Origin of the sequence: Pseudomonas mohnii (assembly GCF_900105115.1) — a bacterium.
Classification (GTDB): Bacteria; Pseudomonadota; Gammaproteobacteria; order Pseudomonadales; family Pseudomonadaceae; genus Aquipseudomonas; species Aquipseudomonas mohnii.
The window spans coordinates 5176524-5395000 of record NZ_FNRV01000001.1 but is presented as its reverse complement, the minus strand read 5'-3'; the positions used below and the strand labels follow the sequence as shown (position 1 = coordinate 5395000).

Annotated in this window: 222 protein-coding genes and 1 pseudogene (1 of these 223 only partly in view); 79 read left to right on the top strand and 144 right to left on the bottom strand. The window is 58.5% G+C overall.

Annotated elements, in window-relative coordinates; genetic code table 11:
• The first annotated feature begins 191 nt into the window (after nucleotides 1–191).
• A complete protein-coding gene (gene rhtA, locus BLV61_RS25265; RefSeq protein WP_090468169.1) occupies nucleotides 192–1079 on the top strand; it encodes a threonine/homoserine exporter RhtA in 888 nt (295 codons plus the stop codon).
• 167 nt (nucleotides 1080–1246) lie between these two features.
• Complete coding sequence (locus tag BLV61_RS25260) at nucleotides 1247–1528, top strand: hypothetical protein (RefSeq protein ID WP_047527319.1); 282 nt, start codon at nucleotides 1247–1249, stop codon at nucleotides 1526–1528.
• A gap of 15 nt (nucleotides 1529–1543) precedes the next feature.
• On the opposite strand, the gene BLV61_RS25255 is transcribed toward BLV61_RS25260, so the two are convergent.
• Nucleotides 1544–2104 carry a TetR/AcrR family transcriptional regulator gene (locus BLV61_RS25255; RefSeq protein WP_047527317.1) on the bottom strand — a complete coding sequence of 187 codons (561 nt, stop codon included), beginning with the start codon at nucleotides 2102–2104 and terminating at the stop codon, nucleotides 1544–1546.
• A gap of 89 nt (nucleotides 2105–2193) precedes the next feature.
• On the opposite strand from BLV61_RS25255, the gene BLV61_RS25250 reads away from it, so the two are divergent.
• Entirely contained in the window at nucleotides 2194–2922 is a 729-nt protein-coding gene (locus BLV61_RS25250; protein WP_090468166.1) for an SDR family oxidoreductase, read from the top strand.
• Nucleotides 2923–2958: 36 nt separating this feature from the next.
• A complete protein-coding gene (locus tag BLV61_RS25245; protein ID WP_090468163.1) occupies nucleotides 2959–3549 on the top strand; it encodes a 2-hydroxychromene-2-carboxylate isomerase in 591 nt (196 codons plus the stop codon).
• Here BLV61_RS25245 and BLV61_RS25240 read toward each other — a convergent pair.
• Nucleotides 3546–4544, bottom strand: coding sequence for a zinc-dependent alcohol dehydrogenase family protein (locus BLV61_RS25240; protein ID WP_090468160.1), 999 nt, complete (start codon nucleotides 4542–4544; stop codon nucleotides 3546–3548). The two genes, BLV61_RS25245 and BLV61_RS25240, sit on opposite strands and share 4 nt — an antisense overlap.
• 103 nt (nucleotides 4545–4647) lie before the next feature.
• On the opposite strand from BLV61_RS25240, the gene BLV61_RS25235 reads away from it, so the two are divergent.
• Nucleotides 4648–5568 (top strand): LysR family transcriptional regulator, encoded by a 921-nt coding sequence (locus BLV61_RS25235; protein WP_208604214.1) that lies wholly within the window; start codon nucleotides 4648–4650, stop codon nucleotides 5566–5568.
• Here the strand turns inward: BLV61_RS25235 and BLV61_RS25230 are convergent.
• From BLV61_RS25230 to BLV61_RS25215, 4 genes are all read right to left on the bottom strand, one after another.
• On the bottom strand, nucleotides 5561–7372 hold the full coding sequence (locus BLV61_RS25230; RefSeq protein WP_090468156.1) for an aminopeptidase P family protein: 1812 nt from the start codon (nucleotides 7370–7372) through the stop codon (nucleotides 5561–5563). The genes BLV61_RS25235 and BLV61_RS25230 overlap by 8 nt on opposite strands.
• Nucleotides 7373–7436: 64 nt before the next feature.
• A complete protein-coding gene (locus tag BLV61_RS25225) occupies nucleotides 7437–8594 on the bottom strand; it encodes a cysteine desulfurase family protein (RefSeq protein WP_090468154.1) in 1158 nt (385 codons plus the stop codon).
• Nucleotides 8595–8798: 204 nt separating this feature from the next.
• A complete protein-coding gene (locus BLV61_RS25220; RefSeq protein WP_047527306.1) occupies nucleotides 8799–9413 on the bottom strand; it encodes a LysE family translocator in 615 nt (204 codons plus the stop codon).
• 101 nt (nucleotides 9414–9514) lie between these two features.
• Complete coding sequence (locus BLV61_RS25215) at nucleotides 9515–9784, bottom strand: hypothetical protein (protein WP_047527305.1); 270 nt, start codon at nucleotides 9782–9784, stop codon at nucleotides 9515–9517.
• A gap of 489 nt (nucleotides 9785–10273) precedes the next feature.
• On the opposite strand from BLV61_RS25215, the gene msuE reads away from it, so the two are divergent.
• From msuE to BLV61_RS25195, 4 genes are all read left to right on the top strand, one after another.
• The gene (msuE, locus tag BLV61_RS25210) at nucleotides 10274–10837 is read left to right on the top strand and encodes an FMN reductase (protein ID WP_047527304.1); all 564 of its coding nucleotides are present in this window, start codon (nucleotides 10274–10276) and stop codon (nucleotides 10835–10837) included.
• 10 nt (nucleotides 10838–10847) lie between these two features.
• Nucleotides 10848–11993, top strand: coding sequence for an FMNH2-dependent alkanesulfonate monooxygenase (gene ssuD, locus BLV61_RS25205; protein WP_047527303.1), 1146 nt, complete (start codon nucleotides 10848–10850; stop codon nucleotides 11991–11993).
• Nucleotides 11994–12139: 146 nt separating this feature from the next.
• A complete protein-coding gene (locus BLV61_RS25200) occupies nucleotides 12140–13327 on the top strand; it encodes an acyl-CoA dehydrogenase family protein (RefSeq protein WP_090468151.1) in 1188 nt (395 codons plus the stop codon).
• A 24-nt stretch (nucleotides 13328–13351) separates the two neighbouring features.
• Nucleotides 13352–14455: a sigma-54 interaction domain-containing protein gene (locus BLV61_RS25195; protein WP_047527301.1), complete on the top strand. Its 1104-nt coding sequence runs from the start codon at nucleotides 13352–13354 to the stop codon at nucleotides 14453–14455.
• A 176-nt stretch (nucleotides 14456–14631) separates the two neighbouring features.
• Here the strand turns inward: BLV61_RS25195 and BLV61_RS25190 are convergent, their stop codons facing one another.
• From BLV61_RS25190 to BLV61_RS25175, 4 genes are all read right to left on the bottom strand, one after another.
• On the bottom strand, nucleotides 14632–15402 hold the full coding sequence (locus BLV61_RS25190; protein ID WP_090468149.1) for a MetQ/NlpA family ABC transporter substrate-binding protein: 771 nt from the start codon (nucleotides 15400–15402) through the stop codon (nucleotides 14632–14634).
• Nucleotides 15403–15476: 74 nt separating this feature from the next.
• The gene (locus BLV61_RS25185) at nucleotides 15477–16142 is read right to left on the bottom strand and encodes a methionine ABC transporter permease (RefSeq protein WP_047527298.1); all 666 of its coding nucleotides are present in this window, start codon (nucleotides 16140–16142) and stop codon (nucleotides 15477–15479) included.
• A 2-nt stretch (nucleotides 16143–16144) separates the two neighbouring features.
• Nucleotides 16145–17359, bottom strand: coding sequence for an SfnB family sulfur acquisition oxidoreductase (locus BLV61_RS25180; RefSeq protein WP_090468147.1), 1215 nt, complete (start codon nucleotides 17357–17359; stop codon nucleotides 16145–16147).
• 32 nt (nucleotides 17360–17391) lie between these two features.
• Nucleotides 17392–17646 (bottom strand): hypothetical protein, encoded by a 255-nt coding sequence (locus BLV61_RS25175; RefSeq protein ID WP_090468145.1) that lies wholly within the window; start codon nucleotides 17644–17646, stop codon nucleotides 17392–17394.
• Nucleotides 17647–17671: 25 nt separating this feature from the next.
• Here BLV61_RS25175 and BLV61_RS25170 point away from each other — a divergent pair, with 25 nt between their 5' ends.
• The 4 genes from BLV61_RS25170 (at nucleotide 17672) to BLV61_RS25155 (ending at nucleotide 20404) form a co-directional block, all read left to right on the top strand.
• Nucleotides 17672–18130 (top strand): VOC family protein, encoded by a 459-nt coding sequence (locus tag BLV61_RS25170; RefSeq protein WP_090468143.1) that lies wholly within the window; start codon nucleotides 17672–17674, stop codon nucleotides 18128–18130.
• A gap of 221 nt (nucleotides 18131–18351) precedes the next feature.
• A complete protein-coding gene (locus tag BLV61_RS25165) occupies nucleotides 18352–19551 on the top strand; it encodes a PepSY-associated TM helix domain-containing protein (RefSeq protein ID WP_090468141.1) in 1200 nt (399 codons plus the stop codon).
• The gene (locus BLV61_RS25160) at nucleotides 19548–20090 is read left to right on the top strand and encodes a thiamine pyrophosphate-binding protein (protein WP_090468139.1); all 543 of its coding nucleotides are present in this window, start codon (nucleotides 19548–19550) and stop codon (nucleotides 20088–20090) included. The genes BLV61_RS25165 and BLV61_RS25160 overlap by 4 nt, the downstream gene beginning before the upstream one ends.
• Entirely contained in the window at nucleotides 20087–20404 is a 318-nt protein-coding gene (locus BLV61_RS25155; RefSeq protein WP_090468137.1) for a hypothetical protein, read from the top strand. The genes BLV61_RS25160 and BLV61_RS25155 overlap by 4 nt, the downstream gene beginning before the upstream one ends.
• Before the next feature lie 79 nt (nucleotides 20405–20483).
• Here the strand turns inward: BLV61_RS25155 and BLV61_RS25150 are convergent, their stop codons facing one another.
• From BLV61_RS25150 to BLV61_RS25140, 3 genes are all read right to left on the bottom strand, one after another.
• On the bottom strand, nucleotides 20484–20969 hold the full coding sequence (locus BLV61_RS25150) for a GNAT family N-acetyltransferase (protein ID WP_047527285.1): 486 nt from the start codon (nucleotides 20967–20969) through the stop codon (nucleotides 20484–20486).
• Nucleotides 20970–21174: 205 nt separating this feature from the next.
• The gene (locus BLV61_RS25145) at nucleotides 21175–22500 is read right to left on the bottom strand and encodes an ATP-binding protein (RefSeq protein WP_047527283.1); all 1326 of its coding nucleotides are present in this window, start codon (nucleotides 22498–22500) and stop codon (nucleotides 21175–21177) included.
• Nucleotides 22497–23177: a response regulator gene (locus BLV61_RS25140; protein WP_047527280.1), complete on the bottom strand. Its 681-nt coding sequence runs from the start codon at nucleotides 23175–23177 to the stop codon at nucleotides 22497–22499. The genes BLV61_RS25145 and BLV61_RS25140 overlap by 4 nt, the downstream gene beginning before the upstream one ends.
• Before the next feature lie 154 nt (nucleotides 23178–23331).
• Between BLV61_RS25140 and dsbD the strand changes: the two genes are divergently transcribed.
• The 3 genes from dsbD to dsbG are packed head-to-tail and all read left to right on the top strand — an operon-like array spanning nucleotide 23332 to nucleotide 26665.
• Nucleotides 23332–25068 carry a protein-disulfide reductase DsbD gene (gene dsbD / locus BLV61_RS25135; protein WP_090468135.1) on the top strand — a complete coding sequence of 579 codons (1737 nt, stop codon included), beginning with the start codon at nucleotides 23332–23334 and terminating at the stop codon, nucleotides 25066–25068.
• Nucleotides 25068–25922: a TlpA disulfide reductase family protein gene (locus tag BLV61_RS25130; RefSeq protein WP_090468132.1), complete on the top strand. Its 855-nt coding sequence runs from the start codon at nucleotides 25068–25070 to the stop codon at nucleotides 25920–25922. The genes dsbD and BLV61_RS25130 overlap by 1 nt, the downstream gene beginning before the upstream one ends.
• A complete protein-coding gene (gene dsbG / locus BLV61_RS25125) occupies nucleotides 25898–26665 on the top strand; it encodes a thiol:disulfide interchange protein DsbG (RefSeq protein ID WP_047527275.1) in 768 nt (255 codons plus the stop codon). The genes BLV61_RS25130 and dsbG overlap by 25 nt, the downstream gene beginning before the upstream one ends.
• A gap of 54 nt (nucleotides 26666–26719) precedes the next feature.
• Here the strand turns inward: dsbG and BLV61_RS25120 are convergent, their stop codons facing one another.
• The 3 genes from BLV61_RS25120 to BLV61_RS25110 all read right to left on the bottom strand — a co-directional run bounded on the left by BLV61_RS25120 (nucleotide 26720) and on the right by BLV61_RS25110 (nucleotide 29266).
• Entirely contained in the window at nucleotides 26720–27532 is an 813-nt protein-coding gene (locus BLV61_RS25120; protein ID WP_090468130.1) for an alpha/beta fold hydrolase, read from the bottom strand.
• Nucleotides 27533–27717: 185 nt separating this feature from the next.
• On the bottom strand, nucleotides 27718–28548 hold the full coding sequence (locus BLV61_RS25115) for a substrate-binding periplasmic protein (RefSeq protein ID WP_081998002.1): 831 nt from the start codon (nucleotides 28546–28548) through the stop codon (nucleotides 27718–27720).
• Between the two features lie 94 nt (nucleotides 28549–28642).
• Nucleotides 28643–29266: a TetR/AcrR family transcriptional regulator gene (locus BLV61_RS25110; protein ID WP_047527272.1), complete on the bottom strand. Its 624-nt coding sequence runs from the start codon at nucleotides 29264–29266 to the stop codon at nucleotides 28643–28645.
• 163 nt (nucleotides 29267–29429) lie between these two features.
• Here BLV61_RS25110 and BLV61_RS25105 point away from each other — a divergent pair, with 163 nt between their 5' ends.
• The 8 genes from BLV61_RS25105 (at nucleotide 29430) to ppnP (ending at nucleotide 38759) form a co-directional block, all read left to right on the top strand.
• Nucleotides 29430–31232 (top strand): acyclic terpene utilization AtuA family protein, encoded by a 1803-nt coding sequence (locus tag BLV61_RS25105; RefSeq protein WP_090468127.1) that lies wholly within the window; start codon nucleotides 29430–29432, stop codon nucleotides 31230–31232.
• Between the two features lie 12 nt (nucleotides 31233–31244).
• Nucleotides 31245–32114, top strand: a complete 870-nt coding sequence (locus tag BLV61_RS25100) for an SDR family oxidoreductase (RefSeq protein WP_090468124.1) — start codon at nucleotides 31245–31247, stop codon at nucleotides 32112–32114.
• Nucleotides 32115–32117: 3 nt separating this feature from the next.
• The gene (gene atuC, locus BLV61_RS25095) at nucleotides 32118–33734 is read left to right on the top strand and encodes a geranyl-CoA carboxylase subunit beta (RefSeq protein ID WP_090468122.1); all 1617 of its coding nucleotides are present in this window, start codon (nucleotides 32118–32120) and stop codon (nucleotides 33732–33734) included.
• 27 nt (nucleotides 33735–33761) lie between these two features.
• Complete coding sequence (atuD, locus tag BLV61_RS25090) at nucleotides 33762–34919, top strand: citronellyl-CoA dehydrogenase (protein ID WP_047527267.1); 1158 nt, start codon at nucleotides 33762–33764, stop codon at nucleotides 34917–34919.
• Nucleotides 34916–35713, top strand: a complete 798-nt coding sequence (locus BLV61_RS25085) for an enoyl-CoA hydratase/isomerase family protein (RefSeq protein WP_090468120.1) — start codon at nucleotides 34916–34918, stop codon at nucleotides 35711–35713. Before atuD ends, BLV61_RS25085 begins: the two co-directional genes overlap by 4 nt.
• Nucleotides 35714–35829: 116 nt before the next feature.
• On the top strand, nucleotides 35830–37791 hold the full coding sequence (locus tag BLV61_RS25080; RefSeq protein WP_090468118.1) for an acetyl/propionyl/methylcrotonyl-CoA carboxylase subunit alpha: 1962 nt from the start codon (nucleotides 35830–35832) through the stop codon (nucleotides 37789–37791).
• A 71-nt stretch (nucleotides 37792–37862) separates the two neighbouring features.
• Complete coding sequence (locus BLV61_RS25075; protein WP_090468117.1) at nucleotides 37863–38405, top strand: 3'-5' exonuclease; 543 nt, start codon at nucleotides 37863–37865, stop codon at nucleotides 38403–38405.
• A 69-nt stretch (nucleotides 38406–38474) separates the two neighbouring features.
• Entirely contained in the window at nucleotides 38475–38759 is a 285-nt protein-coding gene (gene ppnP, locus BLV61_RS25070) for a pyrimidine/purine nucleoside phosphorylase (protein ID WP_047527262.1), read from the top strand.
• A gap of 68 nt (nucleotides 38760–38827) precedes the next feature.
• On the opposite strand, the gene BLV61_RS25065 is transcribed toward ppnP, so the two are convergent.
• Both BLV61_RS25065 and BLV61_RS25060 read right to left on the bottom strand, forming a co-directional pair.
• The gene (locus BLV61_RS25065) at nucleotides 38828–39634 is read right to left on the bottom strand and encodes an MOSC domain-containing protein (RefSeq protein ID WP_090468115.1); all 807 of its coding nucleotides are present in this window, start codon (nucleotides 39632–39634) and stop codon (nucleotides 38828–38830) included.
• Between the two features lie 141 nt (nucleotides 39635–39775).
• Nucleotides 39776–40710: pseudogene (locus BLV61_RS25060) on the bottom strand (chemotaxis protein CheV).
• A 462-nt stretch (nucleotides 40711–41172) separates the two neighbouring features.
• Here BLV61_RS25060 and BLV61_RS25055 point away from each other — a divergent pair.
• The 3 genes from BLV61_RS25055 to BLV61_RS25045 all read left to right on the top strand — a co-directional run bounded on the left by BLV61_RS25055 (nucleotide 41173) and on the right by BLV61_RS25045 (nucleotide 43680).
• Nucleotides 41173–41640, top strand: coding sequence for a hypothetical protein (locus BLV61_RS25055; protein WP_047527258.1), 468 nt, complete (start codon nucleotides 41173–41175; stop codon nucleotides 41638–41640).
• A gap of 490 nt (nucleotides 41641–42130) precedes the next feature.
• Nucleotides 42131–43024 carry a sensor histidine kinase gene (locus tag BLV61_RS25050; RefSeq protein ID WP_047527257.1) on the top strand — a complete coding sequence of 298 codons (894 nt, stop codon included), beginning with the start codon at nucleotides 42131–42133 and terminating at the stop codon, nucleotides 43022–43024.
• Nucleotides 43021–43680, top strand: a complete 660-nt coding sequence (locus BLV61_RS25045) for a response regulator (RefSeq protein ID WP_090468113.1) — start codon at nucleotides 43021–43023, stop codon at nucleotides 43678–43680. Before BLV61_RS25050 ends, BLV61_RS25045 begins: the two co-directional genes overlap by 4 nt.
• Here BLV61_RS25045 and yegS read toward each other — a convergent pair.
• Nucleotides 43664–44575: a lipid kinase YegS gene (gene yegS, locus BLV61_RS25040; RefSeq protein ID WP_090468111.1), complete on the bottom strand. Its 912-nt coding sequence runs from the start codon at nucleotides 44573–44575 to the stop codon at nucleotides 43664–43666. The genes BLV61_RS25045 and yegS overlap by 17 nt on opposite strands.
• A 227-nt stretch (nucleotides 44576–44802) precedes the next feature.
• Here yegS and BLV61_RS25035 point away from each other — a divergent pair, with 227 nt between their 5' ends.
• Nucleotides 44803–45114, top strand: coding sequence for a hypothetical protein (locus tag BLV61_RS25035; RefSeq protein ID WP_090468109.1), 312 nt, complete (start codon nucleotides 44803–44805; stop codon nucleotides 45112–45114).
• A 64-nt stretch (nucleotides 45115–45178) separates the two neighbouring features.
• On the opposite strand, the gene BLV61_RS25030 is transcribed toward BLV61_RS25035, so the two are convergent.
• The gene (locus BLV61_RS25030; RefSeq protein ID WP_090468106.1) at nucleotides 45179–46405 is read right to left on the bottom strand and encodes a molybdopterin molybdotransferase MoeA; all 1227 of its coding nucleotides are present in this window, start codon (nucleotides 46403–46405) and stop codon (nucleotides 45179–45181) included.
• Entirely contained in the window at nucleotides 46389–46928 is a 540-nt protein-coding gene (gene moaB, locus BLV61_RS25025; RefSeq protein WP_047527249.1) for a molybdenum cofactor biosynthesis protein B, read from the bottom strand. Before moaB ends, BLV61_RS25030 begins: the two co-directional genes overlap by 17 nt.
• A 90-nt stretch (nucleotides 46929–47018) precedes the next feature.
• Here moaB and mobA point away from each other — a divergent pair, with 90 nt between their 5' ends.
• Nucleotides 47019–47618 (top strand): molybdenum cofactor guanylyltransferase MobA, encoded by a 600-nt coding sequence (mobA, locus tag BLV61_RS25020; RefSeq protein ID WP_090468103.1) that lies wholly within the window; start codon nucleotides 47019–47021, stop codon nucleotides 47616–47618.
• A 77-nt stretch (nucleotides 47619–47695) separates the two neighbouring features.
• Nucleotides 47696–47917, top strand: coding sequence for a YgdI/YgdR family lipoprotein (locus BLV61_RS25015; RefSeq protein WP_090468101.1), 222 nt, complete (start codon nucleotides 47696–47698; stop codon nucleotides 47915–47917).
• A 95-nt stretch (nucleotides 47918–48012) separates the two neighbouring features.
• On the opposite strand, the gene BLV61_RS25010 is transcribed toward BLV61_RS25015, so the two are convergent.
• The 5 genes from BLV61_RS25010 to BLV61_RS24990 form a co-directional block, all read right to left on the bottom strand.
• The gene (locus tag BLV61_RS25010; protein ID WP_047527243.1) at nucleotides 48013–48291 is read right to left on the bottom strand and encodes a hypothetical protein; all 279 of its coding nucleotides are present in this window, start codon (nucleotides 48289–48291) and stop codon (nucleotides 48013–48015) included.
• 161 nt (nucleotides 48292–48452) lie between these two features.
• On the bottom strand, nucleotides 48453–49343 hold the full coding sequence (locus BLV61_RS25005; protein WP_090468099.1) for a pseudouridine synthase: 891 nt from the start codon (nucleotides 49341–49343) through the stop codon (nucleotides 48453–48455).
• 70 nt (nucleotides 49344–49413) lie between these two features.
• Nucleotides 49414–49731 carry a hypothetical protein gene (locus BLV61_RS25000; RefSeq protein WP_047527238.1) on the bottom strand — a complete coding sequence of 106 codons (318 nt, stop codon included), beginning with the start codon at nucleotides 49729–49731 and terminating at the stop codon, nucleotides 49414–49416.
• Between the two features lie 170 nt (nucleotides 49732–49901).
• A complete protein-coding gene (locus BLV61_RS24995) occupies nucleotides 49902–50138 on the bottom strand; it encodes a glutaredoxin family protein (protein ID WP_047527235.1) in 237 nt (78 codons plus the stop codon).
• Between the two features lie 99 nt (nucleotides 50139–50237).
• Nucleotides 50238–51446 carry an ammonium transporter gene (locus BLV61_RS24990; protein ID WP_047527233.1) on the bottom strand — a complete coding sequence of 403 codons (1209 nt, stop codon included), beginning with the start codon at nucleotides 51444–51446 and terminating at the stop codon, nucleotides 50238–50240.
• Between the two features lie 327 nt (nucleotides 51447–51773).
• Between BLV61_RS24990 and BLV61_RS24985 the strand changes: the two genes are divergently transcribed.
• The 9 genes from BLV61_RS24985 to BLV61_RS24945 all read left to right on the top strand — a co-directional run bounded on the left by BLV61_RS24985 (nucleotide 51774) and on the right by BLV61_RS24945 (nucleotide 63660).
• The gene (locus BLV61_RS24985) at nucleotides 51774–52088 is read left to right on the top strand and encodes an ElaB/YgaM/YqjD family protein (protein ID WP_047527230.1); all 315 of its coding nucleotides are present in this window, start codon (nucleotides 51774–51776) and stop codon (nucleotides 52086–52088) included.
• A gap of 1 nt (nucleotide 52089) precedes the next feature.
• Complete coding sequence (locus BLV61_RS24980) at nucleotides 52090–52479, top strand: phage holin family protein (RefSeq protein ID WP_047527227.1); 390 nt, start codon at nucleotides 52090–52092, stop codon at nucleotides 52477–52479.
• Nucleotides 52476–52820: a hypothetical protein gene (locus tag BLV61_RS24975; RefSeq protein WP_047527226.1), complete on the top strand. Its 345-nt coding sequence runs from the start codon at nucleotides 52476–52478 to the stop codon at nucleotides 52818–52820. The genes BLV61_RS24980 and BLV61_RS24975 overlap by 4 nt, the downstream gene beginning before the upstream one ends.
• 126 nt (nucleotides 52821–52946) lie before the next feature.
• Nucleotides 52947–54110, top strand: coding sequence for an EAL domain-containing protein (locus BLV61_RS24970; RefSeq protein WP_090468097.1), 1164 nt, complete (start codon nucleotides 52947–52949; stop codon nucleotides 54108–54110).
• A gap of 168 nt (nucleotides 54111–54278) precedes the next feature.
• Entirely contained in the window at nucleotides 54279–55607 is a 1329-nt protein-coding gene (locus tag BLV61_RS24965) for a deoxyguanosinetriphosphate triphosphohydrolase (RefSeq protein WP_047527221.1), read from the top strand.
• Between the two features lie 180 nt (nucleotides 55608–55787).
• A complete protein-coding gene (locus BLV61_RS24960) occupies nucleotides 55788–56177 on the top strand; it encodes a response regulator (protein ID WP_047527219.1) in 390 nt (129 codons plus the stop codon).
• A gap of 212 nt (nucleotides 56178–56389) precedes the next feature.
• Nucleotides 56390–57016 (top strand): response regulator transcription factor, encoded by a 627-nt coding sequence (locus BLV61_RS24955; RefSeq protein WP_047527217.1) that lies wholly within the window; start codon nucleotides 56390–56392, stop codon nucleotides 57014–57016.
• A gap of 8 nt (nucleotides 57017–57024) precedes the next feature.
• The gene (locus BLV61_RS24950) at nucleotides 57025–60666 is read left to right on the top strand and encodes a transporter substrate-binding domain-containing protein (RefSeq protein WP_090468095.1); all 3642 of its coding nucleotides are present in this window, start codon (nucleotides 57025–57027) and stop codon (nucleotides 60664–60666) included.
• 48 nt (nucleotides 60667–60714) lie between these two features.
• A complete protein-coding gene (locus tag BLV61_RS24945) occupies nucleotides 60715–63660 on the top strand; it encodes an HD domain-containing phosphohydrolase (protein WP_090468093.1) in 2946 nt (981 codons plus the stop codon).
• Here the strand turns inward: BLV61_RS24945 and BLV61_RS24940 are convergent, their stop codons facing one another.
• Together BLV61_RS24940 and BLV61_RS24935 are read right to left on the bottom strand one after the other, a co-directional pair.
• Entirely contained in the window at nucleotides 63661–64143 is a 483-nt protein-coding gene (locus BLV61_RS24940) for a GAF domain-containing protein (protein ID WP_090468091.1), read from the bottom strand.
• Nucleotides 64140–65030 carry an ATP-binding protein gene (locus tag BLV61_RS24935; RefSeq protein WP_047527209.1) on the bottom strand — a complete coding sequence of 297 codons (891 nt, stop codon included), beginning with the start codon at nucleotides 65028–65030 and terminating at the stop codon, nucleotides 64140–64142. Before BLV61_RS24935 ends, BLV61_RS24940 begins: the two co-directional genes overlap by 4 nt.
• 166 nt (nucleotides 65031–65196) lie before the next feature.
• Between BLV61_RS24935 and BLV61_RS24930 the strand changes: the two genes are divergently transcribed.
• Nucleotides 65197–67518 carry a hybrid sensor histidine kinase/response regulator gene (locus BLV61_RS24930; RefSeq protein ID WP_279627447.1) on the top strand — a complete coding sequence of 774 codons (2322 nt, stop codon included), beginning with the start codon at nucleotides 65197–65199 and terminating at the stop codon, nucleotides 67516–67518.
• Here BLV61_RS24930 and BLV61_RS24925 read toward each other — a convergent pair.
• From BLV61_RS24925 to msrB, 3 genes are all read right to left on the bottom strand, one after another.
• Nucleotides 67502–67963, bottom strand: coding sequence for a MarR family winged helix-turn-helix transcriptional regulator (locus BLV61_RS24925; protein ID WP_047527206.1), 462 nt, complete (start codon nucleotides 67961–67963; stop codon nucleotides 67502–67504). The genes BLV61_RS24930 and BLV61_RS24925 overlap by 17 nt on opposite strands.
• Nucleotides 67960–68445 carry a glutathione peroxidase gene (locus BLV61_RS24920; RefSeq protein ID WP_047527203.1) on the bottom strand — a complete coding sequence of 162 codons (486 nt, stop codon included), beginning with the start codon at nucleotides 68443–68445 and terminating at the stop codon, nucleotides 67960–67962. Before BLV61_RS24920 ends, BLV61_RS24925 begins: the two co-directional genes overlap by 4 nt.
• Nucleotides 68446–68598: 153 nt before the next feature.
• Nucleotides 68599–68994, bottom strand: a complete 396-nt coding sequence (gene msrB / locus BLV61_RS24915; RefSeq protein ID WP_090468087.1) for a peptide-methionine (R)-S-oxide reductase MsrB — start codon at nucleotides 68992–68994, stop codon at nucleotides 68599–68601.
• 224 nt (nucleotides 68995–69218) lie between these two features.
• Here msrB and BLV61_RS24910 point away from each other — a divergent pair, with 224 nt between their 5' ends.
• Both BLV61_RS24910 and htpX read left to right on the top strand, forming a co-directional pair.
• A complete protein-coding gene (locus BLV61_RS24910) occupies nucleotides 69219–70430 on the top strand; it encodes a pyridoxal phosphate-dependent aminotransferase (RefSeq protein ID WP_090469978.1) in 1212 nt (403 codons plus the stop codon).
• Between the two features lie 316 nt (nucleotides 70431–70746).
• On the top strand, nucleotides 70747–71637 hold the full coding sequence (gene htpX / locus BLV61_RS24905; protein ID WP_047527200.1) for a protease HtpX: 891 nt from the start codon (nucleotides 70747–70749) through the stop codon (nucleotides 71635–71637).
• Between the two features lie 62 nt (nucleotides 71638–71699).
• Here the strand turns inward: htpX and BLV61_RS24900 are convergent, their stop codons facing one another.
• Nucleotides 71700–72356, bottom strand: coding sequence for a thiopurine S-methyltransferase (locus BLV61_RS24900; protein ID WP_090468085.1), 657 nt, complete (start codon nucleotides 72354–72356; stop codon nucleotides 71700–71702).
• 103 nt (nucleotides 72357–72459) lie between these two features.
• Here BLV61_RS24900 and BLV61_RS24895 point away from each other — a divergent pair, with 103 nt between their 5' ends.
• Complete coding sequence (locus tag BLV61_RS24895; RefSeq protein WP_090468083.1) at nucleotides 72460–73227, top strand: DODA-type extradiol aromatic ring-opening family dioxygenase; 768 nt, start codon at nucleotides 72460–72462, stop codon at nucleotides 73225–73227.
• Nucleotides 73228–73319: 92 nt separating this feature from the next.
• Here BLV61_RS24895 and BLV61_RS24890 read toward each other — a convergent pair whose 3' ends face one another.
• Nucleotides 73320–74993 carry a DEAD/DEAH box helicase gene (locus BLV61_RS24890; protein ID WP_047527197.1) on the bottom strand — a complete coding sequence of 558 codons (1674 nt, stop codon included), beginning with the start codon at nucleotides 74991–74993 and terminating at the stop codon, nucleotides 73320–73322.
• Nucleotides 74994–75413: 420 nt separating this feature from the next.
• On the opposite strand from BLV61_RS24890, the gene BLV61_RS24880 reads away from it, so the two are divergent.
• Nucleotides 75414–76205, top strand: coding sequence for a crotonase/enoyl-CoA hydratase family protein (locus tag BLV61_RS24880; protein ID WP_090468082.1), 792 nt, complete (start codon nucleotides 75414–75416; stop codon nucleotides 76203–76205).
• Nucleotides 76206–76270: 65 nt separating this feature from the next.
• Here the strand turns inward: BLV61_RS24880 and BLV61_RS24875 are convergent, their stop codons facing one another.
• Complete coding sequence (locus tag BLV61_RS24875) at nucleotides 76271–77026, bottom strand: spermidine synthase (RefSeq protein ID WP_090468080.1); 756 nt, start codon at nucleotides 77024–77026, stop codon at nucleotides 76271–76273.
• Nucleotides 77027–77176: 150 nt separating this feature from the next.
• Between BLV61_RS24875 and BLV61_RS24870 the strand changes: the two genes are divergently transcribed.
• Nucleotides 77177–78523, top strand: a complete 1347-nt coding sequence (locus tag BLV61_RS24870) for a class II 3-deoxy-7-phosphoheptulonate synthase (protein ID WP_047527191.1) — start codon at nucleotides 77177–77179, stop codon at nucleotides 78521–78523.
• 112 nt (nucleotides 78524–78635) lie between these two features.
• Here the strand turns inward: BLV61_RS24870 and BLV61_RS24865 are convergent, their stop codons facing one another.
• Nucleotides 78636–79865, bottom strand: coding sequence for a winged helix-turn-helix domain-containing protein (locus tag BLV61_RS24865; RefSeq protein WP_090468078.1), 1230 nt, complete (start codon nucleotides 79863–79865; stop codon nucleotides 78636–78638).
• A gap of 64 nt (nucleotides 79866–79929) precedes the next feature.
• Entirely contained in the window at nucleotides 79930–80145 is a 216-nt protein-coding gene (locus tag BLV61_RS24860; RefSeq protein ID WP_047527187.1) for a DUF1127 domain-containing protein, read from the bottom strand.
• A gap of 96 nt (nucleotides 80146–80241) precedes the next feature.
• On the opposite strand from BLV61_RS24860, the gene BLV61_RS24855 reads away from it, so the two are divergent.
• Nucleotides 80242–81096 (top strand): LysR substrate-binding domain-containing protein, encoded by an 855-nt coding sequence (locus BLV61_RS24855; RefSeq protein WP_090468074.1) that lies wholly within the window; start codon nucleotides 80242–80244, stop codon nucleotides 81094–81096.
• Here the strand turns inward: BLV61_RS24855 and BLV61_RS24850 are convergent.
• The gene (locus BLV61_RS24850) at nucleotides 81086–81835 is read right to left on the bottom strand and encodes a sulfite exporter TauE/SafE family protein (RefSeq protein ID WP_090468072.1); all 750 of its coding nucleotides are present in this window, start codon (nucleotides 81833–81835) and stop codon (nucleotides 81086–81088) included. The genes BLV61_RS24855 and BLV61_RS24850 overlap by 11 nt on opposite strands.
• 111 nt (nucleotides 81836–81946) lie before the next feature.
• Between BLV61_RS24850 and BLV61_RS24845 the strand changes: the two genes are divergently transcribed.
• The 4 genes from BLV61_RS24845 (at nucleotide 81947) to BLV61_RS24830 (ending at nucleotide 85265) form a co-directional block, all read left to right on the top strand.
• Nucleotides 81947–82903 (top strand): LysR family transcriptional regulator, encoded by a 957-nt coding sequence (locus BLV61_RS24845; RefSeq protein ID WP_047527182.1) that lies wholly within the window; start codon nucleotides 81947–81949, stop codon nucleotides 82901–82903.
• Between the two features lie 68 nt (nucleotides 82904–82971).
• The gene (locus BLV61_RS24840) at nucleotides 82972–83436 is read left to right on the top strand and encodes a MarR family winged helix-turn-helix transcriptional regulator (protein WP_047527180.1); all 465 of its coding nucleotides are present in this window, start codon (nucleotides 82972–82974) and stop codon (nucleotides 83434–83436) included.
• Between the two features lie 364 nt (nucleotides 83437–83800).
• The gene (locus BLV61_RS24835) at nucleotides 83801–84220 is read left to right on the top strand and encodes an organic hydroperoxide resistance protein (RefSeq protein ID WP_047527178.1); all 420 of its coding nucleotides are present in this window, start codon (nucleotides 83801–83803) and stop codon (nucleotides 84218–84220) included.
• A gap of 34 nt (nucleotides 84221–84254) precedes the next feature.
• On the top strand, nucleotides 84255–85265 hold the full coding sequence (locus BLV61_RS24830; protein WP_090468070.1) for an alpha/beta hydrolase: 1011 nt from the start codon (nucleotides 84255–84257) through the stop codon (nucleotides 85263–85265).
• Between the two features lie 74 nt (nucleotides 85266–85339).
• Here the strand turns inward: BLV61_RS24830 and efp are convergent, their stop codons facing one another.
• Together efp and earP are read right to left on the bottom strand one after the other, a co-directional pair.
• Nucleotides 85340–85909 (bottom strand): elongation factor P, encoded by a 570-nt coding sequence (gene efp / locus BLV61_RS24825; RefSeq protein WP_008057003.1) that lies wholly within the window; start codon nucleotides 85907–85909, stop codon nucleotides 85340–85342.
• Between the two features lie 48 nt (nucleotides 85910–85957).
• A complete protein-coding gene (earP, locus tag BLV61_RS24820; RefSeq protein WP_047527174.1) occupies nucleotides 85958–87100 on the bottom strand; it encodes an elongation factor P maturation arginine rhamnosyltransferase EarP in 1143 nt (380 codons plus the stop codon).
• Between the two features lie 123 nt (nucleotides 87101–87223).
• On the opposite strand from earP, the gene BLV61_RS24815 reads away from it, so the two are divergent.
• On the top strand, nucleotides 87224–87634 hold the full coding sequence (locus BLV61_RS24815) for a hypothetical protein (protein WP_090468067.1): 411 nt from the start codon (nucleotides 87224–87226) through the stop codon (nucleotides 87632–87634).
• Nucleotides 87635–87636: 2 nt separating this feature from the next.
• Complete coding sequence (locus BLV61_RS24810) at nucleotides 87637–88119, top strand: GreA/GreB family elongation factor (RefSeq protein WP_090468065.1); 483 nt, start codon at nucleotides 87637–87639, stop codon at nucleotides 88117–88119.
• Nucleotides 88120–88132: 13 nt separating this feature from the next.
• Here the strand turns inward: BLV61_RS24810 and cysB are convergent, their stop codons facing one another.
• From cysB to BLV61_RS24785, 5 genes are all read right to left on the bottom strand, one after another.
• Nucleotides 88133–89107 (bottom strand): HTH-type transcriptional regulator CysB, encoded by a 975-nt coding sequence (gene cysB, locus BLV61_RS24805; protein ID WP_008031398.1) that lies wholly within the window; start codon nucleotides 89105–89107, stop codon nucleotides 88133–88135.
• 112 nt (nucleotides 89108–89219) lie between these two features.
• Nucleotides 89220–89723 carry a universal stress protein gene (locus BLV61_RS24800; protein ID WP_047527168.1) on the bottom strand — a complete coding sequence of 168 codons (504 nt, stop codon included), beginning with the start codon at nucleotides 89721–89723 and terminating at the stop codon, nucleotides 89220–89222.
• Between the two features lie 95 nt (nucleotides 89724–89818).
• Nucleotides 89819–90724: a 5'-nucleotidase gene (locus BLV61_RS24795; protein ID WP_047527166.1), complete on the bottom strand. Its 906-nt coding sequence runs from the start codon at nucleotides 90722–90724 to the stop codon at nucleotides 89819–89821.
• A gap of 25 nt (nucleotides 90725–90749) precedes the next feature.
• A complete protein-coding gene (locus BLV61_RS24790; RefSeq protein WP_090468062.1) occupies nucleotides 90750–91706 on the bottom strand; it encodes a putative 2-dehydropantoate 2-reductase in 957 nt (318 codons plus the stop codon).
• Nucleotides 91703–92089, bottom strand: coding sequence for a thioredoxin family protein (locus tag BLV61_RS24785; RefSeq protein ID WP_047527163.1), 387 nt, complete (start codon nucleotides 92087–92089; stop codon nucleotides 91703–91705). The genes BLV61_RS24790 and BLV61_RS24785 overlap by 4 nt, the downstream gene beginning before the upstream one ends.
• Between BLV61_RS24785 and BLV61_RS24780 the strand changes: the two genes are divergently transcribed.
• Both BLV61_RS24780 and BLV61_RS24775 read left to right on the top strand, forming a co-directional pair.
• Nucleotides 92088–92531 (top strand): PilZ domain-containing protein, encoded by a 444-nt coding sequence (locus BLV61_RS24780; RefSeq protein ID WP_047527162.1) that lies wholly within the window; start codon nucleotides 92088–92090, stop codon nucleotides 92529–92531. The genes BLV61_RS24785 and BLV61_RS24780 overlap by 2 nt on opposite strands.
• 128 nt (nucleotides 92532–92659) lie before the next feature.
• Nucleotides 92660–93736, top strand: a complete 1077-nt coding sequence (locus BLV61_RS24775) for a 3-deoxy-7-phosphoheptulonate synthase (protein ID WP_047527160.1) — start codon at nucleotides 92660–92662, stop codon at nucleotides 93734–93736.
• A gap of 74 nt (nucleotides 93737–93810) precedes the next feature.
• Here the strand turns inward: BLV61_RS24775 and BLV61_RS24770 are convergent, their stop codons facing one another.
• Nucleotides 93811–94098: a GNAT family N-acetyltransferase gene (locus BLV61_RS24770; RefSeq protein WP_020800382.1), complete on the bottom strand. Its 288-nt coding sequence runs from the start codon at nucleotides 94096–94098 to the stop codon at nucleotides 93811–93813.
• Between the two features lie 640 nt (nucleotides 94099–94738).
• On the opposite strand from BLV61_RS24770, the gene oprI reads away from it, so the two are divergent.
• Complete coding sequence (oprI, locus tag BLV61_RS24765) at nucleotides 94739–94990, top strand: outer membrane lipoprotei OprI (protein WP_003199355.1); 252 nt, start codon at nucleotides 94739–94741, stop codon at nucleotides 94988–94990.
• 124 nt (nucleotides 94991–95114) lie between these two features.
• On the opposite strand, the gene BLV61_RS24760 is transcribed toward oprI, so the two are convergent.
• The 3 genes from BLV61_RS24760 to BLV61_RS24750 all read right to left on the bottom strand — a co-directional run bounded on the left by BLV61_RS24760 (nucleotide 95115) and on the right by BLV61_RS24750 (nucleotide 97145).
• Nucleotides 95115–96086 (bottom strand): L,D-transpeptidase family protein, encoded by a 972-nt coding sequence (locus tag BLV61_RS24760; protein WP_047527148.1) that lies wholly within the window; start codon nucleotides 96084–96086, stop codon nucleotides 95115–95117.
• Nucleotides 96087–96189: 103 nt separating this feature from the next.
• Complete coding sequence (locus tag BLV61_RS24755) at nucleotides 96190–96483, bottom strand: hypothetical protein (RefSeq protein ID WP_047527147.1); 294 nt, start codon at nucleotides 96481–96483, stop codon at nucleotides 96190–96192.
• Nucleotides 96484–96539: 56 nt separating this feature from the next.
• On the bottom strand, nucleotides 96540–97145 hold the full coding sequence (locus tag BLV61_RS24750) for an arylesterase (RefSeq protein WP_090468059.1): 606 nt from the start codon (nucleotides 97143–97145) through the stop codon (nucleotides 96540–96542).
• Between the two features lie 10 nt (nucleotides 97146–97155).
• Here BLV61_RS24750 and BLV61_RS24745 point away from each other — a divergent pair, with 10 nt between their 5' ends.
• Together BLV61_RS24745 and BLV61_RS24740 are read left to right on the top strand one after the other, a co-directional pair.
• Nucleotides 97156–97839: an ABC transporter ATP-binding protein gene (locus BLV61_RS24745; RefSeq protein WP_047527144.1), complete on the top strand. Its 684-nt coding sequence runs from the start codon at nucleotides 97156–97158 to the stop codon at nucleotides 97837–97839.
• Nucleotides 97839–100343 carry an ABC transporter permease gene (locus BLV61_RS24740; protein ID WP_090468057.1) on the top strand — a complete coding sequence of 835 codons (2505 nt, stop codon included), beginning with the start codon at nucleotides 97839–97841 and terminating at the stop codon, nucleotides 100341–100343. Before BLV61_RS24745 ends, BLV61_RS24740 begins: the two co-directional genes overlap by 1 nt.
• A 34-nt stretch (nucleotides 100344–100377) precedes the next feature.
• Here the strand turns inward: BLV61_RS24740 and greB are convergent, their stop codons facing one another.
• Nucleotides 100378–100869, bottom strand: coding sequence for a transcription elongation factor GreB (gene greB / locus BLV61_RS24735; RefSeq protein WP_047527141.1), 492 nt, complete (start codon nucleotides 100867–100869; stop codon nucleotides 100378–100380).
• 283 nt (nucleotides 100870–101152) lie between these two features.
• Here greB and BLV61_RS24730 point away from each other — a divergent pair, with 283 nt between their 5' ends.
• From BLV61_RS24730 to BLV61_RS24715, 4 genes are all read left to right on the top strand, one after another.
• Nucleotides 101153–101671 (top strand): thiol-disulfide oxidoreductase DCC family protein, encoded by a 519-nt coding sequence (locus BLV61_RS24730; RefSeq protein WP_090468055.1) that lies wholly within the window; start codon nucleotides 101153–101155, stop codon nucleotides 101669–101671.
• 91 nt (nucleotides 101672–101762) lie between these two features.
• Complete coding sequence (gene folE / locus BLV61_RS24725) at nucleotides 101763–102323, top strand: GTP cyclohydrolase I FolE (protein WP_047527140.1); 561 nt, start codon at nucleotides 101763–101765, stop codon at nucleotides 102321–102323.
• A 143-nt stretch (nucleotides 102324–102466) separates the two neighbouring features.
• Nucleotides 102467–102772 carry a DUF6482 family protein gene (locus BLV61_RS24720; RefSeq protein ID WP_047527139.1) on the top strand — a complete coding sequence of 102 codons (306 nt, stop codon included), beginning with the start codon at nucleotides 102467–102469 and terminating at the stop codon, nucleotides 102770–102772.
• Between the two features lie 24 nt (nucleotides 102773–102796).
• Complete coding sequence (locus tag BLV61_RS24715) at nucleotides 102797–104335, top strand: cryptochrome/photolyase family protein (RefSeq protein WP_090468053.1); 1539 nt, start codon at nucleotides 102797–102799, stop codon at nucleotides 104333–104335.
• A gap of 77 nt (nucleotides 104336–104412) precedes the next feature.
• Here BLV61_RS24715 and BLV61_RS24710 read toward each other — a convergent pair whose 3' ends face one another.
• The 3 genes from BLV61_RS24710 to BLV61_RS24700 form a co-directional block, all read right to left on the bottom strand.
• Nucleotides 104413–104721, bottom strand: a complete 309-nt coding sequence (locus BLV61_RS24710) for a hypothetical protein (protein WP_047527136.1) — start codon at nucleotides 104719–104721, stop codon at nucleotides 104413–104415.
• A 248-nt stretch (nucleotides 104722–104969) separates the two neighbouring features.
• Nucleotides 104970–105404 (bottom strand): DoxX family protein, encoded by a 435-nt coding sequence (locus BLV61_RS24705; RefSeq protein ID WP_090468051.1) that lies wholly within the window; start codon nucleotides 105402–105404, stop codon nucleotides 104970–104972.
• Between the two features lie 103 nt (nucleotides 105405–105507).
• Nucleotides 105508–106929: an MltF family protein gene (locus BLV61_RS24700; RefSeq protein ID WP_090468048.1), complete on the bottom strand. Its 1422-nt coding sequence runs from the start codon at nucleotides 106927–106929 to the stop codon at nucleotides 105508–105510.
• Nucleotides 106930–107165: 236 nt separating this feature from the next.
• Here BLV61_RS24700 and BLV61_RS24695 point away from each other — a divergent pair, with 236 nt between their 5' ends.
• The 3 genes from BLV61_RS24695 to BLV61_RS24685 all read left to right on the top strand — a co-directional run bounded on the left by BLV61_RS24695 (nucleotide 107166) and on the right by BLV61_RS24685 (nucleotide 110190).
• Nucleotides 107166–107975 carry a TatD family hydrolase gene (locus tag BLV61_RS24695; RefSeq protein ID WP_090468046.1) on the top strand — a complete coding sequence of 270 codons (810 nt, stop codon included), beginning with the start codon at nucleotides 107166–107168 and terminating at the stop codon, nucleotides 107973–107975.
• 138 nt (nucleotides 107976–108113) lie between these two features.
• Nucleotides 108114–109595 carry a methyl-accepting chemotaxis protein gene (locus BLV61_RS24690; RefSeq protein WP_090469975.1) on the top strand — a complete coding sequence of 494 codons (1482 nt, stop codon included), beginning with the start codon at nucleotides 108114–108116 and terminating at the stop codon, nucleotides 109593–109595.
• 229 nt (nucleotides 109596–109824) lie between these two features.
• Nucleotides 109825–110190, top strand: a complete 366-nt coding sequence (locus BLV61_RS24685) for a terminase (protein ID WP_090468043.1) — start codon at nucleotides 109825–109827, stop codon at nucleotides 110188–110190.
• Here the strand turns inward: BLV61_RS24685 and BLV61_RS24680 are convergent, their stop codons facing one another.
• The 3 genes from BLV61_RS24680 to BLV61_RS24670 form a co-directional block, all read right to left on the bottom strand.
• Nucleotides 110191–110988 (bottom strand): acyl-CoA thioesterase, encoded by a 798-nt coding sequence (locus tag BLV61_RS24680; RefSeq protein ID WP_047527127.1) that lies wholly within the window; start codon nucleotides 110986–110988, stop codon nucleotides 110191–110193.
• Nucleotides 110989–111106: 118 nt separating this feature from the next.
• Complete coding sequence (locus tag BLV61_RS24675; RefSeq protein ID WP_090468041.1) at nucleotides 111107–111874, bottom strand: CHAD domain-containing protein; 768 nt, start codon at nucleotides 111872–111874, stop codon at nucleotides 111107–111109.
• A gap of 46 nt (nucleotides 111875–111920) precedes the next feature.
• Nucleotides 111921–112199, bottom strand: coding sequence for a hypothetical protein (locus BLV61_RS24670; RefSeq protein ID WP_034150181.1), 279 nt, complete (start codon nucleotides 112197–112199; stop codon nucleotides 111921–111923).
• Between the two features lie 221 nt (nucleotides 112200–112420).
• Between BLV61_RS24670 and BLV61_RS24665 the strand changes: the two genes are divergently transcribed.
• A complete protein-coding gene (locus BLV61_RS24665) occupies nucleotides 112421–113461 on the top strand; it encodes a patatin-like phospholipase family protein (protein ID WP_047527125.1) in 1041 nt (346 codons plus the stop codon).
• Nucleotides 113462–113586: 125 nt separating this feature from the next.
• On the opposite strand, the gene BLV61_RS24660 is transcribed toward BLV61_RS24665, so the two are convergent.
• From BLV61_RS24660 to kdpF, 6 genes are all read right to left on the bottom strand, one after another.
• Nucleotides 113587–114300 carry a response regulator gene (locus BLV61_RS24660; protein ID WP_090469973.1) on the bottom strand — a complete coding sequence of 238 codons (714 nt, stop codon included), beginning with the start codon at nucleotides 114298–114300 and terminating at the stop codon, nucleotides 113587–113589.
• Between the two features lie 49 nt (nucleotides 114301–114349).
• Entirely contained in the window at nucleotides 114350–117001 is a 2652-nt protein-coding gene (locus BLV61_RS24655; RefSeq protein WP_090468039.1) for a sensor histidine kinase, read from the bottom strand.
• A gap of 130 nt (nucleotides 117002–117131) precedes the next feature.
• Nucleotides 117132–117677, bottom strand: coding sequence for a potassium-transporting ATPase subunit KdpC (gene kdpC, locus BLV61_RS24650; protein WP_090468038.1), 546 nt, complete (start codon nucleotides 117675–117677; stop codon nucleotides 117132–117134).
• Nucleotides 117678–117821: 144 nt separating this feature from the next.
• Nucleotides 117822–119879: a potassium-transporting ATPase subunit KdpB gene (kdpB, locus tag BLV61_RS24645; RefSeq protein ID WP_090468036.1), complete on the bottom strand. Its 2058-nt coding sequence runs from the start codon at nucleotides 119877–119879 to the stop codon at nucleotides 117822–117824.
• A 10-nt stretch (nucleotides 119880–119889) separates the two neighbouring features.
• Entirely contained in the window at nucleotides 119890–121584 is a 1695-nt protein-coding gene (gene kdpA / locus BLV61_RS24640) for a potassium-transporting ATPase subunit KdpA (protein ID WP_090468035.1), read from the bottom strand.
• 8 nt (nucleotides 121585–121592) lie between these two features.
• Nucleotides 121593–121682, bottom strand: a complete 90-nt coding sequence (gene kdpF / locus BLV61_RS24635; RefSeq protein ID WP_007899818.1) for a K(+)-transporting ATPase subunit F — start codon at nucleotides 121680–121682, stop codon at nucleotides 121593–121595.
• Nucleotides 121683–122029: 347 nt separating this feature from the next.
• Between kdpF and eat the strand changes: the two genes are divergently transcribed.
• On the top strand, nucleotides 122030–123394 hold the full coding sequence (gene eat, locus BLV61_RS24630; protein WP_090468033.1) for an ethanolamine permease: 1365 nt from the start codon (nucleotides 122030–122032) through the stop codon (nucleotides 123392–123394).
• A gap of 125 nt (nucleotides 123395–123519) precedes the next feature.
• The gene (locus BLV61_RS24625; protein ID WP_081997838.1) at nucleotides 123520–123687 is read left to right on the top strand and encodes a DUF2897 family protein; all 168 of its coding nucleotides are present in this window, start codon (nucleotides 123520–123522) and stop codon (nucleotides 123685–123687) included.
• A 72-nt stretch (nucleotides 123688–123759) separates the two neighbouring features.
• Here BLV61_RS24625 and BLV61_RS24620 read toward each other — a convergent pair whose 3' ends face one another.
• Both BLV61_RS24620 and BLV61_RS24615 read right to left on the bottom strand, forming a co-directional pair.
• Nucleotides 123760–124611, bottom strand: a complete 852-nt coding sequence (locus tag BLV61_RS24620) for an urea carboxylase-associated family protein (RefSeq protein ID WP_090468031.1) — start codon at nucleotides 124609–124611, stop codon at nucleotides 123760–123762.
• A 15-nt stretch (nucleotides 124612–124626) separates the two neighbouring features.
• The gene (locus BLV61_RS24615; protein WP_090468028.1) at nucleotides 124627–125280 is read right to left on the bottom strand and encodes a GntR family transcriptional regulator; all 654 of its coding nucleotides are present in this window, start codon (nucleotides 125278–125280) and stop codon (nucleotides 124627–124629) included.
• A 174-nt stretch (nucleotides 125281–125454) separates the two neighbouring features.
• On the opposite strand from BLV61_RS24615, the gene BLV61_RS24610 reads away from it, so the two are divergent.
• Nucleotides 125455–126012: a TetR/AcrR family transcriptional regulator gene (locus tag BLV61_RS24610; protein WP_090468026.1), complete on the top strand. Its 558-nt coding sequence runs from the start codon at nucleotides 125455–125457 to the stop codon at nucleotides 126010–126012.
• Here the strand turns inward: BLV61_RS24610 and fabF are convergent.
• The 13 genes from fabF to BLV61_RS24545 all read right to left on the bottom strand — a co-directional run bounded on the left by fabF (nucleotide 126009) and on the right by BLV61_RS24545 (nucleotide 141160).
• Nucleotides 126009–127283 carry a beta-ketoacyl-ACP synthase II gene (gene fabF / locus BLV61_RS24605; RefSeq protein ID WP_090468024.1) on the bottom strand — a complete coding sequence of 425 codons (1275 nt, stop codon included), beginning with the start codon at nucleotides 127281–127283 and terminating at the stop codon, nucleotides 126009–126011. The two genes, BLV61_RS24610 and fabF, sit on opposite strands and share 4 nt — an antisense overlap.
• 32 nt (nucleotides 127284–127315) lie before the next feature.
• Nucleotides 127316–128110, bottom strand: a complete 795-nt coding sequence (locus tag BLV61_RS24600; RefSeq protein WP_090468021.1) for an SDR family NAD(P)-dependent oxidoreductase — start codon at nucleotides 128108–128110, stop codon at nucleotides 127316–127318.
• A gap of 199 nt (nucleotides 128111–128309) precedes the next feature.
• A complete protein-coding gene (locus BLV61_RS24595; RefSeq protein WP_090468018.1) occupies nucleotides 128310–128645 on the bottom strand; it encodes a ComEA family DNA-binding protein in 336 nt (111 codons plus the stop codon).
• Between the two features lie 200 nt (nucleotides 128646–128845).
• On the bottom strand, nucleotides 128846–130969 hold the full coding sequence (locus BLV61_RS24590; RefSeq protein ID WP_167361804.1) for a glycosyltransferase family 61 protein: 2124 nt from the start codon (nucleotides 130967–130969) through the stop codon (nucleotides 128846–128848).
• Nucleotides 130970–130980: 11 nt separating this feature from the next.
• Nucleotides 130981–132948, bottom strand: a complete 1968-nt coding sequence (locus BLV61_RS24585; RefSeq protein WP_139213648.1) for a glycosyltransferase — start codon at nucleotides 132946–132948, stop codon at nucleotides 130981–130983.
• A 63-nt stretch (nucleotides 132949–133011) separates the two neighbouring features.
• Nucleotides 133012–133755, bottom strand: coding sequence for an ABC transporter ATP-binding protein (locus BLV61_RS24580; protein ID WP_090468010.1), 744 nt, complete (start codon nucleotides 133753–133755; stop codon nucleotides 133012–133014).
• Nucleotides 133756–133766: 11 nt separating this feature from the next.
• Nucleotides 133767–134567, bottom strand: coding sequence for an ABC transporter permease (locus BLV61_RS24575; protein WP_047527109.1), 801 nt, complete (start codon nucleotides 134565–134567; stop codon nucleotides 133767–133769).
• A gap of 109 nt (nucleotides 134568–134676) precedes the next feature.
• Complete coding sequence (locus tag BLV61_RS24570; protein ID WP_090468008.1) at nucleotides 134677–135750, bottom strand: glycosyltransferase; 1074 nt, start codon at nucleotides 135748–135750, stop codon at nucleotides 134677–134679.
• Nucleotides 135747–136706, bottom strand: coding sequence for a glycosyltransferase family 2 protein (locus BLV61_RS24565; RefSeq protein ID WP_090468005.1), 960 nt, complete (start codon nucleotides 136704–136706; stop codon nucleotides 135747–135749). The genes BLV61_RS24570 and BLV61_RS24565 overlap by 4 nt, the downstream gene beginning before the upstream one ends.
• Nucleotides 136699–137166 carry a MaoC family dehydratase gene (locus BLV61_RS24560; RefSeq protein ID WP_081997836.1) on the bottom strand — a complete coding sequence of 156 codons (468 nt, stop codon included), beginning with the start codon at nucleotides 137164–137166 and terminating at the stop codon, nucleotides 136699–136701. Before BLV61_RS24560 ends, BLV61_RS24565 begins: the two co-directional genes overlap by 8 nt.
• Nucleotides 137163–137834 (bottom strand): acetyltransferase, encoded by a 672-nt coding sequence (locus BLV61_RS24555; RefSeq protein ID WP_047527106.1) that lies wholly within the window; start codon nucleotides 137832–137834, stop codon nucleotides 137163–137165. Before BLV61_RS24555 ends, BLV61_RS24560 begins: the two co-directional genes overlap by 4 nt.
• Nucleotides 137835–137859: 25 nt before the next feature.
• Nucleotides 137860–138942, bottom strand: coding sequence for a DegT/DnrJ/EryC1/StrS family aminotransferase (locus tag BLV61_RS24550; protein WP_047538399.1), 1083 nt, complete (start codon nucleotides 138940–138942; stop codon nucleotides 137860–137862).
• Between the two features lie 223 nt (nucleotides 138943–139165).
• Nucleotides 139166–141160, bottom strand: coding sequence for a polysaccharide biosynthesis protein (locus BLV61_RS24545; RefSeq protein ID WP_047527104.1), 1995 nt, complete (start codon nucleotides 141158–141160; stop codon nucleotides 139166–139168).
• A 300-nt stretch (nucleotides 141161–141460) separates the two neighbouring features.
• Here BLV61_RS24545 and BLV61_RS24540 point away from each other — a divergent pair, with 300 nt between their 5' ends.
• Nucleotides 141461–142441, top strand: coding sequence for a glycosyltransferase family 2 protein (locus BLV61_RS24540; protein ID WP_090469970.1), 981 nt, complete (start codon nucleotides 141461–141463; stop codon nucleotides 142439–142441).
• A gap of 66 nt (nucleotides 142442–142507) precedes the next feature.
• Here the strand turns inward: BLV61_RS24540 and BLV61_RS24535 are convergent, their stop codons facing one another.
• The 17 genes from BLV61_RS24535 to mtnA all read right to left on the bottom strand — a co-directional run bounded on the left by BLV61_RS24535 (nucleotide 142508) and on the right by mtnA (nucleotide 162171).
• Nucleotides 142508–143518 (bottom strand): MraY family glycosyltransferase, encoded by a 1011-nt coding sequence (locus BLV61_RS24535; RefSeq protein ID WP_090468002.1) that lies wholly within the window; start codon nucleotides 143516–143518, stop codon nucleotides 142508–142510.
• A complete protein-coding gene (locus tag BLV61_RS24530; protein ID WP_090468000.1) occupies nucleotides 143515–144477 on the bottom strand; it encodes a UDP-glucose 4-epimerase family protein in 963 nt (320 codons plus the stop codon). The genes BLV61_RS24535 and BLV61_RS24530 overlap by 4 nt, the downstream gene beginning before the upstream one ends.
• Entirely contained in the window at nucleotides 144474–145397 is a 924-nt protein-coding gene (locus BLV61_RS24525) for a glycosyltransferase (protein WP_047527101.1), read from the bottom strand. The genes BLV61_RS24530 and BLV61_RS24525 overlap by 4 nt, the downstream gene beginning before the upstream one ends.
• A 50-nt stretch (nucleotides 145398–145447) precedes the next feature.
• Complete coding sequence (rfbA, locus tag BLV61_RS24520) at nucleotides 145448–146338, bottom strand: glucose-1-phosphate thymidylyltransferase RfbA (RefSeq protein WP_090467998.1); 891 nt, start codon at nucleotides 146336–146338, stop codon at nucleotides 145448–145450.
• Entirely contained in the window at nucleotides 146335–147228 is an 894-nt protein-coding gene (gene rfbD / locus BLV61_RS24515; protein ID WP_090467996.1) for a dTDP-4-dehydrorhamnose reductase, read from the bottom strand. The genes rfbA and rfbD overlap by 4 nt, the downstream gene beginning before the upstream one ends.
• Nucleotides 147225–148301 carry a dTDP-glucose 4,6-dehydratase gene (gene rfbB / locus BLV61_RS24510; RefSeq protein ID WP_090467994.1) on the bottom strand — a complete coding sequence of 359 codons (1077 nt, stop codon included), beginning with the start codon at nucleotides 148299–148301 and terminating at the stop codon, nucleotides 147225–147227. The genes rfbD and rfbB overlap by 4 nt, the downstream gene beginning before the upstream one ends.
• Before the next feature lie 226 nt (nucleotides 148302–148527).
• Nucleotides 148528–148767 carry a LapA family protein gene (locus tag BLV61_RS24505; RefSeq protein ID WP_090467992.1) on the bottom strand — a complete coding sequence of 80 codons (240 nt, stop codon included), beginning with the start codon at nucleotides 148765–148767 and terminating at the stop codon, nucleotides 148528–148530.
• 27 nt (nucleotides 148768–148794) lie between these two features.
• Nucleotides 148795–149091, bottom strand: a complete 297-nt coding sequence (gene ihfB / locus BLV61_RS24500) for an integration host factor subunit beta (RefSeq protein WP_033055808.1) — start codon at nucleotides 149089–149091, stop codon at nucleotides 148795–148797.
• A gap of 150 nt (nucleotides 149092–149241) precedes the next feature.
• Nucleotides 149242–149520 carry a hypothetical protein gene (locus tag BLV61_RS24495; RefSeq protein WP_047527095.1) on the bottom strand — a complete coding sequence of 93 codons (279 nt, stop codon included), beginning with the start codon at nucleotides 149518–149520 and terminating at the stop codon, nucleotides 149242–149244.
• 205 nt (nucleotides 149521–149725) lie between these two features.
• Nucleotides 149726–151420: a 30S ribosomal protein S1 gene (rpsA, locus tag BLV61_RS24490; protein ID WP_090467990.1), complete on the bottom strand. Its 1695-nt coding sequence runs from the start codon at nucleotides 151418–151420 to the stop codon at nucleotides 149726–149728.
• 119 nt (nucleotides 151421–151539) lie between these two features.
• On the bottom strand, nucleotides 151540–152229 hold the full coding sequence (cmk, locus tag BLV61_RS24485; RefSeq protein WP_047527093.1) for a (d)CMP kinase: 690 nt from the start codon (nucleotides 152227–152229) through the stop codon (nucleotides 151540–151542).
• Nucleotides 152226–154433 carry a bifunctional prephenate dehydrogenase/3-phosphoshikimate 1-carboxyvinyltransferase gene (locus BLV61_RS24480; protein ID WP_047538394.1) on the bottom strand — a complete coding sequence of 736 codons (2208 nt, stop codon included), beginning with the start codon at nucleotides 154431–154433 and terminating at the stop codon, nucleotides 152226–152228. The genes cmk and BLV61_RS24480 overlap by 4 nt, the downstream gene beginning before the upstream one ends.
• 28 nt (nucleotides 154434–154461) lie before the next feature.
• Nucleotides 154462–155574, bottom strand: coding sequence for a histidinol-phosphate transaminase (gene hisC / locus BLV61_RS24475; RefSeq protein WP_047527092.1), 1113 nt, complete (start codon nucleotides 155572–155574; stop codon nucleotides 154462–154464).
• Between the two features lie 12 nt (nucleotides 155575–155586).
• On the bottom strand, nucleotides 155587–156681 hold the full coding sequence (gene pheA, locus BLV61_RS24470) for a prephenate dehydratase (protein ID WP_047527090.1): 1095 nt from the start codon (nucleotides 156679–156681) through the stop codon (nucleotides 155587–155589).
• Complete coding sequence (serC, locus tag BLV61_RS24465) at nucleotides 156681–157766, bottom strand: 3-phosphoserine/phosphohydroxythreonine transaminase (RefSeq protein ID WP_047538391.1); 1086 nt, start codon at nucleotides 157764–157766, stop codon at nucleotides 156681–156683. Before serC ends, pheA begins: the two co-directional genes overlap by 1 nt.
• A 247-nt stretch (nucleotides 157767–158013) precedes the next feature.
• Nucleotides 158014–160668, bottom strand: a complete 2655-nt coding sequence (gene gyrA, locus BLV61_RS24460) for a DNA gyrase subunit A (protein WP_047527089.1) — start codon at nucleotides 160666–160668, stop codon at nucleotides 158014–158016.
• A gap of 426 nt (nucleotides 160669–161094) precedes the next feature.
• On the bottom strand, nucleotides 161095–162171 hold the full coding sequence (mtnA, locus tag BLV61_RS24455) for an S-methyl-5-thioribose-1-phosphate isomerase (RefSeq protein WP_047527088.1): 1077 nt from the start codon (nucleotides 162169–162171) through the stop codon (nucleotides 161095–161097).
• A gap of 108 nt (nucleotides 162172–162279) precedes the next feature.
• On the opposite strand from mtnA, the gene BLV61_RS24450 reads away from it, so the two are divergent.
• From BLV61_RS24450 to BLV61_RS24430, 5 genes are all read left to right on the top strand, one after another.
• The gene (locus BLV61_RS24450; protein WP_047527087.1) at nucleotides 162280–163614 is read left to right on the top strand and encodes a TRZ/ATZ family hydrolase; all 1335 of its coding nucleotides are present in this window, start codon (nucleotides 162280–162282) and stop codon (nucleotides 163612–163614) included.
• A 58-nt stretch (nucleotides 163615–163672) separates the two neighbouring features.
• Nucleotides 163673–164371, top strand: coding sequence for a bifunctional 2-polyprenyl-6-hydroxyphenol methylase/3-demethylubiquinol 3-O-methyltransferase UbiG (gene ubiG / locus BLV61_RS24445; RefSeq protein ID WP_007973655.1), 699 nt, complete (start codon nucleotides 163673–163675; stop codon nucleotides 164369–164371).
• A gap of 4 nt (nucleotides 164372–164375) precedes the next feature.
• Nucleotides 164376–165047: an N-acetylmuramic acid 6-phosphate phosphatase MupP gene (gene mupP, locus BLV61_RS24440; RefSeq protein WP_090467988.1), complete on the top strand. Its 672-nt coding sequence runs from the start codon at nucleotides 164376–164378 to the stop codon at nucleotides 165045–165047.
• An 85-nt stretch (nucleotides 165048–165132) separates the two neighbouring features.
• The gene (locus BLV61_RS24435) at nucleotides 165133–165873 is read left to right on the top strand and encodes a YciK family oxidoreductase (RefSeq protein WP_047527085.1); all 741 of its coding nucleotides are present in this window, start codon (nucleotides 165133–165135) and stop codon (nucleotides 165871–165873) included.
• 362 nt (nucleotides 165874–166235) lie between these two features.
• Nucleotides 166236–167162: a GGDEF domain-containing protein gene (locus tag BLV61_RS24430; RefSeq protein ID WP_047527084.1), complete on the top strand. Its 927-nt coding sequence runs from the start codon at nucleotides 166236–166238 to the stop codon at nucleotides 167160–167162.
• Nucleotides 167163–167292: 130 nt separating this feature from the next.
• Here BLV61_RS24430 and BLV61_RS24425 read toward each other — a convergent pair whose 3' ends face one another.
• Nucleotides 167293–168054 carry an iron-containing redox enzyme family protein gene (locus tag BLV61_RS24425; RefSeq protein ID WP_219739221.1) on the bottom strand — a complete coding sequence of 254 codons (762 nt, stop codon included), beginning with the start codon at nucleotides 168052–168054 and terminating at the stop codon, nucleotides 167293–167295.
• Between the two features lie 78 nt (nucleotides 168055–168132).
• Nucleotides 168133–170592 carry an EAL domain-containing protein gene (locus BLV61_RS24420; RefSeq protein WP_090467986.1) on the bottom strand — a complete coding sequence of 820 codons (2460 nt, stop codon included), beginning with the start codon at nucleotides 170590–170592 and terminating at the stop codon, nucleotides 168133–168135.
• A gap of 181 nt (nucleotides 170593–170773) precedes the next feature.
• Between BLV61_RS24420 and BLV61_RS24415 the strand changes: the two genes are divergently transcribed.
• The gene (locus tag BLV61_RS24415; protein ID WP_244159919.1) at nucleotides 170774–175411 is read left to right on the top strand and encodes a deaminase domain-containing protein; all 4638 of its coding nucleotides are present in this window, start codon (nucleotides 170774–170776) and stop codon (nucleotides 175409–175411) included.
• Between the two features lies 1 nt (nucleotide 175412).
• Here BLV61_RS24415 and BLV61_RS24410 read toward each other — a convergent pair whose 3' ends face one another.
• From BLV61_RS24410 to BLV61_RS24390, 5 genes are all read right to left on the bottom strand, one after another.
• The gene (locus tag BLV61_RS24410) at nucleotides 175413–177230 is read right to left on the bottom strand and encodes an ABC transporter ATP-binding protein (protein ID WP_047527080.1); all 1818 of its coding nucleotides are present in this window, start codon (nucleotides 177228–177230) and stop codon (nucleotides 175413–175415) included.
• Nucleotides 177223–177825, bottom strand: a complete 603-nt coding sequence (locus tag BLV61_RS24405; RefSeq protein ID WP_208604232.1) for a DsbA family protein — start codon at nucleotides 177823–177825, stop codon at nucleotides 177223–177225. The genes BLV61_RS24410 and BLV61_RS24405 overlap by 8 nt, the downstream gene beginning before the upstream one ends.
• A 39-nt stretch (nucleotides 177826–177864) precedes the next feature.
• Nucleotides 177865–178806 (bottom strand): oxygen-dependent tRNA uridine(34) hydroxylase TrhO, encoded by a 942-nt coding sequence (gene trhO, locus BLV61_RS24400; protein WP_047527077.1) that lies wholly within the window; start codon nucleotides 178804–178806, stop codon nucleotides 177865–177867.
• A gap of 174 nt (nucleotides 178807–178980) precedes the next feature.
• Complete coding sequence (locus tag BLV61_RS24395; RefSeq protein WP_047527075.1) at nucleotides 178981–179277, bottom strand: BolA family protein; 297 nt, start codon at nucleotides 179275–179277, stop codon at nucleotides 178981–178983.
• A gap of 12 nt (nucleotides 179278–179289) precedes the next feature.
• Complete coding sequence (locus BLV61_RS24390) at nucleotides 179290–179814, bottom strand: DUF2059 domain-containing protein (protein ID WP_047527074.1); 525 nt, start codon at nucleotides 179812–179814, stop codon at nucleotides 179290–179292.
• Between the two features lie 192 nt (nucleotides 179815–180006).
• Between BLV61_RS24390 and BLV61_RS24385 the strand changes: the two genes are divergently transcribed.
• Nucleotides 180007–181401: a class II fumarate hydratase gene (locus BLV61_RS24385; RefSeq protein ID WP_090467981.1), complete on the top strand. Its 1395-nt coding sequence runs from the start codon at nucleotides 180007–180009 to the stop codon at nucleotides 181399–181401.
• Nucleotides 181402–181511: 110 nt separating this feature from the next.
• Here BLV61_RS24385 and BLV61_RS24380 read toward each other — a convergent pair whose 3' ends face one another.
• The 3 genes from BLV61_RS24380 to pap all read right to left on the bottom strand — a co-directional run bounded on the left by BLV61_RS24380 (nucleotide 181512) and on the right by pap (nucleotide 185416).
• The gene (locus BLV61_RS24380) at nucleotides 181512–182471 is read right to left on the bottom strand and encodes a DMT family transporter (RefSeq protein ID WP_090467979.1); all 960 of its coding nucleotides are present in this window, start codon (nucleotides 182469–182471) and stop codon (nucleotides 181512–181514) included.
• A 134-nt stretch (nucleotides 182472–182605) separates the two neighbouring features.
• Nucleotides 182606–183790 carry a thiolase family protein gene (locus tag BLV61_RS24375; protein WP_090467977.1) on the bottom strand — a complete coding sequence of 395 codons (1185 nt, stop codon included), beginning with the start codon at nucleotides 183788–183790 and terminating at the stop codon, nucleotides 182606–182608.
• 102 nt (nucleotides 183791–183892) lie between these two features.
• On the bottom strand, nucleotides 183893–185416 hold the full coding sequence (gene pap, locus BLV61_RS24370; protein ID WP_090467975.1) for a polyphosphate:AMP phosphotransferase: 1524 nt from the start codon (nucleotides 185414–185416) through the stop codon (nucleotides 183893–183895).
• Between the two features lie 211 nt (nucleotides 185417–185627).
• On the opposite strand from pap, the gene mnmC reads away from it, so the two are divergent.
• Nucleotides 185628–187613, top strand: coding sequence for a bifunctional tRNA (5-methylaminomethyl-2-thiouridine)(34)-methyltransferase MnmC2/FAD-dependent 5-carboxymethylaminomethyl-2-thiouridine(34) oxidoreductase MnmC1 (gene mnmC / locus BLV61_RS24365; protein WP_090467973.1), 1986 nt, complete (start codon nucleotides 185628–185630; stop codon nucleotides 187611–187613).
• Nucleotides 187614–188027: 414 nt separating this feature from the next.
• Nucleotides 188028–188345, top strand: a complete 318-nt coding sequence (locus BLV61_RS24360) for a hypothetical protein (protein ID WP_090467971.1) — start codon at nucleotides 188028–188030, stop codon at nucleotides 188343–188345.
• A gap of 1 nt (nucleotide 188346) precedes the next feature.
• On the opposite strand, the gene BLV61_RS24355 is transcribed toward BLV61_RS24360, so the two are convergent.
• The 9 genes from BLV61_RS24355 to BLV61_RS24310 all read right to left on the bottom strand — a co-directional run bounded on the left by BLV61_RS24355 (nucleotide 188347) and on the right by BLV61_RS24310 (nucleotide 198659).
• Nucleotides 188347–188859 carry a lysis system i-spanin subunit Rz gene (locus BLV61_RS24355; RefSeq protein ID WP_090467969.1) on the bottom strand — a complete coding sequence of 171 codons (513 nt, stop codon included), beginning with the start codon at nucleotides 188857–188859 and terminating at the stop codon, nucleotides 188347–188349.
• Nucleotides 188856–189389 carry a glycoside hydrolase family 19 protein gene (locus BLV61_RS24350; protein WP_090467967.1) on the bottom strand — a complete coding sequence of 178 codons (534 nt, stop codon included), beginning with the start codon at nucleotides 189387–189389 and terminating at the stop codon, nucleotides 188856–188858. Before BLV61_RS24350 ends, BLV61_RS24355 begins: the two co-directional genes overlap by 4 nt.
• Entirely contained in the window at nucleotides 189390–189797 is a 408-nt protein-coding gene (locus BLV61_RS24345) for a DUF1353 domain-containing protein (RefSeq protein WP_090467965.1), read from the bottom strand.
• Entirely contained in the window at nucleotides 189794–190354 is a 561-nt protein-coding gene (locus tag BLV61_RS24340) for a hypothetical protein (protein ID WP_090467963.1), read from the bottom strand. Before BLV61_RS24340 ends, BLV61_RS24345 begins: the two co-directional genes overlap by 4 nt.
• 823 nt (nucleotides 190355–191177) lie before the next feature.
• Complete coding sequence (locus BLV61_RS24330; protein ID WP_090467959.1) at nucleotides 191178–191597, bottom strand: hypothetical protein; 420 nt, start codon at nucleotides 191595–191597, stop codon at nucleotides 191178–191180.
• 10 nt (nucleotides 191598–191607) lie between these two features.
• A complete protein-coding gene (locus tag BLV61_RS24325) occupies nucleotides 191608–191985 on the bottom strand; it encodes a hypothetical protein (RefSeq protein ID WP_090467957.1) in 378 nt (125 codons plus the stop codon).
• Nucleotides 191985–192905, bottom strand: coding sequence for a hypothetical protein (locus tag BLV61_RS24320; protein ID WP_090467955.1), 921 nt, complete (start codon nucleotides 192903–192905; stop codon nucleotides 191985–191987). Before BLV61_RS24320 ends, BLV61_RS24325 begins: the two co-directional genes overlap by 1 nt.
• Nucleotides 192902–198220 carry a phage tail tape measure protein gene (locus BLV61_RS24315; protein WP_167361803.1) on the bottom strand — a complete coding sequence of 1773 codons (5319 nt, stop codon included), beginning with the start codon at nucleotides 198218–198220 and terminating at the stop codon, nucleotides 192902–192904. Before BLV61_RS24315 ends, BLV61_RS24320 begins: the two co-directional genes overlap by 4 nt.
• 94 nt (nucleotides 198221–198314) lie before the next feature.
• Nucleotides 198315–198659, bottom strand: coding sequence for a superinfection immunity protein (locus tag BLV61_RS24310; protein ID WP_090467952.1), 345 nt, complete (start codon nucleotides 198657–198659; stop codon nucleotides 198315–198317).
• Between the two features lie 124 nt (nucleotides 198660–198783).
• Between BLV61_RS24310 and BLV61_RS24305 the strand changes: the two genes are divergently transcribed.
• Nucleotides 198784–199239, top strand: coding sequence for a hypothetical protein (locus BLV61_RS24305; protein WP_090467951.1), 456 nt, complete (start codon nucleotides 198784–198786; stop codon nucleotides 199237–199239).
• 2 nt (nucleotides 199240–199241) lie between these two features.
• Here the strand turns inward: BLV61_RS24305 and BLV61_RS24300 are convergent, their stop codons facing one another.
• The 32 genes from BLV61_RS24300 to BLV61_RS24145 all read right to left on the bottom strand — a co-directional run.
• A complete protein-coding gene (locus BLV61_RS24300; RefSeq protein ID WP_090467949.1) occupies nucleotides 199242–199490 on the bottom strand; it encodes a DUF1799 domain-containing protein in 249 nt (82 codons plus the stop codon).
• A gap of 62 nt (nucleotides 199491–199552) precedes the next feature.
• Entirely contained in the window at nucleotides 199553–199933 is a 381-nt protein-coding gene (locus BLV61_RS24295) for a phage tail assembly chaperone (protein ID WP_090467947.1), read from the bottom strand.
• 63 nt (nucleotides 199934–199996) lie between these two features.
• Nucleotides 199997–200656 (bottom strand): phage tail protein, encoded by a 660-nt coding sequence (locus BLV61_RS24290; RefSeq protein WP_090467944.1) that lies wholly within the window; start codon nucleotides 200654–200656, stop codon nucleotides 199997–199999.
• Between the two features lie 69 nt (nucleotides 200657–200725).
• Nucleotides 200726–201181, bottom strand: a complete 456-nt coding sequence (locus BLV61_RS24285; RefSeq protein ID WP_090467941.1) for a phage tail tube protein — start codon at nucleotides 201179–201181, stop codon at nucleotides 200726–200728.
• Nucleotides 201182–201190: 9 nt separating this feature from the next.
• Nucleotides 201191–201604 carry a phage tail terminator-like protein gene (locus BLV61_RS24280; RefSeq protein WP_090467939.1) on the bottom strand — a complete coding sequence of 138 codons (414 nt, stop codon included), beginning with the start codon at nucleotides 201602–201604 and terminating at the stop codon, nucleotides 201191–201193.
• A complete protein-coding gene (locus BLV61_RS24275; RefSeq protein ID WP_090467937.1) occupies nucleotides 201601–202047 on the bottom strand; it encodes a hypothetical protein in 447 nt (148 codons plus the stop codon). The genes BLV61_RS24280 and BLV61_RS24275 overlap by 4 nt, the downstream gene beginning before the upstream one ends.
• A complete protein-coding gene (locus BLV61_RS24270) occupies nucleotides 202047–202436 on the bottom strand; it encodes a hypothetical protein (protein WP_090467935.1) in 390 nt (129 codons plus the stop codon). The genes BLV61_RS24275 and BLV61_RS24270 overlap by 1 nt, the downstream gene beginning before the upstream one ends.
• A 3-nt stretch (nucleotides 202437–202439) precedes the next feature.
• Nucleotides 202440–203462: a structural protein gene (locus tag BLV61_RS24265; RefSeq protein WP_090467933.1), complete on the bottom strand. Its 1023-nt coding sequence runs from the start codon at nucleotides 203460–203462 to the stop codon at nucleotides 202440–202442.
• A complete protein-coding gene (locus tag BLV61_RS24260) occupies nucleotides 203459–203980 on the bottom strand; it encodes a DnaT-like ssDNA-binding protein (protein WP_090467931.1) in 522 nt (173 codons plus the stop codon). The genes BLV61_RS24265 and BLV61_RS24260 overlap by 4 nt, the downstream gene beginning before the upstream one ends.
• A 51-nt stretch (nucleotides 203981–204031) precedes the next feature.
• Nucleotides 204032–204421 (bottom strand): hypothetical protein, encoded by a 390-nt coding sequence (locus BLV61_RS24255; RefSeq protein WP_090467929.1) that lies wholly within the window; start codon nucleotides 204419–204421, stop codon nucleotides 204032–204034.
• Nucleotides 204422–204433: 12 nt separating this feature from the next.
• The gene (locus BLV61_RS24250) at nucleotides 204434–205396 is read right to left on the bottom strand and encodes a DUF2184 domain-containing protein (RefSeq protein WP_090467927.1); all 963 of its coding nucleotides are present in this window, start codon (nucleotides 205394–205396) and stop codon (nucleotides 204434–204436) included.
• A 1-nt stretch (nucleotide 205397) separates the two neighbouring features.
• Nucleotides 205398–205877 carry a structural cement protein Gp24 gene (locus BLV61_RS24245; RefSeq protein ID WP_090467925.1) on the bottom strand — a complete coding sequence of 160 codons (480 nt, stop codon included), beginning with the start codon at nucleotides 205875–205877 and terminating at the stop codon, nucleotides 205398–205400.
• Nucleotides 205878–205888: 11 nt separating this feature from the next.
• The gene (locus BLV61_RS24240; protein WP_090467922.1) at nucleotides 205889–207019 is read right to left on the bottom strand and encodes a DUF2213 domain-containing protein; all 1131 of its coding nucleotides are present in this window, start codon (nucleotides 207017–207019) and stop codon (nucleotides 205889–205891) included.
• Nucleotides 207016–208806, bottom strand: a complete 1791-nt coding sequence (locus BLV61_RS24235) for an anti-CBASS protein Acb1 family protein (RefSeq protein WP_090467920.1) — start codon at nucleotides 208804–208806, stop codon at nucleotides 207016–207018. Before BLV61_RS24235 ends, BLV61_RS24240 begins: the two co-directional genes overlap by 4 nt.
• Nucleotides 208803–210083 (bottom strand): terminase large subunit domain-containing protein, encoded by a 1281-nt coding sequence (locus tag BLV61_RS24230; RefSeq protein ID WP_090467918.1) that lies wholly within the window; start codon nucleotides 210081–210083, stop codon nucleotides 208803–208805. Before BLV61_RS24230 ends, BLV61_RS24235 begins: the two co-directional genes overlap by 4 nt.
• A complete protein-coding gene (locus BLV61_RS24225; RefSeq protein ID WP_090467916.1) occupies nucleotides 210058–210579 on the bottom strand; it encodes a DUF2280 domain-containing protein in 522 nt (173 codons plus the stop codon). The genes BLV61_RS24230 and BLV61_RS24225 overlap by 26 nt, the downstream gene beginning before the upstream one ends.
• Nucleotides 210580–210610: 31 nt before the next feature.
• The gene (locus BLV61_RS24220) at nucleotides 210611–211234 is read right to left on the bottom strand and encodes a putative metallopeptidase (protein ID WP_090467914.1); all 624 of its coding nucleotides are present in this window, start codon (nucleotides 211232–211234) and stop codon (nucleotides 210611–210613) included.
• Nucleotides 211235–211286: 52 nt separating this feature from the next.
• Nucleotides 211287–211547: a hypothetical protein gene (locus BLV61_RS24215; protein WP_090467912.1), complete on the bottom strand. Its 261-nt coding sequence runs from the start codon at nucleotides 211545–211547 to the stop codon at nucleotides 211287–211289.
• A gap of 2 nt (nucleotides 211548–211549) precedes the next feature.
• Nucleotides 211550–211864 (bottom strand): peptidase M48, Ste24p, encoded by a 315-nt coding sequence (locus BLV61_RS24210; protein ID WP_090467910.1) that lies wholly within the window; start codon nucleotides 211862–211864, stop codon nucleotides 211550–211552.
• 210 nt (nucleotides 211865–212074) lie between these two features.
• On the bottom strand, nucleotides 212075–212656 hold the full coding sequence (locus BLV61_RS24205) for a hypothetical protein (protein WP_090467907.1): 582 nt from the start codon (nucleotides 212654–212656) through the stop codon (nucleotides 212075–212077).
• The gene (locus BLV61_RS24200) at nucleotides 212653–213246 is read right to left on the bottom strand and encodes a recombination protein NinG (protein WP_090467905.1); all 594 of its coding nucleotides are present in this window, start codon (nucleotides 213244–213246) and stop codon (nucleotides 212653–212655) included. Before BLV61_RS24200 ends, BLV61_RS24205 begins: the two co-directional genes overlap by 4 nt.
• Nucleotides 213246–213647, bottom strand: coding sequence for a recombination protein NinB (locus tag BLV61_RS24195; RefSeq protein ID WP_425272128.1), 402 nt, complete (start codon nucleotides 213645–213647; stop codon nucleotides 213246–213248). Before BLV61_RS24195 ends, BLV61_RS24200 begins: the two co-directional genes overlap by 1 nt.
• An 11-nt stretch (nucleotides 213648–213658) precedes the next feature.
• Nucleotides 213659–213781, bottom strand: coding sequence for a hypothetical protein (locus BLV61_RS32190; RefSeq protein WP_425272127.1), 123 nt, complete (start codon nucleotides 213779–213781; stop codon nucleotides 213659–213661).
• Between the two features lie 92 nt (nucleotides 213782–213873).
• On the bottom strand, nucleotides 213874–214416 hold the full coding sequence (locus BLV61_RS24185; protein WP_090467897.1) for an ead/Ea22-like family protein: 543 nt from the start codon (nucleotides 214414–214416) through the stop codon (nucleotides 213874–213876).
• On the bottom strand, nucleotides 214413–214601 hold the full coding sequence (locus BLV61_RS24180; protein ID WP_090467894.1) for a hypothetical protein: 189 nt from the start codon (nucleotides 214599–214601) through the stop codon (nucleotides 214413–214415). Before BLV61_RS24180 ends, BLV61_RS24185 begins: the two co-directional genes overlap by 4 nt.
• Nucleotides 214598–215098, bottom strand: a complete 501-nt coding sequence (locus tag BLV61_RS24175) for a hypothetical protein (protein ID WP_090467892.1) — start codon at nucleotides 215096–215098, stop codon at nucleotides 214598–214600. Before BLV61_RS24175 ends, BLV61_RS24180 begins: the two co-directional genes overlap by 4 nt.
• On the bottom strand, nucleotides 215095–215379 hold the full coding sequence (locus tag BLV61_RS24170) for a hypothetical protein (protein WP_090467890.1): 285 nt from the start codon (nucleotides 215377–215379) through the stop codon (nucleotides 215095–215097). Before BLV61_RS24170 ends, BLV61_RS24175 begins: the two co-directional genes overlap by 4 nt.
• A complete protein-coding gene (locus BLV61_RS24165) occupies nucleotides 215379–216185 on the bottom strand; it encodes an ATP-binding protein (RefSeq protein WP_090467888.1) in 807 nt (268 codons plus the stop codon). The genes BLV61_RS24170 and BLV61_RS24165 overlap by 1 nt, the downstream gene beginning before the upstream one ends.
• Nucleotides 216175–217011, bottom strand: a complete 837-nt coding sequence (locus BLV61_RS24160) for a YdaU family protein (RefSeq protein ID WP_090467886.1) — start codon at nucleotides 217009–217011, stop codon at nucleotides 216175–216177. The genes BLV61_RS24165 and BLV61_RS24160 overlap by 11 nt, the downstream gene beginning before the upstream one ends.
• Nucleotides 217011–217331 (bottom strand): hypothetical protein, encoded by a 321-nt coding sequence (locus tag BLV61_RS24155; RefSeq protein ID WP_090467884.1) that lies wholly within the window; start codon nucleotides 217329–217331, stop codon nucleotides 217011–217013. The genes BLV61_RS24160 and BLV61_RS24155 overlap by 1 nt, the downstream gene beginning before the upstream one ends.
• A 2-nt stretch (nucleotides 217332–217333) precedes the next feature.
• Nucleotides 217334–218119: a KilA-N domain-containing protein gene (locus BLV61_RS24150; RefSeq protein WP_090467882.1), complete on the bottom strand. Its 786-nt coding sequence runs from the start codon at nucleotides 218117–218119 to the stop codon at nucleotides 217334–217336.
• 68 nt (nucleotides 218120–218187) lie between these two features.
• On the bottom strand, nucleotides 218188–218477 hold the 3' portion of the coding sequence (locus BLV61_RS24145; RefSeq protein ID WP_090467879.1) for a phage regulatory CII family protein. 133 nt of this gene lie beyond the right edge of the window; only the last 290 of its 423 coding nucleotides appear in the window; its start codon lies beyond the right edge, outside the window; it ends in the stop codon at nucleotides 218188–218190.

Sequence of the window (218477 nt, the reverse complement as noted above, 5' to 3'; positions counted from 1 at the left end):
CCGTTTCGACTGCGCCGGAAGTGGGGCGAATTATAGGCTTCCAGAATCTGTCGTCAAGCACTGATTTGGGTTTTCTATCAGACAGACAAAATCACCGCTTATATATAGACGTGCCTGCAACGATTGCGCAGTATATTGCCCATTACCAAGAACAATACCCCAAGCTCTCTACCTTCGGACGATGCCACTCAATGAATGATCAGCCTCGCAGCCTTGCCTCGACCTTGTTTTCGGTCGGCCTGCTATTAATAGCCATGGCATCGATCCAGTCCGGAGCCTCCCTGGCCAAAAGCATGTTCCCTATTGTCGGCGCACAGGGAACCACCACTCTGCGCCTGATCTTTGCCAGCGTAATCATGCTGCTGTTGCTCCGACCATGGCGGGCGAAGCTCACGGCAAAATCGCTGCGCACTGTCATCGTCTATGGCATGGCACTGGGCGGAATGAACTTCCTCTTCTATATGTCTTTGCGCACGGTTCCGCTAGGGATCGCGGTGGCGCTGGAGTTCACCGGGCCATTGGCGGTTGCCATCTACGCTTCACGCCGAGCTATCGACTTTTTATGGATCGCCCTGGCAGCTGTCGGTCTCCTGCTATTGATTCCCACAGGAGCAACCACAGCGAGCATCGATCTGGTGGGTGCCGGTTATGCATTGGGGGCCGGTGCCTGCTGGGCGCTGTACATTCTTTTCGGCCAAAAGGCCGGTGCCGACAATGGTGTGCAAACCGCCGCGCTGGGGGTAATGATTGCTGCGCTGTTCGTAGCCCCCATCGGGATTGTTCATGCGGGGGCCGCGCTGCTGACCCCCTCACTGATCCCGATCGCCCTCGGCGTCGCCATTCTCTCCACCGCACTGCCTTACACCCTGGAGATGGTCGCCCTCACACGCATGCCGGCCAGGACTTTCGGCACATTAATGAGTATTGAACCCGCTATTGGCGCCCTTTCAGGGTTGCTGTTCCTCCACGAGTACTTGTCGCTGTCACAGTGGATGGCCATCCTGTGCATCATTCTGGCTTCCGTCGGTGCCACCATGACGATGGGCAGTGCCGCAAAGCCCGCTGTTGCGGCAGATTGATACAGGAATTGACGAGACTCTGGTATTTACCGCTCAATTAGGCCATGTTTAGGCCCGCAACCCAGTGACAAACATGGACTTTTCAAGACAGGGATATCAGAACGCTTCATGCGAAAGCGATTACAGCCGAACCCGGGCAAAAGACCCGGGACGCTACAAGGACAGCAATGAAACGAATTTTGATACTGATCGCCGTACTTGCAGTTGCGGGCTGCGCGGCGACATCCCAAACCCAGATCAAACACGGCAAGAAAGGACTGCATATCAACTGTTCCGGGCTGTCGTCTTCCTGGGACAAGTGTTATGCGAGTGCCGCGAACTCATGCGCCCCCAAAGGCTACAAAGTCATCGCCAAGTCAGGGGATGTCGTGGAAGAACCGGGGGATTACCCTTTTGGCCTCAATCCGGCCGGGTATACAAGCCGCAGCATGATCGTCATCTGCAAATAGCTTGAAGCCGCCGTGTCAGGCTCTCGGACTTGCAATCTGGCGGCTGGTCTCATCATAACTGGACTTCAGCACCCTGCGCTGCAGCTCCGGAGTAACGAGCATCCGAGCCACCACCAACGCCCCGATGCACTGCGACAGAATGGCCCAAGCCAGGCTGTCGCTCTCTAGTACCTGCGCCCAGCTTTCCTGAAGCTGGCAGATCCAGTGCTCTGCCTGCTGCCGTATCACTACGTCGGAACGGGCGATCTCGGCACCCAGGACCGGTAATGCACAACCGGTTTCCGGATGATCGACGTGGGACATGCTCAAGTAATGCTTCAAGCATCGCTCGAGTTTATCCCGGTCCTGATCAGCCCCCAGTCGTTCCAGGCTTTGACGCAACTCACGCTCGACAATGGACGCGAACAGCTCGTCCTTCGACGAGAAATGGTTGTAGAACGCGCCCCCGCTCAAACCGATCGCTTTCATCAAGCCGTCCACGCCCACACTGGAAAAACCAGACTTCTTGGCCGACACCGAGCTGCTTTGCAGCAGTTTTTCCTTGGTTTCCAGCTTGTGATTGGCCGAGTAACGCATTGCCTTCCCCCTGAGTTGATCGCCTTGACGCTGGCCCGATCGTAGCATAACGTTCGTTCAGTTAACGATCGTTTATCAAAGGGCTACCCATGAATAACAAGAAGGTCGTACTGGTTGTAGGGGCAGGTGATGCCACAGGTGGCGCCATCGCCAAACGCTTTGCACAGGAAGGTTTCATCGCCTGCGTCACACGGCGCAGTGCGGAAAAACTCCAGCCGCTGGTAGATTCCATCAAGGCCAATGGTGACGAGGCCCATGGTTTTGCCTGCGATGCACGCAAGGAAGATGACGTGATCGCACTGGTCGAGCAGATCGAAAGCGAAATTGGCCCCATCGAGGCGTTCGTGTTCAACATCGGCGCCAACGTGCCTTGCAGTATTCTCGAAGAAACCTCCCGCAAGTATTTCAAGATTTGGGAAATGGCCTGTTTCTCAGGGTTTCTCAATGCCCGTGAAGTGGCCAAACGCATGGCCAAACGGGAACGGGGCACGATCCTCTTCACCGGAGCCACTGCTGGAATGCGTGGTGCCGCAGGCTTTGCCGCATTTGCAGGTGCCAAGCACGGGATTCGTGCATTGGCGCAAAGCATGGCTCGCGAACTAGGGCCGATGAACATCCATGTCGCCCACATCATCGTCGACGGCGCCATCGATACCGATTTCATCCGCGACAACTTCCCCGAAAAGTACGCGACCAAGGACCAGGACGGCATCCTCAATCCCGATCACATTGCCGAGAACTACTGGTACCTGCACAGCCAGCCACGCGACGCCTGGACCTTTGAACTGGACCTGCGCCCCTGGAACGAACGCTGGTAAGCCCTCCCGAATAACAATAAGCATAGAGCATCAACCATGAGCAAAACCGTGGAATTCTATTTTGACCTGGGCAGCCCGGCCACCTATCTGGCATACACGCAGCTGCCAAAGATCTGTGAGCGAACCGGCAGCCAGCTGACCTATATTCCGATCCTGCTCGGCGGCGTGTTCAAAGCCACCGGCAACGCCTCGCCAGCGACCGTCCCGGCCAAGGGCCGCTACATGTTTCAGGACCTCGACCGTTATGCCAAACGCTACGGCGTGCCACTGAAATTCAACCCGCATTTCCCGATCAACACCTTGATGCTCATGCGCGCCGTCACCGGCATGCAGCTGCGTCATCCAGAGCGCTTTGCCACCTTCATCGATTGCCTGTTCAAGGCGCTTTGGGTCGACGGTCGCAACCTCGACGAACCGGCAACGGTTGCGGCAGTGCTGACCGAGAACGGCTTTGACCCCAACGAAGTGCTGACCCTGACCGCCGATGAGCACATCAAGGCCGCGCTCAAGGACAACACTGAGAAAGCGGTGCAACGCGGCGTTTTCGGCGCACCCAGCATGTTTGTCGATAATCAGCTGTTCTTCGGCCAGGACCGTCTGGACTTCGTCGTGGAAGCCCTGGGTTAAATGTCGATGACCAACCGCCCTTGCGCCGCTCCCGACAGGAGCAGCTCATGGGCGGCCTCGGCGGATTCCAGGTTGAACCGGTGCGGATCGAGAATGGGCACCACACTGCCCGCTTCTATCAGCCGCGCCGCCTCCTGAAGGATACGGCCATGGTGCTCACGCCCCTTCCCTGTCAACAACGGTAACAAGGTGAACACGCCGGAATAGGTTGCTCCGCGAAAGGACAGCGGTGCCAGGCTGTGCTGCCCCCAACCGAGGCAACTCACCACATGACCGTGATAGACCCGCGCCGCCTTGAATGACGCATCCAGGGTTTCACCGCCGACCGTGTCATAGACAATGTCAAAACCCTCCCCGTCCGTGTGCTCAGCCACATAGGCCTCCACCGAGGTCTTGCGGTAATCAATGAAGGTCGCGCCCAAGCCTTCGATGATTTCCTGCTGTCCCGTCGACCCGGTGGCGAACACCTTGGCACCGAACGCGCGGGCGATTTGCACCGCCACATGACCGACACCTCCCGCACCACCGTGAATCAGCACTTTCTGACCCGCACGCACCCGAGCGCGGTCAACCAATCCCTCCCATGCCGTAATCAACACCAACGGCAATCCCGCCGCTTCGCGCATGCTCAGATTGACCGGCTTGCGCGCCAGCAGACGCGCATCGACCACCGCGTACTCAGCCAGTGAACCCTGGACACCGCCGATCCCCGTCGCCATGGCATACACCTCGTCGCCGGGCAGCCAATCACGGACGTCCTCGCCTGAGGCTTCGATGGTGCCCGCCAGATCCATACCCAGTACCGCTGGCAGTGACTGGCGCGCGTGGGTGGCCTGCCCCGATCGGATTTTCCCGTCCAACGGATTTACCCCGCTGGCAGCGACCCGCACCAGTACCTGTCCGGCTCCGGGCACCGGTCGCTGAATCGAAGCCAGGCGCAGGGGGGCATTAGCAGAGTCAACCATCAGCGCGCGCATATGCAGTGAGTCATTCATTTCGGCTATTCCCGTCAAAGGTGGTGGTAGAGCCATCTTCCAGCACGCTACTCATGCCGATAAGACGCCAAATAGCTATAGTGACCATGCCCATCTGGCATCAATGAGAAATCCCGTGGACAAACTCAATGCAATGGCCATTTTCGTCCGGGTGGTCGAACGCGGCAGCTTTTCCGCCGTCGCCCGGGAAATGCAGACCAGCCAGCCGACCATCAGTAAAGTACTGCGCGCCCTGGAAACCGAACTGGGTGGAAAGCTGATCACACGCAGTACCCGTCGGTTATCCCTGACCGATGAAGGCCAGCGCTACTACAGCGAATGCCGACAAATCCTCGCCGCCGTCGATGCAGCCGAGCACAGTTTCCAATCCGGCAGAGAAATGATCGCCGGTCACCTGCGCATCGGCTCGTCGGTCAGCTTCGGGCGCTTGCAGATTGCTCCGCGCCTGCCGGCATTCCTCAAGCGATATCCAGAGATTGAAATCGACCTGCAACTGAATGATCAGAACCAGGACCTGGTCAGTGAAGGTCTGGATGTGACGTTCAGGATCGGGCAATTGAATGACAGTGGCCTGATCGCTCGTCACATCGGTACCACCCACCGGGTAACCGTCGCAACTCCCGCCTACCTCAAGCAACACGGTCAACCACAAACACCGCAGCAATTGAGCAAACACAACTGCCTGCTATTCAACCTGCTGAACAGTCAGAACCTATGGGTTTACGAGCGCGACGAACAACTTCACGAGGTGCGGATCAAGGGCAACGCCCAAAGCAACAACTCCGAGGCGATCCGCGAGATGGTGCTGGGAGGCTTGGGGATTGCGTTATCGCCGGTCTGGCTGTTCAGCGAGGATCTGAAAGCCGGCAGAGTGATAGCGATTTTGCGGGAGTACACCGCGCAATCGCTGCCAATACATGCGGTGTCCCCGGCGAATCGTCGCCAATCCGCCAGGGTCAAAGCCTTTGTCGACTACATGAGCCAGGCACTACAAGCAGCGCCCGAACTGCAGGCGGTCAAATAGCCGCGGTACGGGTGTTCAACCACTCCAGTGCCGCACCGTCGAGCAACGGGCTCAAGCGCTCGCGCACTTCGGCGTGGTAAGCATTGAACCATTGCTTTTCTTCTTCCGTCAGCAGCGACGGCTCCAGGCACCGGGTGTCGATCGGACACAGTGTCAAGGTTTCGAACTTCAGGAATTCGCCGAATTCACTGGTGCCCGCTTCGCGGTTCATTGCCAGGTTTTCGATCCGCACACCCCAACGGCCCGGACGGTAAGTGCCTGGTTCGATAGAGGTGATCATGCCCGGTTGCATCGCGGTTTGCGGTGCGGGTGCGGCCTGGTAGGCAATGACTTGCGGACCTTCGTGAACGTTGAGGAAGTAGCCAACGCCGTGACCGGTGCCATGGCCGTAATCGACGCTTTCGGCCCAGATCGGCGCACGGGCAATCGAGTCCAGCAGCGGCGACAGGATGCCTTTCGGGAATTGCGCACGGGACAAGGCAATCACGCCTTTGAGCACACGAGTGCAATCGCGCTTCTGCTCGGCCGTCGGTGTACCGACCGGGACCATCCGCGTGATGTCCGTGGTGCCCCCCAAGTACTGGCCGCCGGAATCGATCAGCAGCAGACCATCACCTTCGATCACCGCGTGTTCTTCTTCGGTGGCGTGGTAATGCGGCATGGCGCCGTTGGCGTTGAACGCGGCGATGGTGTTGAAGCTCAGCGACACATAACCCGGGCGGCGTTCACGGGCGGCGGTCAGTTTCTCATCGATGGTCAGCTCGGTGATGCGTTCGCTGCCCGTGAGTGCCGAGTCCAGCCAGGTGAAGAATTCGCATAGCGCCGCGCCATCCTGCTCCATGGCCTGACGGATGTGCTCGGCGTCAGCCAGGCTTTTTTGCGACTTGGCCAGGGTGGTCGGGTTCAAGCCTTCGATCAACTTGACGCCGCTGTCGAGGTTATCCAGCAATCCCGCCGTGACCCGCGCCGGGTCGACCAGCAAGCTCGCCCCTTTCGGAACGACCCGCAGCGCGTCGGCCACTTCGCTGTAATCGCGCAGGGTCACGCCGTCCTGTTCAAGGACCGCACGCAGCTCGGCATCGACCTTGCTCAACGCCACGAACAGGGTGGCCTGCTGCTGGTTGATCAAGGCGAAGGAAACAAACACCGGATTGAACGACACATCGCCGCCGCGCAGGTTGAACAGCCAGGCGATGTCATCGAGGGTGGCGATGAAATGCCAGTCAGCGCCGCGCGCCAGCAGGGTTTCCCGCAGTATGGCGAGTTTTTCGCCACGGCTGACGGTCGCCTGCGGAGGCAAGTGCTGATAGATCGGTGCATTCGGCAGGCTCGGGCGGTCGCTCCAGACCTCGCTCAACAGATCGATATCCGTGCGCAGACGAGCGCCACGCTCCTCCAGCTTGCCGCTCAACGTACGTGCGGAGGCCACGGCCATCACCGCACCATCGACCGCGACCACACCGCCTTCCGGGGTTTGCTCAGCCAGCCAGTCCAGCGGCCCCGGTTGACCCGGTTGCAGCTTGACCAGTTCGATGCCGCTGCCCTTGAGTTCCTTGGTCGCCTGCTCCCAGTAACGGCTGTCGGCCCAGACACCAGCAAAGTCCGCAGTCACGATCAGGGTGCCGACCGAGCCATGGAAGCCCGACAACCACTGCCGGCCCTGCCAGTAGCCCGGCAGGTATTCGGACAGGTGCGGGTCCGCCGACGGCACCAGCAGGGCGTGAATACCCTCGTGGCTCATCAGTTCACGGGTTTGCACCAGGCGCTGGGGCACCGATCCATTGATCGAAGACTGCGTACTCATCATGACTCCTGCTAACCACTCATCATTATTGTTTAGCGCCGATCGGTGTCGGCGCTTCGAGGCGCTACTGCCAGAATGCCGGAGCACTGGCGCAGGCCGTTTTAATCAGTTGTACCGCTTGATCGATATCCTGCTCGGTGGTGAAACGCCCCAGGCTCAAGCGAATGGTGCGACTCGCCAAACGCGCGTCATGCCCCAGGGCCAGCAGCACATGGGACGGGGCATTGCTTGCGGAATTGCAGGCCGAGGTCGCGGAAAACGCGATCGACGCGAGCAACGCCGCCGAATTGAACTCGCCTTCACTGAAGGTCAGGCTCAGGGTATGAGGGATGCGCCGGGTCGGGCTGCCATTAAGGCGCACGCCGGGAATGCCCAGCAATTGATCGAGCAGGCGTTCACGCAGTCCCACGATCAAGGCTTTTTCGTGATCGAACGCAGCCGCCGCCAGGGCAAATGCCGCGCCCATGGCGGCAATCTGGTGAGTGGCCAGGGTCCCGGAACGCAGGCCACCCTCGTGACCACCACCGTGAATCTGCGCCTGCAAACGCTGGTGCGCGCGCGGCCCGACATACAACGCACCAATGCCTTTGGGGCCATAGAGTTTGTGCGCCGAGAACGACATCAGATCCGCCGGCCATTGCGCCAGATCGATCTGCACTTTGCCCGCACCCTGCGCCGCATCGACATGAAACAAGGCGTCGCGATCGCGCACCACCTGGCCGATGGCCGGGATGTCGTTGACCGTGCCCAGCTCGTTGTTGACCAGCATCAGCGACACCAGGAAGGTGTCCTCGCGCATGGCTTCGCTGACGGCTTGCGCGGTGATCAGGCCGTCGGCGTCCGGCACCAGATAGGTCACTGCCACACCCGCGTCCTGCAATTGTCTTGCGGTATCGAGGATGGCCTTGTGTTCGATCTGGCTGGTGATGATGTGGCCGCCGGCAACGCCGCGGGCCTGGGAAACGCCCTTGAGGGCAAGGTTGTTCGATTCGGTTGCGCCGGAAGTCCAGACGATCTGTTCAGGCGTGGCGCCGACCAGTTCGGCGACCTGGCGCCGTGCCTGCTCGACCGTTTGCCGGGCCTGTTGGCCGAATGCGTGGGAGCTGGATGCCGGGTTGCCAAAGTTGCCGCTGAAACCCAGACACTCGACCATGACCTTGATGACCCGCTCATCCACCGGCGTGGTGGCGGCATAGTCGAAATACAACGGACGTTTATTCATAAAAGACTCGCAGAGCGTGTTCCGGGATCAGGAGGCTCGTCACTGTAAACATCAACACGCAGCCTCGTGAGCGGCGCCCGGTTTCAGAACGTTACCAATACCTGATCGGATGCTGTTAAAGAAGTGCCACTTCATTAAAAGTGCGTAGGAACGCTCCTGAAAAGGGAGCTTAACAGGCATCGGGCGACCGGTTGAAGCAATGCGTCAGCGAAAGCTTTCGAGCAACAGCGGATACAGCGAAGCCACCAGCAACGCGGCCATGCCCCAGTTGAACAAGCGCAACCAGCGACGGTCCTTCAGGACGTTACGCAACAGCGTGCCGCACGCAGCCCAAACGCCAACGCTCGGCAGGTTGATCAGGGCGAATACCGCGGCAATCACGATGACATTGGTGAAATAACCCTGCATCGGCGTGTAGGTACTGATGGCACCAATGGCCATGATCCAGGCTTTGGGGTTGACCCATTGGAACGCAGCGGCGCCGAGGTAGCTGATGGGTTTCCCCCCAGCCTGTTCGCCGTCCGAGACCGGCCCGGAATGGGCGATTTTCCACGCCAGATACAGCAAATACGCGGCACCGACATAACGCAGCACGGTGTAGAGCAATGGATACGTCTGAAACACCGCACCCAGGCCAAAGCCCACCGCCACGACCAGCACGAAAAATCCGCAGGTAATGCCAAGCATGTGAGGAATGGTGCGGTTAAAGCCGAAGTTCACGCCGGATGCCAACAACATCGTGTTGTTTGGGCCAGGCGTGATTGAAGTGACAAGGGCGAACAGGGCGAAGCCCAGCAGCAGATCAAGCGAGAGTGTCATGGGAGGCAGTCCATCAGGGTCAATCAGGTAACGACCCTATCGCACACCCCGGGGGAAACCCACGGACAGTTGGGTAAAACTTCCGGCAGTACAGTTTTCGCTTAGCTCGGGCGACCGTGCAGCTGTACAGCGCGTCCGGCGTTCATCTCACCCTGCTTGTCGAAGCCGAACGATTTTTGCGGTTCGCCGAGCAATTCAGCTTTTTTCGCTTGGTATTCATCGAAGGACAGACCCCGGCGATTCAACGCCTCCAGCGCAAGCTCCCTCGATTCTTCAGCGGTGTAAGGGCGCAACTCCGGCGAAGTCTGGCTGGCGCATCCGGCGAGAACGGAGACGGTCAGCAGCAACAACGTGGCGATCAGAGGTTTCATGTTCAGGCGTCCTGGCATCTGGGTTCGGGGCAATGAACACAGGCTACTCGCGCCTTTGGCCGGGTAAAAATCATCGTGCTCGATAGTCGCTATCGAGTTTTCCTGATGTTGCCAGACCGCAGGCGCCGTCTCGGGGGCGTGTCGACCTGAACTTCGCGCTGTTCCAGGTGCCGTCATCGCTGGCAACCCAGCTCTACAGGGCCCCTTATATATCCAAATAATCTATAAATATCAATCAACGATCTTTTGAGGAATAACAAATTGCCTTTATAACAACGGCATCCGCTGACGCACTGTTGCTCATGCAACTGTTCGCCAGGCAACAGTCAATCAACAAACAGCCCTTAGAAATCAACAGCGCGGCCTGATCAACTCGCCGCAAGCCCCGTAAAACGTGGCTTCGAGGGATTGGTACAGCTCTTGCTCAATGGGGAAAAGCCCAGTGATGACTCACTGCTCCCACAGCAACTGTTTAAAAAGGAACTGATCATGTCGCGTCCATTGAAAGTCGTTGCCGTCTCCGGCGGCACCTGGCGTCCCTCCCGCACCCTGGTGCTGACCCAAGCGCTGTTGGCGCAGTTGGCCGAGCAACTGCCGATCGAGAGCAAGTTGATCGAACTGGGTGACATCGCCCGGCCATTGGGCGCGGCGCTGTCTCGCCAGGAACTGAGTGAGGACGTCGAAGCCGAACTGCAAGCGATTGAAAACGCCGATCTGCTGATTGTCGCCGCGCCGGTTTATCGCGGTTCCTACCCTGGCCTGCTCAAGCACCTGTTCGACCTGATCGATCTGAATGCACTGGTCAACACCCCGGTACTGCTGGCCGCCACCGGTGGCAGCGAACGTCATGCGCTAGTGCTCGATCATCAGCTGCGCCCCCTGTTCAGTTTTTTCCAGGCGTTGACCTTGCCGATTGGCGTCTATGCCACCGAAGCCGATTTCTCCAATTACCAGATCACCAGCGAACTGCTCAGGGCCCGCATTCAATTGGCTGCAGAACGCGCGGCGCCGTTGTTCGGCGTGCACCCCAACAATCTGCTGAAAATCGCTTAAGGAATTCGTCATGGATGTTTTCTGGTTTCTGCCGACCCACGGCGACGGCCATTACCTGGGCACCACTCAGGGCGCACGCCCGGTCACCCTCAACTACCTGAAACAAGTGGCACAGGCCGCGGACAGCCTCGGCTATCACGGTGTATTGATTCCCACCGGGCGTTCCTGCGAAGACTCGTGGGTGATCGCTTCAGCCCTGGTGCCGCTCACCGAGCGCCTGCGTTATCTGGTGGCGATCCGCCCGGGCATTATCTCGCCCACCGTGTCGGCGCGCATGGCCGCCACCCTGGATCGGCTATCCGGTGGCCGCTTGCTGATCAACGTCGTGACCGGCGGCGATCCCGACGAAAACCGTGGCGACGGCAGCTTCCTCGATCACAGCGAACGCTATGAAGTCACCGACGAGTTCCTGAAAATCTGGCGCCGGGTATTGCAAGGCGAATCGGTGGACTTCGAAGGCAAACACCTGCGGGTCCAGAACGCCAAGGCGCTGTATCCACCGGTGCAGAAACCTTATCCGCCGCTGTACTTCGGCGGCTCGTCCGATGCCGCACACGACCTGGCCGCCGAGCAGGTCGATGTCTACCTGACCTGGGGCGAACCACCGGCCGCCGTGGCGCAGAAACTCGCCGATGTCCGTGAACGTGCCGCCCGTCACGGGCGCACCGTGAAGTTCGGGATTCGTTTGCATGTGATCGTCCGCGAAACCGCTGAAGAAGCGTGGAAAGCCGCAGACAAACTGATCGAACACATCAGCGACGAAACCATTGCCGCCGCACAGAAGTCGTTCTCGCGCTTCGACTCCGAGGGCCAACGGCGCATGGCCGCGCTGCATGACGGGCGGCGCGACAACCTGGAGATCTCGCCCAATCTGTGGGCCGGTGTCGGCCTGGTGCGTGGCGGTGCCGGGACGGCGCTGGTCGGCGACCCACAGCAGGTCGCCGCGCGCATCAAGGAGTACGCGGACCTGGGGATCGAGAGTTTCATCTTCTCTGGCTACCCGCATCTCGAAGAAGCGTATCGCTTTGCCGAACTGGTCTTCCCGCTGCTGCCCGAGCCGTACGCGAGTCTCGCCGGGCGTGGCGTCACCAATCTCACCGGGCCGTTTGGCGAAATGATCGCCAATGATGTGCTGCCGACCAAAACCAAGGCCTGACCCACGCACTACCTGCAGGAGCGAGCCTGCTCGCGCTGGTCGTCAACGATGACGCTGTCATTCAGACATCCCGTGTAATCGTTGTCCTCCATCACGAGCAGGCTCGCGCCTACAGGGGATCTGCGTCTTTTTAAAAGGAAAACAGCGTGACTGCCAAGCCGCAAAGCGCCCTGATCCCCCCATTGCAGACCGCCCGTCAATTGGCCGCCGAATTTGCCCTGACCGCCGTCGAGCGCGACGAACGCGGCGGTACACCCAAGGCCGAGCGTGATGCGCTGCGCCACAGCGGGCTGCTCGCGTTAAGCATTCCCACCCGGTTCGGCGGCCTCGGCGCCAACTGGAGCGAAACCTTGACCATCGTGCGTGAGTTCGCCAAGGTCGACAGTTCAATTGCCCATGTGTTCGGCTTCCATCACCTGATGCTCGCCACCGTGCGCCTGTTCGCCCGCCCCGAACAATGGCAGCCATGGTTTGAACAAACGGCGCGCAAGAACTGGTTCTGGGGCAATGCCCTCAACCCGCTGGACACCCGCACCGTGGTGAAAAAGCTCGATGGCTGGCGCGAGTTTTCCGGCAAGAAAAGCTTCTGCTCCGGCGCCAGCGATTCGGAGATGCTGATCGCTTCGGCGGTGGACGAAAGTGCCGGCGGCAAACTGTTGATCGCCGCCATCCCCAGCGGTCGCAGCGGCATCACCTTGCACAATGACTGGAACAACATGGGCCAGCGCCAGACCGACAGCGGCAGCGCCACCTTTGAACGGGTGCGGGTCGAAGAATCAGAACTGCTGCTCGATCCAGGTCCGTTGAGCACGCCGTTCGCTTGCCTGCGCCCACTGATTGCCCAGCTGACGTTCACCCATATGTTCCTCGGCATTGCCGAAGGCGCCTTCGAAGAAGCGCGCCAATACACACTGACCGAGACTCGGCCATGGCACAAATCCAGTGCCCGGGAGGTGAGTCAGGACCCTTATGTACTCGGCCACTACGGTGAATTCTGGGTGGCCCTCGAAGGGGTCCGACTGTTGGTGGAGCGCGCGGCTGATTTGCTCGACAAGGCTTGGGCGAAAGGCCCGAACCTGAGCGCCGAAGAGCGCGGACATCTGGCCACCGCCATCGCCACGGCCAAGGTCGCCGCCACGCGCAATGGCCTGGAACTGTGCAGCCGCTTGTTCGAAGTCACCGGCGCACGCTCGACACACGCCTCGCTGCGCCTGGACCGCCACTGGCGCAACCTGCGCACGCAAACCCTGCACGACCCGGTGGATTACAAACTCCATGAACTGGGTGACTGGGCGCTGAACCAGGCCCTGCCGATTCCGACTTTCTATTCATAGCTTCCCAACCAAGGAGCGTGCCCCATGCAATTGCTGACCTTACCGCCCTCGCCCGCTCTGGCCACGTCGATCCGCGCCACGGCCCAGGTGTTCGAAGACCCGAAATCCCAGGCCTTGCTCGCCCACTTGCAACAAGTCGCCCCGAGCGAAGCCAGTGTGTTGATCATTGGCGAAACCGGCACCGGCAAAGAGCTGGTGGCGCGCCATATCCACAACCTCAGTGCCCGGCGCAACCGGCCGTTTGTGGCCGTGAACTGTGGTGCGTTCTCTGAATCACTGGTCGAGGCCGAGCTGTTCGGCCATGAAAAAGGCGCTTTCACCGGCGCCCTCAGCGCCAAGGCCGGCTGGTTCGAGGAGGCGGACGGCGGCACCCTGTTCCTCGATGAAATCGGTGATTTGCCGATGGCCATTCAGGTCAAGTTATTGCGGGTGCTTCAGGAACGTGAAGTGGTGCGCCTGGGTTCGCGCAAGAGCATTCCCATTGACGTGCGGGTGCTGGCAGCGACCAACGTGCAACTGGAGAAAGCCATCAACGCCGGCCATTTCCGCGAGGATCTGTACTACCGGCTGGACGTGGTCAGCCTGGAGCTGAGCCCGCTGCGTGATCGCCCCGGCGATATCCTGCCCCTGACCCGTCACTTCATCGACGCCTACAGTCAGCGTCTCGGTTACGGCAGCATCACCATCAGCAAAGAAGCCGAACTGAAACTGCGCAGCTACAGTTGGCCGGGCAACATCCGTGAGCTGGAAAACGTCATTCACCACACCCTGCTGATTTGCCGCAACGGCATCATCGAACGTGATGACCTGCGCCTGTCCAACATGCGTATCGAACGCCAGGACGATCACCACACCCAGGTCGACGATTGCGCCGAAGCCCTGCTCGACCGGGCGTTTCAAAAGCTGTTCGAGGAACAGGCCGGTGCGCTGCACGAAAAAGTCGAGGACGCCTTGCTGCGGGCGGCCTATCGCTTCAGCCACTACAACCAGGTGCACACCGCCGCGCTGCTGGGCCTGAGCCGCAACGTGACCCGCACGCGCCTGATCAAGATCGGCGAACTGGCGGTGAACAAGCGACGACCGACGGAAAATGTGCAGGGCGAGCGCTTGATGCAGTTGTCCATTTAGCAGTCGCTCGGGAACGTGGCTATTGGCATCTGGGACAGACCTGAAATAGCGGCTCGGCCATCGCGGGCAAGCCACGCTCCCACAGCTTTTTGGGTCGTTTGCACATTTCGTAAACGACCCAAAAAGCTGTGGGAGCGCGACTTGCCCGCGATGGCGTCCTTGCCCTCAATAGAGAATCAGAACCCCGGCGCAATCTGCCCCTTGTAGCGCGTCAAAATGAACTGCCGAACCTCATCGGAGTTCAACGCCTTGGCCAGTTTCTGCACGCCTGGGTCGTTGATGTTGTCTGGTCGCGCCACCAGGAATTCGACGTACAGGCTCTTGCCCTTCTCGACGATCAACGCACTGTTGGTGTCGATCCCCGCTTCCAGCGCGTAGTTGGCGAAGACGAACGCCAGGTCCACCTGACTCACCGAACGCGCCAGCAGCGCACCTTCCAGCTCACGGATTTTCAGGTGCTTGGGGTTTTCGGCGATGTCCCGTTGCGTCGCCAGGGTGTTGCTCGGGTCCTTGAGCTTGATCAGCCCCGCTTCGTGCAGCAGCACCAGGGCGCGACCGGTGTTCACCGGGTCGTTGGGGATCGACACGGTGGCGCCGTCCTTGAGCTCGGAAATATTTTTGATCTTGGTCGAATAGGCCCCGAACGGCTCGATGTGCACACCGACCACCGGCACCAGGTCGGTGTGGCGGGTCTTGTTGTAGTCATCGAGAAACGGCCGGTACTGGTAGTAGTTGGCGTCGAGGTTCTTCAGCGCCAGCTGCTGGTTGGGCTGGATGAAATCGGTGAAGACCTTGATGTCCAGGTCCACGCCTTCCTTGGCCAGGGTCGGTTTGACGAATTCGAGGATTTCCGCGTGCGGCACCGGCGTGGCGCCGACGGTGAGTTTTTCGTTGGCGTGAACGCTCAGTGAAATCAGGGCAGCCAGAACGGCCAGGGTCTTTTTCATGTTGTGCTCCTAGGCAGATTGAGTGGCCGTCGTGGGGCGGACGTGGGGCCGTTTTTTGGTTTTGAACAGAATGTTTATCGGTGGCTGTAGCGCGCCACCAGTCGGTCGCCGCTCATTTGCAGGGCCTGGACCAGGATCAACAGCAGCACCACGGTGACCACCATCACGTCGGTCTGGAACCGCTGGTAGCCATAGCGGATCGCCAGGTCACCCAGACCACCGCCGCCGATCACCCCGGCCATCGCGGTGTAATCCACCAGCACGATGGCAGTGACCGTCACCGCCGCCAGCAGCCCTCCCCGCGCCTCGGGCAGTAAAGTGAAGCGGATGATTTGCCAAGTGTTGGCGCCCATGGCCTGGGTCGCCTCCACCACACCGCGATCGACTTCGCGCAATGCGGTTTCCACCAGCCGCGCGAAGAATGGCGTGCAACCGACCACCAGCGGCGGAATGGTCCCCGGCACGCCCAGGGACGTGCCCACCAGTAAGGTGGTCAGGGGAATCAGCACGATCAGCAAAATGATGAACGGCAGCGAACGCAGCATGTTCACGATCACCGACAGCACCCGGTAAACCCCGACAGCTTCATGCAACTGGCGCTTGCCGGTGAGGAACAGCAGTACCCCCAGCGGCAGACCCAGCAACACGGTGAAACCAAGGGCCGCACCGAGCATGCTCAGGGTGTCGAGGCAGGCCTGGCCAATGTCGGCCCAATAAATGTTCTTGAACAATTCAGCCATGGTCACGACCAGTCATGACGCGGCGGTTTCACGCCGTTGAGCAGCCAGTTGCCGACCACGTGGTATTTCCAGCGCACCGGATCGTGCAAGGTATGCACCCGCGCGTTACGCCAATGGCGGTCGAAATTGTGTTTCTTCAGGGTCGAACGAGTACCGCCCAGTTCAAACAGCTTGTTACTCGCTTCAATGGCGATCTCGGTGGTCAGCACCTTGGCTCTGGCCACAGCCAGGGACGCCAAGGCCACGTTGTCCTCATCCGGTGCCGGGCGCGCCGCGTCCAGTGCCCGTCCTGCCCTTTCCAGCAAGGCTTCGGCGGCTTCCAGGCGAATGTCCAGGCCACCGACCTGAATGATGGTCAGCGGGTCTTCGCTGGCCCTTTCCACACCCGCGTCGATCCATGGTCGGGCGAATTGCCGGACAAAAGCTATGGTGTCGCGCAGGGCGGCGCGGGCAATGCCGGCATCAATGGCGGCAGTGGTCAACTGGGCGAACGGGCCGGCCAGGGTCGGGCTTTCATAAGAACGATAAGTCGGGAACAGGTTGAACGCCGAGACGTGCAGATCTTCGGCCAGCACGGTGCCGCTGGAGGTGGTGCGCTGGCCGATGCTGTCCCAGTCGTCGACGATCACCAGCCCTTTAGTACCTCGTTGGACAAACGCCAACTGGCCATTCTGCTCTTCATCCAGCGCCAGCACCGCGAGCCAGTGCGCATACAACGACCCCGTGCAATAACCCTTGCGCCCGTTGATCACATGGCCGTCGCCGTAACGGCGGATGGTCGCCTGAATGTCCTGCACATTCTTGCCGCCGGTTTCCGACAAGGCGTTGGCGAACCGATGCCCCTGCAGTGCCAACTCAAAGAAATGCGCCTGCTGCTCCGGGGTGCCTTGCAGACGAATGTCTTCCAGCAGGCAGTAGTGGTTTTGCGGAATCTGCCCCAGGGATGGATCGGCCGCCGAGATGATCGCGATCACCTGCGCCAGCACCGCGGAGGACACCTGCGCTCCGCCAAATTCCTTGGGCACCGTAATGCCCCACAGGCCGCTGTTGGAGAACAGATCGACGATATCGGCGGGCACCTGGCGGGTGCGATCACGTTCGGCGTCCTGCTCCAGCAGAATCGCGGCGACATGCTCGGCCACGCGCAGGGCTTCGGCTTCGCTGGCGATCCGGTGGGCGGCCGGCGGGTTGATCGGATAAACGGCAGATTCAGACATACAAGACTCTCGATACCAGTGTTTACCGAAGGTCATTGCAGCTTCTGTGCCTGACTGCAAGAGCCCGTGTTTTCGGGCACTTCAACGGGTTCTGGCGGGTTCGACAATGCCGAAGTCAAGGCAATCTGTTGCTTCACTGTTGATTGCCGGACAGTGGCGCTGCTGCCGAACGCTGTGATCTCTTTGTGAACTTGGCGAGTGCTGAAGATCAAACACAAGACATCGCCTTTTTCGTCAGGACCTACACTGGGAGTCCTGCCGAACAGCAGCGAAACGAGATCTTCCATCTACAACAAATCAGGGAGAACGATCATGAGCGTCAAACCCATTCCAGAGGGCTATCACAGCATCACCCCGTACCTGGGCATCAAAAAAGCGGCCGAAGCCATCGATTTTTACAAGAAAGCCTTCGGCGCCATTGAGGTCATGCGCCTGTCCATGCCCGACGGCGGCATCGGTCATGCCGAATTGCGCATCGGCGACTGCCCGATCATGCTCGGTACACCGTGCGATCAAGGCCCGTTGAGCAATCCGGACCAGTCGCCGTCCGTGGGACTGCATTTGTATGTGACCGATGTGGACAAGTCGTATCAGCAGGCCATCGCGGCTGGCGGCATTGTGGTGTCGCAGGTCAAGGATCAGTTTTATGGCGACCGTTCAGGGACGTTGAAAGACCCCTATGGCCATCTGTGGTTTTTGGCCTCGCGCAAGGAAGATCTGACCCAGGAACAGATCGAACAGCGGGCGAAGGAGATGTTTCAGCAGGGTTAGTGATTTCATGTGTGGCGTGGGGGCAACAAGTCTCCCGAAAGAAACGCCCCTCGAAATACGAAACATTTTCTTTCATATCCCTCTTCGGGATTTCCCATGCTCATCCGTCTTATCTAGATGCAGTCCTGTCGCGCCGGTAAAAGCCGCGTCCGGACCCGGATCGACCTCATCGCTGCGAAGCCCGTGGCAGAGGCCTTCTCATCGAACCAAGACCCTTGATCATGTCGAAGAAATCCCGTTCCAAAATCTGGTTTCTGGTCCACAGCTGGCTGGCGCTGCCGATCTGGTTTTTTGTCCTGATCGTCTGTGTGACCGGTACCCTGGCGGTGGTCAGTCAGGAAATCATCTGGCTGGCCAACCCGCCCATGCGCGCCAGCCAGCCCTCGGACGATGCACCACGGCTCAACTACGACCAGATTGTCGCCGCCATCAAGAAGGCCGAGCCCGACACACTGATCGAAAGCATCAGCCGGCCCGACGAGTCGCACTTTGCCCTGGACGTGGAAGTCAGCTACCCCGACGGGCGTTCGGCGACGGTCTACGTCAATCCGTACACCGGCGCCATTCAAGGCACGGCCCCGCCCTTTGACTTCAAGGCCTTTATCCGAGCGCTGCATGGTTGGTGGCTGGTGCCGTTCACCCATGGCTACAGTTGGGGCTGGTACCTGGTGTCGTTCCTCAGCCTGCCGATGCTGGCGTCCCTGGTGACCGGGCTGGTGGTGTACAAGCGTTTCTGGAAAGGCTTTTTTCGTCCGACCCTGCGGATTCGTCACGGGGCGCGAATTTTCTGGGGCGATTTCCACCGCCTCAGCGGCATCTGGTCGATCTGGTTCATCGCGGTGATTTCCGTCACCAGTACCTGGTTCCTGATCCAGGCGTTCTTGTTCGATAACCAGATCTCGATCTCCACCGAACCGGTCGCCGCCGTGGTACCCCGTGAAAACGTACCGCTCAGCGCCGATGGTTCGCCGGCACCGATGATCAGCCTGGAGACCGCGATCCGCCAGGCCAGGGCGCGTATTCCCGGACTCGACGAGCGTTTTGTCAGCCTGCCCGACAATGCCTACAGCTATCTGTCGGTGGGCGGTCGCAGCGGGTATCCGTTGATGTACCAGACCGCGGACATCAACCCCTATACCGGCGACGTCGCCGCCACAAGCCTGCTCTCGGACCGCTCGGGCCTGGAGTGGGTGACCGAGTCCATGCGGCCGCTGCACACCGGAGATTTTGGCGGGATCTGGATCAAGCTGATCTGGTTTTTCTTCGGCCTGCTGCTGAGCATGATGGTGCTCAGCGGCCTGTTGATCTGGACCAAGCGAACCGCCCTGGCCACGGCCAATGCCCTCAAGCGCAACCACAAAACGTCGCGCAGCCAGACGGCTGCGACCATCCGCCATGAGTCCACGCAGGTCAGCCAATGAACCCGGTCGCCGCTGAAAAACCGCGTTCGCCGTTGAGCCGTTTCTGGCACAAGTGGCGCTTTCACATCAACGTTCTGCTGTTGCTGGTGCCGCTGGGTTTCATGCCCGAGTATTTCGCCGACGCTGCGCTGTCCCGGGGTGACACCGGCCTGGGCGAACGGGACATCGGCGAAGTCACCGTCGGTCCGTGGAGCCTGCGCCTGGCCGAGTTGCATAACGAGGCCCCGCAGCTCGATGGCCCGGCCGGCTACATGAAGAGTTTCAACGCGGCGCTGTGCGCCAGCTGCCGCGAACAGGTCAAGGCGACTTACCTGCGCATCGGTAAACCGCGCAGCCTGCGCGCCGCCGGGGTGATTTTCGTCGGCACGCCGTACCGCATGAGCGCGATGTTGCCGATCCCGGCCAGAACCACGGCCGACGCGGAACTGTGGATCACCATGGAAGGTTGGGACGGCGCGATGCACCAGGCATCCATTCCTCTGAGCCAGGCCTCCCCCGCCACCCTCGCCTGGCTGAGCACACAAAGAGGTACACCATGATCGACCTTATTCGCCAGGTGAGCGCCGCACTGCTGATGTTCAGCGCCAGCGCCCTGGCCCATAACCCGATATGCGAATGCAAAGCCATCGACGCCGGGCAGATCAAGTGCACGGGTGGTTTTTCCGATGGCAGCGGCGCGCCTGGGGTGACCCTGGATGTGATCGGTTACGACGAAACCATTCTCGTGTCGGGCAAGCTCGGCGCCGATTCGACCCTGACCTTCAGGCAGCCTGAGACCGAATTTTATGTGTTGTTCGACGTGGGTCCCGGCCATGTGGTCGAAATCGATCAGGCGGACATTGCAACCCCATGAGCCGCCTAACCACGCCAATCGTGCGCCGGGCCGGGTCTGAACCTGGAAAAGCCCGCTGACCGCACGATCGATCAGGTTTCTATGCCGGCAGTACCAAGCCTTTGTGCATGGGGATGGCACACAGACCCGCGACCGTGAAGCGCCGGGAACAGGGCCGATAGCCCAGATGCCGGTAGAACCCTTCGCCGGTTCTGGTGCTATAGAGACGCGCCTGCTGCTGGCCCTGATTGATCAACCAGCCCTCGAGGTCTTGCACCAGCGCTTGCCCGGCGCCGCGACGAAACCACTCCGGTTGTACATAACAGAACACCACCTTGCCGTTGCTGGCGGCCATGGCGACACCCACGGGTTTGTCCTGCAACAGGGCAATATTCAGGTACAGCCGTCGGTCGCTCAACCAGGGCTGGATGTGTTCGATGGTTTTGTTGTGGGTCCAGGTGGCGACGGTCAGCGGATTGTTGCGATGGTCGAGTGCACAACCGACGCGGATGGAGCGATCGATGATCCGGCTGATGATACCGGCGTCGGCCGGGGTGGCCTTGCGGATCTGTATGGATGCTTCCATGGCGCTTTGCCCTCAATCCATTGAGTGTGGGCAACCATAGTCCCGCGAGTTCCGGGCGGCCAATGGAGAGAAGTTACTTTTGATGTGCGACAAACAACCTATGGGGCGGGCTTGCCCGCGATGGCGGCGAAACAGCCAACATTGAGATTCAATGTAAGGGCCTCATCGCGGGCAAGCCCGCTCCCACAGGGTCTTATAGTGTTGATCAGACCGGTTGCAACGGCATCGTCAACTCAACCCGCAACCCGTCCGGTCGACTGTCGAAACGCAGGGTGCAGCCGCAGCGCTGGACGATGGCCTGAACAATCGCCAGGCCAAGGCCGCAGCCGGTGCTTTGACCGTTGCGCCAGAAGCGTTGGGTCAAGTGCTGCAGATCGTCTTGAGCAATGCCCGGCCCGTGATCCCGCACCACGAACTGCACGCGATCGCCGCTGGTTTGCAAACTCAACTCCACCGGACCTTCGCCAGAGGTATGGCGCAGGGCGTTGTCCAGCAGGTTGCGCAACGCCGCGATCGACAGCACGGCGGGCATCTGCACCGGGGCGTGCGAAAACCTGGCCGGCACCTCGAACCGGATACGCTCGCGATCACCGCCGGCCGCATCCTGTATCGCCAGTTTCGCCACTTGCTCGGCGCTGCATTGCACGCCGTCATCGAACGACAGACTGCCTTCGACCCGTGCCAGCAACAGCAATTGCTCCAGGGTCCGGTGCAGGCGGTCGGCCCCCTCTTCGGCCCGGGCCAGGGACTGATCCCGCGCGGCACCCTCGGTCATGCGCGCCACCTGCAGGTGGGTCTTGATCGCGGTCAAAGGGCTGCGCAACTCGTGAGCCGCATCGCCGGTCAGTCGACGCTCACGCTCGATGGTCTTGCCGATTCGCTGGAACAACTGATTCTGCGTATCCAGCAAGGGTTGCAGTTCGCTGGGCAAAGGCTGGACCTGCAAGGGCTCGAGCGAATCAGGGCTGCGCCGCATTAGCGCATCGCGCATGCGATTGAGCGGCGCGAGCCCTTGGCCGATCCCCAGCCACAGCAGGCACAGGCAAACGAGCAGCGCTACGCCCACCGGCACGGAAGCGGCCAGCAGGATCGACATGTTCAACGCCTCGCGCTCGATCTGCCGGTCGGCGGTGGTGATCCGCAGATCGCCACGGGCCAAGGTGAAACTGCGCCACGGCGCACCATCGATCATCTGATCGTGGAAGCCCATTTTCTCCGCTTCCAGGGTTTGCCCCGGGTCACTGTGGCTACGGGCAAGAATTTCCCCGCGCAACGAACTGACCTGACAGGCCATGCCACCGGGGATATTCAGTTGTTCGGCGCTGAAATGGGTGCCCTCGCCCTTGCTCGGCACGGGCGGCAATTGCTCCATCAACCCGGCCACCATCCGCGCCGAGGCCACCAGCCGCTGGTCGAGGGAAAACATCATTTGATTGCGCAGGTCGCTGAGCATCCAGGCCGCAGCCAGCGCCCAGATCAGCGCAAACGCGGCACCGAGCGTCAGGCTCAGGCGCAAACGCAAGCTCATCACTTCTGTGGCTCTCCACCATCAGCCGGTCCCAGGCGATAGCCCAGGCCGCGCACGGTCTCGACAATGCCATTGCCGAGTTTGCGCCGTAGGTGATGGATGTGGACATTGAGGGCGTTGCTTTCCAGTTCGTCGTTGAACCCGTAGACGCTGTCCTTGAGCTGCTCGGTCGACAATACGCGGCCACGGTTGTGCAACAGGGCCTGCAACAGCGATTGTTCACGACGCGACAGGTCCACCGGCTGGCCGGCGAGCGTGGTCTCGCGACTGCTCGGGTCATAGGTCAGGGCACCGTGTTCGATCAGGTTGACGCTGCGTCCCGCCACCCGACGCAACAAGGTGTGCAGGCGTGCAGCCAGTTCACGCAGGTCAAAAGGTTTGAGCAGGTAGTCGTCGGCACCGGCCTGCAGGCCGTCGACGCGGTCGGTGACCGAGTCCCGGGCCGTGAGGATCAACACCGGCAACTCCAGGCCGTTGTGACGCAGTTGCTGCAATAACTTCAGACCGTCCTCGTCAGGCAACCCGAGGTCGAGCACCATCACATCGAACTCCGCGACCTTGAGCATCGCCCGGGCGGCGGATGCCGTGGCCACATGCTCCACGGTCAAGCCCTGGGCGGAGAGGCCGGCGACGATGCCGCTGGCGATCAACTCATCGTCTTCGCAAACCAGAACGTGCATGAAAAGCCTCGCAGAAATAAAGCGGATTAGGCCGGCGACCGATTAAGCGGACATTATGCCGCAAGTGCTGCCGCCACAAGGCTGCCAGGGTTAATCATCGGTTAATCGCTACCGCCCATTGTGCTTTTCACTTGTACAGAACCAAGGCTTATTCATGCGTCGTCTGTTTTTACTTTTTTTTCTCCTGCTCTCGGGTCTGGCCCAGGCGGGAACCAATCCGTTTGAGACCAAACCCGACTTTCTTCCGGTCGGCAAAGCTTTCACTTTCACCTCTGAACGCCTGGAATCCGGTGAAACCCAACTGTTCTGGCAGATTGCCGATGGCTATTACCTGTATCAAAAGCGCCTGAAATTCGATGGCTTGCCTGCTGAACAGCATCCAGCGCTGCCGGAAGGCGAAGCTCACAGCGACGAGTTTTTCGGTGATCAGCAGGTCTATCGCCAGGGCCTGGAACTGAAGATTCCCGCCGGTGCCAGCGGCCAGATCAAGGTGGGTTTCCAGGGTTGTGCCGATGCCGGTTTGTGCTATCCGCCGCAGACCCAAGTCGTCGATCTGGGGGGTAAAGTTGCCAGCGTCGCGACAGACGAAGCCGCGGATCAAGCCTTGGCCAATGGCCTGCAGCAGCGGGCACTCGGCTTAAGTCTTCTGGTGTTCTTCGGCCTGGGCCTGCTGCTGGCCTTTACCCCGTGCTCGCTGCCCATGTTGCCGATCCTGGCCGGGCTGATCGTCGGCAGCGGCGCCTCGCCCAAGCGCGGTTTTGCCCTGGCCAGCAGTTATGTGGTGAGCATGGCGCTGGTCTATGCGGCGATGGGCGTGCTCGCGGCGCTGCTCGGTGCGAACCTGCAGGCACTGTTACAGAACCCGTGGCTGCTCGGCAGTTTCGCGGCGATTTTCGTCCTGCTGGCGTTGCCGATGTTCGGTTTCTTCGAACTGCAGCTGCCGGTGGCCGTACGCGATCGCCTGGAAAACGTTTCGCGCAATCAGCGTGGTGGCAGTCTGGTCGGTGCCGGTGTGCTGGGGGCCTTGTCGGGCCTGCTGGTCGGCCCGTGCATGACCGCTCCGCTGGCCGGCGCCCTGCTCTACATCGCACAAAGCGGTAACGCGCTGCATGGCGGGTTGATCCTGTTTGCCATGGGCATCGGCATCGGCGTGCCACTGTTGCTGCTGGTGACCGTCGGTAATCGCTTCCTGCCCAAACCTGGCGCCTGGATGAACCTGCTCAAAGGCATCTTCGGCTTCCTGTTCCTCGCCACCGCGTTGCTGATGCTGCGCCCGGTGCTGGATGAGTCGCTGTGGGTTGGCTTGTGTGGGGCGTTGTTGTTGATTGCGGCGTATAGCGCCTGGAAACAGTCGGAAGGCTTTGGCCGTGTCGCTCATTTGTTCGGTGCCAGTTCGCTGCTGCTCGGGTTGTGGGGCAGTCTGTTGATGATCGGTGCGGCGGGTGGCGCGGATGATCTGTTCAAGCCATTGCAGGTCTATAGCGTCGCCAACGCGCGCGGCGCCACAAACCCGGTCGGCCACGACGCCTTCACCACCATCAAGGACCCCGCCGAACTGCAACGGCAACTCGACGCGGCGCAGGCTCAGGGCCAGTGGGTGCTGCTGGATTACTATGCGGACTGGTGCGTGTCGTGCAAGGTCATGGAAAAACAGGTGTTCGCCAAAGCTGACGTGCTCCAAGCCCTGAGCGACGTACGCTTGCTCCGCCTGGACGTCACCGCCGACAATGCCGCCAGTCGCCAATTGCTTGGCCGCTATAAAGTGCCGGGACCACCGAGCCTGCTGTGGATCGGTGCCGATGGCAACGAGCGTCGCAGCCAGCGCATCACTGGCGAGGTCGATGCCACCACTTTCCTGCAACGCTGGACCACCACCCGAGACGCCCGTTAATGCTGACATTCACCCTCGGCACCTTTGCCATCGCGCTTAACCATCTACTGCTGATCAGTGCATTGGCACTGGCGACATTCGTCGGCTGGCGGGTGGCCAAGCGCGGTGGCGAAAACCCCGAGTCGGTGCTGTTCAGTCTGTTCCTGATCGGCATGCTCGCGGCGCGGATCAGTTTTGTCGCCGTTTACTGGATGCACTATCGCAACGATCCCTGGCAGATCATCGACCTGCGCGACGGCGGTTTCCTCGCCTGGCCGGGAGTAATCGCGCTGGTACTTGCCACGCTGTACCGCGCCTGGCGCCGTCCGGGACTGCGTCGCCCGTTGGGCTTTGGCGTGGCGAGTGGCCTGGCCTTCTGGCTGCTGGCGACGTTCTCCTTGAGCATCTACGAACAAGGCACGCGCCTGCCGGACATCACCCTGCGCAACGCCGCCGGTGAAACCGTGCAACTGGCCGACTACAAGGGCGGTCCGCTGGTCATCAATCTCTGGGCCACCTGGTGTCCACCGTGTCGCCGGGAAATGCCTGTGCTCGAAAGCGCCCAGCAACAACGCCCGGACCTGACCTTCCTGTTCGTCAACCAGGCGGAAAGCATGCAAAGTGTCAGCACTTTTCTGGAAACCCAGGGCCTGAGCCTGTCCAACGTGCTGTTCGACGGCAGCGGCCGTTTGGGCCATGCCGTCGGCTCCATGGCGTTGCCGACTACGCTGTTCTATAGCCCTGAGGGTCGCATGCTGGGCAGCCATCTGGGCGAGTTGTCGCAAGCCAGCCTGGCTCGCGCACTGGAAAATTTCGATACCGCTCCTGCCACCTCTTCAAGGAAACTGCCATGCCCCGCCTCCGCCATCTGCTGACCCTGAGCCTGGGTGCCGCCCTGCTGCACCTGCCATCGGTGCAGGCCGAAGAGCTGCCCGAGGCGATCAAGAAGATCGAAGCCAAAGGCGCGAAAATCGTCGGCCAGTTCGACGCTCCCGATGGCCTGCGCGGTTATGCGGCGCAATATCAGAACCGCGGCATGGCGCTGTACCTGACACCGGATGGCAAGCATGTGCTGCTGGGCAATCTGTACGACGCCGAGGGCAATGACCTGAGCAGCGCGCCGTTGCAGAAACTGGTCTACGGGCCAATGTCCAAGGAGGTCTGGGGCAAGTTCGAGGCGAGCAGCTGGATCGGCGACGGCGACAAGAATGCCCCGCGCATCGTCTACCTGTTCAGCGATCCGAACTGCCCCTACTGCAACCTGTTCTGGGAGCAGGCGCGGCCATGGGTCAAGGCTGGCAAGGTGCAGTTGCGCCACATCATGGTCGGTATCATTCGCGAAGACAGTCCGGGCAAGTCCGCCGCACTGCTCGCCGCCAAGGACCCGCAAAAAGCCCTGGCGGACCACGAAGCCGCTGGCAAGGGCAGTTCGCTCAAGGCGTTGAAGGATGTACCACCGGCGATTCAAGCGAAACTCGCGGCGAACATGCAGTTGATGGAAGACCTGGAGTTGCAAGCCACGCCGGCGATCTTCTACATGGATGACAAGGGCGAGCTGCAACAGCAGCAAGGTGCGCCGTCGCCGGACAAACTGGTGAAGATTCTCGGACCCAAGTGACCTCATCGGCCCCATCGCGAGCGAGCTTGCTCGCAATGGGGCCATTACAACCGACTAGTGTCTCTCGGCTAAAAACCCGAGCAACACTTCAGTGACGAACTGCGGATTTTCCAGATTGGAAATATGCCCCGCGTCCGGCACCCACACACAAGGGCAACCTATCAGCTCGGCCATTTCCCGCGCTTCGCCGGGTGGACGTGGCTTGTCCTGATCGCCACAGATCAACAGCGTCGTCGCGGCGTTCAATTCGCCCAGGCGTGGCAACAGATCCTCTCGGCCAAAGGTGATCCGCCCCATCGGCACGATGCTTTCGCGCAGGCGTTCAGGCGGCAACGCGGCGAGTTTGGCGCGGAAGTCCCGGTACAGTGCCGACTGCGGATCGATGCCCGGACGGAAAAAGATCGGCACCACGATGTCGAGCAATTGCGGCGATATTTCGCCGCTTTCCTCGATCATCTTGAACAGCGAAAAATAGTATTGCCGGGTCGGCTCCGGCTCGACGCCGACATAGGTGTCCATCAGCACCAGGCCGTTGAGTCGTTGCGCAGACGACAACGCCAACCGCACGCCCCACATGCCACCGACCGAAAGCCCCACCAGCGTGAAGCGTTCTATTTCCAGATGATCGATCAACGCCAGCGCCTGACGGGCGATATCATCCAGCGACCGTGTGCCCTCCGGAAGCCGCCCGGATTCACCATGGCCCCACAAGTCCAGCGCAATCACCCGATACTGTTGCGACAACGCAGCAATCTGCGGCGCCCACATGTTCTGGTCCCACAGGTAACTGCCGGCCAGCAGCACCGCCGGGCCAGTGCCTTGATCAATATAGTGAAGGGCTTGTCCGTCTATGGTCAGGAAGGGCATCGGATGACTCCGCTTGAAAAAATGGAGCCGGAAGGCTGAGCTGCTGACGACCGACAGTCAATCGCGAAAATGTACGCGATTGTACAGCGCCTTGCGATCCAGTTTGCCATGGGGCGGGCACACGATAATCGTCGACAGTTCAACGATGTAACGCATTCCGGGGCGGGAAATTCAAGCGGGGTCGGTCAATTCGCGAACTGCGGCGCGCTCTGTGTCGCCGGGACCGGCAACACCGCAATTTTGTACGGATCGAATATCCTCAGCATCTGACCGTTATCCCGCAGCCCTTGCAACAACTTGCCGAATGCCTCGCTGCTGATGGGCGAGGCAGGACGCAGGATCGCGTAATGGTGATAGACCTGATCGATGCGCTCGGACACCAGAAATTGATCGGCGACCTTGTTGTTGCGCAAAAAATAGTCGCTGAGATAGGAACGCGTGACCAGGGCGATGTCGGCGCGCCCGCGCAGCACCATCAGCAAGTTGCTGTCATGGGAATACGTCAGCGTAGCGTTGTAGTTCTGCGCGAGGAATTTGGGATCGGCATTGAAGCCGGCAAATTCGTAGTGATAGCCGCTGAACATCGCCAGACGCTTGCCTGTCAGGTCGGCAAAGTAGTTTTGCTGGCGCACTGGCTGACCTTCATGCTGGCGCTGCGCGACAAAAATCTCGGCGTCTTCCAGGCCCATGTCGACGCTGGTGTGGGGGATGTCCTTCCAGCCCCAGTCGGGGTTTTCGAAGATCGCCATATCGACCCGCCCTTGTTTGAAATCACCGAAACGCCGGGGAATGGAGGTGGGCACCAGGACGAACTGATAGTCGTTTTGCAGGGCGTTGAGCGCCTCGACCAATTGCGGCAACAAACCGGTGTCGGCACCGGACTCCGGGCGCACGGTGTAGGGCGGAAAGTGCGCCGCACCGATACGCACCAACTGTGCAGCCTGGGACGGCAGGATCCATAACGCTACAAGCGCCATCAGCAAAAGCCGCGAAGCCGTCCGAATTGGCGAAGACATCAAAACTACCACTCCAAAAAAGTACTGCATCAATGCATTCAAGCTAGGCGGTTTAACCCAATTAGCCAGTTTCCTGCCGACCAATGCAATCTAATTATTTTTCCCCCAGCACCAGAATCAGCGCCTCGTCGGCCAGTTGATCAAGGCTCATGCTGCCACCGGCGCGAAACCAGGTGGTGGTCCAGGACAGTGCCCCGGTGAGAAAGCGTCGCGTGACAAACACATCACCGCGAATGAGACCGGCACTCTTCGCTTCCCCCAGTACCTGCAACCAGATGTCTTCGTAAATATCGCGCAACGCCAGTACCTTGGCCTGACCGTCCTCGGACAGTGAGCGCCATTCGTAGACCAGCACCGCCATGGCCTCGCCACTGCCGCCCATGATCGACTGCAATTCACAACGGATCAGCGCCAGCACCCGCTCGCGCACGTTGCTGGCGTCGGCGATGGCTGCACGCATCAGCGCGGTGTTGTAGCGAATGGTCTCCTCCATCACCGCCCGCAGGATTTCTTCCTTGCTTTTGAAGTGATGAAAAATGCTCCCTGACTGAATGCCCACGGCACCGGCCAGATCACGCACCGTGGTACGTTCGTAGCCTTTATTGCGAAACAGGTGAGCCGCCACTTGCAGGAGCTTGCCGCGGGCACTGTCCGGATCGGTCAATTGGCCGTTTTCGACCAGTTCGTGCATGACCCTCAGGGCTTTTTGCTCGTCCACCCGTTTTCTCCTACAGTCGAGATCACCGCTAAAACAGCGGGGTTGCGCGGGCAATTTAAGCTGCTGCCCGCAACCAAGCAAGCGCTCGGGCAGAAGTTATTTTAGCCGTTTACAAACCAAGCGCTTGCTTGGTAGTCTCAAGGCACTTCTGTCGGAGGTGGTTATGGAGTTGACTGCGCCAAAAACGATCCGCATCGGTTGCGCCAGCGCGTTCTGGGGCGACACCTCGACCGCCGCCGCGCAACTGGTGGAAGCTGGGCGCCTGGACTATCTGGTCTTCGACTACCTGGCGGAAATCACCCTGTCGATCATGGCCGGCGCACGGATGAAAGATCCCCAGGCCGGCTATGCCAGCGACTTTATCGAAGTGCTCAGTCCGCTGCTCAGCCAACTCTGCGAACAAAAAATCCGGGTCATCAGCAACGCCGGCGGGGTCAATCCACAGGCCTGCGCCACCGCGCTGCAAGCGGCGTGCGACAAAGCCGGCGTTGCACTGAAGATCGCCGTCCTGCTGGGCGATGACCTGCAACCGCAGTTCAAACAGCTGGGTTCTCGCGGCATCCATGAGATGTTCAGCGGCGCGCCGCTGCCGCCCCTGTGCGTCTCGACCAACGCTTACCTTGGCGCACCGGGCATTGTCGAAGCCCTGCGCCTGGGAGCGGACATCGTGATTACCGGGCGCGTGGTCGACAGCGCGGTGGTCAGCGCCGCGCTGGTGCATGAGTTCGGCTGGTCGTGGCATGACTACGACAAACTGGCCCAGGCGGCCCTGGCCGGCCACATCATCGAATGCGGCGCCCAGTGTACCGGCGGCAACTTCACCGATTGGCGCGACGTGCCCGACTACGAACACATCGGATTTCCCATCGTCGAAGTCAGCGCCGACAGCCAGTTCATCGTCAGCAAACCCGAAGGCTCTGGCGGGCTGGTCACCCCGCTGACGGTGGGCGAGCAAATGCTTTATGAAATCGGCGACCCAAGGGCCTATCTGCTGCCCGACGTGGTCTGCGATTTCACCCGGGTCAAACTCGTGCAGCAAGGCAAAAACGCGGTGCAGGTGCACGGTGCGAAGGGATTGCCGCCGACCGATCAATACAAAGTCAGCGCCACCTACCCGGATGGTTTTCGCTGCACCGCCAGTTGCCTGATCGCCGGCATCGATGCGGTCGACAAGGCTCGGCGGGTCAGCGAAGCGATCATCAACAAGACCTCGGAGATCTTCAGCCAGCGCGGCTGGGCGCCCTATAGCGAGGTCAACATCGAACTGCTCGGCAGCGAGGCCACTTACGGCCCCCATGGCCAGCGTCGCGACAGCCGCGAAGTGGTGATCAAACTCGCCGTGCGCCACCCGAATAAACAGGCATTGATCGTGTTCTCCCGGGAAATCGCCCAGGCCGCCACCGGCATGGCACCGGGGCTGACGGGTATTGTCGGCGGTCGCCCCACCGTATACCCGCTGATCCGCCTGTTCTCGTTCCTGATCGACAAAACCGCCTGCACGCTGGAAATTGATCTCATGGGCCAGCGCCATCCGTGCGCCCTGCCCGCCGTCGATATGCTCGACAGCGCCGACTTGCCCGCGCCGCTCGAACCACCCAAACCTGCGGGCATGGCCGACGCCAGCGTGGCGCTGGTCAAACTGGCCGTGGCCCGTTCGGGCGACAAGGGCAACCACAGCAACATCGGCGTGATGGCCCGCGACCCCGAGTACCTGCCCTGGATCGCCGAAGCCTTGACCCCGGCGGTGCTCGTCGACTGGATGAGCCATGTGCTGGACCCGATCCATGGCCGTGTCGAGCGCTGGTATCTACCCGCCACCCACAGCCTGAACTTCCTCCTGGAAAACGCCCTCGGGGGCGGCGGTGTCGCCAGCCTGCGGATCGACCCACAAGGCAAGGCGTTCGCCCAGCAACTGCTGGAAATCCAGATTCCGGTGCCGCAGCGCATCGCCGACCAGGTCAACTAGAGGGCTGCCGCCATGGCCTACGATTCGATTTTCAAAGCCGATTTGTTTGCAGGTTTTACCGTCATCGTCACCGGTGGCGGCAGTGGCATTGGCCGTTGCACCGCCCACGAACTGGCCGCCCTCGGCGCGCACGTGCTGCTGGTCGGACGCAAGGCCGACAAGTTGAAAACCGTCGCTGCCGAAATTACCGAAGACGGCGGCAGGGCCGACTGGAGCACTTGCGATATTCGCGAGGAAGATGCAGTGACGCACCTGGTTGGCGAACTGATCCGCAAGCACGGCCCGATCCACGGTCTGGTCAACAATGCCGGCGGGCAGTACCCGTCGCCATTGGCTTCGATCAATCAGAAGGGGTTCGAAACGGTGATGCGCACCAATCTGGTCGGCGGTTTCCTGATGGCCCGGGAAGTGTTCAACCAGTCCATGAGCAAGCACGGCGGCGCCATCGTCAATATGCTCGCCGACATGTGGGGCGGCATGCCGGGCATGGGCCACTCGGGCGCCGCGCGTTCCGGCATGGACAACCTGACCAAGACCGCGGCGTTCGAGTGGGGTTACGCCGGGGTGCGGGTCAACGCCGTGGCACCGGGCTGGATCGCGTCCAGTGGCATGGACACCTATGAAGGCGCGTTCAAGGCGGTGATCCCGACCTTGCGCGAACACGTGCCGCTCAAGCGGATCGGCACCGAGTCGGAGGTCAGCGCGGCCATCGTGTTCCTGCTCAGCCCGGCGGCGGCGTTTATCAGTGGCAGTACCCTGCGCATCGATGGCGCCGCGAGTCTCGGTGGCCGCGCATGGCCGATTCACAAGGCGACCAACAGTGAGTCGTACAACGGCTTTCACCGTGCGTACCTTCCAGACGTGCTCAAGGATAAGGAATAACCCATGCCGGTGATTCAGTCGCAACTCGATCCCCACAGCGAACAGTTCGCCCGCAATCGCGCGGCCATGCTGGTGGGGATCGAGCAGGTCCGCGAACTCGAGCAGAACCTGTTGAAAAAGGCGGCCGAGGCCAAGCCCAAGTTCGACAAGCGCGGACAATTGCTGCCCCGCGAACGCCTCAATCTGCTGCTGGACCCCGGAGCGCCCTTCCTCGAACTGGCGAGCCTGGCCGGTTACAAACTGCACGATGACAAGGATGGCAGCTCGGCCGGTGGCGGCCTGATCGCTGGCATCGGTTACGTGTCCGGCGTGCGCACTCTGGTGGTGGCGAACAACAGTGCGATCAAGGGCGGGACCATTTCCCCCAGCGGTTTGAAAAAGTCCCTGCGCCTGCAACAGATCGCCATGGAAAACAAACTGCCGGTGATCACCCTGGCCGAAAGCGGGGGCGCCAACCTCAACTACGCGGCGGATATTTTCGTCGAAGGCGCGCGCAGCTTTGCCAATCAGGCGCGGATGTCAGCCATGGGCCTGCCGCAGATCACCGTGGTGCATGGCTCGGCAACGGCGGGCGGTGCTTATCAACCCGGATTGTCGGATTACGTGGTGGTAGTACGGGGCAAGGCCAAGCTGTTTCTCGCCGGCCCGCCTCTGCTCAAGGCGGCGACTGGTGAAGTGGCGACCGACGAAGCGCTGGGCGGCGCCGAGATGCACGCGCAAGTGGCCGGCACCGCCGAATACCTGGCCGAAAACGATGCCGACGGTGTGCGTCAGGTGCGCGAGATCGTCAGCCTGTTGCCGTGGAACGACCGGTTGCCTGCGCTACCGGAACGTCACTGGGAAGAACCGCTCTACCCCATCGATGAATTGCTCGGCCTGATCCCGGATGATCCGAAAAAGCCCTACGACGTGCGCGAGATCATCGCCCGTATCGCCGACGGCTCGAACTTCCTCGAGTTCAAGGGCGAGTTCGACCAGCAAACCGTCTGCGGCCAACTGAAAATCCAGGGCCGCGCCTGCGGCTTCATCGGCAACAACGGCCCGATCACGCCCCAGGGCGCGAGCAAGGCTGCGCAGTTCATCCAGCTGTGCGACCAGAGCCAGACGCCGCTGCTGTTTTTTCATAACACCACGGGGTTCATGGTCGGCACCGAATCGGAACAGCAAGGCGTGATCAAGCATGGCGCAAAAATGATTCAAGCGGTGGCCAACGCCCGGGTGCCGAAACTGACGATCGTCGTCGGCGGTTCCTATGGCGCCGGCAACTATGCGATGTGCGGCCGCGGCCTCGACCCGCGCTTCATCTTCGCCTGGCCCAATAGCCGCACGGCGGTGATGGGCGGTGCCCAGGCCGGCAAAGTGCTGCGCATCGTCACCGAGGCCAAACAGGCCAAGGACGGCCTGGTGCCCGATCCGAAAATGCTCGACATGCTGGAACAGGTCACCGCGCAGAAACTCGACAGTCAGTCCACGGCGCTCTACGGCAGCGCCAATCTATGGGACGACGGCCTGATCGATCCGCGCGATACCCGGACCTTGCTCGGTTACTTGCTGGATATCTGTCACGAGGCCGAGGTACGGCCGCTGCACGCCAACAGTTTTGGGGTCGCACGGTTCTAGGCCGGCGACCAAAGGGAGAACAATAAAATGATTTTCACCCAGGAACATGAAGCCCTGCGCCGCACCGTCCGCCAATTCGTCGACAACGAGATCAATCCCCACGTCGAAGAATGGGAAAAGGCCGGACGCTTTCCGATCCACGAGATTTTCCGCAAGGCTGGCGACCTTGGCCTGCTGGGGATATCCAAACCGGAAAAATTCGGCGGCATGGGCCTGGACTACAGCTACTCGATCGTCGCCGCCGAAGAATTCGGCACCATTCATTGCGGTGGCATTCCCATGTCCATCGGCGTGCAGACCGACATGTGCACCCCGGCGCTGGCGCGTTTCGGCTCCGATGAATTGCGCGACGAATTCCTCCGTCCCGCGATCAGCGGCGAGCAAGTCGGCTGCATCGGCGTCTCCGAAGTCGGCGCCGGTTCCGACGTGGCCGGGTTGAAGACCACCGCGCGCAAGGACGGCGACGATTACGTGATCAACGGCAGCAAGATGTGGATCACCAATTCGCCGTGCGCCGATTTCATCTGTTTACTGGCCAATACGTCGGACGACAAACCGCACATCAACAAATCACTGATCATGGTGCCGATGAACACGCCGGGGATCAGCCTCAGCTCGCACCTGGACAAACTCGGCATGCGCAGCTCGGAAACCGCCCAGGTGTTTTTCGACAACGTGCGTGTGCCGCAACGCAATCGCATCGGCCATGAAGGCGCCGGGTTCATGATGCAGATGCTGCAGTTCCAGGAGGAACGCCTGTTCGGCGCGGCGAACATGATCAAGGGGCTGGAGTACTGCGTCGACAGCACGATCGAGTACTGCAAGGAGCGCAAGACCTTCGGCAGTGCATTGATCGACAACCAGGTCATTCACTTTCGCCTGGCCGAACTGCAAACCGAAATCGAATGCCTGCGAGCGCTGGTTTATCAGGCCACCGAGCAATACATCAAGGGTCATGACGTCACTCGCCTCGCGTCCATGGCCAAGCTCAAGGCCGGCCGGTTGGGCCGCGAAGTCAGCGACAGCTGCCTGCAATACTGGGGCGGCATGGGCTTCATGTGGGACAACCCGGTGGCCCGCGCCTACCGCGATGTACGGCTGGTGTCGATCGGCGGCGGTGCTGACGAAATCATGCTGGGGATCATCTGCAAACTCATGGGCATCCTGCCGGGGAAAAAGAAATGAGCACCTTGCCGGTTTGCCAGACCTTGCTGCTGGAGCCGCATAACGGCGTGCTGCACATCACCCTCAATCGCCCGGACAGCCGCAACGCCATGAGCTTGCAGATGGTCAGCGAACTGCGCGCTGTGCTCGCGGCGGTACGCGATGACCAGACGACCCGCGCCCTGGTCATTGGCGGGGCCGGCGGGCATTTCTGTGCAGGCGGCGACATCAAGGACATGGCCAATGCCCGCGCCCAAGGCCAGGATGCTTACCGCGATTTGAACCGCGCCTTCGGAGCCTTGCTCGAAGAAACCCAGCATGCGCCACAAGTGGTGATCACCGTGTTGCAAGGCGCCGTGCTGGGCGGCGGTTTCGGCCTGGCCTGTGTCAGTGACATCGCCCTGGCCGATCATCAGGCGCAATTCGGCCTGCCGGAAACCAGCCTCGGCCTGCTGCCGGCCCAGATCGCGCCGTTCGTGGTCCAGCGCATTGGTTTGACCCAGGCCCGGCGACTGGCCCTGACAGCGGCGCGATTCGATGGGACCCAGGCGCGGCGGATGGGGCTGGTGCATTTTGTCGAGCACGATCCACAAGCACTGGCCGAACGCCTCGATGAGGTGTTGGCCCATGTGCTGTGTTGTGCGCCGGGGGCGAATGCGGCGACGAAAAAGCTGTTGCTGGCAAGTGCTCCACAACCCTCGGATGAGCTGCTGAACGAAGCCGCGCAGTGGTTCAGCGAGGCGGTGACCGGGGCCGAAGGTATCGAGGGAACGATGGCCTTTGTGCAGAAGCGTAAACCGGGGTGGGCCTCCTGAAAAACATCGCTGGCAAGCCAGCTCCCACGGTGGATTTGTGCCACACACAACCCTGTGGGAGCTGGCTTGCCAGCGAAGAGGCCAGCACTTTCACCGCAAAACCAAGGGAAAAACCCATGCCCGCACTCAAAAAAATCCTCATCGCCAACCGCGGTGAAATCGCCTGCCGCATCCAGCGCACCGCCCAGGCCCTGGGCTACCGCACCGTCGCCGTGTTTAGCGATGCCGACGCCGATGCGCTGCATGTGCGGATGGCCGACGAAGCGGTGAACATCGGCCCGGCTCCGGTGCAACAGTCTTATCTGAACATCCCGGCAATCATCGAGGCCGCCCGGCGCACCGGCGCGGATGCGATCCATCCCGGCTACGGCTTTCTCTCGGAAAACGCCGGTTTCGCCCTCGCCTGCCAGCACGCCGGCATCACCTTCATCGGCCCCAGCCCCGAGGCGATCGAGTTGATGGGCAGCAAACGCCTGTCGAAGATCGCCATGCTCGAGGCCGGTGTGCCGTGCATCAAAGGCTATCAAGGTGCCGAACAGGACGACGCGACCCTGAGCCGCGAAGCCGAACGCATCGGCTATCCGCTGATGATCAAGGCCAGCGCTGGCGGTGGCGGACGCGGCATGCGCCTGGTACACGCGGCCAGCGACTTGCCGGAGCAGCTTCGCACCGCGCGCTCCGAAGCCCTACACGGTTTTGGCAGCGAAGAACTGATCCTCGAACAGGCCCTGATCGAACCACGGCATGTCGAAGTTCAATTGTTCGGCGATCAGCACGGCAACCTGATCTACCTCGGCGAACGGGATTGTTCGATTCAACGCCGCCATCAGAAGGTCATCGAGGAAGCCCCCTGCCCGGTCATGACCACCGAGCTGCGCCAGGCCATGGGTGAAGCGGCGCTCAAGGCAGGGCGCGCGGTGAATTACGTAGGTGCCGGTACGGTGGAGTTCCTGCTGGATGCGCGCGGACAGTTTTTCTTTCTGGAAATGAACACGCGGCTGCAGGTGGAGCATCCGGTGACGGAGCTGATCACTGGGCTTGATCTGGTGGCCTGGCAACTGAATATCGCCGAGGGGCAGCCTTTGCCGCTGCGTCAGGAACAGGTGCAACTCAACGGCCACGCCATGGAAGTCCGGCTGTATGCCGAGGACCCGGCCCAGGGTTTTCTGCCGCAGACCGGGCGCGTCGACGCTTGGGAACCCGCCGCGCAAAACGGTGCACGGATCGACCATGGCCTGATCGAAGGCCAACAGATCAGCCCTTTCTATGACCCCATGCTGGGCAAGATCATCGCCCATGGCGCCACCCGCGAGGAAGCCCGGCGCAAGTTACTGCGAGCGGTGCAGGACACCGTGCTGCTGGGGGTGCAGAGCAATCAGCGTTTGCTCGCCAGCCTGCTGGATCATCCACAATTCATCAGCGGCGAATTCAGCACCGGGTTCATCGCGCAGCATTTCGCCGACCATTCCTGCCTGCACCCACATGTCCCCGGCGCCGAGGAACTGGCAATTGCCGCGGCGCTGTTCTATCAGGCCTCTGCTCAATCGCATCGCGCTCCGCTGGCCGGTTGGCGCAACAACGCCAGTGTGCCGCTCCAGTATTGTCTGGGTTTGGAGGATCAGACGTGGTCGGTGGAGCTGAAGGCTATGCCGGGCAAGGCCTACCGGATTCAGACCGCGACCCGCGGCCTGGATCTGAACATCATCGAGTGCGATGGGCGCTGGGCCACGCTGGAAATCGACGGTATTCGCAAGCGCTATGCCTATCGAATGGAGGCCGGGCAACTGTGCCTGTTCACCCGTCCGGGCAGTCTGAGCCTGACGGATCGAACCCAGGCGCTGGTCAGCAATCAGGTCGGCGTCAGTTCCGGCACCCTCAAAGCGCCAATGGACGGAGCGATCGTCGATGTGCTGGTCCGTGAAGGCAGCCCGGTGAGTAAAGGCCAATTGCTGGTGGTGCTGGAGGCCATGAAGATGGAGCATCCGCTCAAGTCGGGCATCGACGGCGTCCTCAAGCGCTTGCAGGTGCAGGTGGGCGATCAGGTGAAAAACCGGCAGATTCTGTTGGAGGTCGAATAAGCCGCTAGGCGGATCCGCCGGGTTTGGCTACGCTCAAGCCCTATCAGGACGCGGATACCAGGAACCCTGCAATGCCTCACTGGCTGGTCATTGATCTGGAAGCCACCACCGATGAAGGTGGCTGGCCCATCACGGAAATGGAAATCATCGAAATCGGCGCCAGCCTGGTGGACCGCAAGGGCCGGGAGCTGGACCACTTCCAGCGCTTCGTCAAACCGGCACGGCGTCCGTTACTGACATCGTTTTGCCGGGAACTGACCCACATAACCCAGGTCAATATCGATGCCGCGCAGCCATTGGACGAGGTATGGGCATCGTTCGAGCGTTGGCTCGGCCAACATCGCACGCACCTTGAAGGCTGGGCCAGTTGGGGCGATTACGATCGCAAACAGCTGCTTCAGGAATGGCAGCGCCTGCACATCGACAGTGCACTGGCCAAGGTGCACCACATGAACCTCAAGCAGCGCTTTGCCAAGGTCCGACGCCTGGAGCGCCCACTGGGGCTCAATGGTGCCCTGCAACTGGCGGGTTTGCAGTTCACCGGCCAGCAACACCGGGCGCTGGAAGATGCGCGCAATACCGCACGGCTGCTGCCACTGGTTCTTCCCCTTTAGAGAGGTGACTCGGCGTTGGGCCTTGTGCATACTGGCCGGCCCTTTTTAGCCCTTTTCGAGGAATCGCCCATGTTTAAAGTCAACGAGTACTTCGACGGCAACGTCAAGTCGATCGCCTTTGACAACGCTGAAGGTCAGGCGACCATCGGTGTCATGGCTCCGGGTGACTACGACTTCGGTACCAGCCAGCGTGAAATCATGCACGTGGTGTCCGGCGCGTTGACCATTCAACTGCCGGATAGCACCGAATGGGAAACTTTCAACGCCGGCGACCAGTTCAACGTTCCGGCCAACAGCAAGTTCAAGGTGAAAGTGGCTGTCACCACCGCTTACCTGTGCGAATACCGCGGCTAAACCCCGGGTTTCACAGCAGCAAAAAAATGCCCGTGTCCAAGGACACGGGCATTTTTTATTGAGCGCCGTTACTCGAGGATGGTCACAGGCATACCGACTTGCAGCCGGCCATTGCCGTCATTGACCAGATTCTGGCCGAACATCGCGCCATCGGCTTCGGACCGGTACTTCTGCAGGGAGGCCAGGGGTTCGCGATCTGCGCTGCGCTCGCCGGTCTGCGGATCGATGGTGGTCAAAATGCAGCGCGCGCACGACTTGACCACCCGGAACTCGACATCGCCGATGCGAATGCGCTTCCAGCTGTCCTCGGCATACGCCTCGCTGCCTTCGATCACCAGATTCGGCCGAAAACGCAGCATTTCCAGCTCACGTCCGACTTTTTGCGACAGGTCTTCCAGCGATGCCTGGCCGATCAGCAGCAGCGGATACCCATCGGCAAACGCCACCTGATCGTCGTCCTTGCCATAACCGGCCTCGGTCATGCGCGCACGATCCAATGGCACTTGTACCAGGCGGGTCGGTTTGCCAATGAATTGGCTGACCCATGCGCCCGCTTCATCGCCGGCATCGGGCACACGCAGGGTGTCGCGCCAGATGGTGACGCCACGCAGTTCGGCGTCGCTTGCGGGCAAGGCGATATCGATCGGTGAGTGGTCGGGGGCGCTGAGGGTCAGGCCGCCTTCAGCATTCCACAACGCTGACAATTGGCTCATTTGCGCCACCGCACGCTGGGTCAGAAAGCGCCCACTGGCCTCGTCGACCAGCATCCAGCGTCGATCTCCGTCCAGCCCCAGTTTGTCGAGGCTGACCTGCTGCAAAGGCTCACCCTTGCCAGATTTCAACGGATAACGATAAAGCGCGCTCAGACGCAACATGACCTGCTCCCTGGGAGGTAAAAACGCCACCCTATACGAGCTTGATCGCTGAATCAAAGGCCAAAAAACAGTGGGAGCGGCTCGCCGGATAAAGCGACGTCACAGACTCAGCCGACTCCTACAGGTTGTTTGCGGGCGTGTTCAGGCCGGCACGGCGTCGAGCATCAGGCGCTGACGCACCACGTCGACGAGTTTGTCGGGCTGGAACTTGGAGAGGAAATTATCGCAGCCAACCTTCTTGACCATGGAGTCGTTGAAGCTGCCGGACAAAGACGTGTGCAACACCACATACAGGCCTCGCAAACGTGGATCGTTGCGGATCTCGGTGGTCAGGCGATAGCCGTCCATTTCCGGCATTTCCGCATCGGTGAAAACCATCAACAGTTTGTCGGTCATGTTGACGCCGGTATCGGCCCAGCCCTTGAGCATGTTCAGCGCCTTCAAGCCATCGCTGGCAATGTGCATCTTCACACCCAACTGCCCCAGCGTGTCACGCAACTGCGACAGGGCCACATTCGAGTCATCCACCAGCAACACTTCACGACCACGGGCACGCTCCAGCACCGGATCGTCGAGCTTGTCGCGGGATACCTTGGCGTTGTAAGGGACGATTTCCGCCAGGACTTTTTCAACGTCGATGATTTCCACCAACTGATCATCGACCTTGCTGATGGCGGTCAGGTAATGCTGACGACCGGCGCTGGTCGGCGGCGGCAGAATGGCTTCCCAGTTCATATTGACGATACGGTCCACCCCCCCACCAGGAATGCCTGAACCGAACGGTTGTACTCGGTAACGATGATCGTGCTGTTCGGGCCTGGCACCAGTGGACGCATGCCGATGGCCTGGGACAGGTCAATCACCGGCAGGGTCTGGCCACGCAGGTTGACCACGCCACAAACGAACGGGTGACGCTGAGGCATCAGGGTCAGCTTCGGCAGTTGCAGGACTTCCTGCACTTTAAAGACGTTGATCGCAAACAATTGCCGTCCGGCCAGCCGGAACATGAGAATTTCCAGGCGATTCTCACCCACCAGTTGCGTACGTTGGTCTACCGTATCGAGAATGCCGGCCATTCAATGACTCCTGGGCTTGTTCTGATGAATTCACTATTGGAAGGTTATCGGCTGTTTTTGCCGGAGCTTGACCCCTTGCAAAATGCCACGCACAGGCATTGATGTCACATTAACATCATGCTTTACTGGCGTTGTGATTTCATCTGCTACACTCCTGCAACGCGACCACAGCTTTCGCGTTCGGTTCCTTTGCGTAAGGGATTCCCCTAGCATCAATCAGGTAAAACCTGATATTCGCAATATCCAATAGCCATTAATGTGACGCCATTCTCATTGCATGAATGGAGTCAGGCTTGTGTGTGCGATTGCAGGTAAGTGGCCAGCCACCCTTTCGATTACTACTGCCCGCACTCCAGCCGGCTGTAGCGCGATCCCACGACCAAACGGTTACGTCGGGACGCTGTCCGTCCTGATCGACACGCGCGACATCCCCTCATTAGTCATGACGTTGTGGAGATAAGCATGCCGAACAATCGCAATGAATGGGCACAGCGGATCCCTGAATTTCTCGTCGAAGCTGAAACACTCCTGGCCAAGACCGAGGAATGCCTGAGTCATTTGCAACTGATCAGCAATGACAAGGACGCGATCGACTGCATGCTCAGTACCCTCCTCAAGCTGGCCAACAAGGCCGATGCCCTGGCGCTGGCCGCTGTTTCGGAATTCTCCTTACACATACACGGCTTGCTCAATCATGCGCAGAATCATATGGATCTGCATGACGAGGCCCTGAGCGCGCTGAAAGACTGCCTGACACTGATTGCCTGGCAACTCGAACTCATCGACCAGAAAACCGGCCAGCTCAGCCTTGATGAAAGTGAACAGACCACCCTGATTGAAGCGTTTGCCTGTCAGGTTGGACAAAGTCAGTTTCGGCCACCGATTAACTCCAAACCCTTCACAATCATTTCCTATGCTGAACAGAGTTAAAACGACAGAACGACCCGTATTTCTTTTTTTCCCGATGACGACTCAGTAACTTGAGCAAACACACATCGCAACTGGCTATTGCATATTTAAGCGACAACCCCCAACAAATAACTAATCTCCTCGACAGCCGACAGCCTAGGGTTTTGCCTGATATTAAATGACAAAAACCTATAGACAAACGGCCCCCCTGCGCCGACGAAACAGCCTCCTTTTTGCTGGCTGGAGCCAGGGTTTGGACTCGTGTTTCCTGACTCCAACGACATCTATCGCGTACGCGACCAACGGTATCTTAAGTGGTATTATGCCGCCCAATAGTTTGCGTCAAGTAATGGCACCGTGATTGCAGACGGTCGTAATCCGATCAAGTTCCAGACTGGATTCTTAGTCAGAATACGCCCCGTTGAAGTCGATGCCTGATACTAAAAAACATAGACCCGTCAGCTTGCATGACCAGTCTGCCCGCAGCGAACATCCATTGGCTCCATCCGCTATGCACGCCAGCCTCAAGTCCATTGCCAAGTGGCCACCTTCCAGAGAAAATGCAAGTCGGTTCACCCTTGCTCTGTGCGCCGCCTCGACGCTCGGCAATCTGCTGATCTACAGCCTGTCCGCGCATCTGCCACCAGGTTTGCTGGTGCTCAACATAGCGGCATTGGGCTGCGTCTGGATGCAGTATCACCTGTCGCGCAAGTCGATCAAATTCCAGCCTCAGGAGTTGGCCGACCGCTTGCTGCAGGTTCAGGAAAACGAGCGTCATCGACTGAGCCGGGAACTGCATGACGACATCGGTCAGTTGCTGACGGCAGCAAAGCTTCAAAGTGACTGGCTCAGGCGCCGAATGCCGGAAGAACTGCAGGGACAATGCTCGGTGCTCTGCGATACGCTGGACGAAACCCTGACCAAAGTTCGCGATGTATCGGCCATCCTCAATCCCCGACAACTGACCAGCCTTGGGCTGGAAGCCAGCCTGCGTGCACATCTGCTCAAGACGCTGACCAATACGTCGGTACACTGGAGCCTTGAATGCCATCAACGCCTGACGGGCATCCCGGAAGAGATGGCAGTGGCCGCTTTTCGAATCACTCAGGAAGCGATCACCAACATACTGCGACATGCCGAAGCGAAAAACCTTCTGGTCTGCCTCCAGCGCTTGCCGCAAGGCCTGTCGCTGCTGATCAGTGACGACGGCCTGGGGTTTGCGCCGGCTACAGATCCCGGTCGCGAGGGGCAACGTGGTATGGCCGGGATGTCGGAACGGATCGCTCAGTTGGGTGGCACACTGACCGTGACCAGCGAACCGGGCAAAGGCACTCAAATCGAAGCTCTCCTCCCTTGGGCACCTCGCGCGCTCGAACGGGCCAGTACGAAAAAGGTTATACATTGACTTGTAACTTACTTCTGGTGGATGACCACTCGCTGATCAGGGCTGGCGTACGCGCCCTGGTGCTCGACCTTCCTGGCTACGCGGTCATTGGCGAGGCCGATGACGGCTCGCAATTGCTCGCGATGGTCGAGCATCTGTCCCCGGATATCGTGCTGCTGGACATTTCCATGAAGCAAACCGGCGGCGTTGAAGCCTTGCAGCAGCTCAAGCGGATACGCCCACAGGCCAAGGTGCTGATCCTGTCGATGCACACCGACCCGGCACTGATCATGCAGGCGCTGGAATCGGGTGCCCATGGCTACCTGCTCAAGGACACCACAGCCACTGAGCTGGAACAGGCGCTGGAGGCGTTGCGAAACAACGAACGTTACCTGAGCCCGGCCATCGCCCATACGGTTATCAACCAGGCGCTGACCCGAACCCAGAAAAACCAGACTGAATCCGTTGATTCGCACAACCTGACGCCCCGTCAGCTGGAAATCCTTCGTTTGATTGTTCGGGGAAAATCCACCCGGGAAATCGCCAACGGCCTGGGCCTGAGCGTCAAGACAGTTGAAACCCATCGCTCGCAGATCATGAAACGCTTGCAGATCTTCGATGTGGCAGGCCTTGTTTTATTCGCCGTGCGCGAGCAGATCATCAGTCTGGACGATTAACGCTGGCGCCCAACAACGGCGAATGCTCGGGCAAATGCACCCTTAGCGCCCCCGGTCGAGCCGAGAATCGCAGGTTGTCACCTTCCAACGGCTCGCCATCGAGGTTGATGTGCAGGCCTTCGGAGGCCTTGATCTCGACCCAAGGCAGGCGTGCCCGCACGAACATGTTGTCGATACCAAAGCCATCGGCCAGCAGGTTTTTCAAGGTGCCCACCAGTTCCTGCGGTGCCGGCAAAATGCTGATATCGAGCAGACCGTCGTCCGCCAGCGCTTGCGGACATAACACATGGCCACCTCCCGCCTGCCGGCCATTACCGATGCCCAACGCCAACAGCTCGCCACTCCAGTGAAAATCCGGTCCGTGCAACTCGCCATAAGCCGCGTGCAACTCACTGAAACGTGACAGACCCGTGAAGAGATACGCAGCGCCACCGAGGACTTTTTTCAGCTCCTCCGAGGTATTGGCGGTGACCTGGCTGCCGAAACCGCCCGTGGCCATGTTCAAGAACACTTGCCCGCCCACGTCCCCCAGATCGATGGGGCTGGGCGCACGCTCCAGAAGTTCCAGTGCCTGATCCGGCTCCAGTGGAATACCGGCGGCGCGGGCAAAATCATTGGCGGTTCCCAGAGGCATCAGCACCAGGCTGGCCCCGGTCGAATGCGCCGCCATGGCCTCGGCAATATCACGCAACGTGCCATCGCCACCGCCAGCGATGATTTGCCGGTAGCCGGCGGTCAGTGCTTCATCCACCAGCCGCTGTGCGTCACCGGCCTCCCAGGTCACCCGGACAGCCAGTTCCCAACCCTGCTCGCGCTTGCTTTCGACGGCAGCACGCACTGCCTCGTTGAGCGCCTGCTTACCATGCAATATCAACAGCGCCTTGCGTTCGCTCATCGGTGTCACTCCCGGGATTGATTGGCCTATGGGAGATGTTGACCGCGACGCAACCGATAAAAGTCGCAAGAAATTGAATTATTTCCAGTCGAGTCGACTTGAGCCCTATGTAGCAGGATTTTTCTTACAAAACGTGAGGAATCGGCTCAATTGACCAGAAAGTGTGATTGGTCCACTTTGGTGCCTTCGGTTTTTAGTGATCAGCAGCACAAACACAAGGACGTGCCATGCAGAGCCATCACTCCAGCCTATCGGTGTTTCCGGTCGCACCACTCGCAGAGAAACAGGCCAACCAGCCGGCTGAAATCAAAAACAGCATGAAACCCAACGGAGAAGTTGATATGGAACCTCGCGTCACTGAACTGGAAACACGCCTCAAGTGCATCCGAAGGGACATGGAAGACATTCGCAGTGACCTCAAATCCATCAAGCACCGACTCGCCTATTCGGCTGGCGGAACAGCCGTAGTCCTCGGGCTTCTCGGCTGGATCGCCAATAGTCGTTTCGAGCAGCTCGTGACACTGCTTCTGGCGAATTAAAGCCTCATCAACGCAAAACCCGGTTCGATCAACCGGGCTTGCAAGACGAAGATTGTTCACCGGGTCAGCCCAGGACTTCGCTCAACGGTATGAAGTACACACTGTCACCTACGACAAGCGTACGATCCTCGAGCACCTCAACCAGTCCATCGGCCCAGGCGGCGCTGCGCAACACCCCGGAACTCTGGTTCCTGTAGATGATCGCCCGACCATTCTCCAGGCGACCGCGCAAATACTCGCGTCGATTGCCGGCTTTGAGCCAGTCAAATCCTGCCTGTACCTGCACTTTCAACGGCTCGACTTCCTTTACCCCCTGACGACGCAGGAGATAGGGCCGTGTCAGCAAGGCAAAGGTCACCAGGGTTGATGCCGGATTGCCGGGCAAGCCAATGACCGGAACGCCACGGAAGTGCCCGAATGTCAGTGGTTTGCCGGGTTTGATGGCGAGTTTCCACAATGCCAACTCACCCTCTTCCCGCAAGGCAATGCCCAAAAAGTCCGCCTCACCTACCGATACGCCCCCCGTCGAGAGAATCAGATCGACATCCTTCAACTCGCCAAGGCGCGCGCGCGTGGTGGTCAGGTCATCCGGCAGGATACCGGCATCGATCACTTCGCAACCCAAACGCTGTAACCAACTGCAGAGCAACACACGGTTGCTGTTATAGATCTGGCCAGGCCCCAGCGCCTGCCCTGGTTCAATCAATTCGTCCCCGGTGGAAAGAACCGCGACACGAACCTTTCGAATCACGTCCAGCTCGGCACACCCCAGCGAAGCCGCCAGGCCTTGCTCGATCGGCCCCAGACGAGTCCCCGCCGGCAAAATCAGTTCACCGATGGTGGTTTCCTGGCCTTGTGGACGGATGTTTTGCCCAAGGGTCATGGTTTCGGCGAAATGTATTCGCTCATCTGCCTGGATGACCGCGTTTTCCTGCATCTCGACGCAGTCAGCACCCGCCGGTACAGGGGCACCCGTGAAGATTCTGGCACAGGTACCCGGCTGCAATGGTTCGGGTGCCTGCCCGGCAAATATCTTCTGACTGACAACCAACGGCTCACCCGTCCAGTCAGCCAGGCGCAAGGCATAACCGTCCATGGCGCTGTTGGGCCACGGGGGCAAATCAAGGGTCGACACCAAATCGTCCGCCAGCACACGGCCTTGCACCTGCGCCAACGGCAAGCGTTCACGCTCATGAATCCGGGAGTTGTCGGCCAATTCCAGCAGGCGTGCCAGCGCCACCTCGACCGGCATCAGGCTGCCGGTCTTGCCCGGTTTACCCACGGGATTCACAGGGTGCCGCCTGTTTCAAATGAGCCACGAAATTACAGGGGCGATGGCGCGAGTCCAGTTGTTCGGAAAGAATGCCATCCCAACCCGTGCGCACCGCATTGGTCGAGCCTGGCAGGCAGCAGACCAGCGTCCCGTTCGCCAGACCGGCCAGGGCGCGGGACTGAACAGTGGAGGTGCCGATGTCCGCCACCGAAATCTGCCGGAACAACTCACCGAAGCCATCGACTTGTTTATCGAGCAGGCAGCTCACCGCTTCCGGGGTGCTGTCGCGACCGGTAAAACCGGTGCCGCCGGTGATCAGCACGACCTGCACCACATCATCGGCAATCCAGTTGGCGACTTGCGCGCGAATTTTGTAGAGGTCATCTTTAAGCAATACCCGGGAGGCCAGGTTATGGCCGGCAGCCGTCAAGCGGTCGACGAAGACCTGGCCTGAGGTATCGGTTTCCAGGGTACGGGTATCGCTGACAGTCAGCACCGCAATGTTGAGCGGCGCGAAAGGTACATCAGCCTTGGCTTTCATAGGCTCGTCCAGTTGTAGGAGAAACAGCCCGGTGTTATATCACAGCGCCTCATTTTTTCGCCGCCCTCCCATGTCTGATGGAGAACCGCCATGACTTCGAATCAGTTGCCGCCCTGCTCCATTCTGCTCCTGGCAGGCGGTCGCGGCCAGCGCATGGGAGGGCAGGATAAAGGGTTGCTGGACTGGCACGGTGAACCGCTGATTGCACATCTGCATCGCAAGACACGGCCACTGAGCGATGACCTGATCATCTCCTGCAACCGGAACCCGGAAAAATACGCGCCTTATGCCGATCAACTGGTGCATGACGACGAAGGTGACTTTCCCGGGCCGTTGGCCGGCATTCGTGCAGGATTGAAAGCCGCTCGCCATACACATCTGCTGGTCTTGCCGTGTGATGTTCCACGCATCGATGCCGCCCTGCTCAACAGCATGCGCGGAACCGCCAACCAGCATCCCGACAAGCCGTTGATGCTGCGCCATGGCGAGCACTGGGAACCTCTACTGTGCGTCATTCCCGTGGCACTTCGCGCTGACTTCGAAAGCGCCTGGAACGACGGCGAGCGCAGCCCGGGCCGACTTATGCGCAAACTGGGCGCTACCGCATTGCAGTGTCCTGATAATGATCCACGCCTGGCCAATCTCAACACACCGGAACTGTTAAGCGCGCACAACACTGTGTCAGACTGAACCTATCAAGGAACTTGCACGTTCTGCATACGTCTCAAGCTCAGTAACCAAAAGAATTCATTTTCGGAGATACACCCATGACTCAACGGATCCTGGCCACTTTCACGCTCGCACTGGGCCTCGCTACCCTGGCCGGTTGCGCGTCGCCTGCAGTGATCACCTTGAACGACGGTCGTGAAATCCAGGCCGTCGACACGCCACACTATGACAAGGATTCGGGCTTCTACGAATTCGAACAACTGGATGGCAAACAGACCCGCATCAATAAGGATCAGGTTCGTACCGTTAAAGAGTTGTAATTCGCGCAGCGGACACCGGATACAAGAATGCCCCGACTCGTCGGGGCATTTTTTTGTCCGCATCAAATTCATGAAGCCGAATCGGATTGACGCGATTACGGATTCGGTTCGTTGCTCAGCTTATCCGCGCGTGACAGGGCTTGCGTAGCTTCGGTAACGCATTTCGTGTTATCCCCGGCAAGCTTGGACGCTTCGGCACTGGCCAACAACCGCCTGATTTCCATGGTGGTGTTTTCAGAGGTGGCTGGCAGGCTCGTGACTTTGTCCTTGAGCTCCTGAAGCTTGGCGGTGCATAGATTGTTGTCTGCGGCGAATGCAGGAGAGGCCAACATTGCAGCGCAAATGAATATTCCAGCGAAAGCGGTACGTTTCATGGGGGTTTCCTTGCACGATAGGTCTCGGTGCTACCGGGCGATCCGGCTGCTATGCCGAGGTCGTTGAAAGCCAAGATCGCGAGGCCTTATCAACTGACTGTAGAGCGGCCCTTAAATTCGATATTTTTTGCAGGCACGGCTAAATAAAACGCCCTGGTTCATCACCATTGAAGGGTAATGGCGCTCTCGAACTCTCGTTCCTGCCCCGTGACCGGGTCGACAAATTTCAGTCCTTGGGCCAGCAACTTCAAAGGATTGGCGTAGTCATCCTCGACATCCTTGAGCACCCGGGGATAAAACGGATCATTACAAATGCTCGCACCCAGCGCCGTCATGTGTACCCGCAGCTGATGCTTCTTGCCCGTCACCGGGTAAAGTCCATAACGCCAGAGATCCCCGTTTTTCTCCCTGATCTCGACGGCTGTCTCGGTATTGCTGGCGCCCGGCCCTTCCTGCATGCGGAAAAAAGGCTCGCCATCGACAAGACGGCTCTTGTGCACCAAGGGAAATGAGAGATCAGGCAATGCCCCGGCAATGGCCTCGTACCGTTTCTCGATCTGCCGCGCAGGAAACAACGACTGATACGCCGATCGGCTCTGCGGGTTGGCAGAAAACAACACAAGCCCCGCGGTATGCCGGTCAATTCGATGCAAGGGCACCAGGTGCGGGTTATCCAGGCGACGAATCAACCGTCTGAGCAAGGTCTGCTCCACATACTCCCCCGCCGGAGTCACAGGCAGAAAGTGCGGCTTGTCTGCCACGACCAGATGCTCATCCGCGTACAAAATCGACTCGACCACCGGGATCGTTTTTTCGTCCGGTATTTCGCGAAAATAGTGAATTCTCAGGCCTTCCCTGTAAGGCAGATCAACGGTGATCGGCGCACCTTGCCCGTCGAGGACGCGGCCGCGGGCAATTCGATCCAGCCATTGTTCACGCCCGATGGCACTGAAGTGCTCGCACAGGCAGTCGAGCACGGTCTGCCACGGGCCGGGGGGCAAATAGAGCGTGCTCGCCTGGTGGTGTGCAGCCGAAAAAGTTGAAGTGGACATACGAAAGCTCTAACCCTCAATGCAGGGCGGCATTATCCGACAGAGACAGGAGTGAGCCTAGAAGAGATTCTCAAGCAGGAATCTGCTTGCGCGCCGCGGCTTCTGTGTATTCCTTGAGCCAGCGCAGCACATCGACCGCTTCCCAGCGCGCCGGGTCATAAAGCGCATACAACAAACCCTGGTAGCCCACGACGTCCAGTTGCCGGTGATAGCCAGCGCGCTGAAACAAGGCTTCGATTTCTGCAAAACAGGTATTGAAATGCAGTTTGTTGAAGGGTGTTTTGCCTTCCGTCACCAGACCATCAAGACGCAGTTCGAGAACCGCTTCGCGTACTACGTCCACCGACATCCGGTTCACGCTGCTTTTCAATTGTTCGACATTGACCACGATTCATCCCTCTCACGCCCGGGCTCGCCTGCTCAAACCCTGAAGTCAGGGGTGACAAGGTCGGCAATCCGGATAACTGTATGCGCATACAGTATCCGAATCGCATTGATTAAGCCAAGGGGATCATTCGCGAAGATCGACAGGCGGGAACAGGCCATCGCAAAAAACGCTTATCGCAGGAACGCCACCACGTCATCGGCACTGAACGGCCAGCCTAGCTCCGCGCCATTATCGACCCGCCGTAAAACAGGAATGCGCAGACTGTAGGCTTCGAACCAGGTTTCGTCCTCAGCGATATCCACCAGTTCCACCAGCAAGCCGCGCTCAACAAATTCCATCAGCATGGCTTCGGCCACTTCACAGAGATGGCACCCGAGGGTGCCGAACAACTGACATTCAGGAAGCATGAGCGCTCAACCTAAAAAATGAAGTGCTTATTCTAGGCCTGCCCCGAAAAGCCGTCGAGCCATTGAATCCTCTGCCTTGAAACGTGAATTTCAGCAGTCTCAATCCTGACTGACGGCACCAATCTTGTGTACCGACAAGTCTGCACCGTAATACTCCTCCTCCTGGCTCAACCGCAGACCATGGAGCGCCTTGATCACGCCATACACCGCAAAACCACCGGTCAATGCCACGCCAACGCCCAACGCGGTACCAATTAACTGGCTGATCAGGCTCACCCCACCCAACCCACCCAGTGCACCCTGACCGAAAATACCGCAAGCAATACCGCCCCACGCGCCACACAGGCCATGCAGGGGCCAGACACCCAGCACATCGTCGATATGCCACTTGCTTTGAGCGGCAGTGAAACACCAGACGAACAACGCACCGGCAATCGCACCGGTCACCAGCGCGCCCACCGGGTGCATCAGGTCGGAACCGGCACAGATTGCCACCAGCCCGGCCAATGGGCCGTTGTGCAGAAAGCCAGGGTCATTGCGCCCGACGATCAATGCCGCCACGGTGCCGCCAACCAAGGCCATCAATGAGTTCACCGCCACCAATCCACTGACACCTTGCAGGGTTTGGGCGCTCATGACGTTGAAACCGAACCAGCCGACAATCAGGATCCATGAACCCAACGCCAGAAAGGGAATGCTCGAAGGCGCGAACGCCACCAGGCGTCCTTCGCGATAACGGCCATTACGCGGCCCCAGCAACAGCACCGCCGCGAGCGCCAGCCAACCGCCCATGGCATGGACCACCACAGAGCCGGCAAAATCATGGAAACCTGCGCCAAAACGTTCCAGCAACCAGGCCTGCAAGCCAAAGTTGCCGTTCCAGATCATGCCCTCGAAAAAGGGATAGACGAACGCTACGATCAAGGCGGTCGCGCACAACTGCGGGACGAACCGGGCGCGTTCGGCAATGCCCCCGGAAATGATCGCCGGGATCGCCGCCGCAAAGGTCAGCAGAAAGAAAAACTTCACCAGGCCATAGCCGTGATCGGCATTGATCACCGCGGCCGGTTGCATGAAAGTGACGCCGTAGGAAATCCAATAGCCTATAAAGAAGTAAGCCAGGGTTGAAACGGCGAAGTCGCTGAGGATCTTCGACAATGCGTTAACCTGGTTTTTTTGGCGAACCGTTCCGACTTCAAGAAAGGCAAAACCGGCGTGCATGGCCAGTACCATGACGGCGCCGATCAGTATGAACAATGTATTGGAGCTATGGACCAGACTGTCCACAGCACTTTGCAGATTTTCCATGGATTTGGCAGACCTTTAAGGCTGAAAAAAGCACCAAAGCAGTTCGTGCGGGCAATCCATGCACCAAGTTGTGACCTTCCCGCATCGAGCAGGTCACCCCAATGAACCGATTTGGCGCACAGGGTTCGTCATGGCCAACGATGACCGGGACAATTTCACGGGTTTTGATTGTTTGAGTTAACGTTTTACTGAAATCATGCCCAGCGACAGCGCAACGGCGCAGACTGACGCACCACGACATAGCAAAAGTTGTACCAGTCATTTGTACTGAACCTTCACCCAAGGCTCATACTCGAACGTTTCAGAAGCCACTTATGGAGATCACCCATGGCCAGCATCAAGGCAAAGACTGCTCAAGAAATCCTGATGAGCGATTTTCAGACTCTGGTCAACGACACCGAACGGTTGCTCGAACACACCGCCACCCTGGCCGGTGATCAGGCCGACGAGCTGCGCGACCAGATCCACGACAGTCTGCTGCGTGCCCGCGAAACCTTGCGACTGACCGAAGACTCCCTGCGTGACCGCGGCAAGGCAGCCGTCACTGCCACCGAAGACTATGTCCAGGCCAACCCATGGCAATCGGTCGGGATCGCGGCCGGCGTCGGCTTCCTGATTGGCCTGCTGGCGACGCGGCGCTGATATGGCAATCGGTGAATCCGGTTCGTCCGAGACGGGGCAAAGCTCCTCACCGCGGCGCCTGGGCGCTGCATTCCTGGGCCTGCTGCACAGCCATGTCGAGCTGTTCGGCATCGAACTGCAGGAACAAAAAGCCCGCACCGTAAGCCTGTTGCTGTTTGCCGGGTTGGCGCTGGTGTTTGCGTTGCTGTTGCTGGTAGGGTTGTCGACGCTGGTGCTGATCCTGTTCTGGGACACCTATCGTCTGCCGGCCATCATTGGGCTCTGTGTGTTTTACGCCCTCGCCGCCCTCTTCTGTGGCCTGCGCCTGAAAGCGGCGATCTTCGATGAGTCCTCTCCCTTCCACGGCACTCTGGAAGAGTTGGCCAATGACCGGGAGCGCCTGCTGCCATGAGCCTGCCTGAACTGCCTCGAAACAGCACGCGCACAGAGATGCGCAAGGCGCTGATTCGCCTGCGCATGGAAATGCATCGCCAGGAAATCCGCCACGAGTCCGCGCAACTGCTACAACCCCTGAACCGTGTGCGCGGGATGACGCAAAGCCTGCAGGACGGCTTCGGCATCAAGCACGCTCCGCTCTGGGGCGTAGCCGCCGTAACTTTGCTCGGTTTCCTGACCGGCAAGGGCGCAAAAAACGGCGGAGGGCTGAGCAGCCTGACCCGGCTGGTTCGGCTTGGCACCACATTGGTGCCCCTGATCAAGCTGATCTTGCAAGGCTCATCGCGTAAACAGTAAACCATCGCTATCTGGCTGCATTCTTGCAACACGCACGGGCTGAGCCTCTTTATAGAGGGGTTCAGCCCTGTTCGCCCACCCGGTGATCAGGCTCATTCCAAAAACAAGATCTGCTAAGGAGGCCTCGTGATCGACGGGCAACCGCTCGCTTGCTTTCAACCGTTCATCGATACCGCTACGGGCCGTATCGCGGGTGTTGAGGCACTGGGTCGACTGCGGCAAGCCGACGGTCAACTGGCGTCAGTGGGTCCGCTGTTCGCCGACCCGCGAACAAACGCCATCGTCCTGCGTCGGCTGGATCGCCAATTGCGCGATGACGCCTTGAGGCGTCTGCATGAAGCGCCTTCCGACTGGTTCATGAGCCTGAACATTTCACCCCGCTGGATCAGCCGCCTGCGTCCGGACCAGCCGCTGCCGAGCCTCAAGCAACTGAGCAGTCAGGGGATCGATCCACGGCGAATCGTCTTCGAGATCACGGAACTGGGGGGCGATATCCAGCGTCTGGCCCAAGTGGTGACGCGTTACCGTCAGGCCGGCGCACGGATCGCCATCGACGATTTCGGTGCCGGCTACTCCCAACTCGATCGCGTTCTGGCGTTGCAGCCAGACATTCTCAAGCTCGACATGCGCCTGTTCCAGGCGGCGGCGCTGGGTGGGCCCAGCACTGACGTGGTCAAGGCCCTGGCCTTGATGGCCGAGAAAACCGGTTGCTGGATCATCGCCGAAGGTGTGGAAACCGAAGCCCAACTGAATTTTGCCCTGGAATGCGGCTCACGCTACGTGCAGGGTTTTCTGTTTGCCGGGGCGCAAGAGGACTTCTTCGCCACCGACGCCTTTGTCGAGCGCTTTGCACAACTGCGCCAGCGTTATGTTCAGCAAAAGCTGGCCGAGCGTGGTCGTTTGATGAACATGCGCCAGCAACTCGGCGAACTGATGGCGATCCTGCAAGCCTGGGCACAAAACCGCGCCCCGCTCAGTGCCCTGCCCCAACTGGATGCCTTTCCCTGGCTGTTGCGCTTCTATCAATGCGACCGGCACGGAACCCAACTGACGCCAAACCTTGAATGGCGCAATAACGGCTGGGTCGCCGATGACCGTTATCTGGGCCACAACTGGTCGTGGCGCCCCTATTTCTATCATCTGTTGGCCGAGGGCTGGGATGAGCGTCGACTGACCCTTTCCAACACTTACCGCGACGCCACCAGCAATCAGTACTGCCTCACCGCCGGGCAATTTTTCGACAATGGCGAACGCTTGCTGCTGATCGATATCGATGCCGTCGGGCTCTAGGAGCCGGGACCGCCCGGCGATGGCGACAGCTGACTCGACGTTGCAGCGCCCGCTGCACCACCATCGCCGGCCGGTCTTGCACCTGCAGGTAGGCGTGTTTTTCCCTTGCAGGTCCTGATGCGAACCGGGAAGCTAAAGCAATCAGTCACCTGACGGAGAGAACCAGCCTTGGATTGGCACACCCTGCTTACCCGTGAACGCCTTGGAAAACCGCTGCACAGTCCGGAAGAACTCGGGCGCAGCCCCTTTCACAAAGACCATGACCGCATCATTTTTTCGGGTGCGTTTCGCCGCCTCGGGCGCAAAACCCAGGTTCATCCGGTTTCGAGCAACGACCATATCCACACCCGTCTGACCCATTCCCTTGAAGTGAGCTGCGTCGGTCGATCACTGGGCATGCGTGTCGGCGAAACCATCCGCGGCGCCCTGCCCGACTGGTGCGAACCCAGTGACCTCGGGATGGTGGTGCAATCAGCCTGCCTGGCACATGACATCGGCAATCCGCCGTTCGGGCATTCCGGTGAAGATGCGATTCGGCACTGGTTCCTGCAAGCCGCCGGCCGTGGCTGGCTGGACGCGATGAGCGAAGCGGAACGAAGTGACTTCCTCAATTTCGAAGGTAACGCCCAAGGTTTCCGAGTGCTGACTCAGCTTGAGTATCACCAGTTCGACGGTGGGACGCGTCTGACCTACGCGACCCTGGGCACCTACCTGAAGTATCCATGGACGGCCCGGCACGCCGACTCGCTGGGTTACAAAAAACACAAATTCGGTTGCTATCAGAGCGAGCTGCCGCTACTGGAGCAGATCGCTCACAAACTCGGCCTGCCGCAACTCGAAGAGCAACGCTGGGCGCGTCACCCGCTGGTGTATCTGATGGAAGCCGCCGATGACATTTGCTACGCGTTGATCGATCTCGAAGACGGCCTGGAAATGGAGCTGCTGGAATACACCGAAGTCGAGTCCCTGTTGCTGAATCTGGTGGGCGATGACCTGCCGGAAACCTATCGCCAGCTTGGTCCGCAGGATTCTCGCCGGCGCAAACTGGCGATCCTGCGAGGCAAAGCCATCGAGCATTTGACCAATGCGGCGGCCCGGGCCTTTGTCGAGCAACAGGACGCACTGCTGGCCGGCACCCTGCACGGCGACTTGGTAGAGCACATGCACGGCCCCGCCAAACGCTGCGTTCTGAACGCCAAGGACATGGCGCGCAAGAAAATCTTCCAGGACAAGCGCAAGACCCTGCACGAAATCGGCGCCTACACCACGCTGGAAATCCTGCTTAACGCTTTCTGCGGCGCGGCACTTGAGCAACACGGCGGTCGGACGCCATCGTTCAAGAGTCGGCGGGTTCTCGACCTGCTGGGCAACAATGCACCCGACCCCAACGGCCCGTTACACGCGTCGTTCCTGCGCATGATCGACTTCATCGCCGGCATGACCGACAGCTATGCCAGCGACATGGCACTGGAAATGACCGGTAGCTCTAGCCACTGACAGGAACAGGGACATCAGCCATTACGCCCCCCTTAATGGCTGATGTCCCCCGAAAACTGCAAGTGCGCTCAAGGTTCGCGGAAATCCCCTACAGCTCCTGTCGAGTGAACTGATCGATTTATCCGCGTTTCCCACGGAACAATCACGCCTACTTTGTTCGATAGAAAAAGCGTGAATAATATGATCAAAGACAATCTGCGCATCTTGTTGGTGGAAGATCACCCGTTTCAGCTCAGAGCCACTCAGTACCTGCTCGAGAGTTACGGCTTCACCCAGCTCACCACCACTGACTGTGCCCAAGGTGCATTGCAACTAATGCTCACCGCCACACAACCGTTCGATATTCTTTTGTGCGACCAGTGCCTTCCCGATCTCTGCGGCCTTGATCTGGTCAAATTTGCCAGTCATCGAGGGATGATAAAACAGGCAATACTTCTAAGTAGCCTGACACCCGCTGAACTGGACCAACTTAAACACATGGCAAACACCCATGGACTCCCGTTGCTGGGCTACTTGATCAAGCCTTTGAAACAATACGAATTCAGAAAATTATTGACCCTGATCCCATAACAAAAAATCCAAAAAAACCAGCGCCGAATATTACAACTAAACCTCAACAACGTTTATTGATCCTTATAAAAAACCTAGTTGACACGTAGGCCCATTCCTTTTTGCATGTAGGAACATTCCTATAATGGTGCTACGACTACCTCAGTTCATACGTCACCTCAACTATCTGAGCTAAGGTGCGCGCTTTATTTGAGCTTGCATGGAATTTTATTATGAACTCCGTTTTTATTGTCGACGATCACCCTGTCATCCGACTTGCCGTCCGTATGCTACTGGAACACGAAGGCTACGAAGTCGTTGGCGAAACTGATAATGGGGTCGACGCCATGCAGATGGTTCGCGAATGCATGCCCGATCTGGTCATTCTCGACATCAGCATTCCCAAGCTGGATGGCCTGGAAGTACTGGCCCGCTTCAACGCAATGAGCACCCCACTTAAAACATTGGTATTAACGGCACAATGCCCGACACTTTTCGGTATTCGCTGCATGCAGTCCGGTGCTTCTGGATATGTCTGCAAACAGGAAGACCTGAGCGAACTGATCAGTGCCATTAAAGCAGTATTGTCAGGTTACAACTATTTCCCAAGTGAAGCGCTCAACCCGGTTCGCGGCGATGAAGCGCGTTACGCCGAACTCGAACTGTTCAAGTCAGTAAATGATAGGGAACTGATGGTATTGCAACTTTTTGCCCAAGGCCGCACCAACAAGGAGATCGCCAAAGGCATGTTTTTGAGCAACAAAACTGTCAGCACTTATAAAAAACGTCTCATGCAAAAGCTCAAGGCCAAATCCCTGGTTGAACTTATCGAAATGGCAAAACGTAACGCTTTGGTGTGAGAAACAGGATGCTCAGTCGTTTAAAGGATTTTCTGATACTCACGACAGCAGGCTTATGCTTGAGCACCTCATTGCTCGCGGCGCAGGACGGTGAGGATTACGTCTTGCTCAGCCGCATGACGGCCGGAAATCTGGAAGTCCAACTGGATCCATCGCAACGACAATGGGTCAGGAACAAAGGTGAATTGGTTCTGGGTACCTCAGCACCGGATTATCCACCGTTCGACCTGACCCTCAGCGGCCACGACTATGAAGGCTTCACTGCCGATTATGCGGGCATACTCGGCAAGGCCACGGGCTTGCCCATCAAGGTTCAACGCTTCTCATCCCGGGGAGCCGCAATCGAAGCACTCAAAAACGGCGAGGTTGACTTGCTCGGCACCGCCAATGGATTCGAAGCAAGCAATGCCGACATCGTATTGTCCATGCCCTACGCGGTGGACCAACCGGTCCTGGTGACACGCGAAGGCGAAACCCGATCACTGACTGACGGCCTTGCCGGTCTGCGCCTGAGCATGGTGTATCACTATCTGCCGCTGGAGGAGGTCAAGGCCCTCTACCCGAAGGCGATCATTACATCCCATCCCTCCTATCAGAATGCGATCAACGCCGTAGCCTTCGACCAGGCGGACGTGTTTCTCGGCGATACCATTTCGACCCATTACATGATCAACAAGGGCTACCTGAACAACATCCGCATGGCCAACTTCGGCAAACACGAAGCCCACGGATTCAGTTTTGCGGTGCACAAGAACAACCCGGAACTGCTCGGTATCATCAATACGACGCTCATGGCGATCCCTGTCAGCGAACGAGAAAACATCGCCAAGCGTTGGAGCGCCGGCAGCGACATCCTGCTCACCGATCACAAGCTGGAGCTCAGTTACGGCGAAGAACGCTGGCTGGCGCAACACCCGGTGGTCCGCGTAGTCGTCAATGAAGCACTCGCGCCACTGACGTTTTTCGACAGTGACGGCAACTTCCGCGGCGTTGCCGCCGACTTGCTTGAACTCATCAGGCTGCGCACCGGTCTGCGCTTCGAGATCCAGCGCAGCCGAAGCGACAGCGACATGATTCAGCGGATCAGAGACAACCAGGCCGATCTGATCGCCGCACTGCTGCCCAGCGCAAAACGGGAAAGGCTGCTGAATTTCAGTCGACCCTATCTGCAAAACTCCAATGTCCTGTTGACGCGCAAAGCTGCAGACAGCCCTGCCAATCTTACGCAGCTTCATGACAAGCGCGTGGCCATCGCCCAAGGCAATCCACTGATAGATTTTTTGCGTACCGAGTTCCCGCAGATAAAACTCATCAAAATGCCGGACACGTTCAGTGCCGTGGAAATGCTTGCCGAGGGCCAGGCAGAAGGTGCAGTGAGCTCTCTGGTGATCGCCAACTACTTCATCTCATCGCGGCTCTTCGAGCACAGCCTCCAAATCAGCACCACCATCGGCACAGAGCAAGCGGCATTCTCTCTGGCCACCGGCCGCAACGCCAAGGAACTCAATGACATCCTCAACAAGGCGCTGTTGAGCATCTCGCCGGAGGAACTGGGGATTATCAACAGCCGCTGGCGTGGTTATTCAGCGTCCTCACAAAGCACCTGGCGCACCTATCATCGGGTGTTCTATCAAATCGTCATCGGCGCAGGCGTGCTGTTGTTAATTTCCATGGCCTGGAACGCAAACATGCGGCGCCAGATCAATCAACGCAAAGCGGCCGAGCGTGCATTGAACGATCAATTCGAATTCATGCGTTCACTGGTCAACGGCACGCCACATCCGATTTATGTACGTGATCGCCAGGGCCTGCTCCAAAGCTGCAATGACAGCTACTTGCAAGCCTTCAGTGCAAAACGCGAAGACGTCATTGGCAAAAGTGTCATTCAAGGCACTATGAGCAACGCCTTCGAAGCCCGGGAATATCAGGCCGATTATCAGCGCGTCGTGGCCGAGGGCATACCCCTGATTCTCGATCGTGAACTGCACATCGGTGGACGCCGGTTGACGATCTATCACTGGATTCTCCCCTACCGTGACTCTTGCGGTGAAGTGCAAGGCATCATCGGTGGCTGGATCGACATCAGCGAACGGCGGCAACTGTTCGATGATCTGCGTTGTGCGAAAGAGCGCGCCGACGAAGCCAACCGGGCCAAAAGCACATTCCTGGCCACCATGAGCCACGAGATCCGCACCCCGATGAATGCAGTGATCGGCATGCTCGAATTGACGCTCAAGCGTATCGAACAGGATCACCCGGATCGTCCAGCCATCGATGTGGCGTACAACTCGGCAAAAGACTTGCTGGAATTGATCGGCGACATTCTCGACATCGCCCGCATCGAATCGGGGCACTTGAGCCTGAGCCCGGAGCGTGTCAATCCGCAGGAAATCGTCGCGTCAGTAGCACGTAACTTCGATGGGCTGGCCCACCAGAAAGGACTCGAATTGCGGCTGGAGTTCAACCCGGCCAACCCACCGATCGACGTCCTGCTGGACCCGTTGCGTTTCAAGCAAGTGCTGTCCAACCTGGTCAGCAACGCCATCAAGTTTACCGAGCACGGTCAAGTCAGGATTATCGTCAATCTGCAGCCGTCCGCCGAGCCGGGCCAGGTACGAATGCAATTGCAAGTCGAGGACAGCGGTATCGGAATCAGCGAACAGGATCAGCAACGCCTGTTCGAGCCTTTCGCTCAGGCCGATAACGCCGGACAGTCCGCCAGGGGCGGCACCGGGCTTGGCCTGGTGATCAGCCGCGGTTTGTGCGAAAGGATGGGGGGCTGCCTGCAGTTACGCAGTCAGCCGGGGCTGGGCACTCAAGTGGGCATTACCTTGCACCTGCCCACATTGCCACGTGAACCTGGGCCGAAAATGGTTGAAACAGAAACACCCGCGACATTAACTCCCTTGAATGTACTGGTAGTCGATGATCACGCGGCCAATCGCCTGCTCATGTGTCAGCAGCTGGAGTTTCTGGGCCATCGATTCAGCGTCGCTGAGGATGGTCAGGCAGGATTCGAGGTATGGAAAGCCGGCACCTTCGATCTGGTCATTGCCGATTGCAACATGCCAGTCATGAATGGTTACGAGCTAGCCCGCGCCATTCGCCGCCAGGAATGCCGAACGCAACAACGCCCGTGCACCGTACTGGGATTTACGGCCAATGCACAGCCGGAAGAGATTCAACGTTGCAAACAAGCCGGGATGGACGATTGCCTGTTCAAACCGCTGACCCTGACGGCCTTGAGTCAATGGGTTGAGGGCATGGAGCCCATGGACCTCGCCCCCGTTTTCAGCCTGCAAGGATTCGAGCTGATGACGGGAGGCAATCCCGCACTGAACCGACGATTGTTGACCGAACTGATCAATAGCAATGGTCTGGACCGACAAAGCTTGCTGGCGTTATCCGGGTCCACGGATCCGCAGGTTTTTCTCGATATCGCCCACAAGATCAAAGGTGCCGCCCGAATCGTTCAAGCCTCCCGATTGATCGACACCTGCGAAGCGCTCGAAGCGGCCTGCCGCAGCCTGTTCGAGCCAGGCAGGACGGCCGAATGCTGCAAGGCCATCGAGAGCGCCATGCTCGAATTGGACCAGGCATTGCTGCAGCAAATTGGGCAAAACGACGGAAGCAAAATCACAGAGCCTTAACTATGCTTGGACGCTGAGCAGTGCGTTAACCATCATGGAGTGAACTGCATGCCCAACCCACTGCGCCCGGATCAACGGCGGTTTCCCCTGCACGTTCATATCAGTGTGATGTTCACCCTGCTGTTGTTGCTGACCGGGGTGGTGTTGGGCATTTTCAATTACCGTCAAACCACGCAGATCATTCTTTCCAGCAGCGAAAAGCTCTTCAATCGCATCGAGCAGGATGTCCGCCTGGATCTGCAGGCTACCTACGAGCCGATTCGCCATCTGCTCAGCTTGTTGGTGCTCAACCCCGCCGTGCAAGGTTCCGACCTTCAGCAACGCCTGGCGCTGCTCAAACCCTTCAGTCAGTCGCTGCGGGATAACCCGGATCTGGCATCCCTGTATCTGGGCTATGGCAATGGTGATTTTTTCATGGTTCGCCCGCTGCGCGCCCCTCAGCTGAAAACGCTGCTCAACGCCCCGGAAGCAGCGGCTTACCAAGTGTGGAGCATCGAGAGAGACACCCGCGGTCAGGCTCATTCCCAATCGTTGTTTTTCGATCAGGACCTGACCTTCATCGGTCGTCACGAAGACCCCGTCGACACCTACGACCCACGTAGCCGCGCCTGGTTTTCCAGCGCCAGCCGCGACAGCACCCAGATCACCACCGAACCCTATGTTTTTTTCTCTACCCACAACGTCGGCACCACGCTGGCCCTGCGCAGCGGCGACCATGCCGTGATGGGCGCCGACCTGACCCTGGAGGAACTCAGCGCCACCCTGGCCAAACATGTAGTGACGCCCGCCACCGAGATCGTGCTGTTCGATGCCCAAGGCAATGCCATCGCGTATCCCGACAGCAGTCGTCTGATCGTCGACGACCAAACGGCGCGTCTGATCAAGGCCGCCGACCTGAGCCCCAGCCTCGGCGCTCTGCTCAACAGCCCCCCCGCGGGCAATCGTTTGAATGTCGGCGGTCGCCAATGGATCGTGGCCCGCAGCAACATGCAGGAAGGCGGTCCCCAAGGTCTGCAGTTGGCACTGCTGGTGCCGGAAGACGAATTGCTGACCGATGCCTACCGCATGCGCTGGCAAGGTGCGCTGATTACTCTGGCGACACTACTGTTGTGCGTTCCTCTGGGTTGGCTGACGTCGAGGGTGTTGGTCAAACCCCTGCGCGCGTTGGTACAGGAAGCGGATGCGATTCGCAGCTTCGACTTCAATTTCCCGGTTTCCCGTCGCTCCCCGGTGCTGGAAGTCGATCAACTGAGCGTGTCGATGGCGCGCATGAAAGAAACGCTGGCAAGCTTCTTCCAGATCACCGACAGCCTGAGCGCCGAGACCCGTTTTGCGCCGCTGATGGAGCGGGTGTTATTTGAAACCGTGAAAATCGGCCAGGCCCAGGCCGGTCTGATTTACCTGCGCGAAGGAGACGGTGATCGCATGGAGCCCCAGGGTCTGGTCATCAATGACACCGCTGAAACGCTGTCGTCATTCGATATCCACGGGCATGATCTTCAAGACCCGAAAACTCCAGCCTGGATGCAACAGCTTTCGACCGCCGACAATGTCGTCAGCCATTTCGGCTTCGAACAGGCGGGGGATTTGCAAAAAGTGTTGCTCGCACTGGCTTGCCCTCGGGTTCATCTGATCGGTATCCGCTTGCACAATCGTCATAACGAAACCGTGGGCCTGCTGGTGTTTTTATTGGCCGACAGCGGTAACCAGAGTGACTTGGAAAAACTCCGGCCCGACCGTATCGCGTTTCTGCAGGCAGTGTCCGGTGCGGCAGCCGTGAGTATTGAAAGCCAGCGCCTGCAAGCCCGACAAAAAAACCTGCTGGATGCCTTCATTAAACTGCTAGCCGGCGCGATTGACGCCAAAAGCCCCTACACCGGAGGGCATTGCCAGCGAGTACCGGCCCTGGCACTGATGATTGCCCAGGCTGCCGCGGCCAGTCAGGATCCAGCCTTCAGCGGTTATCGCCCCACCGAGGATGAATGGGAGGCGCTGCACATTGCAGCCTGGTTGCATGACTGTGGCAAGGTCACCACACCTGAATACGTCGTCGATAAAGCCACGAAACTGGAAACGTTGAACGACCGCATCCACGAAATCCGCACCCGTTTCGAAGTGCTCAAGCGTGATGCCTGGGTCCGCTATTGGCAAGCCGTTGCAATGGGGGGGGACGAGCAAGACCTGTCGCTATTGCGCGATGCCACGCTGACGGCGCTCGATGATGATTTCGCCTTTATTGCCCGGTGCAACCTTGGCGGTGAAGCGATGGCAGAAGCCGACCTGCAACGACTACGCAGCATTGGACAACGCACCTGGACCCGAACCCTGGATGACCGGTTGGGCGTTTCCTGGGAAGAGAACCGGCGGCAGGAACGCACCCCGGCACCGACATTGCCGGTCAGCGAGCCGCTGCTGGCGGACAAACCCGAGCATTTGTTCGAACGCATCGACGCCGAACTCATTGGCCCGGACAATCCCTTGGGATTCAAGCTCGATGTGCCGCGCTACAAATACAATCGCGGCGAGCTCTACAACCTGAGCATTACCCGAGGCACCCTGACGAACGAAGAGCGCTACATCATCAATCATCACATGGTGCAGACGATCCTGATGCTCAACCACCTGCCCTTCCCCGGCCACCTGCGCAACGTTCCGGAAATCGCCGGAGGCCATCATGAAAAAATGGACGGCACCGGTTATCCCAAACGCTTGAAGCGCGAAGACATGAGCCTGCCGGCGCGGATGATGGCGATTGCCGATATTTTCGAGGCGCTGACCGCTGCCGACCGCCCCTACAAGAAAGCCAAATCCCTGAGCGAAGCGCTGGGCATCATGGCCAACATGTGCCGGGACGCTCACCTCGATCCGGAATTATTCGGGTTGTTCATCAACGACCACATCTATCTGCGGTACGCCGAGCGTTTTCTTAACCCACGGCAAATCGATGCGGTCGATGCGTCAAGCCTGCTGATCAAGGCAGGCTTGCGGGTTTGATCAGCAATCGGTCAGGCGCAGGAAAATCGCTGCCAGTTGCTCGATGCCGGCCTGATCCTCTGCGGTGAAACGCGCCAGTTTCGGGCTGTCGAGGTCCAGTACGCCGATCAAACGACCGTCCTTGACCAGCGGCACGACCAGTTCGCTGTTCGATGCGCTGTCACAGGCGATATGCCCTGCAAACGCATGCACGTCTTCGACCCGTTGACTCTGCAAGGTCGCTGCCGCTGTTCCGCAAACGCCGCGGCCGAACGGGATCCGCACGCAAGCGATCTGCCCCTGAAACGGGCCCAGCACCAGCTCTTCATTGCGATTGAGATAGAAGCCGGCCCAGTTCAGGTCATCGAGCTGATTGAACAGGAAGGCCGAAAACTGTGCGGCATTGGCGATGAAGTCCCGCTCGTCCGCCAGCAACGACTCAAGCTGCGCGTGCAGCATGCCATAGCCTTCGAGGCCCTGGCCGCTCTTGTGTATATCGATCATGCCTTGTGCTCCAACAGTTTCAGCCCAACCCAATAGCGGGCAAATTGATACGCGCAACGTCCGTTACGATTACCGCGCCCGGTGGCCCAACGCACCGCAAGGATGTCCAGTTGCTCGTCGCGTTGCCACTTGAGGCCGGCCTTGTCCGCCAGTTGGCCGATCCAGTGTTCGACCACGTTGAGGAAATGCTCCTGGGTGAACGGATAGAACGACAGCCACAGTCCGAAGCGGTCCGAGAGCGCGATCTTGTCTTCCACCGCCTCGCTGGGATGCAGTTCGCCGTCGACTCGCTTCCAGTTTTCGTTATCGCTTTCCTTTTCCGGCACCAGGTGGCGACGGTTGGACGTGGCGTATAGCAAAACATTATCCGGTGCCTGCTCAAGCGAACCGTCGAGTACGCTCTTTAGTACGCGGTAATCACCTTCGCCCGACTCGAACGACAGGTCATCGCAGAACAACACGAAACGTTGCGGCAGTTTGGCGATTTGTTCGACGACTCGCGGCAAATCGGCCAGGTGATCGCGCTCGATTTCGATCAGACGCAAACCCGCCTTGGCGTGCTCGGCCAGCAAGGCGCGAATCAGCGAGGATTTACCGGTACCGCGCGAGCCCCAGAGCAATGCGTGGTTGGCCGGCATGCCATCAAGGAACTGTTGGGTATTGCGCCCCAGTTGCTCCACTTGGCGATCGACGCCTATCAGGTCGGAAAGACGCATGTCGAGACTGACTTCCAGGGGCAACAGAAAGCCGCTGCGACCCTCACGCTGCCAGCGCGCCGCCAGGCTCTGAGTCCAGTCGATGGCATGCCGAGGGGTGGGCAACAGTGGCTCGATACGAGCCAGAACGGCATCGGCGCGTTCAAGAAAAGCATTCAATCGGGAATCCACGTCTTTTCCTCGGGCACGTTCACAGTAATGATGGCGATACAGCGACGAAACATGGTGGTCGATGAGCGGTTAGCCCCGTGTGCAAGGGCTCGCCAGGCACATCGGAATCCATGCATGATCGACTATGCTTGAGCAGCGAAGGGAAACGGAAGTGGTTCAACACCCCATGGACATTAAATTCACCAACCGACTGTCTTACAAACAGGCGCGGCTTACCGTGCTGGTCGGTTTCATTCTGGGCATGCTGCTCAGCCTGCTGCAAATAGGCATCGATTATGCCAGTGAAGACGCTTCCATCAACCGCGAAATACAGTCTTTACTGGAAATCAGCCACAACCCCGCGTCCCGCATCGCCTATAACATTGATGCCGAACTGGCTCAGGAACTGACACTGGGCCTGCTGCGCTCACCCGCAATCATCGGCGCGAAACTGACGGACAACAACGGCAACGTGCTGGCCAACGTCAAACGCCCGGGCTTGCAAAGCGGCTATCGGGTGCTCAGCGACTTCCTGTTTGGTGCCGATCGCCAGTTCGAAGACCGCTTGTATCTGGATCACTTGCCGAACGAATCCCTTGGCACGCTGCAACTGGACGTCGACACTTACTCCTTCGGCTACCGTTTCCTGCGTCGGGCCGAGGTGACCCTGCTTAATGGCTTCGCCCGCAGTCTGATCCTGTCGGGCATCCTGCTGGCGCTGTTCTACGTGATGCTGACCAAACCATTGGTGCGCCTGATCCACGAACTCAGTGGCCGCGATTCGCGCAGTATGGAGCCGACGTCACTGGAATGTCCGGCGGGGCACGCCGACGATGAAATCGGCGTACTGGTGAAAGTGGCCAACCAGCAGTTTGAAAATGTCGCCACCGAAATCCAGCAGCGGCGCAACGCCGAAAACCGCCTGACCGACTATCTCGGCCAATTGGAAAACATCGTCTCGGCCCGCACGGCGGAACTCAAGGCGATCAATGCGCGGCTCAGCCAGTCCAACCAGGAACTGGAAACCGCTCGCAGCACTGCCCTGGACATGGCTGAAGCACGCTCGGCGTTCCTGGCCAACATGAGTCATGAAATTCGCACGCCCCTCAATGGCCTGCTGGGAATGATCGCGCTGTCCCTCGATGGCCCGTTGAATCCCGAGCAACAGCAACAACTGTCCATCGCCCATGACTCGGGCAAGGTTTTGGTGGAGTTGCTCAACGATATCCTTGATCTGTCGAAGTTCGATGCCGGTCAGTTGGAACTCGAACACATCCCGTTCGACCTCGCCTCGCTGATCGAAGACACCGCCAACCTGCTGTCGCAGAACGCCGCGCCGAGTGTCGAACTGACCTGCCTGATCGAACCGCAGTTTCCGGCGCTGGTGCTCGGCGATCCGACCCGGGTCCGGCAAATCGTCAGCAACTTGCTGTCCAATGCGCTCAAATTCACCCGATTCGGCCGCGTCGATGTGCGTCTGTCGACCTCTGACGACGGCGTCAGAATCGAGGTCTGCGATACGGGCATCGGTATCCCGCAGGACGCACAAGTCAAGATTTTCCAGCCCTTCACTCAAGCCGGTGCCGGCATCACCCGGCAATTTGGCGGCACCGGGTTGGGGCTGGCCCTGACCTACAATCTCTGCGAAGCCATGCAGGGCCGCCTCACCATCAGTTCGGAAGCGGGTTTCGGCAGCCAGTTCTGCGCAGAATTGCCACTCCCCCGTCACACCCGGGCACTCGCCATCCCGGCGCTGCAAGGCAGAGTGGTTGCAATCACTGCGGCCAGCAGCGGTTTGGCGGAATTGCTCGGCAGCTTGTTGCCAGGATGGGGGGTTGAATATCATCAGTGCGCCATCGATGACCCATTGACCGGATTGGCGCCCGATGTGCTGATTACCGATTGCCCCGAATGCCTGTTCAACCTGCGTCCCACTTTCACCGCGCCAATTTTGCTGGTGACCGCTTACGGCAGTTTCATGCCCAGCGATCAGGTCAGCGCCCTCGCCCCCCTGCAACAACAGGCACGCCCCTTGGCACGCAACGCACTGCACCAGACCTTACGACGAATCCTTCAACCGGATACCAGCATCGTCAATGCCCCCCATATCAACACCCACTCACCGCAACGACGCGGACGGGTGCTGCTGGTTGAGGACAACCCGGTCAACCAACTGGTGGCCAAAGGCATGCTCGGGAAACTCGGCTGCGATGTCACCGTCGCTGCCCACGGTGCCGAGGCGCTGGATCAACTGGAGTACAAGGAATTCGATCTGGTGCTGATGGACTGCAACATGCCGGTGATGGATGGCTATGAAGCCAGCCGGCAAATCCGCCGCAGCGGACGCTGGCCACAACTTCCCATCGTCGCCCTGACCGCCAACGCCATGTCCGAGGAACGCGAACGATGTCGTGCTGCAGGTATGAGCGACTACCTGGCCAAACCCTTCAGCCGGGAAGAACTGGCTGCCTTGCTCGACGTGTGGATCCCCCTTACGACAGTGTCTTGATTTGCCCCAACAGATGATCGAGGCCATCGCGCAGCTGATTCAATCGATCCAGATCCACACCGCTGTCGCAAAGCAGGCGAGCCTTCAGTGGCCCGACCCGATCGCGCAGCGCCAGGCCGGTTGGCGACAGGCTCAGGTGCACCTCACGCTCATCCCGCGCCGAGCGCTGACGCTGCACAAGTTGCAACTGCTCCAGGCGCTTGAGCAGCGGAGTCAGCGTGCCCGAATCCAGGGCCAGGCGCTCGCCCAGCGCCTTGACCGTCGGCTGTTCGGGTGCTTTTTCCTGCCATTCCCACAACACCAGCATGACCAGATATTGCGGATAAGTCAGACCCAACTGATCGAGCATCGGCTTGTAAGCACGAATCACTGCACGGGAAGCGGCGTATAGCTTGAAGCAGAGCTGGCTGTCGAGATTCAGCGAATCGACTGACAAGCTGTTCATTTGAGCAAGGCTTCAATCTCGCGGCTCAGGTCCTGCGGCTTGGTCGCCGGGGCGAAACGCTTGACCAACTGGCCGTCCTTGCCGATCAGGAACTTGGTGAAATTCCACTTGATGCCCTGAGAGCCGAGCACGCCCGGCGCGCGCTTTTTCAACTGGACGAACAGTGGGTGAGCACCGGCACCGTTGACGTCGATTTTCTTGAACAGCGGGAAACTCACGCCGTAGTTGAGCTCGCAGAACTCGCTGATCGCTCCTTCGTTGCCCGGCTCCTGCTTGCCGAATTGATTGCAGGGAAAGCCCAGCACGACCAGGCCTTGATCCTTGTAGGTCTGCCACAGCTCTTCAAGGCCCTTGTACTGAGGCGTGAAACCGCACTTGCTCGCGGTATTGACCACCAGCACGGCTTTACCGGCGAAATCCGCCAAGGTCTTTTGCTCGCCCTTGATGGTGGTGCAAGGGATGCTCAGCAGGTTATCGCTCATGTTCGAGGTACCGATTGAAGGGAAGTGAACATAAAGTAGCGAGCAATTGAATTGCGTGCAATTTAATTAATCAATCGACGCTGCTCGTTCGGTAGAACCCGAACCTGCAGGCGCTGGCTTGTCAGCGCCTGCAGGGCATCCCCACGCCCCGGTTCAGTCTCGAGGGACGAGGTCCAGGCACACCGAATTGATGCAATAACGCAGGCCGGTCGGTGGCGGGCCATCTGGAAATACGTGTCCCAGGTGCGCATCGCATCTGGCGCAGACCACTTCAGTGCGGATCATGCCGTGGCTGACATCACGAATCTCGATCATGGCGCTGTCGGCGATCGGTGCGTAGAAGCTTGGCCAACCGCAGCCGGAATCGAATTTGGTCGCGGAGTCGAACAGCGGCTCGTTGCAGCAGATGCAGTGGTAGACACCGTCGGTCCTGGTGTCGTTGTACTTGCCGGAGAACGGGCGCTCGGTGCCCTTGAGCCGGCATACGTTGTACTGCTCCGGATCGAGCATGGCTTTCCACTCTTCCAGGGTTTTTTCCAACTTTTCCATCGTCACACCTCAGCAGCTGAAAAAGCCCGATCTGTATCTTTTCCACGGATCGGGCGGCACGTATGATTGCGCCTCGTCAAACGCCAGTCTGGCAGCCAGACCACGCGCATTCAAACGGATTTATGGGTGCTGCCTCTCAAGGCTTCAGACCTGTGATTACGCAGGATTCCCAGTACGGTTGGTCATTCGCCGCCTGGATCGTTCATTTTCGGGAACACATCGCCATGCAGGTCAGCAAATCGAACAAGCTCGCCAACGTCTGCTACGACATTCGCGGCCCAGTGCTCAAGCACGCCAAACGCCTGGAAGAGGAAGGCCATCGCATCCTCAAGCTGAACATCGGCAACCCGGCGCCCTTTGGTTTCGAAGCGCCGGACGAAATCCTCCAGGACGTCATCCGCAACCTGCCCACCGCCCAGGGTTACAGCGATTCCAAAGGCCTGTTCAGCGCACGCAAGGCCGTCATGCAGTACTACCAACAGAAGCAGGTGGAAGGTGTCGGCATTGAAGACATCTACCTGGGCAACGGCGTTTCCGAACTGATCGTGATGTCGATGCAGGCCCTGCTCAACAATGGTGACGAAGTGCTGGTCCCGGCGCCGGACTACCCGCTGTGGACCGCCGCGGTCAGCCTGTCGGGCGGAAGCCCGGTGCACTATCTGTGCGACGAGCAGGCCAACTGGTGGCCGGACCTGGCCGATATCAAGGCCAAGATCACCCCGAATACCAAGGCGCTGGTGATCATCAACCCGAACAACCCCACCGGTGCGGTGTACTCGAAAGAAGTGCTGCTGGGCATGCTGGAACTGGCCCGCCAGCATAATCTGGTGGTGTTCTCCGACGAGATCTACGACAAGATCCTGTACGACGACGCCGTGCACATCTGCACGGCGTCCCTGGCGCCAGACCTGCTGTGCCTGACCTTCAACGGTCTGTCCAAGTCCTATCGGGTGGCCGGCTTCCGTTCCGGCTGGATCGCCATATCCGGCCCCAAACACCATGCCCAGAGCTACATCGAAGGCATCGATATGCTGGCCAACATGCGCCTGTGCGCCAACGTGCCGAGCCAGCATGCGATCCAGACCGCACTGGGGGGATATCAGAGCATCAAAGATCTGGTGTTGCCGCCAGGACGCCTGCTGGAGCAGCGCAACCGCACCTGGGAACTGCTCAACGACATTCCGGGCGTGAGCTGCGTCAAGCCGATGGGCGCGCTGTATGCGTTCCCGCGCATCGATCCGAAAGTCTGCCCGATTCACAACGACGAGAAATTCGTCCTCGACCTGCTGCTCTCCGAGAAGCTGCTGGTGGTGCAAGGCACGGCCTTCAACTGGCCATGGCCTGACCATTTCCGCGTTGTCACCCTGCCGCGCGTGGATGATCTGGACATGGCCATCGGGCGCATTGGCAACTTCCTGAAGTCCTATCGCCAATAAGCGGATTTTCACCGTGCGACGCCCTGACGGGTCGCACGGTGATTCATTCAGCAACATATGCTTGCGTCCTGCGGCTCACCGACGTATCAACCCCACACCTGTACGCACTTGCCGGGCTACGACTAGCGGCTACGGGGCTCGGGGCGTCCAATGACCTACAAACTCTTCCTGCCGAACCATCGGAAATGCCCTTCAAGCAGCTAAGCTGATGCCGTAAGACACAGTTTGAAATAGTCACTTGGTTGAATACCCCGGTGCAGCACCTTATATACCCCGCAGTACGCTACATCTTTAGCAAAAGGAGATTTCTACAACCATGATGCGCATCCTGCTGTTTTTGGCCACTAACCTGGCGGTCGTGCTGATTGCCAGCATCACCCTGAGCCTTTTCGGCTTCAACGGGTTCATGGCGGCCAACGGGGTTGATCTCAACCTCAATCAGCTGCTGATTTTCTGTGCGGTCTTTGGTTTCGCCGGTTCCCTGTTCTCGCTGTTCATCTCCAAGTGGATGGCGAAGATGAGCACCAGCACCCAGATCATTACCCAGCCACGCACTCGTCACGAACAATGGCTACTGCAAACCGTCGAGCAATTGTCCCGCGAAGCCGGGATCAAGATGCCCGAAGTCGGGATTTTCCCAGCCTACGAAGCGAACGCCTTCGCCACCGGCTGGAACAAGAACGACGCTCTGGTCGCGGTCAGCCAGGGTTTGCTCGAACGATTCTCGCCCGATGAAGTGAAAGCCGTACTGGCCCACGAAATCGGCCACGTGGCCAATGGCGACATGGTCACGCTGGCACTGATCCAGGGCGTGGTGAACACCTTCGTAATGTTCTTCGCACGGATTATCGGTAACTTCGTCGACAAGGTGATCTTCAAGAACGAAGAAGGTCAGGGCATCGCCTACTACGTGGCGACCATCTTCGCCGAACTGGTGCTGGGTATCCTCGCCAGCGCCATCGTCATGTGGTTCTCGCGCAAACGCGAGTTCCGCGCCGACGAAGCCGGTGCACAACTTGCCGGTACGGCTGCGATGATCGGCGCCCTGCAACGCTTGCGTGCGGAACAGGGGCTGCCCGTGCACATGCCGGACACCCTGAACGCTTTCGGCATCAACGGTGGCATCAAACAGGGCTTCGCCCGCATGTTCATGAGCCACCCGCCGCTGGAAGAGCGTATCGATGCGCTGGCTCGTCGCCGGGGCTAAGAGACTCCGTGGCAAACAAGAAGGCCCGCAGTGATGCGGGCCTTTTTTTGGGTCTTCACGGATTACCGGGTGGACACCCGATACACCCGCTCCTCAAGCCGGGTAACCCCCGCCTCCAGAAATTTCCCGCTCTCGCTCAGCACATCCTGATCCTCCAGGATTTTTAGCGACCATGCCTGGCCAAACAATCGCTGCACTTCGTCATCCAGTACGGCAAACGGTGGGCCGTCCATTTGAGCCTGGTCATAATCGAGGGTGATCAAAAGCCCATGGCAATCCTTGGGCAGGATCCGCTTCAAATGCGTGGCATATTGCTCGCGCATTGATGGCGGTAGCGCAATCAATGCGGCCCGGTCATAAAGCGCAGAGCAATCAGCCACATCGCCGGCTGTCAGCTCGAAGAAGTCACCGCACCAAAGCTCGATGGAGCCTGCGCGATAAACCTTGAACGGCCCCTGCTCGCTCACAGCGGGGTCAAAGTGATGCTCACTGAAAAAGTCCTCGATGGCTTTTTCCGACAGTTCGACGCCCAGAACCTCGTGCCCCTGATGAGCGAGCCACAACACATCCAGACTCTTCCCACACAAGGGCACCAGAACGCGACTGCCCTCTTCCAGGCCCAACGCTGGCCAGAACCGTTGAAGATAAGGATTCACTTGCGGCAAGTGAAAGCCGATCTGATTCGACGCCCACTTCTTGTGCCAAAACTCCGGCTGCATAAGTAACCCCAAAAATTCGATCAAAACACCCTAAAACTTATATTAGATTTAGATCAATGATCTGACAGAAGATGGTGCCATCTTAACTCTCCGGAGCTCGTTCATGTTCCCCAGCCTGTACATATCCCATGGTTCCCCGATGCTCGCCCTGGAACCCGGTGCCAGCGGGCCTGCCCTGGCTCGCCTGGCGGCCGAGTTGCCAAAACCCAAAGCCATCGTGATTGTTTCCGCGCACTGGGAAAGCAATGAACTGTTGGTCAGCGGTAATCCACGACCTGATACCTGGCATGATTTCGGCGGTTTCCCTAAAGCCTTGTTTGAAGTCGAGTACCCGGCACCCGGCGATCCACAGCTGGCAGCCGAAGTCGTCGAACTGTTGAAGGCCAGTAATCTTCCCGCCCGCATCGATTCCAACCGACCTTTCGATCATGGTGTCTGGGTTCCGCTGTCATTGATGTATCCGCAGGCGGACATCCCGATTGTTCAGGTTTCACTGCCAACCCGTGGCGGCCCTGCCCTGCAGGCCCACGTCGGACAGGCGCTGAGCAGCCTGCGCCAGCACGGCGTACTGCTGATCGGCTCCGGCAGCATCACCCATAACCTGCGAGAACTGGATTGGCATGCCGGCCCTGAGAGCGTGGAGCCGTGGGCACAGGCGTTCCGGGACTGGATGGTCGAAAAGCTTGCGGCCAACGACGAGGCAGCCCTGAACGATTATCGCCAACGGGCACCAAATGCCGTGCGCAATCATCCCAGCGATGAACACCTGCTGCCGCTGTACTTTGCCCGCGCGGCCGGGGGGGATTTCAGCATCGCCCACCAAGGATTCACTATGGGTGCACTGGGCATGGACATCTATCGTTTCGGCTGACCGGTACACCAAGTCGCCCTGCCATCCGGACAAAAAAAATCCCCGAACCAGTCGGGGATTTTTTATGTGCGATCAATCAGCCCGAAAGCGGATCAATCTTCGCGGTAGCGACGCAGCTTCAACTGCTTACCGGCAACGCGAGTGTCCTTCAGCTTGGTCAGCAGACGCTCCAGACCATCTTCCGGCAGCTCAACGAGGCTGAAGCTGTCACGAACCTGGATGCGACCGATGGCTTCACGAGCCAGGCCACCTTCATTGAGGATGGCGCCCAGCAGGTTCTTGGCCGCGATACCATCACGCGCGCCCAGCGCGGTACGGCAACGAGCACGACCTTCGGCCAGAGGCATTGGTGCGCGACGCTCGCGGTCACCACGCTCAGGACGATCACCGGAACGCTCTGGACGATCGCCACGCGGTGCGTTGTTCGGCACCAGTGGACGCTCTTTCTCGATAGCGGCCAGGTTCAGCGCTTGACCGTTGGTAGCCTTGCGCAGCAGGGCTGCGGCCAAGGCACGCGGGCTGCAACCGATATCGGCAGTCAGGCGATCCAGCAGTTCACCATGGGTCGATTCAGCTTCAGCCACCAGCGGCGACAGGCTGTTGGTCAGTTTCTTGATGCGCGCATCCAGAACGGCTTGAGCGTCCGGCAGGCGAACTTCGGCAACTTTCTGACCGGTTACACGCTCGATGACCTGCAGCATGCGGCGCTCACGTGGAGTCACCAGCAACAGCGCACGACCTTCGCGACCGGCACGGCCGGTACGGCCGATACGGTGAACGTAGGACTCTGGATCGTACGGCATGTCAACGTTGAACACGTGAGTGATGCGCGGAACGTCCAGGCCACGAGCAGCAACGTCGGTCGCCACAACGATGTCCAGACGGCCATCCTTGAGGGAGTCGATCACGCGCTCACGCTGGTTCTGGGCAATGTCACCGTTCAGCGCAGCGGCTTTGTAGCCTTTGGCTTCCAGGGCGCTGGCCAGGTCCAGGGTCGCTTGCTTGGTACGCACGAACATGATCAGCGCATCGAAATCTTCCACTTCCAGCAAGCTGAGAACGGCAGAAGTCTTCTGGTCAGCGTGAACCAACAGGTGAGCCTGTTCGATCGCGGTAACGGTCTGGGTCTTGGTCTGGATCTTCACGTGTTGCGGATCGCGCAGGTGGCGTTCGGCAATGGCACGGATCGATTGCGGCAAGGTGGCCGAGAACAATACGGTCTGACGGGTTGCAGGCAGAGCCTTGAAGATAACTTCCAGGTCGTCCATGAAGCCCAGCTTGAGCATTTCGTCGGCTTCGTCGAGAACCAGATGGTTCACGGTCGCCAATACTTTTTCGTCACGACGCAGGTGGTCGCACAGACGGCCCGGAGTGGCGACAACGATCTGTGCGCCATTACGGATTGCTTTCAGCTGTGGGCCCATCGGCGCGCCGCCGTAGACAGCCACAACAGTCACGCCCGGCATTTGCTTGGCGTAGGTTTCGAAAGCGGTTGCAACTTGTAGCGCCAACTCACGAGTTGGGGCCAGGATCAGGGCTTGCGGCTCGCGCTTTGCAGGATCGATGCGATGCAGGATCGGCAGGGCGAACGCGGCGGTTTTACCCGTACCGGTTTGCGCCTGACCAATCATGTCGTGACCGGCCATGATGATCGGGATCGATTGCTGCTGAATAGCCGATGGCTCTTCGTAGCCAGTCGCGGTGACGGCTGCAAGAATATTCGGATTAAGATTAAAAGCGGCGAAGCCGCCGGTTTCCTGGGTCATGGGTCTGCCTCTAAGTGCATCCGCAAAGACCCATGCTCCAAAGCTGCGCGTGCCGTGTTGAGACTCAAGAGTCGCCCTGGCAGCTTTGTCGGCGGGGATTTGCGAAAACGAATGAATGAAAAGAATCGTCAAGGAAGAGTCCGCGATGCGGACGTGCAGCCGAAGCTGACTTCGGGGAATTGCTCTACCTAAACGCGGCCCGGCTAAAGGCCGGCGCGCACTATACCGGAATTTGCTGAAAAAGGGAGCTTTTTTTATCGCAAAACTCCTGTGCACGGCGTTCTGTCACAGGCTTTGCGGATAATCAGGCGAGCGTCTATTTTTCAAAGGCCCGGCCATGCGGGCGCTGGCGCTAAAACGGTTCATCTTGAACAGGCAGACCGTCGGTCTGACTCCCCTTCCCGCCCGAGGAAATGCACCATGAAAGAGCTCAACACCAGCCGCGTGAGCCGTGAAAAGCGTGGTCATGTCCTGATGATCGGCCTGGATCGGATCGCCAAACGCAACGCCTTCGATCTCGACTTGCTCAACGAATTGAGCCTGGCGTACGGCGAGTTCGAGGCTGACACCGAAGCGCGGGTGGCGGTGGTCTTCGGTCATGGCGAGCATTTCACCGCCGGACTGGACCTGGTCAATGCCAGCGCCACGTTGACCGAAGGCTGGCAGGCACCGCCCGGCGGCTGTGATCCGTGGGGCGTGTTCGCCGGTCCGAGGGTCAACAAACCGGTGATTGTCGCCGCGCAGGGCTACTGCCTGACGATTGGCATCGAGTTGATGCTGGCCGCCGATATCAACCTGTGCGCCAGCAACACCCGTTTTGCGCAAATGGAAGTGCAACGCGGCATTTTCCCCTTTGGAGGCGCCACCCTGCGCCTGCATCAAGTCGCCGGCTGGGGGAACGCGATGCGCTGGATGCTGACCGGAGATGAGTTCGATGCCCATGATGCCTTGCATCTGGGGCTGGTGCAGGAAGTCATGGCCAGCGAGGATTTGCTGCCACGGGCAATCGAGCTGGCCGAGCGAATTGCCCGGCAGGCGCCACTCGGGGTTCAGGCGACATTGATGTCGGCCCGGCAGGCGCGTTATGAAGGAGAAACGGTGGCCGCGCAAGGGTTGCCGGCACTGGTGAAGAAGCTGATGAGCAGCGAGGATGCCCGGGAGGGTGTTTTGTCGTTGGTGGAGCGGCGCCCCGGAGTCTTCAAAGGCATGTGAAATGTGTGTTGGCCTCCATGGCCCCATCGCGAGCAAGCTCGCGATGAGGTCCGCCCAGACAACAATCAGCTCGCCGGCCGAATTGCCTTGATCAACGGCAGCAACGAATACCCCAACCGCGGCGCCAGCCCTTCGGCCCGCGCGATCAGGCCGTCCATGTCCAGTTGCTGATCCAGCTCCGAAGGCACGATCAGGATCACATTGCCCTCCTTCACCGGCAATTCCCAGTAATGCCGATGGTAGAGCCCGCGCAGCAACGCGGCACCCAATGGTTTGCCATCATCGGTAGCCCATTGATTGATCACCAGCCAGCCGCCCGGATTCAGGCGTTTCTGGCAGTTTTCCAGGAAAGTCCAGGCCAGGTGCCCGACTCCGGGACCGACATCGGTATACAAGTCGACAAAAATCAGGTCCGCCGGCTCCGCGGTGTCGAGCAATTCCAGCGCATCACCCACGCGAATGTACAGGCGCGGATCGTCATCCAGCCCGAGGTATTCGATGGCCAGACGCGGCACGTCAGGGCGCAACTCGATGGCTTCGACGTCCTCCAGCGGCAGGAACTTGAGGCACGCCTGGGTCAGCGTCCCGGCACCGAGGCCCAGAAACAGTGCGCTTTCCGGTTGTTCGTGGCATAGCGCACCAATCAGCATGGCCCGGGTGTAGTCATATTCGAGCCAGCTCGGATCGGCCGTGAAGACGCAGCTTTGTTCGATGGCATCACCGAATTCGAGAAAGCGGTAATCGGCCACTTCCAGCACGCGAATCACGCCAAATTCGTCCTGCACCTCGGCGAGCAGATGCTCGACGCGCTCCTCAGTCATTTCGTCTCCTGATCGTCACCGGGCCCGGCAACGCAATAACACCGCCAACAGGGTGGGGCAAAGGCGCGATTGTCCGCGAAGCGACGGGAACAGGTCACGCACTAATTGCTGATAACATGGCTGTCCGAGCGTAAAACATTAGAGACTGCGATGAGCCAACCCTGGAGCCCTGACAGCTGGCGCGCCCTGCCGATCCAGCAACAACCCCAATACCCCGACGCGGCGCATTTGCTGCAAGTCGAGCAAACCCTGTCCAGCTATCCGCCGCTGGTGTTTGCCGGTGAAGCCCGGGAGTTGCGCCGTCAGTTTGCCGAAGTGACCCAGGGCCGGGCGTTTCTGTTGCAGGGCGGCGACTGCGCCGAAAGCTTCGCCGAGTTCTCCGCCGCGAAAATCCGCGACACCTTCAAGGTGCTGCTGCAAATGGCGATTGTCATGACCTTTGCCGCCGGCTGCCCGGTGGTCAAGGTCGGGCGCATGGCCGGGCAATTCGCCAAGCCGCGCTCGGCCAACGACGAAACCATCGACGGCGTGACCCTGCCCGCCTACCGTGGCGACATCGTCAACGGCATCGGTTTCGATGAAAAAAGCCGCGTACCGGACCCGGAGCGCCTGCTGCAGTCCTACCACCAGTCCACCGCCACGCTGAACCTGCTGCGCGCCTTTGCCCAGGGCGGCTTTGCCGATCTGCATCAGGTACACAAGTGGAACCTGGACTTCATCGCCAACTCGGCCCTGGCGGAAAAATACAGCCACCTGGCCGACCGCATCGATGAAACCCTGGCCTTCATGCGCGCCTGCGGCATGGACAGTTCGCCGCAACTGCGCGAGACCAGTTTTTTCACCGCCCACGAAGCGCTGCTGCTGAACTACGAAGAAGCCTTCGTGCGTCGCGACAGCCTGACCAACGACTACTACGACTGCTCGGCGCACATGCTGTGGATCGGCGACCGCACCCGTCAGCTCGACGGTGCCCATGTCGAGTTCTTGCGCGGGGTGAACAACCCGATCGGGGTCAAGGTCGGTCCGAGCATGAACCCTGAAGACTTGATTCGCCTGATCGATGTGCTCAACCCGGACAACGATCCAGGCCGCCTGAACCTGATCGCGCGCATGGGCGCGAACAAGGTCGGCGATCACTTGCCGCAGCTCATCCGCGCCGTACAGCGTGAAGGCAAGCAAGTGCTGTGGAGTTGCGACCCGATGCACGGCAACACCATCAAGGCCAGCAGCGGCTACAAGACCCGTGACTTCGCGCAGATTCTTGGCGAAGTGAAGCAGTTCTTCCAGGTGCACGAAGCCGAGGGCAGCTACGCCGGCGGCATCCACATCGAGATGACCGGGCAGAACGTCACCGAATGCATCGGCGGTGCGCGGCCGATTACCGAAGACGGCTTGTCGGATCGTTACCACACCCATTGCGACCCGCGGATGAATGCCGATCAGTCGCTGGAGTTGGCGTTTTTGATTGCAGAGACTTTGAAGCAGGTTCGGCGCTAACTCGCATCGCCCCCATCGCTGGCAAGCCAGCTCCCACAGGATTTACGTCGTTGGGCAATAATGTGCACGACGCAACCTCTGTGGGAGCTGGCTTGCCAGCGATGCCCTCAGATCAAACCCCGCAAATGCTGGTCAATGCCACCCGCAACCTGTCCGCACTCGCCCGGGGACAATTCAACTGAACCTGCGCCAGCCCCAACCATTGCGCCATCTGTCGCAGATTGGCCGCCAACGCCAGCATCCCTTCGTCATCCAGCCCCGGTTGCTCCTCATGCACCGCGTGCACTGCCAATCGACCGGCCGCCCGTTCGGCGCGCAGATCAACCCGCGCGGCAATCCGTTCGTGGTGCAGGAACGGCAGGACGTAATAGCCGTAAATTCGCTTGTCCTGCGGCGTATAGATCTCCAGCCGATAGCGAAAGTCGAACAGGCGTTCGGTACGACTGCGTTCCCATATCAGTGAATCGAAAGGTGAAAGCAAGGCACTGGCCTCGACCTTGCGCGGTACCTTGGGCTCAGGCAGGCAATAGGCCAGTTGGCGCCAGCCCTGGACTTCGCAGGTGAGCAATTCACCGGCCTCGACCAACTCCGCCAGACGTGGACGGCTATCAGCGGGATTCAGGCGAAAGTAGTCGCGCAGATCCTTTTCCGTGCCGACGCCCAATGCTGTCATGGCATGCAACAGCAATCCGCGCTGGGCTTGCGCCTCATCAATCCGTGGCTGCGAAAGAATCGCCGAGGGAATCACCCGCTCCGGCAAATCATAAAGCCGCTCGAACCCACGCCGGCCGGCCACGGTCACTTCACCGGTGGCAAACAACCATTCCAATGCATGCTTTTCCGCACTCCAGTCCCACCACGGCCCCGCCCGCTCCTGGCGGGTCGACAAACTTCCGGCCCCCAGCGCGCCCTGCGCCTCGACAGAGGCCAGCACCCGACGGATGACGTCCTGCTGCTCACGACCAAAACGCGCCAGTTGTTGATAAATGTCTTCGCCACGACTCGCTCGCTGCATGCGCCAGCGCATCAACGGGTACATCGACAGGGGCAGTAAAGAGGCCTCGTGGCCCCAGTATTCGAACAATGTTCGACGCCGGCCCTGACTCCAGGCAGCCTGGTCGAGCACGTCGCAAGTGTAGTTTCCAAGGCGGGAAAACAGCGGAAGGTAGTGCGAACGCACCAAGGCATTGACTGAGTCGATCTGCAGAACGCCCAGTCGCTCGATCAGGCGGTTGAGCTGAAGCGGCTTGATCGTCGCTGGCGGCTGACGCCCGTTGAACCCTTGGGCAGCCAGCGCCAGACGCCGAGCCTGTTTGAGGGTAAAGGACAACGTTGCGGGCATGAGCATCTCCTTGTCTGCTCGCAACCTACCTCACCGGTAAGTGGTTTGTGTAGCGTGGCACTCATCATTTATGCATCGGGTCTTTCCAGAATGGCTGGACCGACTCGAATTCGACATCCGCACGACTCATGCCGATATCTTTCAGCGCTTCATCGCTCAGACTCGCCAGCATTTCGCGCTCCTTGTGCAGTTCGTACCAGCGACTGAATTTGTGCAGCAGATCGGATACCAGGTGGATCGAGTGTTTTTCTACCGCTGGGTATTCATGTTGACCTTTCATCTTGTTGCCCTCCGTTTTGGATAGCTCCAGTCTCGCGCCAGGACTAAGATCAATCCAACGAATGTTTCTGATGTCACATATCTCGGAGATTGATGAATGTCCGCCTACCCGAGCATCGACACCGAAGTGCTGCGCACCTTCGTCGCCATCGCCGACCAGGGCGGCTTTACCCGCGCCGGAGAGTTGGTCAACCGCACCCAGTCGGCCGTGAGCATGCAGATGAAGCGGCTGGAAGAAGACGTTTTGCAGCGCCAGCTGTTCCAGCGCGACGGCCGGCAGGTTCGGCTGACGGCGGAAGGCCAGGTATTGCTCGGTTATGCCCGGCGCATCCTCAAGCTGCACAGCGAAGTCTTCAACACCTTGCGCGAACCGCACATGGTCGGCACGGTACGGATCGGTACTCCGGACGATTACGTGATGCGTTTTCTGCCGGGGATACTGCGCCGGTTTGCCCAGTCCTATCCGCTGATCCAGATCGAAGTGCACTGCGAGTCGTCCAAACAATTGCTGATGCGCCAGGACCTCGACCTGTCCATCGTGACTCGCGAACCGGGCAGCGAGATCGGTCAGCTACTGCGCAAGGAACGCTTGGTCTGGGCCGAGGCGCAATGCTACAGCGCCCACGAGCAGACGCCGCTGCCACTGGCGATGTTCAACAGTGATTGCTTCTGCCGCCTGTGGGCCTGTAACGCCCTCGATGTCATGGGCCGCGATTATCGCGTGGCGTACAACAGCGACAGCCTGTCGGCGATCATGGCAGTGGTCAGCGCCGGTCTGGCCGTGACCGCGCAACTGGAAAGCCTGATCACCGCAGACATGCGCATCCTCGGTGAGGCCGAAGACCTGCCGAGCCTGCCCGAGGCCAGCATCATGCTGGTGCGCAACCTGCACAACCCGTCCCCGATTACCGAATGCCTCGCCGAGCACATCGTCGAAGGCTTCAAACCTTAAAGGCGAGCATCACCGCGCAGCACACCAGGAAGCCGCAGAACAATCCGCGCAGCAACCGCTCGGGCATGGCATGGGCGATCCTCACACCCCAACTGATGCTCATCAGGCCACCGAGCGCCAGTGGCACGCCAATCATCCAGTGCACCTGATGGTGTACGGCATAGGTGACCAGCGTGACGCCGGTGCTTGGCAATGCCAGCGCCAGCGACAAGCCCTGCGCCACCACTTGCGTAGTACCGAACAGACTGGTCAATACCGGCGTAGCCACGACCGCCCCGCCTACACCAAACAATCCGCCCATGGTTCCGGACGCCGCACCGAGCACACCCAGCCACGGCCACGAATAGTTCATCTGCGCCGAGGCCGGCGCGCTGGCAGTGAACATGCGCACCAGGTTGTAGGCCGACAGGGCGACCAGAAACGCGACAAAGCCAATCCGCATGGTTTGCGCATCAACGCCCACGGCCCAAATCGAACCGATCCAGGCGAAACAGAACCCCATCGAAGCCAATGGCAACGCGTGGCGCAACTCGATGCGGTTGCGTTGGTGATAACGCCACAGTGCCAACATGACATTGGGCACAACCATGACCAACGCCGTCCCTTGGGCAATCTGCTGATCGAGACCGCACAACACACCCAGCAAGGGAATGGCAATCAAACCTCCGCCGATGCCGAAAATCCCGCCAAGGGTTCCCAGGGCTGCGCCGAAGACCAGATACATCAGAAACTCAATCACAGCCGTTTTTCCCTTTGGGTGAGGCGATTCATCCTACGCAGTTGGTTCTGGCTCGGAAACGCACAGCAACGCACAATGGCTATGCCAATTTCGCACAAGCATTGACCACACATGAATCCGAATCAATTGACTGATCAACTGGGCCTGTTTCTGGACGTGCTGGAAACCGGGAGCTTTTCCGCGGCGTCCCGCCGTCATCCGCTGACGCCTTCGGCGGTGGCCCGGCGCATCGATAGCCTGGAAAGCGCCGTCGGCAGTCAGTTATTCATTCGCAGCACCCACGCGGTGCGCGCCACGCCGGCGGGGCTGGCCTTTGCAGAACGCGCACGGCGGATCGTCGCTGAGTTACGCCTGGCCAGGGCGGAAGCCGTGTCCCTCAGCAGTGCGCCGGAAGGTTTGATTCGGGTCGATGCGCCGGCCGCGTTCGGTCGCCGGCATCTGGCCCCGGTGATCGCCGATTTCTTGATGCTTTATCCCGGCCTCGATGTGCAATTGCACCTGATTGACAGTTTTGTCGACATGCAAGGTTTGAACCTGGGCAAGGTCGATCTGGTACTGCGTGCCGGGCAGATGGCCGACACCCGGCTGGTGGCCACGCCGCTGGCGAGCATGATGCGCATCGCCTGCGCCAGTCCCGACTACTTGCAGCGCCGGGGCGTACCCACCGATCCGGCTCAGTTGATTGATCACGACGGCCTCGATTGGGATGGCCTGGCTCCCCCCTTCGCCTGGCGATTCGAGCGAGACGGTCAAATGCAATTGCACCGCCCTTCCCGGGTGCGCATGAGCGCCAACAATGCCGAGGCACTGGTCTGCGGTGCATTGGCCGGATTGGGTATTGCGCATTTGCCGACCTGGCTGGCCAGTGAATACCTGCTGCGCGGCGAACTGTTGCCCTTGTTCTGTGAGAGTGGCCTGCCGAAACCCGAGAGCTCCGGGATCTATGCCTTGCGCCTGGAACAGCAACCCAATTCCCGCAGCCGCTTGCTGCTGGAATACCTGAAAAGCCGTTTCAGCCCGATACCGCCGTGGGACCTGGTGCTGCAAACCCACCTGGGCCGCCACTAGTCGAGAATTGTCTGGCGCATTAAAGATTCGCCCGCTAGATTCTGAAGATCACTGATCAAGGCTTTGACATGACCACCGAGCGCGACACCCCGGATACCTGCGACGACCTGCTGCTGGACAATCAGGCCTGCTTCGCCCTTCACTCCACTTCGCTGATGATGACCAAGGTCTACAAGCCTCTGTTGCAGGCGTTGGGCCTGACCTACCCGCAGTACCTGGCGATGTTGGTGCTGTGGGAACAGGACGGTTTGACCGTAGGCGAAATCAGCGCACGCTTGCTGACCGATCCTGGTTCTCTCACGCCGCTGCTCAAACGCCTGGAGACCGAAGGTCTGCTCAGTCGCACCCGCAGCCGTGAAGATGAGCGCGTGGTGATCGTCGAACTCACCGCCAAGGGCCGCGCCTTGCGCGACAAAGCCCGTGACATCCCCCAATGCATCCTCGGCGCGAGCGGCATGACGCTGGAGCGACTGCAGACACTGCAAGCGGAGCTGCAAGCGCTGCGTCGTCACCTGCAGGAAAGCCTGATTTGAATTCGCATCACCCGTTTGTGGAAACCTGAATCCTGTGGGAGCCGGGCTTGCCCGCGATTGCGGTATGTCAGCGCCATTGATGTCGACTGACAGGGCGCTATCGCGGGCAGGCCGCGCTCCCACAAGAGTCGCCTGCGTATTTGAAATCCCGGCCACATAAATTTTTTTTGCGACCCGCCTTTCCCCCTCTCGCGTCTCTAAATCAAGCCTTCCAGCCAATTCGGTCGCATCGACGCGATCTCTGGATAGATTTTTCTTAAAGATTTATCTTGCGCACTAACTATTAGCGCGATACATTCATTTCGCACTTACTTAGCGCGCAACCATTTAGCGCACAAAAACAAACCTGGACGAGGCTTTCACCATGCAAACTCTCTACACCGCAATCGCAACTTCCACTGGTGGCCGTGATGGTCGTGCGGTTTCCAGTGACAACATCCTCGACGTCAAACTCGCCACCCCGAAAGAACTCGGCGGTGCGGGCGGCGCAGCCACTAACCCTGAGCAATTGTTCGCAGCCGGCTACTCCGCCTGCTTCATCGGCGCTCTGAAATTCGTCGCCAGCCAGACCAAACGCAGCATCCCGAACGACGCATCGATCACCGCCCACGTCGGTATCGGTCAGATCCCTGGCGGCTTCGGTCTGGACATCGACTTGCATATCAGCCTGCCGGGCCTTGAACAAGCCGACGCGCAATCCCTGGTCGACGCGGCCCACCAAGTCTGCCCGTACTCCAACGCCACCCGCGGCAACGTCGATGTGCGTCTGCACGTCACCGTCTAATCGCTGATTGCCCAGGCCCGAACAGGAAATGAACATGAACACTTTCAGCAAAGTCTTGACCGGTACCCTTCTCGCCCTGTCCATCCAGAGTGCATTTGCCGGCGACGTCGAACACAACACCCAGGCATTCCTCGATGTGCTCAATGCCGGCACCGGCAAACCGATGGAGCAAATGACACCTGCCCAAGCGCGCGCCGTATTGGTAGGTGCGCAGGCCGGGGTGAAGCTGACGCTGCCAAAAGCCGATGTCAGCCAGAAGACGATTCAGGTCGACGGCCAGCCGCTGAACCTGACCATTGTCCGGCCGGCCGGGGTCAAGGGTGAGCTGCCGGTGTTCATGTTCTTCCACGGTGGTGGCTGGGTACTGGGCGACTTCCCGACCCACGAACGACTGGTGCGTGACCTGGTTGTCGGTTCGGGCGCAGCGGCGGTTTTCGTCAACTACACACCGTCGCCGGAAGCGCACTACCCGGTGGCGATCAACCAGGCCTACGCCGCAACCCAGTGGGTGGCCGAGCACGGCAAAGAGATCCATGTCGACGGCAAACGCCTGGCCGTGGCCGGCAATAGCGTCGGCGGCAACATGGCGGCCGTGGTTGCACTGATGGCCAAAGACAAGGGCACACCGGCGATCAGGTTCCAGGTGCTGCTGTGGCCGGTGACCGACGCCAACTTCGAGACAGGTTCGTACAACCAGTTCGCCGAGGGGCACTTCCTCAGCAAAAACATGATGAAGTGGTTCTGGGACAACTACACCACCGACGCCAATCAACGTAACGAGATCTACGCCTCGCCGCTGCGGGCCACCACTGCGCAACTCAAGGGCCTGCCACCGGCGCTGGTGCAAACGGCGGGTGCCGACGTCCTGCGCGATGAAGGCGAAGCCTATGCACGTAAACTCGACGAAGCCGGCGTGCCGGTGACCTCGGTTCGCTACAACGGCATGATCCACGACTACGGTTTGCTTAACGTGGTCAGTCAGGTGCCAGCGGTGCGTTCGGCGATGCTGCAGGCTTCGCAAGAACTCAAAGAGCACCTGAAATAAAAAATTGAGCCTCAAACTGCACACACAAAAAAGCCCGACTCAATGGTCGGGCTTTTTCATTCCTGAAGCTGTGCTTATTTGGCACGGCCTTTGTAGGAACCGCCTTCGCGGGTATCGATCTCGATCATGTCGCCGATTTCGATGAAGTCAGCAACCGACAGCTCGGTACCGTTCTTCAGTTTGGCAGGCTTCATCACCTTGCCGGAAGTGTCACCGCGAGCGGAACCTTCGGTGTAGTCAACCTGACGCACGATGGTGGTCGGCAGCTCTACGGAAACCAGACGGCCTTCGAAGAACACGGCTTCGCAAACGTCGGTCATGCCTTCTTCGATGAACGGCAGTACGCTTTCGATGTCTTCAGCGTTCAGCTCGTACATGGTGTAGTCGGTGGTGTCCATGAACGTGTAGGAGTCGCCGCTGATGAAGGACAGGGTCGCTTCTTTGCGGTCGAGGATCACGTCGTCCAGTTTGTCGTCGGCGCTGTAAACGGTCTCGGTCTTGTAACCGGTCAGCAGGTTTTTCAGCTTGGTCTTCATGATCGCGCTGTTACGACCCGACTTGGTGAATTCAGCTTTCTGAACCAGCCAAGGATCGTTGTCGATACGGATCACGGTACCGGGTTTGAGTTCTTTACCAGTTTTCATTGCGAATATCCGAATTTGGATGGGATTTACAAAAATCTAGGCCGCGTATCATATCCAATTTACATAAAACTGTACCAGCGCCGTGGCAAGATCAGCCTGCAAGGCTTGTTCCAGACACCACGCCTGGGCGTGCTTTTCCAGCTCTGGCCAGTGTTTGCGGGTCGATTGCCAGTGGTCGGTCATTCTTTCACCGGCGTTCCACGCCCGCCAGAGACCGCTGATCGCCTCGCCAGCCGGCCCGGAAAGGCCCTTCACATAGAGCCTGAGGAAGGCTTCCAGCTTGTCCAGATGGATATCTTCGTCCTGCTGATAGATGTGCCAGAGCATCGGTCGACCCGCCCACTGCGCGCGGACAAACGAGTCTTCACCGCGCACGGCATTGAAATCGCAGCTCCACAGCAACGGGTCGTATTGGTCCTGTCGGACGAACGGCAGCACTTGCACGGTCAAGGCGTCGCGCACATGCACGGCACCCGCCGCCAGCCCTTGCACACCGAGCCAACGCTCGACATCGCCGAGAATCCGCCCTTCCGGCACCAACAGATGCGTGGGCGTCACGTCGCCAGCCATCGCGTCGAGCCAACTGGCCAGGCCGGTATTTTCGTAGGCGAACAGCGAGATCAGTTGCGCGCCGGGTGCACGATCGATCCCCAGCCCTTGAAGGAAAAGTCGCTGCGCTGCCGGACTCTGTTGAAATTGCTCACGCCGTTCAAGAAGATCGCTTTCACGCAGCAAGCCACCGGTGCCCTTGTGGAACCCGGGGAAGAAAAAGAACTTCTGCACCTGCTTGTACTTCACCGACGGCAAGCCATGACAGCCGACGATCCAGTCCTCGGCGCTCAAATAGTCGAGGTTCATCCACAGCGGCGTTTTTTCCCGTTCGACCATCGCCTCCATGTAAGCACCCGGCAACTGGCAGGCGAACGCGGCGATCACCACATCGGCGGCTTCAGTGGGCTGCCAGTCGGCCATCCACTGCCGCACCTCAACACCTTGCTGCCATTGCTGCAACGCGTGGATGTCGATGTCCGGGCAGAGGCGCTCGAAGGCGCGCAGATCATCGACCCACAACCGCACCGCCTGCGAATGCTCGGCAACCAGTTGCCGGGCCAGACGCCAGGTCACGCCGATGTCGCCGAAGTTGTCGACGACGGTACAAAAAATATCCCAGCGGGTTTTCATTTCAGGCATTCCAGGCTCCCGTTGGAAAAAGCACCGATTGTCCGCATAAATTACCCCGCGCAGAAGGGCCGACGGCGATTAATCTTCGTGCGACAATCGCCACTCGCCCGCGACCACCGCCAGGAGGCAGCCATGCCCTACCGTCCCAACCCGCGCCGCCCATTGCCGATCCAGCTCAACACCTTGCAATTGAGCGGCAGCATCGCCCTCGGTTTGTGGCTGGGGTTCATTGCCATTGCGCTGACCTGCTGGCTCGCTTCTCGCTTTTTGTTCAGCGAGCAATTGGCGCCCGTGGCCCAGGCCGTGCAGCAACTGGCAAACCCGCCTGCTGTGGCACAACCGGTACCGGATATTCCTCCACAGAGCCCGCTGTTCGAGCAATACGAAGAGAACCTGCGCAAGAACGAGCAAGCACAACGGCTCGATCAGGCTCGCAGCAGCAGTCGCAATCTGTCGAATCCCAAGTGCCAGTTCTGGCTGCAACAGGACCACACCGCGCCGAGCGAAAAAAGTCGCGCCAACGTTTTGCAATTCTGCGATTGACCATGAACAAACAAACTGTCCACCAACTGATTCTCGACAAGTTGCGCATCGATCTCGACATCGCGGAACGCGCCGCGCAGACCGCATACGAAACCGCGACCCATGAAGAAAACATCGCCGAGAACAAGTACGACACACTGGGACTGGAGGCGTCCTATCTGGCTGCCGGCCAGGCCAAACGGGTCGAGGAGATCAGGCAGTCACTGGCACTTTGCCAGAACCTGATACTGCGTTCTTATGATGAGCAGCGCGGGATCGAGGTCGGCGCACTGCTCGGCCTTGAAGACGAAAAGGGTCGCGAGCAATGGCTGTTTCTGGCACCTGATGCGGCAGGCCTGAAGGTCGATCTGGTGGGGCAACTGATCACGGTCATCACCCCGCGCTCGCCGCTGGGCAAAAGCCTGCTGGGCAAGTTCAAGGGCGATGAAGTGGAGATTCTGGTGGCGGGTACTCGGCAACAGTTTGCTGTCACCGAAGCGGTCTAGGGGCGCCCACTGATCAATGGACCGGCAGTTCGACGCCGTCGAACAGCTCTTCCAGCTCCTGCTTGTTGTGGCACTGGATGGCCTTGGCCATGACTTCGCGAGTCAGGTGCGGAGCGAACTTCTCGATGAAGTCGCACATGAAGCCACGCAGGAAAGTGCCGCGACGGAACCCGATCTTGGTGATGCTGGATTCGAACAGCTCGCTGGCGTCGAGGACCACCAGGTCGTTGTCTAGTTTGGTATCGACTGCCATTTTCGCCACGATGCCCACGCCCAGTCCAAGGCGAACATAGGTCTTGATCACGTCGGCGTCGGCCGCGGTGAACACCACTTTCGGCGTCAGGCCACGATGGCTGAAGGCTTCGTCGAGCTTCGAACGGCCGGTGAAACCAAACACGTAAGTCACGATCGGGTATTCGGCCAGTGCTTCGAGGGTCAGCTTCGACAGCTTGGTCAGCGGGTGTCCCTGAGGCACGACCACGCAGCGGTTCCAGCGATAGCACGGCATCATTACCAGATCGCCAAACAGCTCCAGCGCTTCGGTGGCAATGGCGAAATCCACGGTGCCGTCAGCGGCCATTTCGGCGATCTGCATCGGCGAACCCTGGTGCATGTGCAGGGCCACGTCCGGGTATTGCTTGATGAAATTGCTGATCACCGGCGGCAATGCATAACGCGCCTGGGTGTGGGTGGTGGCGATCGACAGGGTGCCTTTCTTCTCGTTGGAGAATTCCTGGGCGATCTGCTTGATGCTTTCGACCTTGCGCAGAATCTCGCCAGCCGTGGTAATGATGCGCTCGCCAGCCGGGGTCACGCGGGTCAGGTGCTTGCCGCTGCGGGCGAAGACCTCGACGCCCAATTCGTCTTCCAGCAGTCGGATCTGTTTACTGATGCCCGGTTGCGAGGTGTACAGGCTTTGGGCGGTAGCGGAAACGTTGAGGTCGTGGTGCGCCACTTCCCAGATGTAGCGCAATTGTTGAAGCTTCATATGAATCCCTCAAAGCAGATAGACGCCACGGGCATCAGCGACGTTATATAACTATATTAATGGTTTGAAGAATAAATCTAGAACTTTTTATCAAACTGGCACTATTGGTGCTCTAGCGATCCCCTTGGCGACGGCGCTCCACCAGCGGCACCAGATAGACCGGTACGCGGGACAGTTGCAGGACGCGCGCCGCGGTCCGACCCAGCGGCGTTTCCGCGCCAGCCCCATGGCTGTGGCTACCCAGGATCAACAAATCCACCGAGAGTTTCTGCGCCTGGTCGAGAATCACCTGCGACGGATCACCCTGCAGCACCCGCACAGCACGAATCAGCTCCAGATCCTGTGCGCCCTCCCCCCCCAATTCTTCACGAAAACTGTCGAGCACCCGCTGCTCGATATTGGCAATGACCGTGTTCAGGCCCTGACTGTGAAATTCGTTCAACGCTTGCTCATCAAGGTAACTCTGAAGCACCGACTCAGCGAACAGCCCCATGGGTTCAACCGCGTGCACCACGTAGAGATCGGCATTGAAGGTCCGTGCCAATGCCAAGGCATGCTGCATCACTAGCGGTGCGTACAGGCCGAGGTCAGTGGCATACAGCATCGAATGAATCATATGACCTCCTCGAGTGCCAACATGGCGCAGACTTGAATCAGCTTAGCAGTGCCTTGGCGAGTACGACGCCCCGCGCAACACGTTGATCGGCGGGCTTAAACCTTTTGCTCGTTGCTTATGCCATGGGGGACATGACCGGTGGCGACGACTTCGCGGGCCAGTTCGCAATGACCGGCCTGATCGTCGAAAAACACGTCGGCGGCGAAGGCCTCGAGAAAGGCCGATTTGGTCAGGCCGCCGAGAAACAGCGATTCGTCCAGGCGAATGTCCCATTCGCGCAAGGTGCGGATCACCCGCTCATGGGCCGGCGCCGACCGCGCCGTCACCAGGGCCGTGCGGATAGGACAGGCATCGTCCGGGAACTCGCGCTGCAACAGATTGAGGGCGGCGAGGAAGCCTTTGAACGGCCCACCGCGCAACGGCTCGCGGGCCGCCTCGCGTTCGCTGGCCTGGAACGCTTCCAGACCAGCGGCCTGATAGACGCGCTCCGACTCGTCGGAAAACAGCACCGCATCACCGTCAAAGGCGATGCGCAATTCATCACTGGCCGCACGGCTGGCGCCTCCCGACAGAATGGTCGCCGCGGCAAAGCCGGCGTCCAGCGCATTGCGCACGTCCTCGGCATGGGTCGACAAAAACAAATCGCAACCAAACGCCTTGAGGTACGGATAGGGACTACGACCACCGACAAACGCTGCGCGGGAAATCGCCAGTCCATAGTGATGGATCGAGTTGAACACCCGCAGGCCGGTGTCGGCACTGTTGCGCGACACCAGGATCACCTCGACCCGGGCACGGCCGAGGCTGGCATTGAGATTGAGGAGTTTTTGCACCAGCGGGAAGGCATCGCCGGGTTCGAGGATCTCGTCCTCATGTTCGATCTGATACTGCCGGTAAGCTTCGACGCCACTCGACAGGTAGACCTTGTGGCTTTCACTCAGGTCGAACAACGCTCGCGAGGAAATCGCCAGCACCAGCTTGTCGTCAATTGCCTTTGGCATGCCCTTCCCCCATTGGTGGGTCGACTCAGGTGTTGCGTCGATCGATAAAACTCAGACTGCGATACAACGCCTCGATGCGCGGCAGCTCACACCCCGCCGCTTTGGCCGCCGCCAGTGGACGGGTGTAAATGGCCGCCAGCTCCAGCGGGCGCTTGTGCAGGAAGTCGTGATACATGCTGGGCCAGTAATCGGGCATTCTCTCGGTGACCATGAACAAATGTTCGGCATAGCCCGCCGGAATATCGTGACCGCAAGCGGTGGCGCCCAGGACCACTTCGGCCATCAGTGCCCTGATCAACTCGCGGCTGTCGGCATCGGCCATCAACGGCGTAGTGCTCGCCCCCAGTAAAACCGACAAACCGTTATAGGGAACATTCCAGACCAGTTTTTGCCAGCGCGCCTGATGCAAATTCGCCATCGCCTGGGAATCGATACCGGCGGCACGGAACAGTCCGACACCTTCCTCGACAATCGCCGCACGCGCCGTCGCATCGGCCGCAGGACCGCTGTGGAAGCCGACATGCACCGCGCCGAGCGCCTGATGGGTAATGACGCCGGGACCTTCGCGATGAACGCAGATGTAACAGAGGCCACCGAGTACATGCAGCGAATCGGGAAGCCGTTCACGCAGGCTGTCTTCGACGTCCAGGCCATTTTGCAGCAGCAATACTTTGGCATTCGGTGCCGCGGCTTGAAGAATGGCGGGTGCCAGGTCCGCATTGCTGGTGGTTTTCGTCCCGACCAGCAGCCAGTCGCACGGCGGCATGTCTTCGGCCGTCGAATAGGCCTGCACCGGACTCAACGTCATGGCACCGTAGGGCGCACTGTCTACGTGCAGCCCGCGCTCGGCCACCGCGGAAAACTCGCTGCGCAGCAGGAAATGCACATCGAAACCGGCACGCGCCAGCATCACCCCGTAGAACCCGCCGATTGCACCGGTCCCGATAATGCCGATTGTCGGCTTGGCAACCGCCCCCATCATGGCAACTCCTCTGCTGTTCGGCTCAATGCCTTGCGCACCGCTCGATTGAGCTCGTTGTCTGTCAGGCGCGAATTCAATGCTCCAAAAAACTCACCGTCGCGCACGACAAACAGCGCCGGCAAATGAAAGACCTGATAACGCTCGACCACCCCGCCATTGTTTCCGGCGTCGATCCAGCACAGCCGATCGACGGCCAGATCGAGAGAGGGCAATCGCTCACGGGCAAAACGACAACTGGAACAGCCCACGCTGGTGAAAATAACCAGCGATACACCGCTCATCGTCAGCAGCCGTTGGTCGGCGTCGAAATCGGTCAGTTCCAATTCGACCACTATACTGGGGGAAACGCTGTCAGATGGCCGACACATGGAGTCCGTGTTCATGGGACGATTCATTCCTCATCCTGATGAAGTGCCCGTCGAATTAACGTTGCTGACACCTGAGTGTATTTCACGGCAACAATTGCACACTACCAGCCTCGGGGGCATGGCTTGCAATTATCATCGCGCCTGGCGCCATGGTACGGCGCTGGAAGTGCGCATGCCGACCCTGAACCCCGACATGCGAATTCCAGGCTACGTGGCCTGGTGCCTGCGACGCAAACATGGCTATCTGGTGGGTATTGCCTTCGTGGACGAGCAGACGTTGTTCAGCGCCCGGATGGGCGAGCAGGTATGCCAGATCGAGCGCTTCTGCCGCCAGCATGACGCACACAGCGACCTGCAGGAAGTTCAGGCGCTGGCCCTCGAGTGGGTTCAGGAGCATGCCGACGAGTTCTCCGATGACACGGTTCACAGAGCATTTGCGCAATCAATGCTCGATTAAACCGCCCCCTGCCCATTGTCGAGCCACGGTGTAACGCGCTAAGGTTCCGCTCCCCGACGCGCTTAATTTGCTGTGCTCCGCCGCGCGGGTTCGCTGGCGGCCGGCACCCGTGACCTGACGAGTAAACGATGGCTGATTTACCGATCAACGACCTAAACGTCGCCTCCAACGAGACTCTGATCACCCCCGATCAGCTCAAGCGCGATATCCCCCTGAGCGACGCCGCCCTGCGCACCGTCACCAAGGGCCGCGAAGTCATTCGCAATATTCTTGATGGCACCGACCATCGCCTGTTCGTGGTCATCGGGCCTTGCTCGATCCACGACATCAAGGCAGCGCACGAATACGCCGAGCGCCTCAAGGCACTTGCCGCGGAAGTGTCCGATACCCTGTATCTGGTCATGCGCGTGTACTTCGAGAAGCCACGCACCACCGTCGGCTGGAAAGGCCTGATCAACGACCCGTACCTGGATGACTCGTTCAAGATCCAGGACGGTCTGCACATTGGTCGCCAACTGCTGCTGGACCTGGCCGAAATGGGCCTGCCTACCGCCACCGAAGCCCTCGACCCGATCTCCCCGCAATACTTGCAGGACCTGATCAGTTGGTCGGCCATCGGCGCGCGCACCACAGAATCCCAGACTCACCGCGAAATGGCCTCCGGCTTGTCCTCGGCCGTCGGCTTCAAGAACGGCACCGATGGCGGCCTGACCGTGGCGATCAACGCCTTGCAATCGGTTTCCAGCCCGCACCGTTTCCTGGGTATCAACCAGGAAGGTGGCGTGTCGATCGTGACCACCAAGGGCAACGCCTACGGTCACGTGGTTCTGCGCGGTGGCAACGGCAAGCCGAACTACGATTCGGTCAGCGTCGCCCTCTGCGAGCAGGCGCTGGACAAAGCGAAGATCAAGCCGAACATCATGGTCGATTGCAGCCACGCCAACTCCAACAAGGACCCGGCCCTGCAGCCGCTGGTGATGGAAAACGTCGCCAACCAGATCCTCGAAGGTAACAAGTCGATCATTGGCCTGATGGTCGAAAGCCATCTGAACTGGGGTTGCCAGGCCATTCCGAAAGACCTCGCCGACCTGAAATATGGCGTGTCGATCACCGATGCCTGCATCGACTGGTCGGCCACCGAAACGACCTTGCGCAGCATGCACGCCAAGCTCAAGGATGTGCTGCCTAAACGCGATCGCTCCTGATCGCGCCATTGGCTGCAGACAAAAAAACGCCGGGCTGAACCCGGCGTTTTTTTATGCGTTCGTTTTTTTCAAGCTTACTGGCTCAGCTTGGCGGCATGCCGCTGGTGACGCTCCATGTAGCGCTCGACGTAGGAGCACGATGGAATGACGGTGTAGCCCATTTCCTCGGCGTACTGCAGCGCCTGTTCGGTCAGCGCCGCCGCAATGCCACGACCACGCAATGCGTTGGGCACAAAGGTGCGATAGATATCCAGGGTCTGTTTCCCCAGATCCATATAGGTCAGGTAGGCACGATGACCGTCCACATTGGTCTCGAACTGATGACCAGCCTGGTCATGGTGGATGGACAACGCCTCGCTCATCACTACTCCTCGCGGGTCTTGGATTTCGACCCCTACCTTACCGATGTTTTTCCGGCGAAGAAACATCTACGCCACCCCGTGCCTGAATGGACACCGAGAAGAGCTACACCGATCTCGCGCAACCGAGCACGTACAAATAGTAGGCACCATTGGCAAAAATGCTCAAGGTGCACTCGTCATCATGCTGGTTGGCGGGTGCCGCTCCGGGTGACGCAGGGCTGGCTCGACCGAAGATCGCCCCAAGGTCGATAGCCTGAACATTGCCGGATGTTGAGACTTAAGACGAACGCCCTTTGTTAAAGTCACCTGAAGATAGAGAAAGATATGAGAGACGCCACCCAAGATCCGAACAAAAGTGTAGACGAATCCATCTAGACACTCTTCAGCCAAGACAGAGGAAAAGTGCTACGAGAGCGGTAAGCTTTTCCTCATTGGATCGCTCAGCTCGGGCATTGCAGCTGTATATTTTTTAAACAGAGCAGTTAAAAGTTGCTCGAAAAAGAATCAACGCCTACAATTTTTTTGGCTTCTTGCTTTACGTCAGTTTACTTACGACTAGTAATGGGTAGTATGTACGCCGGCTAATTCCTCACTGTGAGGAGATAGCTAATTTAATGGAAAGTCCTTGAAGGGGAACACGATGAACAACGTTCTGAAATTCTCTGCTCTGGCCTTGGCCGCAGTTCTGGCTACCGGTTGCAGCAGCGCATCGAAAGAAACCGAAGCACGTCTGACTGCTACTGAAGACGCAGCAGCTCGCTCCCAAGCTCGTGCAGACGAAGCTTACCGTAAAGCTGATGAAGCTCTGGCTGCTGCTCAAAAAGCACAACAGACTGCTGACGAAGCTAACGAGCGTGCTCTGCGCATGCTGGACAAAGCTAGCCGCAAGTAATAATCCTTCGGGATTGTTATCAAGCCGACCCATTTTTGGGTCGGCTTTTTTATTGCCCGGCGTTTGTCGCAAGCAATAAAAAACCCGCCGACGCGGCCTGCGTCGGCGGGTCCTTTTTCCAGGCTTACTGCATCGGGTCGAGCGGAGCGCTTGTGACCATCGGCGCGGAAGTGCTCGGCACGGCGATTTCCACCGGCAGGCCGTCTTCAGCGGCAACGACGTCACGCACCACATCCCAGTTCATGCGCAGATTGTTGGTAATGTCTTCACGCTTGAGCATCGCGTTGATGACCGCCGTGTGCTTGTCGACCACCGAAGGGTTGCCATTGTCATCCAGCGGGGTGTGCGCTTCGAGATACACCTTGCCGCCACTGACGCCGAACTTGTACGGGTCATTGATAATCCGCACCGACGTACCGACCGGCACCATGCTCGCCATTTCCAGCACGTTGTTGTTGAACATGCGGAAGCAGCCGTGGCTGGTGCGCATGCCGATGCCGAACTTCTTGTTCGAGCCGTGAATCAGGTAGCCCGGAGTGCCCAGGCTGAATTTGAACGGCCCCAGCGGGTTATCCGGGCCCGCCGGCACCACGTTCGGCAACGGATCACCGTCGGCGGCGTGCTCTGCCTTGATCGACGCTGGAGGCGTCCAGGTCGGGTTAGGCGTTTTCGCGGTGATGGTGGTGTGGGCGATGGGTGAGCCCCAGCCCTCACGCCCGATACCCAGCGGGAAGGTGTACACCACATTCTTGCCTTTCGGGTAGTAGTAGAGGCGGTATTCGGCCAGGTTGATCACAATGCCTTCACGCGGACCCGGCGGCAGGATGAAACGGGTCGGCAGGATGACTTCGGTACCGGCACCCGGCAGCCAGGCGTCGACGCCCGGGTTGGCCGCGACCATTTCCGTGTAGCCCAGGTCGTAGGTGGTACCAAGGTCGGCGAAGGTGTCTTCGTACTTGGCCTTGATGACTTGCACCTGGCCGACGATATCTTCACCGGGCGGTGGTAGTGGCAGCTCCAATGCTGCAACAGGACCCGCCACACAGAGGGCGGCAAGTGTCAGGCAGCGGGTGACGGCAGGAAAGCGCGGCAACATCCGGAAAATCCTTCGCATGATCAACAGAGGGTATAAGGACGAGATTGTACACCGACGCCCGTTATTTCGGGGAGTTGGCCGATAGCTTGCTATCGTTGATGATTTACAGCTCGAACCGCAACTCTGGCCAGATCGGCGAAGTGCCGCGCTTTTGCGACTCGAGAATCGCTCGACACAACGAGCACAGGCGCTGGTCCTGAAACACCCGGCGATCGACACTCGACCAGCGTGGCTGCGCCGGCAACAGGCTGCCGCACAAGGTACGGTCCGCCGAGCCGCCCAACTCCAGCTGACGCGCCACCAGATGCACCCGCACTTCCTGGCAGGCGAACAGATCCAGCTGTTCGTCAGGCTCGATCAGTTGATAGGCAAAAAGTGACCAGGCGGGACGCGGCATCGGGGGCTCCAAATCGGGGGCGCCACCTTAGCCGAAAGCCCGCGCCTAGAAAAGAGTCATAACAGCGGTTTTAGGGTAGGCCAGACATTCTCCAGCAACTTGTCCTGGGCCCCGGCCGCCGGGTGTATGCCGTCGGCCTGCATCAAGTCCGGATGACCGCCCACGCCGTCGAGGAAAAACGGTACCAGCGGGATGTTTTTCTCGGTGGCCAGATTGCTGTAGACCTCGGCGAAGGCATCGGTATAGCGCTTGCCATAATTGGCCGGCAGCTGCATGCCGAGCAACAGCACCTTGGCACCGCTGGCACGGGAGCTGTCGATCATTGAGGCAAGATTTTGTTGCAATTGAGTGGGCGGCATTCCGCGCAGACCATCGTTACCCCCAAGTTCGAGGATCACCAACTCCGGCTTATGCTCTGCAAGCAGCGCTGGCAGGCGTGCCTGGCCTCCGGCACTGGTGTCGCCACTGATGGACGCATTGAACACCGTGTCGTCAAAACCTTCGCGCTTGAGCCGCTGTTCAAGCAGCGACACCCACCCCACCCGGGTATCCAGGCCGAAACCGGCGCTGATACTATCGCCAACGATCAGGACTGTACCCGCCGCTGCGTTCTGGGCCATGCACATCAAGGCCAGGCCAGCACTCAAAAACCACACACGCATCGGATTCTCCATGGGCGCAAGCATTCTCACCGCGAAGAACCTCAGCAAAGTGGTCCCCAGCGCGGAAGGTGAACTGACTATCCTGCACGAACTCAGCCTGGAACTGAACAAGGGGGACAGCCTGGCCATCGTCGGTGCCTCCGGCTCCGGCAAATCCACCCTCCTCGGCCTGCTCGCCGGACTCGACCTGCCGAGCAGTGGTGAAGTCACCCTCGCCGGGCAAAGCCTGAGCCACCTCGACGAAGACCAGCGCGCCCGCATTCGTGCCGAGCACGTGGGTTTCGTCTTCCAGTCATTTCAGTTGCTCGACAGCCTCAATGCCCTGGAAAACGTCATGTTGCCGCTGGAACTCGACGGCCGCAAAGATGCCCGCGAACGCGCCACCGAATTGCTCGAGCGCGTGGGCCTTGGCCAGCGCCTGACCCACTCGCCACGCCAGCTCTCCGGCGGCGAACAGCAGCGCGTGGCGATTGCCCGTGCGTTTGCCGCCGAACCAGACGTGCTGTTTGCCGATGAACCGACCGGCAACCTCGACAGCCACACTGGCGAGCGCATCAGCGACTTGCTGTTCGAACTCAACAAGGAACGCGGCACGACCCTGGTGCTGGTGACCCACGACGAACGCCTGGCACACCGTTGCCGGCGCCTGATCCGCCTCGAAGCCGGCCTGCTGGTCGCCCCCCTGGAGCCTTGATGGCACGCTTGCCGTTTGTGCGCCTGTTCAGCCTCGCCATTCGCCAATTAATGCGCGATGCCCGCGCCGGCGAATTGCGCGTATTGTTTTTCGCCTTGGTGGTGGCCGTGGCCGCGAGCACTGCCATCGGTTATTTTGGCGCCCGCCTGAACGGCGCCATGATGTTGCGCGCCACCGAGTTTCTCGGCGCCGACCTGCTGCTCGAAGGCAGCTCACCGGCGCGCCCGGAGCAGATAAGAAGCGGCACCGATCTGGGCCTCGAACATGCGCAAGTGGTGGAGTTTTCCAGCGTCATCGCCACCGACAATGGCATTCAGTTGTCGAGTATCAAGGCGGCGGATAGTGTCTACCCATTGCGCGGCGAACTGAAAAGCGCCCCTGCCCCATTCGCCCCGGAAACGTCCGGAGGCGGGCCGAAACCCGGCGAAGCCTGGGTCGAATCACGATTGCTGACCGCGTTGAACCTGAAGATCGGCGACAGCATCGATGTCGGCATGAAACCCCTGACCCTGGCGCGGGTACTGACCTATGAACCCGACCGTGCCGGCAACTTCTACAGCCTGACGCCACGGGTGCTGATCAATCTCGACGACCTTGCGGCAACCGGCGTGGTGCAGCCCGGCAGTCGGGTCAGTTATCGCGAGCTCTGGCGTGGCAATGCCCGGGCACTGGAAACCTATCGCCAACTGATCAAGCCTGGCCTGGCAGCCAACCAGCGCATCCAGGATGCCCGCGATGGCAACCGGCAGATCGGCGGTGCGCTCGGCAAGGCCGAACGTTATCTGAACATGGCCAGTCTGGTGGCGGTCTTGCTCGCCGGAGTGGCGGTGGCATTGTCGGCGACACGCTTCGCCACCCGCCGCTTCGATGCCAGCGCGCTGCTGCGCTGCCTGGGCCTGTCCCGGCGCGAAACCATGGTGCTGTTCAGTTTGCAATTGACCGTACTCGGATTGCTCGCGAGCATCAGCGGCGCCGCGATCGGCTGGCTGGCGCAACTGGGGTTATTTGCCTTGCTGCATGACTTGTTGCCCAGCGACGTGCCACCGGGCGGCCTGTTCCCGGCCTTTGCCGGAATCGGTACCGGGCTGGTGGCATTGGCCGGGTTTGCCTTGCCCCCATTGGCGGCGCTGGGCCGGGTGCCACCGTTGCGGGTGTTGCGTCGCGACATGCTGCCCATTCCATCCAGCACCTGGATGGTTTACGGCGCGGCGTTGGCCGCATTGGGTCTGATCATGTGGCGCCTGAGCCTGGATCTGCTGCTGACGTTTGCCCTGCTGGGCGGCGGCATGATTGCCGCGCTGGTGTTGGGTGGCCTGCTGTTACTGCTGCTGAAAAGCCTGCGACGCATGCTCGCCCGAGCCTCCCTGCCGTGGCGCCTCGGTCTGGGCCAATTGTTGCGTCACCCGCTGGCGGCCGCAGGCCAGTCCCTGGCGTTCGGCTTGATCCTGCTGTCGATGACGTTGATCGCCCTGCTTCGCGGCGAGTTGCTGGACACCTGGCAAAACCAGTTACCCAAAAATGCGCCGAACTATTTCGCGTTGAACATCCTGCCTGCGGATAAACAGGCCTTTACCGATCGCCTGATCTCACTGTCGGCGCAATCGGCCCCGCTCTACCCGGTCGTGCCGGGTCGGCTGATCAGCATCAACGGTGAACCGGTGCAGCAAATCGTCAGCAAGGATTCGGCCGGTGATCGAGCGATCCAGCGCGATCTGAGCCTGACCTGGGCGGCGGACCTGCCGGCAGGCAACAAGCTCACCGCGGGCAACTGGTGGCAAGACCAGATTCCGGACGAGGTGCCTGGCGTATCGGTGGAAGGCAAGGTCGCCGAAAGCCTGAAGCTGAAGCTCGGCGACCACATGGTGTTCAGCGTCGGCGGGGTCAACCGCGAGGCGAAGGTCACCAGCCTGCGGGAAATCAACTGGGACAACTTCCAGCCGAATTTCTTCATGATCTTCCAGCCCGGCACCCTCAAGGATCTGCCGGCGACCTATCTGACCAGCTTCTATCTGTCAGCGGGCCACGATCAGCAGATTGTCGATCTGTCCCGCAGCTTTCCGGCGGTGACCATCCTGCAGGTCGAAGCGTTGCTGGAGCAACTGCGCAGCATCCTCGCCCAAGTCACGCTGGCGGTGGAATACGTGTTGTTGTTCGTGCTGGCGGCTGGCATGGCGGTGTTGTTTTCCGGCCTGCAGGCGACGCTGGATGAACGCATTCGTCAGGGCGCGCTGCTGCGGGCGCTGGGAGCGGAACGCCAGTTGCTGGTCAAGGCGCGGCGGATCGAATTTGGTTTGCTGGGCGCCGTCAGCGGATTACTGGCCGCGCTGGGGTCGGAAGTCGTGAGTCTGGTGCTCTACCGGTTCGCCTTTGACCTGCCTTGGCATCCGCACCCATGGCTGTTGCTGCTGCCACTGATCGGAGCCGTGCTGATCGGCGGCGCCGGCGTGTTCGGCACTCGTCGCGCCTTGAACGCCAGCCCCCTGACAGTCCTGCGCGAGGGTTGATCCATCAACCCTCCTCCCCTCCATGAAGATGCCGTTATCCGAGTGTTTCATCCTGTTTTCGGTATGAAATTTCATTGATCCACCACAGCACTTCCCCACTGGGGGTCTGCACAACGGCCTCGTCCCCCACCTCTTTCTTCAACAACGCACGGGCCATGGGGGAATCTATCGAGATGTAATCGTTGCGACCGTAGATCTCGTCATACCCCACGACCCTGAATTTTTTGATATCCCCGGCCTCGTTTTCGATCTCGACCCAAGCCCCGAAGAACACCTTTCCTTCCTGCTCGGGTGAATACTCGACAACCCGTACATCCTCGAGACGTTTGCGAAGGTATCGGACTCGCCGATCAATTTCCCGAAGCAGCTTTTTGTTGTACTGATAATCCGCGTTTTCACTGCGGTCGCCGAGCGATGCCGCCCAGGTGACCTTGCGCGTCGTGTCGGGGCGCTTTTCTCGCCAAAGGAAATCAAGCTCCTGCTTCAAAGCCTCATGACCTTCCTTCGTGATGATGTTGGTGCTCAAGACGGGCCTCTCACTTACGGTTATCCGGGCACGATTGTGTAGCGCCCTGTCCACAGGTTCACAGCAAAAACGCCAGCATCCCGGCGCGTTCGTATCATAACTTCAGCCAGCAGCATTCAGGTAAACCGCATCAGGGATGAACCTTAGACGCTCTTGGCTATACAGGTTGTGTGTCGCTTATACGGCCCACACCGGGAGCCAATGACACGGAGAAGAGTGACGACCATTGTCAGTCGGTTTTTTTCAGCCTATCTTATACAAAACCTATACAAGAAGCGCCGACATGTATAATAAACAGCCGTGGCCACTCACACTGTACTTTGACGGTGAATGCCCGCTCTGCGCTCGGGAAATCAGGTTCCTGAGCCGGCGCGCCATTGACGCCCGACTGCTGTTTGTTGACATCAGTGACGAAGCGTTTGACGCAAAGGCCCTGGGGTTCACTGTCGAGCAAATGCAGTCCTCCCTTCATGCCAGATTCGCCGATGGCCGCTGGATGACGGGCCTGGACGCCACGCTCTGGAGCTGGCGAGCAGCCGGCCTGGGGATTTGGGCCACGCCACTGACATGGCGCGCGATCCGCCCGTTGCTGGCCGTCGGGTATTGGCTGTTCTGCCGCTTACGCCCCCATTTGGCCTGGTTGCCTCATCCGGATGGAAGCCGTCGCTGTCACGACAACCGCTGTGCGCTGCCGGAGCCAAAAGCAGCACCTGTCGAGGGGGCGGCCTTGAACACAAAACAGACCTGGAACGCTTCACCCTGTCATTCGCCCGGCGACAAACCCGGGCCACAGGGGCTTTGACCAAACCCGCGTAAAACCTTGAGTGACCAGCACTCCCCTGTTGCCAGGGGTGTCCCTTTCCTGAAAGGCCGTATGGCTGAGAAAAATCAAAGTGAACCCATCATTAGCCGAGCACTACCGTGAAATTCTCGTCGGCGTCGGCGAGAACCCTGAGCGAGAAGGATTGCTGGACACACCCAAGCGCGCAGCCAAAGCGATGCAATACCTGTGCAACGGCTACACAACGCGCCTGGAGGACGTGATCAACGGCGCCCTGTTCGAATCACAGAACGATGAGATGGTCATCGTGCGCGACATCGAGCTGTATTCACTGTGCGAGCATCACATGCTGCCCTTTATCGGCAAGGCCCATGTGGCCTACCTCCCTACGGGGCGAGTGCTGGGCCTGTCGAAGGTGGCACGAGTGGTCGACATGTTCGCCCGCCGCCTGCAGATACAGGAAAACCTGACCCGGCAAATTGCCGACGCCATCCAGCACATCACCGATGCCGCCGGGGTGGCCGTGGTTATCGAAGCAAAGCACATGTGCATGATGATGCGGGGCGTAGAGAAGCAAAACTCGGTGATGACCTCATCGGTCATGCTCGGCGCCTTTCGCGAGTCGTCCACGACGCGCCAGGAGTTCTTGCAACTGATTGGGCGCCGCCCTTGACTCCCGGCCGGGTATCACCCCTGTCTGCGGGCGAGGCCTGGCCATGAACTGTTATCCCTGATTGACCGCTTGGCCCTTGCCGATAGCGGCAATTTCTTTGCTTGTGACGGCGAACGCCTACCCGGGTAGGCAAGGAGTGCACCTTGAATCTGCAAGCGTTGACCCAGCGGGCCTTGAAGGGTGAAGTCCGTGAACTGGAGCTGCTGTCGCTGGAGGGCGGTTTTTATCTGGCTCGCGTCAGACTGGATCACGGCCAGTTCACTCTGCTGGATGATGCAGCGAAGCCGATGCACCTGCGCTCTGTCAGTCATCTGCGTGAAATGCTGCAGCTTGTCCCGCCCTTTCCCTGCGTGCTGGTGCAGCAATGTGTCCACGATGAGATGTGCGGCGTACGTGAAGGCCCCATCGAGTCGATGCGCATTCCTTTTTCACTGGCTACGCCCTGGTGAACCTGTGACCCCGGCCCCTGCCTCATGAAAAACACTCGTCGGCTGTGCCTGGTCCTGGGCGACCAGTTATCGTTTGATCTGGCCTCATTGAAAGGGCTGGATAGCAAGCTCGATGCGGTGTTGCTGGTAGAGGTGATGGAGGAAGCCAGCCACGTCCCTCATCACCCGCAAAAAATCACACTCATCTTCAGTGCCATGCGCCATTTTGCAGAGGCGTTGCGCCAGCGTGGCATCCATGTGCAATACGTTGCCCTCGATGATCCGCACAACACCGGCTCAGTGCCCGGCGAGCTACGGCGCTGGCAGTCACTGTTGCAGCCGCACGAACTGCACCTGACAGCGTGCGGTGACTGGCGTCTGGAGCAGTCGCTCAAGGATGCCGGGTTACCGATTCAGTGGCATGCCGATACACGCTTTCTCTGTTCCCGTGACGAGTTCTCGGCGTGGGCGAACGGCAAAAAGCAGCTGCGCATGGAATTTTTCTACCGGGAAATGCGGCGCAAGAGTGGCCTGTTGATCAATGGCGATGGTACGCCGGTGGGCGGCGCCTGGAACTTTGATGCAGAAAACCGCAAGGCCTTGCCCAAAGGCGTAAAACCGCCGTACCCGGCACGCTTTGGCGCAGACTCGATCACCCGAGACGTGATGGCACTGGTGGGCAAGCACTTCTCTCACCACTACGGTTCCCTGGATACCTTCGACTATCCCGTGACCCACGCCGAGGCACAGGTGCTGTGGGACTACTTTCTAGACTATGGCCTGGCCGCCTTCGGCGACTATCAGGATGCCATGGCCAGCGACGAACCCTTTCTGTTCCATGCCCGCATCAGCGCTGCGCTCAATATCGGCCTGCTGGACCTGCGTCAGCTGTGCAGTGATGTGGAGGCCGCCTATTGGTCAGGCAGCATTGCGCTGAATGCGGCCGAAGGATTTATCCGGCAACTGATCGGCTGGCGCGAATACGTGCGTGGCGTCTACTGGCTGAAAATGCCGGACTACGCCGACGGCAATCTATTCGGCAACAGCAGGCCGCTGCCGGAGTTCTACTGGACCGGCGACACGCAGATGAACTGCATGCGCCAGGCGATCGGCCAAAGCCTGAAACAGGCCTATGCCCATCACATCCAGAGGCTGATGGTTACCGGCAACTTTGCGCTGATCGCCGGCGTGGCCCCGAGCCAGGTTTGCGACTGGTACCTGGCGATCTACATGGATGCCTTCGACTGGGTCGAACTCCCCAATACACTGGGCATGGTGATGCACGCCGATGGCGGATATCTGGGCTCGAAACCTTACTGCGCCAGCGGTCAATACATAAAACGCATGTCTGACTACTGCCGAGACTGCGTGTACAAGGTGAGTGAAAGCACAAGCGAGGATGCCTGCCCCTTCAACTCGCTCTACTGGCATTTTCTGATGCGTCATCGCGACCTTTTGCGCGGCAATCAACGCATGGCCATGGTTTACAAAAACCTCGAACGCATGCCGGATGCCAAGCAGCAGGCACTCTGGCAACGCGGCCAGGCCCTGCTCGCCAGACTGGACGCAGGGGAATCGCTTTGAGTGAATCGGGATCGGACGAGCCTGTCGCATCATCCGCGATGCGATACCTCGGCGCCCGACGTTCCCGCCTCAGAACTTCAGCGACGAGTGATAAGCCCTTGGCGGGCCACACGGGTCAGTTGCCTGATCACGTCGACCGCCTCGGCGGCGCTGGGCGATTGAATCACCGCCAGATCGAAACTGTCGCTGGCAAACCGGGCCAGGGACTCTCCGTCTTCGACGAACTGGATCAGAAACGCTGCGGGTCCACCGGTACGGCGAGGCCAGCCATCGAGATAACGCAAGAGCGTCGGCTGGTGTTTACCGCCAAGCAGGATTTTTGGATTGCGCTGGGTGAGATGTGCCGTAATCGGCGCGGGGCGTACAACGGGGCTTAGTGCATTCATCGTGTCGTGTCTCTGCCTCAAAAGTCTGCATGGCAGGTGAGAGGCAACACCGAACCAGCGCTTTAGCGGTATTTCGAAGCCTGTTTCAAGCTTCTGACAGCGACTCAATGAGTCACCTGGCGCCCCGCAAGTAGCTGTTTAAATCGGCGCATGGGCAACATCCTATTGAAGCTGACCGGACAGTGTCAAGAATGACACGCAACAAAAAGGCCCGCTCGAAGCGGGCCTTATTCGTTGAGCCAGAGCGGTCAGCCGGCGATGGCGCGGTCGGCTGACAGCTTGCCGGCGCCTTCGATCATCACGGCGATGCTGCCACCCAACAACGCCAGGGCGAACTCATAACCGTTGTTAGCCATAAACAGACCGTTGTGGATATGCACCGAGAAGATGGCGACCAGCGACAGAAAAGTCAGGCCCAGTGCCGCCGGACGAACCAGCAACCCGATGATCAAGGCCAGGCCGGCGAAAAACTCAGTGCCACCCGCCAGTGTCGCCATCAGATAGCCCGGCGCCAGGCCGATGCTTTCCATGTACTGTGCCGTGCCGGCCAGGCCATACCCGCCAAACGCGCCGAAGAGTTTCTGCGAGCCGTGGGCAGCGAAGATGATGCCGACAAAAATTCTCAGAACGGTCAGGCCGTAGCCAGCGCGGGTAAATAGAACCTTGTTAATCAGTGTGCTCATGCTGGGTCATCCTTAGAGAGTATGGGTGGGTTGGCCGCTATATTAATCAGTAAATTTCATGTTAAAAGCGCAAAAAATCCGCCATAACAATCAGTTTATTCGATCACTTTCGTAGGGCAACCTTCTGCCCCTGGGGCTCCAACGACTCCCGCTCCCGATCGAACGCCAAGTAATACTTGTTCACACTATTAACATAGCTGACAGGTCCCATCCCCACCTGCTCCATGGCAATGCGTTCAACCTGAAAAAACCATTGATTCGGATTCAACCCTCGACGCCGCGCCTCGGCGCGCATCCCCTGGACCCGCTCCGGACCGATGTTGTAGGCCGCCAGTACAAACGCCATGCGCTCACGTTCGTTGAGTTTCGGGCTGGAGAAGAACTTGCGGCGAATCATCGCCAGGTACTTGGCGCTGGCCTGCACGTTCGCATCCAGATCCTGAATATTGTTGACCCCTACCCGCTGAGCCGCGGACGGGGTGATCTGCATCAGGCCCGTCGGCCCGCCACCACCTCGAGACGAGGGCTGCAAGGCGGACTCCTTGAACGCCAGTGCCGCCAGGTTCAGCCAGTCGATACCTTGGGCATCCGCGTGTTTCTGCAGCACCGGTCGAAGCTGTTCCAGGCGCTGCCGGTGAGCCTTGGCCAATGGATCGTGCACTTGATACAGGCGCCGATAGATCCGCAGGAAAGCGACATCCTGGTCCGACGGCTTCTTGTAAGTGGTCAGGAAGCGATCGATGCTGGCCCGCAACATCGACGCATCGCGGCGCACGAACCAGAACTCCTCGCCGGGATTGCGGATGTGCACCTGACGATCGAAACGCAACTTCGGCAGAATTTTGCCCCAACGTTCGGCGATCGGTTGTTCGACGATGGTCAGGTGAAAAATCCCGCCCTGAACCATTTCCAGCACATCCTCGACCGCCAGGGTCGGATCGACCCATTCGATCTTCACTGGCGGCAGTTTGTGCAAGGTGAGTTTCTGATTGATCTGGCTGACGGCGTCCCCGGCGGCGCTGCCGGTGGGCAAGGCCAGGGTTTTACCCGAGAGTTGTTCGAGACGGGTGTAGCTGCGCTCGCCTTTTCTGCCGACCAGTACCAGCGGAATACCGCTGGCAATCGGTTGACTTGTGCTGACGGCTTGGGCCGCTTGCATGTCGAGCAGTTCCCCTGGAGCCACCACATCCCCTTCGCCACGCTGCAACGCGCCGAGCAATTGATCCTTGGCTTTGGGAATGATCTTCAGGGTGATTGCCTGACCGTCACGGGCATACCCATTGAGGTATTGCTCGAAGGCGCGCAAGCGATGGTACTCGACGCCGATGGCCTGGCCCTGGACTTCGCCGGAGCTGTTGCGGCTCTGGTTGACCAGCACCCGCAGGACGCGACTGCTGCGGATTTCCGTCAGGTCACGCACCTTACCCGCCGGAGCGGCTTGCAGCGGCCCGGGCAGACGCGCAACCGCCGGCATCGGCAGTAGCAGCGAACAACACAGCAGTAGCAAAACCGAGGAACGCTTCATCCACTCTCCGGAAAGAATTCGGGTTGATCCCATGAGTTTTTTCATGAAATCAAACGAAAAAAACAGAGCGCCTGAAGCGCTGGCAACGGGCGAAAGACTGGCACAGTGATAGCACACTAACCACTCCATCCTGGCTCGCGGCATCAAAAGACAGCTTTAACTCGTTGTAGTTCTTGGCTTTTCTTATAAATCGACAGCTCTGATATGCTTTCCGGCCTTTGGTCCGAGGTAGCACCATGCAACTCATCGATATCGGCGTCAACCTGACCAACCCCAGTTTCGCCGACAAACACCAGGCTGTACTCGAGCGCGCCTACGCCGCCGGCGTCTGCCAATTGGTGCTCACCGGCACCAGCGTCGAGGGCAGCGAACAGGCGCTGGAGTTGTGCCAACAACTGGATGAAAGCGCTCAACGGCTGTTCGCCACCGCCGGTATTCACCCCCATTCGGCCAGCGACTGGAATGCAGACAGCGCCCGGCGTCTGCGCAGTTTGCTCAAGGAACCGAACGTGGTTGCCGTGGGCGAATGCGGACTGGACTTCAATCGCGACTTCTCTCCGCGCCCGCAGCAGGAAAAAGTCCTCGAGGAGCATCTGGCGCTGGCAGTCGAATTGCAATTGCCCGTGTTCCTTCACGAGCGCGACGCCAGCCAGCGTTTGCTGGACATCCTGCGCGACTTCCGCGATCAACTACCCGCCGCCGTGGTGCATTGCTTCACCGGCGAACGCAAGGCGCTGTTCAGTTACCTCGACCTGGACTTGCACATCGGTATCACCGGCTGGATCTGCGACGAACGCCGAGGCACTCATTTGCATCCGCTGGTGAAAGAGATCAAGCGCGGACGCCTGATGCTGGAAAGCGATGCCCCCTATCTGCTGCCACGCAGCCTGCGACCCAAGCCAAAGAACGGTCGCAATGAACCGGCCTATCTGACGGAAGTGCTGCGCGAGGTGGCGTTGCATCGCGCAGAGAGCCTGGAAGATTTGGCCGCCCACACGACCGCCTGTGCACGGGCGTTCTATGGTCTGCCTTCCATCCCGGAATAAAACACACCTCCGGTGGGAACAAGTTTGCCCACAGGGTAAAGGGGTGACCCATTGACGCATGTCAACATTCGTCAACCTGCATAGCGGCACAATACTGGCACCTTGCCAATGCTGTTTCCGCTATCAGAGAAAACCTCCATGGGTGCCTGGCTTAGCAATATTTCGCTGAAATACAAATTCTGGGCGGTCAATGCCGTCGCCTTCGTCACCACGCTGCTGCTGGTGCTGTACGCCGTGCAGCTCGAACAGCAAGCCCGGATTCAGACCGCCCAGGCATCGGCCCAGGCCCAGGCTCGATTGCTCAGCGCCTGGCCCGTGGGGCAGCCACTCCCGAAAGCGGACAATGTACTGACCTCCGATCGCGGGCATGCCCCGCAGCTCAACGGGCAGCCTGTGCTGGAACTGACCGATGCCAAGGGCTGGGTCGAGATCGACAGCATGCCGTTGTTCGGTGACAACCTGCTCATTGGCGCCGAGGTATTCACTCGCGCTGATGGTCAGCAGGTCGCGGTGATTGCCCATGGCCCGAGCCTCAGCCAGGTATTCAGCGAGCGTTTTGCCAACTACGCGGTCGCCGTGTTCATCCTGATGCTGGCGATGCTTGGCGCTTCGCAACTGCTGATCCGCTTCCTGCTCAGCCAGCTCAACACCTTGAAAGACGTGATGCTCCACGTCGAAAAAACCGGCGACCTCTCGGCCCGTGTCCCACTGGCGTGCAGCGACGAAGTCGGGCAAATGGCCAATGCCTTCAACGCCATGCAGGCCGGCTATCAACGGGTGGTCAACACCGTCGCCAATACCGCCCGGCAACTGGATGACGGCGCCGCGCGGCTGGCGTCGAGCATGAATGACGTGCGCCAGGGCATGCTCGGCCAGCAAAGCGAAACCGATCAGGCCGCCACGGCGATCAATGAAATGACCGCCACCGTCTACCATATCGCCCAGCACGCGGGCGCCACCCGTGACCTCTCGCAATCGGCCGACACCCTGGCCGGCAGCGGGCATGAAGTAGTGATGCGCGTGCAGAAGTCGATTGCCGGGTTGTCGACCGGGGTGCAGCAGACCGCCGAAATGATTCAGCGCCTGGCCGAGGACAGTCAAAAAATCAATGGTGTGGTCAATGTGATTCACAGCATTGCCGAGCAGACCAACCTGCTGGCGTTAAACGCTGCGATTGAGGCGGCCCGGGCCGGTGAAATGGGTCGTGGATTTGCCGTGGTCGCCGATGAGGTACGCAACCTGGCCAAACGCGTGCAGACCTCCACGGACGAAATCACCGTGATGGTGTCCGCGCTGCAGGCCGGGACCCGGGATGCCGTGGACTTCATGCAGGAGAGCTCGTTCAAGGCCGACGACTGCGTGCAACAGGCGCAGGAAGCCGGCGCGGCGCTGGCGGAGATCACCGGCGCGGTGGCGCAAATGCGTGAAAGCAATACGCAGATCGCGGTGGCGGCCGAGCAGCAGAGTCAGGTGGCGGAGGAGATGAATCGGGCGGTGGTGAGCATTCGCGATGTCACCGAGAACACGGTGCGGCAAACCGTCAATTCGGCAACGACCAGCAATGACCTGGCGGCGTTGGCCGGGGAGTTGAGCAGGGCCATAGGGCAACTCAAGCTCTAAGGGACTCATCGCGAGCCAGCTCGCTCCCACAAGGAATAATCAGCGGCCACAGGTTGTGGTCTGACAGAACGCCATGGTGGGAGCGAACTGGCTCGCGAAGAGGCTGGCCCGCTCAGCATCAATATTGACCATGACCTCTATCACCTCCATAGCCAACCTTGATTCGCCGCCCGCATCAGCCAGACCTATCCTTTATTCATGTGTTCAACATGGATCGAGGATAAACATCATGGGTAAACGTCACCCCAACCTTCCCGCCTGGCAATGGCGCGCCTACCCGAACAATCATCAGCATCCGACCAATCTGGTGTTACACCTGATTGCCGTGCCGCTGTTCATCCTGGGGTTCCTGTTGATTGTTACCGGGGTGTTCGGCTTGAGCTTCGTGAACATCGCCATCGGCGTGATCGGCCTGTTGGCCGCGCTGGCCTTGCAACGTCACGGTCACAGCCTGGAGGCGCAAGCGTCCGAGCCGTTCAGTGATCGCAAGGATGCCGTCTCGCGCCTGCTGGTCGAGCAGTTCCTGACATTCCCACGGTTTTTCTTCAGCGGCGGCTGGTGGCGCGCCTGGCGGGAGCGCCACCGCCATCATTGATCAGGCGAACACCGTCACGGTCTGCCGGCTCATGGCAATCAAACGCCCCCGCGCATCCCACAGGTTCGCGGCGGCATGGCCGTAGCCGTCGGCGGCGTGTTCGGTTTCGACGAGGTATTTGCACCAGTCCAGGGTGCTCAGTTCGAGCAACGGCTGCACGAACTCGATGGTCCAGGTCAGGGTGCTGCCCATCGCCGGCTTCTTCAGAAACGGCATCAGCGCCGGCGGCCAGGCGTCGACCAGTGCCAGTATGTGCGACTCCGTGACCGCCTCTTCCTTCACATCGCCACGCAAGCGCACCCAGCCGCCCATCTCACGGGATGTGTTGCCAGTGAACGGCAGCCCGCCGACACTCCAGCGCATCGCCAGATGCCGCATGAATTCCGGGGTCACGCCCTTGACGTAGGGCAGCTCCTGGCAGTCATCCCAGTGTTTCATTTCCGGGGCCGGTTGCGCCGTCACCGCCACTTCCGAAGGCCGCGAGGCGCCGAAACTGCCCTGGATCAAAGTCACCACCTGCCCCTTCTGCATCGCCCGGCCCAGCACCTGGCTGACGGCTTTGCCTTCACGCAACACATCGACTTCGAAACTGACCGGCACCTCCGGTTCGACCGGACCTACGAAGGTGATCGCCAGCGAACGCACCTGCCGATCCGCTGGCACCCTGGCGCGCATGGCTTCGTATTGCAAGGCAGCCACCAGACCACCGAAGCTGGCTCGCCCCTGTGCCCACTCAGCCGGAATCGACAACGCCAGGGGCTGGCGGCGGACGGCGTCAAGCAAATCGGAAAAACGCATGCAAACCTCAAGGGCAGGAAAAGGATCAGGGAATCTTAACCAGCCGGCGCGTCGGCCACAGTGATGATTACCGCCAAAGTGCACGACAGATAAGCCGTGCAGGAGGGCCGGGGAACAGTCAGGATTTGAAGCAGGCCTTGCTGAACTTGTCCAGGACACGATCAGCACGGTGCTCTGCCTTGACCATGGTGGTTTTCCAGACCGCGACACAAGGATGCAAATCCGCCTCCTGCTCGGCCCTGACCAGCCATTGCCAGCAATCGTGCCAATCGCCCAATGCCGCCTGGGCCGATCTCAGCCTGGGCAACGCCGCCTTCGGCAAACGGTCCAGCTCGGGGTAAGCTTCGATGCCATAGCGCACTCGCTTGATCAGCAGGCGCAAACGATGGCGGTCGTGGGCAGGATCGTGCAGCGCCTCGTCGAGTTTCTTCCACTGCTTGGCCAGGCGCCTGACGATACGCTTGCGCAGGCCCTTGAGCAGATCCTGACGCTGGGCGGCCCGCAGGAAGCGCGGAAAGGCATCGAGAATTATCAGCAGTTGGTTGAGCTCGGGGCTTGCGGCCACTGCGGGATAGGCTTCGTCCATCTGCGCCATGCGTCGCTGAGCCGCTTCGGGTTGATCGTGCTGGAGCAAATACGCCGCCAGCACTTCGCGATCACGCAAGGGGGTGGTCAGGTCGCCGACCGCGGACGCTGCCGCTTCCAGCTGTTCGACACCGGGCAAGCCACGCAAGGGGCGTAACAGGCTGCGCATGCGGCGCACCGTGGTACGCAGATCGTGCAGCGCTTCCGGATCGGTGCGGGCACTCAGGCGAGCCTGACAGGCCAGCAGACGAACCTCCAGCCCTAAAACCTGCGCCACCAACCGATCAATCAAGTCAGACATCGCTTGCTCCTTGAATCGAACTTCCCCAATGACCTTACATCATGCCTCAACGCCCCGCCCGTGACTCACGAATATAGAACCGGGCCTTCTCGGCCTTTTTGGTGCAACCTTCGAATCCTTCGAATTGCTGCTGGGTCTTGGCGGCGGTCAACAGCGACAAGGCCTTGGAGTAACTGACCGTCCCGGCGAAACCCTCGGCTTTGGCCAGGTCCAGTTCATGCCACGCCGCATCGAGGTTGCTGCCACAACTATCGCGGTACGCGGTTTTTCCGGCGCAACCGGCCAGTGCCAGGGCAATCAAAGGCACACAAATCCAGGCTTTCATCACTCACACCTCAACGATAGGTAAACAATTGTGCAGGTAGGACGGCCTGGGGCATGAAAAGTGCCGTCCATCGCCACAGCAAACTATAGCGTTCGAGAGAATAACCATCTGCCGCCATGGAGTATCGAAATAACGACGCGTTGACCCATCGAGCGACCTTAACGATTGAAGCACGCCCCTCAATGGGTGCATTGTTGAACCATTGAAAACGAGGGCGATTCATGAAGAAGCGTGTCGCACTGGTACTGGGCTCAGGTGGAGCCCGCGGCTATGCCCATATTGGCGTTATTGAAGAGATCGAGCGGCGTGGCTACGACATCGCCTGCGTCGCCGGTTGCTCCATGGGCGCGGTGGTGGGTGGCATTTATGCCGCTGGCAAACTCAAGGAGTATCGCGACTGGATCGAGAGCCTGGATTACCTCGACGTATTGCGTCTGGTGGACGTCAGTTTTCGTCTGGGGGCGATTCGTGGAGAAAAGGTCTTCGGACGGATCCGCAAGATTGTCGGCGAGATCAATATCGAAGAGCTGCGCATCCCCTACACGGCGGTGGCCACCGACCTGACCAACCAGCAGGAAATCTGGTTCCAGGAAGGTTGCCTGCACCAGGCCATGCGGGCTTCGGCGGCAATTCCCAGCCTGTTTACCCCGGTGATGCAAGGCAATCGCATGCTGGTGGATGGCGGCATTCTCAACCCGCTGCCGATCGTGCCAGTGGTGTCGAGCCATTGCGATTTGATCATCGCGGTTAACCTCAACTCCACCAACCAGCGCCATTACCAACTGCCGGTGATCCAGCGGCCCGCCGCGTTCAAAAGCCGCTTCGACAGCCTGATCAATTCCCTCGGTTCGAAGTTGCCGTTCCGGCGCAAGCAGGCCGAACAATTGTTGCTGCTGGAAAAAGAAGCGTTGATGGCCGAAGCGGCCGAGATCAACCCCTGGATCGAATCCGCCGAACCCGAAGCCCAGCAACCGGCTGCTGCGCCGGAACGCGACGGAGCACCGAAGTCAGCCACCGGTTCATTCATCATCGACAACGTCGGGCCGGCGTCGTTGCTGGATTTGATCAACCAGAGTTTCGAGGTGATGCAGACGTCCCTGGCGCAGTACAAGATTGCCGGGTATCCGCCGGACATCCTGATCAACGTGCCGAAGCGGGTGTGCCGGTTTTTCGAGTTTTACAAGGCGCCGGAGCTGATCGCGCTGGGACGGGAGATTGCGCGGGATACGCTGGATCGGTATGAGAGCGAGCGCGAATCCTGAGATTTCTCGAGTCGACGCAATGGCCTCATCGCTGGCAAGCCAGCTCCCACAAGTTCAGTGGCCTTCACAAATGTTGTGTTCAGCTCAAGCCTGTGGGAGCCGGGCTTGCCCGCGATGGGGCCCGATCAGCCAGAACCTGCCTGAAGACCACCCTCACTCAACAACCGATACCCCACTCCCGCCTCGGTCACGATGAACCGCGGCTGGGTCGGATCATCCGCCAGCTTCTGCCGCAAATGCCCAACCACGATTCGCAAATAGTGGCTGTCCTCGGTGTGGGTCGGTCCCCAAATGTCCTTGAGCAATTGCTGCTGGGTGATGACCCGCCCCGGATGCCGCGCCAGTTGCGCCAGCACCGCGTACTCCTTACGGGTCAGCGCAACTTCGGCGCCCTCGAGCAATACCCGGCGATAGGCCAGGTCCACGGTGAGTGGACCGAAGGTCAGTGCCGCTTGCTGAGCCTCGCCCACTGGCGCCTGACGTAACAACGCACGTATTCGCGCCAGAAACTCCTGAATGCCGAACGGTTTGGTCACGTAGTCGTTGGCGCCGCCATCCAGCGCTTCGACTTTCTGCCCTTCGCTGGCGCGTACCGAGAGCACCAGCACCGGCACCGTCGACCACTCGCGGAATTCGCGCAGCACTTGTTGGCCATCCATGTCCGGCAGCCCAAGGTCGAGCACCAACAGGTCCGGTTTGTTCAAGGCTGCCTGGGCCAGGCCTTCGGTGCCAGTGCCGGCCTCCAGCACTTTGTAGCCCTGGGAAGCGAGGCTGATACGCAGGAATTTGCGGATCTGCGGTTCATCGTCGATGACCAAAATGGTCGTGGTCTGGCTCATGGTTTCCGGTCGCGGCATAGAGAGTTCCAAAGAGTATCAGGCTTCACTTTCAGCGCTCACTTTCAAAGGCAGGCTGTTCCTGCAACGGCAAGTGCAAGGTAATGCAGGTGCCACGCCCTTCGATGCCGTCGGCGACGCTGATACGACCGCCATGGGCGCCCACCATGCCCTGACAGATCGCCAGCCCCAGCCCCGTGCCCTGCCCGCCGCGATCACCGCGCGCGGCGGTGTAGAACATGTCGAAAATCTTCGATCGCTCAGCTTCGGGAATGCCCGGTCCTTCATCGCTTACCGAGAAAAACAGCTCTTGGTCAGCGACACCGGCGCGCAATTGCAGACGGCCATGCAACGGCGAAAACCGCGCGGCGTTTTCCAGCACGTTGATCAGTGCCTGTTCGATCAGTGCGGCGTGGACATACAGCAGCGGCAACTCGGCCGGCATCTCGACACTGACCTGCAACGGCGCCAGCACTGCACGCAGTCGATTGAGTGAACTGCCGACAATGTCGGCCGGCGACACCCAGTCCCGCGCCAGCTTCAAGGCACCGTGACCGAGGCGAGTCATGTCCAGCAGGTTTTGAATATAACGGTCCAGGCGCTCGGCTTCATCGCGGGTGCCTTCGAGCAATTCGCGGCGATCCTCCAGCGGGATCGCTTCACCGAGGGCCAACAAGCTGTCGATGCTGCCGCGCATGGAAGTCAGGGGCGTGCGTAAATCGTGGGACACCGAGGCCAGCAAGGCGCTGCGCAGTTGTTCGGTCTCGCCGTGCAGCCGTGCGGCTTCCAGATCATCGGCCAATTGCGCGCGAGCCAGAGCCTGGGCCAACGGTTGACTCAACGCGGTCAACAAACGCCGACGCTGGCCGCTCAAGGTCTGGCCTTCCTTGGCGCACACGCCGAGCAGCGCCAGCGGTCCATCCTCCACCGACAAGGGCCACCACCACCAGCGCCCAAACGGCAGCGTACCGGTGCCGGCACCCGCCGGTTGATCGTGTTGCCAGGCCCAATCGGCGGCGGCGCGTTCGGCCTCGGTAAACTCCAGCGGACCACCGGTTTCGACTTTCCAGCCGCTTTGACCGTCGCGATTGAGCAGGCACAGTTGCAGGTCACTCCAGCCGTTGAGGTGCTGGGCGGCGGCGCTGATCACGGCCTGACGGTCAGTGGCGGCAGTGAGTTTGCGTGACAGGTCGAGCAACTCGGTGGTTTCTCCCTGGGTATCGCGCAAGGCCTGCAACTGTCGGCGCTGGCGCGCCGCGAGGTTGCCCGTGAGGGCCGCCATCAGCAGGAAGAACAATAAGGTGAGCACGTCTTCTTCGCGCTGGATGCTGAAGGAGAAATTCGGCGGAATGAACAGGAAGTCATAGGTCAGAAACGACAACGCGGCACAGGCCAGCGCCGGCCCGAGACTGCTGCGCACCGCCACCAGCAACACGGCGGCGAGGAACACCAGCGAGATATTGGGCAATGGCAGGACACTGGCCACGGCCCATGCCAACGCACTGGCCAAAATCGTTGCCACGACAGCGAGCGCATAGTCGAACCAGACCAGCGCATGCGCCGGATGTTGTCGGGGCGGATTTTTTTCTTCGTCACTGTCGAGGACGTTGATTTCCAACCCTCGCGCATCGCGCAACAAGCGTGCCGCCAGACCACCACCCAGCAACCGCCGACGCAGTCGTGGCCGGGACTGGCCGACCAGTACCAGGCTGGCACGGCGCTCGGCCGCGTGCTGGATCAGGGTTTTCGCTACCTCGCCGGCACGCAGCAGCACCACTTCGCCGCCCAGGCGTTCGGCCAGTTGCTGGGCGCTTTGCAGGCAAAGGCGTGATTGCTCGTCACGCACGCTGCCGTTGTCCACATGCACCAGGCTCCAGGGCAGATGCCGGCGCTGGGCGACACGGCTGGCGTGGCGCACCAGGCGCTCGGCCTGGGCATCGCCGTCAACGCCCACCAGCAGGCGCCCCCGTACGGCCGGCGCGGCTTGACCCAGTTGGCGATAACCCTGGGCCAGATCGTTATCGACCTGAGCCGCCGCGGTTTGCATCGCCAGTTCACGCAGGGCAGTGAGGTTGGTCTGGGTGAAAAATGCGTCGATGGCGGCTCGCGCCTGCTCCGGCACGTAGACCTTGCCGTCGCGCAGACGCTCGAGCAGTTCCCGTGGCGGCAGGTCGATCAACAGCAGCTCGTAGGCCTCTTGCAGCACCCAGTCCGGCAAGGTCTCGCGAACCTGCACGCCGGTAATGCCACGGACCTGATCGTTGAGGCTTTCCAGGTGCTGGACGTTGACCGTGGTGAACACATCGATGCCGGCAGCGAGCAATTCCTGAATGTCCTGCCAGCGTTTAGCGTGGCGACTGCCGGGGGCGTTGCTGTGGGCCAGTTCGTCGACCAGCACCAGCTTCGGTTTGGCCGCGAGCAGACCGTCGAGGTCCATCTCTTCGAGCATCACGCCCCGGTACTCCGAGCGCACCAGCGGTTGTTGCGGCAAGCCGCCGAGCAACGCCTCGGTTTCGGCACGACCATGGGTTTCCACCACACCGGCAATGACTTTCACCCCCTGGCGCAGTTGCGTGTGTGCCGCTTGCAGCATGGCGTAGGTCTTGCCGACACCGGGTGCCGCGCCGAGGAAAACCTTGAGTCGGCCACGGCCATCCCGGGGCAGGTCTGCTAACAGCGCGTCGGCGCGGCCGGAGTCGCTCATGTTTGAAGCTCTCTTTTTTCAGGTGTTGATGTGGTGATTGTTCTGCTGCCATCGCTAGCAGCTAGCTCCCACAGGGGATTGCTGACTTCCTGTGGGGGCTAGCCTGCTAGCGATTGACGCCGCCACCGATCTACAGTTTTTCCAACGCCATATTCAGCGCCAACACATTCACCACCGGCGGCCCCACCAGCGGTTGCTCGATGTGCGCATTCATCAATTGCTCAAGCGTAGACACCGGTACGTTGCGCGCTGCCGCGACACGCGCCAGTTGATAGGCAATCGCCGCCGGTGGCAAGTGTGGATCGAGACCACTGCCGGAGGTGGTGATCAGCGCCAACGGCACCGGCCCCTGACCGGGTACGAGCAGTTTATTGGCATCGTCGATCACCCGAGTGGCCAGCGCCGGGTTGCTCGGCGACAGGTTGCTGGCACTGCTCGACACGGTGGCAAATGCACCGGCCGATGGCCGTGGGTGGAACCAGGCGTCGCCGACGAAATCCTGGGCGATCAGCGCAGAGCCCCGGACCTTGCCCTGGGCATCGCGCACCAGGCTGCCATTGGCCTGATCCGGGAATGCAACCTGGGCCACGCCAGTGACCACCAAGGGGTAAGCCACGCCGGTGATCAGGGTCATCAAAACCAACAGGCTCAAGGCCGGACGTATCATTGTGGACATTTCAAAATCCTCGAATTCGCAGGAAAACCTGTAGGAGCGAGCTTGCTCGCGATGGATCTGAAGGCGCCGCGCTTTGTCAGAAAGGGCGCGTTATCGTTGACCACCATCGCGAGCGGGCTCGCTCCTACAGTGGGGAGTGTCAGATCAAACCAGATGCAACGCCGTCAACAGCATGTCGATCGCCTTGATGCCCACGAACGGCACCAGGATTCCGCCCAGCCCGTAGATCAGCAGATTGCGTCGCAACAATGCCGCGGCACTGGCCGCCTGGACTCGTACACCGCGCAACGCCAGCGGAATCAGCACCACGATGATCAAGGCGTTGAACACGATCGCCGAGAGAATCGCGCTCTGCGGGCTGCTCAGGTGCATCACGTTCAACACGCCCAGTTGCGGGTAGATCGCGGCAAACAGCGCCGGCAAAATCGCGAAATACTTGGCCACGTCGTTGGCGATCGAGAAGGTCGTCAGCGCACCGCGGGTCACCAGCAATTCCTTACCGATCTGTACCACGTCCAGCAGCTTGGTCGGATCGCTGTCGAGGTCGACCATGTTCGCCGCTTCACGGGCGGCTTGCGTGCCGTCGTTCATCGCCATGCCGACATCCGCCTGGGCCAGGGCCGGGGCGTCGTTGGCGCCGTCGCCGCACATGGCGACCAGGCGGCCATCGTTCTGTTCGTGACGAATGCGCGCCAGTTTTTTCTCCGGCGTGGCTTCGGCCAGCACGTCATCCACGCCCGCTTCGGCGGCAATCGCCGCAGCGGTCAGCGGGTTGTCGCCGGTCACCATGACCGTGCGAATCCCCAGTTTGCGCAGCTCGGCGAAGCGCTCGCGGATGCCGGGCTTGACCACGTCCTTGAGGTGGATCGCGCCGAGCAGTTTGCCGTCGGCACAGACCAGCAACGGGGTGCCGCCGCTCTGGGCGATCTTGTCGATTTCTCGCGACAGGGACGGGGCCAGCTCGGCGCGTTTCTGGCCAACGAACGCGAGCAGCGAGTCCACCGCCCCCTTGCGGTACACGCGACCTTGATAGTCGACACCCGACAGGCGCGTTTCGGCGCTGAACGGCACGCCGGTGAGCAACTCAGCCCTCGGTTCGGGTTGTGGATGCAGGGCACGCAGGTATTCGACTATGGATTTGCCTTCGGCGGTGTCATCGGCCAGCGAGGCGAACAACGCACCTTCGGCCAGCTCCTTCGAGCTGACGCCCGGGGCGGCGTATACCGCCGTGCAACGACGGTTACCGAAGGTGATGGTGCCGGTCTTGTCCAGCAACAGGACGTGCACGTCCCCCGCCGCTTCCACGGCGCGACCGGACTTGGCAATCACGTTCAGACGCACCAAGCGATCCATCCCGGCAATACCAATGGCCGACAACAGACCGCCGATGGTGGTCGGAATCAGCGTGACCAATAACGCCACCAGGAACACCAGCGGCAGGCTGCCGTTGGCAAAGTGGGCGAACGGCTGCAGGGTGACGACCACCAGCAGGAAGATCAGGGTCAGGCCGATCAGCAGAATGTCGAGGGCCACTTCGTTCGGGGTTTTCTGGCGTTTTGCGCCTTCGACCAGAGCGATCATGCGGTCCAGGGTCGATTCGCCCGGGTTGGCGGTGATCTTCACCAACAGCCAGTCAGACACCAGCCGTGTGTTGCCGGTGACGGCCGAGCGGTCGCCGCCGGACTCGCGGATCACCGGCGCGGACTCACCGGTAATCGCCGCCTCGTTGACCGCGGCGATGCCTTCGATCACCTCGCCGTCACCGGGGATCATCTCCCCCGCTTCGACGCGCACCACATCGCCCTTGCGCAGGCTGGTGGCCGGCACCACTTGAAAGGTGCCATTGCTGGTTTTACGGCGAGCGCTGAGGCCTTCACTGCCGGCCTTGAGACTGTCGGCGCGCGCCTTGCCACGACCTTCGGCCAGGGCTTCGGCAAAGTTGGCGAACAGTACGGTGAACCACAGCCACACGGCGATTTGCGCGGCGACGAAGGTCGGCACCGCCGTGTCTGGAATGAAGCACAGCACGGTGGTCAGGATCGCCGTCAGTTCGACCACCAGCATCACGGGCGCACGCTGCAACTGGCGTGGGTCGAGCTTGACGAAGGCTTGCACCAGCGCCGGGCGCCAGAGCGCCGAGATCGCGGTTTTCGGTTGCTCCGGCGCTTTCGCGGCGACGGTTTTGGTTACGGGCATATTCATCAAATAGTCCTCAGAAACCCATGCTCAAGTGTTCAGCGATAGGACCCAGCGCCAGGGTCGGCAGGAAGGTCAAACCACCTACCAGCAAAATGGTCACGGTCAGCAGGGTCACGAACAGCGGGCCGTGGGTCGGGAAGCTGTTCTGGCTGATCGGTGCGGTTTTCTTCATCGCCAGGCTGCCGGCCAGGGCCAGTACCGGGAGGATGTAGCCGAAGCGACCGATCAACATGCCCAGGCCCAGCATCAGGTTGTGGAACGGGGTGTTGGCCCCGAAGCCGCCAAACGCCGAGCCGTTGTTGGCGCTGGCCGAGGTGTAGGCATAAAGCAACTGACTGAAACCGTGGGCACCCGGGTTGCTCACTGCTGCTACCGGGCCTGGCAGGCTGGCGGCAATCGCGCCGAGCACCAGCACGCCGATCGGCATGACCATCAAAGTCACCACCAACAGCTGCACTTCCCTGGCCTGCAGTTTCTTGCCGAGGTATTCCGGTGTGCGCCCGATCATCAGGCCCGCCAGGAACACCGCGATCAACACGTTAAGCAACATGCCGTAGAGCCCGGCGCCCACACCGCCGAAGATCACTTCGCCGACCATCATGTTGACCAGCGCGACCATGCCACTCAGCGGGTTAAGGCTGTCGTGCATGCCGTTGACCGAGCCGTTGGACGCGGCAGTGGTGGTCACCGACCACAGCACAGTGGCGGTGGTGCCGAAGCGCGCTTCCTTGCCTTCCAGCGGTGCGGTCTGCTCGACGGCGACGTTGTTCAGGGTCGGGTTCGGTTGGTATTCAGCCCACAGCGAGGTGGCGCCGCCGATCAGGAACAGCGCCAACATGCAGGCGATGATCGCGCGGCTCTGACGCAGGTCTTTCACGTAGTGGCCGAAGGTAAACACCAGCGCTACCGGGATCAGGATGATCGACGCCAGCTCGAACAGATTGCTCCACGCCGTCGGGTTCTCGAACGGATGCGCCGAGTTGACGCCGAAGAAGCCACCACCGTTGGTACCCAATTGTTTGATCGCAATCTGGCTGGCAGCAGGACCGAGCGGGATCACCTGATCGACGCCTTGCATGGTCACGGCATTCACATACTGCGCGAAGGTTTGCGGCACACCCTGCCAGACCAGGTACAGCGCCAGCAGCAGGCACATCGGCAACAAGCCGTAGAGGGTGGCGCGGGTCATGTCGACCCAGAAGTTACCGAGGCTTTTGGTCGACTTGCGGCCAATGCCACGGCACAGCGCAACCAGCACGGCCAGGCCGGTGGCGGCGCTGACGAAGTTCTGCACGGTGAGGCCGACCATCTGGCTCAGGTAGCTCAACGACGCTTCGCCGCTGTAGGACTGCCAGTTGGTGTTGGTCATGAAGCTGATGGCGGTGTTGAACGCCAACGTCCACTCCTGACCCGGCAGGTTTTGCGGGTTGAGCGGCAGATGGTCCTGGAACACCAGGATCAAGAACAGCAGCAAGAAGCCTGCGAGGTTGAAGGCGAGCAAGGCCAGTGCGTACTTCTGCCAACTCTGTTCGGCCTGCGGATCGACTCCCGCCAACCGATAACAGCCACGCTCGACCGGGCCGAGGATCGGCGTCAACCAGGTGCGCTGACCTTCCATGACCTTGTAGTAGAAGCGTCCGAGAAACGGCGCCGGGACCAATACCAAGGCAAAAAACGCGAGGATCAGCCAATAGTCATAACTGTGCATAGCCGCTCCTAGTTCCGGTCCGCGCGCAACAGCGCAACCAACAGATAAATGAACAGCCCCACTGCCAGCAGCAGTGACACCCCGTCCAGAACGCTCATGGAAATTCTCCGTGTTACGGCGCATTGCCGCGTGTGGAGTCATTGTCGACAGGGAGGCTGTAAAGGAACGAGATCGAGGGGTGTGGCGGGGCATAAAGAAAGTGTAAAGAGTGGGTTTATGGCTTTGTTACAGCGGTGTTCTGTCGGGCCTTATCGCGAGCGAGCTTGCCCGCGATGGCGGCATGACTGACGACGACGCTCTCATCTGGAGCAAAAAATACCGGCATACAGAGCCGAACATCCCCGATACGACAGCTTTCATCGCTTTACGACGGCAAATCACGAAATGGCACGCCCACTGCACACGCCCTCCCCCGAGCTGTCCAATCCGTTGAGGGAGCAAACGCATGAACACACAACTCAAACCCACGCTGGGCACCCTGCACTTGTGGGGCATTGCGGTCGGGCTGGTCATTTCCGGTGAATACTTCGGCTGGAGTTATGGCTGGGGCGTGGCCGGGACGTTGGGCTTTCTGGTGACCTCATTCATGGTCGCCACCATGTACACCTGCTTCATTTTCAGCTTCACCGAGTTGACCACGGCGATTCCCCATGCCGGTGGTCCGTTTGCCTACAGTCGCCGAGCCTTTGGCGAGAAAGGCGGATTGATCGCCGGGCTGGCGACGCTGATCGAGTTCGTCTTTGCGCCGCCGGCCATCGCCCTGGCCATTGGCGCCTACCTCAACGTGCAATTTCCGGCCCTCGACCCGAAACACGCCGCGGTCGGCGCGTACATCGTCTTCATGGGCCTGAACATCCTTGGAGTGAAATTCGCGGCGACCTTCGAACTGGTGGTCTGTGTGCTGGCGGTCGCGGAACTGCTGGTGTTCATGGGTGTGGTCGCGCCGGCGTTCAGCTTCAGCAACTTCGCCCTCAATGGCTGGGCCGGTTCCAATGTGTTCGGCGCACCGGCGATTGCCGGGATGTTCGCGGCGATTCCTTTCGCCATCTGGTTCTTCCTGGCCATTGAAGGCGCAGCCATGGCCGCCGAAGAGGCCAAGGACCCGAAACGCACGATTCCCAAGGCCTACATCAGCGGGATCCTGACCCTGGTGTTACTGGCGATGGGGGTGATGTTCTTCGCCGGTGGCGTCGGCGACTGGCGCACCCTGTCGAACATCAACGATCCGCTGCCACAGGCAATGAAAACCGTGGTCGGCGAAAGCTCGGGCTGGCTGCACATGCTGGTGTGGATCGGCCTGTTCGGGCTGGTGGCGAGTTTCCACGGGATTATCCTCGGCTATTCGCGGCAATTTTTCGCACTGGCCCGCGCCGGTTACCTACCCGCCTCCCTGGCCAAACTGTCGCGCTTCCAGACACCGCACCGGGCGATCATCGCCGGCGGCGTGATCGGCATTGCAGCGATCTATAGCGATGGCCTGATCAACCTTGGCGGCATGACCCTGACGGCGGCAATGATCACCATGGCCGTGTTCGGCGCCATCGTGATGTACATCATGAGCATGCTCAGCCTGTTCAAACTACGCAAAACCGAGCCGAACCTGGAGCGCACCTTCCGCGCGCCGTGCTACCCACTGGTGCCGTTCATTGCATTGGTGCTCGCTGTGGTTTGCCTGGTGGCGATGGCGTGGTTCAACATGTTGATCGGGCTGATCTTCCTCGCATTCATGGCGGTGGGGTTCGTGTACTTCATGCTCACCGGGCAGTTACGTGCCGATGCGCCGGCGGATGCGATGTTGACCGGGCGTTAAAACAATCACGGTGCAGCTGACCTATCAGGCATAGAATGGAACCACTGCGAAAGTCATTCACTCAAAGTGGTATGCACGCGCGGTTGTCGAGCCTCGCCAACCGGCCTGCCTTCAAGGAGAGTCCTATGCCCTGGTATGCCTGGTTGATACTGGTAATAGCCATCGGCTCCATCGTTGGCGGTTTGATGATGCTGCGTGACACCGCCAACAAGGTCGATCTGACCGAAGAGCAACGTCGACGCGTAGCCGAGCGTAATGCGGAAGCGGACGCCAAGGATGCGCAGGACCGCTGAAAAAACCTGCTGTATCCGCGGGGGTTTGTTTTTCATCGGGTAGGAGCGAGCTCGCTCCTACAGGGTGCGGGGCTATTTTTCCCAATCAGCCTTGGCAATGTGCAAGCCATGCAGCCCCTTGTAGGCCGCGCGCTCAGGCTGGCTCCACCCCTCCAGCAACGATTCCTCCAATCGATAAATCTCCACGCCCAACGGACGACAAACGCTGAGCGGATCCTGCGCGTCAGGCCCCCACATGGCCAACGACAAGTCTCCGCCTGGACAGGTCGACAGTGCACACAGGAGGTCGATTTCGGCGAAAAATTCCAGGTAATCGCCCTTCTTGGCCGGACACGCTTTCATGAAGTACATGTCGTCGTGGTTCAGCCCCGTGCACTGGAAAATATTCAACACATCGTGCACATCGAGCTCGGTCAGGCCGTGGGGCAGCACGGCGCGGGTCAGGTTGGAGTGGCAGTGGTGGTGAAAATCCTCGCCGGTGAGCATTTTGTTCACATAGGGATCGCAGCGAGTGCCGAGCAAATCGTGCAGTCGACCGCCATGTTCATCAATCCCGTAGCCCGCCAGGCTGTCATCGGTGATAGTCACCAGCGGCCGCAGAAACGGCAGGTTCGACCAGAGCCGGTCATGGGTGCTGACGTGTGCGCCTTGTAGCTGCCGGGTGCGCGACGCCCACAAGCGCTCGCGCGGGTCGTTGGCATTCCAGACGTTGAAATCACCCACTTGCGGCCCGACCGGTGTCGTCACGCGAAACACATGGCCGGCCGGGACTTTCCAGGCGCGGCCGGTGCGAATCGGTACTTCGAAGGACTCGATCAGCGTGCGTCCCTCCTTCACATCACGCACCCGCTCATAAAAGGCTTTATCCACCTGCAAGGCGGAGCCTTTGCTGACTTGATAGGCCGCCGGATAGTCTTTGTACATGGCACGAATCCTCGATCAGTGATGGGAAGAAGGCGCAAGCATTTGCAACAGCTGGTGTTCGGAATCGTCGAGATACAGGCCCATGGCCTCCTCGGCCGCACGCTTGTTGCCTTCGACCAGAAGTTCATGGATCTGCCGGTCGCGGGCCAGCCATGGCGCCTGAAAACGCGACTCATCGGGCGCGGTGCAAAACACCAGGCGCAATTGAGCCACGACATTGGTAAAGAACTCATCGAACAGCGGGCTGCGCAGCAACCCGACAATGTGTTGATGAAATTGCAGACTGTGGGTGCCGACGGCGCGCCAGTCCTCGCGCTCCCGCGCCAACTCTGTGGCTTCCAGGGCTTGGAGCATCCGGTCGGACTGATAGTCACGCAGGGGGTGACTGGCACTGATGGCTTGCAGTTCCAGCGTGCGCCGGACCTTGAACAGGTCCCGCACATCATCACTGCCCAACTTGCGCACCATGACGCCTTTGTTGCGCACATAGTGGGTCAAGCCATCCTGACCAAGACGATGCAAGGCTTCACGGATGGTGTTACGCGAGGCGTTATAGGCAGAGACCAGGTCGTTTTCCACCAGCGCCATGCCAGGCAGCAAGCGTCCACCGATGATGTCGGCGCGCAACTCCAATGTGATGTGGTCAGCCAGTGACAGTCCGCTGTTCATACTATTGCCTCAGGATTGTTCAACAATCGTCAGCCAACAGGTGTTCACTATTCGTGCCATCAGATGCAATGCATCACGATCGCTTAGTCGCATCTGCATGCTTTTTAGAAATAGAAGTACAGTCACCATGCAATTTTCAAGGGTTAATATGGGGCATTGATGTGGAGATATCAGATGCGTTATTCGCAGGACCATAAAGCCCAGACCCACCAACGCATCATCAAGGAAGCTTCAGCGCGCTTTCGCCGTGACGGCATCGGCGCAACCGGCCTGCAACCTCTAATGAAAGCGCTGGGCTTGACTCACGGTGGCTTCTACTCGCACTTCAAGTCCAAGGATGAATTGGTGGAAAAGGCCTTACAGGCGGCAGGGGATGAGGCTGATGTCGTTTGTGCAGAGCTGTTCGCTCAGGATCGACCGCTGGACGCCTTCATCGATGCCTACCTGTCGCAACGGCACCAGACTTGCCCCGAAGAAGGCTGCCCATTGCCCACGATGTCATCGGAGCTCGGCATGCGCGGGCAGCCGAGTCCGACTTCAGATGCGGTGCTCAATGCGCGACTTCGACAAATCCAGAACACCCTTGAAGGCGACGATACGGAAAAACGCAGCATTGTCATCATGTCCACGCTGGTCGGGGCGTTGCTGCTTTCGCGCTGTGTCGAGAATCCCGAGCTGGCCCGGCAGATTCTCGACGTAACCCGCGCGTCACTTAAACAATCACAAGGCTAACCTTCCCAGCGCTTGAACAACACGCTGGCATTGACCCCACCAAACCCGAAACCGTTGGACAGCGCATATTCGATGGCCATCGGCCGAGCCTGACCATGGACGATGTCCACGCCATCGGCAGCGGGGTCAGGATTTTCGAAATTCAGAGTCGCCGGTACGATCTGATCACGGATCGCCAGGAGCGTGAAAATCGCCTCGACTCCGCCTGCTGCGCCGAGCAAATGCCCGATCGCCGACTTGGTCGATGTCACGGCAATTTTGTTATCCGTTCCAAACAATGCCTTGATCGCCGCCAATTCCCCCAAATCGCCAACCGGCGTCGAGGTCGCGTGGGCATTCAAGTGCTGGACCTGCTCTGGCGCAATACCGGCCTGCGCCAATGCCAGCGACATGGCGCGGCGCGCGCCGTTGCCATCCTCAGGCCCTGCAGTCAGGTGATAGGCGTCTGCACTGGTGCCGTAACCGACCAACTCCGCCAAGGGTTGAGCGCCCCGTGCCAAGGCGTGTTCCAGAGACTCGATCACCAGCAGGCCGGCGCCCTCGCCCATGACAAAACCATCGCGCCCACTGTCGAACGGCCGTGAGGCACGCTCCGGGGTGTCGTTGTAACCGCTGGACAAGGCCCGAGCAGCTGCAAAACCGGCGAGACTGACCCGATCGATCGCCGCCTCTGCTCCACCACACACAGCGATGTCGGCCTCACCACAACGAATCAGGCGCGCCGCATCGCCGATCGCTTGAACCCCGGCAGCACAAGCTGTCACGGGCGCCCCCAACGGCCCTTTGAAACCGTGTTGAATTGATACATGTCCCGCTGCCAGATTGACCAGAAACGACGGGATAGTGAACGGTGACAAACGTCGCGGGCCACGAGTGTCAGTGGTGCGCACCGCATCGGCTATCGCACCGAAACCACCGATGCCGGAACCGATGATGGTTGCCGTGCGCTCCTGGGCAGTAGCGGTTTGCGCTTGCCAACCGGCCTGTTCAATCGCCTGCCTCGCCGCTTCCATGGCGAACAAAATGAAGCGATCCATTTTTTTCTGCTCTTTGGGCGCGGTTGCCCGATCCGGATCAAAACCGGCCTCGGCATCCTCCGCCAGCGTTGGCACCGCAGCGCCGACCTTGGCAGGCAAATCGGCAACCACCTCATCGGGCAATTTCCGCAATCCGGAGCGTCCCGCCAACAGACGCGACCATACAGCTTCGACCCCGCTACCCAGCGGGGACACCAGGCCCATGCCCGTTACAACCACTCGACGATTACTCATTACGCAAATACCTCATGCCGATTAGTGGCGCTTCATTTATAACGCGCGGCGGCCTGGCTTCTGGACAGATTCGGCGCCATCGCATGACGCGCCGCTACATACGACTCCCACTCAGAGAGATTCGGCAAGGAAGGGATGGTGATCAACTCACCTTGATCCAGACCCGACAGCGCAGCATCGACCATCTCTCCTGCTTCCATGACCATATCAGCGGGAATCTGGGTCGCATCGATACCGGAACGCTCCCAGATCTCGGTGCGTGTGACGCCCGGCAACACAGCCTGGACCTTAACCCCGGTGCCGTCGAGTTCGGCATTCAATGACTGGGTCAGGCTCAACACGTAGGCCTTGCTGGCGCTGTAGGTCGCGTTGAAACGCTCGGGAAACAAAGCCACGACCGAGGCAATGTTGATGATCGTGCCCCGACCCGCCTTGGCAAAACTGGCGGCCGCTGCCGATGCCAAGCGCGTGACGGTAGTGACATTCAGCTGGATCAATCGCTCCAACTGATCGGTATCGGCATTGGCCAGCAAACCGTCCGCCGCAACACCGGCGTTATTCAGCAACAGATTGATACTCGAATCGCTGCGCAGACGCTGCTCGAGTTTCAGCACATCCTCCTTTTGCGTCAGATCTGCCTTCAACACTTCGACCTGAACCCCATGCTTGGCGCGCAACTGGCTCGCCGCTTCTTCCAGCCGCTGCAGATCACGAGCAACCAACAACAAATCAAAACCACGCGCCGCCAGACGCTGTGCGTAAACCGCCCCGATACCGGAGGAAGCGCCGGTGACGAGGGCCGTACCTTGGGATTGGGTGGAAGTCATAACTGTGCTCCTGGAAATGATTGAGAAAAGGTCAGCGCATTAACGTCAACGCGCCTCGACGGGTATTTATTATATGCATAATTTAAACGCCATATGATAGTCGTAATTTTTAGGCGGCGGACGGAAGGCGCAGCTTTGCGAACGCCAGAGCGCAAAAAGGCCGGTCAATGACCGGCCCCCTTGGCGTTGAATGTTTAGCTTAGTTCACTTCCAGCTTATCGCGATTACGATCCAGAATTGCCTTGCCGATTCCTTTCACTTCGAGCAACTCGTCCACCGAAGCAAACGGCCCATTGATATCACGATACGCAACGATCGCCTGAGCCTTCGCCTCGCCGATTCCGGAGAGTTCCTTTTGCAATGTGGAAGCATCGGCAGCATTTAGATCGATTCTGCCCGATTGTGCAGTTGGAGAAACCTCCATCACCATGGGGGCATTATTGCTCTCCGGCTTCGCAGCGGGAGCCGCAGTAGCAGCGATAGAGGCAGTGGTCAGAAGGGCAAAAACCAGGGAGTTGAAGTAGCCAGTACGCATAAATGACGCTCCATGACATCAATTGAGAAAACAGCTTTCCGAAGCTGTCTCCCAAACTTAGGTGATGTCTGGAGCCTGTCAAAAATGTGTCCATTGCAGGATGTGAGACAATCAAGATTTAATGCCCATCCCATTACTACATCCCCAATCGCGGCTGCAACCAATCGATTTTACGGACCATCAAATCAGCCTGCACAACACTAATGAAGCGCCCACTGAATTGCCTTGGAAAACGCTTCAGTCGAAATAACATAACTACGATGATAACGATGTACTGAAGCTTGGTCCGGACAAGACACCCCCCGGACAAACAAGATCTGCGCACCACCAGCCTCGATAAAACTGGCATATCCCCGAAAATTGAAATCCGGGCAATCATTTATCAGAGCAACGATGCGCGCCCCGGCGTTACAGAAAATCGCGTTTGTAAGGGCCGAACTACAAGAACCAACCACAATTGTGGCAGATTGAAATGCATCGACTTGTTCGGCGAAACTCATCGTTTCCGGGTAGATTGTTGTGAATCCTAAGTCGTGTAATATTTTTTCTAACTCGACTTCATTCACCAACTGTCGACTACTGAAGCCACGCCTAGACAGAAACAAGCGTGTCGACTTTTCAGAAAATACAAAATTTTCTCTTTCCAGTCCTTCAATAATCTTTGCTTTCAATTGTGAGAAAATATCACTTGGCCAAACCGTGTCATAAGCAACTCCCTCTTCCACATCCAATGGAAAAAAAGCGGGAACCGGCGCGACAGCCAGCCTGGAAAATTCGACGATTGTATCAACTGGCAAGACAACAACAGGCCGCTTCTTTGAATTAAGCAGAGAGAGCGAATCCAGATGTGACTGGGGCATGTTCGCATCCACCACAATAGAAAAACTCTCGTCACAGAAATCACCGTCGAACGCCAGCATTCTGGGCAAATACTCAAGAAACCAATGTCCATAATTGCCGCTTTGAACACCAAACATTTTTAATCCGTTGTCAAGCACCTCGGGGTGTTTATTTGGCCACTGCACCAACGCGTCTTCCCCATTTCTGGAGAGCATAATTTTTTCTTTATCGTACATATCACCCAATCCCGAGCGGTAAAAAACGGGATGCGTAATACCATCTAAAACAACCTGTCGATTACTGACGACGACATTGCATTTAGAAATACCGACCGTCTTTTCCATGAGCGCAATGTAAAATGGTGGTGCTAACAAATCACCCTCTTCAGACGTAAGCGGCGAGCCTTCCTCAAGAAAGCTCAAGGATAGTTCCGCTATGGGGCGTGATGGAAAAATCTCGTAGTATGAATAATCGAATTCAATACAATGACTCTTGACCGAACGCATGGGCAAAATATGCGTTCCGAGCGTTGCCTTTTTGACCTTGCTTTCACCAATTAAACGTAATGCTTGAGACACCATCCCCTTATTAAAATACCGTCGAGACAGTTTTATCAAAGCATGTCCTGCCAACTCATATCCACGCTGGTTAGCCAAGGAATAGTTTCTATAAGCAAGATCGCTATCCCCTCGCCCTTCTGCAATTTCCCCTGCCTTCGTCAGAGCGTACGAATACAAATTATCCGCATCCAAAATTCCAGGACGTTGCGACAACTCCTGAAAAATACGCTGTGCACTCAAAAAACGCCCTGCCAAACAAAAACATATGCCGGCTATTTTCAAATAGAGTGGTGCGGGAATATGACTCTTGGATAGTCGAAGAAGTTTTATTGATTGTCGAAAACGCTTTAGCGACGCGCTATGTATGGCTTGATACGCCATGAAAAATTCATTTTGAACAGTACCGGACAGGTTATCGTCGAAATAGGGGCCCAACACAAGTTCAACAATCGACAGCGATTCACGACCTTCATGAATGCCAGAATGCATAAAATGTAATAAAGGATTTACACATGCCTCTTTAACATCAGGATAGAAATCATAATAGTAGTTCGTCGAAAAAAAGGGTGAGGGATCAAGGCCGGCAGCGGCACCTTCCAGAACATAATGTTCTAGAAGGGTAATATTCAACCATTGCACACCCGGCAATTGTGCCAAGTAGTACTCGCTATCGAATAATGGATGAGGGTTACTATCCTTGCTGAACCCTTTGCTAACAAAATCAACGACAGACTCACCTGAACTACCTGCATCGCCTTGATAGCAACGCGACCAGTAACCAACGTCAAAATACGGTAAGACAATCTCAAGTCGAGAATCAATATTATCAACAGAATTTCTTGTTCGAGGAACCGAAAGCTTTGCAAGCAGTCGGCGCAGGCACGATTTGCTGATAGAAAGACAGTTAGCAAACAAAGATTTCACCGTCATTCACCTCAAGAAGTAGCAGAAAGGTAATGATTGAGCAGCTCAATCCGAGGGCGCATCTGCCCCTCATAACTGAACTCCCTCAAGATGGCACGCCTACCGTTTTGCCCAAGTTCCATCAATGCCTCTCGATCGGACAGATAGCCGTTAATCAATTGACTGATTGAATCAGGATCCCTGTCAATAATCTTCATCTCATGCTCATTAAAAATATCACTGCCATCGAGATGAAAATTCATGCCTTTAAAATCGGTCAGGAAGACAGCAACTCCTTTCAATCCGGCTTCTACTACAGCGGTTGTTGGAAAACCATCAAACGATTCCGGCTGGGAAGGATCCAACGCACTAAGATGGATATTGGGAGACAATATCAAGTCCATATTTGTGTAAAAACCATCAAAGAAATCTGCGGATTGCGTCCCATAGAACGTGACATTACGAATATCACCGAGCTCAATGGTATTTTTATCAAAGCCACCAACGACGTGAAAACGGATGTCTGGTGAATTCGCAAAATTTTTGACGATATCGACAAATACGTCATACCCCTTTTCAGCGCCGGTCGCCGAATATTTTTGAGCAACAAAACAAACATCGAGTGGCTTATCCAGGCTCTTCGCCGTCGGCACATGATCGTCCAAGGTATAAATATTTGGAATGATGCCGCCGTATATATGCTGAATGCGGTCCGGCCCACAAAAACCACCCTCGACCAGATATCGATAGGAGACGTTCTGAGTTGTAATAATTTTTGACAACTTTGGGTTATCACAAAGCCTGCGAAGTTTCTGATCCGAAACCCCGTCATTCAAATTGAACCCACCCCCCGGATAAAGGGTAAACAAGAGATGCTCGGCAGAGGGCAGACCTATCTGAGTATAAAAGTAATCAGCCAGGTTCAAGAAGACGCAATAAGCGACTTTGGGGTCGCCAATAAAGTCAGTATCAAAATACCTGATTCGATTCGACGCCAGCCCGCTGACTTTTCTGAATTGATCTACCTGTGCATGAAACGGCAGTGGCTCCCCGTATTTTGACAAGTTATCCGGTAGCACCTGTATTGAGCACTCATCAATCTCTTCGAGATAGCTCTTGAACTCCCCATAACGAAAAGAAGAGACCTTGGACGGAAAGGACGAATCCAACAGCAGGATCTGCGACTCGCAAGGCAGATCTATATTGACTTTTTTTGCTTCGGCGATAGTCATTACTGCTTCCGAAACCAAACCTTCAAAGACTGGAGGTATCTCGGATAACTCTGAAAAGGCTTTACCCGCCTTCTCGAACCGACCAAGCCTGAATATGCAAAGAGCGAGTGCCGTTTTGATTTGATTCGATTCCGGCAAAAGCTCCAGAAACTCACCTAGAACGGAGTGCATCTCTGAAAATTTAATTGAATTCCAATATCGATTAATGAGTAACGCGACCGCTGATTCTTCAATTAATTGGCGATGCAACTCGATCAATTCAGGCGTTGCTACCCCAGCCTTATACCACGCCAGTCCACGCCTTATCGTATCCAGATCCGGCGCACTCAGAGTCAACATCAAGTTCAATTTTACAGCCATGCTGTTCAACGGATCAAACTCAAGAGCCTTTTGAATTCGAAGTCCGGCATCAGCACTGGTAATTGAAAACGGCCAACGCCCCTCTGCAAAACCATATTCGATGTAATGGGAAAGGGGATCGGCATTGGCGGCCGCAATGTCAGGATACCTTTCCAAGTAGAAATCCTTATCAAGCAATTCCTTGCATGCCAGTTTAACCGCGTCAAACTTCTCAGGTTCTTTTTTGACAATCTTGAAAAGATAATCATGGGCAACAGACTTCAAATACTTGATCATTTTATTTACTAATTTTCGCATTCTAAAATCCCCATGAGCCCAGAAAACCTGGCCCCCTCCCCTTTTAGCCAGTTCACTGGCATGCCCCAGCGGATCAGCACAGCCCTCTAAAATTTGGATCAAATAAACCAAAAGCCCACCCTGAGAAGGGTGAGCTTTTCAACACTATAAACTCAACTGCGTAATTAAATAAAATCACATGCCAAAATAAGCGGTCGCGACAGAAGCAGGATCTCCGTCCATTTTGATTTTTCCGTGCTCCAGCCAGATAACCCTATTACAGGTGTTCAGGACGAGCTCACGTGAATGCGTCGCCACCACCAGTATCTTGGTAGAGTTGAGAATATCAGTCATCCGCGCCTCTGCTTTATGCTGGAAATTTGCATCGCCTACAGACAACCATTCATCCATCAGAAGAATCTCTGGAGAAATAATGGTAGAGACGGAAAATGCCAAGCGCAGATGCATACCTGAAGAATAAGTCCGCGTAGGCATATCGATGAAATCCCCCAGTTCGGAGAACTCTACGATTTCGTCAAATCTACGTTCGATTTCAGACTTGCTGATCCCTAAGAGAGCTGCTCGATAATAGATATTTTCTCGCCCTGTCGCCTCCGGATCGATGCCAAGCGAGATATCAATTAACGAACCAATATCACCTTCGATACTGGCAACACCTGAAGTGGGCACAAAAACCCCGGACAACAGGCGTAATAAAGTGCTCTTACCCGCTCCGTTATGCCCTAGCAAGCCAACCCTATCGCCGTCCTTGAAGGAAAAATTGATATCCTCCAAAGCGCGAACGACTACGTGCCCCCGCTCATCTGCTGACAACTTTCCGCCCGTAGCGACCTGAATAAGCCGCTTTTTTAGGGAGCGTCCATTAGCATTGTAAATGGGAAATTCGGCAGTGACGTTATTAAAATCAATAGAAGCCATACAATTTTCCATCAAAGCCAGTAAGGGATACGGCGCATATACCGATTATATATAACAATTGCAACCAACCAACCGATCACTGCCATGGCGATCGAAAAGATCCAGCTCTCTGCAGCAGGCGTAGTACCCAATACCGGCCCACGAGTAATTTCCAGCAAATGATAAATCGGGTTCAAATTGAGCAAGTAGGCCGCATGCCGTGAAGGAAGCAACGACGGCGCCCACATAATGGGGGTCAGGTAAAATACGACTTGGGTAGCGTTTACAATGATCTGCGTGATGTCACGGAACCTGGTGCTTAATACCCCAAGAACCAGAGAAATCCAGAGCAGATTTATAGACAGTAGAATGATGCCCGGTACAAACAGCAGCATCGTCAGGGTCAGTGGCTTTCCAACAATCAAGAAGACAATCGGTATGATGACAATATTATGCCCCAACACAATAAAATTGCGCCAGAAACAGCGAAGCACATGAACAAAAAGAGGAATATTTAACTGCTTGATAATCGCTTCAGCAGAAGTAAATGCTACACAACCTTCAGTCACGTTGGACGAGATGAACCCCCAAAGGACGATCCCCAAAGCGAGAAATGGCAAGTATTCCTGCATCGGCGTATTAAAAATCTGGCCAAATACCAAACCAATAGAGGCAATCATTACCCCCATACTGACGGTCAGCCAAAACGCGCCTAATCGAGAACGCCTGTATCGCTGCTTGATATCCGCCCATCCCAGCATGCCGACGAGTGGATAGCGCTTTGCTGACGAAACAATGTCGGCCAGCGCGTTAAATATTGAATTACTTGTCATTAATTACGCCACACTTAGTTAAAATCAACCCTGGTCGGATATCTCCCGGACCAGGTATCTCATCAATCGACGAATATTCAATAAACATCAAACACACGCTCTCGAACATTCAAGAATGGGAGAGTCTGGACAATACCCGCTGCCAAACCCCGAGAGCTCTTGATTTCTGTTGACTCATCACCGCAACGACTTTTGGACGAAGCACATCGATCTCCCCCAGTTCCTTCTGGAACCACCGGTCATCCATGCCATAAACCTCAACAATGACTTTTTGATGAGCTGAACTGTTAAGGAGCTTGTTCAGCTTCAACATTCCAATCAACTGATAGGGTTTCCCCAGCCACTGATTATAATTCCAGTATAAAAGCGCCTTTTCGATATCAAGATGAACATCGGAAGTGATCGCCTTGAACTTGATCAAATCAGAAAATCCATCTTCCAACTGTTTCGCAGTCACATCATCAAAAAACTCATCGGCTATCAGATAATGCTCATTCATGGTACGAATCGAATTGGAAACGGTTTGACTGCTTGCGTTCTCACCAGGCATCAATCGAAAGGTAATCAATTCCCGATCGGATATATGGATCGGATAGTGTTTGACCAAACGAATCCACATTTCCAAATCTGGTAACTGACGCAGCCGATTACTGTACATGCCCAGATGATCGTAGCAACTCTTGCGAATCAGCATTGTAGGATGGCAGATGCAATTTCCCAATTCGAAGAAACGCCTCAACCAAGCACCCTGCGAACGATTTTCTTGGTCGAATACGTCCGATGCCTTACCCATGGAGTTGCCGTCTTTATCGACAAAACGCGCCCTGCCGAAACAGGCACCAACCTGAGGATTGTCTCGCAGGAACTTGACTTGATAAGCAAGTTTATCGGTATCGCACCAGTAGTCATCCGAATTGATGAGTGCGATAAATTCACCCGATGAACGCCCAATTAGCTCGTTGGTAACAACACCAGCTCCTCGGTTCACTTCATTAGGGAAAAACTTGATCCTCTCATCCTTGATTGAGGCGACCACCTCTCGGGTCGAGTCCGCAGAGCCGTCATCCGAAATCAAGAATTCGAAATCCACATCCACTTGCCCGAGCACGCTTCTGATTGCTTGTTCAACAAAACTGGCGTGATTATAAGTCGCCATGATGACGGATACTGTAGGTTTTTTCATACGGAACGACTCCGTTTAACGACCCTGGCAAGTAGATTCATGACTGCAACAGGAACAAGCAATTTGATAACCATTATAAAAACGGGTGGCATTAAGCTCACAAGTGTCGGAATTACACGAAACACTGGTTTCCCAACGGACTCGGCAACGTGCCCGAGTTGGGAGACTGTAATCACATGACGTAAATGACTGGAGAGTCGCTCGAAGTCTTCGTGAAAAACATTATCTGTCAACGCATCGTATGCGGGCAGAATGGCCAACTGCGCTTTCAACTTATCGATGTGCGGGGTTTGTGTCCAAACGCCACCACCGTGAAGACGATATACAGACATTGGCTCTTCCAAAAATCCAATCAAGCTGGTTTTGGCCAAAACAATATTGGTGATCCAATCATATGATTTGATATCAAACAACCCTTCGGGGAGTCGACTCAAGGCACTCCGCCTATACATACAGGTTGAAAAATTACCTACAACATTATCGGCTATCAATTCTCTGGCAGAGATAAACCGATGCCCGGTGGAAGCCGGAACTCTAGGTGAAAGGTGTGCACGATCCTCTTCATAAACATAATAATTGACAGAGCATACATCTGACTCCCAATGCGCTGTCAGAAAGTCTACCTGGCGTTGCAGCTTGCAGGGACTGATCCAGTAGTCGTCCCCTTCAAGCACCGCCACAAATTCCGAAGTACAAGCTTCAAAACCGCGCTTGTAGTTTTTCGTGATACCTAAATTTTCACTATAGTCCAGGTATTTGAATGTAAAGCGTGGATCAGCGCCTTCATATTCTTGAATAATCGAAAGCGTGCTATCGGAAGATTTATCATCCGCCACGACCAATTCGATCGGCCCATCAAATACCTGTCCAAACAAGGAATTCAGCGCTTGGCGAATATGTTTTTCGTGGTTGTATGCAACCAACAGAACCGATATGCCAACCGCCTCTTTAAGCACTGGTCACCCCTTCTTCTGATTTTGGCTTTTTAGGGATAAAAATTTCCGCTTCGCCGTCAATTACCAACTGACCTTTGACAGTGCAGTAAGTTCTGAATGTCACCACTCGCTTACGGGTGCACACCGCTTTTACACAAACAGTGGCTACAACCGTGTCCTGAAGATAAACGGGTGCTTTAAAAACGAGATTCTGCGAAATATAAACACAACCCGGACCTGGCAGCCGCGTTCCAAACATTGCAGAAAAGAAACCAGCCGAAAACAGACCATGCGCAATACGCGCCTTGAATCTCGAGTTTTGTGCGTACTCGTCACTCATGTGGACGGGATTATTATCTCCCGACAATCCGGCATACGCTTTAACATCGGCGTCCGTTACTGTATGAGAATATGAAACCTGCATACCGATTTCAATTTGTTCAATCGCCAACTCAGTCGGGAATAAATGAATTGTTGTCATTTACGCATCGCCTCTCGCGTGAGAGGGCGAGCCGGATTCCCCACGACTGTAATGCCTGGAGGAACACTCTTGGTCACCACAGCGCCCATACCAACGATCGCACCACGTCCGATGGTCAACGGCCGCGAAGCCTTGCCCTGAATAATAGAAGCCCCTGTACCAATATAAGCGTGATCTTCAATAACAACATTACCATTACATTTGACACCTGGTGCAAACGTAACAAAATCACCAATTACACAATCATGGGCAACATAAGAATAAATATTCGCATGAAAGTGCTTGCCAATTTTCGCATTTGAAGTGACCGTCACAAATGGCGAAAGCACCGCGCCTTCCGCGATCTCGTTGCCATCAAGGATCACAGCATTTCCAGCGATGACCGAGAACGGTTTCGCCCCCTGACTTTCACAGACGGCAGATATACGCTCCCTTGCGTCGGATGCCCCAATTGCAATACTGAATAGTCTTTCGCCCGACAAGGATAGAAAACGATCTAGCGAAATAACGGGATAACCATTAATGGTGTCCTCTCCGATTTCGCCCTCGACAACAAAATATAGTTCCGCGCTATCGCTCGCAAGGAGGTCGTCTACCATAGCCTTGGCGAGGGGGATTACTTCACGGCCATATCCACCAGCGCCGATGATCCCAAAATATTTTTTCATACAGCCTCCTGCAAACCAATACAATTCAATATCTAATCGAGCGCTTGATAATCCGGCATACCATGTCGATTTCTTCACGCGATAGCGTATGGTAAAGCGGCAGGCACATAATACGCCGTGAAACATCTTCCGAGATTGGCGAGCGTTGCTCGTGGACGTAAGGCAATTCAGAAAGCGAAGGGTAAAAATAACGACGAGGATAAATATTGTTCAGATTCAGCTCTGCCATGACGTGCAGGAGCGTCTTCTCATCATCGAATATGACCGGAAAATAAGAATGGTTGTAATCAGTATTTTCGGCAATTTTCTGGAATCGAATAGGCAGATCCGTGAGCTCGGACTTGTAGTGCTCGCACAACTCTTTACGAACTTTAAGAATCTCTTCAACATACTTGAGATTCGTCAAGCCCATGGCAGCATGCACCTCGGAATTTTTGCCATTCACGCCTACCCCACCGAACTCTGTGAGCGACGAATGACCAAAATTTCGCATCATTGCCATCTTTTTCAGTATTTCAGGATTGGACGTGGTTACAGCGCCCCCTTCAATAGTATGAAAAAGCTTGGTGGCATGAAAACTACAGGTCGCGATATCGCCATAGGCCAATAGCGAGCGCTTCTTATATTGAGTACCGAACGCGTGAGCAGCATCATAAATAACGCGCAACTGATGTTTTTGTGCAATTTTTTCAATCGCTTCAACATCACATGGATTGCCGAAAACATGGGTTGCCAAAATAGCGGAAGTGCGCGACGTAATGGCTTGCTCGATCTTTTCCGGGTCGATATTCAGAGTATCTGGGCAAATATCAACCATAACAGGCTCGCAACGCTCCCAGACGATACTGGAAGTAGTAGCAACATAACTAAACGGCGTGGTGATGATTTCACCCTGCAAATCGAGCGCTCGAATTGCAATTTGAAGCGCGATCGTACCATTACTGAGAAACAGCAGATGGTCAACGTTAAGCTTTTCCTTGAGTTTTAATTCAAGCTCGTTCACCAACGGCCCATTATTGGTAAACCATTCACGTTCCCAAACCCCTTGTAGATAAGTCTGAAACTCACCAAAGGGAGGGATAAACGGCTTCGTAACTGTAATATTCATGAACGCCCCGACAAGCAAAACGACTACTTAGTTCTGTAAAAAATGATTGTATTTCAATACTACGAAGAGCTGAATATCTCTCCAACGAACAAGCCGTGAGCCCTGACAGCTGGAAAATCGTCTCCATTTCCGAGGCAAACAGGGCATCTTAAACGCCGACGAGGATGCCGTAAATACCACCGAAGCATACCGCCACCCCCTTGCCTGGCACGATCGAAAGGCCTCAGGGATCAAGGCTGCGCTGCTGATAAATCCAGTCCACAATCTCTCCGTCGGGCGAGTAGCCACTCACCGTTTCCCTGAGAAGCTGGCGAACGCGCGAGTAGTCATCTTCCTCTACGGCAACCAGTAACTCACTCAGGCGTGTCTTCAGCACATCCCACGGCACATGATCTTCATCCGCACTCATGATCATTGGGTGAGGAGTGGCGGAAACATTGTCACCTATCAGTAACTCCTCATAGAGCTTCTCACCCGGACGAAGACCGGTGAACTCGATAGCGATGTCTCCCTGAGGACTTCTATCCGATCGAACGCTCAATCCCGACAAATGGATCATTTTCTCTGCCAGTTCGACAATCCTCACCGGCTCACCCATATCGAGAACGAAAACGTCTCCCCCCTGCCCCATCGAGCCCGCCTGGATAACCAATTGGGCTGCCTCGGGAATTGTCATGAAGTATCGAGTGATCTTCGGATGAGTGACCGTCAAGGGCCCACCCGACTTGATCTGACTGTGAAACAGGGGTATCACGGAGCCTGACGAGCCGAGCACATTGCCAAAACGCACCATCGTGAAACGAGTTTTATTCACCCGCGAGATGTTGCCTTTATCGCCAAATAGCACTGGTGCGACTTCACGACTCAATGCCTGCAAAATCAGTTCCGCGAGGCGCTTTGTACTTCCCATCACATTCGTTGGGCGGACCGCCTTGTCGGTGGAAATCAAAACGAAATTCGAGACCCCCGTTTGCAGAGCCGCCTGCGCAGTATTTAAGGTTCCAATGACGTTATTAAGCACGCCCTCGGCGATGTTATGTTCCACCATCGGTACGTGTTTATAAGCCGCTGCGTGATAAACCGTGTCAACTTTCCAGGTCTTCATTACATCCTGAAGTTTATGAGGATGACGGATAGAACCCAGGATCGGAAGCAAGCGAATCGAGATGGACTCACGATCTATTCGACGCTCGAGCTCAGACAGAATACTGTAGAGGTTGAATTCACCATGATCGAACAACAACAGCGCCGTGGGGCCTAATGAAAAAATCTGACGGCAAAGCTCTGAACCGATCGAACCACCGGCCCCCGTCACCATTACAACCTTGCCTTTTATACAATGGGTCAGCAAATCCGGTCGAGCCGGTACGGAATCACGCCCCAGGAGATCAGCAATATCAACCTCCTGAATATCGTCCACTTTCACTCGTCCGCTGGCCAGATCGGTGAAATTTGGAACACTCCTGATATGCAGCGGAAAGCCTTCAAGGAAGTTGAGAATTTCGCGACGACGTGCTCGCGTTGACGAAGGAAGTGCGAGAAGTATTTCCTGGGCCCCCGTCACATCAATCATTTGCTGTATATGCTTTGGCTTATAAACCTGAAGTCCGGAAATGGATCGGTCCGCAATACTGGCATCATCATCAATAAAAGCGACCGGCCGCATTACCCGCCCCATGCGCAAAGCAGCGACCAGTTGATTACCAGCAACGCCCGCCCCATAAACAGCAACTTTAGTTAAACCATCATCACGATTTGTAAAGGGCACGTGTTGGGCAGCCGAGAACCAATCCCCCATGAAATACTGGCGCATGCACAGACGCAATCCGCCAATAATCACAAGACTCAACCACCAGTAATTGAAAATTATGGAACGAGGTACCACACTGGCATGATTGCTGTACCAGTAAACGACCACAGCAAGTATCAGTGACGAAAGGCTTACAGCCTTCACAATTACAATGAGGGCATCATTTCCAAAATACCGCATCACCGCGCGGTACATTCCGATCCGTATGAAAAGCGGGATGGCAACAATTGGCGCACTAACGAAAAGCCACGCATGCACCCGGATCGGGTTGTACATGTCGTCAATGCCCAACCGGACGATGAACGCTAACCAGAGTGCCAGCCAAACCAGCACAACGTCGGTACCAACCTGTAGCAGACGTTTCTGCCTGCGTGGCAACCCTAGAAGAAATGAACGTAATTTATCCATTGATTCGCTCGATCACCGTTCTGCTCCCTGAAGCTATTAACAACCTCATTGTAGCTCTTTTTTTCGGCGAAATACGACCGCTGAACGGAAGGCGGACAGGCGAAAAACGGGCAGTTGGCAGCGCCTGCCCTGCCACTCGCCACCAAGCCGCCATTGCTGTTAAACTCGTGCAAAGCCCACCCACATTAATTACTGTGACTTGCCTAAACACGTATCCCTCAGATCTTACGCACCTCTCATTTATTAGAGTAGATGCTTTACTTGACCGAGGCGCGAGAGATTTCAATCATGGTAGAACAAATGAAGGATATCTTCCGCTTGGACTCCGACCCATCGGCGATAGCTGAGCACTCGATAGAGAGCAAAAAAGTCGCAATACTTGTTTGCACTTACAATGGAGAGCGATTTCTCAGGGAACAACTGGAATCATTCATTAATCAAACTCATAAAAACTGGTCGATCCATGTCTCGGATGACGGGTCGACAGACGCGACACTGGAGATTCTTGAAGAGTACAAGAAACAACTAGGCGATGAAAAAATCGTCATATTGCAAGGCCCTCGCCAAGGCTTTGCAAAAAATTTTCTGTCATTGATTAAAAATCGAGAAATTGTCGCCGACTACTTCGCATTTAGCGATCAGGACGACATTTGGCTCGAAGACAAACTGAGTCGCAGCATCGCTCAAATACCTCAAACCCCCACCAGCAAGCCCCACCTGTACTGTTCAAGAACAAAGTTGGTCAACACTGATCTTGCGCCACTGGGATTTTCTCCATTATTCAAAAAGCGTCCCTGTTTTGAAAATTCATTGGTTCAAAGTATCGCAGGCGCCAATACAATGATGATTAATAATGCGGCTCGCGACCTAATGTGCCGTATCGCCGATGACGCCTTGGTCGTAGCACATGACTGGCTTGCGTATCTGTTGGTGACCGGGTGTGGCGGCCAAGTTGTCTTTGATCAAAACCCCACACTGCTTTATCGACAGCACGAGGGCAACCTGATTGGAGCGAATGCAACCTACAAGAATCAGGTCAATCGTATCTTGAAAATGCTAAGCGGGCGTTTCAGTGAGTGGAGCACTCAAAACCTGATAGTCCTGAACTCCATCCGAATGGAGCTCACAGAAGACAATAGACGTACCCTTGAGCGCTTCGAAGCCGCCCGCAATAGTAAGTTGCTATCAAGGCTTTACCTGATGAAGAAAAGTGGAGTTCATCGGCAAACACTCAAAGGCAACATCAGCCTGGTTGCCGCCGCGATACTCAATAAAATATAGACACATCCGTAACGCAACAAAACACCCATCAGACAACATTTTCGGAGTAGTTTTCGCGACTCTTGGTCAGCCTGCTACTCCTGCCTGAAACTTCCATGCCAGCATTGCCAGCGGAACAAACGCTATCAGACAACCCGCCCCGCCCCCAAGCCAACCGGCCCCCACCAGCAATGCAATCGGCAACAACCAAACAAGGTTTATCAATACAACAAGCAAAGTTACCACCAGATGGCTTTGGTATCGACGTGAGGCGTGCTGATAGGCGTGACTCCTATGAGCCTGATAAACCTTTTCGCCACGAAGCAGCCTCCTCATCAGAGTCCAGGTCGCATCTACGATGAAAACACCAAGAAGTATTATCCAGCACCAAAAGAGCTCAGGTCGAACCCAGGCAGACTCTAACGCTAATGCACCCAGAATGAATCCCAGGAAACCACTGCCGGCGTCCCCCATGAAGATTCGCGCTGGAGGAAAGTTCCAGCACAAGAAACCTGCAACAGCCCCGATCAGGACCAGCGGTCCCCATATCAGGCTTGTAGCATCAAACCACCAGTAAACCAGACACATCCCCAAACACGCACTGATGGCCTCCGCGCTCGCCAAACCATCGATGCCATCCATAAAGTTGTAGAGATTGAGCATCCAAACCAGATAGAACGCGGCCAGTACGCTACCTATCACCGACAGATCGACTCTTTCACCAAACAATTGGATGGGTGCAAGGCCGTTGAGCCAGTACAACGCCCAAGCTGCGGCTATAAAGTGACCGAGGAGCCGCCACTTGGCGTCGATATGCCCGTGATCGTCCGCGAAACCAATGATTGCGACAAGCAGCCCGCCACCCAGCACACCCAGTAACGACGCGCCTTCCAAGTACCCCATCCCACCCAACACAGGGAGTGCCACCGAACAGGCCGCGACAATGGCGACGCCCCCGCCCCGGGGGGTTGGCACAGAATGAGAACTCCGTTCATTCGGGATATCCATCAGGCTTTTGGCCAATGCGTAACGACGCAGTACCAGGGTCAACCCACAGGAGATCGCAAAAACCACACCCAACAACCACCAGACAATCATCTGTTTTTTAAATCCCGGTAATAATCTGCAGTTTGGCGGAGCGCCTTCTCGACAGAGACAGGCGGAACCCAGCCGAGTACATGCCTGGTTTTACTGATATCGACTTGCAACGAGGCACACAGGCGCTGGGCAACACCTTGCTTTCCAAAACATGACGCCACAGCCTTCAGCAGCCACACCGGCAACGGCAAGAGCCGTGCTTTTTTACCAAGAGCATTTGCCATGTTTTCGAGCAATTGGGTGGTGGACATATCTGCGTCATCACTGACAAGAAAGGTTTGCCCGGCCGCCGCAGGATGGTCAATGCAAGTGACCAGCAGGTCCACAAGATTACCAATTGCTACCAGACTTCGCCGATTACCAATCGCCCCGAAGGGCAGCACCACGCCCCTGTCGAGCCAGCGCATCATACTCAGGAAGTTCGCCTTGACACCTGGTCCATACACAAGCGGCGGGCGAATAATGACCACCTCCATCCCTGTCTCTCGAGCGATGTCTCTCAGCGCTATCTCCGCCTCCATCTTCGAGATACCGTAAGGATCCATCGGCTGAGGTTTCAAATCCGCATCAAACGGTTTGCCTGGCTCTGTTGACTCACCATTGACTTTAATCGAGCTGATAAAAATGAAGCGCTTTACTCCGGCAGCCGCAGCACTTCGTGCAAGCCTGACAGTACCGTCGACATTGATACGTCGAAACTCGGCAAGGGCATCGACTGCCTTTTCATTCATTACATGAACGCGAGCTGCGGCGTGAACAACCACCTCAACACCCATCATTGAAGTGATCGTGACTGCCCCACCCAAGTCGAAGGGCACGACCTGACAAAGGCCGTCCAGTCGCGTTCTTCCACGTGAAGCGGCTACTGGAGTGTACCGGCGATCAAGAAGCAGCCTGTAAACAACAGCCTCCCCGACAAACCCACTCGCCCCCGTCACCAGTACTCGCGAGACGCTCATTTGGTTTTTCTTCCAATAACAGCGGTTGCCAAACATATAAAAAAGAAAAACATCTTGTCACGAAACCTGCGCCGACACTTACAAGCATTTAAAGACAACGCAAGTAACTCTTTTCGACCTAACTTGAACCACTGACTAACAAATAGCACCTCTGACACTCCCACAAGACTCGCTATCAACTTGACTTGGGAGAACCACCAACCATCATGAATGGTTTTATAACGAGCAATCAGCGGATTGATGCCTGTATTGGCCCCAACCTGATTCCGCTCGTGCTGCCGGTACTGCATTGAGGAATAAGGATCGATTAGCCATTTATAGCCATGACTGCGCGAAAAAGCATAGCAGTACCAATCATGCAAACTGACATCCTGAACAGCCTGCCAGTTTTCAACAATTGAGGTCTTTAACACTTCAGCCAAATGATGGCTAAAGACATATGTGCAACCTGGCCCCGCCGCCTCAAACAAATAGTCCCACTCAACCTGAGCCTGAGCTTTATCAAGAAGGTGCGTTCTTCCGTTCGACCAGAATGCCGTCACATTACTGGAGTAGGCATCAACATCTTGTCCGCGTAACATTTCGGTTGCTCTCTTCAGCTTATCCGAATGCCACACGTCATCTTGGTCAGCGAACGCGATGAAGTCATAAACTTCAAAGTTTACGTCGCGCATCAAACGAAAAAAATTCCGGGAAGCACCACCAAAACGCCCCACCGCCGGCAACACGGTTACATTTGAGTGTAAGGCCGCGAAAGACTCGCACCACGCCTCAGTACCATCGTTGGAGGTATCGATGCTGATATGGATACTGACGTCTACGCCAGACTGGCAGAGGATCGAAGCCAACTGCTCTTCGATCCACTGCATGCCGTTGTAGGCAGCCAGCAAAACTGCAACCTTGGGTTGTTTTAATGGCATGCCATTCCTGCTTGCAACTAATAATCACGGAAGGGAGCATTGCTCCCCGATCAACGTGAAGGTGAATCCAGCAGTTTCTGCAGGTACTGGCCGTAGCCGGTCTTTTTCAATGCGTCAGCCTGACTGGCAAGCTGCTGTGCTGTGATCCAGCCATTGTTGTACGCAATTTCTTCGAGGCAAGCGACTTTCAATCCCTGGCGCTTCTCGATGGTGTGCACGAAGTGACTGGCCTCCAGCAAAGAATCATGAGTCCCGGTGTCCAGCCACGCGAACCCGCGCCCAAGCATTTCTACATTGAGGGTTTTCTTCTCCAGGTAAGCACGATTGACATCTGTAATCTCCAGCTCACCACGCTCTGAAGGCTTGATGTTTTTGGCAATCTCGACAACATCATTGTCGTAGAAGTACAGGCCGGTCACCGCATAGTTGGATTTTGGCTTCAGCGGTTTCTCTTCAATACTTAGCGCCCGACCGGTTTTGTCGAATTCAACAACACCGAAGCGCTCCGGATCGGAGACGTGGTAGCCGAATACAGTCGCGCCATGCTGTTGAGTGCTGGCTGATCGCAAATTGTCAGAAAAATGCTGACCATAGAAAATGTTGTCACCAAGGATCAAGCAACAAGGATTCTTACCAATAAACTCCTCACCAATGATAAACGCCTGAGCGAGGCCGTCCGGACTGGGCTGTTCGGCATAGGTCAACTTGACCCCATACTGACTGCCATCGCCCAGCAGCTTACGGAAGCACGGCAAGTCTTCAGGAGTCGAAATGATCAGAATTTCCTGCATACCCGCCAGCATCAGCACCGACAACGGGTAGAAAATCATCGGCTTATCGTAGATCGGCAACATCTGTTTGGAGACGCCCAGAGTTAGCGGATGCAGGCGTGTACCCGAACCGCCAGCGAGGATGATGCCTTTACGATTTGTCGTGGTCATTTGTTTAGAACTTCCCTAAGCATTCGATTTACACCACTTTGCCAATCCGGCAAGTGTAAAGAAAAATTTTCGCGTAACTTCTGAGTATTTAGACGCGAGTTCAGCGGTCGTTGGGCAGGTGTCGGGTAAGCAGTCGTGTCGATTGGATTGACTGCTGTTACGGCAAGTTGCTCGCCATTGGCCTGGGCGAATGCAATCACATGGCTTGCATAGCCGTGCCAGGACACTTCACCACTGGCTGCCAGGTGATACAAACCTGAAAGTTCGGGCTGCTGCAGCGCCTGCCGAATGGCCAGAGCGGTAACATCAGCTATCAAATCAGCCCCTGTCGGGGCTCCGATCTGATCTGCAATAACATTCAGCGTATCCCTGTCTTTCGCCAGACGCAGCATCGTCTTGGCAAAGTTGTTGCCGCGCGCACCGTAGACCCAGCTCGTGCGGAGGATCAAATGCCTGCAGCCCGATGCATGGATTGCTCGCTCACCTGCCAGCTTGCTCGCACCGTACTGATTCACCGGGCCGACAGCATCCGTCTCCAGCCACGGCACAGAACCGCTACCACTGAAGACGTAGTCGGTTGAATAGTGAACCAGCCAGGCATTGAGAGTGGCTGCTTCTTCGGCCAGCATCTGGACCGCCTGGCCGTTCACAAGGAAGGCCAGCTTGGTGTCTGATTCAGCCTTGTCGACTGCGGTGTAGGCCGCTGCGTTGACGATGACATCAGGCTTGATCTGGCGGATCGTCGCGCGTAAAGCATCTAGATCGGACAAGTCGCCGCACAACCCGTCAACAGGCTGACGATCCAGTGCAATCAGCTCACCTAACGGTTCGAGGGAGCGCTGCAGCTCCCAACCTACCTGTCCATTCTTACCCAGCAGAAGGATTTTCATGCCTTGTTCGAGCGATCCGCGTAATTTTGGTCGATCCACTGCTGATAGCTGCCGCTCTTCACGTGGGCGACCCATTCAGCGTTATTGAGGTACCACTCGACGGTCTTGCGAATACCGGTTTCGAAGGTTTCTTCCGGAGCCCAGCCCAGCTCACGCTGAATTTTGCTGGCATCAATGGCGTAACGCTGGTCGTGCCCAGGTCGATCCTGAACATAAGTAATCAGACTCGCATGGGGGCGATAAGCGGAGTCAGGACACAGCTCGTCTAGCAGCGCGCAAAGGGCGTGCACTACTTCGATGTTCTGTTTCTCGTTATGGCCGCCGATATTGTAAGTCTCACCGACAACACCCTCAGTCACCACCTTGTAGAGTGCCCGGGCATGATCTTCGACGTAGAGCCAGTCGCGAACCTGATCACCTTTGCCATAGACCGGCAACGGCTTGCCTTCCAATGCGTTGAGAATGATCAGGGGTATCAATTTCTCGGGGAAGTGGCATGGCCCGTAATTGTTAGAACAGTTGGTGACCAGGGTCGGCAGGCCATAAGTGCGGGCCCAAGCGCGAACCAAATGATCTGAGCTAGCCTTGCTGGCCGAATAGGGTGAGCTTGGCTGATATGGGGTTGTTTCGGTGAAAAGGTCTTCCGGACCGTCAAGGTCTCCGTAAACCTCATCAGTCGAAATATGATGGAATCGGAAGCTGGCCTTGCGCACCTCATCCAGCGAGGCCCAGTACTGGCGCGCCGCCTCCAACAGGGTGTAGGTGCCAATGATGTTGGTCTGGATAAATTCAGACGGCCCGGATATCGACCGATCAACGTGGGATTCTGCGGCCAGGTGCATGATGGCATCCGGTTGATGTTCACGCAGCACGCGATCAATCTGATCACGGTCACAGATGTCGACACGCTCGAACACGTAACGTGAGTTCTGGCTGACTTCAGCCAAAGACTCAAGATTACCGGCATAAGTCAGCTTATCGACGTTAACGACAGAATCAGACGTGCCGCAAATGATGTGCCGAATGACTGCCGAGCCGATAAATCCGGCACCGCCGGTTACTAGAATTTTCACGCGAGACCATACCCTTGAGTTACTGACAGAGCCGCCTTCCGAACACTGTCTAATCCATGAATACAAAAGCCATAAAACTTGAGGCCTCTGTTAGCACTGTTCCGACTCGACGTTGGAAAATGCCACTATCGAACAAGGCAAGCATTTTACAGTTTAATGAACGGTTTACTAATGGATATAGACAAGCAGTGGCGCAAATTCGACAGATATCTCCTGCTCGTCGCAATCAGACAAGTCGCTTGCGCGAAGCTCTGAAAGATCGCCCCAGGAACCAGCTTAGCAGCGGCCCGACTACCATGCCGATCAATAGTGCGATAACCATCATCAGAGAGACCGGCAACTCCGGTCCAGCCCAGCCTAGAAACAGCAGTGACACCGATTGCTGGTTTTCGAGTACGAAGGCCAGGATCGCCAGCACCAGCAACAGTATGAAGATACCAAGAAGCACTCTTTTTAAATTACGCATGAGCGACTCCTTGAGGAGCGACGACAGTCAAAGGACTTCCTCTTCATCCTCGTTTACACGATCACGCAATTCTTTTCCCGGCTTGAAATGCGGAACGAACTTGCCGTCGAGGCTGACGGACTGACCGGTTTTTGGATTGCGACCTACTCGCGGCGCGCGGTAGTGTAGGGAGAAGCTGCCAAAACCACGGATCTCGATACGATCCCCCGTGGCCAGACATTGGGACATTTGCTCAAGCATGGTCTTGATAGCCAGCTCCACATCCTTCGATGAGAGCAGCCCTTGATGGGTGACAATTCGTTCGATCAACTCCGACTTCGTCATATTTTTCCCTTCTTTTTCAAGCAGCTAGATCAGCGCTTCAAAGGTTTTAGCACGCCCGGATGATTTTGAACAGTCCGAATTTTAACATCCCCCCACCCACTACAAATTCCCGATTTCAGGGCATTGCCACACTTACACGCCGTCGCACGCTCATCTGCAGATGACCAGCATGGTGCGAGTCAGATAACCCGCCGGATTGAAGCCAAAGGGAAACTCATCTTCTTCCTTGACATCATCGGACCTGGCCACAACCTTATAGCCTGCTGCCTTGCACTCCTTGGCCGCTCGCTTATGACACTTGTCCCACCCCGAGCCCAATCCCGAACAATCAATCTCAATACCACTGACCCCACGCACAGCGCGAGTCTTGGCGTTAGTCGTACAACCCGCCAATGTCAGAATTGCTATTGCGACAATGAGCTTGTTCATTCACTTCCTTATGCCAGGCACCCTGCCCGACTGTCGTTCGACTCAGTCTAAAGACTAGCTGCAAATAAACGATTGATCCGATTAAAGAAAGAGACAGCTGTTGGCCACATTGGTTTCCCCCCGACCCACACAGCCATCACCCCTGGTAAATTCCAGGCACAAAAAAGGGCGACCGAAGTCGCCCTTTTTTACAGAAAGTCAGAACTTAGTTCTGTTTTTCCGCTTGTGCAGCACGCAGCAGGTCACCCAGAGTGGTGGCTACTGGAGCATCCGTAGCTGCTGGCTTGTCGCGCAGGCTCTGGATAGCTTCTTTCTCGTCTTCAACGTCTTTCGACTTGATCGAGAGCTGGATTACGCGGCTCTTACGATCAACGCTGATGATCTTGGCTTCTACTTCTTCGCCTTCTTTCAGAACGTTGCGCGCGTCTTCAACGCGGTCACGGCTGATTTCGGAGGCTTTCAGAGTCGCTTCGATATCGTCGGCCAGAGTGATGATGGCGCCTTTGGCGTCAACTTCTTTCACGATGCCCTTAACGATTGCGCCTTTGTCGTTCTCTTGAACGTACTCGGAGAACGGATCGCTTTCCAGCTGCTTGATACCCAGGGAGATGCGCTCGCGCTCTGGGTCAACCGACAGGATAACGGTGTCCAGCTCGTCGCCTTTCTTGAAGCGGCGTACGGCTTCTTCGCCCACTTCGTTCCAGGAGATGTCGGACAGGTGAACCAGGCCGTCGATGCCGCCGTCCAGACCAATGAAGATACCGAAATCGGTGATCGACTTGATGGTGCCGGAGATTTTATCGCCCTTGTTGAACTGGCCAGAGAAATCTTCCCATGGGTTAGATTTGCACTGCTTGATGCCCAGGGAGATACGACGACGCTCTTCGTCGATGTCCAGAACCATAACTTCCACTTCGTCGCCGACTTGTACGACTTTCGAAGGGTGGATGTTCTTGTTGGTCCAGTCCATTTCGGAAACGTGTACCAGACCTTCAACGCCTTCTTCCAGCTCAGCGAAGCAGCCGTAGTCGGTCAGGTTGGTTACACGAGCGGTGACGCGAGTGCTTTCTGGGTAACGGGCTTTGATAGCAACCCATGGATCTTCGCCCAGTTGCTTGAGGCCCAGGGAAACACGATTGCGCTCGCGATCGTATTTCAGAACCTTGACATCGATCTCGTCGCCAACGTTGACGATTTCAGAAGGATGCTTGATACGCTTCCAAGCCATGTCGGTAATGTGCAGCAGGCCATCGACGCCACCCAGATCGACGAATGCGCCGTAATCGGTGAGGTTCTTGACGATACCTTTGACTTGCTGGCCTTCCTGCAGGGATTCCAGCAGAGCTTCACGCTCGGCGGAGTTCTCGGCTTCGAGGACGCTGCGACGGGAAACGACAACGTTGTTGCGCTTCTGGTCCAGCTTGATGACCTTGAATTCCAGCTCTTTGCCTTCCAGGTGCGTGGTGTCGCGCACTGGACGGACGTCAACCAGAGAACCTGGCAGGAACGCACGGATGCCGTTAACGTCGACTGTGAAGCCGCCTTTAACCTTACCGTTGATAACGCCCTTGACCACTTCTTCGGCTGCGAAGGCTGCTTCCAGAACAATCCAGCATTCAGCGCGCTTGGCTTTTTCACGGGACAGCTTGGTTTCACCAAAGCCGTCTTCAACCGAGTCCAGAGCAACGTGAACTTCGTCACCGACGTTGATGTTCAGTTCGCCAGCGTCGTTGTAGAACTGCTCAAGCGGGATGAGTGCTTCAGACTTCAGGCCAGCGTGAACGGTTACCCAGCGAGCTTGGTAATCGATATCAACGATAACACCGGTGATGATGGAGCCTGCCTGAAGGTTCAGGGTTTTTAGGCTTTCTTCAAAGAGTTCCGCAAAGCTTTCGCTCATTTTAATTCCTGTTGATGAGGGCGAAGAATACGCCCATCTCCACACCCCAGACGATGTGGGTTAGTTTCATTTAAAAGAAGCGCCGCAGGACTATGACTGGTCCCCCGCGGCCTTCTTGGTCACCCGGCGATATCGCGAATGGCGATCTCGCTCATGATGCGTTCCAGCACCTGATCGATGGACAATTCCGTGGAATCCAGCTGAATGGCGTCAGCCGCCGGCTTGAGCGGGGCTACCGCTCGCTGGGTGTCACGCTCATCGCGTGCACGTATCTCATCTAGCAGACTCGACAGACTAACACCATCGACTTTGCCCTTCAACTGCAAGTATCGACGGCGCGCACGCTCCTCGGCACTGGCGGTCAGGAAAATCTTCAGCGGTGCATCCGGAAATACCACCGTACCCATGTCTCGACCGTCGGCCACCAGACCCGGCGCTTCCAGGAATGCGCGCTGGCGCTGCAACAATGCTTCGCGAACCGCGGGCAATGCAGCCACCTGGGAGGCACCGGACCCGACACTCTCCGTACGGATCACATCGCTGACTTCGTCACCTTCCAGAATGATGCGCTGCAACTGACCGTCGGTCGCCGCAATGAATTGCACATCCAGATGAGCGGCGAGTTTTTTCAGCAATTCTTCATTGGTCAGGTCAACGCCGTGGTTATGCGCAGCGAAGGCCAGCAAACGGTACAGCGCACCGGAATCCAGCAGATTCCAGCCAAGGCGTTTGGCCAGTATCCCGGCGACGGTGCCTTTTCCGGAGCCGCTAGGCCCATCAATGGTGATGACCGGTGCAATGCTGTTCACGACTGGGCCTCTTGGGCAACGCGGATGCCGACCTGTGCGCACAGCGCGAGGAAGTTGGGGAACGACGTCGCGACGTTGGCGCAATCATGGATGCGGATGGGCGCACTGGCACGCAGCGAGGCAACACTAAAGGCCATGGCAATCCGGTGATCGCCGTGACCGTGCACTTCGCCGCCGCCGATCTGGCCGCCATCGATGATGATGCCGTCCGGGGTCGGTTCGCACTTGACGCCCAGCGCCAGCAAGCCATCGGCCATGACCTGAATGCGGTCCGACTCCTTCACCCGTAGCTCTTCGGCGCCGCGCAGCACGGTGCGCCCTTCAGCGCAGGCGGCCGCCACGAAGAGCACCGGAAATTCGTCGATGGCCAATGGAACCAGCGCTTCCGGAATCTCGATACCTTTGAGTTTAGCTGCACGTACGCGCAGGTCAGCTACTGGCTCGCCGCCCACTTCACGCTGGTTTTCCAGGGTGATGTCGGCGCCCATCAAACGCAGGATGTCGATCACGCCGGTACGGGTAGGATTGATGCCGACATGCTCGAGCACCAGCTCGGAACCTTCGGCGATCGAAGCCGCCACCAGGAAAAACGCCGACGAGGAGATATCACCGGGTACTTCGATGTGGGTGGCGGTCAGCTTGTTGCCGGACTCCACCGATGCAGTCGCGCCATTGACGGTCACCGGATAGCCGAAACCACGCAGCATGCGCTCGGTGTGGTCACGGGTCGGCGCAGGCTCGGTAACGGTGGTCTTGCCTTCCGCGTACAGACCCGCCAGCAGCAGACAGGACTTCACCTGAGCACTGGCCATCGGCATGGTGTAAGTCAGGCCTTTAAGTTTGTGACCACCACGAATGATCATCGGTGGGCGACCTTCAGCAGCGGTCTCGATCACAGCGCCCATTTCACGCAGCGGATTGGCCACGCGATTCATCGGACGCTTGGACAGCGAGGCGTCGCCGGTCAGGGTGCTGTCGAAATCTTGCGCAGCCAGCAGGCCGGACAACAGACGCATCGAAGTACCGGAGTTACCCAGATAGATCGGACCAGGCGCCGGCTTCAGACCATGCAGGCCGACGCCGTGAATGGTCACGCGGCCGTGGTGCGGCCCCTCGATCACGACACCCATGTCACGGAAAGCCTGAAGGGTCGCCAGGGCGTCTTCGCCCTCGAGGAAACCTTCCACTTCGGTCACGCCTTCGGCCAAGGAGCCCAGCATGATCGAACGGTGGGAAATCGATTTGTCACCTGGTACGCGAATCCGACCGGACAGGCGGCCACCAGGTTGAGCCAGGAAAATCAGATCGTTGGAATTCATAGCGTCCACATAGGCCCGACGGGCCAGGATTTTACTGAAATGCTCGCGGGCAACCCGGGCGCGAGTGAATACGCCCAACAATTGGTGCCCATCCCCTGCATCGACCGCGTCGCGCAAGGCGTCGAGGTCGCTGCGAAATGTATCGAGTGTGCGCAGGACAGCTTCCCGGTTGGCGAGGAAGATGTCGTGCCACATGACCGGGTCGCTCCCGGCGATTCTTGTGAAATCGCGGAAACCGCCCGCAGCGTAGCGGAAGATCTCAAGATTTTCATTGCGCTTGGCCAACGAGTCGACCAAACCGAATGCCAGCAAGTGCGGCAGATGACTGGTCGCCGCCAACACTTCGTCGTGGCGCTCGACCTGCATGTGCTCGACATCGGCACCCAATTCCCGCCACAAACGGTCGACCACCGCCAGCGCTGCCGGATCGGTCTGATCCAGCGGCGTCAGAATCACCTTGTGGCGTCGAAACAACTCGGCATTGGAGGCTTCCACCCCGCTCTGCTCGGAACCGGCTATCGGATGCCCTGGAACGAAACGCGGCGGCATACCGCCAAATGCTTCGGTCGCGGCTCGCACCACATTGCCCTTGGCGCTGCCGACGTCGGTCAGGATCGCCGACCCCAGCTTCATCTCAGCCAGTCGGGCGAGCAGTTTTTCCATGGCGAGGATCGGCACCGCCAACTGAATAACGTCCGCGCCTTGGCAGGCCAGTGCCAGGTCATCTTCGCAACGATCCACCACACCCAACTCAACCGCCAGCTTGCGCGATTGCGGATCGAGATCGACACCGACCACTTCTCGGCACAGGCCGCTTTCACGCAAGCCCTTGGCAAACGAACCGCCGATCAACCCCAGGCCGACCACCACCAGGCGCCCGATCACAGGTTCGGCAGATGGCAGCGCAGTGACATCAACCACGAGCCAGAACCTTGGCCAGCGCCTCGAGGAAGCGGCTGTTTTCAGCCGGCAGACCGATGGTGACGCGCAAGTGATTCGGCATGCCGTAGTTAGCCACCGGACGCACGATCACACCTTCACGCAGCAACCCCTGGAAAACCGGGGCCGCCACTCGACCGAGATCGACACAAATGAAATTGCCCTTGGAGGGAATCCAGCTCAGCCCCAGATCGCGGAAGCCCGCTTCCAGCTGCTGCATGCCGGTCTCATTGAGTCGACGACTTTCGGCCAGGTACTCGGCGTCTTGCAGGGCGGCGCAAGCAGCAGCCAGGGCCAGGCTGTTGACGTTGAACGGCTGGCGCACACGGTTCAGCACATCGGCGACCACCGCGGTGGACAAGCCATAGCCGACGCGCAGCGCCGCCAGGCCATAAGCCTTGGAGAAAGTCCGCGAAACCAGCAGGTTCGGGTAAGCCGCCAGGAAATCCAGGCCGTCCGGCAGATCGCTGCCTTCGGCGTACTCGATGTAGGCCTCGTCCAGCACGACCAGCACGTGCTCCGGCACGTCTTGCAGAAATTCGTCCAGCGCCTCGGTGTCGAACCAGGTTCCGGTCGGGTTGTTCGGGTTGGCGATGAACACAACGCGGGTGTTGGCGTCGATCGCTGCCAACATGGCCGGCAGATCATGCCCCCAGTCTTTGGCCGGAATCACTTTGGCCTGGGCGCCGACAGCCTGGGTCACGATCGGATAGACCGCAAACGCGTGCTCGCTGAACACCGCATTCAGGCCCGGCGCCAGGTAAGCGCGCGCGACCAGCTCCAGAATGTCATTGGAGCCGTTGCCCAGGGTCACTTGACTCAGCTCGACGCGGCACTGCTCGGCCAGCAAGGTCTTGAGCGCGAAACCGTTGCCGTCCGGGTAGCGGGTCAGCTCCGCGAGCGCATCGCGGATGGCTGCCAGCGCCTTGGGGCTGGCGCCCAGCGGGTTTTCGTTGCTTGCCAGTTTGACGATGCTGGCCGGATCGAGGTCCAGCTCGCGCGCCAGTTCGTCCACGGGCTTGCCCGGAACGTAAGGCGAAAGTTGTTGCACGCCCGGCTGCGCCAGAGCTAGGAAATCACCACTCATTTGCTACCGCCCTTAGAGAACTGCTTTCGGGTAGGAACCCAGCACTTTGAGTGCCACTGCTTCCTGACTGATCTTTTCCAGCACACCTTTGATCAGCGGATCACGGTGGTGGCCGACGAAGTCGATGAAGAACACATAGGTCCATTTGCCACTGCGCGACGGACGGGTCTCGATTCGCGTCAGGTCGATGCCATTGTCGTGGAATGGCACCAGCAACTCGTGAAGCGCGCCAGGCTTGTTGCTCATGGAGACGATGATCGAGGTCTTGTCGTCGCCAGTCGGCGGCACTTCCTGGTTGCCGATCATGAGGAACCGCGTGGAGTTATCCGGACGGTCTTCGATTTTCTCGGCCAGTCGGGTCAACCCGTACAAGCCGGCCGCCATATCACCGGCAATCGCCGCCGAGTTCCACTCACCCTTGACCCGTTTGGCCGCCTCGGCGTTGCTGGACACCGCCACGCGTTCGACATTCGGGTAATGGGCGTCCAGCCACTTGCGGCACTGGGCCAGGGACTGAGCGTGGGAGTAGATGCGACTGATGCTGTCGGTCTTGGTGTTCTCACCGACCAACAGGTGATGGTGGATGCGCAGCTCGACTTCGCCGCAGATCACCATGTCGTGTTCAAGGAAGCTGTCCAGCGTGTGGTTGACCGCGCCTTCGGTGGAGTTCTCCACCGGGACCACGCCAAAGTTCACCGCACCGGCCGCCACTTCCCGGAACACTTCATCGATCGCCGCCATTGGCTTGCTGATCACGGCATGGCCGAAGTGCTTCATGGCAGCCGCCTGGGTGAAGGTACCTTCAGGGCCGAGATAGGCCACTTTCAGCGGCTGCTCGAGGGCCAGGCACGAAGACATGATTTCGCGGAACAACCGCGCCATCTCTTCGTTACCCAGCGGCCCCTGGTTACGCTCCATGACACGCTTGAGCACCTGAGCCTCGCGCTCAGGACGATAGAACACCGGCACTTCGCCTTCGGCCAGCGAGGCCATCTTTACTCGCGCGACTTCCTGGGCGCAGCGCGCACGCTCACTGATCAACTCCAGGACCTTTTCGTCCAGGGCATCAATGCGCAGGCGCAGTGCCTTGAGTTCTTGCTCAGACATTAGCCGTGTTCCTTCTCGAACTCTGCCATGTACGAAATCAGCGCATTGATCGCGTTGATGTCGACGGCGTTATAGATGGAGGCGCGCATGCCGCCCACGGAGCGGTGCCCCTTGAGGTTCAACAGACCACGCTCGTCGGCGCCGGCCAGGAACGGCTTGTCGAGACGGTCGTCCGCCAGGCGGAACGGCACGTTCATCCAGGAACGGTCCGACTTGTTGATCGGGTTGCTGTACAGGCCGCTGGCATCGATGAAGTCGTACAGCGTGCGCTGCTTCACTTCGTTGAGCTTGCCGATGGCTTCGACACCGCCCTGCTCTTTCAGCCACTCGAACACCAGGCCGGACAGGTACCAGGCCAGGGTTGGCGGGGTGTTGTACATCGAACCGTTATCAGCCGCGACCTTGTAGTCGAGCATGGTCGGGCACAGGGAACGGGCGCGACCCAGCAGGTCTTCGCGAACGATGTTCACCACGATGCCGCTCGGGCCGATGTTTTTCTGGGCACCGGCGTAGATCATGCCGAAGCGCGAGACGTCGATCGGACGGGAAAGAATGTCCGAGGACATGTCGGCCACCAGCGGAACATCACCGGTTTCCGGAACCCACTGGAACTCCAGGCCGCCAATGGTTTCGTTCGGCGCGTAGTGAACGTAGGCCGCGTCTTTCGACAGCTTCCACTCGTTCTGCCCGGGAATGGCGAAATAGTCGTAAGGCTTGGCGGTAGCGGCAACATTGACGTGGCCGTAGCGCGAAGCTTCTTCGATGGCTTTCTGCGACCAGATACCGGTATCGATATAGTCGGCAGAGCCGCTTTCCGGCAACAGGTTCAGAGGAATCTGAGCAAATTGCTGGCTGGCGCCACCTTGCAGAAACAGCACTTTATAGTTCGAGGGGATATCCAGCAGATCACGCAGATCCTGCTCGGCTTTGGTGGCAATGGACACGAACTCATCACTGCGATGACTCATCTCCATGACCGACAGGCCCTTGCCGTGCCAATCGAGAAGTTCACCCTGGGCGCGCTGCAGGACAGCTTCGGGAAGCGCCGCAGGACCGGCACAGAAGTTATAGGCTCTCTTGCTCACATCCAATCTCGCTCTGATTTGGTGGTATCACGCAATAAATCACATTGTCAGCCAACACCGGCCCCCTGCTGAAACAGATGTGTGGGAGCGAGCCTGCTCGCGATTGCATCACCGCGATACTTCAGACGTACCGTGGCGCCTGCATCGCGAGCAGGCTCGCTCCCACAAGGGATCTCCAGAGGTGTCGATATTTCATTACGGACAAACAACAAGGGGGCGAATTTTCATCCGCCCCCTGCTTACCCGCTTACTCTTGAGGTTCTTCGTCAGCGGCGGCGTCGAGTTGCTGGTCTTCGACAACGTCGTCGATCACGACCTCACCGTCAAACTCCGCCCCCTCTTCACCTTCCAGCTCTTCACCCTCGACCTCCGACGGCTCCTGGACCCGCTCCAGACCAACCAGGGTTTCATCCTTGGCCAGTTTGATCAGGGTTACGCCCTGGGTATTGCGACCCAGGCTGGAGACTTCGTCGACACGGGTACGTACCAGGGTGCCCTGGTCGGAAATCAGCATGATCTCCTCGCCATCAAGCACCTGAACCGCACCGACCAGACGGCCGTTACGCTCGTTGCTGACCATAGCGATAACGCCTTGGCCGCCACGCTTGTACTCAGGGAACTCGGTGATCGCCGTACGCTTGCCGAAGCCACGCTCGGAAGCGGTGAGGATCTGGCTGCCTTCTTCAGGGATCAGCATGGAAATCAGCTTCTGGCCTTCCGGCAGACGCATGCCGCGCACACCGCGGGCGGTACGGCCCATGGCGCGAACGTCGGATTCCTTGAAGCGAGTCACCTTGCCGCCATCGGAGAACAGCATGACTTCACGTTCGCCATCGGTAATGGCGGCGGAAATCAGCACGTCGCCCTCATCCAGCTCCAGCGCGATCAAACCGACGCTGCGTTGACGGCTGAAGGATTCCAGCGGGGTCTTCTTCACGGTGCCGTTTGCGGTGGCCATGAAGATGTAGTGACCTTCGGTGTACTCCTCGACCGGCAGCATGGTGGTGATGTATTCACCGTCATCCAGCGGCAGCAGGTTGACCAGCGGACGACCACGGGCAGCACGGGACGCCTCGGGGATTTCGTAGGTCTTGAGCCAGTACACCTTGCCCTTGCTGGAGAACAGCAACAGCGTGGTGTGACTGTTGGCCACCAGCAGGTGAGCGATGTAGTCCTCATCCTTGACGCCGGTCGCCGACTTGCCTTTACCGCCACGACGCTGGGCCTGGTACGCAGCCAGCGGCTGGGTCTTGGCATAACCACCGTGGGAAATGGTCACGACGCGCTCTTCTTCCGGGATCATGTCACCCAGGGTCAGGTCGAGACGGGCATCCAGAATCTCGGTGCGACGTACATCGCCGTATTCGGCGCGGATCACTTCCAGCTCTTCGCGGATCACTTCCATCAGGCGCGTGGCGCTGTTGAGGATGCGGATCAGCTCGCCGATCTGGTTGAGGATCTCTTGATACTCGGCCAGCAGCTTTTCGTGTTCCAGACCGGTCAGACGGTGCAGACGCAGTTCCAGAATGGCTTGCGCCTGTTCTGGCGACAGGAAGTACTTGCCATCGCGCAGACCGTATTGCGGATCGAGGTTTTCCGGACGGCACGAATCGGCGCCGGCACGCTCGACCATTGCGACCACGGCAGAGGATTCCCAAGGGGTGCTGACCAGCGCTTCCTTGGCTTCCGACGGGGTTGGCGAGGCCTTGATCAGGGCGATGACCGGGTCGATGTTCGACAGGGCAACCGCTTGACCTTCAAGGATGTGACCACGCTCGCGCGCCTTACGCAGTTCGAACACGGTGCGGCGGGTAACGACTTCGCGACGGTGACGAACGAAGGCTTCCAGCAGGTCCTTGAGGTTCAGGATCCGTGGGCGGCCGTCGATCAGTGCGACGATGTTGATGCCGAACACCGCTTGCAGCTGGGTCTGGGCGTAGAGGTTGTTGAGAATCACCTCTGGCACTTCACCACGACGCAACTCGATCACGACGCGCATACCGTCCTTGTCGGACTCGTCGCGCAGTTCGGTGATGCCTTCGAGTTTCTTCTCTTTTACCAGCTCGGCGATCTTCTCGATCAAACGGGCCTTGTTCAGCTGGTATGGGAGTTCGGTGATGACGATCTGCTGACGGCCACCGACCTTGTCGATGTCTTCGATCATCGAGCGGGCGCGCATGTAAATGCGGCCGCGACCGGTGCGGTAGGCTTCGATGATGCCGGCGCGACCGTTGATGATCGCTGCCGTCGGGAAGTCCGGACCGGGAATGTATTGCATCAACTCATCGACGGTCAGCTCAGGGTTGTCGATGAGGGCCAGGCAACCGTCGATGACTTCACCGAGGTTGTGCGGCGGAATGTTGGTCGCCATGCCCACGGCAATACCGCTGGAGCCGTTGACCAGCAGGTTGGGAATACGGGTCGGCATGACCGCCGGGATCATTTCGGTGCCGTCGTAGTTCGGCACCCAGTCCACGGTTTCTTTATGCAGGTCGGCCAGCAGCTCGTGCGCCAGCTTGGTCATGCGCACTTCGGTGTATCGCATGGCCGCGGCGTTGTCGCCGTCCACCGAACCGAAGTTGCCCTGGCCGTCTACCAGCAGGTAGCGCAGGGAGAATGGCTGCGCCATCCGAACGATGGTGTCGTACACCGCGGTATCACCGTGAGGGTGATACTTACCGATCACGTCACCGACAACACGGGCAGATTTCTTGTACGGCTTGTTGAAGTCGTTGCCCAGCTCGCTCATCGCGAACAGCACGCGCCGGTGCACGGGCTTCAAGCCATCGCGCGCATCCGGCAGTGCCCGCCCGACAATTACGCTCATCGCGTAGTCGAGGTAGGACTGCTTCAGCTCGTCTTCGATATTGACCGGGAGGATTTCTTTGGCCAGTTCGCCCATGAGAAGCCTGATTCCTTTTTCTGGTGAAACTTCGTCACATCCATATGGGACGAACGAAGCTCGCCGCTGCAGGCTCATTGCCATGCACCGACTTACGACAAATCAACGAGTTATGCCATGGATCTGCGCAGTAGAGGTCACCCCTTGGGGCAACCTTGGAAACCGCCGGATGTTATCACAAGAGCCGCCACGCACCTATCCCCCAGATGCGCATGGAGCATAGTTAGTTGACCGGTGACAGGCTTGAAGGGGATCAGAGAAGCTTAGAGCCGCTTTGAATGAGGAATTTGGGGCGGGATCTGGCTGATTCATTGGTATATAGGGCCTCATCGCTGGCAAGCCAGCTCCCACAGGTTTTGTGAACACTCCAGAACCCTGTGGGAGCGGGCTTGCCAGCGATGGCGATTTACCAGGCACCAGAGAACATCAATGCAGGCGCTTACGACACATCAACTGCGTCATTTTCGCCGTATCCGGGCGCTCGACGATGCCTTTTTCGGTGACGATGGCGTCGATCAAGTCAGCCGGTGTGACATCGAACACCGGATTGAACGCATCGACATCCGCCCCGACCCGCTTGCCACCCACTTCCAGCAACTCGCGACCATCACGCTCTTCAATCGGAATGTCGTCGCCACTGGCCAGGCTCATGTCGATGGTCGAACTCGGCGCCACCACCATGAACCGTACACCGTGGTGCATGGCGTTGACCGCCAGCTGATAAGTGCCGATCTTGTTCGCCACGTCGCCATTGGCGGTGATCCGGTCCGCGCCGACGATCACCCAGGTAATACCCTTGGTTTTCATGATGTGCGCCGCAGCGGAATCGGCATTGAGGGTGACGGGGATGCCTTCGTTGGCCAACTCCCACGCCGTCAATCGCGACCCCTGCAACCATGGGCGCGTTTCATCGGCGTAAACGCGCTCGACCATACCTTCAATGAACGCCCCGCGAATCACACCCAACGCGGTACCGAAGCCGCCGGTGGCCAGCGCGCCGGTATTGCAATGGGTCAGGATTGCCTGAGCGTTGCCCTGATGCTTGCGGATCAGGTCCACACCCAGTTGCGCCATGGTGAGGTTGGCTTCGCGATCACTTTCGTGGATTGCGATGGCCTCGGCCTCCAGGACAGAGAGCGGATCGGCGTGATTCTTCAGCCGATCGAGCCGTTCCTGCATGCGACCCAGCGCCCAGAACAGATTGACAGCGGTCGGCCGGGAATCGGCGAGCAGAGCAAAATCCTCCGCCAGCGCCGCCTGCCAGTCCCCGCCCTCGGCAAACCGCGCGCGAGCCGCCAGCACAACGCCATAAGCGGCACTGATACCGATCGCCGGCGCACCGCGCACCACCATCGAGCGAATGGCCTCGGCCACGCCAGCCGCGCTGGTGTAGGCGATCCAGGTCTCCTCGAACGGCAAAATACGCTGATCCAGCAGATACAGGGCGCCATCACGCCAATCGATGGCCTTCACTTTCTCCGCAGCCAACAGTCGATCGCGCATCCCTCACCCCGCACTCATGAACAAAAGCCGCCGATTATAGCGATCCCCCCGCGAAGACGCTCGGGTATACTTCGCCATCCTTTACAAAAGCACTGGAACCGACCCTCGATGCCGAACACTGCCGCTGCGCTCGACCTGTTATTACTGCCGACCTGGCTGGTACCCGTCGAACCCGCTGGCGTTGTCCTCAAGGACCATGCCCTGGGCATCCGCGACGGACGCATTGTCTTCATCGGCCCACGTTCCGCCGCCCTGAAGCTTAATGCAAGCGAAGTGCGAGAACTGCCGGACATCTTGCTCAGCCCCGGCCTGATCAATGCTCACGGACATGCGGCGATGACCCTGTTCCGCGGCCTGGCCGATGACCTGCCGCTCATGACCTGGCTGGAAAACCACATCTGGCCAGCCGAAGCGAAATGGGTCGACGAGGAGTTTGTCCGCGACGGCACGGATCTGGCCATCGCCGAGCAGATCAAAGGTGGCATCACCTGCTTCTCTGACATGTATTTCTTCCCGAAGGTTGCCACCGAGCGCGTGCATAAGAGCGGCATTCGCGCACAGATCGCGATCCCGATTCTCGATTTCCCCATTCCCGGCGCCAGCACGGCGGACGAAGCCATTCGTCAGGGCATCGAGTTGTTCGGCGACCTCAAGCACCATGACCGCATCAAAGTCACCTTCGGCCCCCATGCCCCCTATACCGTGGGCGACGAAAACCTGGAAAAAATCCGCGTGATCGCCGAAGAACTCGACGCTTCGATCCACATGCACGTGCATGAAACCGCGTTCGAGGTGCAGCAGTCGATTGAGCAGCGCGGAGAACGTCCGCTGGCTCGCCTCGCGCGACTGGGCCTGCTCGGGCCGCGCTTCCAGGCCGTTCACATGACCCAGATCAGCGAGGAAGACCTGGCCCTGCTGGTAGAAAGCAACACCAGCGTGATTCATTGCCCGGAGTCGAACCTGAAGCTGGCCAGCGGTTTCTGCCCGGTGGAACGCCTGTGGCAGGCTGGCGTGAATGTCGCGGTCGGCACCGACGGCTCGGCCAGCAATAACGACCTGGACCTGCTCGGTGAAACCCGCACCGCCGCCCTGCTGGCCAAGGCGGTCGCCGGCTCGGCCACCGCGCTGGATGCCCATCGCGCCCTGCGCATGGCCACGCTCAACGGTGCACGCGCCCTGGGGATCGAAGCCGAGGTCGGCTCCCTGGAACTCGGCAAAGCCGCGGACATGGTGGCATTCGACCTCTCCGGGCTGGCCCAACAACCAGTCTATGACCCTGTTTCGCAGCTTATCTATGCCACCGGCCGGGACAGCGTGAAACACCTTTGGGTCGCCGGCCAGCAACTGCTGGACGACCGGCGCCTGACACGCCTGGATGAACAACAGTTGATCGCTACCGCCAAGGCCTGGGGCCAGCGCATCAGCGGTCGCAATGAATCGTAAGCTCCCCGGAACGAAAACCGGGGCAACAGGATTTTTCAAGTTTTAGAGGACTTAAACCATGAGCAACGTCGACTACGCCGAAATCGCCAAATTCGAAGCCCTGGCGCACCGCTGGTGGGATCGTGAAAGCGAATTCAAACCCCTGCACGACATCAACCCGCTGCGAGTCAACTGGATTGACGAACGCGTCAACCTGGCCGGCAAGAAAGTCCTCGATGTCGGCTGCGGCGGTGGCATTCTCAGCGAAGCCATGGCCCAGCGGGGCGCTACGGTGACGGGCATCGACATGGGCGAAGCGCCGCTGGCGGTCGCGCAGTTGCATCAACTGGAGTCCGGCGTGAACGTCGAATACCGGCAGATCACCGCCGAAGCCCTGGCCGAGGAAATGCCGGAGCAATTCGACGTAGTCACCTGCCTGGAGATGCTCGAACACGTGCCGGACCCCTCCTCGGTCATCCGTGCCTGCTTCCGCATGGTCAAACCCGGCGGCCAGGTGTTCTTCTCCACCATCAACCGCAACCCGAAGGCCTACCTGTTCGCCATTGTCGGCGCCGAATACATCATGAAGCTGCTGCCGCGCGGCACCCACGACTTCAAGAAATTCATCCGCCCTTCCGAGCTTGGCGCCTGGAGCCGCATGGCTGGCCTGACGGTCAAGGACATCATCGGCCTGACCTATAATCCGCTGACCAAGCACTACAAACTGGCAGCCGACGTTGACGTCAACTACATGATCCAGACCCTGCGCGAGGAGTAAGCCGATGCGTATCAGAGCAGTTCTATTCGACATGGACGGCACCCTGCTCGACACCGCGCCGGACTTCATTGCGATCTGTCAGGCGATGCGTGCCGATCGCGGCTTGCCGCCGATCAACGACAAACATATTCGCGATGAGATTTCCGGTGGCGCCAAGGCGATGGTCGCCGTGACCTTCTCCATGGACCCTGAGTCCCCAGGCTTCGAAGAGCTGCGCCTGGAATTCCTTGAGCGCTACCTCGTGGGTTGTGCCGTGCACAGCAAGCTATTCGACGGCATGGGCGAACTGCTGGCCGACATCGAGAGCGCCAACCTGATCTGGGGCGTGGTCACCAACAAGCCACTGCGTTTCGCCGAACCGATCATGCAGCAGCTCGGGCTGGCCGAGCGTTCGGCCCTGCTGATCTGTCCGGACCACGTGAAGAACAGCAAACCGGACCCCGAGCCACTGATCCTCGCCTGCAAGATGCTCGACCTCCACCCGGCCAGCGTCTTGTTCGTCGGCGATGATTTGCGCGATATCGAATCGGGCCGCGATGCGGGTACCAGGACGGCAGCGGTGACTTTCGGCTACATCCACCCGGACGACAACCCGCGGCACTGGGGCGCGGACGTGGTGGTCGATCATCCGCTGGAGTTGCGCAAGGTGCTCGATAGCGCCCTTTGTAGCTGCTGACCAAAGCTGCCTTGGTGGTGAGGGAGCTTGATCCCTCACCACAGGTTCGGTCTCCGCTTCTTGTTGAATTTGCTGTGAGGTTTTTATGTTCGATTATTCCGCTCGCCCTGATTTGCTCAAGGACCGGGTCATCCTGGTCACCGGCGCCGGTCGTGGCATAGGCGCCGCCGCCGCGAAAGCCTATGCAGCCCATGGCGCTACCGTACTGTTGCTGGGCAAGACCGAAGCCAATCTGACTCAGGTCTACGACGAAATCGAAGCGGCTGGCCATCCGCAACCCGCGGTGATCCCGTTCAATCTGGAAACCGCCCTGCCCCATCAATACGATGAGTTGGCGGCGATGATCGAAAGCGAATTCGGCCACCTCGATGGCCTGCTGCACAACGCGTCAATCATCGGCCCACGCACGCCGATCGAACAACTGTCCGGCGAAAACTTCATGCGGGTCATGCAAGTCAACGTCAACGCCATGTTCATGCTGACCAGCACACTGTTGCCACTGCTCAAGCTGTCCCGGGACGCCTCGGTGGTATTCACCTCCAGCAGCGTCGGACGCAAGGGCCGTGCGTACTGGGGCGCTTACGGTGTCTCGAAGTTCGCCACCGAAGGCCTGATGCAAACGCTGGCCGATGAAGTCGATACCGTGGCCCCCGTACGCTCCAACAGCATCAATCCGGGCGCCACCCGGACCAGCATGCGCGCCCAAGCGTATCCGGGGGAAAACCCGCTGAACAACCCGACGCCCGAGGAAATCATGCCGGTCTACCTCTACCTGATGGGTCCGGACAGCACAGGTATCAACGGCCAGGCATTCAACGCCCAGTAATACCGTGCGTCGCTTTTGTGCCGCGCCGGCTTCCCGTCGCGGCACTTACGGTTCAGCGGTTTTTCAGTCAAACAAATGCCGCACAAGTGTCCTCCACCGTTTCTGCCGCAGTTAACACATTGATTTCTAAATGTTTTTCATTTAATCGAACGCTCTGGCATGACTTTCGCTGTACCTTTGTTCAAACAGGCAGTGTGAAAGCAGGCAAGCGGGGCTTAACTCGACGGGTTACAAAACCGCGATAAAGCAGATTAGACTTGTAAGAGATGTCCTACGGGACTGACGGACCAGTATGACGCGCAGCCCAAAGCCGCTCTCACCCAGCTTGTAAGACAGCCTTACTGCTCAGGGGCGCACACCATATGAAATCACCTTCCCAGACCAACGCAATTGACTTCGATAGCGCCAAATTGCAACGCCTGGGTTTTGGTCAGCAGCAAACCACCCTGGAAAGACCTCCCAGTCTTGCGCAACTGCGCCAGCAACTGAGCCTGCAACTGCAAACCAGTCTTGAGCCACAACGCATTCTCGGACTGTTTTACCGCGAAATTCAGCGACTCGTTCCACTCGATTCCTTGAGCTACCAGCACAACAGCAGCGACTTGCGCCTGGAGTTCGGCCAACGCGGTCATCACTCCATCAGTTACAACCTCAGTCATGAAGGCGAACACCTGGGTGAACTGGTGTTTCGCCGCAATCAACGCTTCACCGAGCCAGAACAGGGCAACCTCGAATCGCTGCTGGCCTCGCTGCTTTATCCGATGCGCAACGCCTTGCTTTACCGTGCCGCCACCCGGAGCGCATTGCGCGATCCACTGACCGACACCGGCAACCGTATCGCCATGGACCAGACGCTGCAGCGGGAAATCGAACTGTCTCGGCGCCATCTGCAACCGCTGTCGCTATTGATGCTGGACATCGATCACTTCAAGCAGATCAACGACACCCACGGGCACAGTGCCGGCGATGACGTGCTCAAGGCCGTTGCCGCGTCGATCAAGGGCCAGTTGCGTAACGTAGACATGGTGTTTCGCTATGGCGGGGAAGAGTTCCTGATCCTGCTGTCGAACACCGCCCGGGAAGCAGCGGCCATGGTTGGCGAACGACTGCGGTTGGCGGCGCAAACCGAGGACTTTTTGGCTGATGGCCGTCTGGTCGGGCTGACCGTCAGCATCGGCTGCTCGACCCTGTTGCCCGGCGAGTCTGTGGAGAGCCTGTTGCGCAGGGCCGACAATGCGCTTTATGTGGCCAAGCGCGAAGGGCGTAACCGTTTGACGATGGCGGGCTGAGCCTTCACTTCAATGGCAGCGAAAGACCGATGTAGGAGCGAGCTTGCTCGCGATAGCGTTGTCACACTCAGCTTCTTTATTGAATATTAAGCCGCCATCGCGAGCAAGCTGGCTCCCACAGTCATTCAGATCAGCTCTCGGCCAGTGCCAATCGCTCACGGGCTACCGGCGTTCTTTCCGCGTGTTCCAGCTGCATGCAGCGCTCCAGGAACAGGAACATGTAGTCGTAGCTCTTGCACACAGCCTGGCGCAATTCCGTCTGCAGGGATTTGCTCGGATTCATGCCTGCCAGTGTGCAGATGATTTCCAGCGCTTCCCATGGATGAGCATCGTCATACTGAGCATGCATCTTCAGCCACTTCATCGCTCGTTTGCGCTCTTCCTCGGGAAACGACGCCGCATAGACGCCATTGGAACAGACCAGCGCCGACCACTCCCCGGTTGCGCCTTCAATGGCATAGTTGGTGGCCGCAATGGCCACGATCAGCGAGTCCGAGGAACTGGTGTGCCAGCACCAATGGCTCAAGGCGTGAAGTTCAGGGGCTACCTGTTGCGCCTGCAGATCTTCCAGAGTGACGCCGTGAGCACGGCTCCAGTTCACCCAGTAATCGGCGTGGTTCAATTCGACGCGAATGTTGCGCATCAACCAGCGACGCGCCATATCCTCGCCTGGGTGGCGGGCAAACCGGGTCTTGGTCAGGTTTTGTGCCATGTATAACGCGAACTGTTCAACCACCGGCCAGCCACCTATCAGGTACTGGCGCATGGTCTTTGCACTGAGCGTGTTGTCACGCATGCGCTGATACAGCTCGTGTTCGACGACCCGGCGCTTGCTCTCGCTGCAGTCCTGGACCAATCGTTGGGCCCAGGCGGGATAACTTGCAGCTTCCATGAGTGGTCCGGTTCGGTTGAATGTGTCGATCACTGTCGAGCTCCTTTTGATTGTGATTGTTGGGATCAGCAAGAGATTTCAACGGAACGTGCCAGGCGCCCTGAACAACAAAGGCTGAGGCCTGGCGGGACGACTTTGCAAACTATCGCAGGTAAACAGTTGCGGGCGCTCGATGAGATACCCTTGAGCGTAATCCACCCCGATCTCCAGCAATGCCTGCTCGATCTGAGGCGTCTCGACAAACTCGGCAATCGTACGCTTACCCATGACATGACCGATATGATTGATCACCTCGACCATGGCGCGGTTAATCGGGTCGTCCAGCATATCCTTTACGAAACTCCCGTCGATCTTCAGGAAGTCTACAGGCAAATGTTTCAAGTAAGCGAATGAGGACATACCGGCGCAAAAATCGTCCAGCGAAAAATGGCAGCCTAAGCCTTTGAGTTCATTGATGAATCTGATCGCGCTGCCCAAATTTGAAATGGCGCTGGTTTCAGTAATTTCAAAACAAATCATTTCGGCCGGTATTGAATAAGTAACGAACTGTTCACGCAGGAAGTCCAGAAAAGCTTCATCTCCGATGGTGGTGCCTGACAGATTGATCGCACACATGGCCAAAGGCCCCTGACGCTTTTCGGCACGACATTGGGCAATGATCTTGAATACGTTTTGCACGACCCAGCGATCAATCAAGTTCATCAGACCATAACGCTCGGCCGCCGGAATAAAGCTGTCGGGCAAGATCATGCGCCCGGCCTCGTCATGCAGACGCAGCAGAATCTCAATGTGTCCGCTGCCCGCTTCAGTACGGCCAAGCGGCGCGATTTCCTGGGCATACAGGCAGAAGCGATCTTCTTCCAAGGCCATGTGCAAGCGCTGCACCCAAGCCATTTCGCCGAAACGCAGGGACAGTTCCGAATCATCGGGATGATAGAGCTGAACCCGGTTACGACCTTTTTCCTTGGCCATGTAGCAGGCCATGTCGGCAGCGCGCAACGAGGCCTCGAGTGTGGACGGATGTTGCGCAACATGAACCAGTCCGATACTGACGGTGGTCACGAAAGGTCGACCTTTCCAGACAAAGTGCAGATCCTGTACGGTCTGGCGCAGGCTCTCGGCAATTTTTTCCGCCACCTCCAACCCACAATTTTCCAGCAGGATGCCGAACTCGTCGCCGCCCAGCCGAGCGAGGGTATCGCCTTCGCGTAATCCTGATTGCAACAGCGCGCAGATATGCCGCAGCAATTCGTCTCCCGCCGCATGGCCGCAGGTATCGTTGACCAGCTTGAATTGATCCAGATCGAGAAACATCAAGGCGTGACGCCCGGTCTGCCGCCCCAGCGAGTGTAGCGCCTGCTCCAGGCGATACTCGAACTCGCGACGGTTGGCGAGCCCGGTCAATGCGTCATGGGTAGCCTGCCAGGACAGATTGGCGATGTATTGCCGTTCCTGGGTCATGTCGTGCAGCACCAGTACGGCGCCGCTGACGTTGCCGGCATTGCGGATCGGCGCGCCAACCAGCGTGACCGACACCGTGCTGCCATCGAGGCGTTGAATCAATTTGGAATGTTCACTGCCACCGCTGAGCTGACCGCTCAGAATTCGCTCGATCAACGTGAATCCGTCGGTGTGGGCATTCTCGTCCAGCAGATTGAACAGCGCCGCCAGCGGCAAACCCGTCGCCTGCTCGGCCTTCCAGTGGGTCAATGTCTCGGCCGCCGGGTTCATGTAGGCAATTGCGCCGTCGACATCCGTGGTGATCACCGCGTCGCCAATCGATTGCAGGGTGATCTGCGCCCGGTCTTTCTCGAGCTGCAAGGCATCGGCGAAGGCATGACGTTGTTTGAGCAACTTGTGGGTGCGCATCAAGGCCAGCGCAATCAGGCCAAGGGCGGTGGCGAGGTTGGTCACCAGTAACAGCCGGAGAATGACCCGAGATCCCTCTCCCAATGCGTCACTGAAAGCTTTCGCTGCCGGAGTCACTTCAACATTGATTGCAAATATCTGCGCCTTCCAGTTCTTGATGTCGGCCTCGGAGGCCGGACCAGCGGCAATGTGCCGGTGCATGTCCTGCGCAACATCATCAAGCTTGACCAGATACGAATCACCCACCGTCCAGAGATCGATAGCCTTCTCGAGGTAACTGAAATGGCGGAAATTGAGGTACAGCCAGATCAGACTGGGAACGTCATCCGGGTGGTTCCCACCCTTGAGAATCGCCAGGCGCGCCGCTTCGATGTTCGGCGGTTGATGATCCAGTGCTACCCGCAACTCGTGACCGCCCTGAGGCACGGCCATCGCGTCCTGGTATTTGCGGAAAATCGACTCGTCACGACTGTCCGCGTAGAGATTGAGGTAGTAGATGGCGTCTTTTTGGCCTTTGGACCACAAGCTTTCACCGGCGACATAGCCGCGAACCGCCGACAGCACATATAGGCTAACGCCACCCAATAGGGCTTGAAACACCACAACGGCGATAAATGGCCAGACGATGCCCAACAACCGTGGCGTTCCGAGTGTCCGCGTTTGATTCATGAGGTCCCTTGCATTAGCACTGCTTGCTCGTCTTCCGGACGAAATCGCTACAGCTAGACTAGGGGGCGATCCCGCTTCCGGCAAGCCAGACACGGTACAACATGCACTACATATGTACCGCATCCGCAGTGAACTAAACTCTGAGACTGACGACTCTCAACCATTTAAGAGTCGCTTTCCCATGCAAACTGCAACTGCTGCGCCCACCCCAGCTCAACGGCATGCCGGCCAACAGGCCGAGTACGAGACAATACTGAGCGCGTTACAAGCCGTCAGGACGAGAGCCTCCGACCTGCATGGATTCTACCTGTCCCCCTCTGCGGACTCGCCCTTGACACTTGAGTACGAGCGCACGAAAACGCTTTTGCGCACGTTCTTCGAAGACACCAGTGACAACGCCTTGTCTGTGCATCTTCGACCACTTAAAGGACTCCTGACGGAAGTCAGTGGTATCGGCGATCAGTGCGTATTTTTGACGAGCCACAATGATGGCACCGTCGATACACATACGATCAAGGATGTAACAAAGTCCACTGGCGAGATTCGCGCCTTTCAGCGAGCGCTTGTGGGCATAGGTGGATACATACGCAGCGACAGGGTGTTGCCCCTGCCGCAGGTCTTGAAGTATTACGGCCTCGCCTTGCCTGCTGAACAAAACACGGACTCCCTGACCCGACTGATTGAACAGATGGAGGAGAAACGCGCCATTCACCGATTGAACCTGGAACAGGGACTGCAAATCAGTGAACTGATAGAACAGCACCAGCACATCTTGATGCTCAATGTCGTCAGCGAAATCGTCACAAAAGAAGCCCGTTCCGTCATCGACATCCTGGCCAGAGAAGTCACACCACCGATGACACCACACCAACTGGCCACCCAACCCACCGCCTGCCTTGGGCGCTTGCTCGACACCCCAAAAGCACGTGACCTGGGCCAACGCCTGCTGAAAACACTCAATTGGTACGGCAGCCGTTCCGATGAAAAAACAGTGCCTGAGATCGGCGCAAAACTGCTGCTGGAGGCGTTGCGACTGTGGTACTTCCTGACGCTTACCGATGCGTCACACAGCATTGCCCGCTATCAATTGCAACATCGCGCCAACCACGGCAAAAGCTACCCCGATATCCTCAAGCACTTCCGGCAACACCTGGAAGATTCACTTCGTACGCGATCGCCGATCGAAACAGCGCTGCTGGGCAGGCTCTGTCAAGCCAGGTTTCCAGTTGAATTCCAGGTGCGCGACATTCCCCACGACTTGCCCTATGCCACCTCTGTCGTCTGGGTCAATTTCGTTCACGGCGCCCATCTCGCTCATGCACTGGACCCAACCCTGTTGCAACGACTGACCTTCCAGCAAATCACCGATCTACCATTAAAAAAAAGCCAGAACGCCAGTAAAGCCCTGCTCCAGTTAATCGCCCTGACGCGTGTTCCAGCGGCGCTGACCTGCGCGCAAGCGATCGATGCAGTGGAACCGAGCGCGCAAACTGGCGATGTTCAGGAAAGCAGACTGAAAGCCTTGCAAGCGCTGGAAGACCACCAGGTGCAGTTGAACGAGGCAATTGTCCAACTCGATATCTCCGCTCCAAAACGGCTGAAGCTGGCAGAACAACAGCTGAAACTGGCATTCGCCACCGGCGTTAGCCCGGACCCGCTGCGCATCCGCGTGATGCGCAACCTCTATCGGTCGGGCAAGCGCGTTGAGCGCAACATCATGGAATCCACCGACCTGCCGCAGAAAACCTGGCCCTTGCTGGAGGTGTACGCCTCAGGCGGCTTGAACGCTGATAACAAGTGGTACATCACTGACGACGGCAAGACCGCCAGGGATTGGATCAGACTGTCCACTGACCGCACGTTTGAATCGGGCCCGGTAGATTCCGATGCTCGCTCCATCACCTTACTACCACGCAACCGCACCCTGCCTGATATTGCCGTTCTATTCGACGAGCAATTCAAAAGCTACCTCGCCAAATCAAAAGCAGCCTACGAACTGCTGATCAAAAGCCTGCTGGTCACATTGCCGTGGGCCGATCGCAAGGCGCTGGAACATGGTGAAGTCAGGGTACTCAGCCTCAGGGATGAAACCGGGCGCAAGGCCGATGAAGAAACTGCAGCACACACTCTGCCGCTTAGGGCACGCATGGGGTTTGTGCTGCAAGCCACTTACAAAAACGCCGTGCGCTTCTACGAGTGCCTGCCCCGTGCCGGCGTCATAAGACCGCGCGCCGATGTGACAACCGCCCATGTCGGTGGCGACCGTGGTCATTATTTTTTCGTCAACCGCCTTGTCGAGGAGGACTATGCCTCCTACATCGCCATACGCAAACACCGCTTGCCATTCGACCAGGATGCCCATGCAACCGGCTCGCCGCCGAAATCAGGAGCCACCTGCCTCGCGATTCTTGACCCACTCGGCGACGCCCTCCCCCCTTCTCGAACGCCGTCGGCAGATCACGACATTTCTCCCAACCTCACGCTGACATCCCCTCGCACGCAACAAATCGCGTCCTTCATTGCTACACACCTGCTTTACCTGGATGAAAAGGAGGTGCGTCGAGAGGCTTGGGGAGTGACCCCATACGAACGCCATCTCGAGGAAAAACACTGGCTTCACAGCGTCAAGGGATTCCTGCCATTCTGGGGGAGCATCGAAGACCTTCAATCGGACAAATTCGGTGATCGCGTTCTCGGCGCAATCGGCCTGGTGCTCGATATCCTGTCATTTGCAGTTCCCTTGGGTAAGTTCGCCGCAGGCAGCATCAGGCTGGCCGCACGAGCTGGCAGATTGGGGATTCGCTCGACATTGCCGCGAATGGTGAAGCTGTCCGGCAAACTGTTGACTTCGAGCTTGAAGAACCTCAACCCCCTGGACGGTTCAGTGGATCTGCTGCGGCTCGTTGGCAGGGGCGTAAAAGGCGCCGGACGTGCAGTCGTCTTCCTGGAAAGACGGGCAGTGTTCCAATTAAAAAAACTCGCCGGCAAGGCCGATAGCTACGACTTGGTCAGCAGCCTGCCTCAGGCCACCGAACCGGGACGCTGGAAACCGCTGACGGATGCCGACGAGCTGGGTATTGTCAAAGGCATCGAAGATGTGCCGGTTCGAAAGATCGACGGCCACCACTACCTGGTTGACCCGCTGTCCACCCGCCCCTATGGACCTCGACTCACTCCGCAGAACCATGAACTTTCACTCGGTCGCTCAAGCTACGACATCGTGAAGAAAACCGACGAGCTGGTTTTCTTTGAACTCCCGGAACAGGCACACGTTCGTTACCAGTTCGACATCGATGGGCGCACGACAGTCTTCATCGACGACGTCCCGTACCGTCTGGACGGCGAAGAACTGCGCCGCGTCGAGATGATCGATGACAGCAGCGCATTGACGTTAGTCCCCTGCCGGCCACGCCGCGCGCCAAACAACGGCAGCGAATGCCTCAATAGTTTTGTGACAGGGACACCCGCCTCGACACCGGAAGTCGGCTCGTTCGACGAAACCAAAGGTTACGCGCCCTGGTTTGGCGACCGGGTGTCCGAAGCGGTTAGCCGACCCGGTCATGACGGCCAGTTTGTAACCCATGAGGGCAATCTTTATCAGATCATCGACAACATCCCGACGCTGTACAGAGGCGACATCACCACACTTGGCTTTACCAAGAAGTGGCTGGTGCCTCGCCACGAGATGCCGGCCACCCTGATGTTCCGCAAAGGTATTTATGGCCGTATCGAGGTCAAGGGGGTTTACGAGGGCGCCGATGACCCGCACCGGATCGGGGCCATTCTGGTGCCGTCCAAAGATGAATCGAGTACTTATGTCTTCAGCCGAATCAATACCGACAAGTATTACTTTGCGACAGTGCCCAAAGGGCAAAGCCTGAGCGAGCCGCTGACATTGAAACGCCTGTTGAAGGCTGACATGGCTGAAGGCACCTTGGGTGCGGAACTGCTAACGGTGTACACCGGGTCATTGAGCGCCAACAACATCGCACGCATGCACAGTAAAGAAGCCCTTGAGCTCGCGATGAAAACCATGGACGAAATCGCCATTCCGATCGGAACGGCCCCTAACCCTCCGGGCAACATGAAATTCCTGAAGGTCGACACCAGTCCCGGAGAAGCACTGATGTTCGATCATTCAACCCGAATGATCGTCACTCGACTGCCCGAAGGCGCCACGACATGGAGCAGGAGCAAGGATGCTCCGGAGGACTTGCGTCAGCGCACCGCCAGTATCTTCGATACGCTGTTCATGTCGCCGACGATCGACGCCAGCAAGGCCAACAGCGCACTAAGGATCAACCAGACCATGCAGAAGCTGCACCAGTTGACCCCCAAGCGCCAACGCTCCTTCAATCCGAGAAACATTGCCTACGCCGAGGTCATGACCAGCAGTGGGCAACGGGAAATCTACGTCAGCGTTTCCGGCGCCCAGCGAGCGACCGGGCACTTGCCGCTGTTCAAACAGAATCTTGGAGCGGATTCGGTTCGGGTCGGCGAATCAACCTACTTCAACATCGACATGAATCAGAACTTTCCCTACACCTCTCTCAAAGTGACCGATGAAGGCAAGTTGCTGGCCGTGCCGACGACCATCAAGGACATCGGCACCTACAAGCCAGTGCAGTCGAAAAAACCGACGTCACTGGACAGCGAAAGCAAGTTGATCCAAGTGATTCGGGAAAAGTACCCCGACCCCAAGGCGATCAAGTCCGTCAATATCGCCACGACGATGCCCCCGTGCGAATCGTGCTCGATCGTGATGAAAAATTTCGGTTATGACGGCGGGGAAAACGCGCTCCAGGTACTGTGGAGTTAACCTACAACCGCTGCAAATGCCCATACAGCTTGGCATACAGGCCACCATCAGCGATTAACTGCTGATGGTCGCCATCCTCGGCGATTTTCCCGCCGTCGAACACCAGCACCCTGTCGGCTTGTTTCACTGCCGACAGCCGGTGGGCGATGATCAGCGTGGTGCGGTTACTCAGGAACCGTGCCATCGCCTGATGCAGGTTGTATTCGGTGGCAGCATCCAGCGCTGAAGTGGCCTCGTCGAGGATCACCACTTTCGGCTCGGCCAACACCATCCGCGCGATCGCCAGGCGTTGCCGCTGGCCACCGGACAAACGCACGCCGGAGCGTCCGACGATGCTGTCCAGGCCATTGGGCAAGTCACGAATCGTGGCGTGCAACTGCGCGATTTCCAGCGCATGCCAGCAAGCCTCGTCACTGCGTTCACGGCCCATGGTCAGGTTGGCGCGCACGGTGTCGTTGAACAGCGCCGGGTGTTGCAGGACCACGGCGACATTCTCCCGGACAGTCTCCAGACCGATCTCTTGCTGAGTCGAACCGCCGAAGCGAATGGTGCCGGCCAGTGGCGTGTACAAGCCCAGCAGCAGTTGCACCAGGGTGCTCTTGCCACCCCCGCTGGCGCCGACGATCGCGACTTTCTCGCCGGGGGCGATGGACAGGTTCATCTGGTTCAGCACCAGTTCGTCGCCGTAGCCAAAACTCAAGCCCTGAACCTCGATGCCCACCGTCTCGCGGCCGTTGAACGGATCGACCCCTTTCGGGTACTCCGGCTCATCGGCGCGGGACAGCAGTTCGTTGATTCGCGACAGGGCACCGCCCGCAGCGTAATAGGCGTATTGCAGGTTCAGCAGTTGTTCAACCGGCCCGATCATGAACCACAGGTAGCTGAACACCGCGAGCATCTGGCCGATGGACAGGTCGGAAAACAGCACCGTCAGCATTGCAGCGGCACGAAAAATATCGATGCCGAACTGGAACAGCAAGCCACTGGCCCGGTTTGAGGCATCGGTTTTCCACTGGGAGCTCACCGCGTAATCACGGACTTCTCTGGCCCGCAGCCCCAGGCGACCAAGGAAGAAACCCTGACGGTTGCCAGCACGCACTTCCTGGATCGCATCGAGGGTTTCGGTCAGCGCCTGGGTGAAGCGCGAAGTGCTGTCGTTCTCGAGCTTTTTCAGGTGCTTGACCCGCTTGCCCAACTGCACCGTGGCGTAGATCACCAACGGGTTGAACAACAGGATCAGCAGCGCCAGTTTCCAGTGCATCCACATCAGAATGCCCGCGGTCCCCACCAGCGTCAGCAAGGCCACGAGGAAACGGCTGAGGGTTTCTCCGACGAACTTGTCCAGGGTGTCCAGGTCGGTGACCAGGTGCGTGGTCACCGTGCCGCTGCCCAGGCTTTCGTATTCCCCCAGCGAAATACGCTTGAGGCGCTCGATCAGCCGGATGCGAATGCGGTAGACGATGTCCTTGGCCAGCGCCGCGAACAACCGCGCCTGCACCACGTTGAACAGTAAGGCGGCACAGCGCAGCGTCAGGGTCACCAGCAGCATCAGGCCGATGTAACCCGCAGCCTTCTGCCAGGCATCCGGCAGCGCGTGGTTCATGATTTTCAGCGCAGCGTCACCATGCCCCAGCAACACTTCGTCCACCAGCAATGGCAAGAGCAAGGGGATGGGCACACTGCAAAGCGTCGCCAGCACGGCCACGCCGTTGGCGATCCACAGGGACTTTTTGTGATGAAGCGCCAGACGACGAATTTCCGCCCAGCTCAACCGATCGACACGTTTTACCGTCGCGCTATCGTCGGGCAGATCATGCACAGGCAGCGCGCTCCAGCCAGCGGCCGAGCAGCGGGGAAAGTACACTGAGCGGCTGGTAACCATTGGTCAGCAGCGCCAATTGACCATTTCGCTCAGCCAGCAAGGTCGGGAAACCGGCAATGCCCAGGTCCTGGACCCACGTGAAATCGGCAGCCGTAGCGGCGTGCATATCGGCACGGTCGAAAGCGGCGGCGAACTCGATGCGCGGCAGGCCGGCACGCTCCGCCAGCTCAACCAGAACGCTGGCGTGGGTGACATCGCGACCTTCGGCATAAAACGCCTGCTGAATCAGGCCGAGCAGTTTCCACGCACAATCCGGCGCCAGGCTGCGCGCCGTCACTAGCGCCCGACAGGCGGGCTCGGTGTCGTAGACGAATCCATCCGGCAAGGCCCCTTCCAGTTTGAACGGCTGGCCGGTGGCCTCGGTGACCGCCTGCCAATGCTCGAGGATGTAACGCCGCGTGGTCGGTTCAAGCGCCGCGCCACTGCCGGTACGCAAACCGCCCACCACCAGGTGCACGTGCACTCCTGCTGCCTGCGCCTGCTCGACCAGCGCGTTGGCCACCGGGGCAAAGCCCCAGCACCAGGAACACATCGGGTCCATCAAGTAGAGCAGGCGACATGCAGACATGATTCAAGCCTCGGAGGTGATTTGCTTGTAGTTGTAGCCGATCGGGTGAGGCATGTTGCGAGCCTTGGCCAGCTCGATCTGCTTTTGCCGATCGATGGCGCTGCGACGGGTTTTCTCGCTCAGTTTGTCCCAGCAATGCGGGCAACTGATACCGGCCACGTAATGTTCGGATGCACGGTCTTCGACGCTGACCGGCGTACGACAGGCGTGGCACTGATCGTAGTCGCCTTCGCTCAGATCGTGGCGAACGGTCACGCGATTGTCGAACACGAAGCAGTCCCCCTGCCATTTGGTTTCTTCCTGCGGCACCTCTTCGAGGTACTTCAGGATGCCGCCCTTGAGGTGATAGACCTCATCGAAGCCTTCGCTGAGCATATAGCTCGAGGCCTTTTCACAACGAATGCCGCCGGTGCAGAACATCGCGACCTTCTTGTGCACGGCCGGGTCGAAGTTGGCTTTGATGTAGTCGGGGAATTCGCGAAAACTGGTGGTTTTCGGGTCGATCGCGCCTTCAAAGGTACCAATCGACACTTCATAGTCGTTTCGGGTATCGATCAACAACACTTCCGGATCACTGATCAGCGCGTTCCAGTCCTGCGGATCAACGTAAGTGCCGACCTTTTTGTTCGGGTCCACGCCTTCCACGCCGAGGGTGACGATTTCTTTCTTGAGTTTGACTTTGGTGCGGTAGAACGGCTGCTCGTCGCAGTACGACTCTTTATGGTCGATGTCGTCCATGCGCGGGTCGTTCTTGAGCCAGGCCATGAGCCCGTCGATGCCTTCGCGGCTGCCGGACACGGTGCCGTTGATGCCTTCATTGGCGATCAGCAGGGTGCCTTTGATGCCGTTGTCGACCATCGCCTTGAGCAGGGGCTCGCGCAGGTCGACGTAATTTTCCAGGGTGACGAACTTATACAGTGCCGCCACGACAATCTGTTGTGTCATGGGTGATTCTCCAGGTGGCTACCCTCGTAAGGGGTGAACCGGATACGAAAAAAAACGCGCCGGGTGAGCGGCGCGTTGCATATTCTAACAAAAACCGTGTGATTTAGGACGGCGAGATGACGTTGTGGCGAGGGAGCCTGCTCCCTCGCCACAACAGCCCATCAGCCCATCACTTTAATGACTGCCACCTGCACAAGTCGGCGAAGCCGGAGCCGCGTCGATCTGTGCCCACTCTTCTGGCGTGTAGGTATGCAGCGCCAACGCGTGGAACTCGCCCATCAACTCGCCCAGCGTGGCATAGACCTTCTGGTGACGCTTGACGCGATTGAGCCCGGCAAACTGCTCACTGACCACGACAGCCTTGTAGTGGGTCTGCAACCCGCGGCTGTGCATATGGCTTTCATCCAGCACCTGCAGATGCTGGGGCTGCAGCAGCCCCAGCGTCGATTCGATGCGTTGTTGCATGGTCATACCAGACTCCGCTTAAGGCTTTTTCTTGGCTGGAGCGGTCGCGTCTTTCGGCGTCAGCTCGGCGGTCATGTCAGCCAGCAGCTTGTTGACCACCGGTACTGCGCTTTCCAGCTTGGCTTGAGTCATCTGGGCCGATTGCTGGGTCAGCTGCGGCATTTTTTCCAGGACTTTCTTGCCCAGTGGCGACTGGTAGAACGCTACCAGGTCCTTGAGTTCGGACTCGGAGAAGTTGCTGGTGTAGAGCTTGACCATGTCCGGTTTGAGCTTGTTCCAGCCGATGGCCTGGTCCAGGGCGGCGTTAGCCTTGGCCTGGTAGGTTTCGAGTACGGCTTTTTTCGATTCCGGGGCTTTGGTTTGCTCGAAGCGTTGAGCGAACATCTGCTGAACTTGCATGTACACCGGAGTGCCCAATTTGTCAGCGTGCGCCAGGGTCAGGAAGGCCTCGGCACTGGCGTTGTGGCTGGCGGTATCGGCAAAAACCTGGCCGCTGGCGCAAACCAGTGCAACCGCGGTACAGATGGCACGAAGACGAGTCATCGAGTTTCCTTTTCTAGCAGGCGAGGTAAAACCCCAAGGACGACCATTCTGCGCCTAAAAAAGTGTGTCACTCAACCCCAAGCCTTGTCGCGCCTGATTTAGAGGGGTTCAATGGGCACAATCCCGACTGATGGAACCACGGCCGTCGATCACGGCCTAAACTGCGCAATCGAACTGACAGGAGTGTGACCGATGAGCCGTATCGAAACCGACAGCCTTGGCCAGGTTGAAGTCCCGGATGAAGCCTACTGGGGCGCTCAGACGCAACGCTCACTGGTTAACTTTGCCATTGGCACCGAACGCATGCCGCTGGCCGTGCTCCATGGCCTGGCGCTGATCAAGAAAGCGGCCGCCCGGGTCAACGACCGTAATGGCGATTTGCCCGCCGACATCGCCCGATTGATCGAACAAGCAGCCGATGAAGTGCTCGATGGCAGCCATGACGATCAGTTTCCCCTGGTGGTCTGGCAAACCGGTAGCGGTACCCAGAGCAACATGAACGTCAACGAAGTGATCGCCGGGCGCGCCAACGAGCTGGCCGGCAACCCGCGCGGCGGAAAGTCGCCTGTGCACCCCAACGATCACGTCAATCGCTCCCAGAGCTCCAACGACTGCTTCCCCACCGCCATGCACATTGCTGCGGCCCAGGCCGTGCAACATCATCTGCTGCCGGCGATCAACGAATTGTCGGGCGGCCTGGCCGAGCTGGCGGCGCGCCACATGAAGCTGGTCAAGACCGGCCGCACGCACATGATGGACGCGACGCCGATTACCTTCGGCCAGGAAATCTCGGCATTCATCGCGCAACTGGATTACGCCGAACGAGCGATCCGCAGCGCGCTGCCGGCGGTTTGCGAACTGGCCCAGGGCGGTACCGCGGTGGGTACCGGGTTGAATTCGCCCCACGGTTTCGGTGAGGCCATCGCAGCAGAGCTGGCAGCGCTTTCCGGCCTGCCGTTCGTCACCGCGCCCAACAAATTCGCCGCGCTGGCAGGCCACGAGCCGCTGACCACGCTGTCAGGCGCGTTGAAAACCCTCGCCGTGACGCTGATGAAAATCGCCAACGACTTGCGCCTGCTGGGTTCCGGGCCACGTGCCGGATTGGCCGAGGTAAAACTGCCGGCCAACGAACCGGGGAGCTCGATCATGCCCGGCAAGGTCAACCCGACCCAATGCGAAGCGTTGTCGATGCTGGCCTGTCAGGTGCTGGGCAACGACGTCACCATCGGTTTCGCCGCGAGTCAGGGGCATTTGCAACTGAACGTGTTCAAACCGGTGATCATCCACAACTTGCTGCAATCGATCCGTCTGTTGGGCGACGGCTGCAGCAACTTCCAGCAGCATTGCATCGCCGGCCTGGAGCCGGATGCCGAGAAAATGGCGGAACACCTGGAACAGGGGTTGATGCTGGTGACCGCGCTGAACCCGCACATCGGCTACGACAAATCGGCGGAAATTGCCAAGAAAGCCTACGCGCAAGGGCAGACCCTGCGTGAGGCAGCCATTGAGCTGGGGTACCTGACTGATGAACAGTTCGACGCATGGGTGCGGCCGGAGAATATGCTGGAGGCTGGCGCCAAGGGCTGATTTTTGTAGCGCCTGAGAGTCCGTAATCGCGGGCAAGCCCGCTCCCACATTGAACAGTGCACGCGGTCAAATGTGGGAGCGAGCCTGCTCGCGATGAACGATAACGCGAATTAGCTCGCTGCCATCAGCACTTTCCGTGCCTTGAGTCCCGCAATCAGAGAAGGCCCCAACGCCACCAACGCCGACCCCAGCACCACCAGCACCGCCCCGCCATAGCCCAGGCCATTGATCGTCTCGGCATGCACGTACTCGGGCCACCACAAGGCCGCCAGGGCCACGGCACCGAAGGTCACCAGAGGTGTAATCGCCAGGGTCGCACTGACCCGGGATGCTTCCCAATGGGCCAACGCTTCGGCAAAGGCGCCGTAGGCAATCAGGGTGTTCATACAGCAGGCCAGCAGCAGCCAGCCTTGCAGCGGGTTCAATTGCAGCGCTTCGAGCGGATGCACCCAAGGCGTCAGCAATAATCCGCAGAACAGGTAGATCACCATCATCACCTGCAACGAATTCCACACCGTGAGCAATTGCTTTTGCCCCAGCGCATAAAAGGTCCAGACCGTGGACGCCAGCAGCACCATCAGCACGCCGGCGGTGTAATCGGTCAAGGAGGTCAGCAGCTCACTCAAGCGTTGATTGAAAAACAGGGCGAAACCGACCAGCAGCACCAGCAAGCCAATCCCTTGCCCCAGGCTGAAGCGCTCCTTGAACACGAACACACTGGCGATCAGCAACATAATCGGCCCCATCTGCACCACCAGTTGCGCGGTGCCGGGGCTGAGCAGGTTCAGGCCCATCAAATACAACACGTAGTTGCCCACCAGCCCGAGCACCGCCATCAACACCAGCCAGCCACCGCGCGGGCCGAGCGCTCGGCGACTGGGCAAACGCCGGGTCGCCGCCAGGTAGATGAACAGGCAGCCACCGGACACCATCAGGCGAAACCAGGTCACCGTGACCGGGTCCATCACCAGCAATACCTGCTTGAGCTTGATCGGCAGGATTCCCCACAGCAACGCGGTCAACAAGGCCAGGAACAGACCGTAAACCCAGCGACCCGATGAAATGTGCATGTGATCCCCAGCGCGAACGTTCAAGAACCCTCATTCTAGGCGCACCCTCGTGTGACACACAGGGACAGTTTGCGTCTGGCCGCTAATGAAACTGTGCAGGTCGCATCATGGATTTGACGGCCAGCCCAGGCTGTTTAACGCACGGCCTCGAACAATCCGGTAGCCCCCATCCCGCCGCCCACGCACATGGTGACGATGCCGTAGCGCAGGTTACGTCGCTGCAACTCGCGAACGAGGTGACCCACCTGACGCGATCCGGTCATACCGAAGGGATGGCCGATGGAAATCGAGCCGCCATTGACGTTGTATTTGTCGTTATCGATTTCCAGGCGATTACGCGCGTACAGGCACTGCGAGGCGAACGCTTCATTGAGCTCCCACAGGTCGATGTCGGCGATCCGCAAGCCTTTTGCCTTGAGCAGCTTGGGCACCGAAAACACCGGGCCAATGCCCATTTCATCCGGCGCGCATCCGGCCACGGCAAAACCCCGGAAGAACGCTTTCGGCTTGAGCCCCAGTTCAAGGGCCTTTTCCAGGCTCATTACCAAGGTCATGGACGCTCCGTCAGACAACTGCGAAGAGTTGCCGGCCGTCACCGAGCCGTCCTCGGCAAACACCGGGTTCAGAGCAGCCAGACTTTGCAGCGAGGTGTCGGGTCGGTTGCAGTCATCGCGATCCACCACCCCCTCAACGATCTGCACCTGACCGGTGGCCTTGTCTTCAACGCGATATTTCACTGCCATCGGCGCGATTTCATCGTCGAACAGCCCGGCGGCCTGGGCCTGAGCCGTACGTTGCTGGCTTTGCAGGGCATACAGGTCCTGCTCTTCGCGGCTGACGCTGTAACGGCGAGCGACGATTTCCGCAGTCTGGCCCATTGGAAAATAGATACCCGGCACCTGCTCCTTGAGCAGCGGGTTGATCAGGTTGTCCGTGTTGACGCTTTTCATGGTCAGGCTGATCGACTCGACGCCACCGGCCACGATGATATCGCTGCAGCCCGAAGCGATCTGGTTGGCGGCGATGGCGATCGCCTGCAAGCCCGACGAACAGAAGCGGTTGAGGGTCATGCCGGCGGTGCCGATACCCAGTTGCGACAGCACGGCGACATTGCGACCGATGTTGTAGCCCTGGGCACCTTCGTTGGAACCGGCGCCGACGATGCAGTCCTCGACGCTGGCCGGGTCGATACCCGTGCGTTTCAACAAGGCGTTGACACAGTGAGCCGCCATGTCGTCGGGACGGGTCATGTTGAATTTGCCGCGAAAGGATTTGGCCAGGCCAGTCCGCACGCTGTCGACGATCACCACTTCACGCATGGCATACCTCATTGTTGTTGTCGGTTGAGAGTGACCCGAGCATAAGCTCACTCAATTACCGACCGCGACAATCATTCACCTCGCGTATGCGTAACCATCGGTTCATTTCTTGCTTTTCTGTGCCTTGCGTTCATGTTTGTCGGACTTTTCGAATGCTTGCTCCAGTGCCAGGTTGATGGTGCGCAAGACCTTCACTCGCGCCCAGCGCTTGTCATTGGCTTCCACCAGGGTCCAGGGCGAAATCTCGGTACTGGTGCGGTCGACCATGTCGCCGACGGCGCCGCGGTAGTCATCCCATTTATCGCGATTGCGCCAGTCATCCTCGGTGATCTTGAAGCGCTTGAAGGGAATATTCTCGCGCGCCTGGAAACGCTCCATTTGTGTTTGCTTATCGATGGCCAACCAGAACTTGACCACGATCACGCCGGCATCGGCGATCTGCTCTTCGAAATCGTTGATTTCGCTGTAGGCGCGCAACCAGTCGGCCGGGCTACAGAAGCCTTCAACGCGCTCCACCAACACCCGGCCATACCAGGAACGGTCGAACACGGTGAATTTACCTCGGGCTGGAAGATGCCGCCAGAAACGCCAGAGATACGGCTGCGCCCGCTCTTCTTCGGTCGGCGCGGCAATCGGCACAATGTTGTACTGGCGCGGATCGAGCGCCGCGGCGACCCGGCGGATCGCCCCGCCCTTGCCCGCCGCGTCATTGCCTTCGAACACCGCTACCAGTGCGTGGCGTCGCATGCGCTTGTCACGCATCAACCCGGAAAACCGTGCCTGCTCGGTGATCAGTTGCTCTTCATATTCCTCTTTGTCCAGGTGCAACGTCAGGTCAAGACTATCGAGCAAGTTCACATGATCGACGCTGACGGGCAATGGCGCGGCGCTGACTTTGTCGGGGTGAATCGTCGGCCGGTTCAGGGCGCCTTGCAGGCCTTCGAGCAAAATCCTGCCCACCGCCAGGCTGCGATAGCGCGGATCCATCCCGGCGATCACATGCCACGGCGCGTAATCACGGCTGGTGCGACGCAGAACGCGCTCGCCATATTTCACAAACTTGTCGTAAGTCTGCGATTGCTGCCAGTCCAGTGGACTGATGCGCCAGCTGTGCAGCGGGTCATCGGCCAAGGCCTTGAGACGATCCTTCATTTGCTTCTTGGAGAGGTGAAACCAGAACTTGAAGATCAAGGCGCCTTCATCGCACAGCATCTTTTCCAGGCGCTCGGCACCATTGATGCCTTGATCCAGTCGAGCGTTCTTGAACGCGCCATGCACCCGCCCCTGCAGCATCTGGCTGTACCAGTTGCCAAAGAAGACCCCCATGCGCCCCTTGGCCGGGAGCATCCGCCAGTAGCGCCAGGCCGGTGGTCGCGCCAGTTCTTCGTCGGTTTGCTGATCGAAGGTGCGAACCTCGATCAGGCGCGGGTCCATCCATTCGTTGAGTAGTTTGACCGTCTCGCCCTTGCCGGCGCCTTCAACACCGTTGATTAAAATGATCACCGGAAAACGCTTTTGCTGCTGCAACTCGAATTGCGCTTCGAGCAAGGCTTCACGCAGGGCCGGCACTTCGGTGTCATAGGTTTCTTTGTCGATCACGTGATCGATTTCAGCAGATTCGAACATGAATGACTCCCTTCCAGATGTGAGCAAGACTAGCGGATTGGACTAGAGGCCAACCGAGAATTTCCGCGCGATCCATTTTTGTGGCGAGGGGGCTTGCCCCTCGCCACAAAACAGCGATTTTCCCTGACAGCCGTAACGCGGCAATTGCCATGGATCAAGCACCCCGCCCACGATCGGCTAGAATGGCCGCCTTGCCGTTGCCGAGCCTGCCATGAAACCTGTAATGCCCCACGCCCAACTCGACTGGGACGACCAAGGTCGCCCGTATTCGCGAGTGTTCGACGATGTGTATTTCTCCGACAAGTCGGGGCTGGACGAAACCCGCTATGTGTTCATCGAACAGAACCGCCTGGCGGAACGCTTCGCCGCGTTGCCCCAGGGCGGTCGCCTGGTGATTGGCGAGACCGGTTTCGGCACCGGGCTGAATTTTTTGTGTGCCTGGCAGGTGTTCGAGCAACACGCGGCGACTGATGCCCGATTGCACTTTGTCAGTGTCGAAAAATACCCCTTGAGCCCGGCCGATCTGCAACGGGCCCTGGCACTGTGGCCAGAGCTCAAGCCCCTTGCCGATCAATTGCTGGGGCAATACGTTGCGATCCATCAAGGGTTCCAGCGCCTGACACTGGCCAATGGCCGGGTGACCCTGACGCTGCTCATCGGCGATGCACTGGAGCAATTGCCGCAACTGGACGCCCGGATCGACGCCTGGTTTCTCGATGGCTTTGCTCCGGCGAAAAACCCCGACATGTGGACCGCTGAACTGTTCGCCGAACTGGCACGCCTGGCCGCCCCGGGCTCGACCATCAGCACCTTCACCAGCACCGGTTGGGTCCGCCGCCTGCTCAATGCCGCCGGCTTTAAAATGAAACGCACACCCGGCATCGGCCACAAGTGGGAAATCCTGCGCGGCGAGTTCCTTGGCTGGCCCCATGAAGTTGCCATTCCGGCGCCGGATAAGCCCTGGTTTGCCCGACCGGTAGTGCTGACCGGTGAACGCCGCGCCCTGGTGATCGGTGCCGGGCTGGCCGGTTGCGCCAGTGCCGCCAGTCTCGCTGCACGGGGCTGGCAGGTGAGCGTGCTGGAGCGACACAAGGATGTCGCACAGGAGGCTTCGGGCAACCCGCAAGGCGTGCTTTACCTCAAGCTATCGGCCCATGGCACGACGCTGTCGCAAATGATCGTCAGTGGTTTCGGCTACACCCGGCGCCAGCTCGAACACTTGCAGAGAAGCACCGACTGGGACGATTGCGGCGTGCTGCAACTGGCGTTCAACGCCAAGGAAGCCGAACGTCAGTTGCAACTGGCCGAGGCCTTTCCCGCGGACCTGCTGCACCTGCTGGATCAGCCCCAGGCCCAAGCCCTGGCCGGTATCGGTCTGGCGCAGGGCGGCCTTTACTACCCGGAAGGTGGCTGGGTCCATCCGCCGGCGCTGTGCCAATGGCAGATGGCGCATCCGCAGATTCAATTGCTCGCGCATCACGATGCCCTGGAATTGCGCAGGGTCGATGGCGAGTGGCAGGCCTGGGACGGCGAACAGTTGCTTGCCTGTGCACCGGTGGTGGTGCTGGCCGGCGCTGCCGAGATCCAGCGCTTCCCCCAAACCGCCGGACTGCCGCTCAAGCGCATTCGCGGACAAATCACTCGCCTGCCGCAAACCCCGCAGAGCCATGCGCTGAACACGGTGGTCTGTGCCGAAGGCTATGTTGCCCCGGCGCGTCTGGGCGAACACACCCTGGGCGCCAGTTTCGACTTCAAGAGCGATGACCTGACGCCGACCACAGCCGAGCACTTGGGCAATCTGACCATGCTCGAAGAGATCTCCCACGATCTGGTCACGCGTCTGCAGATCGACAAACTGGACCCCGAAAGCCTTCAGGGTCGCGCCGCCTTTCGCTGCACCAGCCCCGACTATCTGCCGATCGTCGGCCCCCTGGCAGACAGCGATGCATTTACCCAGGCCTATGCCGCGCTGAGCAAGGACGCCCGACAGGTGCCGGACGTCGAATGCCCGTGGCTGGACGGCTTGTACATCAATAGCGGCCACGGCTCGCGCGGCTTGATCACCGCTCCGCTGTCCGGGGAACTGCTGGCGGCCTGGCTGGATGACGAACCCCTGCCACTGCCCAGAAGCGTGGCTGAAGCCTGCCATCCCAACCGGTTTGCCTTGCGGCGCCTGATTCGCCGAACCAACGCCTGACGCAGCCCCTTGCGGTCGGATGACGTTCAGCCAAACGGCGGCCCATCCGGCCCTTATAACTTATCGGTCTAAAACTCCAGGGATTCAGCCGGGTCAGTTTTTGAGTACCCGCCGCTTTGGCGCGGTAATCGAATGACCCTCCCCAACGGAAAAACCGGTAAGGAATTTATGTGCGGATTAGCTGGCGTATTCAAAAGGCGCTAGACAAGGGGTTTCAGCGCTTATTGAGACCCCTTAGAGGCCCTCAAGGGAACATCAAGTGGTACAGAATCTGGTACGAGATTCGAGACCTTCCTCTCCGGCGTTCTGCCGAATGAACACACCCCCCCAAAACCAACATCCTGTCGCTTCACCCTCGCCAATTTCTACCGCCTCTATTACTGTATATTCAAACAGTATTAATAAGGCACGGCCATGGACCTATACGAAATCGAAGACACCAGCGAATGGCTCGGCACGCCAACCCGGCTTGAAACCGTCAAGCATTACGCGAGCATGCTCGAAGAGGACATCCAGGACCTGAAACGTCAGTTACAGGCGGCCAAGGATAACGTCGCCAGCCTGGTCGCGATGAACGACCAGCTATCCGCAGAGCTTCAGAAGAATCGGGCATGGATGGCCAACCTTGAAGCGGAGACCACTGAGCAGCTGGCAGAAATTCAAAGCCTGTCGATGGTGCGTGACCAGAACGATAGGCTGCGCAGAGAGCTTGAAGCAGCCAGGCGCCAGTGAGTCAGTGGCTCACTTCTCTGACATAGGCCTGGCACGCTTGCAACGCGATCAGTCCCCGGTCGCCTTCGTCGGTGATGCCGATAATTCGTTGAGCATGCGCTGGGTCAAGTCGGGCGCGCGCTCCTCCATGAACCACGCCGCCGGCGCCGGTGGCGGCTGACATTGAACAGCCACCGGTTGAATCTTCGGCGAGGAGGACTGACAGCCGCAGATCAGAAGTGGCAAGGCGATCGCGCAGGCGAGCTTGGTCTTTTTGAGCATTGGTCAAAGCCTCATGGTGAGTTTGGTCGCTGGCCGCCAGGCGCTGCTCGAGCGCCAGGCGTTTGTCCTGTTCGGTGCGTTGCTGTGCCGCCGCCGCATTGCTGATTGCGGTCAGGTCAGCCTGGTGCGCGCCGGACTGCTCGGCCAACTGCTTGCCGTAGCGCCAGTCCTGCACCTTCCAGACTCCGCCGGCTGTGGCCAGCAAGAGAAGTAGGGCGCCAGCCAGCGCGACCTTCAGCGTTGCCGGACTCATGCCAGCACCGCCGTCGCCTTGCTCCAAAGCTTCAGCCGATCAGCCTGGCCATTGAGCCCGCCATTGATCCGACGCGTGATCTTTTCGAAGTCGCCGGCATCAGCCAGGGTATTCAGCCCATTGACTGCCCAGAACCATGCCGCAGACAGGCAGGCGTTCTTCGGCTGCTCCAACAGCTCTGGCTGATTGATCAGGTCGAGGGCCAGGGCTTCGCCGCACGCCGCATAGTTTGCCCGTCCGGTGATCTGGATCAGGCCGCGCCCGCGATACTTGAAGCCATCGCCCGGGACGGTGTTGCCCAAGTCCTTGCGACCTTCGTACTTGGCCTGGGCTGGAGTCGGCCCCCAGATCTCCCGGACGTAGACCAACTGGCCGGACTCATGTCCGATCTGGGCAATGAACGCGGCCACTCGTTTGGAGCCGATAATCTGGAACCGTCCCATCGCGGTATTGAGGACAGGAACAAAAACGCCGGCTTTGGCGCCGGCGTTCGGGAGGATCTGCAGCAGTTGCTGCGCGGTGATTGGCATTTACTGATCTCCAGACGAAGAAAACCCCGAACGGGTCGGGGTCTTGGTGTAGTGCTTGGCGCCGCCTATTCGGACACCAGCCCAGAACAGCCAGGCTCGCCATCGGGCGACGCCTTCCGCGCGCAATGCCCGGTACAGAATGGCGTCCGCTTCCTTGCGGCTGACCTGGCCGCCAAAATAAAGCCAGTCGTGCACGGTCGCGGCGTAGTTCCCGTAACCAGCCACCATGGCGAACAGCACAAACAGAAAGACGTTGTGCAGCACCTGGATGCTGGCGAAGTCGGTGATGAAGCCGGCCGGCACGATGATCGTGCGTTGATCCTCATCGGCCAGCACCAGGTCATCGAGCAGCTTGTAGGTGCGGCGGTCGGTCTGGTCGGTTTTCAGTGTGGTGACAAATCGGCTCATACGGGCAACTCCAGCTCAGGCAACTCCAGTAGGAAGCCCTCAACAGTCGGCTGCGTTCGCTCTCCTGCTTTTACGGCGGCCAATTGTTCATAGGCATAGGCCCAGACCAAAGATCGCCAAGCGCGAAAGGCCTTGCCGTCATTTTGGAACTTGGGCACCGCTGGCTCTTCGGCATAGCTCACAGCCGTGGCTATACTGTCGTAGCGGGCCGCAATAGCGGCTTCGTTGAGCCTGGCCTGTATCGCTTGCTCGAAAGCCGCCGTGATCTCAGCCTGAATCAACGCCTCCCTCGCCGCCTTCTCTGCCGCCGTCATGGCTACCTGTTTGCGGCTCACTAGTACGACTTGGCGCTCTGCATCCAGGGTCAGCACTTCAGCGCCCCACTTCTTATTGGTGCCGAGTTCGCCGGATACATCTTCTTCGGGCCACCATGCGCAGTCTTGGACACCCAATGTGGGGTCGGTCCAGGACAGATCCGCGAGCGATTCAGGAAGCAACCCAAAAAGGAATGCCGGGACAGGTTCGCGCGAGGCGATTCCGTTTTGCACCTTTACCATAGCTCGATCCTCACTCCACCGAAGCCACCAAAACCTTTTCCGCCTGACAAATTGGAGCCACCGCCGCCGCCCCAGTTACCACCGCGCCCAGTGAACAGCGGCGCAGGCGTTCCGAAGAAATTCACGGCTGCTCCTGCTATGCCGTAGTTCACCGGGTCCGTTATATTTCCCGGCGCGCCATTTGCCCCTACTCCACCGCCACCGCCAGAATAGTTAGTAGTAGTAGTGGAGTACTGGCCGCCGCCGCCGCCACCACCTGTACATCCGGACGATTGGCCAGTAGCTCGCCCGTTACCTCCGTTCGCGCCGTTTCCGTCAATACCGGCCGCGCCGCCTCCGCCGCCTGCGCCCGAGCTAGCGGAACCTCCGTTACCTCCCGCCCAATTATCTGCTCCACCGGAACCTACTCCCCCTACTCCCCCCGTTCCACCAGTAGGCGTTTGACCGCCCGTGGCTTGCAGGCTAATCGCCCCGAAGTTCGCAAAGGAGGCGCCGCCCGGGTCGGTGCCCGTAGACGGGTTCCCTGCTTGCCAAGCAATGGCTAGGCCGGTGACTGCGGGTAGAATTGCAGATCGTGATAAACCACCGCCGCCACCGCCGCCGCCACCAGGAGGGGATGCAGGGAGGCCGCTACCGCCACCCCCGACGACTGTGACCCGGAAAAAGCTATACCCGGCCGGCAGCAGATACGTTCCAGAGATAATGGTGCTTCCGTCGACGCCCGTGAAATCCACAATTGTTGGATTGATCACCGAGACACCGCCCCGCTTGTTTGGTAGAGCCAAAGGGTTGCCCATTGGATTACCAAGCTCGCGCGCGCCCATCACAGATTTCCCCATTGAGCGGTGAACACGATCCCGGCAGCCAGCGCCACTTGAGAACCAACATAAAGAATATCCCCGGCCTCCATACGCAGCGGGTTGTCGTTCGTGATGTTGCCGAAAGGCGTTTCAGGAATTGCCGTAGTGGCTGCCACCGTGAAAGCTGGCATTAATTCCGAGTCGATAAGTTGGAATACTGTTGGAGCCGATGCCTTTACAAGAAACAACACTAGCGATGACGCGGTGACAGTTGCCCTAGGGATAGCGGTCAGTCTTGTGAGGACGGCACCGTTAACCCCCGCCGTAGCGACAGCGACAGCGCCAGTAACAGTCGCTGTTCCTATCCCGCCGAGAGCCGCAGTAACCACAGCAGCCTGAGTCTTGTATTGCTGAACAAATGGAGCGGTAAAGGTGTTAGCCATGACGGCCTCCTTAGAATGAATAGGCTACTGCGTGTAGCAGTGCAAGATTGCCGATGGAGCCGGTGGCGCTCTCCGCAGCCGTAGCAGATGCGGCTGCGTTGTTTGCGTAAGTGACCGCTAGCGCCACCTGCTCAGCCGCAGCGCCGCCGGCGCCCGAGGCAATGGCGGCCTGCTCGGTGGCGGTTTGGGCTGAGAGCGCAGCGGCGTTCTTGTAGCCCTCGGCCGCACTGACCTGGGTGGCGACCCAGCCAAAGGAGGCGTTGAGCTCAACCACCATGACCTCTTCAGCGGTCAGCCGAACCCCGGCCTTGGCATCAAATACGGCCTCGGCATCGGTGGGCAGTGGTGCGGGTGGTAGAGGTGTAATTGTTGGCGCTGTGACTGCCATTACATGAGGCTCCTTACTTTGAGTGTGTATTCACCACGGTTGTACGTCGGCAGCCCTATGTCGAAGTCTTCGAATATCCCGACGATGACCGTGTAATCCAGCTCACTTGCGCCGACATATAGAGCCGGCGCGTCGTCGAGCGCATCCAGGGATCGCTGAGCGCTTGAGATCTGGTCGCCCCCGATGACAACCTGGAAATCAATCGACCTACGCCTGCCACGACCGGTGATCGTCATGCTTCCGTCAAACTCTTCTCTGACAGTCGAGTATTTCTTGCGTCCGAGCGATGTTCCGTACACGGCAGTCCCGATAGTTTTGGCCCAGCCAAGCACCATCATTCCTACCCGGGCGATGCCGCCCGGAGCGCTGACGATTACGCGGATATCGGCGTTGCTGAATGGCGGTAGATCGAATTCGGCCAAGTTGTCCTTGGTGACGAACTGACCGAAGTAGTACTGATACCAACTCCCCCCGGCCTTGCGAGACATCGAGAAAGTCTTGTCGTATACCGGGTCTGGTACCCCCGGCACGGTCATGATGATTCGCACCGACGAGGCATAAACCCCGACGAGACCGATCGCGTTGATTCGCTGGCCAGGCCGAATGGTCAGATCAATGCTTTCAGGGTTCGAAGTGAAGGTGCCAATCTTCCAGGTGTTGCCGATGTTCTTGTTGAACATCCTGTACTTATTGACCCATCCAAGACTCACCCATGCCGAGGGGCTTACCGCGTCAGTGACTGGATGACGATTGGTATTGGCAACCACGGCTTCGTAGTTGAGTCGATCAATCGTCACCTTGTCCCCAATCTTGTAGGCAGTCGCTGGGTTGTAGGCTGGATAGTCCATATCCGGCAATGCATTGGCGATCATCTTCGCCGGAGTTATTTCTATCCCCGGCACCACTCTCATTTCACTCATGCTGGAACCGCCTTGGTATCGACTGTGCCAATGATTTGCACGCCGGAGTTGACGAGCGTGTCGATGCCGTCCGCGACCGCTTTCAAAAGTCGCGTTGTGTAGGTGGCGTTGCTCTCAATATCCCGGCGTAGGCCTTGCACCTCAGCCGCGGTGGCACCGCGATCATTCCCCCTACCCGTGGAGCTCTGATTCGCGCTGTAGATCCGACTCGGCACAGTAACCTCCAGTTGTGGGCCCAGCTCACCTACCCCGCCACCGGTGGCGAAAGCCGGAATCTGCCCGGCGTTCATCTGATCGAGCAGCCCGGTACCGAACATACGCACCGCGTCGGCGCGCATCACGTATTCGCCATTGGAAAGGCGAGCGATGATGCTGTCGCTGGTGCCGCTGCCAGGGCCAGAGATCAGCCCGCCAGTTGCGTAGCCGGCCTTGACCTTCTCTTTATTTTCCTTGGCTGCATTGGCGATTGCCTGGGCCAGCTGGCCAAGAGTGATATCCCCCTTGGAAACCTGGCCCAGCCAATAATCCTTGCCAGCTTTATCAGCGTCGCGCCCGAGTAGCTCCGTGTAGATGGTGTCGATATAGGCGCCGTTGGTGGCGGCGGAGTTTGTCGTACCTTTCCCGCCCATACCTGCCAGTGCCGATATAACCGCCATGTTCATAGCGCTGATTGCATCCACAACGCTCTTGATAGAGCTATCAATGCCGTTGAGCGCATCCATCTGCGCCTGGGCGAAGTCAAGCTGCTGGTCGTACTGCGCCATCTGCAGGTCATAGCTGTCTTTGGCTTGCTTGATTTGATCCTCAAGCCCTTTCAGCGACTTCTCGGCAGTGGTGAGCTGCTTGCCATTGATGCCGTTCAGCTCTGCCACGACGTTAGCCGTTCGCCCCTGGTCCCGGGCGAAGTCCTCCATGGAGCCGTAGAGGTCAGTGTTGTTGCTGCTGACCGTATCCAGCGCATCGCTCAAACCGGTGAAGCCGGACAGCGACCCACCGGAACGAGCCGTGGCCAGCGCGCTTTGCAGCGTTGCTTGTGCCTGGGCTCGCAGCATCTTCACGGCGTCATCCGAATCGCCGCGCAGAGCTTTGAGTGCATCGCCCAGATCGTTGCCGACTGAAGTCAGGCCGCTGACGTTTTCTGTCGCGGTGCTGACCATGTCATTGAGTGAGGTGACACGCGCGTTATAAGCCTCGGTCGTCGCCTTCTGCTGGGCAGAGATTGCACGCTGCAGGGCGCTTTGAGCGCCACCCGCGACGCCAATCAGCTTCTCGGACATGGCCTGCACGGCGGCCGCGGCTGCGTCCGACCGCTGCTCGAGAATCGAATAGGCCGAAGCAGCATTGCCCGCCATGCCAGTCAGCGTGACGAACATCGCCCGCCCAGCTTCAGTGGTCACGTCCAGCGCTTCAATGATGTCCCGATAGCCCTGACGGCTGGCCGGAAGCGTCATGTTGATTGCTTCGAACTGCTTGCGGACAGCCTCGAGCGTGTCGTCAGCCTTCTCCGTATCCGTGAAGAAGTTGTCGTAGTAGGTGCTCGCGCTGGTGGTAAGCGCCTCAAGCCCGCCCGCCATGGCGGACAGGCTCTGCGCCATGTACCCGCCGTTAACGTTGAGATCGAAAAGCCCGACATTCAGGTTTTTCAGCACGTCGTTGACGGAGTACAGGTTGTTGACGAACGTCGTCAGGCTCTCGAAGTTGAAGCCGCCGAGGCCTGCACCGGTTGCCGCATCCACAGCGGAAACCATCGAATCCGCCACACCACCAAACCACTTGGCGATTTCCTCCTGGATCTGCTCAGCCGTCTTGTCCTTGGTGCTGATCTTAGAGGCCGCGATGTTCAGGCCGTCGAGCACGCCGTCGTTTAACTGAACGTTGATACGTTCGAACAGCGAGAGAACGGAGCCTTCAGTGGCGTCGTAAGTGTTGCCGAGAGCCGTCTGCATTTCAGGGCTTAGCGCAGAAAAGCGGTCGCGACTCTTGTTCTTGCCGAACAAGCCACCTTTCTTTTTCTGGTACTTGTACTGCTGACCTGCGAAGTCGCCGCTTTCGACACCCAGCGAAAGGCCTTGATCCTTGGTCTGCCAGTCACCACCAAACAGCGAGCCACCGATAGTGCCACCAATGAAGGCGCCAATTGCGGCACCAAGAACCGGGACCGGGATCAGGATCTGCCCAGCCACAGCCCCAGCTGCCGCGCCCAAGCCGCCTGCGACCGCGCCCTTCACGCCGCTTTGCTGGTAGCCATACAGCGCGCCGCCGATCCCGTAGCCGGCGGCTCCCATGGCGCTTAGGCCGGATCCCATGACGCCTGTACTGGCGGCACTACCAGCTGCGGCCGCACCACCTGCAGCACTCGCCCCAGACCCAGCCTGGCCGGCGACCCAGTTCGACATGGCCGAACCTGTGTAACCCGACTGCAAGCTGCCGATAGCTGCGGTGTTGCCAGTGATTGCGCCAGAAAGCGATGCATATCCAGCGCTGAGACCGCTTTCAATGCCGCCGACAATGCCAGTGCCCGACTGAAAGCCAGATATAAACGCCTGGCCGGCGCCACTTTGATACAGGCCGACTGCCTTCTGGCCCATCGACAGGATGTCGGTGAAGCCGGAGCCCGTGCCACCGCCGAACATCTGGCCCGATGCCTGGCCGATGCCGTCGCCTGACGGCGTACTGCCAAACATCGATTGCAGCAGCGGAGCCATGATCTGCTGCTTGAAAACAATGCGCGCCAGGTCAGCGAGCACTGAATCAGCGAAGTCCTTGAACGAGGCCTTGCCGTTGGTGACGAAGTCAACGAAGACATCTTCGATACCTGTGAAGGCATTGGTGAAGGCTGACTCAGTCAGGCCTGCTGCATCATTGGCTTCATCAACGTAGTTTCTCCAGGAGCGAGAAACGCCGTTTGACCAATCGCCGCGTAGGGCGTCCTCCTTGCGGTAATAGTCCTCTTGCTTGGCCAGGCGCTGATCCAAAGCGCCTTTCAGGATCTGGGTTTCGCGGTCGTACTTATCCTTGTCTGCACTGGATGGACTGACGATGTTCCCGTAATCGCGAGTCAGCTTCTCCAGCTGCTTCTGATAGTCCTGCCGGATTTTCAGATCTTCCTGAAGGCGCCCGCGATCCTTATCGCTTAGCCCAAATCCTGCCAGTTGATTATCCAGCCCCTGCTGAGCAAGGTTGAGGCTGTCCTGAACCGTCTGCGCGAACGCCTTGATCGCGGCCTCGTCCTTGTCCAGCCGGCCGCGCATCTCAATTGAAAGTACTTCCTGGTCAGCGTCCAGCTTCTTCAGGGCGTCGACCATCTTCGACTTGGAGTCGGAAATCTTCTGGTCGATCTGAATGCGCTGGGCGCTGGTGGTGCTGGACTTGTCGCGGACCGATTCAAGGGCGGAAATCTCGCCCTGATAGGCAGCCTCGACGTCGGTCTTTTCTTTCTGGATAAGCGCTGACTTCTGCTCGGCGTACTGCTGCTGAGTAATCAGACCGGCCTTCTGCGAGGCATCCAAAACCCGCATCGAATTCTGGAAGCTGGCAGTGAGGGCCTTGAGCTTGTTGTCGGCATCATTGAAGGAGGTGAGATCTACTGCGGAGGATTTTGTGCCGTTCTTCTTGGCGCTCCTCTCCCGGATACTGGCAATGGTTTTTTCTATCTCAACTTGAGATGCACCAGCAGCTAGACCCTTACGCTTTGCCTCGGTGACCTCATCCTCAAGATTTTTTGCGTCGGACTGGTATTTTTTAACCTCGGACTTCCAGTCTCTTTGGGCGGCAATTCGCTCCTGATCCTTCCGATCGTTCTCGGCGTCGTATCGAGCAATATCCTCCTTGGCCGCCTTCTCATCCTGAAGAAAGTTCAAGCGATCCGTATAAAACTCAACCATCTCCTTTTTATTCTGGAAGAGCCCTACATTTCCTTTGTTTGCCTCATCCAAATCTTTTTGCGTGCGCGCGATCTGCTCGTCAATTCCAGGGAAAAGCCCCCCCTTTATTCGACTATAGGCGTTACTGATCGCTGTCCCGACGTCATTCCAGTCGCGCTCAAGGTCTGACAGTGAGGCTCGATACTTCGCAAGGCGCTCTTGAGCGTTCTGATTCAAGGCCTCGCTGAGGGCGTCGAGCGCCTCCTGCTTTCTGCCTTGCTCATCAAGCGCGGCAATCACCTCATACTGCGCGTAAGTCAGCAGGCCGTATTGAGCGCTGATCTTCTGCGCGGCGTCCGTAGCGCTATCGCCAATGTCGGAAAGCGATTTGGCAACTTCGCCGGCGCCCTTTCCTGAATACTCGCCTATGGATGCTGCCGCCTCGGCAAGATTTTTAAACTGTACCTGGCTAAGCTTTCCGCTGCCCGCGAGAGCAATAACGGCATCATTGGCTTCGCTGATGCTTCCGCCGATTGCTGCTGCGTCTTTCGATATGGCGGCAAGGCTGCTCGACGTCTGACCTGAGCTCGCGGTACCTGAAAAGAGAGCCTTATTGAAGGCGCTGACCTGCTTCTCGACATCGTAATAGACGTATCCCAGTGCGGCAGCCGCAGCAGCTGCCACGGTGAACGGATTAACGAGGCCGAGGACGTAGCCCCCAACCGCTTTCGCGGCAGAACCAATGCCGCCAAACGAATCCTTAAGCTGCCCGCCCTGCTGAAGGGCAACCATCACAATTGACTGCCCGCCAGCAATGGAGGTGAAAATATCCGTCACTTGCGCAGGAACAGTACGCAACGCTGCTGAGGTCTGTTTGGCGGAAGCGCCAGTTTTGCTCATCCCTTCATCAAGACGACTCAGGCCGGCACGGGTCTGTTCAATCTTGGCGCTGTAATCTGCGAAGTCATTGGCGGGCATGATCGCCTTGAACTTTGCGAGCTGCTGCTGTTGCTTGTCCAGGCGCGCATATGCCGCCGTTGTTGGATCGATCTGGGCGAGAAGCTTTTCCAGTTCACGAGTCTGGTCGGTTGTCGCTGCAGTTGTCTTTCGTTCCGACGCGGCAAGTTTTTCTTGGGCGGATGCGCTCTCGGTTACAGATTTTGAGCTCTGGCGAATTGCTGCCGAGTGATTCAGTTGCTCGCGAGCTGCGGCGGCCGAAGCACCCGCTGTAGCCTCATAGGCGCGATTCAGAGTTTCTTGATACGAGCTTGACTCAAGGGCCGCTTTGGCTAGGCCGAGGACTCGGGCCTTGGCCTGCTCGGAGGTCTCGCCAAGATGATTGACCGCCTGCTCCGCCCGAACTCCCGACTCGACCAATCTGTCCAGATTTTCGGCGGCCTGGACTGCCGACTCGGAGTGGACTGCAAGCCCAAGTTCGCCGATTGTGCCCATCACTTTCCTCCAGGCATTAAAAAACCGGCTCAGCGGCCGGCTTTCAGGCATTAAAAAGCCCGCTCAATGGCGGGCTCAGGAAATTTAAGAGGTCTCAGCTCCCCAGGAGCTCAGCTTTCTCTTTTTGAAACTCTTCATCGGTAATCATTCCCCTCTCCTTCAAAGAGGCAAGGATTTCAAGCTTTTGGTACTTGTCCTGCTCGACAGGTGCGGCCTCTTCGGTGTGTAACGATTCTGTGGGGGCGGGAGAGATAGCAGACGCGGACCAAACAAGAGCTGCAACCCACCCAATGAGAGTCCAGCCAAGAAACAGGTTAAGCAAGAAAATGGCTACTGAATTCGAGTGCTCTCTACGAGAAGCGTTTAATGCCGGAATAAAATAAATAACTATGCAGAAAAAAATTAGGACAAGTCCCAGTGCATTAGAGCCGTTTGACATCGCCACATCTCCCTTTTTGATGCCGGCAATCTACCACCATCACAGCAGACCACCAAAGCGGCAGGGTTTAGACGCCCACTGAATTGCCTGCTACGGTTCCCATTCAGAGCAAGGAGTTATGAGCATGTCATGGATCAAGCAGGTGCTGGACGGCAGCACTCAACAGGGCGCCACCAAACCAGACTTCGAGATTACGTCCGAAGAGATCATGCGCGACATGGGCGCCCTCGCCCATGTCAGCGGCGTTCCGACCACTGAGTTTGCCGGCGACAAAAACGATCTATCCGCCATGGTCCAGTGTGTTGCCGCAGAAGAGCGCAACTACTGGGGTCAGGCGGCTGGCAGTCGAATATGCGCAGCGCCGTTCTATTTCGAGCGCGCCGCCATCCTGTTCAAGAAGAACAAGAACGCTCTCAGCGAGATCAGCATGTGCGAGCGCTGGGTTGCGATAGCTGAAGACTACAAGACCCAGGCCTGCGTACAGGCTGGGCTTTTCGCCCTTGTGCACAAAGGCCCGCGATCAGCCGCCATTTACGAGCGGTTGCGCAAGGCGAAGGACAAGCTAAATTCTAAGCCTTGAGATCACTCCTGGTTGTCAGCCATCGTCCGCAACGCTTCCTGCTCCATGGTCCGCACATCTCTGAACACTTGCTGACGGTTATCAGCCTTCACCCCCTCCAGATCCATCACGACAGGTAGCGCGGTGTAATCCAGGCCTGTCGCCCCGCTCATGCCGGAGCGCCATTGCGTGCTCATGGAGTTGAACACGCTGAAGGCTTCGGCATTGATGGCCCACAGTTCGATTTCGATCTCCAGGTCCTCCGGCTTCATGCCGAACAGAGCAGCCTGCTCAGCTGTTACGGACGGGGTGTAGATGGCCCGGACGACCTCTGTCAGTTTCCCTCGCGCGCCTTGTTATAGGCCGATTGGTACGCCGCGACGATTGCGTCAGGGACGGCCGCATGACTGCGCACCAGTGCTCGGATGTTTTCTTCGTTCAGTTCGTCATCGAAGCCCCAGCCCTTGACGATCAGCAAGAGCTGACTGGTCTGGAACTCTTCAGATTTGCTGGAGAGCTCGCGAACGGTGCATTCCTTTTCAATCAGCTCGCGCACTTCTTTGCCGTGCTGGATTCCGTTGTCGGCGAATTCGGAAAGCTCATCGCGGTCACGGTAGGCGAACACGAAAGGCACCTTGACCGGCTTGTCGCCGATGCGCGGGATTTCAACGTCGAGTTTGAAGGTTGGGTTCTGCTTGATGGAAATCTTGGCCATGGGTGAGGCTCCTGGTGCGAGAGGTGGTAGCGTGGGTTACGCGATAATGGGTGTAGCCGCGTATTACGCGGCTTTGACGTAGCGAACAGGACGGCCGGAAAGAGCGAAGTTCACTGTGCGGGTCATCAGTGCGTTTCGTTCCAGTGTCGGGGTGTCGGTGATGGTGCAGAAGCCCGGGTAGAGAATCTTGTCGCCGTTGGGCAGATTCAGGCGCAGCACGGTCTGGGTTTTGTTGTCGGTGTAGCCTTCGGCAACCGGCACGTACGCAGCAGTCGGCTGGTCTTCAACCGTCAGCGCCATGCTCATAGGGTTGCGGTTGGTCGGGTACTGGCGATCATCGTCATCCGACAAGTAGCCAACAGTCAGAAATTGCTGCTCGCCGCCAGTCAGTGACGCGCCCGTAATCTTGGTGATTTCGACCCAGCTTGCTGCTGACTGGAAGCTGCCAGCGCCGCCGTCTGCGGTGTAGAAATCGGCGTTCAGCGTGCTGATGCCTTCCAGAGCGAAATTGTCGGTGGCAGCATCGGCAACACGGACAGCACGACCATCCAGCTTTCCCCAGCTCGACTGGAGAAGAACGATATCGCCATCAGCCAGGCCGTTACCTGTAGCGCTCGCTACAGCGGGGTTCGCGTTACTGATGGCGGTGATCAGTTTTGCAGTAGAAAAGCTGACTGCGAGTTCCATAGTCGCGCCGTTCGGCAGCGCAATACGAGTAGCCATGGGGGTATTACCTCTTTATGTAAACGAGTGCCCGCGCTTGCGGGTATGGGGTTTGCTGGGCGGAGCGGGTCAGGTGGTGATGCGTTTCGGCGTGCCGATCACGGCGATGGTGATGGCGATAGTCATGAGCTGGTTTCGATCAAGGACCGGGAGCATTGCGCCGCTTGCATAGCCGGCGAAAACGATATTGGTCAGGCCGCCTGGCAGCTTGAACTTCCAGGCCAGCGCCGCCCGGGCATCCATGCCCTGCGCGATTGCTGCCGCGTAGGCAGAATCTGGCGCATCCTCAAAGCTCAACTGGATATCCATCAGGTTGCGACCGGCAGGTGTGCGCACATCTTCATAACTGCCCAGCGGTGAATGGGTGGAAAACTTCTCATCGCCACCCGAGTGGGTCAGTGCGGTGACCTTCTGCACTTCAATCCAGCTTGCGTCCGTCGGGCCAGGCGGGGCGAATGTGCCGGGAGTAACGGCCGGGCTGACCCAGATCGTCGTTCCATTGGGTAGAGGGATACGTTTTTGCATTGCTCTGCCCTATGGCGCAGCGCTTCCACGGTAGGTGAAAGACGCAGGAACCGTGTATCTATCCGGCTCCGTGATGGTGGGGCCCTGCTCGACGGGAGCGGAGACCTGGCCGAGAAAGCCAGCCCTATCCAGCAGAGAGTCGAGCGGGAAAAGCGCTGATAGCTGATCGATGATTTGTTCAGGCACAGAGATCAGCTGATCGATCGGGGTGATGATGCTGACCTGATAGATGCCGCTGTACTCAAGCTCGCTCGCATTCAGGTAGCGGCATGTGGTGCTTGCCGGGATCAAGAAGGCTCGCAAATAGACCTGGCCTTCCGGCGGGTCGAATGGCTCCGCACCATGGGCGACCATGAGCCCTTCTGCCTCGGCCCATGCGTCGAGCTTCACCTCGATAGCGCGGCGTGCGCGAGCATGGCTCATCCTGAAACCTCCCGTACGACCTGCTCGACAATGGCCTGAAAGCTTTCCTTTGTGATTCGCACCATGCCGGCCGGCGCTTGCTGGCTATGGCCATACTCCAGCGGGATCGCATAGATCAGGTTGTTAACGAGGTAGGCTGTCTGGCCGTAGGTCAGGGATTGCACACCACCAACAAGCTCCGCGATGGTCTGATGGCCTTCCTTGTCGTAGTTGTCGAGGCTGGCCGACGCAGGGGAGTCGATAGTGAACTGCCAGTTCCCCCGGAAACGCCCGGTGTCCACCGGAGAAAGCCGAATCAGGGTTGTGCCGATCTCAATAACAACCCTTTGGAATATCTCATCCATGTCAGCCAGGGTCTGATCACGGTACTGGCGCAAGGTTTCGGAAAATGACCCGTTCAGGCCGCCATATCTGGCGGTCATGTGGTGGACTTTCTCAGCCATTACGCCCTCGCCTGCACTTCAAAGCCGACCGCGAGGCCGGCGTAATTCCAAGGATTGACCTGGATGACGGTGTAGAGCCTGCCGTCGAACAGAATTTTGTCTTGAGTGGAAGGCTGCGGCATATCGGCACCATCGAGCTTCACCGGAGAGACCAGTAGCTTGACGTCGCCGACCTTGATCGCCGTGCCGTCAATGTCCTTCTGCTCATAGGTGTCGCGGAATGCTGAGCCTTCGTGGTTCGTATTTACGGTTGCCGCGCCGCCGGTATCAGGATCTCTCGGCCCCTTGACTGATTTGGTCAGCGTCATCTCCAAACCCTTTCCGCCTTTGCTGCGAGGCGCGAGCATCCGCACCGCCAGAGCTTTGCTCCGGTCGTAAATGTCGGGCATGGGTCATTCCTTCAGGTGGTAGATGCAGATGCACCGGCAGTTGGCTGTTTCGTCATAACCGGCGCCCAGGCTTGAATCGCCCGGGAACCGCAGCAGCGCGCCGCTGCTGGTTTGGAATGCCTGCCCAAGCTTGGTCCGCTGCCCGCGCATGTAGCGGTGGCTGTTGCGGACCTTCTCGTCATTGCGATCACGCCATTCCTTTTCAACTCGCTCTCGTGCAATGCCCTGCTCCACCAACTGCTCCCATGCTTGGTCGCGCCCAGCATTGAGCGACTCGTGAGCCAGGGTGCGAGCCAGCATTTCCGAGTGGGTTTTCAGCAATCGCTCCGAGTAGCGCCCGGCGATCTTGTCCACGTCTTTGGCTGCCACCGGCTTTCCTGCCGCAATGGCGCGGCTCACGATGCCGTCGAATCGACGGTCACGCCGCGTGCGGCTCAGGTACTGCCTGAGCTGCGCCGGGTCTCCGCTGAGTAACTGGCGACGGGCATTGACGACAAACTGGGCAAAGTTACCGGGAAGCCCTACGACTCCGCCGGAGCGCACGCCAGTCTGCGGGCTCACCCTCCCAATCAGATCAAGCGCGGCCTGGCGGTTTGTGCGAACAACCGCCTGAGGACCGCCGATGACCCGGCGCGAACTCATCACGGATCGTATGGCTTCGCGAACGTTATCCGTGGTCGTGCTGCGTGTTTCGGCAACCTGGCGCGCCAACCAATTGCTGGCCTCGGCGCTGGTGACGTCGAACTCTTTGCGACCCACAACCTCTCGATCAGCCTGCGGAATGAAGATGGCCACCATCTCGAATCGACCACCAGCGATGAACGAAGACCGTACTGACTCGATCAGGAGCGCCATTGCGCCCATGCTCAGCAGCTTGACCAGCCCATTTTCATCTTCGGCAGCCAGCAGGCGCTCCACTTCAATGACAGTGGCCGTATCAACTGTGGCGCGCACCGAATCGAGATAGGCCTTCTGCATGCCGGGCTCCATGGCCTCGACCTTCTGGAGTATCTCGGCTGCATTCATACAACGAACACCGCGGGGAGCGCATACCGTGCGACCAGAACCGGAGCAATCATCTCGTCGATCGTGCTAATGACCGGGCGAACGGAGCCTGCAGCGTCAGCGCCGTTGCCGACGGCAAACTCGGTCTCCAGCGGCCCGACCTTTTCGCGCTTGATGGTTTGAGCAGCAACGAAATCAGGACTGAGGCTGCCGGGCGAGGCCAACTCGCGTAGCGCGGCTTCGAAGGTCGCATTTTCGACTTCTACCGGGACCTGGTCGGGCTCGATTGCATGCCCTTCATAATCCTCGGCACCGGTGCGCGGCCACTCCCTGGTTTGCCCTCTGCCCTCAGTCTTCACGCCGGGGAACAATGACTGCCAGGCGCCAGAAGCGAGCAGCTTCCGATAGCGGCCGTCGATGTAGACCGATGCCCTGAGCAGTGCCGCCTGTTTTGCAGTGTCATCACCAGTCCAGGCCGCATTTGCACGCGCAAGGTGATAGGCGTCCGCCGCGGCAACGGTTCCGTAGAATTCAGGCATCGGATTGTCTCGAATAGGTGGAGCGACCAGCGCTCCGGGTTTTGCGGGGTGTTACGCCTTGGCAGCGGCGAGTGCGCCTTGCAGGGCTTCCAGATTTGCTTCTGGGTCGAACTGGACGTTCAGCGCGGTCAGCTCGTCGATGACCTTCTGCTTTTCGGCCTGAGCCGCTTCGGCTTCTTCAAGCTTCTTGCGCAGGGTCTCGGGCTTGCTATTGCCGGCAGCGTCGATGCCCAGCGCCTTCAGCTTGGCGAGCAGCTCATCTTTCTCGTCGCTGTTTTCGGCAGGAGCCTTGCCCTCGACCTTCAGGAACGACAGGCGGGATGCGCCCTTGTGGCCGGCGGAGGTCAGGTCGACATCCTTGGTTTCGCCTGGCTGGATGTAAACGACGCCCAAGGCGGTGTGCACACCCTGTAACGCCTTCGAGTTGTTGGTCACTTTCATGACGTACTCCTATCAGGCTACTGGTGGGGTGATTTCGTCGAGGTATGCCACGGCGCCCGGAAGACGAATCTCGGTGCCACCGGTGCGCGCGATGATCCCGGTTTCGAAGCCCATGATCGACTTCTGGCGCGGGGACAGTACGCGGCGCGGCATTGGCAGGTGGAAGCGAACCACTTCGGGGTCCTTCCGGTAAGCAACCAGGCGACCGCCACCATCCGAGGAGGCGTTGCGAGCCTCACGCAGTGGCGCGATATCCAGCGGCAAACCGGTTTCTGCCGTGTAAATGTTGTTCTTGCGCAGGTACTCCAGGACCGTCATGAAGCCATCACCTGCACCCATGCGACGCGTGGCAATGTGGCGGAAAGCATCAGGAGGCAGGCGCAGAGTGTCAGCCCACTCAACCTCGCCAGTATTGGTTCGGATGCTACCCAGAACACCGTTCACATCGTCCAGGATCTGATCCGGGTTTTTGTTCGGCCAGAAGGTCGAACTGCCAGTGCCGGTAGATGCCGCATCAACGCGCGAAACGTTGGTGTCGTTCAGGAGGCCGGTCCAGCGCTTCTCGGTGCTACCCACGAAGGCAATGTTGTTCAGCAGTCGCTCGACCTTGTCAGCGGCAGAATCAGCCTTGGTGCCGCTCAGGTTGATGCCGTACAGCTGAGCCTGATTCACTTCTTCCAGGTTCCATTCCCAGCCGGAGCCGATCATGGCGAAGTCATGCGACGCCTGGTCGTGGGTGGCCGAGTTGAACGGCATGTCGGTGCCAGAGCCAGACAAGAACTTCGCTTCGCCGACGGTATCGACAGTGAAGAAGGTGGTGCCGATGGCCCACGGAGCGCCCTCGGTTACTACCGGGATGCTGGCCGCGTAGTTGAACGCCGGGTAGCGGCGCGTGTAAATGCGCGTTTCGATGTTCCGGCCCTGGGCCAGGACAAACGGGAACGCCGACTGAGCGTCTTCGAAAACTTGAGGCATGTTAAGCGCTCCGATGTTTGAGGGAGATTTCAACGATGTCGCCGTTCGCACCAGTGGTGTCGAAGAAAGCGCCCGGGATCAACACGGCGCCGGCGGCGGCAGTCGTGGTGTAGCGATTGGTAGCGGCGACGTAGTACACGTCATCGCCCGGCACTACAGAGGCGCCGGCAGTGACGTACATCTGGCCGTCAGTCATGAACGAGCCAGTGAAGTCTTGCGGGTAGCCATCGATCAGCGTTGAGCCAGTGGCAACCGGTGGAACGGCAGCGCTCAGGACGGCGAGGCCGAGGAACAAGGTGCCAGTGGCCGCGATCTTGTGATCGTTGCCTGCGCCGGCCACACGGAAGCCGGGCGCGCCGAAGACAATGCCTTCAGCGTTCGAAACAGTGCGGCTGATCTTGTTGCACTTCTCTTCGTTGGCGACCAGGCCGGGAACGCCCTTAGCTGGGGCGTTGGTGTAGTTGGTTTGGTAAGTAGCCATTGCTGTGCTCCTTATGCCTTCGGCTGGTGGGCGGTCTGCATGTCGGCAATCATCTGCAGACGCGCTTTTTCCGATTCATTGCGGACGGTGCTGCCGTCCTGGTGAATCATGTGTTGACGGAACGGGTCATTGGCCGGGTTCTTGGCTGCATCCTCGACAAGGATCTCGAAGCGCGCGTCGACGTAGGCATCGGCCTTGCCAGCCACCGCTGCGTCGCCAAGCTTGGCGACCACGACAGCCTTGCGGATTTCGGCATCGCTCTTGCCGGTGTAGTCGGCGTCAGCGATGGACTTCGCTTTGGTGATCAGGTCGGCGCGGGCGGTGACGCGCTTGTCGATGTCGGCATCGTTGAGCTGCTTGGCCCTGAGGTCGTCGATCTCGGCGTCCTTCTTGGCCAGTTCGCCGTCTTTGGCAGCCAGTGCTGCGGCGTGCGCATCAGTCAGCGTCTTGATGTTTACCCCGGCATCGGCCAGCTGCTTGGTCAGCTTGTCGATTGCCTGGGCGCCTTGATCGGTCGTCTGGACGGACAGGCCATCAACGATGACCGTACGCAGTGAATCAGCCATGTCATGGCCTCCTGTGGGGGTGTTTGGTTGGTTGTCACCGATGCGAAGGTGTTCGCCGCCCCGAGCGCGATGCTCAAGACTGAGGTGATTCATTTTCATGGGGCCGAGGAAGCAATCGAACGCCTCCCCTTCCGGCGATACGCCGTCCTGAAACACGACTTCAGCGCCGTACCCCATGGACAGCTCACGCTTGCCTGACTCGTAGTCGGCGATTGCGCTGGCGTCCATCAGCACCAGCGGCACCTTGACGAACTGGCCGTCGCGAACAACTTCGCCACCGGTTTGGCCAATGGCGACGTCCTTCCAGTTTTTGGAATTGACGCCATCACCACCCGGGTGGCCATTGGTCATGGGGCGGTAGGCATAGGAATGCATGGCGTCAGCGTGAAAGACGGCGCTTTCAGGTCGGTAGACGCGAACAATCGGCTTGTCGCGCAGACCGTGTTCGTTATCAGGGTCAATCTCGGTGCCGAGGTAGTCCTGAATGCCCGTGCGGGCGACGCGAGCCTCTGCGACGAGATAGCCGTCCTCAGTGCGACGAACACCGGACACGGCTACAGAGTCGGTGAAGATCATTGGGTGATTTCCTCGAATATCTCCGGCCCGAGCTCGATCTTGCCGCGGTACGGCTCAACCGCTTCCAGATCGACCGATCCAGGCTCATAGGTGAAAGTGATATGTGGCTGATACTCAGGCCAATCCCATGAGGCGCCAGTCGCTTCGTTGATCGAAACGTGACGCCAGGCCAGTTCGGAGCTGTTGAACAGCAGCGCGACCGCACCCTCACCGAGCTTATCGACCAATCGCGCGCCGCCCGGGACTACCTTGAGGTGCCCATCTCCGTCGCCGGACCAGGTCTCGCCGATCTTCATCCAGTCGACAGGATTACGGCTGTAGGCGACCGTGACATGCAGGCTTTCGGCCGGAACGGTTGAATCGAACCCTTGAGCCTTGGCCCACGCGATGATCTCGTCGCCGTTGGTAACCTTGCGGGACACGTACAGGGTTCGGGGTGCCGCATCACTGATCGGCGTCTTGGTCGCCTGAGGCGGCGAATTCACCTCGTCACCCACCTCTTCATCTGGCAGCTCTGTGCCGAACTCTTCAATGGCAGCCTCAAGGCCCGGCATAATGCTCATCTCGACCAGCAGATTGACCGACGCCTTCGAGATGGCGTCCGACGGGAACAGCTTCGTCTCGTTGAGAGTCTTGATGGTGTCCGCCGTGATCTTGCCGATATCGGCCCGCTCTTTCGCCGTGGCCTGCCAGAGTGGCGCCCAGGCGTAGTGGATTTCCTTCGGTCGATTGCCCAGTGCGGAACGGATTAGGCATTCGTCCAGCACGCTCATGGCGGGCATCAGCTCCAGCTTCTGGCGTGAAGCGACGTTGTCGTAGTAGTTGCGAGTATTCTCCTCGCCGTTGGAGTTCAGGCCGCCAGAAGACAGTCCGAACATGCGTGAGCCCGGGATATCGAAGGCCCCAGCAACACCCTGCTCGGTCTTGGCGATTACGTCCGGCAACGTGCCGAAGTTCGCCGTCTTCGAGCTGTGCGTCTCCTGGCCGTCGAGGATCAGCGCCCCGTTGATGCCTTTGGCAATGGCTGCCAGCCGCAAGCGCTCAAGCAACAGCCGCTCGTAATTCTTGTCCTGCATGCTCGTCATCAGGTTCGGGATGTTGATGACGTCGATCTTTGCCTCATAGACCAGGCTGACCACGTTGGCCATCGTCTCGTCGTAGTGCTTCACCGCCGGCATGGCCGACAACAACACCGAATCCCCCCACCCAAAGGCAGCGCCTTGGGCCAATTCAGGATCGGGGTGCTGCTGACCTATGAAGATCACCAGGCGCGAAGGGTGAATCTCGACCATTGAGCCCGGCAGCCGGTAGGCCTTGGGCTTGCCGAAGCGATCGCTTTGCGGGTCTTGCTCGATCTCCGTAGCGGTCAACTGCCGGCGAGTCATCACCGTCAGGTACTTGATGCCGCCCTTCCAGATGCGCTCGGGGTTGAGCTCGGATGCCGTATCACGCTCACCGGTGCCGATGAACACTGCGGCGCCACCAAACAGGCGAGCCTTCAGCAGAGCCTCCAGAATCTTGCCCTGGACGTTTAAGTGAGACTCTTCGGCCTCGATCTTCTGGATCTGCTCCTTGTCGGCCTGCCAGTTGCGCCAGTTACGACAGGCATCGATTGCCGGGATCGACACGCCCTTCCGAGCAGCCCACGAACCTCGAAAAGCGTTCAGCAGCTGGAGATCATCCATGTCCGGCACGCCGTAGCTGGAGTGCGAGGCCTTGTCGCGCGCAGTACCCAGTCCCGCGACCAGGTTCTGCAGGCTGTCTTTCAGGTAGGTAAATGCGCTCATTGGTTGCTCACGTTTGCGAGTGTGTAGCTGCCCGCAATCGGGAAGCGCTGGACAATGAAGTAGCCCAATGCGTCGACCGGGTCTTCAGTGCCGTCCTTGTTGGGTTCGCCGTTTTCGCTGTAGGCCTGCTGTTCCAGCACTTGGGTGGTTACCGGACAGTTGTCGGTGTTCACCAAGTAGCGGCGCTTCTGCTCGATATTCAGAAACATGGCGTTCACGGCCAGCACCCGGTCGCGGACCATTGGGTTGGATGGGTTGACCATGACCATGAAGCCGGCGGCACGGAGCAGGCTGTGATCCGACTCGCTACCGTTGACACTCTTGCGGTTCTTGCCGCTGGCGTCGGGGTATACCGTGATGCTGTGCCCTGGGAAGCGGCGCTTAAGCTCGACAATCATTGCTGGCGTGTCGAACAGGCCCGTAGCCTCCTCCAACAGCATGGGCAGGCCATCGCGGACGACGTGAATCGTCGCTGCCATCCGGTTGATGTTGAAGTCCATGCCCACATGCAGCTGCTCGCCCGGGCGGATAGTTGCGTCGGTGTGGTTCTGCTTGCGGCAGAAACTCGGATAAACGCTGCCTGACGTCAGGTTTACGAACAGGCCATCGATGTACGCATCCACCAAGTTGGCCGGGTAGGACTCCTTCAGGGACTTGATGTAGTCCTTCGGCAGGTTCTTGGCGTTCTGCCGCGTGCTGGCATGCACGATCCCGTACAGCGGGCGCTGTGATGGATTGGCAGCCAGCTCCTTGACGAACTTGCGATAGACCCAGTTGAAGCCCTCTGGCGTGGTCGTCACGTCGATGGTGTTCATGTCGCGGCCAGGCCAGACTGTGGACATCCGCGCGATGATCTTCTTCCAAGCGCTGTCAGCCTTCTTGATCGGCATACAGTCGATCTCATCGACCAGGGCATGCGCGATGTTGAAGCCGACGATGCGGTGCGGGTGCTCCATGCTCTTGCAGACGATCGTCGACAGGCACCGGCCTCGGTTATCGCGCAGGTACACCCGCTTCTTGCTCGGCACGATGTCAGCGAACAGGCCAAACGCCTCCGCGACAACCGGCATGGTGTCGTAGAAGATGTCGGCGATCTGCGGATACGTCGGCGCGAAGTAGCCTTGTGGAATGCCGGGGTGCTCCAGTGCGTTGATGCACATCCGTACGCAACCCACGAATGTCTTGCCGCTACGGTAGCCGCCCACGAACGCTGAAAACTTCTTGGGGTGACTGATGAAATCAAACTGCGGCTTATTCAGCTTCAGGGTCGCTTGCATCTTCTACCCCGATGATGACTTGCTTAGGCTCGGGCAGGCCCTTGTTCGGGTCTTCCAATTCGCGCTGTAGCTTTTGGATGTTTAGCCGCTTGATCTCGTCGTCCAGCGACTTGTCCGGCTCAACGCGACGATTGACGTAGGCGTCCCCGACCTCCTTCGCAGCTTGCTCAAGGATCTGCATGGCCAGACCGATGTTCTTCATCGTCTCGGCCTTCTCCACGAATCTGTTCATGGCGCGCAGGCGATAGGCGCGATTGGCGATCGGTATTTCAGCTGTCTGCTCGCGGAATCTCTTGCGGGTGTCGTGGAACAGAGTCTGCCACTTCACGGCCAGGCCCTTGCTGCACGCCTTCGTCGGGTCGTGGCTCTCCACTTGTTGGCGGGTCAGCACCTCACCGAATTCATTCTTGACCGACTCAACCACCTGCGACGGTGTGTCGAAACACGCCAAGGCCTGAACGATGAAGCTCTTCACCTCATTTTTCAGGGCTGCCATATGCTTTTATCCGTCTAGGGCCTGTCTAGAATCAGGCCGACTTGAGCAGACAGGTTCCGCAGGCCCTCGATATGTTCAATTTCCCCACCTCAGCAGGACTGTTTGCAGCATCCACCAGCGCTTGAACGTCAGGGCTTGCACCATAGCGACGAACCACACCGACGAACTCTTCGACGTCATGCCCACGCATCTCAAGCTTGGGCAAACCCTCTTGCGTGAACTTGGGTGCGCCGTACTGATCCTTGGCCTGAGCGATGTGGTAGAGCTCATGCTCGACCAGTGCGCAGAAGTCGGCGTCGCTGCACTGGGCGCAGTAATCGGCAGCCAGGGTGATGATGTAGGTCGGCACGCAGCCGAACCAATCGAACATCTGCTGCTCCATCCGGGCCTTCTGCCAACCGCCGGCGCGGAACGCCACCTGCTCGGCTTGACCCACTACAGTGCGACCCTTCTTGGCGAATGCAGCGGATGCCCACATGACCCGGATATCGGCATCCAGCAGATGGGCGTGGTCTTCGTTGTGAATGCTGCCAGTGTTGGCGAGGATCTCGGCTTGGAGCCATTCCCACACCTCAGGAGCTGGAGTTAGGCGGATGCCGAAGTCGGATAACTCTGACAGCTCAAGGAGTGACGCTGGAGGCATCGGCCTTTCCATGCTTCCTCCCATGTCGCGACACAATTTGCTGATTCGCGAAACGTGTCGCGAGCTAGGTTTTCAGTTCGAACAGATGCCCGCGTCTCGCCCAGGCATAAATCACCACCCCGGCGTGCAGCGTCACGGTGAACGGGCTTATGTACTGCCCTTGAATGGCAGACCAGAACCCACCGAACGCTGCGATGGCGACCAGGTAAAACGAAATGCTCAGCAATGGCTGCTCGATCGGACGCACTCGGCGCAAGTGCTCGGCAGCAGCTACCACGACCAGAACGCACAAGAAGGCGTCTGTCATCACCAGGAAGGTATTCATGTTCAGGCTGCTCCTGTGGCGCCGAACTTTCCTGCCAAAGCCTTCAGGCCTGGGATGATGTTCATAGCCAGAAGGCCGATCAGGAATGCCACGCCATTTTGAGTGTCGCCATCAACCGGGAGGCTGAAGTAGTGGACGGCCAGCGGGGTTGTGAAGATCGCCGAGGCGAACCCGGTGATCACGGCCGAAGCGGCCTGCCCCCGAGTAAGTCCACGCAGGAACGTGAGTGAAAGGATTGCTCCGGCGAATCCAGCGGTTGCTACGCCATACTTCGCCAGCAACAGACCGGCAGCAGTGGTGCTCGCTGGTTCAGCCATTGAAGTCTCCGGGAATAAAAAAGGCCGATTGGAGCGGCCAAAGGGAAGATGTACGAATGAGGCCCTCGCCGAACTTGGCGATCAGAGGTTCCGAGGGATTGGGGAAATCGCAGGCACAAAAAACCCCGCTCGATGGCGGGGTTAGTGGAGCAAGTTGCCGTAGGCAAAATACTCAATATGGCAAAATGATGCCGCCAGCCGGGCGGGAAGTCAAGCGGCCTCTTTCATTTTGTAGATCACCCCGCCGATCGGGCTCAGAGCCTTAGCATCGATGTCGTAGCAGGCATCGAAACAGAGCTGCACGAAAGGCTCCCAGTCACGCCCCCAGCGATCCGAAACCAGTGCAACTCCATATTCACCCTTCAGCCACGCCCGGAATACTTCAGGCTTGATCAGCGGGTCCGGGTTGGACGACTGGCCGCCCTGGTGCATGTAGCGGTAGCGACGAAAGACACCCTTGGCTACGAACTCGGCCCGCTCTCTTTTACTGGCCGTCATTCGCTCTACTCGTGAGCAAGCCAGATTGAACACCGCCGCCTCCGCCTCTTCCCGATCATCATCGCTCGGCTCGGCTGCGTACATGGCATTGCCGAACGCACGCAGCTGGTGGTGCAGGCGTGCGATGGCTGACTGAATCTGGCCGGCCAACGCACTGTGCATTGCGTGATTCGCCGATGGCCCGCGCTCTGTGCTCTGCACCACCACCCCAAGCACGGCGACATCAGAGGTCTGGCCCGGGGCCGGGTTGTAATTGCAGTCATGCCAAGCCTGGCGTGCGGAATTGATCTTCATGCTGCTATCCCCTTCAGCTCTCTGGTCTTTGCCCGGTATTCAGCCTTGATGGCCTTGATCTCTTCGACGGTGTACTTGCGCACGCTCTGGTCGGATTCCAGGGCATCGACCGCCTGCTGGCCGATGCGCGCGATAAGACCGATCCGGTAGTCCACTGCGTTACCCGAGAGGAACCGGTTGTCCTGCTTGCTCTGCGCGTGGCAGTTGCGCTCATCGAAGCGCAGGTGCGGCGCGGAGCCGACGCTGCGATAGTGGCCGGCATCTACTGCGTTACCGCTCCAGTCCAACGGCTTACCGCTGGAGATGCAGTGGTGGCCAGCAGCCTGGTCACGGGCGCGGATGAACTCGTTGAAAGCCTGCTGAGCCTCGCGCATGTGATCGCCGCGGCTCTTCAGGGCCTCTTTGCGCACCTTGATGTCGGCGCGGCCAACCTGGGCCAGCGACTTGCGCGCCTTCTCCTGGTTCACGTCCTTGATGGCCAACCCGCACTTGGGGCTGCATACCTTCTGGCCGAGTCGCTGCGGCGGGAAACTGATACCGCATTCCGGGTTCTTGCAGGTCTTTGGCTTGGGCTGCTTGGCGGCGAGCATCAATACCGCCCTCCCCAATTGTCCTTCTGCGTCCAGCGCACCTGGTGCTCTGCACCGAACGCATGCACCCACTCGATCAGCTCGGCACACTGCTTCATGGTGAGCTTGCTGGTGCGCTCGTAGATGACGTCGAAGCCGTGACCGTCTACCGCAGGGATCATCTGCGGCTGATCGCCAGCTTCACGTAGCCAGGCGGCTGTCAGAAGGCGCTTCCAGATCAGGACGTCCCACTTCTTGCCGGCGTGCTCGACCTGGGCGGCTATATCAGCCAAGGCTGCATGCAGGGCCTTGTTCTGCTCGCCGCTGCGATCTTGATCCTTGATGATGATCTTCTTGGGCCGGGTGAAGTCCTGGGCCTGCAGGTGGCCCAGCAGACGGTTGGCGTCGGCCATGCTGCGCATCACGAAATCAGTCATGGTCTCACTGCCTCCCAGTAGGTGCTTTGCACTTCCGATGTCTTTACCAGGCCTTTGCGCTTCAGGCGCTGGCATGCCTTGCTGACTTCCTCCCGAGTGGCGCCCACGGCACTGTGCATCGCCCAGGCTGTAGAGCCAGGTCGAGCGAGCAGGTAGTCAAGCACTCGCTTATCAAGCGCGATTCGCTGGGTCATAACTCCGCTTGGGCCTTTCATGCCTGCTCTCCCTTGCTCGTGGCGGCGTCGATGATCGCGATGGCCGCCTGGCGCCGCGGATGCCTGAAGGAGACCTCATTGTTTTCATCCAGAAGCCCACGAACCTCCGCTTCGTGCATGATGAATTCGCGGGCAGCCAGCACAGCCTTGCGCAGCGCCTCGTTCTCGGCCTTGATCTGGTCGCGCTCATCAAGCACGGCTTTGTAGCCGTCGAAGTTGCAGGAAATGCGCCCAATGAGCTGAGCCTGCTCAAGCTCAGAGGTCATCCGCTCGTTCTCGGCTACCAAGGCCAGGACCGCGGCGGGGTTGGCCGCGGCGATGAATTCCCCGGCAGTGACTTGCTCGCTCTGGAATGGCTCGCCCATTCCTGCCTCAGGGTGACCGTAATTAATTTCTGCAAAGGCGACCTTGTTGTCGTCGATTCGACGCTGAGACGTAACAAACCTGTTATCGGCATCGAACCCATCGCCATCGACCAATTGCCATTCAGCCCCGTGGAGGGCCTCGGCCAGTCGCTTCAGCTCGCTGTAATCGGTCATTTGCACAACTCCAGCGCCTGGGCCTCGGTGAAGCCTTGGGCGACCAACGCCTGATACTTGATGCGAGTGCATCGGGCCTGAATGCCAAGGAACTCGATGTGCACATCCAAGTTGCGCTTGAGCTCTTCAAGGGCGGCGCGCTGCTTGTCCACTGGACCGGTTAGGAGTGTCAGGTTGTCTTTCATTGCGAGAGCCCCTTCAGCAGATCCTGAAACTGTTTGAGCTTGGCCATCGCTTCGGCATTGCTCTCCCGCTCTCCCTCAACCGAGAGCGCTACTTCCTCGATGCGCCCGGCCAGCGCCTTCATCCGCTTGCTGAATTCGTCAGAGAGGCTCACCACTTCGCCAGACAGAGCGGCCAGGACATCCAGGGCGCCTTCGGACTTCTTGATCGAAACAACGGTCGACTTGGTTGCCTGGGTCATGACTGGCTCCTTCTTGGGTTTTGGGGTTGCTGCATCACGTTGAAATTTGCCGCCCGCCGGCTCGCGGATAAGTCCGGCGTCTTTGAGCTCGCCGAGACAGCGACGCACCGTGCGTGTGTCGGCAGCAGTATTCGCAGCACGGAGGGCGCCGTAGATTTCGGAGGCCGCCCAGGATTCTTGGATCGGCACAATTTCAAACACCTTGCGAGCAATGGCTGACTGCCCGGCCAGCATTTGCTGTTGGCGTGATTCGTTCATCGGGCCGCCCTCTTCGACTCGCGCTCGATTTCGTCTTTGCGAATAGCTCTGGCCATCGTGAAGATGCAGTAGCCAAAGGCGATTACGACGGGAGAAATGAGAATCCAGCCATTCACAACCCATGCCTTGCGCCATGCCAGAGAGCCAAACGACGTGCCCTCGTAAATCCAGGGAGCGATCCAGATGGTATTGACCGGCCCCCAGATGACGGTAATGAACATGGCAAGTGCGATGGCGGCGGCAGCGCACCGAATCCCAGCTCTGTCGGTGTGATCTCTCATCAGAAACCCTCCTTGCCGCGTTGCGATTCCCACTCGAACGGCTGCACGATGACCCCGCCCTCTCGCAGTCGATCTGCGCAACGTTCGCCAACAGCCGAGGCCAGCGCCCTGGCGTCGAGGTTGGAGACGATGACAGTGGGTCGCAGCTCCTCGTAGCGGCCATTGATGATTGCGAACAAGGTGGTCAGCTCGAAGTCGCTTGGCTTCTCCTTGCTCACGCCGATCTCATCGAGGATCAGCAGCGAGGGGCTGATGAGGCTCGACAGGATCTGGCTTTCGCTCTGGTCGCTAGTGCGGTCGTAGGTGGCGCGGATGGCCTGGAGCACCGATCCGATGGTTCGATACACGGCAGTGGCGCTCGACTTGGCCATGATCTCGTTGGCGATTGCCACGGCCAGGTGCGTCTTACCGGTACCGGGCTTGCCCAGCAGCAACAGGCAGCGGCCAGATTCGGCGATCTGCGGGAACTCGGCGGCGTACCGGGCGCAAGTTTTCAACGCCTTCTGCTGTTCGGCGCTAGTGGCGATGTACCCCGCAAAGGTCTTGCCAGAGAACCGCTTCGGAATCAGCGCTGCCCCGAGCTTTTCGGCCATCCGCATGCGGAGCAGTTGGGATTCCTGGGCCTCCTTGCGCGCAGCCTCTTCCTCGGTACGGATGCGGCCGCACTCAGGGCAGCCCGTCTTGAACTCCTTGCCCATGATCACCGTCAGCTTCTGCGGGAACTGGCCGTGCTCCTCACAGACGCCAGTGGCTTGCTGTGGGGCCGGGATGGCGCTAGGCATCGAAACGATTTTTTCAGAACGCATAGGTGCCATCCTCCCGCTGAGTCAGGCCAGCGGTGTAGTCGAGATCAGAGAAGCCGCTGTGACGGGATTTGCTTTCACGCTTCGGGAACTGGCGAACATTGCTCGCCTTGTTCTGATCGGTCTTGACCCACTTCACCAATAGGCTCACCCAGGTGTCTTGAGTCTCCATGCGGCCAGATGCCGTGTAATGGCAGACGAACGCGGCGGTTGCCTCGGAAGTGAATATCTCCACCGGCAACGTCATGCGAAGGGCGTAGTTTTTCAGCAGCTTGATGTCTGGCTCCCAGTCCAGCGTCATTTCGACTGGCGCCTTTGGGTCGACAGGAAGCGGTGGCTCTTCGACCAGGACAGGCTCTTCGATCTGCTCTGGCTCGAAATCCGAAATCGGCTCACCCGCGCTGTGAGTGTTGTGTTGATCTTCTGGTTCTTGGTTATTGGTTAGTGGTTCTTGGTTAATGGTTAGGTGGCGATCCGTGCACGCTTCGTGTACGTCTGGTGCGCGCACACCCTTGCGCTTGTTCTCGCGATCAATAGCAATCTGCTTGTTCTTCTCCGCCCTTTCTTGATAAGCGGCAATCTCGTCCGCAATGCGTTCTTGCGTGTAGACCCCGTCAATCAAGGTGAAGAACTTGCTCAGGACAAATTTGACGGCAGAGATTTCTTCTTCCGATCTGGCCCAGCACCAGTCGATAGCTTCTTCAAGCGTAGGGAAGCGTTCACGGTCGTAGCACGCGTCCATGATTAACGTGTACGAACCGTGCTCAAGCATTGAGAGCCGTCCGGCCTTCTTGTGGTAGTCGCCGATGTTACGTTTGAAGTAATGCATCATTGGCGCTCCTCAGAAAAGGCATCCACGAAGCGATCCAGGGCGCCGACCGCAGTCCGGTACCGACGAAGAGCGTTGTACTCGATCTTTTTGGCGGCCCGCACACGCTCGAACTGCGCTTCGGTGAAGCTCATCACCGGAAGGAAGTCATCGTTGTACTGATCAAAGCGGCCGGATGGGCGACCGTTAGCCTTGAAAAACGTGTCGTACATCGACCTCAGTTCTGACTGAAGGGCTTTCTTGGTGTTTTGTGCGCGAAAGTGGGCAAGACCTGCTTGGGCTGTGCGCTCATAAAGTTGCTGATAAGTGAGGTTGGCCATGATCAGAACTCCAGGCGCTTGATTTCAGAGAGAAGCGCACGGCTATGGCGCTGGATGTAGATCTTGCTCAGCTGCTCTTTGCGGGCCTCATAAGGCATGCCCACATCGATCAGCGATGCGTTGACGCGCTGCAGGTGTTCAATGCAGCGGATCTCGCAGGGCGTCAGGTGGTCGCGGATAGCTTCAGTCGGGCCGATGCAGTGGGCGACCCGGTACTGCTTCGACGGCATACCCAGGGCGATGCGATTGATCAGGTCGAACTCGGTGCTGAAGTGGTAGTGCTTGATCTCTTTCCCGGCAGCCAGGCGACCATGCTTGATGGCGTCGGTCAGGGCGGGGGCTTCGAGACGAGCGCGTTCGCGGGCATGGCGGCTTTCAACGAACTCAATGCGGCCGATAACCACGGCATCGAAGGTGCGGATGACATGCAGATGGAAGCGAGCATTCACCCACATGGCGTAGGCGTAGATCAGCTCCCTCGCAACGTAGGTGCCGCCGTTGCGACCCTCAATAGTTGCCACTGGCAAACTACCCGGATTCTGGGTAGTTAATTCCAGCACCATTTCATTGAACGGTTCGGTCGCCATGAACTTGGCGGGCTCTTTGGTGCGCTTATTGGCACCGTCGGCAACTGCTGCGCGATGCAGATCGTTGAGGCAATAACGCCCCTCCTCGTCCTGCTTGATCTTGATTCCGCACAAAGCAGAGATACGCGACACGTTTTCAGAATTAACAAAACGTGTCGCGACATGGTTCGGGGTATTGATGGAGTCGCTGGTGGTGTGCATATAATCTCTCCACACATTGCTGTATCGAAAAAGCCGACCTCGTACGTCGGCTTTCTCATTTCTGGGATTCAAGCGGCCTTCACTGAGGCCTCGTACTGGGCAATCGCCACTTTGATATGGGTGATTTCCTTCATGATTCGGGCGCGCTCCACTTGGTCGACTCGACCATCGCTCAGCGCGGCGTGCGTCTCGACTGTCAGCTCGGCGAACTCCAGAGCGACACGATTCAGTGCCTGATGCAGGTCAATCGGCGCGGGTTGAACCTTGGGCACGACTGCGTAACCGAACTCGCCCGCCAAAGCTTCGAGCGGGCGCATGTCTTCGGTGTGCAGCAATAGGGCGTACAGATGCTTCACAT

Coding starts and splice junctions, on each gene's coding strand:
- rhtA (WP_090468169.1), top strand. CDS start 192: ATGAATGATCAGCCTCGCAGCCTTGCCTCGACCTTGTTTTCGGTCGGC.
- BLV61_RS25260 (WP_047527319.1), top strand. CDS start 1,247: ATGAAACGAATTTTGATACTGATCGCCGTACTTGCAGTTGCGGGCTGC.
- BLV61_RS25255 (WP_047527317.1), bottom strand. CDS start 2,104: ATGCGTTACTCGGCCAATCACAAGCTGGAAACCAAGGAAAAACTGCTG.
- BLV61_RS25250 (WP_090468166.1), top strand. CDS start 2,194: ATGAATAACAAGAAGGTCGTACTGGTTGTAGGGGCAGGTGATGCCACA.
- BLV61_RS25245 (WP_090468163.1), top strand. CDS start 2,959: ATGAGCAAAACCGTGGAATTCTATTTTGACCTGGGCAGCCCGGCCACC.
- BLV61_RS25240 (WP_090468160.1), bottom strand. CDS start 4,544: ATGAATGACTCACTGCATATGCGCGCGCTGATGGTTGACTCTGCTAAT.
- BLV61_RS25235 (WP_208604214.1), top strand. CDS start 4,648: ATGAGAAATCCCGTGGACAAACTCAATGCAATGGCCATTTTCGTCCGG.
- BLV61_RS25230 (WP_090468156.1), bottom strand. CDS start 7,372: ATGAGTACGCAGTCTTCGATCAATGGATCGGTGCCCCAGCGCCTGGTG.
- BLV61_RS25225 (WP_090468154.1), bottom strand. CDS start 8,594: ATGAATAAACGTCCGTTGTATTTCGACTATGCCGCCACCACGCCGGTG.
- BLV61_RS25220 (WP_047527306.1), bottom strand. CDS start 9,413: ATGACACTCTCGCTTGATCTGCTGCTGGGCTTCGCCCTGTTCGCCCTT.
- BLV61_RS25215 (WP_047527305.1), bottom strand. CDS start 9,784: ATGAAACCTCTGATCGCCACGTTGTTGCTGCTGACCGTCTCCGTTCTC.
- msuE (WP_047527304.1), top strand. CDS start 10,274: ATGTCGCGTCCATTGAAAGTCGTTGCCGTCTCCGGCGGCACCTGGCGT.
- ssuD (WP_047527303.1), top strand. CDS start 10,848: ATGGATGTTTTCTGGTTTCTGCCGACCCACGGCGACGGCCATTACCTG.
- BLV61_RS25195 (WP_047527301.1), top strand. CDS start 13,352: ATGCAATTGCTGACCTTACCGCCCTCGCCCGCTCTGGCCACGTCGATC.
- BLV61_RS25190 (WP_090468149.1), bottom strand. CDS start 15,402: ATGAAAAAGACCCTGGCCGTTCTGGCTGCCCTGATTTCACTGAGCGTT.
- BLV61_RS25185 (WP_047527298.1), bottom strand. CDS start 16,142: ATGGCTGAATTGTTCAAGAACATTTATTGGGCCGACATTGGCCAGGCC.
- BLV61_RS25180 (WP_090468147.1), bottom strand. CDS start 17,359: ATGTCTGAATCTGCCGTTTATCCGATCAACCCGCCGGCCGCCCACCGG.
- BLV61_RS25175 (WP_090468145.1), bottom strand. CDS start 17,646: ATGGAAGATCTCGTTTCGCTGCTGTTCGGCAGGACTCCCAGTGTAGGT.
- BLV61_RS25170 (WP_090468143.1), top strand. CDS start 17,672: ATGAGCGTCAAACCCATTCCAGAGGGCTATCACAGCATCACCCCGTAC.
- BLV61_RS25165 (WP_090468141.1), top strand. CDS start 18,352: ATGTCGAAGAAATCCCGTTCCAAAATCTGGTTTCTGGTCCACAGCTGG.
- BLV61_RS25160 (WP_090468139.1), top strand. CDS start 19,548: ATGAACCCGGTCGCCGCTGAAAAACCGCGTTCGCCGTTGAGCCGTTTC.
- BLV61_RS25155 (WP_090468137.1), top strand. CDS start 20,087: ATGATCGACCTTATTCGCCAGGTGAGCGCCGCACTGCTGATGTTCAGC.
- BLV61_RS25150 (WP_047527285.1), bottom strand. CDS start 20,969: ATGGAAGCATCCATACAGATCCGCAAGGCCACCCCGGCCGACGCCGGT.
- BLV61_RS25140 (WP_047527280.1), bottom strand. CDS start 23,177: ATGCACGTTCTGGTTTGCGAAGACGATGAGTTGATCGCCAGCGGCATC.
- dsbD (WP_090468135.1), top strand. CDS start 23,332: ATGCGTCGTCTGTTTTTACTTTTTTTTCTCCTGCTCTCGGGTCTGGCC.
- BLV61_RS25130 (WP_090468132.1), top strand. CDS start 25,068: ATGCTGACATTCACCCTCGGCACCTTTGCCATCGCGCTTAACCATCTA.
- dsbG (WP_047527275.1), top strand. CDS start 25,898: ATGCCCCGCCTCCGCCATCTGCTGACCCTGAGCCTGGGTGCCGCCCTG.
- BLV61_RS25120 (WP_090468130.1), bottom strand. CDS start 27,532: ATGCCCTTCCTGACCATAGACGGACAAGCCCTTCACTATATTGATCAA.
- BLV61_RS25115 (WP_081998002.1), bottom strand. CDS start 28,548: ATGTCTTCGCCAATTCGGACGGCTTCGCGGCTTTTGCTGATGGCGCTT.
- BLV61_RS25105 (WP_090468127.1), top strand. CDS start 29,430: ATGGAGTTGACTGCGCCAAAAACGATCCGCATCGGTTGCGCCAGCGCG.
- BLV61_RS25100 (WP_090468124.1), top strand. CDS start 31,245: ATGGCCTACGATTCGATTTTCAAAGCCGATTTGTTTGCAGGTTTTACC.
- atuC (WP_090468122.1), top strand. CDS start 32,118: ATGCCGGTGATTCAGTCGCAACTCGATCCCCACAGCGAACAGTTCGCC.
- atuD (WP_047527267.1), top strand. CDS start 33,762: ATGATTTTCACCCAGGAACATGAAGCCCTGCGCCGCACCGTCCGCCAA.
- BLV61_RS25085 (WP_090468120.1), top strand. CDS start 34,916: ATGAGCACCTTGCCGGTTTGCCAGACCTTGCTGCTGGAGCCGCATAAC.
- BLV61_RS25080 (WP_090468118.1), top strand. CDS start 35,830: ATGCCCGCACTCAAAAAAATCCTCATCGCCAACCGCGGTGAAATCGCC.
- BLV61_RS25075 (WP_090468117.1), top strand. CDS start 37,863: ATGCCTCACTGGCTGGTCATTGATCTGGAAGCCACCACCGATGAAGGT.
- ppnP (WP_047527262.1), top strand. CDS start 38,475: ATGTTTAAAGTCAACGAGTACTTCGACGGCAACGTCAAGTCGATCGCC.
- BLV61_RS25065 (WP_090468115.1), bottom strand. CDS start 39,634: ATGTTGCGTCTGAGCGCGCTTTATCGTTATCCGTTGAAATCTGGCAAG.
- BLV61_RS25055 (WP_047527258.1), top strand. CDS start 41,173: ATGCCGAACAATCGCAATGAATGGGCACAGCGGATCCCTGAATTTCTC.
- BLV61_RS25050 (WP_047527257.1), top strand. CDS start 42,131: ATGCACGCCAGCCTCAAGTCCATTGCCAAGTGGCCACCTTCCAGAGAA.
- yegS (WP_090468111.1), bottom strand. CDS start 44,575: ATGAGCGAACGCAAGGCGCTGTTGATATTGCATGGTAAGCAGGCGCTC.
- BLV61_RS25035 (WP_090468109.1), top strand. CDS start 44,803: ATGCAGAGCCATCACTCCAGCCTATCGGTGTTTCCGGTCGCACCACTC.
- moaB (WP_047527249.1), bottom strand. CDS start 46,928: ATGAAAGCCAAGGCTGATGTACCTTTCGCGCCGCTCAACATTGCGGTG.
- mobA (WP_090468103.1), top strand. CDS start 47,019: ATGACTTCGAATCAGTTGCCGCCCTGCTCCATTCTGCTCCTGGCAGGC.
- BLV61_RS25015 (WP_090468101.1), top strand. CDS start 47,696: ATGACTCAACGGATCCTGGCCACTTTCACGCTCGCACTGGGCCTCGCT.
- BLV61_RS25010 (WP_047527243.1), bottom strand. CDS start 48,291: ATGAAACGTACCGCTTTCGCTGGAATATTCATTTGCGCTGCAATGTTG.
- BLV61_RS25005 (WP_090468099.1), bottom strand. CDS start 49,343: ATGTCCACTTCAACTTTTTCGGCTGCACACCACCAGGCGAGCACGCTC.
- BLV61_RS24995 (WP_047527235.1), bottom strand. CDS start 50,138: ATGCTTCCTGAATGTCAGTTGTTCGGCACCCTCGGGTGCCATCTCTGT.
- BLV61_RS24990 (WP_047527233.1), bottom strand. CDS start 51,446: ATGGAAAATCTGCAAAGTGCTGTGGACAGTCTGGTCCATAGCTCCAAT.
- BLV61_RS24985 (WP_047527230.1), top strand. CDS start 51,774: ATGGCCAGCATCAAGGCAAAGACTGCTCAAGAAATCCTGATGAGCGAT.
- BLV61_RS24980 (WP_047527227.1), top strand. CDS start 52,090: ATGGCAATCGGTGAATCCGGTTCGTCCGAGACGGGGCAAAGCTCCTCA.
- BLV61_RS24975 (WP_047527226.1), top strand. CDS start 52,476: ATGAGCCTGCCTGAACTGCCTCGAAACAGCACGCGCACAGAGATGCGC.
- BLV61_RS24960 (WP_047527219.1), top strand. CDS start 55,788: ATGATCAAAGACAATCTGCGCATCTTGTTGGTGGAAGATCACCCGTTT.
- BLV61_RS24955 (WP_047527217.1), top strand. CDS start 56,390: ATGAACTCCGTTTTTATTGTCGACGATCACCCTGTCATCCGACTTGCC.
- BLV61_RS24950 (WP_090468095.1), top strand. CDS start 57,025: ATGCTCAGTCGTTTAAAGGATTTTCTGATACTCACGACAGCAGGCTTA.
- BLV61_RS24945 (WP_090468093.1), top strand. CDS start 60,715: ATGCCCAACCCACTGCGCCCGGATCAACGGCGGTTTCCCCTGCACGTT.
- BLV61_RS24940 (WP_090468091.1), bottom strand. CDS start 64,143: ATGATCGATATACACAAGAGCGGCCAGGGCCTCGAAGGCTATGGCATG.
- BLV61_RS24930 (WP_279627447.1), top strand. CDS start 65,197: ATGGACATTAAATTCACCAACCGACTGTCTTACAAACAGGCGCGGCTT.
- BLV61_RS24925 (WP_047527206.1), bottom strand. CDS start 67,963: ATGAACAGCTTGTCAGTCGATTCGCTGAATCTCGACAGCCAGCTCTGC.
- BLV61_RS24920 (WP_047527203.1), bottom strand. CDS start 68,445: ATGAGCGATAACCTGCTGAGCATCCCTTGCACCACCATCAAGGGCGAG.
- msrB (WP_090468087.1), bottom strand. CDS start 68,994: ATGGAAAAGTTGGAAAAAACCCTGGAAGAGTGGAAAGCCATGCTCGAT.
- BLV61_RS24910 (WP_090469978.1), top strand. CDS start 69,219: ATGCAGGTCAGCAAATCGAACAAGCTCGCCAACGTCTGCTACGACATT.
- htpX (WP_047527200.1), top strand. CDS start 70,747: ATGATGCGCATCCTGCTGTTTTTGGCCACTAACCTGGCGGTCGTGCTG.
- BLV61_RS24900 (WP_090468085.1), bottom strand. CDS start 72,356: ATGCAGCCGGAGTTTTGGCACAAGAAGTGGGCGTCGAATCAGATCGGC.
- BLV61_RS24895 (WP_090468083.1), top strand. CDS start 72,460: ATGTTCCCCAGCCTGTACATATCCCATGGTTCCCCGATGCTCGCCCTG.
- BLV61_RS24890 (WP_047527197.1), bottom strand. CDS start 74,993: ATGACCCAGGAAACCGGCGGCTTCGCCGCTTTTAATCTTAATCCGAAT.
- BLV61_RS24880 (WP_090468082.1), top strand. CDS start 75,414: ATGAAAGAGCTCAACACCAGCCGCGTGAGCCGTGAAAAGCGTGGTCAT.
- BLV61_RS24875 (WP_090468080.1), bottom strand. CDS start 77,026: ATGACTGAGGAGCGCGTCGAGCATCTGCTCGCCGAGGTGCAGGACGAA.
- BLV61_RS24870 (WP_047527191.1), top strand. CDS start 77,177: ATGAGCCAACCCTGGAGCCCTGACAGCTGGCGCGCCCTGCCGATCCAG.
- BLV61_RS24865 (WP_090468078.1), bottom strand. CDS start 79,865: ATGCCCGCAACGTTGTCCTTTACCCTCAAACAGGCTCGGCGTCTGGCG.
- BLV61_RS24860 (WP_047527187.1), bottom strand. CDS start 80,145: ATGAAAGGTCAACATGAATACCCAGCGGTAGAAAAACACTCGATCCAC.
- BLV61_RS24855 (WP_090468074.1), top strand. CDS start 80,242: ATGTCCGCCTACCCGAGCATCGACACCGAAGTGCTGCGCACCTTCGTC.
- BLV61_RS24845 (WP_047527182.1), top strand. CDS start 81,947: ATGAATCCGAATCAATTGACTGATCAACTGGGCCTGTTTCTGGACGTG.
- BLV61_RS24840 (WP_047527180.1), top strand. CDS start 82,972: ATGACCACCGAGCGCGACACCCCGGATACCTGCGACGACCTGCTGCTG.
- BLV61_RS24835 (WP_047527178.1), top strand. CDS start 83,801: ATGCAAACTCTCTACACCGCAATCGCAACTTCCACTGGTGGCCGTGAT.
- BLV61_RS24830 (WP_090468070.1), top strand. CDS start 84,255: ATGAACACTTTCAGCAAAGTCTTGACCGGTACCCTTCTCGCCCTGTCC.
- efp (WP_008057003.1), bottom strand. CDS start 85,909: ATGAAAACTGGTAAAGAACTCAAACCCGGTACCGTGATCCGTATCGAC.
- earP (WP_047527174.1), bottom strand. CDS start 87,100: ATGCCTGAAATGAAAACCCGCTGGGATATTTTTTGTACCGTCGTCGAC.
- BLV61_RS24815 (WP_090468067.1), top strand. CDS start 87,224: ATGCCCTACCGTCCCAACCCGCGCCGCCCATTGCCGATCCAGCTCAAC.
- BLV61_RS24810 (WP_090468065.1), top strand. CDS start 87,637: ATGAACAAACAAACTGTCCACCAACTGATTCTCGACAAGTTGCGCATC.
- cysB (WP_008031398.1), bottom strand. CDS start 89,107: ATGAAGCTTCAACAATTGCGCTACATCTGGGAAGTGGCGCACCACGAC.
- BLV61_RS24800 (WP_047527168.1), bottom strand. CDS start 89,723: ATGATTCATTCGATGCTGTATGCCACTGACCTCGGCCTGTACGCACCG.
- BLV61_RS24795 (WP_047527166.1), bottom strand. CDS start 90,724: ATGCCAAAGGCAATTGACGACAAGCTGGTGCTGGCGATTTCCTCGCGA.
- BLV61_RS24790 (WP_090468062.1), bottom strand. CDS start 91,706: ATGATGGGGGCGGTTGCCAAGCCGACAATCGGCATTATCGGGACCGGT.
- BLV61_RS24780 (WP_047527162.1), top strand. CDS start 92,088: ATGGGACGATTCATTCCTCATCCTGATGAAGTGCCCGTCGAATTAACG.
- BLV61_RS24785 (WP_047527163.1), bottom strand. CDS start 92,089: ATGAACACGGACTCCATGTGTCGGCCATCTGACAGCGTTTCCCCCAGT.
- BLV61_RS24775 (WP_047527160.1), top strand. CDS start 92,660: ATGGCTGATTTACCGATCAACGACCTAAACGTCGCCTCCAACGAGACT.
- BLV61_RS24770 (WP_020800382.1), bottom strand. CDS start 94,098: ATGAGCGAGGCGTTGTCCATCCACCATGACCAGGCTGGTCATCAGTTC.
- oprI (WP_003199355.1), top strand. CDS start 94,739: ATGAACAACGTTCTGAAATTCTCTGCTCTGGCCTTGGCCGCAGTTCTG.
- BLV61_RS24760 (WP_047527148.1), bottom strand. CDS start 96,086: ATGTTGCCGCGCTTTCCTGCCGTCACCCGCTGCCTGACACTTGCCGCC.
- BLV61_RS24755 (WP_047527147.1), bottom strand. CDS start 96,483: ATGCCGCGTCCCGCCTGGTCACTTTTTGCCTATCAACTGATCGAGCCT.
- BLV61_RS24750 (WP_090468059.1), bottom strand. CDS start 97,145: ATGCGTGTGTGGTTTTTGAGTGCTGGCCTGGCCTTGATGTGCATGGCC.
- BLV61_RS24745 (WP_047527144.1), top strand. CDS start 97,156: ATGGGCGCAAGCATTCTCACCGCGAAGAACCTCAGCAAAGTGGTCCCC.
- BLV61_RS24740 (WP_090468057.1), top strand. CDS start 97,839: ATGGCACGCTTGCCGTTTGTGCGCCTGTTCAGCCTCGCCATTCGCCAA.
- BLV61_RS24730 (WP_090468055.1), top strand. CDS start 101,153: ATGTATAATAAACAGCCGTGGCCACTCACACTGTACTTTGACGGTGAA.
- BLV61_RS24715 (WP_090468053.1), top strand. CDS start 102,797: ATGAAAAACACTCGTCGGCTGTGCCTGGTCCTGGGCGACCAGTTATCG.
- BLV61_RS24710 (WP_047527136.1), bottom strand. CDS start 104,721: ATGAATGCACTAAGCCCCGTTGTACGCCCCGCGCCGATTACGGCACAT.
- BLV61_RS24705 (WP_090468051.1), bottom strand. CDS start 105,404: ATGAGCACACTGATTAACAAGGTTCTATTTACCCGCGCTGGCTACGGC.
- BLV61_RS24700 (WP_090468048.1), bottom strand. CDS start 106,929: ATGAAGCGTTCCTCGGTTTTGCTACTGCTGTGTTGTTCGCTGCTACTG.
- BLV61_RS24695 (WP_090468046.1), top strand. CDS start 107,166: ATGCAACTCATCGATATCGGCGTCAACCTGACCAACCCCAGTTTCGCC.
- BLV61_RS24690 (WP_090469975.1), top strand. CDS start 108,114: ATGGGTGCCTGGCTTAGCAATATTTCGCTGAAATACAAATTCTGGGCG.
- BLV61_RS24685 (WP_090468043.1), top strand. CDS start 109,825: ATGGGTAAACGTCACCCCAACCTTCCCGCCTGGCAATGGCGCGCCTAC.
- BLV61_RS24680 (WP_047527127.1), bottom strand. CDS start 110,988: ATGCGTTTTTCCGATTTGCTTGACGCCGTCCGCCGCCAGCCCCTGGCG.
- BLV61_RS24675 (WP_090468041.1), bottom strand. CDS start 111,874: ATGTCTGACTTGATTGATCGGTTGGTGGCGCAGGTTTTAGGGCTGGAG.
- BLV61_RS24670 (WP_034150181.1), bottom strand. CDS start 112,199: ATGAAAGCCTGGATTTGTGTGCCTTTGATTGCCCTGGCACTGGCCGGT.
- BLV61_RS24665 (WP_047527125.1), top strand. CDS start 112,421: ATGAAGAAGCGTGTCGCACTGGTACTGGGCTCAGGTGGAGCCCGCGGC.
- BLV61_RS24660 (WP_090469973.1), bottom strand. CDS start 114,300: ATGAGCCAGACCACGACCATTTTGGTCATCGACGATGAACCGCAGATC.
- BLV61_RS24655 (WP_090468039.1), bottom strand. CDS start 117,001: ATGAGCGACTCCGGCCGCGCCGACGCGCTGTTAGCAGACCTGCCCCGG.
- kdpC (WP_090468038.1), bottom strand. CDS start 117,677: ATGTCCACAATGATACGTCCGGCCTTGAGCCTGTTGGTTTTGATGACC.
- kdpB (WP_090468036.1), bottom strand. CDS start 119,879: ATGAATATGCCCGTAACCAAAACCGTCGCCGCGAAAGCGCCGGAGCAA.
- kdpA (WP_090468035.1), bottom strand. CDS start 121,584: ATGCACAGTTATGACTATTGGCTGATCCTCGCGTTTTTTGCCTTGGTA.
- kdpF (WP_007899818.1), bottom strand. CDS start 121,682: ATGAGCGTTCTGGACGGGGTGTCACTGCTGCTGGCAGTGGGGCTGTTC.
- eat (WP_090468033.1), top strand. CDS start 122,030: ATGAACACACAACTCAAACCCACGCTGGGCACCCTGCACTTGTGGGGC.
- BLV61_RS24625 (WP_081997838.1), top strand. CDS start 123,520: ATGCCCTGGTATGCCTGGTTGATACTGGTAATAGCCATCGGCTCCATC.
- BLV61_RS24620 (WP_090468031.1), bottom strand. CDS start 124,611: ATGTACAAAGACTATCCGGCGGCCTATCAAGTCAGCAAAGGCTCCGCC.
- BLV61_RS24615 (WP_090468028.1), bottom strand. CDS start 125,280: ATGAACAGCGGACTGTCACTGGCTGACCACATCACATTGGAGTTGCGC.
- BLV61_RS24610 (WP_090468026.1), top strand. CDS start 125,455: ATGCGTTATTCGCAGGACCATAAAGCCCAGACCCACCAACGCATCATC.
- fabF (WP_090468024.1), bottom strand. CDS start 127,283: ATGAGTAATCGTCGAGTGGTTGTAACGGGCATGGGCCTGGTGTCCCCG.
- BLV61_RS24600 (WP_090468021.1), bottom strand. CDS start 128,110: ATGACTTCCACCCAATCCCAAGGTACGGCCCTCGTCACCGGCGCTTCC.
- BLV61_RS24595 (WP_090468018.1), bottom strand. CDS start 128,645: ATGCGTACTGGCTACTTCAACTCCCTGGTTTTTGCCCTTCTGACCACT.
- BLV61_RS24580 (WP_090468010.1), bottom strand. CDS start 133,755: ATGGCTTCTATTGATTTTAATAACGTCACTGCCGAATTTCCCATTTAC.
- BLV61_RS24575 (WP_047527109.1), bottom strand. CDS start 134,567: ATGACAAGTAATTCAATATTTAACGCGCTGGCCGACATTGTTTCGTCA.
- BLV61_RS24570 (WP_090468008.1), bottom strand. CDS start 135,750: ATGAAAAAACCTACAGTATCCGTCATCATGGCGACTTATAATCACGCC.
- BLV61_RS24560 (WP_081997836.1), bottom strand. CDS start 137,166: ATGACAACAATTCATTTATTCCCGACTGAGTTGGCGATTGAACAAATT.
- BLV61_RS24555 (WP_047527106.1), bottom strand. CDS start 137,834: ATGAAAAAATATTTTGGGATCATCGGCGCTGGTGGATATGGCCGTGAA.
- BLV61_RS24550 (WP_047538399.1), bottom strand. CDS start 138,942: ATGAATATTACAGTTACGAAGCCGTTTATCCCTCCCTTTGGTGAGTTT.
- BLV61_RS24545 (WP_047527104.1), bottom strand. CDS start 141,160: ATGGATAAATTACGTTCATTTCTTCTAGGGTTGCCACGCAGGCAGAAA.
- BLV61_RS24540 (WP_090469970.1), top strand. CDS start 141,461: ATGAAGGATATCTTCCGCTTGGACTCCGACCCATCGGCGATAGCTGAG.
- BLV61_RS24535 (WP_090468002.1), bottom strand. CDS start 143,518: ATGATTGTCTGGTGGTTGTTGGGTGTGGTTTTTGCGATCTCCTGTGGG.
- BLV61_RS24530 (WP_090468000.1), bottom strand. CDS start 144,477: ATGAGCGTCTCGCGAGTACTGGTGACGGGGGCGAGTGGGTTTGTCGGG.
- BLV61_RS24525 (WP_047527101.1), bottom strand. CDS start 145,397: ATGCCATTAAAACAACCCAAGGTTGCAGTTTTGCTGGCTGCCTACAAC.
- rfbA (WP_090467998.1), bottom strand. CDS start 146,338: ATGACCACGACAAATCGTAAAGGCATCATCCTCGCTGGCGGTTCGGGT.
- rfbD (WP_090467996.1), bottom strand. CDS start 147,228: ATGAAAATCCTTCTGCTGGGTAAGAATGGACAGGTAGGTTGGGAGCTG.
- BLV61_RS24505 (WP_090467992.1), bottom strand. CDS start 148,767: ATGCGTAATTTAAAAAGAGTGCTTCTTGGTATCTTCATACTGTTGCTG.
- ihfB (WP_033055808.1), bottom strand. CDS start 149,091: ATGACGAAGTCGGAGTTGATCGAACGAATTGTCACCCATCAAGGGCTG.
- BLV61_RS24495 (WP_047527095.1), bottom strand. CDS start 149,520: ATGAACAAGCTCATTGTCGCAATAGCAATTCTGACATTGGCGGGTTGT.
- rpsA (WP_090467990.1), bottom strand. CDS start 151,420: ATGAGCGAAAGCTTTGCGGAACTCTTTGAAGAAAGCCTAAAAACCCTG.
- hisC (WP_047527092.1), bottom strand. CDS start 155,574: ATGAGTGGTGATTTCCTAGCTCTGGCGCAGCCGGGCGTGCAACAACTT.
- pheA (WP_047527090.1), bottom strand. CDS start 156,681: ATGTCTGAGCAAGAACTCAAGGCACTGCGCCTGCGCATTGATGCCCTG.
- gyrA (WP_047527089.1), bottom strand. CDS start 160,668: ATGGGCGAACTGGCCAAAGAAATCCTCCCGGTCAATATCGAAGACGAG.
- mtnA (WP_047527088.1), bottom strand. CDS start 162,171: ATGCGCGATCGACTGTTGGCTGCGGAGAAAGTGAAGGCCATCGATTGG.
- BLV61_RS24450 (WP_047527087.1), top strand. CDS start 162,280: ATGCCGAACACTGCCGCTGCGCTCGACCTGTTATTACTGCCGACCTGG.
- ubiG (WP_007973655.1), top strand. CDS start 163,673: ATGAGCAACGTCGACTACGCCGAAATCGCCAAATTCGAAGCCCTGGCG.
- mupP (WP_090467988.1), top strand. CDS start 164,376: ATGCGTATCAGAGCAGTTCTATTCGACATGGACGGCACCCTGCTCGAC.
- BLV61_RS24435 (WP_047527085.1), top strand. CDS start 165,133: ATGTTCGATTATTCCGCTCGCCCTGATTTGCTCAAGGACCGGGTCATC.
- BLV61_RS24430 (WP_047527084.1), top strand. CDS start 166,236: ATGAAATCACCTTCCCAGACCAACGCAATTGACTTCGATAGCGCCAAA.
- BLV61_RS24425 (WP_219739221.1), bottom strand. CDS start 168,054: ATGGAAGCTGCAAGTTATCCCGCCTGGGCCCAACGATTGGTCCAGGAC.
- BLV61_RS24420 (WP_090467986.1), bottom strand. CDS start 170,592: ATGAATCAAACGCGGACACTCGGAACGCCACGGTTGTTGGGCATCGTC.
- BLV61_RS24415 (WP_244159919.1), top strand. CDS start 170,774: ATGCAAACTGCAACTGCTGCGCCCACCCCAGCTCAACGGCATGCCGGC.
- BLV61_RS24405 (WP_208604232.1), bottom strand. CDS start 177,825: ATGTGTTCCTGGTGCTGGGGCTTTGCCCCGGTGGCCAACGCGCTGGTC.
- trhO (WP_047527077.1), bottom strand. CDS start 178,806: ATGACACAACAGATTGTCGTGGCGGCACTGTATAAGTTCGTCACCCTG.
- BLV61_RS24395 (WP_047527075.1), bottom strand. CDS start 179,277: ATGACCATGCAACAACGCATCGAATCGACGCTGGGGCTGCTGCAGCCC.
- BLV61_RS24390 (WP_047527074.1), bottom strand. CDS start 179,814: ATGACTCGTCTTCGTGCCATCTGTACCGCGGTTGCACTGGTTTGCGCC.
- BLV61_RS24385 (WP_090467981.1), top strand. CDS start 180,007: ATGAGCCGTATCGAAACCGACAGCCTTGGCCAGGTTGAAGTCCCGGAT.
- BLV61_RS24380 (WP_090467979.1), bottom strand. CDS start 182,471: ATGCACATTTCATCGGGTCGCTGGGTTTACGGTCTGTTCCTGGCCTTG.
- BLV61_RS24375 (WP_090467977.1), bottom strand. CDS start 183,790: ATGCGTGAAGTGGTGATCGTCGACAGCGTGCGGACTGGCCTGGCCAAA.
- pap (WP_090467975.1), bottom strand. CDS start 185,416: ATGTTCGAATCTGCTGAAATCGATCACGTGATCGACAAAGAAACCTAT.
- mnmC (WP_090467973.1), top strand. CDS start 185,628: ATGAAACCTGTAATGCCCCACGCCCAACTCGACTGGGACGACCAAGGT.
- BLV61_RS24360 (WP_090467971.1), top strand. CDS start 188,028: ATGGACCTATACGAAATCGAAGACACCAGCGAATGGCTCGGCACGCCA.
- BLV61_RS24355 (WP_090467969.1), bottom strand. CDS start 188,859: ATGAGTCCGGCAACGCTGAAGGTCGCGCTGGCTGGCGCCCTACTTCTC.
- BLV61_RS24350 (WP_090467967.1), bottom strand. CDS start 189,389: ATGCCAATCACCGCGCAGCAACTGCTGCAGATCCTCCCGAACGCCGGC.
- BLV61_RS24345 (WP_090467965.1), bottom strand. CDS start 189,797: ATGAGCCGATTTGTCACCACACTGAAAACCGACCAGACCGACCGCCGC.
- BLV61_RS24340 (WP_090467963.1), bottom strand. CDS start 190,354: ATGGTAAAGGTGCAAAACGGAATCGCCTCGCGCGAACCTGTCCCGGCA.
- BLV61_RS24330 (WP_090467959.1), bottom strand. CDS start 191,597: ATGGCTAACACCTTTACCGCTCCATTTGTTCAGCAATACAAGACTCAG.
- BLV61_RS24325 (WP_090467957.1), bottom strand. CDS start 191,985: ATGGCAGTCACAGCGCCAACAATTACACCTCTACCACCCGCACCACTG.
- BLV61_RS24320 (WP_090467955.1), bottom strand. CDS start 192,905: ATGAGTGAAATGAGAGTGGTGCCGGGGATAGAAATAACTCCGGCGAAG.
- BLV61_RS24315 (WP_167361803.1), bottom strand. CDS start 198,220: ATGGGCACAATCGGCGAACTTGGGCTTGCAGTCCACTCCGAGTCGGCA.
- BLV61_RS24310 (WP_090467952.1), bottom strand. CDS start 198,659: ATGTCAAACGGCTCTAATGCACTGGGACTTGTCCTAATTTTTTTCTGC.
- BLV61_RS24305 (WP_090467951.1), top strand. CDS start 198,784: ATGTCATGGATCAAGCAGGTGCTGGACGGCAGCACTCAACAGGGCGCC.
- BLV61_RS24300 (WP_090467949.1), bottom strand. CDS start 199,490: ATGAAGCCGGAGGACCTGGAGATCGAAATCGAACTGTGGGCCATCAAT.
- BLV61_RS24295 (WP_090467947.1), bottom strand. CDS start 199,933: ATGGCCAAGATTTCCATCAAGCAGAACCCAACCTTCAAACTCGACGTT.
- BLV61_RS24290 (WP_090467944.1), bottom strand. CDS start 200,656: ATGGCTACTCGTATTGCGCTGCCGAACGGCGCGACTATGGAACTCGCA.
- BLV61_RS24285 (WP_090467941.1), bottom strand. CDS start 201,181: ATGCAAAAACGTATCCCTCTACCCAATGGAACGACGATCTGGGTCAGC.
- BLV61_RS24280 (WP_090467939.1), bottom strand. CDS start 201,604: ATGAGCCATGCTCGCGCACGCCGCGCTATCGAGGTGAAGCTCGACGCA.
- BLV61_RS24275 (WP_090467937.1), bottom strand. CDS start 202,047: ATGGCTGAGAAAGTCCACCACATGACCGCCAGATATGGCGGCCTGAAC.
- BLV61_RS24270 (WP_090467935.1), bottom strand. CDS start 202,436: ATGCCCGACATTTACGACCGGAGCAAAGCTCTGGCGGTGCGGATGCTC.
- BLV61_RS24265 (WP_090467933.1), bottom strand. CDS start 203,462: ATGAATGCAGCCGAGATACTCCAGAAGGTCGAGGCCATGGAGCCCGGC.
- BLV61_RS24260 (WP_090467931.1), bottom strand. CDS start 203,980: ATGCCTGAATTCTACGGAACCGTTGCCGCGGCGGACGCCTATCACCTT.
- BLV61_RS24255 (WP_090467929.1), bottom strand. CDS start 204,421: ATGAAAGTGACCAACAACTCGAAGGCGTTACAGGGTGTGCACACCGCC.
- BLV61_RS24250 (WP_090467927.1), bottom strand. CDS start 205,396: ATGCCTCAAGTTTTCGAAGACGCTCAGTCGGCGTTCCCGTTTGTCCTG.
- BLV61_RS24245 (WP_090467925.1), bottom strand. CDS start 205,877: ATGGCTACTTACCAAACCAACTACACCAACGCCCCAGCTAAGGGCGTT.
- BLV61_RS24240 (WP_090467922.1), bottom strand. CDS start 207,019: ATGATCTTCACCGACTCTGTAGCCGTGTCCGGTGTTCGTCGCACTGAG.
- BLV61_RS24235 (WP_090467920.1), bottom strand. CDS start 208,806: ATGAGCGCATTTACCTACCTGAAAGACAGCCTGCAGAACCTGGTCGCG.
- BLV61_RS24230 (WP_090467918.1), bottom strand. CDS start 210,083: ATGCAAGCGACCCTGAAGCTGAATAAGCCGCAGTTTGATTTCATCAGT.
- BLV61_RS24225 (WP_090467916.1), bottom strand. CDS start 210,579: ATGGCAGCCCTGAAAAATGAGGTGAAGAGCTTCATCGTTCAGGCCTTG.
- BLV61_RS24220 (WP_090467914.1), bottom strand. CDS start 211,234: ATGGAAAGGCCGATGCCTCCAGCGTCACTCCTTGAGCTGTCAGAGTTA.
- BLV61_RS24215 (WP_090467912.1), bottom strand. CDS start 211,547: ATGAATACCTTCCTGGTGATGACAGACGCCTTCTTGTGCGTTCTGGTC.
- BLV61_RS24210 (WP_090467910.1), bottom strand. CDS start 211,864: ATGGCTGAACCAGCGAGCACCACTGCTGCCGGTCTGTTGCTGGCGAAG.
- BLV61_RS24205 (WP_090467907.1), bottom strand. CDS start 212,656: ATGAAGATCAATTCCGCACGCCAGGCTTGGCATGACTGCAATTACAAC.
- BLV61_RS24200 (WP_090467905.1), bottom strand. CDS start 213,246: ATGCTCGCCGCCAAGCAGCCCAAGCCAAAGACCTGCAAGAACCCGGAA.
- BLV61_RS24195 (WP_425272128.1), bottom strand. CDS start 213,647: ATGCGCAGCATGGCCGACGCCAACCGTCTGCTGGGCCACCTGCAGGCC.
- BLV61_RS32190 (WP_425272127.1), bottom strand. CDS start 213,781: ATGCACAGTGCCGTGGGCGCCACTCGGGAGGAAGTCAGCAAGGCATGC.
- BLV61_RS24185 (WP_090467897.1), bottom strand. CDS start 214,416: ATGACCGATTACAGCGAGCTGAAGCGACTGGCCGAGGCCCTCCACGGG.
- BLV61_RS24180 (WP_090467894.1), bottom strand. CDS start 214,601: ATGAAAGACAACCTGACACTCCTAACCGGTCCAGTGGACAAGCAGCGC.
- BLV61_RS24175 (WP_090467892.1), bottom strand. CDS start 215,098: ATGAACGAATCACGCCAACAGCAAATGCTGGCCGGGCAGTCAGCCATT.
- BLV61_RS24170 (WP_090467890.1), bottom strand. CDS start 215,379: ATGAGAGATCACACCGACAGAGCTGGGATTCGGTGCGCTGCCGCCGCC.
- BLV61_RS24165 (WP_090467888.1), bottom strand. CDS start 216,185: ATGCGTTCTGAAAAAATCGTTTCGATGCCTAGCGCCATCCCGGCCCCA.
- BLV61_RS24160 (WP_090467886.1), bottom strand. CDS start 217,011: ATGCATTACTTCAAACGTAACATCGGCGACTACCACAAGAAGGCCGGA.
- BLV61_RS24155 (WP_090467884.1), bottom strand. CDS start 217,331: ATGGCCAACCTCACTTATCAGCAACTTTATGAGCGCACAGCCCAAGCA.
- BLV61_RS24150 (WP_090467882.1), bottom strand. CDS start 218,119: ATGCACACCACCAGCGACTCCATCAATACCCCGAACCATGTCGCGACA.